Genomic DNA, 230686 nt, shown 5'->3' with positions numbered 1-230686 from the left:
CTCGCCTGGAATCTGTATACCCAGCTGGATTCGAACTGCTGGACGGTGGCGAAAGCGCAACCTCACGAGCACACAGATAACGGTGCGTTTGTGAATGTAGCCAACGTATCAGCGATTTGCTCGTGGCGGTATATAACCAAAAAGTGACTGAGCGTACATGTATACGAAGATTATTGGTACTGGCAGCTATCTGCCTGAACAAGTGCGTACTAACGCCGATTTGGAAAAAATGGTTGAGACATCTGATGAGTGGATCGTCACTCGTACAGGTATCCGTGAACGCCATATTGCAGCGCCAAATGAAACAGTTGCGACGATGGGCTTTGCCGCCGCAAACCGTGCGATTGAAATGGCGGGCATCGACAAAGAACAAATTGGTCTGATTGTGGTTGCTACCACATCATCCACTCACGCATTTCCAAGCGCGGCGTGCCAGATCCAAAGTATGCTGGGGATCAAAGGCTGTCCGGCGTTTGACGTTGCAGCAGCTTGCGCTGGTTTCACTTACGCCCTGAGCGTTGCCGACCAGTATGTTAAATCTGGCGCAGTTAAGCATGCTCTGGTCGTTGGCTCTGATGTTCTGGCGCGCACCTGTGATCCAACCGATCGCGGAACGATCATCATTTTCGGTGATGGGGCGGGCGCGGTTGTACTGAGCGCATCAGAAGAGCCAGGCATTCTCTCCACGCATCTGCACGCTGACGGTCGCTATGGCGAACTGTTGACGCTGCCTAACGCCGATCGCGTGAACCCAGAAAACCCGATCCATCTGACGATGGCGGGTAACGAAGTATTTAAAGTCGCGGTGACCGAGCTTGCGCACATCGTTGATGAAACGCTGGAAGCCAATAATCTCGACCGTTCTGCGCTGGACTGGCTGGTACCGCATCAGGCTAACCTGCGCATTATCAGCGCGACAGCTAAAAAGCTGGGTATGTCGATGGATAATGTTGTCGTGACGCTCGACAGACATGGTAATACCTCTGCTGCCTCCGTACCGTGCGCGCTGGACGAAGCCGTCCGCGACGGGCGTATTAAAGCTGGGCAGTTGATATTGCTTGAAGCCTTCGGGGGTGGATTCACCTGGGGCTCCGCGCTGGTTCGTTTCTAGTATAAGGATTTAAACATGACGCAATTTGCATTTGTGTTTCCGGGGCAGGGTTCCCAGACCGTTGGGATGTTGTCTGAAATGGCAGCAAACTACCCAATTGTTGAAGAAACATTTGCTGAAGCATCAGCTGCGCTGGGCTATGATCTGTGGGCGTTGACTCAGCAGGGGCCGGCCGAAGAACTGAATAAAACCTGGCAGACGCAGCCAGCGCTATTGACCGCATCTGTCGCGCTTTACCGCGTATGGCAGCAGCAGGGTGGTAAAACACCTGCGCTGATGGCGGGTCACAGCCTGGGCGAATATTCTGCGCTGGTCTGCGCAGGCGTGATCGCATTTGCTGATGCCGTACGTCTGGTAGAACTGCGCGGTAAGTTCATGCAGGAAGCTGTACCAGAAGGCACAGGCGGTATGTCTGCGATTATCGGTCTTGATGATGCGTCTATCGCTAAAGCATGTGAAGAGTCAGCGGAAGGTCAGGTTGTTTCTCCGGTTAACTTCAACTCGCCAGGCCAGGTGGTTATCGCGGGTCATAAAGAAGCGGTTGAACGTGCTGGCGCTGCCTGTAAAGCTGCGGGTGCGAAACGTGCTCTGCCACTGCCAGTTAGCGTGCCGTCTCACTGTGCGCTGATGAAGCCTGCTGCTGAGAAACTGGCCGTTGAGCTGCAGAAAATCACCTTTAACGCACCGACAGTTCCGGTCGTGAACAACGTCGATGTGAAGTGTGAAACCACGGCAGACGCAATTCGCGATGCGCTGGTTCGTCAGCTGTATAGCCCGGTTCAGTGGACTAAAACCGTTGAATTTATGGCATCCCAGGGCGTAGAGCACCTGTATGAAGTCGGTCCGGGTAAAGTTCTGACCGGTTTGACGAAACGTATTGTTGACACCCTGACTGCTTCGGCACTGAATGAGCCGGCGGCACTGTCTGCGGCGCTAGAGCAATAAAAGAGGAAGACCATGAGTTTTGAAGGAAAAATCGCGCTGGTTACCGGTGCAAGCCGTGGCATTGGCCGCGCAATTGCTGAGACACTCGTTGCCCGTGGCGCGAAAGTTATCGGTACTGCTACCAGCGAAAGCGGCGCGCAGGCCATTAGCGATTATTTAGGTGCAAATGGTAAAGGTCTGATGTTGAATGTGACCGATCCTGCATCTATCGAATCTGTTCTGGAAAATATTCGCGCAGAATTTGGTGAAGTCGATATCCTGGTCAATAATGCCGGGATTACTCGTGATAACCTGTTAATGCGCATGAAAGATGACGAGTGGAACGATATCATCGAAACCAACCTGTCATCTGTTTTCCGTCTGTCAAAAGCGGTAATGCGAGCTATGATGAAAAAGCGTCATGGGCGTATTATCACTATCGGTTCTGTGGTTGGTACCATGGGAAATGCAGGTCAGGCTAACTACGCTGCGGCGAAAGCGGGTCTGATCGGCTTCAGTAAATCACTGGCGCGCGAAGTTGCGTCTCGTGGCATTACTGTAAACGTTGTTGCTCCGGGCTTTATTGAAACGGACATGACGCGTGCGCTGTCTGATGATCAGCGTGCGGGTATTCTGGCGCAGGTTCCTGCGGGTCGCCTTGGCGGCGCTCAGGAAATCGCCAGTGCGGTTGCATTTTTAGCTTCTGACGAAGCAAGTTACATCACAGGTGAGACTTTGCACGTCAACGGCGGGATGTACATGGTTTAACCACGATTGAAAAATATTTGCGTTATTAGGGTGAATGGCCTCAAAATAGCGCAAAATCGTGGTAAGACCTGCCGGGATTTAGTTGCAAATTTTTCAACATTTTATACACTACGAAAACCATCGCGAAAGCGAGTTTTGATAGGAAATTTAAGAGTATGAGCACTATCGAAGAACGCGTTAAGAAAATTATCGGCGAACAGCTGGGCGTTAAGCAGGAAGAAGTAACCAACAATGCTTCCTTCGTTGAAGACCTGGGCGCAGATTCTCTTGACACCGTTGAGCTGGTAATGGCTCTGGAAGAAGAGTTTGATACTGAGATTCCGGACGAAGAAGCTGAGAAAATCACTACCGTTCAGGCTGCCATTGATTACATCAACGGCCACCAGGCGTAAGTGAACATCTCCAGGCGGTCATTCGACCGCCTGAGTTTTATCTTTTTATCCCACTTGAATTATTTTCCCTCCCTGGAGGACAACCGTGTCTAAGCGTCGTGTAGTTGTGACCGGACTGGGCATGTTGTCTCCTGTCGGCAATACCGTAGAGTCTACCTGGAAAGCTCTCCTTGCCGGTCAGAGTGGCATCAGCCTGATCGACCATTTCGATACTAGCGCCTATGCAACGAAATTTGCTGGCTTAGTAAAGGATTTTAACTGTGAAGACATTATCTCGCGCAAAGAACAGCGCAAGATGGATGCTTTCATTCAATATGGAATTGTCGCTGGCGTTCAGGCCATGCAGGATTCTGGCCTCGAAATAACGGAAGAGAACGCCCACCGTATTGGCGCCGCTATCGGCTCTGGTATTGGCGGTCTCGGTCTTATCGAAGAAAACCATACCTCTCTAGTAAATGGTGGACCGCGTAAGATCAGCCCGTTCTTCGTTCCGTCGACGATTGTTAACATGGTGGCAGGTCACCTGACCATCATGTACGGCCTGCAAGGGCCAAGCATCTCCATCGCGACCGCCTGTACTTCAGGCGTGCATAACATCGGTCATGCTGCACGTATCATTGCATACGGCGATGCGGACGCGATGGTTGCGGGTGGTGCAGAAAAAGCCAGTACGCCGCTGGGCGTGGGTGGTTTTGGCGCGGCACGTGCGCTGTCTACGCGTAATGATAACCCGCAAGCGGCAAGCCGTCCGTGGGACAAAGAACGTGATGGCTTTGTGCTGGGCGACGGCGCAGGCATGGTTGTACTGGAAGAGTACGAACATGCGAAAGCGCGCGGTGCAAAAATCTATGCTGAAGTCGTTGGCTTCGGTATGAGCAGTGATGCTTACCACATGACGTCACCACCGGAAAACGGTGCAGGCGCTGCGCTGGCAATGGTCAACGCGCTGCGTGATGCGGCTATCGAAGCGGGTCAGATTGGCTATGTCAACGCGCATGGTACATCTACGCCTGCAGGCGATAAAGCAGAAACCCAGGCAGTGAAATCTGTCTTTGGTGATGCGGCAAGCCGTGTAATGGTAAGCTCCACCAAATCTATGACCGGACACCTGTTGGGTGCGGCGGGCGCGGTAGAGTCTATTTTCTCTATCCTGGCGCTGCGCGATCAGGCTATTCCGCCAACCATCAACCTGGATAACCCGGATGAAGGTTGTGACCTGGACTTCGTACCTCACGAAGCGCGTCAGGTTAGTGGTCTGGAGTATGCGCTGTGTAACTCCTTTGGCTTCGGTGGTACCAACGGCTCTTTGATCTTTAAAAAGATTTAAGCCCGTTAGGTGATGCGCTAGCATCGATAGCAAATTGAAAAGGTCCGCTTGTCGGGCCTTTTTTTATTCGGTTTTCCGCCCTTGTCCTGTGTTACTCATCCTGCCAAACTAGCGGACCAGAAATAAGGAGCCACCATGTTCTTAATTAATGGCTGCGAGCAGAATATGCTGTTAGCAAGCGATCGAGCGACCCAATTTGGTGATGGCTGTTTTACCACTGCCTGTATTATCGACGGCGAAATCCCTCTCTTTGCAGCGCATCTTGAGCGTTTACAAGACGCTTGCCAAAAACTGCTGATCTCTTTTGAAAATTGGTCCGAGCTGCAAAATGAAATGAAAATGCTGGCGAAAGGGCACGTACGCGGGGTGTTGAAAGTGATTATCAGCCGTGGCAGTGGAGGCCGGGGCTACAGTGGCAAAAGTTGTCACAGCGCCACACGCATCCTCTCCGTTTCAGCCTGGCCCGTTCATTACGATCGTTGGCGGCAAGAGGGGATTTCGCTGGCGCTAAGCCCAGTGCGACTGGGGCGTAATCCACTGCTTGCCGGACTTAAGCATCTGAATCGACTGGAGCAGGTGTTGATTCGCTCTCATCTTGAACAGACGGACGCAGATGAAGCACTGGTTCTTGACAGCGAGGGATGGGTTACGGAATGCTGTGCGGCTAATTTGTTCTGGCGTAAAGGTGATGTGGTTTACACGCCTCGCCTGGATCAGGCCGGAGTTAACGGCATTATGCGACAATTCTGTATCCGGATGCTGGCACAATCACCGTTCAGTATTGTCGAAGTGTATGCAGGGTTGGAGGAGGTTATGCAGGCTGATGAAATCGTCGTCTGTAACGCGTTAATGCCCATTATTCCCGTGCGTACCTGTGGCGACACATTGCTGTCTTCACGTTTGTTATTCGATTTTTTAGCCCCACTTTGTGAGCACCCGAATTAGTCATGAAAAAACTGTTACTCGTTGTCCTGTTATTGCTGGTTGTGCTGGGCATTGCCGCGGGAGTGGGAATGTGGAAAGTTCGCCATCTGGCGGACAGTAAATTATTGATTAAAGAAGAGACGATTTTTACGCTGAAAGCGGGGACGGGCCGCCTGGCACTTGGCGAACAGCTGTATGCGGACAAGGTTATTAACCGTCCGCGCGTGTTTCAATGGCTGCTGCGTGTGGAACCCGAACTGTCGCATTTTAAGGCCGGAACCTACCGTTTTACACCCGACATGACGGTTCGGGATATGCTGCAACTGCTGGAAAGCGGCAAAGAGGCGCAGTTCCCGTTACGTCTGGTTGAAGGGATGCGCCTAAGCGATTACCTGAAACAGCTGCGCGATGCCCCGTATATCAAACATACGTTAAGCGACGATAGCTATGAGACCGTGGCCCAGGCGCTGAAGCTGGAAAACCCGCAATGGGTGGAAGGTTGGTTCTGGCCAGATACCTGGATGTATACCGCCAATACGACTGACGTAGCGTTGCTAAAACGCGCGCATCAGAAAATGGTTAAAGCGGTGGATACTGTCTGGGAAGGGCGCGCTGACGGCCTGCCTTATCAGGACAAAAACCAGCTGGTAACCATGGCTTCTATTATTGAAAAAGAGACTGCGGTTGCCAGCGAGCGTGACCAGGTTGCTTCGGTGTTTGTTAACCGTTTACGTATCGGTATGCGTTTACAAACCGATCCGACGGTGATTTACGGTATGGGGTCACGGTATAATGGCAAATTGTCGCGCGTGGATTTAGACAGCCCGACCGCTTATAACACCTATACCATTACAGGACTGCCACCTGGCCCGATTGCCATGCCGGGAGAGGCATCGTTGCAGGCCGCGGCACATCCGGCAAAAACGCCGTATCTTTATTTTGTGGCTGACGGTAAAGGTGGCCACACGTTTAACACCAATCTTGCCAGCCACAACCGGTCCGTGCAGGATTACCTGAAAGTGCTTAAGGAAAAAAATGGGCAGTAACTATATCGTCATCGAGGGCCTGGAAGGCGCCGGAAAAACCACCGCGCGTAACGTAGTGGTAGAGACACTTGAGCAACTCGGTATTCGTGACATGGTTTTCACCCGCGAACCTGGCGGCACGCAACTGGCTGAGAAACTAAGAAGCCTGGTGCTGGACATTAAGTCGGTGGGTGACGAGGTTATCACTGACAAAGCCGAAGTTCTGATGTTTTACGCTGCGCGCGTACAGCTGGTCGAAACCGTTATTAAACCTGCGCTGGCGAAAGGCGCGTGGGTAATTGGCGATCGTCACGATCTGTCTACTCAGGCGTATCAGGGCGGTGGACGTGGTATCGATCAAAACATGCTGGCAACCCTGCGCGATGCAGTACTCGGCGATTTTCGCCCGGATCTGACTATCTATCTGGATGTGACGCCAGAAGTCGGGTTGAAGCGTGCCCGTGCACGCGGCGAGCTGGATCGTATTGAGCAGGAATCTTTCGATTTCTTTAATCGTACCCGCGCGCGCTATCTTGAGCTGGCTGCCAAAGACGCCAGCATTCGCACTATAGACGCTACGCAGCCGCTGGAGGCTGTGATGGCTGATATTCGCAATACCATCACCCAATGGGTGAAGGAGCAGGGCGCATGAAATGGTACCCATGGTTACGACCGGATTTTGAAAAACTGGTGGCCAGCTACCAGGTGGGTCGTGGTCACCATGCGTTACTGATTCAGGCGTTACCTGGAATGGGCGACGACGCGCTGATTTACGCCCTCAGCCGCTATTTAATGTGCCAGCAGCCGGAAGGACATAAAAGCTGCGGACAGTGCCGTGGCTGTCAGCTGATGCAGGCGGGGACACACCCTGACTACTATTCGCTGCTGCCAGAAAAAGGCAAAAGCACGCTGGGGGTTGATGCTGTACGCGAAGTCAGTGAAAAGCTGTACGAGCATTCGCGTCTCGGCGGTGCGAAGGTCGTGTGGATCCCTGATGCCGCCCAGTTAACCGATGCTGCCGCCAATGCCCTGTTGAAAACGCTGGAAGAACCCCCGGCACAGACCTGGTTTTTCCTCGCCAGCACAGAGCCAGCTCGTTTGCTGGCGACATTACGCAGCCGTTGTCGGTTACATCATCTTGCGCCACCTCCGGAGTCGTATGCTATCTCCTGGCTTGCTCGTGAAGTGACTGCGTCGTCAGAAGCGCTGCTTAGCGCGTTACGTCTAAGTGCCGGTTCGCCAGGCGCGGCACTCACGCTGTTACAGGCTGAAAGCTGGGCGCACCGTACAGATTTTTGTGCGGCACTGGTGAATACATTAAACGCCGGTGATTGGTATATCTTGCTCGCGGCGTTAAACCACGATCAGGCTGCCGCCCGTTTACACTGGCTGGCAACGTTGTTTACGGATGCGTTGAAACGCCCGTATGGGATTGCCCATTTAACCAATCCCGATGCCCTGGACCTGATATCTTCCATCGCAGAACGGTTATCCGTTGCCCAGATACAGGCGATACTCGGTGACGTTTGCCATTGCCGTCAGCAGTTGCTGAACGTGACGGGCGTAAACCGCGAGCTGGTATTAACCGATCTTATTCTTCGTATTGAGCATTACCTGCAACCAGGCACCGTACTGCCTGTTCCCCATCTTTGAGAGAGACATTATGTTTTTAGTCGACTCACACTGCCATCTTGATGGCCTGGATTATCAATCTCTGCATAAGGACGTGGACGACGTGCTGGCGAAAGCGGCCGCACGCGATGTGAAGTTCTGTCTTGCCGTTGCAACCACCTTGCCAGGATACCGCAGTATGCGTGAACTGGTTGGTGAGCGTGACAATGTGGTTTTTTCCTGCGGCGTGCATCCGTTAAATCAGGATGAAACCTATGATGTTGAGGAGCTGCGTCGTTTTGCCGCCGAAGAGGGGGTTGTGGCGATGGGAGAAACCGGGCTGGACTATTTTTACACGCCGGAAACAAAGGTGCGCCAGCAGGAATCTTTTATCCACCATATTCAGATTGGCCGTGAGTTACAGAAGCCAGTTATCGTGCATACCCGCGATGCGCGAGCCGACACGCTGTCTATTCTGCGCGAAGAAAAAGTGACGGATTGTGGCGGCGTACTACACTGTTTTACAGAGGACAGAGAAACGGCGGGCAAATTACTGGACCTTGGATTCTATATCTCGTTTTCCGGCATCGTCACGTTCCGAAATGCAGAGCAGCTCCGTGATGCCGCCCGCTATGTTCCTCTGGACCGGTTATTGGTCGAGACGGATTCTCCCTACCTTGCGCCTGTACCGCATCGTGGAAAAGAGAACCAGCCCGCCATGACTCGTGACGTTGCAGAGTACATGGCCGTAGTGAAAGGTGTTGCCGTTGAAGAACTGGCGCAGGCAACCACTGATAACTTTGCCCGCCTGTTTCACATCGACGCTTCTCGCCTGCAATCTGTTCGTTAACTGACTTTTTTTAAAGCTCGTAATTAATCACTAATGCGAGTAAAGTTCACCGCCACAAAATGGGCGGTGAATAACCAGCTTGACACATTCAGAAACGCATTTTATCGGAATGTGCGGATTTTGCGGCCATTCACGACTGAACTGTGATAGCCGTCAAACAAAAACAAACTGAATTATTTTACTCTGTGTAATAAATAAAGGGTACTTAGATGCCCTGTACACGGCGAGGTTCTCCCCCCTCGCTAATGCGTGAGAACGTAGAAAAGCACAAATACTCAGGAGCACTCCTAATTATGTTTAAGAATGCATTTGCTAACCTGCAAAAGGTCGGTAAATCGCTGATGCTGCCGGTATCCGTACTCCCAATTGCAGGTATCCTGCTGGGCGTCGGTTCCGCTAACTTCAGCTGGCTGCCAGCCGTTGTATCGCACGTAATGGCAGAAGCGGGCGGTTCTGTTTTTGCGAACATGCCGCTGATTTTTGCTATCGGTGTTGCGTTAGGCTTCACTAATAATGACGGTGTATCTGCACTGGCATCCGTTGTTGCTTACGGCATTATGGTTAAGACCATGGCTGTAGTTGCGCCGCTGGTTCTGCATTTACCTGCTGAAGAGATCGCAGCTAAACACCTTGCTGATACGGGTGTTCTCGGGGGGATTATCTCCGGTGCGATTGCAGCGTATATGTTCAACCGCTTCTACCGTATTAAATTGCCTGAGTATCTTGGCTTCTTTGCGGGTAAGCGCTTCGTTCCTATCATTTCTGGTCTGGCTGCTATCTTCACAGGTGTGGTTCTGTCCTTCATTTGGCCACCAATCGGTACTGCTATTCAGACGTTCTCCCAGTGGGCTGCATACCAGAACCCGGTCGTGGCGTTCGGTATCTATGGCTTCATTGAACGCTGCCTGGTGCCGTTTGGTCTGCACCATATCTGGAACGTCCCATTCCAGATGCAGATCGGTGAATACACCAACGCTGCAGGTCAGGTGTTCCACGGCGACATCCCTCGCTATATGGCGGGTGACCCGACTGCGGGCAAACTGTCCGGTGGCTTCCTGTTCAAAATGTACGGTCTGCCAGCTGCTGCTATCGCTATCTGGCACTCTGCTAAACCAGAAAACCGCGCGAAAGTGGGCGGTATCATGATCTCCGCGGCGCTGACCTCGTTCCTGACCGGTATTACCGAGCCGATCGAGTTCTCCTTCATGTTCGTGGCGCCGATCCTGTACATCATCCACGCGATTCTGGCTGGTCTGGCATTCCCGATCTGTATCCTGCTGGGTATGCGTGACGGTACGTCGTTCTCCCACGGTCTGATCGACTTTATCGTTCTTTCCGGTAACAGCAGCAAACTGTGGCTGTTCCCGATTGTCGGTATCGGTTATGCGATTGTTTACTACACCATCTTCCGTGTGCTGATCAAAGCGCTGGACCTGAAAACTCCGGGTCGTGAAGATGCCACCGAAGACAGCAAAGCAGGTGCGTCAGGCGAAATGGCTCCGGCTCTGGTTGCGGCGTTCGGCGGTAAAGAAAACATCACTAACCTTGATGCGTGTATCACCCGTCTGCGTGTCAGCGTGGCTGACGTTGCCAAAGTGGATCAGGCTGGCCTGAAGAAACTGGGTGCGGCGGGCGTTGTGGTAGCTGGTTCCGGTGTTCAGGCGATTTTCGGTACTAAGTCCGATAACCTGAAAACTGAAATGGATGAGTACATCCGTAACAGCTAAGCAGTAAGAAATTGGGGAGAACTAAGGCAGCCTACGGGCTGCCTTTTTTATTGCATTAATTAGCCTGAACGCGAATCGGCGCGGTGACGGCGAACAGCCACGGACGAGCCTCTGCATTCACGCGAGGGGATAACGTCTCTCTGACCTGCTGGTGGTAATCATCAATCCATTGCTTTTCAGCTTCACCCAACAGATGCAGTTCAACCAGGTTCAAATCAATCGGCACCAGCGTCAGCGTTGAGAAACGACAGAAGCCAGGGCGGCTGTTGATTATTTCCACCTGGTTCTCAATACGGATCCCATATTGCCCGGCCAGATAGTAACCCGGTTCGATAGTGATGATATTGCCCGCGACCAGAGGCCAGGGGTTTACTTTCTTGGCAATGCGATGGGGCTGTTCATGGATAAGCAACTGGTGGCCTACTCCGTGTCCTGTTCCATGATCAAAATCCAGGCCTAAATCCCACAACGCCCGACGGCTAAAGGCATCCAGTTGATGGCCCTGAGTGCCGCTGGGAAACTGCAGTGAAATAAGCGACAAAAAGCCTTTCAGCACGGCGGTGTAATGCAGACGAGGTTGCGGATCCTGTGGACCAAACGCGAAGGTACGCGTCGTATCCGTCGTACCATTGTGGTACTGGCCGCCGGAATCATTCAGATACATGGCCTGCGAGGTAATTGGCGTATTGGTTTTTTCACTGGAGTGGTAATGACACATCGCCGCATTGCTGGCAGAGGCCGATATCGTGCTGAAGCTTTGCTCAATAAATCCCGGCTGCTGCTGGCGAAATTCCAGTTGCTTTGCCTGGGCTTCCAGTTCGGTGACCGGATTGCCAGCCGCTTCGCGCAAAGGGACTTCATGGGCCAGCCAGGCAAGGAAATTAACCCAGGCTGCGCCATCTTGTTCATGGCATTCCCGATAGCCCGCCAGTTCAACGTCATTTTTGTGGGCTTTCATCAAGGTGATGGGATCAGGGGCCCATAAGACGTTGCCACCGTGTTCTTCAATGGCAAAACGCAACGCAACCGGGGCGTAGTCTTTATCGACCAGGAAGCGTTTCCCACTGGCCAGTTGCTGGCAACGTACCAGGAAACTCTCTTGCGGGGCCAGCGTGAGCGTGTTCAGCAGTGATACGGGGAGTTGCTGCGTTTTGTTGCTATCCACAAACCATTCCAGCTCACCGCTGCGATGGAGCAGGGCAAACGAAAACGGTACTGGCACCATAGCCAGATCTGAACCGCGTACATTCAACAGCCAGGCAATGTTATCCGGCAGGGTAATTGCCAGTACGTCAGCCTCATGTTGAGCGAGTTGTTCCACGACGCGGGCACGCTTTTGCGTGCTGTTTTCCCCGCTGATTTCAATGGGCATTTCACGAATGATGCCGCAGGGGGCTGCCGGTCGGTCAAGCCACACCTGGTCAAAAGGATCTTGCTCAAGAGGTACCAGCTCGCAATGAGTTGCCGACAAGGCTTCAAACTGGCTGTTGACCATCAGCAGCGGTTCAAAGCCGATACGTGTACCCGCTGCAACGTGAGACTGCAAATAGTCGGCCAGCGGTTCATCGTGTAAATGATGAATTTCAAAATCATCCAGCGAGACTTCATTGCGTACCTGGACCTGATAGCGTCCATCGACAAACATTAACGCGCGATCCCGAAGGACCAACGCGAGGCCGGCAGAGCCGCTAAATCCGGTCAGCCAGGCCAGTTTATTGTCATGCGGCGTACAATCTTCGCTTTGATGAGCGTCGGCGCGCGGAACAATCATGCCATCCAGCCCCTGCGCTATCAGCAGGTTGCGCAGGGCGGAAAGAGGAGTTGAGTTGTGCATAGTTAACCTTCAGGTCTTAACGGAACGGCGGTTCGTTGAATGTACGTAATTTACGGGAGTGCAGTCGGTCGCCTTCAGCACGCAGACGATCGATAGCCCGGATACCTATTTGCAGATGCTCAGAAATAGCACCTTCATAAAAACGGTTGGCCTGACCAGGTAGTTTGATCTCACCGTGCAGCGGCTTGTCGGAAACGCACAGCAGCGTGCCGTACGGAACGCGGAAACGGTATCCCTGAGCGGCGATGGTGGCGCTTTCCATATCGATAGCCACCGCGCGACTGAGGTTGAAACGCAGCGCAGAAGCGGAATAGCGTAGCTCCCAGTTACGATCGTCGGTGGTGACGACAGTACCGGTACGCAAGCGCTGTTTAACTTCTTCACCGGGCATACCGCTGACTTCTTTGGTGGCGTCATACAGGGCGCGTTGTACTTCCGCAATGCTCGGAATCGGAATATCCGGCGGTAGTACGGCATCCAGAACGTGATCGTCACGCAGATAAGCGTGGGCCAGAACATAGTCGCCAATTGCCTGGCTTTCACGCAGACCACCGCAGTGACCAATCATCAGCCAGACGTCAGGACGCAGTACGGCCAGATGATCGCAAATGGTTTTGGCGTTAGACGGGCCAACGCCGATATTGACCAGCGTGATCCCCTGACCGTCAGCCGTGATTAAATGCCAGGCGGGCATCTGGTGTTTCTTCCAGGCGAGATCGGAGATGGCTTCTTCTGGCGCTTCGGTTTCGGCGGTGATCCAGATCCCGCCCGCACAAGAAAGCGCGATATATGGGCTGTCCGGGTCGAGGATCTGGCTGCAACCCCAACGCACAAACTCATCGACGTAGCGGGTGTAGTTGGTGAACAGCACAAAAGGTTGAAAATGTTCAACCGGCGTTCCCGTGTAATGACGTAGTCGCGCCAGCGAAAAATCTACGCGTCGGGCATCGAAGTGAGACAGCGGAGAAAATTCCGCCGGATGAAAAATCCCGTCTGCCGTTTCGTCACCAATCTGCGACAATTCAGTGGTGGGGAAATGGCGCGTTAATCCGGCGCTCATCGAGCGATCCAGCGTCAGTTCTGAACCGTCAATCACATAGGGATAGGGGATTTCATGCTGCGACGGCTCGACCGAGATATGCGCATCATAATCCTGATACAGCAGCGTGAGCTGTTCTTCAAGATACGGACGAAAAAGCGACGGACGGGTAATCGTAGTGGTGTAGCTGCCCGCATGGGTAAAACGACCATAGGCTCGGGTTTTCGGGGGATTGGTGGCGATGCCATCCCAGGTGACACACAGTGATGGGTAAACAAAAAGACCGTTATGGCGGGCGATTACATCAGGGAGCGTCCCTGTTTCAATATACTTACCAATGGCGCTACGCAGTGCTTTAACCGACTGCTCGTACAGCGCGTCCAGTTTATCCAGTGCCTGAGCCGGGGTCAGGCTGGAGCCCTTATTGTTCATGTCTGTCTCCTTGTTCCACAGATGTACTGCTCTCCCGATAGTATGTCACAGGAATGTGAAACAAAAGTCAGACGTTGAGGAAGATTGTGCGAAGACCGGACGGCCTCCGCACCCTGGCTTAACCGTGCTGCTTATCCCGCATCAGCAATGCTGTAGTCGCGGAAATAAGACAACCCGCCATCAGATAAATGGCTACACTGTGCCAGTCTCCGCCGGAGAATGTTACCAGTGCAGCAGCAATGAAGGGGGTAAAACCGCCGCCAACTACGCTTGCTACCTGATAACCAACGCCTGCGCCGCTGTAGCGATAGCTTGCGCCAAACAAACCGGTAAACATAGGCTGCTGTACGCAGACCACCATATCGTGTGCAATGTTGGCCAACATAATCGCGAAGAACACGATCCAGAAAATGGATTGCGCTTCTAACGCCATAAAGAACGGGAATGCGCTAAGCGTCCCGACCAGTGCGCCAGTAATGTAAACGCGCCGGCGACCAAAGCGGTCGGCAAGCCAGGCAAAGCAGGGGATGGTCAGACAGCTCAGTCCACCAACTAACAACCCGATATTCAGAAACAGTTCGCGAGGTAAGCCCAGATTCTGCGTGGAGTAATTAAGGGCAAACGCGGTGACGATATACATCGTCAGCAGTTCACACAGGCGCAGAGCGATAATTTTCAAAAACGCACCTGGATGACAGATTAATGCCTCGACTACCGGTAGTCTCTTTTTCTCTGTTTGCGGTGCCTGCTGCTGCTGTTCGAATTCGGCCGATTCATCCATTCGGTTACGCATCCACAACGCGCCCAATACCAGCACGATGCTGAACAGGAATGGAATACGCCAGCCCCAACTCAGGAACTGCTCATCGGAGGTTTGCGAGCTAATCAGCGAGACCAGACCGGTAGAAAGTAACAGTCCGACGCCGTAACCAACCTGGACGCCGCTGCTGTAGAAGGCTTTTTTATTTTTCGGCGCGCTTTCGACCGAGAGCAACGCTGCGCCGCCCCATTCACCGCCAACGGCGAATCCCTGAATGGCGCGTAGTGTCACCAGCAGCACAGGAGCCCACCAGCCAATGGTGTCAAAAGAGGGAATAATCCCGATCAGCGCAGTGGCAATACCCATCATCCAGACGGTAAGCATCAGCATACGTTTACGGCCCAGACGATCGCCGAAGTGACCGAAGATCACCCCGCCTAACGGACGGAACAAAAATCCGACGCCAAAGGTAGCAAATGCGGCAAGTGTCCCCATCGCTGGGCTAACCTGCGGGAAGAACTCGCGGTTAAAGACCAGTGCGGCAGTAATGCCATAAAGCAGAAAATCATACCAGTCGACCACGGCACCCGCGAAGCTGCCAAGCGCAGCGCGTCGGGCGCGGTTAAGCGAAGAGGCGTCCTGTTGGGGACCCGTGGAGGTGAGGGTGGAATCCATAGTTATCCTGTCTGTACTGTTTTTTAGTTATTAGTATTTGAGTTGGGTTACACACATTGCAGTCGCAATATTAACGACCGTTATGAGATTACCGCGACAGACGGGAAGTGAAAACGATTATCTCCCTCATCTGATGGCAACATGAAAAATAAGATGAATGAAAAATCTGAATCTGGTGGAATCGTGGCCTGTCAGGAGTGTTCTGATTTCAGGCGGAGCATTAGGAATACTGTATTTGGGGAAGTTATAAACCCACTTTCATAATGGTATACGGAGATTCAGTGAAACCACATCGCTCATAAGCACGAATCGCACGCCTGTTATCTCCGTAGACATATAAGCGAAGCTCCAGTGCCTTTTGTTCAAAGTGCGTGCGGTAGCCCAGCGCATTAAGCAACATCGCGTCGGCCGGTGTGGCCACGGATTTGTAATGTCATGAATGATTCCCATCCTGGTAATAAATTGACGATTACTGAATTATATCAAAACTGTCAGTGATACAGTGGGATGCGAATATTTCAGAGGCTTGTCAGTATGAAGATTGTTTTTATCCCTGCGTTGATCGTAGTCCTGATTGATAAAGAACAGGACATAGGACGGGAATTGACCCGCGATGAGGTTGAGTCCATTCGCGATGGCGCTACAGCCATCCGCCTGCCGGCCGAAGCAGCCGAGGATATAATCAGAGAGCGTGGCTACCGCGATATTGATCCTGAGAATGTCTGGCGCGAGTGGCAGGCGTATAAAGCTGACTGAATGTCGATGGGAACACACTGCTTTAGTGCCACATGAAAATTGTGCACTTACACGGATGCGTTTGTTCAGCAGCTGGCGTGGAGCTGAGGGGCAACTTTGAGCGAGGAGCGGAAGTGTAATGATCATCATTACTGCTGACAAAAAGCAACCTAGATTGTACTGATTCATAGTCTAAGCTCAGGCATTCCTGTTATTTTGCATACTTATCAGATATTGATAGCTGCTCCTAATTCTGAGAAAAGATTAATTCCATAAAATGGAATTATCAAATCCCCATTACTCCATTTACGCATAGCTATCTCGTGGCTAAATTAATCACATCTTCCACGAACACGAGATTTATTATGTCTACCAACACGATGAAAGCCCTGATCTTAAACAGCTATCATATCAAAGAGTTTACGGAAACCCAGATTGCCATTCCGATTCCTGCAAAAGGTGAAGTCCTCGTAAAAATTCACGCCAGCGGCGTGAACCCTATCGACTACAAAATTCGCGAAGGTTCCGCCACCTATGCGACGCCAGAGCTTCCGGCCGTACTTGGCACAGACCTGGCCGGTGAAGTTGTCAGCATAGGTGAAGGGGTAACTCAGTTTGCTATCGGTGACGAAGTCTATGGTCTGACTGGTGGGGTACGTGGTCTGCAAGGAAGCCTTGCGGAATATGCAGCGGTAGATGCCAGTCTGATTGCTCTGAAACCAAAGAACCTGACTATGCGTGAAGCGGCTGCGCTTCCTCTGGTGTTCCTGACCGCATGGGAAGGACTGGTTGACCGCGCACAGGTTAAAGCTGGAGACAAGGTTTTGGTTCAGGGGGGCTCAGGTGGTGTTGGCCATATGGTTGTTCAACTCGCAAAAATCTTTGGTGCTGATGTCTACGCTACAACTTCTGCGTCCAAAAAAGCAATGGTTGAGAGCTTTGGGGCTACGGCCATCGACTACCGCACCCAGAGCGTTGAAGAGTATGTTCAGCAGTATACCGCAGGTAAAGGCTTCGACGTAATTTACGACACCGTTGGAGGGGATGTTCTGACGGCGTCACTTCCGGCTGTGAAACACTACGGGCACATCACCAGTTGTTATGCGTTTGGTGAGTTCAACATTGCCCCATCTTCACTGCGCTGCGCCACGATCTCGGCTGTCTTCGTGCTGTTGCCAATGCTTTCAGGCGAAGGTCGTCCTCACCACGGTGAAATCCTGCGTCAGCTGACTCAGTTTGTTGAGGACGGGAAACTGCATCCTGTCGTTGATGCACGTCGCTTTAAGCTCGAGTCAGCCCTCGATGCCCATGATGCCGTTGAAAACGGTACTGCAAATGTAAAAGTGGTCATCGACATCCTTTAAAAGATTCTCTCTGGGCAGGGATGCCCCGTTTTAAAAAATACCAAATCAAATTAATCACTCAGTATCACTGGAGTCATTATGAACTTACATAAACTGTTCAACGTATCTCGTGTGGCAATTGCCATGTGAATCGCCACAGATAATCTAGACACTTCCGAGCCGTTGATAATACTGGTTTTCATATTCTGTCGGTGACATCTGATCGCTAGAACCATGCCGACGCTTACTGTTATAAAACATTTCGATGTAATCAAAAATATCACTGCGGGCTTCTTCCCGCGTTCCGTAGATCTTTTTCTTTATCCGTTCGCGTTTCAACAACTGGAAAAAGCTTTCTGCAACCGCATTATCATGGCAGTTACCGCGACGGCTCATGCTGCCCTCCAGGCCGTGTGATTTCAGGAAAGACTGCCACTCATGGCTTGTGTACTGACTGCCCTGATCCGAATGAACCAGCACCTGTTTTTGGGGATTACGCCGCCATACAGCCATCAGCAGTGCGTTCAGGACAATGTCCTTTGTCATCCGGGATTGCATGGACCAGCCGATAATTTTGCGTGAGAACAGATCAACAACCACAGCAAGATACAGCCAGCCTTCGTGGGTCCTGATGTAGGTTATGTCTGTTACCCAACGCTCATCAGGAGCATCCGGATTGAACTGTCGCTGGAGCCTGTTGGGCGACACGATACTGGCCTCGCCTTTACGTGCCCGCGGGCTCCGGTATCCGACCTGAGCCTTTATCCCGACACGTTTCATCAGTCGCCAGACTCTGTTCACTCCGCACTGTTGCCCGCTGTCCCGCAGATCCAGATGGATTTTGCGATAACCATAGACGCATCCCGATTCCAGCCAGAACTGTTTAATCTGTCCTGTCAGTCTCAGGTCTGCCTGATGGCGTTGAGAATGCGGCTGCTGAAGCCAGGCGTAAAAACCACTGGGATGAACATCCAGCACCCGACAGAGCAGGCGAACAGGCCAGCAACAGGTGTTGTCACGGATAAAGGCGTACCTCAGTCGGACAGCTTTGCGAAGTACGCCGCGGCTTTTTTTAATATGTCCCGTTCGTCGGTAACCCGCTTCAGCTCTTTCTGGAGACGACGGATCTCGGCCTGAGCATCTGACTGTTCTTTATTAGTGGAAGAATCCGGACCGTACTTCTTTATCCAGGCGTAAAGGCTGTGGGTGGTGATATCGAGACGTGTTGCCACGCTGGCAACAGAATAACCGCGATCAACAACCTGTTTGACTGCTTCAGTTTTAAACTCTTCGGGATAACGCTTACCGCTCATGGGCACCTCTCTTTAAGCCATCTTAAATGACTCTGAGGTGTCTGTTAAACCCGTGGCGATTCAATGTCCGTTAGCGGCTTGGTTGCAGGAGTGCCAGTCTTCAACGCGGCGGCCCAATCAACTGTGCAGCAGGAGGCTCAGGTTCCTGGCTTTTACCGTTACCAGGTTGGCGATGCTGTGGTGACTGCCGTGTATGACGGTTACATTAACCTCTCGACGTCTCTCCTCAAGGGTATTGAAGCCAAGGACATTCAGACTCTCCTTGCAAAAATGTTCCAGGAAGAAGGTAAAGAAGGCGTACAGACCGCTGTAAACGCTTATCTCGTTAAGATGAATAACGAACTGGTGCTAATCGACTCCGGCGCGGCCAAGTGCTTTGGCCCGACTATGGGGAACATCGTCGATAACATTCGTGCGGCAGGTTATAAACCGGAAGACGTTAAAACGGTTCTGTTGACCCACATGCACCCTGATCATATTTGTGGTCTGATCACCGCTGACGGAAAGGCTGCATTCCCGAACGCGACAGTTGTTGTGTCTCAGGATGAAAAAGATTTCTGGCTGAACCCTAAAATCGCCGCTGCGGCTTCAGATGAACATAAACCGTTCTTCAAAATGGCTCAGGATTCTGTTGCCCCTTATCAGGCCAGGGGCGCATTCCGCACCTTCAAAAGCGGAGAGAACGTTATTCCAGGAATCGATTCTCTGGCTACTCCGGGGCATACGCCAGGACATGCTTCTTTCATGCTGAAATCAGCAGGGAAAGAAATGCTGATCTGGGGTGACATCGTTCACGCACACGCCGTTCAGTTTGCGAACCCTAAAGTGTCCATTGAGTTTGATACGGACAGTAAAAAAGCAGTTGCAACCCGTAAGGCGACTTTCGAAAAAGCAGCCAAAGAAAAATGGTTGGTTGCCGGTGCACACCTTCCATTCCCTGGAATTGGTCATATACGCCATGATGCACAGGGCTATGCCTGGGTACCGGTGGAATATGCACCTCTGGTTGAGAAAAAGTAACTTAGTTCAGCAGCAGGCTTGGCCTGCTGCTTCATTTTAAACGTTGCGCCGTTCACTCTGTTTATCTCATCGTGATATGCCCTACAGAATAAATCAGACGACATTGACGGTATCGCAGAGAACCCCGCTATGACTACTCCTACCCAGAAACAACGTATCTTTATCACTGGTGGTACAGGCTATATTGGAGGCAGTATCCTTCACTTGATGGTCTCGCGGGGCTACCCCGATCGCTTCGATATTTCAGCTCTTGTCCGCCGCCCGGAGGATTTTTCTCGACTACAGAACCTGGGGATCACCCCTGTTGCCGGAACCCTTGATGACAGCGAACTGCTCGAACAAGAAGCCAGCAAGGCTGATATTGTCTTCAATACGGCTAACTGCGATCACCAGTCAAGCGCCACTTCAATTGTCGAGGGATTGGCTCGACGTTTTAACGAGACGGGTAAGCAATCGATACTGATTCATACCTCAGGCGCTGGTGTGCTGACAGAGACCTCCACCGGAACCGGAGTTTCACCTTCAGAGGATACAGAGGCAACGGTGTGGGATGATGCTGATTGGGAGACTCATGCGGCCATTCCATCCTACGCACCTCACCGTCTTGTTGATCTCGAAATATTCAAAGCGGCTCATGATGCTGTAGCGAAAACCTACCTTATGGTTCCTCCTACTGTTTTTGGCAGGGGCCTGGGTGAGTTAGCCGAGAGGCGCATGTCCATTCAGAACCCACGCCTGGTTTACCAATCACTCCTTAATCGTAGGGCTACTTTTGTTGGACCGGGTCAGAACGTCTGGCCAAATGTTCATGTCGCAGATCTTGCTGAATTGTACCTGCTCATCATGAATGACGCGCTTAATGATATGACCGTCGATAGCCATACGCGGCTCTTCTACCCGGTGACAGAGCACTTTACCTAGTCAGATGTAGCTAAGCGTATTGGCGCCGTTCTTCACGAAAACCATTTTATTCCGCAGGCTGCAGCCACCACAGGGCTACAGCGTGGGTGGTTCTGGGGGAGTAATGTTCAGGTGAAATCTACTAATTCAGAGAGACTCGGATGGACACCATGTCATGGCTGCACAGAGGCTATGCTGGATAGCATTGAATACGATCTTGAATTGGTTATAGAAGCGATTCGATCACACCGCCCGGCGTAATCCCCGCCGGTTGCTATTTCATATTGGATTGCGGGGTAATAAAGAAGTATTCATGCGGGGATTATCCGCGCCTGACTAATTAAGTCAGTCACGTCAAAGAGGTTTCAAAATGGCAAAAGTCTATCGGTTTCACCGCCTGGGTGGCCCTGAAGTTCTACAGATTGACGAGTTGAATCTGGCACCACCTTCAGCTGAAGAAGTTCAGGTACGAATTAAAGCGATTGGCCTGAATCGTGCTGACATCATGTTCCGAAATGATCAGTACATACTGAAAGCTGACCTTCCTTCGCGAGTGGGCTATGAAGCGTCTGGTGAAGTTATTCATGTGGGAGAAAATGTTAAGCATTTCTCTCCAGACGATGCGGTTTGCATCCTTCCGCCAGACGACTTGGCCCGCTACGGAACCTATGCGGATGAAATGAATATTGCGCAGGAGTTTTTAGTACACAAGCCTGTCACGCTTTCCTGGGAAGAGGCCAGTTCAGTCTGGATGCAGTACCTGACTGCCTGGGGTGGGATCATTCGAGCCGCACGGGTTAAAAAGGGTGATTTCGTACTGATAACAGCAGCTTCCAGCAGTGTAGGGATTGCGGCTATACAAATAGCGAGACAGGCTGGCGCGATACCAATTGCAGTGACGCTGACCAATGACAAGAAGAATACCTTGCGCGAGATGGGCGCGGCGCACGTTATCACTACTGATGAGGAAGACCTTCTGGAGGCCATAACTGCAATTACAGGGCAAGAAGGGCTGGCCGCTGCATTCGATGCTGTTGGTGGGCCGCAGGTTATGCAAATCGCGCAGGCACTGGGTCGATTTGGCCGACTGATCATTCATGGTGCGCTGAGCCCTGAAGCAACACCGTTTCCGCTAAAATTGGCAATCCGAAAATCACTTGCGGTTGAAGGTTACTTGTTTGCTGAGGTGCTTCGAAACGCTGAAGAACGTGAAGAAGCGAAACGATTCATTCTTAATGGGCTGGTCTCTGGTGCTCTGAAACCTTGTATTGACGCTGTTTTTACCTTCGAGCAAATGCAGGAAGCCCAGAGCTATCTGGAGAAGAATCGCCGGTTCGGTAAAGTCATTGTGACCGTCTAGGCGGTCTACGTCCGGAGGTTCTTCAGATTATCAAAGAGATGGTCGTAGAGCTTCCGGATACGCAATGGTACAGGACCACTTTGTGGTCGGAACAAATATAATCCCCACGGTGAAGATGCAATGTCCTGCATCACAGGGATCAACTTCCCGCTGTCCATATACGGGTAAGCAAGAAAGCCCGGAAGATGTCCATACCCCAGCCCCTGAGCAACAGCTTCGCTATAGGCATCCAAATCGTCAGTCACAAAGCCTGGTGAGGCTGGCGTAAAGCTTCGCGAGTTTTCAAAGCCCCAAGGCCAGAACCGGTTGGTCTGATTATCCAGTAAAGCTATGACAGGCAAGGTATTCAAATGCTCCAGCGTTGTTGGTGCACCAACACGCTGTATCAGTTCAGGAGTACCAACCAAATAAAAGTTGAAATCCAGCACTTTACGAGCAACAAAACGATTATCTCGCAAGAAACCTGTTCTCAGACCGATATCAATCTGGCTGTCGATTACATCGGAATGCGTGTCCGTAAATACACAGCGAATAGTGACATCGGGATATTGCTGTCGAAATGAGAACAATGCTGGCATAACAAAACGTCGGCCTAATGAGGCCGGAAGTGTCAGGCTGATTTGCCCGGACATCAGGCTGTCATCTTCAGAAGCGGGAACACGTAGGAGGTTTTCCATTTCCTGAATGAGTTGTTTCGCTCTGATAGCAAAAAGCTCACCCTCGCGAGTGATTTTACTGTTGCGGGTTGTCCGATAGAAAAGGATCTCTCCGCGAGACGCTTCAAGTTCCTGAATTGCTCGTGTAACTGTCTGCGGGGATTTTCCCAGGGTAATTGCAGCTTGCTTGAAGCTGTCGCTCTCAGCTGCAACACAAAATATTTTTAACAGTTCTAATTCGTTAGCCATGGTAATCTGGATTCTGCTTTTCCAGCGGGAAAACTATTCTAAGGTATTTATGGGCTGTTATAGCAAAAAGTAAATCCTTCCTCCTTTCCTGACTGTAACTCACTTCAATGTGCTAACTTTGTCAGCTATTGGCACGAAGCTGACGTTTACTATGCTCTGCAGGATGGCTCGACACCTGGATTATTATTTCAGAGATCAGCGCTGACTTTTTTCTCGCTTCCAGGCAGCAAAATGAGGCCAATTTTTAACACCCGACCATGGCTTGCACGGCCGGGTAATGGCTAAGAATGCGCGTAAACAAAAGGTTATGCCACTTATGTGCCTAAATGTTTATTAAAGAATGGAATAATCTCCGACAGCGCTTGTGCCGTCGCTTCCGGACGATCATACAGATCATAGTGAGATACCCCTTTCACAACATGCAGCGTCTTCTCAACGGAGCGCGCGCGCTGATAAAGTTCATAACCGTCGCGATAAGAACCGAAACCGCCAGGAACATCGCCAATAACAATATGTAATGGCTGTGTCAGTAGCTTTTCCGTAAAGGCAAAAGCATCCCAGTTTAAGGCCGGTGCGGTGCTGGTAAGTCGCAGTTTGTTAGGCGAGCCTGGCTTTTGCCCGCGTGGGGTCGTGTAGTAATCAACTGCCTCAATGAGGTCGATATCGTTGATGTTCGCATTCGCCAACGCTTCTGCATTGTCAGGAATATAACCGACAACAAGAGCAGCGGCTCCCCGAGCTTCAGCAGTACGCTGTTTACCCAGCGCGTCAATCGTTCTGAGCGCGGCATCCGGACTGGAGTCCCCCTCACGCATAATGCGCCCATAATTGGCGGCAACCACAGTGGCAACGGCTTTGAAACGGTGATCAATGGTAGCGGCGCTAACGGCATATCCACCGCCGCCACAAACGCCTAAAACCCCAATACGATCTTCATCCACGTAGGCTAAAGTCACCAGATAGTCTATCGCGCAGCGAAAGTCTTCCACGCGGGTGGATGGATTTTCGCTAAAGCGTGGTTCACCCCCACTTTCACCCTGGGTAGAGGCATCGAAAGCAAGAGTAATAAATCCAGCTTCAGTCAGCTTCTGGCCGTAGACTGCGCCGGATGTCTGTTCTTTACAACTGCTGATAGGATGGGCGCAAACAATCGCCGGGTATTTCTGGTTGGCATCAAATCCCTCAGGTAAGCGGAGAGTGGCGGCAACTTGCCAGCTGTTGTGCCGGAATGAAACGACTTGTTCATGAGACATAGCAGGAGTTCCTCAAGTTAATGGCGACGTTCTGAGCATTAATGCGGGACGTTAATGTAAGGATAGACGGGTGACTTAAGCATCAACTGGCGGTCGGTATTGACGATGCCCACCGTACTGTCGCTGTCAAACAGTTGCCATGTGTAATCCGCCAGCTTTTCCGCGGTAATGAATGACTCCTCGGCAAACAATCCATCGCCACTGATGCCACCATTGTCTGAAGAATGAACAACGAATTCACTCTGTGTTGGACCTGGCGCGATCACCTTAGCCCGCATTTTTTTGCCCTGGTCACGCAGATTCTGCGCCAGTCCCTCGGTAAATGCGGCAACAAAGAACTTAGTCGCGCAATAGGTAACGGCGATATCAAAGAGTGAATAACCGCCGACGGATGACACGTTAATCAGCGTCGCCTCCCGATCGGCATAATCCCGTGTATACAGAAGGGAGAGCGTGGTCAGGGCCTTAACATTTAAATCCAGCATCCGGGTCGCTTTCGCTAAATCGATATCCCAGGGCATGGAGAAATCGCCAAACCCCGCATTATTGATAAGCATAACGAGATCGAAATCAGCCAACTGGCGATACAGGTGTTCTGCCTGGCCTTCCTGAGCCAGATCGCACGGTTTTGTGATGACCTGCACCGCATACCGGCTTTCAATATCCTGTTTAAGTTTCTGCAACTCGTCCTCGCGCCGGGCGGTGAGAATCAGGTTGTAGCCGCGAGAAGCGAACTTATAGCTAAGGGCTTTGCCGATGCCTGAACTGGCGCCGGTGATAAGGGTATATTTCATGATGTCGTTCTCTGGTCAGTGGTAGCCCGGTGGGCAAGGCGTGGGTCTACAGGTGTTCTGCGAAGAAAGAGACAAATTTGCCTGCCGCTTCCGACACATATTCAGGCTGGTCATACATGGCGATATGGGTAGCACCATTAACGATATGCAGGTTTTTATTCTGGCTTGCGGCTCGCTGATAAATCTCTTCCGTCATCCAGCGCGTTCCCGCCTCGCTGCCCGCAATTACCAGCATGGGCTGAGTCAAAAAAATATTGGCGAGGTTGAAGGCATCATAGGTAACCAGCTGAGCAAGGCTACGAGTGGTGAATCGACTGGGTGCGTTTCGGTGCATCGCTCGTGGCGTACGGTAATACTCATAAGCCTCAGCAAAATCCCTGTTTTGTGCCTCCTCTACGGAGCTTGGAGTGGTGGGCAGATAGCCAGTGGCTGCGCCTTTTGCCTCCGCAGTACGTTGTTCCGCAGCCATTTGCAGAAGTTCAAGGGATGATGCAGGCTGTTGATTGCCTTCCCATCCCTGGCGATACATGTCGCCATAGTTAACGGCGCTGACGGTGCCAAGTGCTTTAATTCGGCGATCCAGCATGGTGGCGTGAATGGCATAGCCGCCGCCAGCGCAGATGCCAACGACACCGATTCGCTGCTCATCGACGCAGTGCTGAGCCACCAGATAGTCTATAGCTGCGCTGATATCTTCCACCCGGTGATATGGGTTTTCAAGCTGACGAGGTTCTCCGCTGCTTTCACCCTGATAAGCGGCATCAAACGCCAGGGTAATGTAGCCATGACGCGCCAGTTCTTCAGCATACAGGCCTGACGTTTGTTCTTTGACGCCGCCGCTCGGGTGAACGACCACAATAGCTGGATAGCATGCGGATTCGTTAAAATTCTCGGGCAGGAACAGATTCCCCGCCATGGTGATTTCGGCATTGGTAAAGCGAATGGATTTAATCATTTTCTCCCCCCGGAGTCGACGTGTGTTGTGACGGTGAAATGATGATAGAACTGGACAGTTCATTTGATTAGCGTGGATAATTTGATGTCAGTTATTAGCGTGGCTTATTAATCAATGAAAGAGAATCTTAACGACCTGATCACCTTCCTGACGGTTGTTCAGGAGGGAAGCTTCACGCGGGCGGCAGTGAAATCAGGGACATCACAGTCGGCGGTGAGTCAGACTATCGGGAATCTTGAAGCGCGTCTGCAGCTAAAGTTACTTAATCGCACGACGCGGAGCCTGACTCTGACGGAGGCGGGAGAGCGTCTGGCACAGTTGATTGGCCCGGCTATCGAAGAAATTTCTACCGGTCTTGATCAGCTTGCTGACCTGCGGGATAAACCCGCGGGCAGAGTGCGTATATCTGCCGATGAATACGCTATCCAGCAGGTTCTGTGGCCAAAACTGGCACCGGTTTTGAAGGACTATCCTGATATTCACCTGGAACTGATCACTGATTATGGCCTGGTTGATATCGCCAAAGAGCGTTTTGATGCCGGCGTGCGGCGAGGTGGCTTGATAGCCCAGGATATGGTGGCCATTCCGATTAGCGCGGAACACCGTATGGTGGTCGTAGCCTCGCCTCAGTGTCTGCAGGAACAGGATTTCCCGACAACTCCCGCACAATTGCTGACGCTGCCGTGTATCAATTTACAGTTACCCACTCATGGTCAGAATTTGCCGTGGACGTTTTTAATTAACGGGCAAGAGCAAAAGTTGCGCGTTCAGGGGCAGGTTATCGTTAACGGCATCAATCAGGTTCATCAGGCCTGTCTTGACGGTTACGGGCTGGCTTATGTTCCGCAGGCATTAGTGCAGGATGATATCGCCTCTGGCCGACTGCTCACCGTTCTGGACGACTTCACTATCACTTTCCCGGGGTATTATCTGTATTACACCAGCCGGCTGAAATCCTCGGCTGCGTTTAATATCATTGTTGAAGCGCTGAGAATGCCCGCATTATAGCGACGTGTTATCACTCGTTAAATGCAAAAATTACCGAAGTTACGAGAACTTGCATTAGCCACGGATAATCAGCGTACCGAAACCTGCATTTCACGGGTTGCTATGGTGCCGAGAGTAATCCCTGAACACCGCCTGTCTGCAGTTTATGAACCGATGATTAACATGGTTTTGACTGGTCCTAAACGCATGATGATTGATGACAGAACGCTGCAATATTATTCAGCTCAGAACAGTTGAAATGTTACCTGGGCAGGGTGAAGTCATCACAGCGCAAGTGATATGAAAGGCGACCTGTTGAGACCATGGTACCATTACAGCTTGTGTCATTTACCTCACTACACACATCGGCCTACCAGATACTGGCTCGGGGTGTATTTCCGTATCCACGTTGAATACGGTTCTCAGCAATCCAGGGTTCATCACCGCTTCTGGTGTGCCTTGCGCCATAATATGTCCGTTCGCCATTACCACCAGATGATCGCAGTACCGGCTGGCCTGATTAAGGTCGTGCAGCACTGCGACCACCGTTTTCCCCTGAGCCCGGAGTTCGCCCATCAACCGCATTAGTTCCACCTGGTGATTGATATCGAGATAGGTGGTTGGCTCATCGAGTAGTATGACGGGTGTATTCTGGGCCAGGACCATCGCCAGAAAGGCGCGCTGGCGCTGACCGCCGGAAAGATCGGTTAACCGTCGGTCGGCAAGATGTTGGATCCGAGTCTGGTGCATAGCATCTTGGACCCGCGCATTGTCTTCAACGGAGAGGCGCCCCCAGAGTGACAACCACGGGTTGCGACCGTACGAAACAAGCTCCTGGACGGTGATCCCCTCTGGCGTTAAATGGTGCTGGGGCAGCAGCGCCAGCCTGCGGGCTAGCTGGCGTGATGAGAGCGTGTTGATGGCATTATCGCCGAGAAATACGCCGCCGGATTGCGGCGCTAACAGCCGTGAAAAACAGTTTAGCAACGTCGATTTCCCGCAGCCGTTAGGGCCGAGCAGGGCGGTTGTCTTCCCCGCTGGTAGGGCGAGTGAAACGCCATCAAGGATCTTGTTTGTACCGTAACAGACCGTCAGATTTTCAGTTCGTAATGTCATTTATCGCATTCTCACAAGCAGCCAGACAAACCACGGTGCACCGATAATGGCGGTCAGTACGCCAGCCGGAAGCTCCAGCGGGGGATGAGTAATTCGCGCCAGCAGGTCGGCAACCACCAGCAGCAACGCACCTGTCATGGCCGATATGGGCAGCAGCCAGCGGTGACGCCCACCGGTAATACTGCGCACCATATGCGGCACCACAAGACCAATAAAACTAATTGGGCCGCAGACGGCCACGCCGGTAGATGTCATGGCGACGGCCAGTAGCAAAGCCAGGAGCCGGATACGCGGCACCGACACACCGAGCGTGGTGGCGCGCGCATCGCCCAGTGCCAGAAGGTCGAGATCGCGGCAAAAACCCAGGCTCAGCGGCAGAAACAACATCAGCAGCGGGACGGCAATCTTCACAAAGCTCCAGTCACGGCCCCATAAGCTGCCGGTTAGCCACAGCAGAGCGCTGTTCACATCCTGCGGGCGCGAAAGCATCAGCCAGTCCGTCAGGCTGGCCCAGCAGGCAGACAGCGCGATACCCGTGAGTGCCAGCTTCATCGGCTGGCTGGTGTTCGCCAGCATTCTCAGCAGTATCAGGCCCACCATGCCACCGGCAAAGGCCAGCAGCGGCAGAGCAATCACCGGCAGTGACGGTACGAGAAGCAGTGCGCCCACAGAGGCAAGGCTGGCGGCATGGTTTACGCCGAGAATATCCGGCGACGCCAGAGGGTTACGAACGATCCCTTGTACCAGAACGCCTGCCACCGCGAGGGCTGCACCGACAAACAACGCCAGCAGCAGTCGCGGCAGGCGGTACGCCGTTAACACGTAATGATACTCACGCCCGGCCTGCCAGTCGGTCAGCAGGGCGCGCCAGGGAACGGCGATCACCCCCATTTGTAGAGACAGCAGCGAAAATCCTGCCAGTGCGAGGGCGATAAAAATGACTAACACAATTTTCAACCACGCCTCCTGACCAGCCAGACAAAGCAGGGCGCACCAATCAGAGCCACCACGGCCCCCGCGGGTAATTCGCCAGGGAAGGCCAGCGCGCGGGCCAGAACATCCGCCACTAGCATCAGCGTGGCGCCCATCAGTATGCTCATCGGCAGGACCTTGCGCTGGTCGAATCCTACCCAGAAGCGAGCCAGATGCGGCATCAACAGACCGATAAACGCCACCGGGCCGGCCACGCTGACGCAGGTACCGACCAGAAGCAGCACCAGAATGTTGATGATCAAACGCAGCTTCGGCAGATTCACCCCCAGCGTACGGGCGGTGCTGTCGCTGACGTTAAGCAGGTTCAGTTGATTGGCCAGCAGCAACACCACCGGTATAGCAACTGCCACCACCGGGAAAAGCTGCCAGAACTCCTGCCAGCGTACGTGGGATACGCCTCCCGCGAGCCAGTAAAAAATGCCGTAGGCGTGATCTTCCGTCAGCAGCAGGGTGATGCGGGTCAGGGCCATGCAAAACGCCGAGAACGCGATACCCGCGAGGATCAGTTTGTTTCTGTCCTGGGTATGGCGAAATCCGCCGCCTGCGGTCATCACCAGCAGCCAGCTTACGCCGCCGCCACAGGCGGCGATAAAGGCGATGGAGTAACCCGCGACGGGCACGGGGCTGAGCGCGCTGGTCAGTGCCATCGCCAGCGCCGCGCCGCTGTTAATACCGAGCAGCGAAGGAGATGCCATTGAATTATGCGTCAAAGTCTGCAGCAGCGTTCCCGCGAGAGCCAGGCTTGCGCCGATCAGAATGGCGACCAGGCTTCGCGGCAGACGTAGGTTTTGCACCAGCGCTTGCGCAAGCGTGGGCGTATGGCCCGGCAGCAGAGCGTGAATGGCGTCAACGCCAGAAACAGGAATGGCCGAGTAGCAAAACAGACTCAGCCAGAAGAGAGTGATAAGCGCAGCAAGGGGAAGACCCCACTGCAGCGCTGGATGTCTGAGAACTGTCATTTCACATCGGATAAAGGCTGGTGATGGAAGATTTTTACCGTGTCGCTGGCAATACGTTCGGCCGCAAAAATGCCGCGCATCCGCGCCCAGGCGTTACTGTCGACCGACGCCGTCTGCTGTTTTTGCGCAGCCGTTAACATCTGCCACAGCGGGTCCTGCTGCCAGCGTTTGACGATGCTCTCTTCGCGATAATGTGCGACCAGCAGCCATGCAGGATTGAGCGCCAGCAGCTGTTCCAGGCCGATGGACGGCATAGACGCACCAGCCATCGCCGCAGGTACCTTCAGCCCCAGAGAGGTCAGGACGCCCCCGGTCCAGGTCCCCTGCGTATGAAGGTTAAACTGCTGCTCCCGGGACGTACCAAATAACACCAGCGTGCCTTTTGGCAACTGGCTGGCCCACGCTGACATCTGTTGTTGGTGTTGCACCAGACGTGATTGCATCTGTGCCTTTTTTCCCACGACTTCGCCGATGATGGCCGCAGATTGTAGATTTTCAGCGTAGGTTTCATTGCGGGACTTAAGCAGCAGCACCGGTGCAATTTGTTGTAAGGCGCTGAAAATACCCGCATGACGGCTGCTGTCGGCAATGATCAGATCCGGTTTCAGCGCGCTGATGGCTTCTAAACTCGGCTGCGCACGCGTGCCGACAGACTGCCAGGGTTTAAGATGGGCGCGAACTTCGGGAAGAATGCGCGTGGCATCGTTATCGTCGGCAATGCCGACCGGACTGACATCGACGGCAGCCAGCGCGTCCGCGAACGACAGCTCCAGTACCACTATCCGCTGTGGCGTTTTATCAAGCGTAAAGGTGCCATGTTCGTCCTGAACCGTGGCGGCAAAAGCGTGGCTGGTGACCAGCAGCAGAGCGGCGAAAAGTGTGCGGATAAATGTGAACATCGGTGCTCCTGAAAGCCGGGTGGCGCTGCGCTTACCCGGCCAACGAAATCGGTGTGAATTAGAACTTCAACGACCCCTGCATATACAGCGTGCGCGGCTGGCCTGCGTAGATGCCTTTGTTGTTGTCGTCATAAGAGCGGGTGAAGTACGCCTGGTCGAAGATATTCTTCACGCCGAACGCCAGGTTCAGGTCTGCCATTTGCGGACCAAAATCATAAGCTACGCGTGCGCCCCAGAGCATAAAGCCCGGGATGCGACCAGTACTGCCGTCGGCGCTCTCTTTCACGGTGTTGGCGTTATCCGCAAACTGGCTGGACTGGAAATCGCTATTCAGGTTGAACGTCCAGCTACCCGGTTTATAGTCCACGCCCAATGTGCCTTTGTGTTTCGGCGAGAACGGCACCTGGTTGCCGTAGGTGTCGCCTTTCTCGCGGATCTCGGCGTTCACATACGCATAGCTTGCGTAGACCGAAACGTTGTCGAGCGTTGGCGTCAGCGTGCCGAGGTCATAGCGGGCCTGGGTTTCCAGCCCGGTATGGCGCGTTTTACCCCGTGCGGTTACGGTGTCGTTGGTCTGGTTGGAGTCGTACTGATTATTAAAGTTAATCAGGAACAGCCCCATTTCCGCTGTCAGCGCGCCATCGTCGTATCGGGTTCCGAGCTCCCAGGTTCGCGCTTTTTCCGGTTCCACATTGCCGCTTTGCACAGCCTTGCCAATTTGGCTGTACTGTACGGTGCCGAATGAGCCTTCAGTGTTTGCATAAAGATTCCAGCTATCAGTCAGGTGATAAAGCACGTTTAGCGCCGGAAGTGGGGCGTTGTAGCTCACTTCTTCATGTGTGCCTTTGATGGCGTTGTTCTGGTATGACTCGATATGTTCAAAGCGCATACCCGGTGTGATAGTCCAGTTGCCAATGTCGATTTTGTCATCCAGATACCAGGCGTGCGCTTCGGTGCCGGAACGGGTGTCGCGATCGTATGGGCTAGCGCTGGACGGGAGTTGTCCGCTGCTGGTGGCGGTGTAGTAACGCATTTCATGCGTCGACTCGCTCACATAGCGGTATCCCACGCCCACTTCGTGCGCGGAAGGACCCACCATAAAGCTCTGACTGTAGCGCGGTTCAATGCCGCGTACCCAGTAGTTACGCGGTGACAGGGTGAGGCGTTTGCCCTGTTCCAGGTAGCCGCTACGTAGGGTTTCAGTGTAGAAGCCCTGAATATTGAATTTATGCTGGCTGTCCGGCTGGAACTGATAGCCGAGGCTTGCCAGCTTGCGGCGCCCCCAGAAGCGATCGTAAGGGCGCGTGGACTGCCAGCGGTCGGCGTTGTAATCCGCGCGCGACAGGCCGCCGGGCATGTCGGCTTCACCGTCGTAGTATTGCAGCAGGCTGTTGAAAGTATGCACGTCGTTCGGCGCATATTTGCTTTTCAGCATCAGATCGTCGATGCGCGTCGCGCTGTGCTCGCGCCAGTCGCTGCCGCGCGTGCCGGAGTAAAGCAGGGCGGTACCAAAACCGTTATCCGCCGTGCCGCCCACCATCAGGTTGTGCGTCTCTTTGGGATTATTTTGTGAGGACGTTGGGCTGAGCTGGCCTTCCATGCCGGCTTCGATCCCGAAGTCTTGCGGAATGGCGCGGGTGACAAAGTTCACCACGCCGCCCACGCTCTGCGGCCCGTAACGTACAGCACCGCCGCCGCGCACCACATCGATGGCGTCCATATTTCCGAGCGAAACAGGTGCCAGGGAAAGCTGCGGCTGGCCGTAAGGGGCAAACGGCACCGGAATACCGTCCATCAGTACCGTTGAACGGCTGGCCAGGCGCGGGTTCAGGCCGCGAATACCAAAGTTCATCGCCAGATCGTGGCTACCGGTACCGTTGTTTTCTGGGGCGGTAACGCCAGGAATGCGGTTCAGCACCTCGCGCATGGTCGTCGCGCCGGTTTTGGCGAAATCTTCACGGCGGATAACGTCACGCGCGCCGGCATGTTCGAATACGTCGTTTTCGCGCGCATCGCCCAGCCAGTCGCCCACAACCGTGAGCGCATCTTCCTGCGGCGCAGGAACGTGTTCGAGCGTCCAGCTGTTATTCCCTAACGGCTTCACCTGCAGGCCACTGCCCAGGAGCAGCTGCTGCAAACCACTCTCAACATCGTAGTCACCGTGAAGACCGTTACTCTGTTTGCCGCGCGTCAGGCTGGCATCAACAGACAGGGTAATTCCGCTGCGTGCGGCATATTGGTTTAGCGCTTTATCGAGTGAGCCTGGTGCAATATCAATCTGCGCTGCGAAAGCGGATAACGAGAGCCCAGCCAGCGGCAGCAGGCTCAGGCGAACGGCGTTAACCAAAGGTGTTGTTTTGCGAAAAACGCGTAAAGGCGTCATACCTTCTCCATCATCATTTTTGTTGTGTTCAGCTATGAGTCGAATGAGAAGGGGAAAAAGGACAATGAAAATGAGAATTATTTTTCTTACAGTGCCAAAATATTGACCCAGTATCGCGTAATAGTCTGAATTTTCACTGGAAGAGTCTTGGCAATAATATCCAGAATCGCATCGGTATTTTTCAGCGGAAAAGTGCCACTCAGGCGTAACCCGGCCACAGCCGGATCGCAGCGCAGCACGCCGTTACGATAACGGCTCAGCGTGGCAATCACTTCACCCAAAGGTTTATCGCTGAAGCTCAGAATGCCCTGCGTCCAGGCGGCGCTTTCATCATCCGCAGAGGTAATTGCACCAAATTCAGACGCGCTAAACTGCAGGCTCTCGCCAGCGCTGACGATGCGTTTTTCCTGCGGACGGTTTGCGAGTAAAACTTCAACAGCGTGTTGTTGAACGACAACGCGTGTGACGTTGTCCTGCTGGTAGACGGTAAATTTTGTGCCTAATGCGGTGAGCTGGCCCTGGCGGGTCACAACGCGAAAAGGTCTCTGCTGCGCGTCTTTTGCAGTGGTAATAGCAATTTCGCCGTACCAGAGATGGACAGCGCGTTGACGTGTATCAAAACGAACGTCCGCGGCGCTTTGTGTGTTGAGCGTCAGCAGCGAGCCATCTTCCAGCCGCTGATGACTGACAGCGCCTTTGGCGGTGCGGTAATCCGCGCGCAGACCTTCACCGGCATCAGATTGCCAGAGCTGCCAGCCGCCGCCCACGCCGAGCAGCAGCAGTAGCCCTTTCATGACATGACGACGGGTAAGACGCGTATCGTGCAGCGCCCGGCTGGCGATATCGCCCGGAACGCTGCTGAGCTGGCTGCGCAGGTTTTCAACCTGTTGCCAGGCCCACTGATGATCTTTGTCCTCTTCATACCATTGTTGCCAGCGTGCTTCCTGCTGTGGGCTGACACGCTCGCCGCTCAATACGGCATACCAGTGTGATGCCGAGCGCAAAGCCTGACGGCGAGAATCGGTGATAGAAGCGTTCACAGACCGTGCTCCAGACGAAACAGCAGACAATGTTCGATAGCCTTTGCCATATATTTTTTCACTGAACTGACCGAAACACCGAGCTTTAGCGCTATTTCGCTGTAGGTCAGACCATCCAACTGCGAAAGGAGAAACGCTTCGCGTGTTTTTCCGCTCAGCCCGTCAAGCATGCTGTCGATGAGTTGCAGGGTTTCGAGCTGACTCTCGCGTTCCTCGGGCGAAGGCGCGAGCGCCTCCGGCATCAGCGCCAGCATCTCCAGATAGGCTTTTTCCAGCGCGTTTCGACGAAACAGGTCGACCATTACCCGTTTGGCGAGAGTGCACAGGAAGGAGCGCGGATCGCGGATCGTCGAGAGCGACCCGCTGCCCATTACCCGTAGAAAAGTGTCCTGGGCAATGTCATCTGCATCAAAGGCGGACTGGAGTTTGCGCGTCAGCCAGCTTTTCAGCCAGCCGTGATGTGCGCCATAAAGCGACTCGAGCGTAAAGGAAGCAGTGGTAGTGGCGTGGTCAGACATGCGGAATGTATCAAAAGTTAATTATCACGCGATTATAGTAATATGAGAATGGTTATCATTACAATTGGAAATATAATTGTATTACGTTGAACGTATTAACGCATTGTTTTTTATAAAAATCTTATGATGTGGATATTAGACGGGAAAAGGAGTCTGCTTTTGGCATGTGATGGTTGGAATGACATCTGACCATGCCTGCTGTGAGCGTGGAGCAGCTGTTACTTTTCGGGAAAAGGTGAGTTGCGGATCAGGAAATGCTCAATCGAGTCGATTAAACCGGGAGCTAAGGGGAGCGCGGGTTCAGCGTATGTTGCGATATTCGCTTTGCGATCGTCCGAAGTCACCTCTTTCATAACATGGTTCATATTGGGCAGTACAACCAGGGACGCTTGAGGATTCGCGGCCTTAAGCAGTCTTGCATCCGTTTCTTCCACCTGGAGGTCGCGTTGCCCTTGTAGCACTAACACGGGTTTGGAGATACTCGAAATGAGATGACCCGGATTATATGAAAACGCATTGATCAAAAACCCCTGAACCGCAGGATTAAAGAGACTTTGTAGTGCTGGGTGCATATTCGTAATATCGACTCGCCGCCGATTCTCCAGGGCATCAATTATCGGCAGTGCCTGCTTTAATAGCATTTCGTTTTCCGGATTAGCGTTAAGTTGCCCCCTCAACACCTCGCCCATCGGTCTCCCGGGCGTTGCGATAAGAACCACGCCGCACACATCCTCTTCTTGAGCCGAGGCAAGTGCGACTACGCCCCCTTCGCTGTGTCCTAAAACCCAAATACAGGGAGTGTGCATGTGACGTCTAAGCACGTCTACCCAGGATCGAACGTCGTCAACATAGTCAGCAATCGTCACCGCGTTGGCATCCTCTACGGCCATTGCGCTAGCGAACATTCCACGTTTGTCGATACGAAGCGTCGCAAAGCCTTTAGCCGCCAGGCCTTCAGCAAGAAGTCGGTAAGGCGATGCATTCACTCCAAGCGGGTTGTTTCCATCCCGATCGGTCGGCCCGGAGCCAGGAACGATAAGAACAACGGCTGTTGGTTTTGAATTCGGGGTGAGTAACGTGCCTTTTAAAGGCCCTTTTGGTCCAGCGGCATCCAGGACAGTTTCGGAAAAGGTCACTGGTACTGCCGCCAGACTCACAAATGGGCAGGCGCCCAAAAGGGCAATTGAGGCGGCAATATTCATCGGAGATGTTCCTGTAAAATTCAGCGTACCCGTCAATTTATATTATAAATATGGCCTGCTCTCCATTGATTAATACATCAGCGGCGATAGAAAAGTCCGCTGTGAGCGAGGAGCGGAAGTTCGCATCAACACCTAGAACACTAATCGTGCTATAAACTGATCTACCTTGGGTTCATAATCGAGTCTAAACTGCGTCTCATTATGAAGTAAGTGCATTGTTTATACAGAAAATCATATACTTAATATGTACACGGTGATATTAGTCTTCTTATCGATTCTACCTTAGAGGTTATTCAACCATCCGGGATACAGGTGAACATCATGTCAGATTTAGCAAAACGGGAGGAAAACGGTAAAAAAGGTGAATCCCTAACGCAGTCTATTTTATTATCGAGATTTTGGGTTCTGCTGCGTTCTACAGATGTTGACGGTGCTGACTTTCTTGTACAGCGTCGTTCAAACAGCTTAGAGGCATTGCGGCAGCGCGCCCACGGAATCGATATTTTCGGTATTATTCAATCGAAATACTTTGAAAATTCAAATCGCGTTAAAGTTCAGAAGGCTTATGTGCTTGATGATGGGATTCCTCGTAAGGATTTTTTCTGCATGTTGCACTCTCACGATGAGGAAGAGGAACCATTTCATTATTTTTTCTCAGCTGACGATATTATCAAAGAATTTAATTTATCAGCCTGTAAAGAATTCTACTGGTTTGCTCTAACATCAAATCGTCAATATGAAAATTATAAAAATAAAAAACAAAAGTTCATTCTTGATAAAATTGAATTGGGTATTTTTCAGACAGAGCGTGACGCTAACAAAAAATTCATAAAAAATAAACTCACTGCATATGCAAGACCTACTATGCATTTCCAAGATAAGCCCGATTTTGAATACTCGCTACAAATATTTGATGGTGTCCATATTGTGATTACACAAGATATGACAGGTGGCTCACGACGTTTACTTGAACCAAGAAGAGATCTGTTTGAAAACCAGGATGATTACTATTGGGGGGATGATGATACTGGCTGCCATTTCCTTGCAGTATCAATGCTGGCGCATCATTTGGATGGCGCATCCCCGAGCGATTCTGCAGTCAGAAAATTGCGTGAACACTTACAATCTCTGGATGCAGAATGTTCTTATGTGATCAATAGCCAAACCCTTCAGGAGTTTATCAATAACCCTTTATCTGCATCTAATAGATTACTGGCTCTCGAAGACGAGCTTCCTATTAATCGTGAAGGTCAGGATATTGCATTTTTTGAAGTTGTCCATGTTCTGGGAACGGAACTGAAAATAAAATGTTGCGACGGTATTGAATCAGTTCTGGATGTGAAGGGGTGTGATTACATGAAGGATACCATTGATGCAGTGAATATTTTCATGAGAGATATTGAAAGTTCAGGTGAATCAACTAAAAGAATGATAGCGATCATGCAGGATGTTGAGCGAGATTCTAGAACTAAAAAAGTACTCAAAATTCATTATGTTTACATGATTCGTATAGTGGACTGAGATGCTAACTTGCTTTCCCTGCGTTAAACCACAACGTCCGCTCTTGGCACAGATCGGACGTACTGGGTGAGTTTAAAGTCTGCTGTGAGCGAGAATCGGACACCTCAATTTGTTGCTGTTCCTGTCACAGGTGACGGAAACTTTGCTCGTGCTGCTGGTTTTAGCGTTTAACTGGATGATGCGGGCACTAAAACGACGGGGGTTATTCGCCGTGACCAGCCCAGAATTATTGATATGGAAGCCCGTAACGGCAAGCGCCAGGAACAAATACCTGCGGCTATTAAGAATGAAGTGTTGGCCAGACTGGAGGCCATTCTGAGCTGAAGCTTTAGATGCGGAAGGCAAACGCATAAAAGCAAAAAGCCTGCTTAGTTTCCTAAGCAGGCTTCTTAAATATGGCTCCTCTGACTGGACTCGAACCAGTGACATACGGATTAACAGTCCGCCGTTCTACCGACTGAACTACAGAGGAATCGTTTGAACGAGGCGCATATTAGCGAGGGTGGTGAGGCTTGTCAAAGGGGTAAATACATTTGTGTGTTCGTTTGCTGACAAAATCAGCAAAGCGGCGATCTTTCCGTCTTTTTATGCTTTTGCCCCATTCTGGTGCGCGTCTACCTCTTCCAGGGCAGCCTGAATGAGATATTTAGGTGTGCAGAATGATCTTCCTTCGCTTTTACTCCTGACTTTGTGCGGCTTTAACCATAAAACACCGTTTTAGACGAAAGTGGCAAGTATCTTGCAATCCTGAATTCAATGACTGCCAGCACGGGTTCTGGTATTCCGACAGGAGGCAAAATGAACTTTAGACGACTGAAATATTTCGTGAAAATCGTCGATATTGGTAGCCTGACCCAGGCAGCGGAAGTATTGCACATTGCGCAACCCGCGCTGAGCCAGCAGGTCGCTACGCTGGAAGGTGAGCTTGATCAGCAATTGCTGATTCGTACCAAGCGTGGCGTCACGCCGACGGAAGCAGGAAAAGTGTTATATACCCACGCCCGGACGATTTTACGTCAGTGTGAACAGGCGCAACTTGCGGTTAATAACGTGGGACAGACCTTGACAGGCCAGGCCTCTATCGGCCTAGCGCCGGGGACAGCAGCGTCATCCATTACCATGCCGTTATTACAGACGCTACGTGCCGAACTGCCCGATGTGCAGGTTTATCTGCATGAAAATAGTGGGGCAGTGCTGAATGACAAGCTGCTCAGCGGGCAATTAGATATGGCAGTGCTCTATGAGCGTTCACCCGTGGCGGGCATCAGCAGTCAACCGTTGCTTAAAGAGGATCTGTATCTGGTCGGCACGCGTGAGTGCCCGGGGCAAAGCGTCGATTTAGCCGCGGTGGCGCAGATGAATTTGTTCTTGCCACGGGATTACAGCGCGGTTCGCCTGCGCGTGGATGAAGCTTTTTCGCTACGTCGCTTAACGGCTAAAGTGATTGGCGAAATTGAATCTATCTCCACCCTGACGGCCGCCATTGCCAGTGGTATGGGCGTCACAGTGTTGCCCGAGTCGGCCGCCCGTTCATTATGCAATGCAGCGAACGGCTGGATGGCGCGCATCACAACCCCATCGATGAATCTGCCATTATCGTTGAACGTATCAGCCAGAGGGAGCTTGTCGCCCCAGGCGCAGGCAGTGAAGGAGATCCTGTTGTCGCTGGTTAGCCGTCCGGCGCTGGAAAATCGCGAATTGCAACTGGTCAGCTAAACCTTATTCCCACGAGGAATAAGATGCAGGTTTTTATTATTTGTTATGCCGGGCATCAGACTTTAACAATAGCGTAATGTCTGATGTGCTCGGAGTGAAACGTGAATTTCCAGCAGCTCAAAATAATCCGCGAGGCGGCCCGTCAGGATTACAACCTGACGGAGGTCGCGAATATACTGTACACCTCGCAGTCGGGCGTCAGCCGACACATTCGTGAACTTGAAGATGAACTTGGCATCGAAATTTTTATCCGTCGCGGTAAACGCCTGTTGGGCATGACTGAACCGGGTAAAGCCTTGCTGAGCATTGCCGAGCGTATTCTGAATGAGGCCAGCAATGTTCGTCGACTGGCGGATCTGTTTACCAATGACACGTCCGGCGTTCTGACGATTGCCACCACGCATACCCAGGCACGCTATAGCTTGCCTGCGGTGATAAAAGCCTTTCGTGAGCTGTTCCCTGAGGTGCGTCTGGAACTTATTCAGGGCACACCACAGGAGATTGATGTCCTGCTACAAAATGGCGGGGCAGATATCGGAATTGCCAGTGAGCGGCTGAGCAGCGATCCATTGTTGGTGGCTTTTCCCTGGTTTCGTTGGCACCACAGCCTGCTTGTTCCTCAGGACCATCCATTAGTGAAGGCTTCTCCGCTAACGCTGGAGTCCATCGCTCACTGGCCGTTAATTACCTATCGTCAGGGGATTACAGGGCGTTCCCGCATCGATGAGGCGTTTGCTCGCAAGGGGCTGATACCTGATATTATTCTCAGTGCCCAGGACTCGGATGTGATTAAAACTTACGTGTCACTGGGATTGGGGATTGGGCTGGTGGCAGAGCAATCCAGCGGCGAGCAGGAAGAGGGGACGTTAACCCGTCTGGATACCCGGCATTTGTTTGATGCAAATACCGTTTGGCTAGGGCTTAAACGCGGACAGCTGCAGCGCAACTACGTCTGGCGATTCATCGAGCTATGCAACGCAGGGTTATCCGTCGATGAAATTAAGCGTCAGGCGATGGAGCCAGATGAAGCGGTGATTGATTATCAGATTTAACAGTAAAAGACCACCTTCTTAGAAGGTGGCTTTTGAAAATGCCCCCTGTAAGGGGGGCTACTTTCACCTTTCGCTTACTACTCTAGCAATTCCATCTGTTGTTCATGTGTTTGTTCCGTTTTCTCCTGATGCCGCACATATCTTCTGATAATTTCCTCGTTCACTCCTACCGTATCTACAAAGTAACCACGCGACCAAAAATGGTTTCCCCAGAGCTTCTTCCTGATGTGTGGAAAACGATTGTAGAGCCTGATGGCACTGCGACCTTTCAAATGGCCCATTAGCGTTGATATTGAGATTTTAGGTGGGACGATGACGACTAGATGTACATGATCTGGCTGGACATTTAACTCCAGAACTTCACAATCCTTGATTCCGCAGAGAATGTAGATTGTCCTGTAAAGCTCCTTGCCCAGCTTGTCTTTGAGGATCCTGAATCGATATTTTGGTGTCCAGACTATGTGGTATTTGCAACGCCAATATACATGTGATGAACTCCTGTAAAGCCCCATGTTGGTTTGTCTCCTTTTACTTGTGGTGAGTAAGCAGAGATATTCCGGCATGGGCATTCTTCAGGCTATAGCCTTACAGGATCAATCACCACCTCCCTAGGAGGTGGTTTAGGGGTGACAATAAAAGCCCGTGAGAAACGGGCTTCTATCGTCGCCAGTATGGAAAAGCCTGGGTGTGAAGTGAAGCGCTCTACCTGGCTAATGGGATCGCAGAAAAGCAAAAAGCCTGCTTAGTTTCCTGAGCAGGCTTCTTAAATATGGCTCCTCTGACTGGACTCGAACCAGTGACATACGGATTAACAGTCCGCCGTTCTACCGACTGAACTACAGAGGAATCGTTTGAACGAGGCGAATATTAGCGATGCCGCTCAGCGTTGTCAAAGCCTGAATGGATAAATGCGATCGTTTGCTGAAATATTCCTCATTTCGCCGATTATTCAGACGCAACCGGTTGTTTTATGCACTTTTCGCGTTCGGGGCGTGGGTATTTCCACAACCAGCGGCCTGTGACCATACGCCAGTAAAATAACGCGGCGCGCACGGCCCAGTCGAAGAACATACCTAACCAAACGCCGACAACTCCCCATCCTAATACGATACCCAGAGTGTAGCCCGCGACTACGCGGCAGCCCCACATGCCCAGCATCGATACCCACATAGCAAAACGTGCATCTCGCGCACCTTTAAAGCCCGCTGGTAACACCCAGGAGGCTGCCCATATCGGCATAAATGCTGCGTTGAGCCAAATCAGGATGACTATGACCTCTTTTACATCCTGATCGTGGGTATAAAATGAGGCCATCACCCCGGCGAAAGGTGCGGTTAGCCAGGCAATTGCCGTTAGCCCAATCGTCGACAGCCAGAACACATGCCGTAGCTGGATTTCAGCCTGGGCAATCTGGCCATTTCCCAGACGCCTGCCGGTAATGATTGTCGACGCGGAACCTAAAGCATTCCCCGGTAAATTGATAAGCGCGGCGATAGAAAATGCAATAAAGTTCCCGGCGATAACGCTGGTTCCCATGCCTGAAACAAACATCTGCGTCAAAAGTTTACCGCCATTGAACAGCACTGACTCGATACTTGCCGGAATGCCGATCCCCATGACCTCCCATATAATGGCGAGATTGAGTGGCTTAAAATAGCTTTTGAAGGGAATTCGCAGCGCGGGGTTAAAACCAATCATCAGTACCCAGATGATTGCAATCGCCCCGATGTAGCGCGAAATGGTCAGTCCCAGGCCTGCTCCCACAAATCCCAGACCTTGCCAGGAAAAGATTCCGTAAATCAGGATGCTACTGATGATGATATTCAGGATGTTCATACCGCCGTTAATCAACAACGGTATTTTAGTATTTCCGGCTCCACGTAGTGCGCCACTGCCGATCAGCGCAATGGCTGCCGCCGGGTAGCTGAGCACCGTCAGCTCCAGATAGGTAAGTGCCAAAGCTTTAACGTCTGGCGTTGCTTCACCTGCAACAACGTCAATAATCTGTTGACCAAAATAGTGAATGACCGCTGCCAGCACGGTAGCAAAAATTGTCATGATCACCAGCGATTGTCTGGCTGCGGCTCTGGCCCGTCGACGATCTCGTTTCCCGAGGCTAAATGCTACAACTACGGTGGTACCCAGATCGATGGCGGCGAAAAATGCCATGATGACCATATTAAAACTGTCGGCGAGTCCGACACCGGCCATTGCTTCTTTTCCCAACCAACTTACCAGGAAGGTACTCAGAACACCCATCAATAGCACACAGGTGTTTTCCAGGAAAATGGGGACAGCCAGCGGAGTGATTTCGCGCCAAAAGAGAACCTTATAACTCTTGCGTTTGGCATACCAGGGCGTGCGGGAAGCGACCTGGCGTAAGGCAGCGGAGACGTTCAAAGTGGACCTTAACGAAGAAAGTTGAAACCTCATTTCAAATGATGAGGGAGAATCAAAAAAGCTGCAAAGTTTTTTCTATTTAAAATGTCTGTAAATGCAACAAACTGTCGAGAGAAGCATCAATTGATTCGCATTCGAAGAAATGAGGTTTGACAAAAATTTTTTCGCCGCTAAGATAAGCCTCCACAACGATTCCTCTGTAGTTCAGTCGGTAGAACGGCGGACTGTTAATCCGTATGTCACTGGTTCGAGTCCAGTCAGAGGAGCCATATTTAAGAAGCCTGCTCAGGAAACTAAGCAGGCTTTTGCTTTTTGTTTCAAGTCTGGTCGCGCGAAGCGACACCGGGTTCTTAAGCCGGGAAATCCCCATGCTGACGCGCAACCAACGTCAGAATGGAATACAGCGCCACCGCCTGCTGGTGCTGATTGAAAATCTCCACCGCCCATTCCACCACGCCAGTCGCTTTTTCTTCGGCATTGCGCTGAAGTTTCACCGTTTTGCGTTTGCAGGTTAAACGCACCTGGATAGTGTCGCCCGGCTTAACCGGCTCGATAAAGCGCAGATTTTCCATACCGTAGTTGGCGATAACCGGGCCAACGCCCGCGTCTACAAATAGACCGGCAGCGGCGGAAATCAGGAAATAGCCGTGCACCACGCGTTCGCCGAAAATAGACTCGGCCGCTGCAATTTTGTCCATATGAGCGTAGAAGTGATCGCCGCTCAAACAGGCAAAATTGACGATATCCGCTTCAGTCAGCGTGCGGCGCGGAGTCAGCAGGCTATCGCCCGGTTGGATCTCTTCGAAATATTTGCGGAACGGGTGAATGCGATCTTCCGTGACCTGCGCGCCGCGTACCCACTGCTGGCTAACGGCGGCCAGCATGGTTGGACTGCCCTGAATGGCAGTGCGTTGCATGTAGTGTTTCACCGCACGCAGACCGCCCAGCTCTTCACCGCCGCCTGCACGTCCAGGCCCACCGTGGACCAGCTGTGGCAGTGGAGAGCCGTGGCCGGTCGATTCCGCCGAGGATTCTTCGTTCAGCACCTGAATACGCCCGTGGGCGCGGGCTGCACCGAGGATAAACTCTCGCGCCAGTTCGCCGCTCGCCGTCACCAGCGTTCCTGCCAGACTGCCTTCACCAGCGCGCGCCAGCGTCATGGCATGCTCGGTATTCTGATACGGCATCAGCGTGGCGACCGGACCAAAGGCTTCAATTGCATGTACCGCGGTAATTTCATCCGGCTGCGGACAAAACAGCAGCGTTGGCGGGAAGAAAGCTCCAGCGGTGCTCAGATCTGCCTTTCCGCCCAGCAGCACCTCACATCCGGCTTCAACCAGACGATTCACATTATCCTGCACGTCCTGACGCTGATCGTTATTCACCAGCGACCCCATCTTCACGCCTTCCTGCGCCGGATCGCCCACTACCACCTTTTGCAGGCGGGCAATCAGCGCTTCACTGACGGCTTTCACCTGCGCCTGCGGCACGATAATGCGGCGGATAGCGGTACATTTCTGCCCGGCTTTGGTGGTCATTTCGCGCACCACTTCGCGAATAAACAGCGCAAACTCCGGCTGCTCCGGGGTGATATCGTCGCCCAGTACGCAGCAGTTCAGCGAATCCGCTTCCATGGTGAAGGGCACAGATTTCTCCACCAGATTCGGATGCACGCGCAATTGCTGTCCGGTATGCGCAGAGCCGGTAAAGGTCACTACGTCCTGGCTATCCAGATTATCCAGCAGATCGCCCGCGCCGCCGCAGATCAGACTTATTGCGCCGTCCGGCACCAGTCCGCTGTCGACAATGGCTTTGACCATCGCCTGCGTCAGCTGCGCGGTAGCGGTCGCCGGTTTAACGATCGCGGGCATGCCGGCAAGCCAGGTCGGCGCCAGCTTTTCTAACATCCCCCAGCAGGGGAAGTTAAAGGCGTTGATATGTACCGCAACGCCGGATTTGGAGGTCAGCACGTGGCGTGCGGCAAAACCGCCCTGTTTGGACAACGGAATCAGCTCATCTTCCGGCCACAGCACATCATCCGGCAGCTCACGCCCGCCGAGGCTGGCATAGGTGAAAAGCGTGCCGATGCCGCCTTCGATATCGACCCAGCTGTCACCGCGTGTTGCTCCGGTTTGCGCGGATATGGCATAGAAATCGGCTTTCAGTTCCATTAAATGCTTCGCCACCGCTTTTAGCATCGCGCTGCGCTGAATAAAGCTCATTGCCTGTAACGCTTTGCCGCCGTGCTCGATGGCGAAGCGGCGCGCCTGCGCCATATCCAGTCCTTCGCTTGTCACTTCCCAAAGCGGTTCGCCGCTGATGGCGTGGTGGATAGTACGGGTGCGGCCCCGGCCGGTCTGCCAGGCGCCGGATAAATAGCTGGCTAACTGCTGCATCGTTAATCTCCAGATGTGTTCCGTAATTTCTCTTTAAATACTTATTTTGTGAATCATAAAATGCAAGCGTGATTTTAATAATTTATTAACAATGCGATCGCGAACACTTTATCTAAATTGATTATGATTCTGTTTTTACTCAATAAACTAAAAGGCTTTGCGTAGCGTGTCACAAAATCCACAAACAAAATTTGTGGTTTTATTTAACCAGGATGTAACTTTTACAAAACAAAATGATTCATAAAAATTGGTTTGTTTAAATTATCGGAATCATAAGGTGATGACGTGACAGAAGAACAACGCTTTGACCAGCGCATCGCGCAGGAAACGGCCATCGAGCCGCAGGACTGGATGCCGGACGCATACCGTAAGACGCTGATCCGCCAGATTGGCCAGCATGCGCACTCGGAAATCGTCGGCATGCTGCCAGAAGGCAACTGGATAACCCGCGCACCCACGCTGCGGCGTAAGGCCATTCTGCTGGCAAAAGTACAGGACGAGGCCGGACACGGCCTGTACCTCTACAGCGCGGCTGAAACACTGGGCTGCGCGCGTGAAGACATCTACCAGAAGATGCTCGACGGCCAGATGAAATACTCCTCCATCTTCAACTACCCAACCCTGAGCTGGGCGGATATCGGCGTGATCGGCTGGCTGGTCGATGGCGCGGCGATCGTCAACCAGGTGGCACTGTGTCGTACCTCCTACGGCCCGTATGCCAGGGCGATGGTCAAAATCTGCAAAGAAGAAAGCTTCCACCAGCGTCAGGGCTTTGAAGCCTGTATGGCGCTGGCGGCGGGCAGCGAAGAACAGCGGCAGATGCTCCAGGATGCGATCAACCGTTTCTGGTGGCCCGCGCTGATGATGTTCGGGCCGAGCGACGACAACTCGCCGAACAGCGCCCGCAGTATGGCGTGGAAAATCAAACTGCATTCCAACGACGAACTGCGCCAGCGCTTTGTGGATAACACCGTTCCGCAGGTTGAAATTCTCGGCATGACCGTACCGGATGCCGATCTGCGCTACGACGAAGAAACCGGTCACTACCGTTTCGGCGAGATCGACTGGCAGGAATTGAATGAGGTCATCAACGGTCGTGGTGTCTGCAATCACGAACGTTTGGGCGCCAAGCGTAAGGCCTGGGAAGAGGGGGCATGGGTGCGCGAAGCCGCGCTGGCTCATGCCGAAAAACAACGCGCTCGCGATGCCGCCTGAGGAGAAAAAAGATGAGCAAAACATACTGGCCGTTATACGAAGTGTTTGTCCGCAGCAAGCAGGGTCTGTCGCATCGTCACGTGGGCAGCCTGCACGCCGCCGATGACCAGATGGCGCTGGAGAACGCCCGCGATGCGTACACCCGCCGCAGCGAAGGCTGCTCTATTTGGGTCGTGAAGGCGAGTGAAATTGTTGCCTCGCAGCCGGAGGATCGCGGTGAATTCTTCGACCCGGCAGAAAGCAAAGTCTACCGCCACCCGACGTTCTACACCGTGCCGGACGGCATGGAACATATGTGAGGCAACAATGACGACTCTCAATCCCGTTGCAACCTATGCCCTGCGTCTGGGCGATAACGGCCTGATCCTGGCACAGCGTTTAGGCGCATGGTGCGGCCACGCACCGGAGCTGGAAATCGACCTGGCGCTGGCCAATATCGGTCTCGATCTGTTGGGACAGGCGCGCAATTTTCTCAGCTACGCCGCCGAACTGAACGGTAACGGCGACGAAGACACGCTGGCCTTCGGCCGCGATGAACGCCTGTTCAGCAATCTGCTGCTGGTTGAACAGCCGAACGGCAACTTTGCCGACACCATTGCCCGCCAGTTCTTTATCGACGTCTGGCACGTGGCGCTGTTCAGCCGTCTGGTCTATAGCCGCGACGCGCAGCTCGCCGCCATTGCGGCCAAAGGGTTGAAAGAGGTGCGTTATCACCTGCGCTTTAGTCGCGGCTGGCTGGAGCGCCTGGGCAACGGTACCGACTACTCCGCGCAACTGATGCAGCAGGCGGTCAACAGCCTGTGGCGTTTCACCGGTGAGCTGTTTATGGCCGACGAGCTGGATATCAGCCTGAGCGAGCAGGGCATTGCCGTTGACCCGCGCGAATTAGCGGCCGAATGGCAAACGACGGTGCACACCGCGCTGCTCGACGCCGGCCTGCAGATCCCTGAAGAAGCGGCGTTCCGCAGCGGCGGCAAGCAGGGGCTACACAGCGAACATCTCGGCCCGATGCTGGCAGAGATGCAGTATTTACAGCGGTCGTATCCCGGCCAGCAGTGGTAGCAGGAGGTGGCTATGCAACGTCTCGCCGCAATCGCACCCCCGGAGGTTCGTACCGTCTGGGGATTGTTAAGCGCCATTCCAGACCCGGAAGTGCCAGTGCTGACCATTACCGATTTGGGGATGGTACGCCGGGTTGAACGCCTCGGCGACGGCTGGGTGATTGGCTTTACGCCAACCTACTCGGGCTGCCCGGCTACCGAGCACCTGTTGGGTGAGATTCGTACGGTGATGACCACGCATGGCTACACGCCGGTACATATTGTGCTACAGCTCGACCCGCCGTGGACCACCGACTGGATGAGCCCTGATGCCCGCGAGCGTTTGCGCCAGTATGGTATCAGCCCGCCGCATGCCCATGCCTGCCACGCCGGCGAGATGCCAAAGGATGTGGTCTGCCCACGCTGCGGCAGCACCCACAGCTCACTGATTAGTGAATTCGGTTCCACGGCCTGTAAAGCGCTGTATCGCTGCGATAGCTGCCGTGAACCCTTTGATTACTTTAAATGTATTTGAGGCTGCGATGACAACATTTCATTCGCTTACCGTGGCAAACGTTGAGCCGGAAACCCGTGATTCGGTCACCATTACCTTTGCCATTCCCGACGCGCTGCGTAGCGTGTACGCCTTCTGTCCGGGCCAGCACCTGACGCTGAAAACCCGCCTGGGCGGGGAAGAGTTACGCCGCTGCTACTCCATTTGCCGCAGCCATTCGCCGTCAGAAATCAGCGTGGCGGTCAAAGCCATCGACGGCGGCCGTTTCTCCCGCTATGCCCAGCGCGATATTCATCAGGGTATGGAATTTGAGGTGATGGTGCCGCAGGGGCACTTTGGCTACCAGCCGCAGGCCGAGCGTGAAGCGGAATATCTGGCGATTGCCGCCGGTTCCGGCATTACGCCGATGATGGCGATTATTGAAGCGACGCTGGCGACCGAACCGGCCAGTCAGTTCACCCTGATTTACGGCAACCGCAGCAGCCACAGCATGATGTTCCGTCAGGCGCTGGCCGACCTGAAAGACCGCTACCCGCAGCGTTTGCAGGTGGTGCATCTGTTCAGCCAGGAGTCGATGGACAGCAACCTGCTGCAAGGGCGCATTGACGGCGACAAGCTGCATGCGCTGGGCAAAACGCTGCTTGATTTCAGCCGTTTTGATGATGCGTTTATCTGCGGCCCGTCGGCGATGATGGACGAAGCCGAAGTGGCGCTGCGTGAACTGGGCGTGCCGGAAAAATCTATTCACCTTGAGCGCTTCAATACGCCGGGCACCAGCGTGAAACGCGCCACCGGCGTGCAGGCTGAAGGCCGCACGGTGACTATTCGCCAGGACGGCCGCGATCGCCTGATTTCGCTGAACGCCGAAGATGACAGCATTCTTGATGCGGCGCTGCGTCAGGGCGCAGACCTGCCGTTTGCCTGTAAAGGCGGCGTCTGTGCCACCTGTAAATGCAAAGTGGTGCAGGGCGAAGTGGCAATGGCCGCCAACTATAGCCTGGAAGCCGATGAAGTGGCGGCGGGCTATGTGCTGAGCTGCCAGGCGCTGCCCAAAAGCGCGGATGTGGTGGTCGACTTTGACGCGCGGGGGACGGCATGAGCGAACTGCTGATTACCCGTCATGACCGTGTGCTGCAACTGACCCTGAACCGTCCGCAGGCGCGTAATGCGTTAAACAACGCGCTGCTGACGCAGATAGCCGACGCGCTGGAAAGTGCGGCTGCAGACGCCTGCGTGAGCGTCTGCGTGATTAGCGGTAACCCGTGCTATTTCGCTGCCGGTGCCGATCTCAACGAAATGGCGGAAAAAGACTTGCCCGCCACCTTCGACGATATTCGTCCTCGTTTGTGGGCGCGCATCGATGCCTTCAACAAGCCGCTGATAGCGGTGGTGAACGGCTATGCGCTGGGGGCGGGCTGCGAGCTGGCGCTGCTGTGTGATCTGGTGATTGCCGGCGATAACGCCCGTTTTGGCCTGCCGGAGATTACTCTCGGCACCATGCCGGGGGCGGGTGGTACGCAGCGGCTTATCCGCAGCGTTGGTAAAGCGCTGGCGAGCCGGATGGTGCTGAGCGGCGAAAGCATTGACGCCGAACGCGCACAGCAGGCTGGGCTGGTGAGCGACATTCACCCGGCGAACCTCTCTGATGAATATGCCTTGAAGCTGGCTGCAAACATCGCTCGCCACTCGCCGCTGGCGCTGCGTGCGGCAAAGCAGTCGCTGCGTCTGGCGCACGAGGTGAGCCTTCAGGCCGGTCTTGTACAGGAACGCCAGCTGTTTACCGTGCTGAGCGGCACCGACGACCGCCGTGAAGGTATCGCCGCTTTTTTACAAAAACGTACCCCGGAATTTAAAGGACGCTAATCGTGGAAGCTTTCATTCTCAGCGAAGTGGAACAGGGCGTCATGACCATCACGCTGAACCGCCCGGACCGACTCAACAGCTTTAATGACGTGATGCACCAGCAGCTCGCCGACTGCCTGAAACAGGCCGAACGTGACGACACCATTCGCTGCCTGCTGATTACCGGTGCCGGTCGCGGTTTTTGCGCCGGACAGGATCTGAATGACCGTAACGTTGACCCAAGCGGCCCCGCGCCGGATCTGGGCATGTCGGTGGAACGCTTTTACAACCCGCTGGTGCGTCGTTTAGCCGCGCTGCCGAAGCCGGTTATCTGCGCCGTTAACGGCGTGGCCGCCGGGGCGGGTGCAACGTTAGCGCTGGGCTGCGATATCGTGCTGGCCGCGCGTTCGGCGAAGTTTGTGATGGCCTTCAGCAAGCTTGGCCTGGTGCCGGACTGCGGCGGTAGCTGGCTGCTGCCCCGTGTGACCACCCGCGCTCGCGCCGTAGGTTTACTGATGCTGGGCGATAACCTCAGCGCCGAACAGGCCGCGCAGTGGGGGATGATCTGGCAGGTGGTGGATGACGCTGAACTGAAAGACACCGCGTTAGCCATGGCGCGTCATTTTGCTACGCAGCCGACCTATGGGCTGGGGTTAATTAAGAAAGCTTTGCAGCTTTCCGAAACCAATACGCTGGATCAGCAGCTTGAGCTTGAGCGCGACTACCAGCGCATGGCCGGTCGCAGCGACGACTATCGCGAAGGTGTCAGCGCCTTCCTCGCCAAACGTCAGCCACAGTTCAGCGGGAAATAAGCCATGAGCCAGACTCTTCACACCGTCGCCGTGATTGGCGGCGGCACCATGGGGGCCGGGATCGTCGAAGTGGCGGCCAGTGCCGGACACGCGGTGCGGCTGTATGACATTTCGTCTGAGGCGATTACCCGCGCTATCGACGGCATTGCCGAGCGCCTCAACGCCCGCGTTAGCCGCGGCAAAGTCAGCGCCGAGCAGGCGCAGGCGCTGCTGGCACGCATTACGCCAGCAACCGAATTAACACAGCTAGCCGATGCGCAGTTAGTAATTGAAGCCGCGTCCGAACGTCTTGAGATTAAAAAGGCGCTGTTCAGCGAGCTGGCAGAGATTTGCTCGCCGTCGACGCTGCTGACCAGTAATACCTCGTCTATCTCCATTACCGCCATTGCGGCGGGCATTAAGCACCCGGAACGGGTGGCGGGGCTGCATTTCTTTAACCCGGCGCCGGTGATGAAGCTGGTCGAGGTCATCAGCGGCCTTGCCACCTCCACGGAAGTGGTGGAGCAGCTTTGCCAGTGCGTGAGCGCCTGGGGCAAACAGCCGGTACGCTGCCGCTCCACGCCGGGCTTTATCGTCAACCGCGTGGCGCGCCCGTTCTACGCCGAAGCCTGGCGCGCGCTGGAAGAGCAGGTGGCATCCGCGGAAGTGATTGACGCGGCGCTACGCGACGGCGGCGGTTTCCCTATGGGGCCGCTGGCGCTGACCGACCTTATCGGTCAGGACGTCAACTTTGCCGTTACCTGTTCGGTATTTAACGCCTTCTGGCAGGATCGCCGCTTTCTGCCGTCTTTGCTGCAACAGGAGCTCGCTCTGGCGGGGCGTCTGGGTAAGAAGAGCGGACACGGCGTCTATCGCTGGCCTGTTGAAGTATCGCCTGATCTGGCTGTTGCAGCGGTAGTGCCTGAAAATGCAGCAAAAAACATTAAGTGTGACGTTGTCACTGAACTGGATGATGTGCTGCTGCTGGAAACCACTGGTGAAACCGCGTTGGCTTTAAGCGTGCAGCATCAGCGCCCGGTGGTGGTTTATGACCATGCGGCGGGCGACACGGTCGTACTGGCGAGCGCGCAAACCAATCCACAGTCGGCAACCGACAAAGCGGTGTACTACTTCCAGCAGCAGGGCAAAAAAGTGCTGCGTATTGCCGACTATCCAGGGCTTTTGGTATGGCGCACGGTAGCGATGCTGGCGAACGAAGCGCTGGATGCGGTGCAAAAAGGCGTTGCTAACGCGGATGATATCGATACCGCCATGCGGCTGGGTGTCAACTACCCACGCGGCCCGATTGCCTGGGGTGAATCGCTTGGCTGGGGGCGCGTGCTGCGCCTGCTGGAAAACCTACAACAGCACTACGGCGAAGAACGCTATCGCCCAAGTGCGCTGCTGCGCCAGAAAGCGCTGATGGAGATGCGTCATGAGTAATGAAGCCTGGCGCAACGCCCGCGCCATGTACGAGAAAGATACCTGCGCCCGCGCACTGGGCATCGAGATTATCGAAATGGATGAAGGCTATGCGCAGATGACGATGGCGGTGCTGCCATCGATGCTCAACGGCCTCCAGACCTGTCACGGCGGGCAGCTGTTTTCGCTCGCGGACACCGCCTTTGCCTACGCCTGTAACAGCCAGGGGCTGGCGGCGGTGGCGTCGGCGGCGAGCATCGATTTCCTGCGCCCGGCCTTCACTGGCGATCTGCTGACCGCCACCGCGCGGGTGAAACAGCAGGGCAAGCTGACCGGCGTTTACGACATTGAGATTGTTAATCAACAGCAAAAAACCGTTGCCCTGTTTCGCGGAAAATCGCACCGCATCGGCGGCACGATTACAGGAGAAGTCTAATGCGTGACGCATTTATTTGTGACGGTATTCGTACCCCGATTGGTCGCTACGGCGGGGCGCTGGCAGGCGTGCGTGCCGACGATCTGGCGGCCATTCCATTGCGTGAATTACTCAACCGCAACCCACACCTGGATGCCAGCGTTATTGACGATGTGATCTTCGGTTGCGCCAACCAGGCGGGCGAGGATAACCGCAACGTGGCGCATATGGCGACCCTGCTGGCGGGTTATCCGTACGGCGTGTCCGGTACCACCATTAACCGCCTGTGCGGCTCTGGTCTGGACGCAATTGGCTTTGCCGCGCGGGCCATTAAAGCGGGTGATGCGGACCTGATGATTGCCGGTGGCGTGGAGTCCATGTCCCGCGCGCCGTTCGTCATGGGCAAGGCCACCGCGCCGTACCAGCGTCAGGCGGAAATGTTTGATACCACCATCGGCTGGCGTTTTGTGAACCCGCTCATGCAGCAACAATTTGGTACTGACAGCATGCCGGAAACGGCAGAGAATGTAGCCGAATTGTTAAATGTAAGCCGAAGGGACCAGGACGCCTTTGCGTACCGCAGCCAACAGCGTACGGCGAAAGCGCAGCGCGACGGCATTCTGGCGCAGGAAATTGTGCCGGTGCAGATTATTGGTAAGAAAGGTGCGGTCAGCGCGGTGCGTGAAGATGAACATCCGCGTGCAGAAACCACTTTGGAGCAACTGGCCTCGCTGAAAACCCCGTTCCGCAAGGGCGGCGTGGTGACGGCGGGCAATGCTTCCGGTGTCAATGACGGTGCTGCGGCGCTGATTATCGCAAGCCAGCAGCAGGCCGCCGCGCAGGGCTTAACGCCACGTGCGCGCATCGTCGCCATGGCGACCGCGGGCGTTGAGCCGAAGTACATGGGGCTTGGGCCGGTTCCGGCGGTGCGTAAAGTGCTGGAGCGCGCCGGGCTGAATATTAACGATATGGATGTAATTGAGCTGAATGAAGCCTTTGCCGCCCAGGCGTTGGGAGTGATGAGACAGCTTGGACTGGCAGATGATGCAGAACACGTAAATCCCAATGGGGGGGCTATCGCTTTAGGTCACCCGCTGGGGATGAGCGGTGTGCGGTTAGCGCTGGCCGCGACGCTGGAGCTGGAACGACGCAATGGACGCTATGCGCTGTGTACGATGTGTATTGGCGTGGGTCAGGGCATTGCCATGATCCTTGAGCGAGTGTGAGCTAATTGACCTGCGAGTACCCTACAACATGACAACTACAACAAAATTAGATCCAATTGAAACCGCATCGCGTGACGAATTAGTCGCTCTGCAGACCGAGCGCCTGAAATGGACGTTAAAACACGCCTATGAAAACGTGCCGATGTACCGCCGCAAATTTGATGCGGCGGGGGTTCACCCGGCTGATTTCCGTGAGCTGAGCGACCTGAGCAAATTCCCGTGCACCACCAAGCAGGACCTGCGCGATAACTATCCGTTTGATACCTTCGCGGTACCGATGGAGCAGGTAGTGCGTATCCATGCGTCATCCGGTACCACGGGTAAACCGACGGTGGTGGGCTATACGCAAAATGATATCGATACCTGGGCTAACATCGTCGCCCGTTCGCTACGTGCCGCAGGCGGTACCGCGAAAGATAAAATCCACGTCGCTTATGGCTATGGCCTTTTCACAGGCGGACTGGGCGCACACTACGGCGCGGAACGCTTAGGGGCAACGGTGATCCCGATGTCCGGCGGCCAGACCGAGAAACAGGCACAGCTGATCCGTGATTTTAAGCCCGACATGATCATGGTTACGCCATCCTACTGCCTGAACCTGATTGAAGAGCTGGAGCGCCAGATGGGCGGTGACGCGCGCGGCTGTTCGCTGCGTACCGGTGTCTTTGGCGCAGAGCCGTGGACAACGGGGATGCGCGCGGAGATCGAACGTCGCCTCGGTATTACGGCGCTCGATATTTATGGCCTGTCGGAAGTGATGGGACCGGGCGTGGCGATGGAGTGCATCGAAACGGGTGATGGTCCGACAATCTGGGAGGATCATTTCTTCCCGGAAGTGGTCAATCCGGATGACGGTACGCCACTGGCTGACGGTGAGCACGGCGAACTGCTGTTCACCACGCTGACGAAAGAAGCGCTGCCGGTCATTCGTTATCGTACCCGCGACCTGACGCGCCTGCTGCCGGGAACCGCGCGCACGATGCGTCGTATGGATCGCATTAGCGGGCGCAGCGATGACATGCTGATTATTCGCGGCGTCAACGTATTCCCGTCTCAGGTGGAAGAAGAGATCCTCAAGATTGATCATCTGGCCCCGCATTATCAGCTTGAAGTGGATCGCCGTGGCCATCTTGATTCACTTTCGGTACGCGTGGAGCTTAAAGAGAGTAGCCTGGTGCTAAGCCACGAGCAGCGCTGCCAGATTTGCCATCATCTGCGTCATCGCATTAAGTCGATGGTCGGCATTTCAACGGATGTCAGCATCGTCAATTGCGGCAGCATTCCACGCTCCGAAGGCAAGGCCTGCCGCGTGTTTGACCTGCGTAAAGCTGCCGCCAACGGCTAAGTCTCGTCGGCCTGATAAGCGTAGCGCCATCAGGCACAATGGCGCAACGCTGCCGGATGGCGGCGTTGCCTTATCCGGCCTACAAACTCCTGGCGTATCGCTGATCTATTCCTGTGCTATGATTCAAAAAGCACAAAAAAGACAACAGTATGAATCATATGGAAAAGCTCGATAGTTTTATTCAGCAGGCGGTAACCGCAATGCCGGTCAGCGGCACCTCGCTTATCGCCTCGCTTTACGGGGACTGTTTATCGCAACGCGGTGGAGAAGTCTGGTTGGGTAGTGTTGCCGCGCTGCTGGAAGGGCTTGGCTTCGGTGAGCGTTTTGTACGTACCGCACTGTTTCGCCTTAATAAAGAAGAATGGCTGGACGTGGTACGTATCGGCCGACGCAGTTTCTACCGACTGAGCGATAAAGGGCTACGCTTGACGCGTCGCGCCGAGAGCAAAATCTACCGTGCCAGCGCCCCTGAGTGGGACGGTACCTGGCTGCTGCTGCTCTCCGAAGGGCTGGAAAAAAACACCCTCGCCGAAGTTAAAAAGCAGCTGTTATGGCAAGGTTTTGGCGTACTGGCGCCGAGTCTGCTGGCGTCACCATCGCAAAAGCTGGCGGACGTCCAGTCGCTGCTCCATGAAGCTGGGGTGGCGGAAAACGTCATCGTTTTTGAGGCGCATTCGCCGTTGGCGCTCTCCCGCGCCGCGCTGCGTGAGCGGGTAGAAGGGTGCTGGCACTTAACCGAACAAAATGCCATGTACGAGGCGTTTATCACTCTGTTCCGTCCGTTGTTACCGTTGCTGCGTGACGTCGGGCCGGACGAACTTACGCCAGAGCGCTGCTTCCAGATCCGCCTGTTGCTCATTCACCTTTATCGTCGGGTTGTGCTCAAAGATCCGCTGCTGCCGGAAGAATTGTTGCCTGCTCACTGGCTAGGGCAGACGGCGCGTCAGCTGTGTATTAATATTTATCAACGTGTTGCGCCCGGCGCCCAGGTTTTCGTCAGCGAAAAAGGCGAGAGCTCGGTGGGGGAACTACCCGCGCCAGGGCCGCTCTATTATCAACGCTTCGGCGGATTAGCCGAGGCGTAACAGGAGAAGCCATGCCGATTTACCAGATTGACGGGATGATCCCGGTAGTTCCTGCGGAAAGCTATGTTCACCCAACCGCAGTGCTGATTGGCGATGTCATTCTCGGCAAAGGTGTTTATGTTGGCCCCAATGCCAGCCTGCGCGGAGATTTTGGGCGTATCGTGGTTAAAGATGGGGCGAATATCCAGGATAACTGCGTGATGCACGGATTTCCCGGCCAGGATACGGTGGTGGAAGAGGACGGACATATCGGCCACGGAGCGATTCTGCACGGCTGTGTGATAGGGCGTAACGCGCTGGTTGGCATGAGCGCGGTGATTATCGATGGCGCGACCATCGGTGAGAACAGTATCGTTGGTGCTTCGGCGTTTGTGAAAGCGCGCGCCGAGATGCCTGCCAACCATCTGATTGTCGGCAGCCCGGCGAAAGCGATTCGCATGTTAACTGAGCAGGAGCTGGTGTGGAAAAAACAGGGCACTCGTGAATATCAGGTGCTGGTTGAGCGCTGCCAGAAGACGCTGGCAGAGGTGCAGCCGCTGACTGCGGTAGAACCCGACAGAAAGCGGCTGGAGTTTGATGAGAATTTGCAACCCAAGTCAGCGGGTTAGCAATTTTACGCAATACCTGGTGTCAGAACTGATAGCTTGCGGTGATGCTGACGTTGCGCGGCTCACCATAAACGATAGAACCGTCGATATTCGTGTCGTAGGTTTTATCGAACAGGTTATTGAGGTTACCCTGCACTGAGAAGTTTTTTGTTACCTGGTAACGGGTGAACAAATCTACCAGGGCGTAGCTTCCCTGTTCCGCGCGGAATGTGCCATAAGGCGTGACCGTATCGCTGTAAACACGATTCTGCCAATTGACTCCGCCGCCTACGGTCAGTTCCGGCATGGCTGGCAGGCGATAACGGGTGAACAGTTTTACCGTGGTCCGTGGCAGGTTAGGGTTTACAGCATTGCCTTCGTTGTCTTCAGCAACATAGCGTGTCGCGCCAAACGTCATCTGCCAGTTATCGGTGATCGCACCGTTAATTTCGAATTCGACCCCTTTGCTGACTGTACCATCCATCGCTTTAAAGGCCGTATCGCCATTGCTACCGGCGATTGGCACGCCGGTTGATTGTGCTACGTTATCCTGTTCAATGCGGAACACCGCGAGCGTGGTGGTTAAACGGCTGTTCATCCAGTCGGACTTCAGGCCAAGCTCATAGTTGTTGCCGGTAATCGGAGAGAGATATTTACCGGAACTGTCGCGCTTGTTCTGCGGCTGGAAGATTGAGGTATAGCTGGCGTAGGTAGACCAGTTGTCGTCAATGTCATACACCAGGCCCGCGTACGGGGTGGTGTGGTTTTGCTCCATACTGTAGGTCAGGGTGTCGATACGCCAGTTGGTATAACGCGCGCCGACAATCAAATGCAGTGGGTCGGCCAGCGAAATACGCGTTGCGGCGTACAGCGATTTCATGTGCGTGGTATCGTCCTGAGCCAATGACTGCGGGTTCCAGTTGGTTTCCGGGAAGTTACCATCGTAGGTATAGAAGCTGCCGATTTCGTTGGGGAAAACGTTCGCCCACGAGCTTTCATAACGGTTATTCTGTTTACTGTAGCTGCCGCCCAGCATCAGATTATGCTGACGACCAAACAGATCGTAACCGCCGTCGGCAAATAGATCGACAGCATCCACTTTACGTTTGCCGCTGTTCCAGCCGGTTCCTCCGACGTAGTCATATCCCGGACCATAGTTGCCATATGGGCCAATCAGCGTGCCGTCGGCCTTATTAACATAGGCATCGACGTACATCATTTTACTGTCGAACTTGACCTCGGAGTGGGTGGCGTTCATGGTCGCCTGCCAGGTATCGGCAAAACGTTGTTTGATGGTGACAAACACTTTGTTGAAGTCTTTATCGTTGTAAGCCCAGTCCGGCGCAGTGCTGCGCGAACGGTCATAGCTGTTTTTACTGCCATCGGTATTCCAGCGCGGTAATCCACCCCAGGTTGGGCTGTTGATATCAATGCGCTGGTATTCATAACCTGCAGACAGGCTGGTGGTGTCACCCAAATTGGCATCGACAATCCCGGAGAAGAACATTTTTTCGCTATTGTAGCGATCAAGCCAGGAGTCGTTATTCTGGTAACCCGCCACGATGCGACCGCGCACATTGCCGTCTGCCGTAAGCGGGCTTTGCAGATCGGTCACATAGCGTTGTTTGTTCCAACTGCCATATTCTGCAGAAACATTACCGGTGAACTCGCGGCTGGTGGCATGCTTACGGATCATGTTAATAGAGGCTGAAGGGTTACCCGTCCCGGTCATCAGTCCGTTTGCACCACGGACCACTTCGACACGCTCAAAAAGGGCGGTGTCGGAAAGGGCGTCACCGAGATTCCAGCGGGATTCAAAATAGGTCGGGATCCCATCGACCATATAGTTATCAATCTGAAATCCGCGCGAGTAATAGCTGCTGCGATCGGAATCCGCCTGGCTTTTGCTTATCCCCAACGTGTTGTCCATCACATCGCCCAGCGTTTGCAACTGCTGATCTTCCATGCGCTGCTGGCTGACAATGCTGACCGATTGCGGAATATCGCGCTGTGTCATCTGCATTTTTGTGCCCGCCGTCGTCGATTTAACGCTGTAATCCTGTTCGTCGCTGGATGCGGCTGGAGCAGAACCCTCCACGATCACTGTCTCTTCAGCAGGGGCTGCGAGGCTGGTGGAAGGTAAAAGCGCTAGCGTAATGCAGGCTGCCAGCGCAGAAGGGGCAAGCCCCGGTTGGCGTTGAATATTCCCGTTGAGTGTTGTGAAAGACATCGAAAAGTCCTTGATAATTATTAATATTAAGTTCGAATCACCGGTAGTTGTGATGAGCCCTTTGGTTGTAAATTATTAAATGCGCATGTAAATACAAATGCGAAATATACGCATTAGCACTTAATGTGTAAGCGGATGCTACGACATAAATGAAATATTGTTTCAGTACTATGCTTGAGCAATAGCGCTGGGAAATGGTTATAAGAGCAGCATTGACTGGGGTTTTCGCTTAAAAAATCGAGGGTTAAAGTTGAAAGAGCGTGAGTAACTCGCTCATACTCTATACTCGCAGAGTTACCCGGCGTAGCATGGCAAAACGCTTGGGCTGTTAATGAAAAAGGAAAACGTCGTGGCAGAAGAAACTATATTCAGCAAAATTATCCGTCGTGAAATTCCGTCGGATATCGTATACCAGGATGAACTGGTCACTGCGTTTCGTGATATTTCCCCTCAGGCACCTACGCATATTCTGATCATTCCTAACATCCTGATCCCAACCGTCAACGATGTGACGGCTGAACATGAACAGGCATTGGGCCGCATGATTACCGTTGCAGCGAAAATTGCTGAGCAGGAAGGCATTGCTGCAGATGGGTACCGCTTAATCATGAACACCAACCGCCACGGGGGTCAGGAGGTGTATCACATTCATATGCATCTGCTGGGTGGCCGTGCGCTTGGCCCAATGCTCGCGCATAAAGGTCTGTAGGCATGATCAGAGGATGCATTGCACTTTCACTGGGCTTGCTGCTACTGGCGGGTTGTCGAACACACCCAGAAATTCCGGTAAGTGATGAACAGTCGCTGGTGATGGAGTCAACGATTCTGGCGGCAGGTATAACAGCAGAACAGCCCACGTTAACCACGTCTGATATTCAGGCCTCGGCATCCTCGCGACTCTATAACGAAAGACAAGAACCCGTCACCGTTCATTATCGGTTTTACTGGTATGACGCCAGAGGACTGGAAATGCATCCTCTGGAAGCGCCGCGCAGCGTGACTATCCCGGCTCATTCGTCGGTGACGCTGTACGGCAGCGCCAATTTTCTGGGGGCGCACAAGGTTAGACTTTATCTTTATTTGTAAGGGGTGAATCTTGATGATCAAAATGAATCGCTACGCACTGATTGCCGCGCTGGCGATGTTTCTCTCTGGCTGTGTGGTGCAACGAGAGCCCGCACCGGTAGAGGAAGTCAAGCCGGTGCCGGAACAGCCTGTGCAGCCGCAACAGCCGGTGCCGGTAGTGCCAACGGTGCCAACCATACCGCAGCAGCCGGGTCCGATTGAGCACGAGGACCAAACGGCGCAGCCGACGCCACGTCAACGTCATTATGACTGGAACGGGGCTATGCAGCCGATGGTCGGAAAAATGCTGCAGGCTGACGGCGTAAAAGCGGGCGGCGTTCTGCTGGTTGATAGCGTGAATAACCGCACCAACGGCTCGCTGAACGCGGGTGAAGCCACCGAAACCTTACGTAATGCTCTGGCGAATAACGGTAAGTTTACTCTGGTTTCCGCTCAGCAACTGGCAGTCGCCAAGCAGCAGTTAGGTCTGTCGCCGAACGATAGCCTGGGAACGCGCAGTAAAGCGATTGGTATCGCCCGTAACGTTGGCGCGCAGTATGTGCTTTATTCCAGCGCATCCGGCAACGTCAATTCGCCTGCGCTGCAAATGCAATTAATGCTGGTACAAACTGGCGAGATAATCTGGTCAGGTAAAGGTGCCGTTCAGCAACAATAACAGACTCACGCGCGGCGAAGTGTTGTCGCGCTATTTCCCGCAGTATCATCCCGTCGCAGCCAGCCAAACTGGCCTGAGCGGCGGGAGCTGCATCATTGAGCATCATTCTCACCGGCTGGTACTGCGTTGTCATCACGACCCTGATGCGCCGGAATCGCATTTCTTACGCCAATATCATGCGTTAAAACACCTGCCAGAAAACCTTGCGCCACGTCCTCATTTTTATACGCGTGGGTGGATGGCCGTCGAGTTTTTTCACGGTAAGGTAGAATCCAGATTACCGGACGCCGACGAACTCGCAGGCTTACTGTATCATCTGCACCAGCAACCCAGATTGGGCTGGCGAATCAGCTTGCTGCCGCTACTTGAACAGTACTGGCAGTGTGGCGATCCGGCGCGTCGTACACCATGCTGGCTGCGCGCGCTGAAGCGGCTGAGGAAACGAGGTGAGCCTCGACCTTTGCGTCTGGGGCCGCTGCATATGGATGTTCACGGTGACAACATCGTACGCACAGCCTCAGGGCTGCGGCTGATTGACTGGGAATACGCCGGAGACGGTGATATTGCCCTGGAGCTGGCGGCGGTATGGGTCAGCGATGAATCCCAGCACCAACAGCTGGTTAGCACCTACGCTCAACGAGCGCACATTGAGCCAGACGTTTTGTGGCGACAAGTCAGACAATGGCAACCCTGGATAATGATGCTGAAGGCGGGGTGGTTTGAGTATCGCTGGCGGCAAACCGGCGATAGACAATTTATCAGGCTGGCCGATGAAACCTGGCGGCAGCTAACAATGAAAGGATAAGGAGAGCAGTGTGGGCCCAGTAATGTTGGATGTCGAAGGGTATGAGCTGGACGCAGAAGAGCGTGAGATTCTGGCGCATCCGCTGGTAGGTGGGTTGATCCTCTTTACCCGAAATTATCATGACCCGGAACAGCTGCGTGAATTAGTGCGACAAATCCGGACTGCGTCACGTAACCATCTGGTGGTGGCGGTAGATCAGGAAGGCGGACGCGTACAGCGCTTTCGAGAAGGCTTTACTCGCCTGCCTGCGGCTCAATCGTTTGCCGCGCTGCACGGTCTGGAAGAGGGCGGCAAACTGGCTCAGGACGCCGGATGGTTGATGGCCAGCGAAATGATCGCGATGGACATTGATATCAGCTTTGCACCGGTACTGGATGTGGGCCATATCAGCGCCGCAATCGGCGAGCGTTCTTACCACGCCGATCCGCTAAAAGCATTGGCGATGGCGACCCGCTTCATTGACGGTATGCATGCCGCAGGCATGAAAACGACCGGTAAACATTTCCCTGGTCATGGGGCCGTGACGGCGGATTCACACAAAGAAACCCCAACCGATCCTCGCTCAGAAGCCGAGATTCGTGCGAAAGATATGTCCGTGTTCCAGACGTTGATTACTGAGAACAAACTGGATGCCATTATGCCTGCGCATGTCATCTACAGTGATGTAGATCCGCGTCCGGCGAGTGGCTCACCTCACTGGCTGAAAACGGTGCTGCGCCAGGAGCTTGGCTTCGATGGTGTCATTTTCTCCGACGATTTGTCGATGGAAGGGGCGGCGGTTATGGGAAGCTATGCCCAGCGTGGACAGGCATCGCTGGATGCAGGTTGCGATATGATCCTGGTCTGCAATAATCGTAAGGGAGCGGTCAGTGTGTTAGATAATCTGTCGCCGATCAATGCAGAACGTGTTACACGTTTGTATCATAAAGGTTCATTTTCACGTCAGGAACTGATGGATTCGGCACGCTGGAAGACGGTAAGCGCTCAGCTAAACCAGCTTCATGAGCGCTGGCAGGAAGAGAAAGCAGGTCATTAACGCAAGTTTGGCGAGGATGCGATGATTATCTATTTACACGGTTTTGACTCTAACAGCCCGGGCAACCATGAGAAGGTGTTGCAGCTGCAATTCATCGACCCGGATGTCAGGCTGATTAGCTACAGTACGCGGCATCCCAAACATGATATGCAGCATCTGCTAAAAGAAGTGGACAAAATGCTACAGCTGAATGTGGATGACCGTCCGCTGATTTGTGGTGTGGGGCTCGGGGGATATTGGGCTGAACGGATTGGTTTTCTGTGTGATATTCGTCAGGTCGTGTTTAATCCTAACCTGTTCCCGTATGAGAATATGGAAGGCAAAATTGACAGACCTGAGGAGTATGCAGACATCGCAACAAAATGCGTGACCAATTTCCGCGAAAAGAATCGCGATCGCTGTCTGGTTATCCTGTCGCGTCATGATGAAGCGCTCAATAGCCAGCGTTCGTCGGAAGAGCTGCATCACTTTTACGAGATAGTCTGGGACGAAGAGCAGACGCATAAGTTTAAGAATATCTCTCCGCATTTGCAGCGCATCAAAGCGTTCAAGACGTTAGGTTAATCCTTATTGAGTGCGTAAAAAACCAGCCATCGGGCTGGTTTTTTTGTTCTTAAAGTTCCGGTTGTCTATCTTTTCAGCATCAAAACTTGATACACATCAATTTTGGTATGACCAATGCACCGTTCGTGTTATTCTCACTCTCGAAGAACATTTTCATTACTGTAACTTGTTGTTAATTAAGAGCTATATTAATAACTTTTAATTAACAATTGGTTAATAAATTTGAGGGGGTTCACGTTGACTACACCATTGAAAAGGATCGTGATTGTCGGCGGCGGTGCTGGCGGACTGGAAATGGCGACGCAGTTGGGTAAAAAACTCGGGCGTAAGAAAAAGGCCAAAATCACACTGGTAGACAGAAACCACAGTCATTTGTGGAAACCGTTACTGCATGAAGTGGCGACGGGTTCACTGGATGAAGGCGTGGATGCGCTGAGCTATCTGGCACATGCCCGTAACCATGGCTTCCAGTTTCAGTTAGGTTCGGTGATAGATATCGATCGTGAAGCGAAGACCATTACTCTCGCTGAGCTGCGCGATGAGAAGGGGGATCTGCTGGTTCCTGAGCGTAAAGTGCCGTATGACACGCTGGTGATGGCGTTGGGCAGTACCTCCAACGATTTCAACACTCCTGGCGTGAAAGAAAACTGCATTTTCCTCGATAACCCGCATCAGGCGCGTCGTTTCCACCAGGAGATGCTGAATCTGTTCCTGAAGTATTCCGCGAATCTGGGCGCTAACGGAAAAGTGAATATCGCCATTGTGGGCGGTGGTGCGACGGGGGTTGAGCTCTCCGCTGAGCTGCACAATGCGGTAAAACAGCTGCACAGCTATGGTTACAAAGGGCTGACCAACGATGCGCTGAACGTTACGCTGGTGGAAGCTGGCGAGCGCATTCTGCCTGCGTTGCCGCCGCGTATTTCCGGTGCTGCGCATAATGAGTTAACCAAACTGGGCGTACGCGTACTGACCCAGACGATGGTCACCAGCGCTGACGAAGGCGGACTGCACACCAAAGATGGCGAATACATTAAAGCCGACCTGATGGTGTGGGCGGCGGGTATCAAAGCGCCAGACTTTATGAAAGACATTGGCGGTCTCGAAACGAACCGTATTAACCAACTGGTGGTTGAGCCAACTCTGCAGAGCACGCGCGATCCTGACGTGTACGCGATTGGCGACTGCGCTTCCTGCGCGCGCCCGGAAGGGGGTTTTGTGCCTCCGCGCGCTCAGGCAGCACACCAGATGGCGACCTGTGCGATGAACAATATTCTGGCACAGATGAACGGCAAGCCACTGAAAGCGTATCAGTACAAAGATCACGGCTCTCTGGTCTCGCTCTCTAACTTTTCTACCGTGGGTAGCCTGATGGGCAACCTGACCCGTGGTTCGATGATGGTGGAAGGGCGTATTGCGCGCTTTGTATACATCTCACTGTACCGCATGCACCAGATTGCTTTACACGGCTACTTCAAAACCGGCCTGATGATGCTGGTCGGCAGTATCAACCGGGTGATTCGCCCGCGTCTGAAACTGCATTAATATCGACTTGTGGCGCCGGATGATTTTACGCATCCGGCGCCTTCCTTCAGAGTTCTCCGAATCATCCTGCGTTCGTGCCTCATCCTGCTATTTTCATCCGTAATCTGATTGGCATTCCTTACCTTCTGTTGCAAAGTTGTTGCTAATAGCAAAAAAGGAGGAAGTCCCGTGAATAAATCAATGTTGGCGGGTATAGGGATTGGCGTAGCTGCTGCGCTGGGTGTTGCAGCAGTGGCCAGTCTGAACGTTTTCGAGCGTGGCCCACAGTATGCGCAAGTTGTCTCTGCAACACCGATTAAAGAGTCGGTAAAAACACCGCGTCAGGAGTGCCGGAACGTAACTGTCACGCACCGTAAGCCGGTACAAGATGAAAACCGTATTGCGGGTTCCGTATTGGGTGCGGTTGCGGGTGGCGTTATTGGCCATCAGTTTGGCGGCGGACGTGGTAAAGATATTGCTACCGTGGCCGGGGCTTTAGGCGGCGGCTATGCAGGTAATCAGATTCAGGGTTCGATGCAGGAAAACGATACTTACACCACCACGCAGCAGCGTTGTAAAACGGTGTATGACAAATCTGAAAAGATGCTGGGCTACGACGTGACGTACAAAATTGGCGATCAGCAGGGGAAAATCCGTATGGATAAGGACCCCGGCGCGCAAATTCCGTTGGATAACAACGGACAGTTGATACTGAATAACAAAGCGTAAAATAGCATTATCCTGAACATTAGCCCCCCATTCGCTCAGGCTGGGGGGCTTTTTTTATCAGAAGGTTAAGGCATAGTTCAGACCAAAGGTGCGGCCCCGGCCCTTGTACTCATACAGTGACGGACTGCCGTAGGTTGGGCTGTACAGCAGTGGCGCACGTTGTCCCCACAGCGTGGTGTACTCTTCATTCAGCAGGTTTTCCACGCTAAAGGTCAGCTTACCCAACGGGAGCTGATAGCTGCCGATAAAGTCCATGGTGTTATAGCCATCCAGCTTATTGCCGCTGGCGTCGGTCAGATCAAATGTTTGCTGGCTCTGTACGCGTAAGGTCCACGGTTCTGGTGCCCAGCCGACCCACGCGGTTGCTTTCGACGGTGAGGCCAGAGTCACATCCCATTTTTGCCATTTACCGTTCTGTTTCACTTCCGATTTAATGACATTGAAGTTGCCGCCCAGGCTCCAGTCCGTATCCGCAATGAAATAATCCACCGCGCCTTCAAGGCCATAAATGCGGCGATCGTCGGGTTGAACGTTAATGGTCATATCGCTGCGGTTGATAACGATCGATTTATCCGAAGTCGAGTAGTAAGCGGCCAGTTGCGTGCGCAGACTATCGCCGGTGTAGCGCCATCCCAGTTCGTACGAGTTAACTTTAATCCCTTCCAGACGTGAATCCGCCACGTTGACGCTGCGCTGGAGCTGGTAATGATCGCCAACCAGCGAATAGGTGCCGTTACCGTAATATTTCCCTGGATCCGGAAGCTCCACGCCCTGAGAGAAATTAAACCACGTTTGCTGACGGTCAGTCAGATGGGCGAGGATACCGGCGTTGAACAGGAAATTATCGTAATCGGTTTTGCCGCCCGGAATGGTATCGGCAGAGTTCGCAAGCCCGGTCGCGATTCCCTGCTGTTGAGCATAGCCAACGAAATCATCAACCCTGTTTTCGGTCCATTGATAGCGCACGCCGCCGCTGAGGGTAAAGATGTCGTTAATGTCATAGCTGTTTTGCAGGAAAGGCGCAAAGTTGGTGATGCTGTAACCGGGGTAACGCCCGGTGGTATAAGCGGTGCGGTTATCCATGCCGCCGGAGGGCAGGGACCAGGCCAGATCGAAGAATTTCTGATTGGAATCGAAGGTCTCGTGATCGGCATCGATACCCCACGTCAGCTCCCAGTTATCCATCAACTGGCTGTTGAGGGTAATTTTGGCGCCAAACTGGTCTGTGTCCTGCTGAGATGCGGAGAAACTGGTGACCTTACCTTTGCTGAGCGTCGGGAAAGGATAGAATTTCAGCGATTCGTCGCGGTAATAGATTTGGCTGACCAGGTTCTGGCCGAAAAAATCCGCATCTGAATATTGCAGGCTGATCAGATGACGTTCGGTTCCGGGAATACGATCGGAATTCAGTCCGCTGCTGGTATAAGCTTTACCGTTTCCGGTTACGGCGGACATGTTCTCGCCGAGATCCAGCCCGTAATCATCATCCCCCTGGCTCTTGTAATACTGTGTAACCAGTTGCAACTGACGGTTGTCGTCAAGTTCAATCGTCCCGGTGCCCATCACGTCCAGACGATCGGAGTGCTGTAGCCCGGTTTGGGTGTTATCCAGCAGCAGGGCATCGTGATTACCATCATACCAGCCGCCAAATCGTTGATACGCGACGGACATACGCCCGGAAGCGCGATCTGTTCCTCCACTCACCGCCGCGGCAACGCGTTCATCATGATCGTTACTGTTGTTGAAGCCGCTTTTGCTCCCCAGTTCGAGTTCTACTTCACGCTCCGGCTGGCCTTTTTTGGTGACGATGTTGATTAATCCGCCGGTACTGCCACCGCCATAAAGTGAGGTTGCGCCTGAAATGACTTCAATGTGCGCAATGTTAAACGGGTCAATGGAGTCAAGCTGACGGCTGTCGGTTCGCGAGGAGTTCAGACGGACACCGTCAATGAGCACGACAATGGCGCGACCACGCATGTTCATGCCGTAGTTTGTACGCCCCTGGCTACTGACATCGATTCCTGGGATTAACTGAGCAAGAACATCCTTGAACTCTTTCCCCCCCTGAACCTGTTGTTCAATCTCGCTTCCTTCAATAACCCAGGTCGTTTGCGCCATTTCTGCCACGGTGCGTTGGCTACGGTTGGCGCTGACGATGAGGTTCTCTTCCTCAGCCGCAATGGCCGGGAGGGTTAAAGACAACAGGAGAGGATTGAGCACCCAGAGACGCTTATTCATTTGTATTCCTTTTAAAAAGAGTCGATCTGTTTTTGTTATGGCGGTAGAGAAACCGATGGTTACATTGTGAAACAGGCATTAAAACAAATGCGAATATTGCTGATAACAATTGTCGTTATCAATACCCTTTACAAAAAATGATCGGATAACACGATGAAAACAATGAGAAATGTAGGGACAATGGAACGGGAATCTAACCGGGGGCTTTATCAGCTCCCGGGGGTGTTAGTACAGCGGGGGAATTGCGGGAAAGGGTTAAGCTTTGACGAGTTCGGGCCACAGCCGCAGGGTGGTACGTGCGATCTGCATCAGTTTTTCAAACGTTGCACCTTCACGGGCGCTGATCGACATACCTTGTAAAATACAGTTCAGGTATTCAGCCAGTTTTTGCACGTCACAGTAGGCGGGGATTTCACCTCGTTGCTGACGTTGATGAAGAAACTGAGTAAGCGTCTGTTCCTGCATTGCATGGCGGGATTTCACCGTGTGCGCAATATCACGGGAAGAGGCTGCCAGCGTCGCAGAAGTGTTAATCATGAAACATCCCGCCGGGGTGTCCTTGCTGGTAAAGCAGGTCGCTATGGCGGTGAAATAGTCTTCCAGTGCGGACTCAAGGCTTTTTTCTTCACAAAACAGTTGGGCTTCGTGTTTCGCCGCAAAGCGGGTGATGTAGCGGTCCAGTACGGCACGGAACAACCCTTCTTTATTGGTGAACTCCGCATACAGCGTGGGCGCTTTTGCGCCGGTAGCTTCTACGAGATCGGCGAGCGAGGTCGCTTCATATCCGTGCTGCCAGAAGAGTGTCATGGCCTTATCAAGCGCGGCTTCCCTGTCGAACACTTTTGGTCGGCCACGGCTTTTTTTTGCACAACCTGTCGTTTCAGTTGTCATGGCGCCGATGTACCTTTGTTGGGTTTATTGAACAACCATTATAAAAATATTCGACTGCACACTCCAGCGGATTCACGATAAAAATAAATTATAGCTATTGGCATGAAAAATAAGACCTTTATATTTTATATAACGATCATTATAAAAAAGTATTGACGTGTGACCTGGATCACATCTATGATTTACCTATCGATCGTTAAGTTAATCTTTTCGACACCCATTCATCTGCTAAAGGTCACTATCATGAAAAACGTAAAAACCCTGTTTGTTGCTGCTGTTCTTAGCTCACTGTCATTTGCAAGCTTCGCCGCTGTTGAAGTTCAGTCCACACCTGCGGGTCAAGAGAAAGTCGGTACTATTTCTGCGAATGCGGGGACTAACTTAGGTTCACTGGAAGACCAACTGGCGCAGAAAGCCGATGAGATGGGTGCGAAGTCTTTCCGTATTACTTCCGTTACCGGTCCTAACACCCTTCATGGGACTGCTGTTATCTACAAATAAGATTTAACCCATCGCAATGCCACTGCGAGTTAAATAAAAAACCCCCGCGGAATAAAATCCAGCGGGGGTTTTTTAATACGCTACGTTTACAGCGGTTGTTGAGCAACGTCGTGATGACGGGTCACATCGACCGGCATGCCTGAGCGAATCTCCATCGCATGATCCATGACGGCGGTATCTGTTTGCGCCGAATTTTTAAATGTCTGCATGGACGCGTTCAGCACGATTGGCAACAGTTGCGGGTCGTCATTGATTTTTTCGGACAGCGGCTGATGTACTTCTACTAGCCGCACGCCGTTAGGCTCAACGGATGCTTTGATCGGCGTATTGATAATATTGACCTTAGTTCCGGGCGTTACCTGACGGAACAGGGTTTCGATATCACCGTCGCGCAGACGAATACAGCCGGAACTGACGCGCATGCCGATGCCAAAGTCAGCATTGGTGCCGTGCAGCAGATAAACGCCGCCGTATGCCGCTAAGCGAATTGCATGATGGCCCATCGGGTTATCCGGACCGGCAGGTACAACGGCAGGCAGGTCAATTCCGTTTGCTTTGTATCGCGCGCGGATATTTGCCGTCGGCGTCCAGGTGGGGTTGGCGCGTTTATCAGAAATGGTGGTTACCATCGTAGGCGTCAGCGTGTCACCACCTAACTGACCAATACCAATAGGATAAACGGTCACCGAATTGGTCCCCGGCTGGTAATAATAAAGACGCAGTTCGGCGAGGTTGATAACAATACCTTCGCGCGGGGCGTCAGGTAGCAGAGTTTGTAACGGTATAGTCAGCACGCTGCCCGGACGTGGTACGTAAGGGTCAACGCCGGGGTTGGCCTGCAGCAGCGCTAAAAAGCCGACATTATATTTTTTCGCAATCGCCTCCAGAGAACCGCCATTGTCTTCAACAACGTGAACGGTATTCTGGCCCACCAGACGGCTTCCCGGCGGTGGCAGCGGCCAGGTGTTTGCCTGAGCCGGAAGTGCTAACGCGAAGGTCGCTGCCAGCGTAAAAAACGCGAGCCAGCGAGAGAGTCGTTTATTGTTTAACATCACCATAAATCCATTGTTTTTACGTGGTTTTTATTATGTAAAAGTAAACGAGAATTATGGCGGTTTGCTGTGTCTGGAAGTGCAGGGAAGTGCAAAGAGTTTGTAAATTCATCAGGCTGGGTGAGTGGTGTGCTCACCCGGCCTGTTCACTATGCTACGGCGTTTTCTTCAAGCTGACGCATAAACTGGCGGACCCAGTCGATCCGCGTTTTACGCTCGCCCAGATCCTGCATAAATTTCAGTCGGGTTGGGCCGTCCAGACGGAAGTGTTGCGGTTGTTTTTGCAGTAAACCAATCAGCCAGACCGGGTTAACGTGGTTTTTCTCGGCAAATTCAATGGTACCGCCTTTGTCATGACCTTCGAGCTTTCTGATCCCCAGTTTCTGCGCCTGCTGGCGTAAACGAGCGATATCCAGCAACGTACGAGCCGGGTCGGGCAGCAGGCCAAAACGATCTATCAGCTCGACCTTAATCTCTTCCAGTTCGTTTTCGCCTTTCGCGCTGGCAATGCGCTTGTAGAACGATAGTCGGGTGTTAACATCCGGTATATAGTCATCCGGCAGCAGAGACGGCATACGCAATTCAACTTCGGTTTGCTGGCTGGTGAGATCTTCCAGTGATGGTTCGCGTCCCTCTTTGAGCGCATCGACAGCATTTTCCAGCAGCTCCATATACAACGAGAAGCCGATGCTTTCCATGGAACCACTTTGATCTTCACCCAGCAGTTCCCCGGCGCCGCGAATTTCAAGGTCGTGGGTCGCCAGCGCAAATCCTGCACCCAAATCTTCCAGCGAAGCGATGGCTTCCAGACGCTTTTGCGCGTCGGTGGTCATTGCTTTTGGATGCGGCGTCAGCAGCCAGGCGTACGCCTGATGGTGTGAGCGTCCCACACGACCGCGTAGCTGGTGCAATTGCGCTAAACCAAAGTGATCGGCACGTTCGATGATAATGGTGTTGGCGGTCGGAATGTCGATCCCGGTTTCGATAATGGTGGTACACACCAGCACGTTAAAACGCTGATGGTGGAAATCGTTCATCACGCGTTCCAGCTCGCGCTCGCGCATTTGCCCGTGGCCGATGCCAATACGCGCTTCCGGCACCAGTTCCGCTAATCTGTTAGCGGTTTTCTGGATATTTTCGACGTCGTTAAACAGATAATAAACTTGTCCCCCGCGCAGAACTTCACGCAGGATCGCCTCGCGTACCACCAGGCTGTCGTATTCGCGCACGAAGGTTTTGACCGCCAGACGACGAGCGGGCGGCGTGGCGATGATCGACAGATCGCGCATGCCGCTCATCGCCATATTGAGCGTACGCGGAATAGGCGTTGCCGTCAGGGTCAGAATATCGACATCCGCGCGCATCGCCTTAATGCGTTCTTTGTGGCGAACGCCGAAACGGTGCTCTTCATCGACAATTAGCAGACCCAGATCTTTTAGCTTCACATCCGCTTGCAGCAGTTTGTGCGTACCGATGAGAATATCAATTTTCCCCTCGGCAACCTGCTCCAGAATATGCGCTTGCTCTTTGGCGCTACGGAAACGGGACAACATCTCAATGCGTACCGGCCAGTTGGCAAAACGATCGCGGAAGTTGTCGAAGTGCTGCTGTGCGAGCAGGGTAGTCGGAACCAGCACGGCAACCTGTTTGTGGTTCTCTACGGCAAGGAAGGCGGCGCGCATCGCGACTTCGGTTTTACCAAAACCGACGTCGCCGCACACCAGGCGGTCCATGGCCAGCGGTTGACACATATCGCTGAGTACAGCGTTGATCGCCTGCGCCTGGTCAGGCGTGGTTTCAAACGGGAAGCTGTCGCAAAACAACTGATACTGTTCACGGTCATGCTTAAAGGCAAAGCCTTCTTTCGCCGCGCGCTGGGCATAAATATCCAGCAGCTCTGCCGCGACATCGCGCACCTTCTCAGCGGCTTTCTGTCGGGCGCGTGACCAGGCATCGCCGCCCAGTTTATGCAGCGGTGCATTCTCTTCTGCACCGCCCGCATAGCGGCTGATCAGATGCAGTGACGACACCGGCACGTACAGTTTGGCGTCGTTGGCATAGGTGAGCATCAGATATTCACCGGTGATACCGCCCGCTTCCAGCGTGGTCATCCCGGCATAGCGACCCACGCCGTGTTCCAGATGCACTACCGGCTGACCGGGATGCAGCTCTGCAAGGTTACGAATTAATGTATCCGGGTTGATGGTGCGACGCGAATCCTGGCGGCGACGCGCCACGCGTTCCCCAAGCAGATCGCTTTCACAAATCAGTGCCAGATTGCGTTTGCTATCGATGAAGCCGTGCTCAGCTGCGCCAATCATCAGATAACGACCGTTATCTACGGCTTCATCGAGTCGCAATATCCGCTTCGGTGCCACTTTGATACGAGCGAGCAACTCGCCAAGCGCTTCACGTCGGCCTTCACTTTCGACCGAGAAAATCACCGGGCCGGTAAAGCCCTCAAGGAATTTACGTAACGCATCTAACGGTGATTTTTGCTGTGCCTGCACGGCGATGTCCGGCAGCTTCTGGAACCCGAGGTTGGTATTCGCAGCTTTGTTCGCCAGACTCTCGGTTTTCAGTTGAACGCGCGGCCAGCGTTTAAGTTCAGAAAACAGCTCATCAACCCGCAGCCACAGCGATTCCGGCGGCAGAAGCGGGCGCATCGGATCAACACCGCGATTTTCAAAGCGTGACAGGGTATCGGCCTGGAAGCGTTCTGCGCTGGTCTCGATATCACCGGTATTGACCAATAACGTATTGGCGGGGAAGTAGCTGAACAGCGGCGGCAGCGGCTCGCTGAAAAACAGCGGTTGCCAGTATTCAATACCCGCAGGTAACGTGCCTTTGCTGACCTGCTGATAAATATGTTCGGCGTCGCGTTTAACCTCAAAGGTATCGCGCCACTGACTACGGAATAGCTCGATGGCCGTTTTGTCAGTCGGGAATTCGTGCGCGGGAAGCAAATTAATGGCATCGACTTCTTCCAGCGTGCGCTGGGTGTCGGTATCAAACAGACGCAGGCTGTCGATTTCGTCATCAAAGAAATCCAGACGATAAGGCAACTCGCTGCCCATCGGGAACAGATCCAACAACGCGCCGCGCGTGGCGTATTCGCCGTGTTCCATGACCTGATCAACATGGCGATAGCCAGCGCTATCCAGCTGTTCGCGCAGGGCGTCGCGCGAAAGCCGCTGACCTTTTTTCATGACCAGCGCATGCCCGTGCAGATAGCTGTGCGGACAGACACGCTGCATCAGAGTATTTACCGGAACGATCAGCACACCTCGCTGCATGGCAGGCAGTTGATACAGCGTAGAGAGACGCGAAGAGATAATCTCCTGATGGGGAGAAAAACTGTCATAGGGCAGCGTTTCCCAGTCGGCCAGGTTCATCACCATCTGGTCGGTAAACTGACGAATTTCATCATGCAGGCGCAAAGCATTTTGCATGTCCGGCGCGATCAGCACCACTGGACCGGCGTGATGTTCGGCGATTTCGGCGACCAGCGTTGCGCAGGCGGCACCGGTAAGCTCACCCAACTGGCGCTGATCGCCAGCTTTCGCTGGGAGCGTGTAACGATGTTGTTCAGGCATTCGGTTGTCAGGTTCTCGTTTAGATATACATCTGATAAGCAATGTTCTTTATTATCCGTGATCGTTTCTCATAAGCAAATTGATTCGCCCCCTGATGGGGGCAAAAAGCGCGTTGGGGTTAGCGCGAAACGACCGATAAAGAAGGCGGGGAAAATAGCAGGTCGGCCACTGTTTTTTGTGAAATTTTACGCACCAACAGGCCAAACGAGGTGCACAGCAGCAGGCAGGCGAATGGATACACCAGCAGCAGGGCCAGCTCTGCATATGCAGGCCAGGCGGCATGATTAATGTTGGGGATTAGCGTTAAGCTGAATAGCTCAACCAGAATTCGGTGGGTGGTGTAGATGGCGATGGTATTGGCACCAATCACGCTTAACGGGCCGGACTCACGCATACCAAAGCGCAGCTCAAATTGATAAAACAGCTTCATGATCAGCACAATGGAAAGAAGAGAAAGTAATAGTGAGACATTTGCCAGCCACGCGACGATGGCGGCGATTGCGCTAACCAGAACAATGAGCGCATGGCGGCGCAGGGGCACCTCCTTAATCCATACCATCAGCGTTGCGCCAAACCATGCACCGAGGCTGTACCAGGGCAGATTGCGAATCACGCTGTTCATTCCCCACCACGGCGTCGGGACAAAGTTGATCGCCACGCTCAGCGCCACAAATAACGCCAACAGCGGCACCGCCCAGCGGCTGAAAATTTTACACAGAACAAAATAGACAATCAGCGCGTACAGATACCACAAGCTGGTACTGGCGGTCAGCATCCCGTGGGTAAAACCTGCGATCGAACCAGCATAAGCGGCGTTGGCAGCATGGCTCAGATCGCGCTGTGGGGCCAGCCAGTTATTGAGCGTCACTAACGCCAGCCATTGCACCACACCCCAGAGTATCAGCACCCAGGCAATACTCCAGATCCGTTTTTCCACGCAGGTGGTCCACGGGACGCTATCAATGTAGCGACGGATCAGATATCCCGAAATAAAGAAAAAGACCGGCATGCGAAACGGCGCCAGGTACAAATTGAGGTAAATCCAGCATTTGCTCAGCAGCTCTGAAAGCGGATGCTGAAAAGTAGTGAGGTGCGGGTAAAATGTGATTACCGAGTGGTAAATCACCACCAGGCAAATACATAACCCTTTGATTTGATTAATCCATAGTTCTTTTTTATTCATAGAGACGGCGTATCCATATTGTTGGTTATAGCCTGCCATCCTGCGCAACCCGCTGTGCGCTGTAATGCGTAACTGTCTGCATTTTGATTTTTTAAGATAAAGATCAGGGACCAGGATGGAAGGAAAGAGGGACAGCTTTAGCGAATTGATTTATTTATACTTTTAGGAATAGTGCTGACGAACACTTACGGTTCAGTCATTTACCCATTCCGCTTTCGCTTATATACTCGTGACTTTGCTAACAGCAACCAGACGGATTTCATGTACCAACCTGTCGCTCTATTCATCGGCCTGCGTTATATGCGTGGGCGTGCAGCAGATCGCTTCGGTCGCTTCGTTTCCTGGCTCTCCACCATTGGCATTACCCTCGGGGTGATGGCGCTGGTCACGGTGTTGTCGGTGATGAACGGTTTTGAGCGCGAGCTGCAAAACAATATTCTTGGCCTGATGCCTCAGGCCGTTCTCTCGTCTGAACAGGGTTCCCTCAACCCGCAACAACTGCCGGAAAAAGCGGTGGTGTTGAACGGCGTCAACCGAGTTGCACCCATAACTACGGGAGATGTGGTGCTGCAAAGCGCGCGTAGCGTGGCGGTCGGCGTGATGCTCGGGATCGATCCGGCGCAAAAAGATCCGTTAACGCCGTATCTGGTCAATGTGAAGCAAACAGATCTGCAACCGGGTAAGTATAATGTCATCCTCGGCGAGCAGCTTGCCGGGCAGTTGGGCGTGAACCGTGGCGATCAAATTCGCGTGATGGTGCCTTCGGCCAGCCAGTTTACGCCAATGGGGCGTTTGCCGAGCCAGCGTCTGTTTACGGTGATTGGCACCTTCGCCGCCAACAGCGAAGTAGACGGCTACCAGATGCTGACCAACATTCAGGATGCTTCCCGCCTGATGCGCTATCCGGTGGGCAATATTACCGGCTGGCGTCTGTGGCTGAACGAACCGTTAAAAGTTGATACGCTGAGCCAGCAAACGCTGCCGCAGGGCACCAAATGGCAGGACTGGCGCGAGCGCAAAGGGGAACTGTTCCAGGCCGTGCGCATGGAGAAGAACATGATGGGGCTACTGCTTAGCCTGATCGTGGCTGTGGCGGCTTTTAATATTATTACCTCGCTGGGTCTGATGGTAATGGAGAAGCAAGGGGAAGTGGCGATTCTACAAACGCAGGGGCTAACGCCGCGGCAGATAATGATGGTGTTTATGGTTCAGGGGGCCAGTGCCGGGATTATCGGCGCGCTGCTTGGCGCGGTGCTGGGCGCATTGCTCGCCAGTCAACTGAACAATTTAATGCCAATTATTGGTGTGCTGCTGGATGGCGCGGCGCTGCCGGTCGCTATCGAGCCGCTGCAGGTTATCGTCATTGCGCTGGTGGCGATGGCCATCGCGCTGCTGTCTACGCTTTATCCTTCCTGGCGCGCTGCCGCCACTCAACCCGCTGAGGCTTTACGTTATGAATAAGATCCTGTTGCAATGCGACAACCTGTGCAAACGCTATCAGGAAGGCACTGTGCAGACCGATGTCCTGCACGATGTCAGTTTTAGCGTCGGCGAAGGTGAGATGATGGCGATTGTCGGCAGCTCTGGCTCCGGCAAGAGTACGCTGCTGCATCTGCTGGGCGGATTGGATACGCCGACTTCCGGCGACGTGATTTTTAGCGGTCAGCCAATGAGCAAGCTCTCGTCGGCGGCGAAAGCGGAACTGCGCAATCAGAAGCTGGGCTTTATTTACCAGTTCCACCATTTACTGCCGGACTTTACCGCGCTGGAAAACGTAGCGATGCCGCTGCTGATCGGCAAGAAAAAACCGGCTGAAATAACCGAGCGCGCACGGGATATGCTGAAAGCCGTAGGACTGGATCATCGTGCCAGTCATCGCCCGTCTGAACTGTCTGGCGGCGAACGCCAGCGTGTGGCCATCGCTCGTGCGCTGGTGAATAACCCGCGTCTGGTCCTGGCGGATGAGCCAACGGGTAACCTGGATGCGCGTAACGCGGATAGCATTTTCGAGCTTCTGGGCGAGCTGAACCGCTCTCAGGGCACGGCATTTCTGGTGGTGACGCACGATCTGCAACTGGCGAAGCGGATGAGCCGCCAGCTTGAAATGCGCGATGGTCGCCTGACGGCTGAACTGAGCCTGATGGGAGCTGAGTAATGGCTTCGCCTTTATCGTTATTGATTGGTCTGCGCTTTAGCCGTGGTCGGCGGCGCGGCGGTATGGTTTCGCTGATATCTGTGATTTCCACCGTTGGCATCGCGTTGGGTGTGGCGGTGTTGATCGTTGGTTTAAGTGCCATGAACGGATTTGAGCGTGAGCTGAACAACCGTATTCTGGCCGTAGTCCCACACGGAGAGATTGAAGCCGTAAATCAGCCGTGGAATAACTGGCAGGAAGCGCTCGACAAAGTACAAAAAGTGCCGGGTATTGTCGCCGCGGCGCCTTATATCAACTTTACCGGACTGGTAGAGAGCGGGGCGAACTTACGCGCGGTGCAGGTGAAGGGCGTTGACCCGAAACAGGAACAGCGTTTAAGCGCACTGCCATCCTTCGTGCAAAACCACGCCTGGGATAATTTTAAAGCCGGTGAACAACAAATCATCATTGGTAAGGGTATTGCCGATGCGCTGAAAGTGAAGCAGGGCGACTGGGTGTCGATTATGATCCCTAACGCCAGCGCGGATCATAAGTTACAGCAGCCTAAACGCGTGCGTTTGCACGTAACGGGAATTCTGCAACTGAGCGGCCAACTCGATCACAGCTTTGCCATGATCCCAATGGAAGATGCGCAGCAATATCTGGATATGGGAACCAGCGTTTCCGGGATTGCGCTGAAAGTTAACGACGTGTTTAACGCCAATAAGCTGGTGCGGGACGCGGGCGAAGTGACCAATAACTATGTTTATATTAAGAGCTGGATCGGTACTTATGGCTATATGTATCGCGATATCCAGATGATTCGCGCCATTATGTATCTGGCGATGGTGCTGGTGATTGGTGTGGCCTGCTTTAATATCGTTTCCACGTTAGTGATGGCGGTAAAAGACAAAAGCGGCGATATTGCGGTATTAAGAACCCTCGGGGCGAAAGATGGGTTGATCCGTGCCATTTTTGTCTGGTACGGCCTGCTGGCGGGTCTGTTTGGTAGCCTGATAGGCGTCGTCATCGGGGTGGTTGTCTCGTTGCAACTGACGCCGATCATCAACGGAATCGAGGCGCTTATCGGTCATCAGTTCCTGTCCGGCGATATCTATTTCATTGACTTCCTGCCATCGGAATTACACTGGCTGGATGTGATTTACGTGCTGGCGACAGCACTCGTGCTGAGTCTTTTGGCAAGTTGGTATCCGGCGCGTCGCGCCAGCAATATTGATCCTGCGAGAGTACTTAGCGGCCAATAACAACAATAATACACGACAGCATTCATGCTGCATCAAGGCGTAGCCAACGCAGAGGCATCTTGAAGGATGACGTGTATCAAGGAGCGGTGATGTATTACGGATTTGACATCGGCGGGACCAAAATTGCGCTGGGCGTGTTTGATAAGCAACGTCGTCTGCAATGGGAAACTCGCGTCCCTACACCTCGCGACAGCTACGACGCTTTCCTTGATGCGGTCTGCAATCTGGTGACGGAAGCTGACCAGCGTTTTGGTATCAAAGGTTCGGTCGGTATCGGGATTCCTGGCATGCCGGAAACGGAAGACGGCACGTTGTACGCGGCCAACGTTCCTGCCGCCAGTGGCAAACCGCTCCGCGCCGATCTTAGCGCTCGCCTTGACCGCGATGTGCGTCTGGATAACGATGCGAACTGTTTTGCTCTCTCCGAAGCCTGGGATGACGAGTTTACCCAATATCCGCTGGTGATGGGGTTGATCCTCGGTACGGGCGTTGGCGGCGGCCTGGTGCTTAACGGGAAATCCATCACCGGACGCAGCTATATCACCGGCGAGTTTGGTCATATTCGTTTGCCGGTTGATGCGCTGACGCTGATGGGCTTTGATTTCCCGCTGCGCCGCTGCGGATGCGGCCAACTGGGATGCATCGAAAGCTATCTTTCCGGCGGTGGATTTGCGTGGTTGTATCAGCATTACTACCATCAACCGCTGGATGCTCGTGAAATTATCGCGTTGTGGGAGCAGGGCGATGAACATGCGCGTGCACACGTTGAACGCTATCTGGATTTGCTGGCGGTGTGTCTTGGGAATATCCTGACTATCGTCGATCCTGATTTGGTGGTGATTGGCGGAGGCTTGTCGAATTTTACCGCTATTACGACGCAACTGACGGACCGACTGCCACGTCATCTGTTGCCAGTTGCCCGGGTACCGCGTATTGAGCAGGCACGGCACGGTGATGCCGGCGGGATGCGCGGGGCTGCTTTCCTACATCTTACCGATTAATACAAAGAGGTTGTTATGCTGTCGCGTCGGGGTCATCGGTTAAGCCGCTTTCGTAAAAATAAACGCCATTTGCGCGATCGCCTGCGTCAACGAATCTTTTTCAGAGACAGAGTGGTGCCTGAATTGATGGAAAAACCAAGAGTGCTGGTACTGACGGGAGCGGGAATCTCCGCTGAGTCAGGAATTCGAACCTTCCGCGCGGCGGATGGTCTCTGGGAAGAACATCGGGTTGAGGACGTTGCGACTCCGGAAGGATTTAGTCGAAACCCGGAACTGGTTCAGTCGTTTTATAACGCCCGTCGCCATCAATTGCAACAGCCAGAAATCCAGCCCAACGCGGCGCATATCGCACTGGCAAAACTCGAAGCCGAACTGGGCGACCGTTTTTTACTGGTGACGCAGAACATTGATAACCTGCATGAGCGTGCGGGCAGCCAGAACGTTATCCATATGCACGGCGAACTGCTCAAGGTTCGCTGCTCGCAAAGCGGGCAGATTCTGGAATGGAAGGACGATGTGACCCCGGAAGATAAATGTCACTGCTGTCAATTTCCGGCACCGCTGCGACCACACGTGGTGTGGTTTGGTGAAATGCCGCTGGGTATGGATGAAATTTATATGGCGCTGGCAATGGCGGATGTATTCATAGCAATTGGTACGTCGGGACATGTTTATCCGGCTGCGGGTTTTGTGCATGAGGCGCGGCTGCATGGGGCACATACGGTAGAACTAAATCTCGAACCGAGCCAGGTTGGCAGTGAGTTTGAAGAGAAGTATTACGGTCCGGCAAGCCAGGTGGTGCCAGAGTTTGTTGAGAAGTTATTGAAAGGTCTGTGAGAACGGATGGCGTAGGCCCGATAAGCGTAGCGCCATCGGGCAATGATGATGCGCCGGATGCGACGCTGGCGCGTCTTATCCGGCCTATGAGGAGGGCAATTAACGTCCTGCTTTTAGCTTCTGATAATACTCTTCATAGATAGCGCTGGCGGAACCGACATCGTTCTGCCATTCCCCTTTGTTGATGGTTTCTGCGTCAGGGTACAGGGTTTTATCATTTGCGACTTCAGGGCTTAACAGCTTACGTGCTGCCAGGTTTGGCGTCGGATAACCAATTGTTTCCGCAACTTCTTTCGCTACGTCCGGGCGCAGCAGGAAGTTAATCAGCTTCAGTGCACCTTCTTTGTTTTTCGCGTTAGCCGGAATAGACAGGCTATCCATCCAGAAAATGCCACCTTCTTTAGGCCATACCACTTCCAGCGGTGTACCTGCCTGACGCGCAACATATGCGGAGCCGTTCCACACCATCCCCAGATTGACTTCACCTTCCATATACGGGTTGGCCGGGTTGTCAGAGTTAAACGCCGCGACGTTAGGCATCAGTTTCTTCAGCTCGTTATAGGCGGCTTCAATCTCTTTCGGGTCGGTGGTATTGCCGGAGTATCCCAGCTTGCGCAGCGCCATCTGGAACACTTCACGCGCATCATCCGTTAACAGCAGACTGCCTTTGTACTCCGGTTTCCATAGATCGGCCCAACTGGTGACGGTTTTCGGATCGATAGCATCGCTGTTTACGCCAATGGCCGTCGCACCCCAGATATACGGGATGGAGTAGTCATTGTTCGGGTCAAACGGCTTGTTGAGCATTTCCGGATCGAGGTTGTGGAAGTTGGTCAACGTCGACTTGTCGATCTTCTGGATCATGCCTTCTTTACGCATTTTATCGACGTAATAGGTGGACGGAACCACCAGATCATATGCGCCGTCTTTATAGGTTTTGAGCTTGGCGTACATGGTTTCGTTCGACTCGTAGGTCGAATAGATAACCTTAATGCCGGTCTCTTTGGTGAACTGTTCCAGCAGTCCAGGCGGGACATACTCGGTCCAGTTATAGAAATAGAGCGTGTTGTTGTCATTCGCGTGAGCGGCGCTCATGCCCAGTGCCAGAGCACCCGCCGCGAGCAGGTGGCGTGACCATTTTTTCATCATTTAACGTCCCCTGAATTAAGGGCCTCAGCGGCCCTTGGTTTTATCACGTGCAATAAGCTGGCTGGCGATCACCATAACCAGCGACAGAACCAACAAAATGGTCGCCAGCGCGTTCACCTCTGGTGATACGCCGACTTTGACCATTGAGTAGATTTTTAATGGCAAAATTTCATAACCCGGTCCGGTAACGAAGGACGAAACGACGACATCATCCATCGACAGCGTAAAGCTCAGCAACCAACCCGCAGCCACCGCAGGCATAGCCAGTGGCAGTATAATCTTGCGCAGAATAGTTACTTCGCTGGCACCCAAATCTTTAGCAGCCTCAAGCATGCGTACATCAAAACCTTTCAGGCGTGAGTAAACTGTCACCACCACAAAAGGCAGACAAAAAGTGATATGTGAGAACAACAGCGACCAGAAACCCAGTTGAATGCCGATCAGCATAAACAGCACCAGCAGAGATATTGCCATCACAATATCTGGCGACATCATCACCACGAACAGCATGCCACTGACGAACGGTTTACCGCGAAAACGGTAGCGGTACAGCGCAACCGCAGTGAGTGAGCCGATCAAGGTGGCAAACGTGGCGGATAGCACCGCCATCGTCAGCGAGTGCTGCGCCGCCTGCAACAGGCTGTCGTTATTCATCAGCAGGCCGTACCATTTGGTAGTAAAACCCTGCCAGTTGATGCCGAAGCGCGAGCTGTTAAAGGAGTTCACAATCAGAATGATGATTGGAATATACAGATACGCGTAGATAGCGGTCATAAAACCGCCGCGGAGCAGTCGACCGATCATTCGAGTTCCACCTTCTTGTTCAGCAAGCGCGAGGCACGCCAGTAGATCAGCAGCATCAGACCCATCACGATGGTCAGCGTAATGCTGGTGGCTGCACCAAATGGCCAGTCACGGATGTTCAGGAACTGAACTTTAATCACGTTGCCAATCAGCAGGTTTTTCGCGCCGCCCATTAAGTCGGAAACGTAAAACAGCCCCATTGCGGGCAGCATGACCAGCAGGCATCCGGCGATAATCCCCGGCATCGTCAACGGAATAATGATGCGGGTGAAGGTCTGAAGTTTACTGGCACCTAAATCGCGTGCGGCTTCCAGCAGCGATTTATCGAGTTTTTCAATGCTGGAATAGAGCGGCATCACCATAAACGGTAGCAGGATGTATACCAGCCCGATAATCACCGCGCTGGGGGTAAACATGATGCGAATGGGTGTATCGATAACCCCGAGCCATAACAGAAACTCGTTGAGATAGCCTTTGGTACTGAGGAAAATTTTGAGTCCGTAGATGCGGATAAGTGAATTGGTCCAGAACGGAACAATCAGCAGGAACAGCAACAGCGGGCGCACTTTTTCCGGCAGTTTCACCAAAAACCAGGCAAACGGGTAGCCGAGTACCAGACAGGCGAGCGTGGCAATCAGCGCCATATTGAGGGAGTGAACCAGCACCTCAAAATAGAGCGGATCGAGCAGGCGCGTATAGTTCTCCAGCGTAAAGACCATTTTGACGAAATTGGCGTCGTCGCGGGTCAAAAAGCTGGTACCGATGATCATCAGGTTGGGCAGAAAGACAAATAACACAAGCCAACCGACAATGGTGACGATCACCACACTCTGGAATTTACTTGTGTTCTTCATCAGCCAGTACGACCTCCCAGCTTTCTACCCAGTTAATCGCCATTTTCTGGTCGAGAGAGTGGTCAAAGTCAGGATCGTCTTCATTGAAGAATTCGCTGACCATCACCATCTTGCCATTTTCCAGTTCCACAACCGACTCCAGCGTCATGCCTTTGTAGTTGCGTTCGCGCACGTAGCCGATCAGGCCTTCGATATGATTATCATCGTTGATTTCATCTACACGCAAATCTTCAGGACGTAACAGGACGTGCAGCTTTTGTCCGGGAACCACCGCGAAGTTGACATAAATATTGCACTCGCGGCCTTCAACGTTAGCACGAACACGCTGTTCATCCAGACGTTCAATCACCGTGGCGTTAAACATATTGATCTCGCCGATAAACCCGGCGACGAACAGATTCTTGGGCTCTTCGTAGATTTCGCGCGGTGTACCGTCCTGCTCAATCTTACCATCGCGCATCACCACGATGCGGTCAGACATTGTCAGCGCTTCTTCCTGATCGTGTGTGACAAAGACAAAAGTGATACCAAGCTTACGCTGCAGCGCTTTCAGTTCATTCTGCATCTGCTTACGCAGTTTGTAGTCCAGGGCAGAGAGGGATTCATCTAACAAGAGTAAGCGGGGTTTGTTGACCACAGCTCGGGCAATCGCTACGCGCTGCTGCTGGCCGCCGGAAAGTTGATGCGGTTTTCGCTGGGCGAACTCTTCCAGTTGCACCATGCGCAGGGCTTCGGTAACGCGGGGAGAAATGTCGGCTGCGGGCGTTTTTTGCATGCGTAAACCAAAGGCCACATTCTCAAATACGGTCATGTGGGGGAATAACGCATAGCTTTGGAAGACGGTATTCACGTAGCGGTTTTCCGCTGGAACGTGAGTAATGTCCTCGTTGTCCAACATAATATGACCGGAATCAACCGTTTCCAGACCGGCAATCAGGCGAAGAACGGTTGTTTTACCGCAGCCAGAGGGGCCAAGCAGCGTAAGAAACTCGCCATTATTGATGGTCAAATCCAGGCTGGAAATCACCTCTTTGCCATCGAAACTTTTGCGAATTCCCGCTAATTGCACCAGTGGAGAAAGCGAACGCGGTTGTTTATTCAATTTTTTACTCTGTCCCATGTAAACGCAACGGATGGCTGACCGATGCGGGGTTTGTGGTTAACCACCTTGATGACTCTTAATGAGGGCCGTTATTCTACGGCAAACCATTGTAATCGCCAATCCTTGTTGCGAATTACTGACTTAGCCCTATAGTCAGAGGGGATGTCAGGGCGAAATATTCTCACTTGCGGGGATAAAAGTGACCTGACGCAATATTTGTCTTTTGTTGCTTATTGATAATGTTGTCACAAAAAGTGAGGGTGACTGCATGGATAAACTACTTGAGCGTTTTTTACACTACGTGTCGCTGGACACCCAATCAAAATCGGGCGTGCGGCAGGTACCCAGCACCGAAGGACAGTGGAAATTATTACAACTGCTCAAACAACAGCTCGAAGAGATGGGACTGGTTAATATTTTACTGAGCGAAAAAGGCACGCTGATGGCAACGTTACCCGCTAACGTTGCTGGCAATATTCCTGCGATCGGCTTTATTTCCCATGTGGATACCTCACCGGATTTCAGTGGTAAAAATGTCAATCCGCAAATTGTTGAAAACTATCGCGGTGGCGATATTGCGTTAGGCATTGGTGATGAAGTTTTATCGCCAGTGATGTTCCCGGTGCTGCATCAACTTCTGGGTCAGACGCTGATCACTACAGATGGTAAAACGTTGCTGGGCGCGGATGATAAAGCAGGCGTGGCGGAAATCATGACCGCACTGGCTGTGCTTATCCAAAAAGATATTCCGCATGGCGATATCCGCGTGGCCTTTACACCGGACGAAGAGGTGGGTAAAGGGGCGAAGCATTTTGACGTTGCGGCATTCGATGCGCAGTGGGCCTATACCGTTGACGGTGGTGGCGTAGGTGAGTTGGAGTTTGAAAACTTCAACGCCGCGTCGGTTAATATTAAAATTGTTGGCAACAATGTGCATCCCGGCACCGCAAAAGGGGTGATGGTGAATGCGCTGTCGCTGGCGGCGCGTATTCATGCAGAGGTTCCGGCAGATGAAAGCCCGGAAAAGACGGAAGGTTACGAAGGCTTTTATCATCTGGCGAGCATGAAAGGGACGGTCGATCGGGCGGATATGCACTACATTATTCGTGATTTTGACCGTAAGCAGTTTGAAGCGCGTAAACGCAAGATCATGGATATCGCCAAGAAGGTCGGTAAAGGGTTACACCCCGACTGCTATATCGAACTGGTGATTGAAGACAGTTACTACAATATGCGCGAAAAAGTGATTGAGCATCCGCACGTACTGGATATCGCCCAGCAGGCGATGCGCGATTGCGATATTGAGCCGGTGCTGAAACCGATCCGTGGCGGCACTGACGGCGCGCAGCTGTCGTTTATGGGATTACCGTGTCCGAATCTGTTCACCGGCGGCTACAACTATCATGGTAAACATGAGTTTGTAACCCTGGAAGGAATGGAAAAAGCGGTACAGGTGATTGTGCGTATTGCTGAACTGGCCGCGCAACAAAAATAAAGTATGGGTAGTTGCCGGATGGCGCTTCGCTTATCCGGCCTACATTATTACACTCCAGTAGGCCTGATAAGACGCGTAGCGTCACATCAGGCAAATTTCGCATTATCCTTCGAAGAACCAGTACCCGCTGTTGACCAGCGCGGCAAGCATGGCAAGGAAAGAAGGATCTTCCAGCGCATCCTCAAAGTTCTCAGCCGTCAGCACAATATGACTGGCCAGCGCTTCCAGGGCAGGACGATGCGGTGAATCAATTTTCTCACCGTTAGCGTAGACGTCGTCGCCAATACGCAATACACGCAATCCGCCCAGACGCACTAACACATCACCTTGCTTCAGGGCATCGTAAATTTCGTCTGGCTGATACGGTGGCTCCGGCGGGGCAATATCCAGTTCATGACGAGACTGAGAAATAAACTCGCCAAACCACTGCTGGAAATGTTCTGGTTGATTAATCAGCCCGAGCATCATTTCGCGCAGCTTATCCATCTCCTGCGGCAGAACGTCGGCCGGATGATCGCGCGGCGGCAGGTCCGGATCGCTGTAATAGGTGCTACCCAGTTCGCGTTGCAAAACGTAATCGGCGAACCCGCTGATCAGCTCGCGAGTGTTTGGCGCACGGAAACCGACCGAATAGTTCATCGCGTTTTCCAGCGCATAACCTTCGTGCGGGAATCCCGGTGGAATGTACAGTATATCGCCGGGCTCCAGCTCTTCATCGATGATAGCTTCAAACGGGTCGACCTGAAGGAGATCCGGGTGAGGGCAGTGCTGTTTCAGCTGCAGTTTTTCACCTACGCGCCAGCGACGACGACCGGTTCCCTGAATGATAAATACATCGTACTGATCCAGGTGCGGGCCAACGCCGCCGCCGGGGACAGAGAAAGAAATCATCAGATCGTCGATGCGCCAGTCCGGTAATTCACGGAACGGGCGCATCAGCGCGGCAGTTGGCTCGTGCCAGTGGTTGACCGCCTGCACCAGCAAAGACCAGTTGTTCTCGCCAAGATGGTCGTAGCTTTCGAAGGGACCGTGGCTAACCTGCCATTTTCCGTCCTGGTGGCTGACGAGTCGGCTGTCGACTTCGCTTTCCATTGCCAGTCCAGCCAGTTCGTCAGGAGAGAGAGGATCAATAAAATTGTTAAACCCGCGTTTTAAGACCACCGGGCGTTTCTGCCAGTGGCGTTCAAGAAAATCGGGCCAGTTAAGTGTGAGTTGGTATTCCATAATGAGCATCCCGCAGGCTGGTATCTGCAACCGATTATAACGGATACTTAACCTCAAGCGTGAAGTCAGTACATATTTATTACATGCGATGATTACTCGTCTTTCTGGCCCGGCTGCTGGCGGCCAAAAATAACTTCCATGCGCGCGCCACCCAGCAGGCTATCACCTGCAATAATCTGCCCGTCATACTGTTCGGTGATTTCTCGCGCCACTGCCAGACCGACGCCTTGTCCTGGACGTAGCGTATCTACGCGCTGTCCACGGTCAAACACCACTTCCCGTTTGCTTTGCGGAATACCAGGACCATCATCTTCAACCAGAATATGCAGCTGATCCTCAGACAGTTGCGCTGAAATCTCGACAAACTCCAGACAATATTTACAGGCGTTATCCAGTACGTTGCCCAACACCTCGACAAAATCATTCTGTTCGCCCACAAAGCTGATTTCAGGTGAGATATCGAGGTTAATGTTGACGCCTTTACGCTGATACACCTTATTCAGTGCCGAGGTCAGTTTATCCAGCAACGGCGCGATCGGGTGCAGTTCGCGGCTGAGCAGGGCACTGCTGCCACGCATGCTGGCGCGATGCAGGTAATAGCCTATCTGTTGAGAAATACGGCTGATTTGTTCCAGCATGATAGGCTCTGCGTCGCTGACGCTCATCTTTTCATTACGCATTGAGCGCAGAGTACTCTGCAATACCGCCAGTGGTGTTTTCAGACTATGGGTGAGGTCTGTTAACGTGGTGCGGTATTTGTCATAACGCTCACGTTCGCTTTTTAACAGCCGATTGAGATTACGAACCAGGCTGGTCAATTCGCGTGTGGTGGCGGGGTTTAGCATCTCACGATGATGTTCCTCAAGCTCACGGACTTCACGCGCCAGCGATTCAATCGGCCGCAGGCTCCACCACGCGGCCACCCATAACAGCGGAATGACCAGCAACAGATTGGCGACCAGCACATAAATAAACCAGCTCCAGACCATATACGAGCGCTTTAGCTCTATTGGAATGGTATCGACAACCACAATGGTCAGTTGCGGCATTCTGGCAGTAGCAGGGTAGACGTTTACCGCCACGGAGTGGGTCATTTCGGCGTCGTCGTCATCTTCTCTGACTTCTTTTAACTGCTGCTGAGCGGAGTGATCTTCGCCCAGTAAGGTACTGGTGGCGTCTACATTGGCTTCAATTTCATGAAAACCGTTCGTTTTTAGCCAGTCCGGTTGGATACTTTGCGTCAACCAGGGAACATTGCGCTGCGCCCACAACAACTCACCGCTTTCGTTATAGATCAGCGACATTGTTGGGCTTTGCATATCGAGATTTTCAGGCAACTCGACGTTTATCTTGCCGTTTTCCCACTTTGCCAGAGTATAGAATAGATTACTTTCACCCCGCAGCAGGCGGAACGTTGTCTTATCAAAGCTGACACTGTAACCCACAAGGGCAACCATGCCGTAGGCCAGCGACAGCACCAACACCACGCCCGCAGTTGCCAGTAAAAAGCGTAACCGCAGCGATAACGGGAAAAAATGACGCAATAGTTTATTCATTAGCGCAGTTCAAAAAGATATCCCTGGCCACGCACGGTAGTGATCACCTCATGCGGATATTGCGCCTGAATTTTTTTACGTAGACGCCCCATCAGAACATCAATAGTATGACTTTCGCGCAGCTCGGCATCCGGATAAAGCTGCAGCATGAGCGAATCTTTACTAACCACTTTGCCATTATTACGGATGAGTGTTTCCATAATGGTATATTCAAACGCTGTGAGCTTGATAACTTCATCATTGACGGATAACTCGCGTCGGGAGAGGTCCACCTGAAAAGGCGGAAGGGAGATAATTTGCGATGCCAGACCGCTGTTTCGACGCATCAGTGCCTGCATGCGTGCAGCCACTTCTTCGATGTGAAACGGTTTGGTGACATAATCGTCAGCGCCTGCACTGAGGACTTCCACTTTGTCCTGCCAGCCTTCGCGCGCGGTTAATACCAGAATTGGCAGCGAAACCTCATTACTGCGCCAGCGGCGGATTAGCGACAAACCATCTTCATCGGGGAGCCCTAAATCAACGATCGCGATATCCGGCAGATGCTCATTCAGATAATAGTCCGCTTCCTTCGCATCTTCTGCATCATCCACCTGATGCCCTAAATCCTGTAACTGAACCTTGAGGTGGTGGCGTAATAAAGCATTATCCTCGACAACCAGTACGCGCATCATCGTTTCTCCCTAAAATAATGGTATGAATAGTTTAACGCTGATTATGTGGCTGTGGGGATAAACATTGAATAAACCGGGGGAAGGGATAATGTAGCGGGTGATAAAAAGCCGGAATCGCTTACGCTTATCCGGCTTCTGTTCAGCATCTGGGGAGTTGCTGATTACTTCAGTTCATCAACCATGGCGATGGCGCGACCAATATAATTGGCAGGCGTCATTGCTTTCAGGCGAGTTTTCTCTTCTTCCGGCAGTGCCAGACCATCGATAAACTGCTTCATACCTTCGGCGTCAACGCGCTTGCCACGGGTCAGTTCTTTCAACTTCTCGTACGGCTTCTCAATACCGTAGCGACGCATCACGGTCTGAATCGGCTCTGCCAGAACTTCCCAGTTATGATCCAGTTCATCCAGCAGATGATCGCGGTTCACTTCCAGTTTGCTAACCCCCTTCAACGTAGACTGATAGGCGATCAACGCATAGCCGATACCCACACCCAGGTTACGCAGAACGGTAGAATCAGTCAGATCACGCTGCCAGCGGGAAACCGGCAGTTTACTCGCCAGGTGCTGCAGAACCGCGTTAGACAGGCCCAGGTTACCCTCAGAGTTTTCGAAATCGATAGGGTTCACTTTGTGTGGCATGGTCGAAGAACCGATTTCGCCCGCGATAGTTTTCTGTTTGAAATGGTTCAGTGCCACGTAGCCCCAGACATCACGGTCAAAGTCGATCAGGATGGTGTTGAAACGGGCGATGCAGTCGAACAGCTCGGCAATGTAGTCGTGCGGCTCAATCTGCGTGGTGTACGGGTTCCACTGGATGCCCAGCGAGGTGACAAATTCTTCGCTGAACTGATGCCAGTCAACTTCCGGGTAAGCGGCGATGTGGGCGTTATAGTTACCCACAGCACCGTTGATCTTACCAAGAATTTCAACCTGATTGAGTTGGCGATACTGACGCTCCATACGGTAGGCCACGTTAGCCATTTCTTTGCCCAGCGTAGACGGAGTGGCTGGCTGACCGTGGGTACGGGAGAGCAGAGGAATATCGCGGTACTGTACAGACAGATCTTTCACCGCGTCGATAAGCTGGCGCCAGTACGGCAGAACCACTTCGTCGCGTGCGGTTTTCAGCATCAGCGCGTGAGACAGGTTGTTGATGTCTTCTGAGGTACACGCAAAGTGGATAAATTCGGAAACGGCGTGCAGTTCCGGGATATCCGCTACTTTCTCTTTCAGGAAATACTCAACTGCCTTCACATCATGGTTGGTCGTACGTTCAATGGTTTTGATGCGCGCAGCATCTTCTTCATTGAAGTTAGCGACGATCGCATCAAGGAAACCGATTGCGTCGGCAGCAAAAGCAGGAACTTCCTTGATCGCTGCGTGCGCGGCCAGTTTTTGCAGCCAGCGTACTTCAACCTGTACGCGGAATTTCAGCAAACCGTATTCGCTGAAAATCCCGCGCAGCGCGCTGACTTTATCGCCGTAGCGTCCATCGACAGGGGAAACGGCGGTCAGTGAGGATAATTCCATAGATCACAACTCCGGGGTTAAATGAGCAAGAATTTGTTTTGCCTGAGTCGTCAGGCGATTACGAGAAAACATGAGTTGCAGACGGCCTCCACCAACCTGATGCCAGAGCACGGCAGCACGGATGCCAGCCAGCAGCGAAGCGCGTACTTTAGCCTGTACCTGCGGGCTCTGGAGGATGGCCGGGGAACCCGTGACCTGAATACGCGGGCCGAGTGGGCTGATGACGTCAACATAAATGCCAGCCATCGCACTCATCAACGTTTCTGACTGCAAATCAAAATGGTCCAGCTGGCGCTGCAAGCCGCTGATACGGTCTCCCAGCGTGTCCATAGCGCCCTTGGCCGCTGACAGCTTACGCTCCAGCACCATCAGGCTTAGCGTGTAACGAGTGAGTTCAGCGTTCAGTCCCTGGCGACTGCTGGCGTTCAGTACGCCGAGCATTGTTTCCAGCCCCAAACGCAGGTTGGCCTCGCTGCCGCCAAACACGCCCAGCGTAGAGCTGGGATTCATGTCGATGACACTGTTCAGTGAAACGTGTAATGCATCGGCATCACAATGCCCCTGGTGCGCCAGTTCCTGCACCAGGCGTGCCGACTGGCAAATGCCTGCCAGGGCGAGGGTGATGTCATAATAATTCTTTGCCACGTTCACTGCTTCCTTGTATCAAATGTGTAAGTAATTATACAGGCAGAGGCAATCGTTGTTCGATAATGCCGCCGCCGAGGCACACTTCGCCATTGTAAAAGACAGCCGACTGACCCGGCGTAACCGCCGCGACTGGCTCGTCGAAAATGACTTCAATACGCTCAGCATCCAGTGCTTTAACGGTGCACGGAATGTCGGTCTGACGATAGCGGGTTTTCACCGTACAGCGCATGGTACCAGTGAACGGTTCGCGATCGACCCAATGCAGCTGTTGCGCCACCAGGCCAACAGACATCAGACGTGGATGTTCATGACCCTGAGCGACAACCAGAATGTTGTTCTCAACGTCTTTATCCACTACATACCATGGATCTTCTGTCCCTTCTTTCGTTCCGCCAATACCCAGACCTTTACGCTGACCCAGAGTGTGGTACATCAGCCCCTGATGCTGGCCAATCTCTTCACCATCAACGGTGATGATTTTGCCTGGCTGAGCCGGCAGGTAGCGACCAAGAAATTCGCGGAACTTACGTTCGCCAATGAAGCAGATGCCGGTGGAGTCTTTTTTCTTGGCCGTAATCAGACCAAGGTCTTCGGCAATTTTACGCACCTGCGGTTTTTCCAGTTCACCGACCGGGAACAGGCTTTGCGCGATTTGCTCATGGCCGAGCGTATAGAGGAAATAACTTTGGTCTTTATTACCATCGAGCCCACGCAGCAGGCGACTTTTGCCGTCGACATCTGCGCGACGCACATAGTGACCGGTGGCGATGTAATCGGCACCTAAATCTTCGGCGGCAAACTCAAGGAAGGCTTTAAACTTAATTTCTTTATTACACAGAATATCCGGATTCGGCGTACGGCCCGCTTTGTACTCTTCAAGGAACAGTTCAAAGACGTTGTCCCAGTATTCTGCGGCAAAGTTGACGGTATGCAGTTCAATGCCGAGTTTGTCACAGACAGCCTGTGCATCCGCAAGGTCGGCTGCCGCTGTGCAGTATTCCTCGCCATCGTCCTCTTCCCAGTTCTTCATGAACAGGCCTTCTACCTGATAGCCCTGTTGTTGTAACAGCCAGGCAGAAACGGAGGAATCGACACCGCCGGACATGCCGACGATCACTTTTTTTGGGCTTTCAGACATAGGAATACTCACAACATTGAACTTCAAGGCGGCATATTCTAGCACGCAGCCCTTTACTTGACACCCTCTGTAAACGGCCAGTTAAATTCACCGATCATCGCCAGCGGGTAGCGCTGGCCGCTCTGATAACAGCGAATACTCTCTGCAACCAACGGCGAACGCAGGTTTGGCGCAGAGAAAATCTCTTCTGCGCTGACCCAACGACAGCAATCAATATCGCTGTCATGGGGTTCAGTAGCGCACATATTGGCAAGCTCGATAGTGAAAAGAAAACGCAAAAAGGGCGTTCTGTCCGGCGCAATCCATTGATGCATACGAACAAAATGCTGTGGCTGTGCTTTAATGCCCGTTTCTTCCCATAGTTCGCGTGCTGCGGCTTGCACCAGCGTTTCGTCGGCTTCCAGGTGTCCTGCGGGTTGATTCCACAAGGCCTTGCCATTGATCGTTTCTTCAACGACTAAGAATTTATCTTCTGCATGCACAATGCAGGCGACCGTGACGTGCGGTTTGAACATGTTTCCCCCTTATTCCTCAGCAAAACCTTCGGCAACATCTGGCCAACTAATTTCACCGCTGGTCTTGTCGATACTGATATAAGCCACAGGAGGCGACGTTTGTGGGTCGGCCCCTCCGCGACAAAATGCAGTTTGATGATCCTCGCGTACGATAATCTCAATGGCCTTTTTAGCATTCCAGCTTTCATAAAAAATACATTGATAGTCGTGACGTAGCCCAAGGGTGGCGACTCTCGTTGCCTTGTCTGTCGACAGCGGGTTGATGTCGTCGCGATAGCGGTCACCGCTGTTTAAAGCCTTTAACTGCGACTTTTTTAACCAGCCGCGTACGATATGGCGATCGGTGGTGTAGTAGACTGCTTCCATAAAATCATCGTTGGATTGTTCTTGTACAGAGACGAGGTCGCCGGGCACTAAAAATACGGATGGGCTGCGACACTGTTCGGTTGGCATCGCATAGAACCATGCGCGGGCGTCTCCCATTACCTGATAGTGGTTTGCGAAGGAGTAGGGCAAGTACCCACGCTGTGACATCTCTTTATTTGCCCATGACTGGCAAGACGCGCTTGCTACAAGCGGGCTGGATAACAGCGTTAATCCATCAGCCGAGACCCACCCGGTGGCAAAGGCTCCTTTAGCGTCCCGATAACGTACGTAACGATAAGGCTCATCTTTGGAAAGCATGCCCGTGCTTTTGTAGCGCTGCGAACTCCTGAGCACCTCAACAGTGTCGCCATTGACCATGAACGCGGGGAGTTGACACTCTGTTGCTGGTGCAGAATAGAAATGCAGACGTGAGTCGGTTTTTACTTTGGCAGGCTCATAAAGGTAGTTTGCCTCTCCTGCTGCAATTCCGGCAATCGCCTCACAGTCCAGTTTTGCTGAACAAAACGGTGACACGCCGAGCAGGATGAATGCTGCAAAAAGCTGTTTATCCATATTTTTCATTCTTCCCTGTTAACACTCACGTTAAACCGTACGGTTATGATTTAAGTTCCCGCCACTCGCCGTTGGCGAGATTATCCAGCGTGTAATCCCCCATGGCATAGCGGATGAGGCGCAGCGTAGGAAATCCAACATGCGCGGTCATACGACGTACCTGACGGTTGCGGCCTTCATATAAGGTGACTTTCAACCAACTGGTGGGAATGTTTTTTCGTTCCCGAATCGGCGGATTTCTCGGCCACAGCCATACGGGTTCCTCTACTACCTCAATGCCTGCGGGTAGCGTGGGGCCATCATTGAGCGTTACTCCGGTACGCAGGGCGTCCAGCGCTTCTGCCGTCGGCTCGCCTTCAACCTGGACGTAATAAATTTTCCCGGTACGCTTTCCGGGTTGCGTTAACCGCGCCTGCAGTGCGCCGTCATTGGTCAGCACCAAAAGCCCTTCGCTGTCCCGGTCGAGTCGGCCCGCCGCATAAATTCCCGGCAAGGGAATAAAATCTTTTAACGTGCTTCTGCCAGCCTCGTCAGTAAATTGTGGCAAAACATCGTAGGGTTTATTGAACAAAACCACGCGTTTTGGCTGGTTTTCTTTACGCTGCTTAGTGACTTGTCGTGAGCTGAATCGCTCAACCCGGTGATTTCTAAAAGAAGTTTTTTGCATGGTATTTTCAGATTATATCAATTGCCGCATTATAGCCTAAGAACGAGTGTCTTTCATGGCGACGAACATTAGGGTAGTATTGACATGCTCATTACAAAACATTAACAAAAAATTGCTCTAACGCATTCGTGCAGCAGGACGCAAACGCACATGCAGCGCGATGACAGACGAGCAGAACCAGAAGCGCTCGAAGGAGAGGTGAATGGAAAGCAAAGTAGTTGTTCCGGCGGAAGGTAAGAAGATCACCCTGCAAAACGGCAAACTCAACGTTCCTGAAAATCCGATTATCCCGTTCATTGAAGGCGACGGTATCGGCGTTGATGTAACCCCACCGATGATCAAAGTTGTCGATGCTGCTGTCGAGAAAGCCTATAAAGGCGAGCGTAAAATCTCCTGGATGGAAATCTACACCGGCGAGAAATCCACTCAGGTTTATGGCCAGGACGTCTGGCTGCCTGCTGAAACCTTAGATCTGATTCGTGAATATCGTGTTGCCATTAAAGGCCCTCTGACCACCCCTGTTGGCGGCGGTATTCGCTCTCTGAACGTAGCTCTGCGTCAGGAACTTGATCTGTATGTTTGCCTGCGTCCGGTGCGTTATTATCAGGGTACACCAAGCCCGGTTAAACATCCTGAACTGACCGATATGGTCATCTTCCGTGAAAACTCCGAAGATATCTACGCGGGTATCGAGTGGAAAGCTGACTCTGCCGATGCTGAGAAAGTGATTAAATTCCTGCGCGAAGAGATGGGTGTGAAGAAAATACGCTTCCCGGAACATTGCGGTATTGGTATCAAACCGTGTTCTGAAGAAGGGACTAAACGTCTGGTACGTGCAGCGATTGAATACGCCATCGCCAACGATCGTGATTCAGTTACCCTGGTACACAAAGGCAACATCATGAAGTTCACCGAAGGCGCGTTCAAAGACTGGGGTTACCAGTTAGCGCGTGAAGAATTTGGTGGCGAACTGATCGATGGCGGTCCATGGGTGAAAATCAAGAACCCGAAAACCGGTAAAGAGATCGTGGTTAAGGACGTCATTGCCGATGCGTTCCTGCAACAGATCCTGCTGCGCCCGGCTGAGTATGACGTGATTGCATGTATGAACCTGAACGGTGACTACATCTCCGATGCGCTGGCCGCACAGGTTGGTGGTATTGGTATCGCGCCGGGTGCAAACATCGGTGACGAATGCGCACTGTTCGAAGCAACCCACGGTACTGCACCGAAGTATGCAGGTCAGGATAAAGTGAACCCAGGTTCTATCATTCTGTCTGCAGAAATGATGCTGCGCCACATGGGTTGGGTAGAAGCGGCTGACTTAATTGTTAAAGGTATGGAAGGCGCAATTAACGCCAAGACTGTAACCTATGACTTCGAACGTCTGATGGACGGCGCTAAGCTGCTGAAATGTTCAGAGTTTGGTGACGCGATCATCGAAAATATGTAATCCACATTCTGGGTTGTATGAGAACGGGAGCCGATTGGTTCCCGTTTTTTTTGTGCCTGATAAATTCTTTCCCTGTCATTTTATCCGCCCAGTACCAGGGGGGATCAGGGCTTGTTGTGGTCTATTTATGTCTGGTTTAGCTAAAAAAAGGCAAAACGAGACTAAAGCCTCCGACATAAAGCGCTGACCAGGTCGCCGCAGAGATCAGACTGACTGCATACACTTTCACTGGATGAAGATGCAACATTCCAGCAACTAATGGCACAATGTAACGCAGCACGGCAATAAAGCGCGAAGTAAAAAGTATCGGTACAGAACTGTTTTGCAACCGGCGTCGAACCCGTACTACTGTATCGGCATGACGCGACATGATGCGTGCCAGCCAGGGTAGATGTCCCATCATCATTCCAAGGTGATAATTAACAATTGTCCCGCACCATGCGCCAATCATTACAGCAATTCCCGCTTCCCATGGCGCAATAGTCGCCTTGCCGACGGAAATTACAGCAACCAACATAACAGATGCTGGCGGTAATACAGCTGAAATGAGGAACGTAGATTTTGCGAATGCTATTCCAAAAAGCAGGCCCCACAGGCTGAAAGGATGAAGCGCGAAATGGCTCATCAACGCGTTTACCCACTCCATCAATGCTTCTCCATTTAAGGTTCCTTGGCTATTTAACCGCGATACGGCTTAATCAGGCCTCAACACAGATGAATTACTGACTGCTGCACTTAATCCCGGCTGTGACAGCTATCTGCGTATAGCAGCAGAATACAGTTGGGCGGGATAGGGTAAAGGAAGATGAATCGAACGCACTTAATCTGAAACCAGCCACATATCAGCCTCTTCAAACATTTCCTGGACAGTACGGCTTATCTGTTCCTTCTCGTGCTTGCTGGCGTCAGTGTTGATCGCCGGCAATGTCATCATCGGTTTAACCCGGACATCAGCGTCGGGGAAAATCCGGTGAACCCTCTTGGTCAATTCGCCCAGAATGATATCTTTTGCACCGGGCAGACCATCAAAATTCCTTTTGTCATAAACGAGTTCCACGAACATTGCTTATCGCTTCATTGCTGGATGGATATACAGTATTTGTGCTGTATTTTTTATCCGGTATTCAAGAGAGGGCATAAACATGGGCTTTCCTTCACCTGCGGCAGATTATGTTGAAACACGAATCTCCCTCGATCAGCAACTAATCAGCCAGCCCGCAGCGACTTATTTTATGCGGGCATCGCGTTCACATTTCAGGGAAGGAATACTTCAGGGGGCGCTGTTTGTTGTGGATGCGTCACTTACTGCCTGCGATGGCTCATTGCTGATATGTGCAATTGTAAGTAGCCCGCATAATCGTGCCGTTCACATTTAGAGATCATCCGGCATAATCAATCTGCCAAAGCGGACATTGGTAAGCTCATGCAGTATGGATTCACGAAGAACATACGTTATATTTTGTCCTGATTGACACGGGATGAAAGCTCCTGATGACTCTCTTTTCGCTCGCTGTAACGATCTGCAAGATAACTGGTTTGTCCCTTAAGCAGCAGCGTGATTTTAAACAGCTCCTCGGCTACATCGACGATGCGGTCATACCATGAAGAAGGTTTCATTCGTCCGTTTTCGTCGAACTCTTGCCATGCCTTGGCTACAGAGGACTGGTTGGGGATCGTAAACATCCGCATCCAGCGACCAAGTATACGCATCTGGTTCACGGCATTGAAGGACTGTGAACCACCGCAGACCTGCATTACTGCAAGTGTTTTGCCCTGCGAAGGACGAATCGCTCCTTCACTTAAGGGGATCCAGTCAATCTGCGCCTTCATGACTGCGCTCATAGCACCGTGCCGTTCCGGAGAACTCCACACCATCCCATCACACCATCTGACCAGACCGCGCAGCTCGGTGACTTTGGGATGCGTGTCCGGCGCATCATCCGGCAGGGGTAAACCGGAGGGGTTAAACAGTTTCACCTCCGCGCCCATCGCCGTCAGCAGGCGACCGGCTTCCTCCGCGGCAAAGCGGCTGTAGGAGCGCTCTCTCACTGAACCATACAGGATCAGAATCCGTGGTGGCTCCTGCACGTTCAGGCGTTCAGCGATGTGTTGATCAAAGCATGCAGTATTCAGGGCAGGAAATTGTTCCATTTTTCTCCTCCAGAGAGAGCAGATGATTTCAAAGTTGATACATATGATTTACCATATGTGTATTCTAAAGGGAGCGGAGAGAAAAATGCTACAACCTGTTCAGCTTTTCAAAATCCTGTCAGATGAAACACGTCTCGCCATTGTCATGCTTCTGCGGGAGTCCGGAGAACTGTGCGTGTGCGATATCTGTGCAGCTACCGCCGAATCACAGCCCAAAATATCACGCCATATGGCCGTCCTGCGCGAGGCAAAGCTTGTTCTTGATCGTCGGGAAGGGAAATGGATCCACTATCGTCTGTCACCTCATATTCCGGCGTGGGCCGCTGAGACAATCACGACATCCTGGCTGTGCCTTCGGGAGGATGTGCGGGAATGGTTGGCAAAGTCGGCCTGTACCTCCTGCTGAGGCAGGAAAACATATTTACATAATCATATATAACGGAGTCTGAAATGTTTTTGGCAGGGAGTATATTTTTACTGACGCTGGTACTGGTTATCTGGCAACCCAGAGGCCTGAGTATTGGCTGGAGCGCGAGTATTGGAGCTGCGCTGGCGCTGGGAACCGGAGTCATCCATATCGCTGATATTCCCGTTGTCTGGAATATCGTCTGGAACGCGACAGCGGCATTTATTGCGGTCATTATCATCAGCCTGTTGCTTGATGAGTCCGGCTTCTTTGAATGGGCCGCACTGCACGTCTCCAGCTGGGGTAACGGACGTGGCCGCCTTTTGTTTACCTGGATAGTCTTGCTTGGTGCCGCTGTTGCTGCGTTGTTTGCCAATGACGGCGCTGCGCTGATCCTAACGCCGATTGTAATTGCGATGCTGCTCGCACTGGGATTCAGCCAGGGCACGACATTGGCGTTTGTCATGGCTGCAGGATTTATTGCAGATACGGCCAGCCTGCCGCTAATTGTTTCTAACCTGGTGAATATCGTCTCGGCGGACTTTTTCGGTCTGGGCTTTACGCAGTATGCCTCCGTTATGATCCCCGTAGATGTGGCAGCGATTGCGGCCACTCTGGTCATGCTGCATCTCTTCTTCCGCAGGGACATTCCGGCGACGTATGACGTTTCGCTGCTGAAGACGCCTGCCAGTGTGATAAAGGATCCGGCAACGTTCAGGGCGGGCTGGATTGTCCTGTTATTGCTGCTTGTCGGTTTCTTTGTTCTGGAGCCACTGGGGATCCCGGTCAGTGCGATAGCGGCTAGTGGCGCAGCAATACTGTTTATAGTGGCGAAAAGAGGTCATGCCATCAACACCGGAAAAGTCCTCCGCGGTGCGCCATGGCAGATCGTTATTTTTTCGTTGGGTATGTACCTGGTGGTCTATGGCCTGCGCAATGCAGGGCTTACGGAGTATCTGTCTGACGTGCTGAACCTACTGGCAGAAAAGGGGTTATGGGTAGCAACGTTCGGCACCGGCTTCCTGACCGCGTTCCTGTCGTCGGTGATGAACAATATGCCGACGGTGCTGATTGGCGCACTGGCGATTGACGGGAGCACGGCGACTGGCATCGTCAAAGAGGCAATGATTTATGCCAACGTGATTGGCTGCGATTTAGGTCCGAAAATCACCCCGATTGGCAGTCTGGCAACCCTGCTTTGGCTGCATGTGCTTGCCCAGAAAAATATAACGATTACCTGGGGATATTACTTCCGCACGGGTATTATCATGATTCTGCCCGTGCTGTTTGTCACTCTGGCCGCGCTGGCGTTGCGGCTCTCCATCACTTTGTAATGAGATACAGATATGAGCAACATTACCATCTATCATAACCCTGCCTGCGGCACTTCTCGCAACACGCTGGAGATGATCCGTAACAGCGGCAACGAACCAACGATAATTTATTATCTCGATACGCCACCGACCCGTGATGAGCTGATTCAACTTATTTCAGATATGGGAATTACGGTGCGTGCATTACTGCGTAAGAATGTTGAGCCTTATGAACACCTGGGTCTTGATGAAGAGAAATTTAGTGATGAGCAGTTGATTGATTTCATGCTTCAACATCCGATCCTGATTAATCGGCCGGTAGTCGTTACGCCGCTTGGCACTCGTCTTTGCCGCCCTTCAGAAATAGTGTTGGATATCCTACCGGAAGGTCAGAAAGGAGCGTTTACCAAAGAGGATGGCGAGAAGGTCATTGACGAAACGGGTAAGCAGATTAAGTAATCTGCCACTTCAAAATACCGGATGTCTGTTCACGCTATGCGGGCGTCCGGTTTTCGCTCAAATCGGACCTCTGCGGCAGCAACAGCTTTACCATCGAGGCTTGCCATTAGCGGTAGTGTGTTGAATGAGCTGGCGTGAAAAACTTGGATTCTTGGCGAAAACTCTTCCCCAAAACTAAAATCAAAGTTTAGATAATCAATGAGTTTAAAATGGTAGCTACTGGCTGATTTGAAAGTAGAGAGGATGATAATTTCAACTTTATCAAATGATTGCTATGATTTTAGCAATGTAATGCTGCGCCACATGGGTTGGACCGAAGCGGCTGACTTAATTGTTAAAGGTATGGAAGGCGCGATCATCGAAAACATGTAATCCAGATTCTGGGTTGTATAAGAATTGGAACCGATTGGTTCCCGTTTTTTTACCTGCAAAGTGCTTTCCTGGAACTTAGACTATTAAACTCATTTTAATAGCACTAAAGATTTAATTTTTATCTTTGTCATTACAATTCTATTTATTGATAAAAGATATCCATATCTTTCAATATTTATTTAAACCGATTCGGGCATGAGAACTAAATATAATTGAGTGGAGTTTGTATGTTATTAATTATTATATGTAAAACAGTCGTTTTAAAAACAAGAAAATATTGGGAGTATATTAAAGATGGTGCGTTTTAATGTTGTTTTACTCTAATGTTAAATCCATTTTTATCAACATGTTATGATAATTTATTATCCTGAATATTAATAATGTCCAAAAAAGAACATTTTTCTCGATTGATTTTTTATTACCTTTCTGTTTTTATCTTGGCGACATGTTTGAGAAATAAAATTCAAAGCATGACTCCTTGTTATGTATGTAACTTACTATATGAATAAATTAATGATAATACTGGTTGCGTTTTCTACTGTTTCTTTGATGTCTGGTTGCGTATCAGAAGAACAACGCTTAGCAAAGTGCGAAGCGAAGGGAATTAGCCGTGATGTTTGTTATCACGAAGAAAAAGAATATTGGAATAATTACAGTGCTAACATGAGTCGACTGCAGGCTGCTAATACACAAGCAGATGCTTTTAAAGAGTCTATGAGTGATCGCAAGAAGCATAAGCATTATGATGACGATTAATATTTTAGACCACGTACATACTGTCTTGAGTGCTTATTTTCTTAACATTATAATCATTTATTAATTATTCAAATGCTTATGCTCAGGAATCACTCTCAAAAGCGTATTTTTTTCTGTATATAGTGATGAAATAATGCAGCGCCAGTATGGACTGCAATCAGAAGTAACAGATATTAGCGAGTTGACTCCCCCCAAGGCCAGAGGTATTTATGATAACAATGGCCTTACTTTGGTTTGAGAAAAACGCTTCGCCTGCTGAATGCAATCATTCTTTTGATGAAAGTTTGTATGGGAATACGTGCAGGGCATTGGCTGCAATGGGGTAAACACCAAGGCCTTCTGTTCGAGCTTTAATTTCCTCGAATGAGAGTGAAGGGGAAGGTTCTCGTCCTCCCCACAGATTAATACCTTCAGGAACATCGTCCCGACTGTACTCCTCGGCGATCTCAATAGTTCCGCCGCTATTCAATTCGATCACGACGCTTTTTCCGTCAACAGGAATGAGATTCCCTTCATTGTCAGTGATAAAGATTTTCATTTGCTTACCTCTTATTAGTACATTCATATGATAGCAAAATCGGAAGGAGGGATGTCATTATTGTTATGATCTTTTCAGGGTTAATTTTATATAAAAATCAATTTCTTATGTTGTGGCTTTGGAAGTGTGACTGGGCGCATGGCGACTTTTGATTCTATCTACCATGCTCTGTAGAGATAAACTAGAACACGTCAATGCTCATCGCAACGACTGATCAGTTTTCGCCACGGGACATGAGAATGCGCAAAGTACTTTTACCGGTAACCGCTGCGGTGTGTCTTTTTTTGATCGGTGTTTTTATTCTTAATATGCAGCTTTGGTATTCCTCTTCGACAGAAACCCTTGGAGGAGCCAGATATGCCGCGAAAAATATGGATAACATACTGGATGAAGCTTTCCAGGCAACTCGAACCGCTATGCACATCGCCGAAAAAAAATGCGATCTGGAGGGTCAATACCAACTTGGAACTGAAGCTGCACTTCGCCCTCATTTGCGAACGCTGATCATTATCCGACAGGGGAAGCTTTGGTGTACGTCACTGCCAGGTAATCGGATCTTGCTTAAGCAAATTCCGGTGATTGCTGATACAAATTTGCTGCTTACTCCCGCAAGAAATACGGAAAATGAGATACCCGTTCTGCTGTATCAAACTCGTTTTCAAACCAACCACATCATTGTCACCATTAGCGGGGTGCATATCCGTGGAGCATTGAATGTTCCGTTAAAGGGGGTGACATATTCACTACTCGTAGGTGACGAAGTGCTTGGTTTATTGGGCGATGTGGAAACCGTTACAGCAAGCTCACAGATGTCTGGTCAGGTGAATTCCGCAAAGTATCCGTTCAGCATTATTTATAATGAACCGCCATTGTTTAGTGCAAAAAGGCTGGTTACACAAGGTTCAGGGATTCTGGTTTTTATCCTGTTAATATCTTTCGCAGCCGCTTATGCCATTGATAAATATCTAAATAAGAACGATACCCCAGAAGAAACGTTGCGCAGAGCGATAGTAAAAGGAGAGATCGTGCCTTTTTATCAACCTATCGTAAATGGTCGTGAAGGGACGTTACGCGGTGTTGAAGTACTGGCCCGATGGAAACATCCAAAAGCCGGATATATCTCTCCTGCCTCCTTCATTCCCGTCGCCGAAAAATCAGGCCTGATAGTGCCACTAACTCAAAGTCTGATGAGGCAGGTTGCGGCGAATATGAACGCCATTGCCAGCAAACTGCCATCTGGATTCCATGTTGGTATTAACTTCAGCGCATCCCATATCACTTCCCCTACATTTGTTGAAGAGTGTCTGAAATTCAAAGATAGCTTCAGCCGCCATGATCTCAACCTGGTGATTGAAGTTACTGAGCGTGAGCCATTACATGTAGATGAAGAACTTGTGCAGAGGCTCAATATCCTGCATGAAAATGGCTTTGTGATTGCGCTTGATGATTTTGGTACGGGCTATTCTGGGCTTTCTTATTTGCATGACCTGCACATTGATTACATTAAAATCGATCAGAGCTTTGTGGGAAGGGTTAATGAGCTTCCCGATTCAACCCGAATTTTGGATTGTGTTCTCGACCTGGCGCGCAAGCTGTCTTTAAGCATCGTTGCAGAAGGAGTTGAAACGAAGGCTCAGCTCGATTATCTCAACAAAAACAACATTGTTTTCCTGCAAGGGTACTATTTCTATAAACCAGTAACCTTCACTGAGTTCGTCATGATTCTGCTGGCAAAGCCTAAAGTGAAGGTTTTTGTCGAATAAATACAGGATAACCTTATTGATGAAAAGGGAGCATGAAATCTGCTTCGGGAGTAAAAATCCGACGATTATCTTTATCGTGAGACAAATCTCAGATTCTGTTATGTAAAACCTATACCCTTATTGATGTGGTGGTTATTTGTGTTTTCATATACAGCAACTGGATAATGGCATGGCAGATATAACATTCGCGATGGAGCGTGATTCAAGTCACAGAGCGGCGAAAAAAAAGTTGGATGTGCGAGACAATACGAAGTACGCAAACCGCAACCAGCTTGCGATTGCCGCAGTACTGTTTTTAGGCGGTATCGTCGGGGTTATTGTTTTGGCATTGTATCTCATGGCGCAAGAAGGGGTGTTTCTGTATTAATTGTTTAAATATTCTCACCGTTGGTGTATTGCTAGTAGGAGGCGGAACAAGCTATTTCTTCTGTATTGATGAATGGAATAACATCGTAGGGAATAGCTGTTTGTGGAGAAAGATTGTAGATCTTACTGTCATAGTGGCTACTTACATAAGAAAATGACCTTAATATAAAGCTAAGATCAGCAGGTAGAGTCGTGGGTTGAGCGTTAACTTCATTGTAAAACCGTTTACAGCCACCTTTCAAATCTAAACCTGAAAAAATTATTCTTTCAAATTTTAGACTAATGGCTATTTGTAACGCGCTAAATGCGACTGTAGCACTACCAAAATGACCATGTGTTACATCAGTTGAAAATGCGATTGTTTTCACTTTTCTGAATGCAGAGCATTTAATTCGGAGATTCCTGTTAGTCATTGTTTTTATTTTATAGCGAATCTTTCTACCGATACCACCTCTGGATTTGCAAATGTCCTTTAACAGAAAACATGTGTTGAGCAAGTTCCCTGCCTCTGTTGAATCAGCTCTTTTAATAACATCTTCACTAATAAAGGTATGCTGAGCATAGGCGGAATACTTATAAAATAATTCTTTATTGTTTTCATAAAAAGAACCGTCACAAACAACATAAAGAAATACAGGGATATTGTTGTTAATTAAATAGCCTGCGCTACCATTTACGCAAATGCAGCTTTTACTACGCATTATCTCAAGGGGCGTATCTAATGATGAAGGTCCAGACAAGTAAATAATACAATCATCGGAAACTCTTTCACCCATTATTCCATTAAGTATTTCGTGTGTGATGAGCATGGCGGTTACCGTGGATGTTATTTTTGAAATAATAACATTGAGTATCCGTTCCAAATCAAAGAAGATGTTTCTTTTTGTTTTTCAAACTTGAAGAATTGATTATGTGAATGTATTTTTATTATTATTTTGATAAATGTTTTTTTGAGGGTAAGGTCTGGTAACTCAGAAAAATATGATGATGTTGGCTTTTGTTTTTCGATTTTTAAAATCCAGGCATTTGTTGTGTGAATAAATCTGATTCTGGTGTTCTTGCCTGGTAAGAATTTAACATGAAAATTAGTTACTTTTAGTTACAGGTGGCTGAGAGTGTTTTAATCATATCCTTATAAAGAGTGCGATTTTATAACATCATCCGCCTGTTATTTGATGTAACATAATTCCTGACGGGCTATCAATTCCAGTCCGTCAGGAAGGGAAAACAACATTAGAACTGATAGTTTAACGATACCCAGTAGTTACGACTCGGGTTTACGTATCCGGTGGTGGATTGTGCAGTCTGATAATAATCACCTGCGTAGGTGCTATTACGGCCCACCTGGTAAAGTTTAACCTCGCTAAAGTCTTTATCCAGCACGTTATTAACTGCCGTATTAAGTGTCAGATCTTTGGTCAGTTTGTAAGACATTCCCATGTCCAGGACGGTCCAGGCTTTTAAATTAGCACCTTTATCGTCATAGACGGCTTTTTGTACTGCGCTGAGATTGTCGTAATTTTCCGTGAAGCGTGGGGCCTTACCGCGATAACGTGCGCTCAGCCAGGCGTTCATATCTTCCGTTGCCTGCCAGTTCAGACGGGCGTTAGCCATATGCTTTGGTGTATAGCTTAACGGCGCGCCTTTATTGTCACCATCTTTTTGCTTGCTCTGAGTGTAGGTGTAGTTGAGAGATAAGGTCAGCACATCCGACCATAGAGGGAAGGTGCTGGCAAATTCAACGCCATCGGTCCTCGCCTTGCCGCTGTTGGTATAACTGTTGGTATTATCATCGATAGAATACGAGACAATTTTATTTTTGTATTCAGTATAGAAGCCGGTAATGTTGGCGTTAAGCCCGGCGTTGTTCTCGTAATACAGCCCGGTTTCGTAGCTGATGCTTTCCTCAGGTTTGAGGTCCGGGTTCCCGACCGTATTCACCGTTCCTTGTGCGGTTACGCCGCTGATCCCGTTATGCAACTGGCTCAGTGATGGTGCTTTATAACCTGTCGTTACGCCGCCTTTGAGCGTCCATTCGTCGGAAACATCCCAGACCATATAGGCTCGTGGGCTGAGATGACCGCCAAAGACATCGTTATGCTCATAGCGTGTTCCTGCGGTTAAGGCCAGCGAATCGAGAATATGCCATTCATCTTCCGCATAGGCTGCCCACGTTTTTTGGTGGAACGTCTCGCCGGTATTGGCCAGCACCACACCATCTTTCATTCGTGCATCCCAGTATTCCCCGCCAAGGGTTAAGAGGTGCGAATCACCTAATGGTGTCAGTAGCACTGAGTCTAGTATGACGTTGGTGTTCTTCAGTTCACGCGCGTCACCGGCCCGACCTGCGTTCTCTGGTGTGAGTGCGGAGGAGACCAGTTGTCGGCCTTTGTTCTCGGTCTCATTCCAGCCGAGGGAGGATTTCCAGGTGCCAAACGTTAAGGCTGTATCGTGGCCGAGGGTCACTTTGTTACGCTCATAGCGCAGCGTTTTATCATAACCTCCCGTCAGGTTACCCAACTGACCGTCATCGTTGTCATAACGCTGTCTGGCGGAGTCGAGATCCAGCCACAGCGTATTGCTTTCGTTGGCTTTCCAGTCGAATCGCGTGCCAATATTGTAGTTTTCCGACTCGGTTGGATAAGGTACGCGGGTGGAAGAGGTATCGCTCAGCGAAGTGACGCTGGAACCCTGACGCTGGGTTGTGCTCCCCCGAACCTGCATATCCAGTACGCCCGCGATTAACGGGCCGCTTGACCAGAAGTTGGCGACCGTACTGTTACCCCATTTATTACTCTCTTGCAGGTTAACGCCGGTATTGATGGAAGTGCTCCATTTATCGGTGCTTTTTTTGGTGATGATATTCACCACGCCACCGATTGCGTCGGAGCCATAAAGCGTCGACATCGGGCCGCGGATAACCTCAATATGATCGATTGCCGCCAGCGGGGGCATAAAGCTGGTATTCATGGCAGAGAAGCCGTTTGGCGTCACGTCGCTGCTGCCGTTTTGACGAATACCGTCAATCAGGATCAAGGTATAGCTGGCGGGCATGCCACGGATGCTGATCTCCAGACCGCCAGTTTTACCGGTGCTGCTTTCAACATCTACCCCTTCAACAGAACGCAGGGCTTCACCTAAGTCATTATATTTATTGGTTTGTAACTCTTGCTGCGAAATAACAGAGACGCTGGCGGCGGCATTGGTGATTTTCTTTTCGTAACCGGAAGCGGTTACCACCATGACATCTTCAGCAAATACCAGGGGGCTGGAAAATCCTAAACAGGACAGAACGACAGAGGCAACAGGTTTTAAACGCATAGTCAAACTTCCTTTGTTAAAAATCAAAGGCAGTAAGATAAGTGATCGTAATGATAATACAAATAATTATCATTACAAATTTACATAACTTGTCACTTCTGGTGTTTTTTTTGAATAAATATACATAAATTGTCATGAATTTTAGATAAGGGAATAGTGGGGAGGGTAAATAGTCCGCATGGGTAATTATTAGATAGGGATTAATATTCTTTGAATAAATGGCGAGGGATTAATCTATATTCTGAGATTCACATCGTACTCATAACGGAGTATCAGAAAAAAGTATGATAATTTTAGAAAATCGTCATACTTTTCTGCGCCGCATCATTTTTTTCGTCATTTCTGTCCGCCATAATCCCTTCCCCAGGAGACTGCTTAACGACTGTAAATCGTTATGCAGCATAAAAATAACGTAAATCTGGATAACATAATGATCAAAGGCAAGCTGGCACTGCTTACGTGCGCATTGACTCTCGCATTAACCTCACCACTTCTCGCCGCGCAAAATGCGAGCGAAGGGCAGACGTTAAAACTGGCAATTGGACCGGAGCCAACGGAAGGTTTTGACCCGATGCTGGGCTGGAGTCATGGCAGCTATCTGCTTTTGCATGCACCATTATTAAAACAAAATGCAGATATGAGCTGGGGAAACCTGCTGACGGAAAAAGTAGAGACCAGCGCAGACGGCAAAACCTGGACGTTGACGTTAAAACCTGACCTTAAATTCTCTGATGGTTCGCCGCTAACCGCTGAAGACGTGGTGTTCACCTATAACAAAGCAGCAAAAAGCGGCGGCAAAATTGATATGGGGAACTTCACCCATGCCAGTCTGAAAGATAACCGCACGGTAGAAATTACGTTACGTAGCCCGCAAAGTACCTTTGTGAACGTGCTGGGTTCATTAGGAATTGTTCCGCAAAAACGGTATGACGAAAAAACATTCGCTAAAAATCCGATTGGCGCGGGTCCGTATCGACTGGTGAGTTTTCAGCCGGGGCAGCAGTTGATCGTTGAGGCTAACCCCTGGTATGCCGGTAAGAAAAATGATTTCAGTAAGCTGGTGTTTGTCTTCCTTGATGAAGATAACGCTTATGCCGCAGCGCGCAGCGGCCAACTGGGACTCGTACGTATCGCGCCATCGATGGCGGTCGCTCCTCAGCAGAAAAATTTGAAACTTTGGGTACGCGACAGCGTGGAAAACCGGGGCATTGTGTTCCCGATGGTTCCTGCAGGTAAAAAAGACGCCAATGGCTATCCGATTGGGAACGATATCACTGCCGATGTTGCCATCAGGCGCGCCATCAACTACGCCATCGACCGTAAGCAGCTTGCCGATCAGGTCATGGAAGGTCATGCGATTCCGGCGTATAGCGCGGTTCAGGGTCTGCCATGGCAGGGACAATCAGTTGCGTTCAAAGATGGCGATAGCGAAAAAGCGCGAACGATTCTGGAAGAAACCGGCTGGAAGGTGGGTAAAGACGGCGTACGTGTGAAGGACGGTAAAGAGGCTCGCTTAACGTTGTGGTACGCCAGCGGTGACAGTACACGCCGGGATTTAGCCGAAGCCGTACGTGCGATGCTGGAGCCAGTGGGTATTCAGATTTCTCTGCAATCCGGGAGCTGGGAAACTGTTGAGCGGCATATGCATGCCAACCCGACGCTGTTTGGCTGGGGAAGTCTGGATCCGATGGAGCTTTTCCATCACTACAGTAATCAGGCTGCGGGCGTGGAATACTACAATCCAGGCTATTACAGCAATCCTGTCGTTGAGCAGCATCTTAAACAGGCAATTGACGCTCCGGACTGGCAAAAAGCGTTGCCGTTCTGGCAACAAGTTGAGTGGGATGGCAAGCAAGGGGCTGGCGTGCAGGGCGATGCTGCCTGGGCATGGCTGCTGAATATTCAGCATACCTACCTGGCAAATCCGTGTATTGACTTAGGTAAAGGCGCACCGGAGATTCACGGTAGCTGGTCACTGCTCAATAATCTGGACGAATGGACCTGGACCTGCCGTTGATGAAGTCTGTTGTGGGCCATTTTCTACGGCTGATAGTGTTATTAGTGCTGGTTGCGGCTGGCACTTTTGTGCTGCTCAGCTTTTCTCCGGTCGATCCGATTCGGGCTTATATCGGCAACGATCTCTTGCATGTGCCGCCGGAGCAATATGCGCGTATCGCGGCTCGCTGGGGATTGGACCAACCGCTATGGGAGCGTTTTAGTCACTGGTTTGTCCGTGTATTACAGGGCGATCTCGGCTATTCAATGTTGTTTAACGCACCGGTTGCCAGCGTGATCAAGGAACGCTTTTCTACCTCGTTTGCGCTGCTTGGTGGCGCGTGGCTGCTCTCTGGCATATTGGGAACGGCAATGGGGTTTGTCGCGGGTCGCTACCTGAATCGCTGGCCGGATAAAGCAATCTGTCGCCTCAGTTATCTGCTTTCTTCGCTGCCGACCTTCTGGATTGGCATGCTGTTGCTGGCGTTATTTGCCGTGCGCTGGCCGGTATTTCCGGTCTGCTGCGCGTGGGAGCCGGGCAACAGCGGCGATATGGCGACGCTGACTGAGCGTCTGCGCCATTTGGTGCTTCCCGTTTGCGCGCTCAGTTTGCTGGGATTGGGACAAATTACGCTTCATACACGGGAAAGCATCGCCAGCGTGATGAAGAGCGATTTTGTCCGTTTTGCGCGTTCTCAGGGAGATAAAGGCTGGTCACTGTTACGCCATCAGGTTCTGCGTCATGCAATTACGCCTGCGCTGTGTTTGCAGTTTGCCTCGCTGGGGGAGCTGTTGGGAGGCGCATTATTGGCCGAAAAAGTCTTTGCTTACCCGGGACTGGGGCAGGCCACTATTGATGCTGGATTACGTGGAGATCTGCCGTTACTGATGGGAATTGTATTGTTCAGTACCGTATTGGTGTTTATTGGTAACTCGCTGTCTACCTGGCTTGTCCGTATGTTGAACCGTGCTCTGGAACGACCTGATGCTCTATAACCCGACGCCGACGCTGATTCGTCTTTTGCTCTCTTTTAGCTGCCTGTTATTCATTGCAGTGTATGGTGCCGCAATGCTGGATAACCCGTTGAGCGTTAATCTGCTTGCCCGTCATCTTCCGCCTGATGCGCTGTACTGGTTTGGCACCGATAACCTCGGGCGCGATCTGTGGATCCGTTGCTTTCAGGGCGCGTTAACCAGTCTGCAAATTGGTATTGGTGCGGCGTTGTGCAGCGGTTTCATTGCGTTAGTGATGGCGGCGGTTTCGCGCATACATCCGCGTCTGGATGTGCTTATGCGTCTGATTACTGATGCCATGCTGTCGATGCCGCATCTGCTGTTGCTCATTTTGATCTGCTTTACGCTGGGCGGCGGGAAAAACGGCGTGATTATGGCGGTTGCGCTGACCCACTGGCCGCGTCTGGCGCTGATCCTGCGTGCTGAAGCGCAGCGCGTGGCCCACAGTGACTACTTGACGCTGACCTGGCGTCTGGGACACGGACATTTTTACTGCTGGCGACATCACTATCTACCCGCCTTATTACCTCAATGGCTCACGGGAACACTGCTGATGTTTCCCCACGCGGTGTTGCACAGTGCGGCGTTAAGCTTCCTCGGTTTTGGGCTGGCACCGCATGAACCGTCACTGGGACTGCTGCTGGCGGATGCGCTGAGATTTATCAGTCATGGCGATTGGTGGTTGGTGCTGTTTCCGGGACTGATGCTGTTCAGTCTGGTGATGTTATTCGATCAGCTCGCAAGGGCGGTACATCGTTTATGGTTACGAGGTGACGCATGTTGAGTTTAAGACAGGTCTCGCTGGAGGTGGCGCGTTATCGCTGGTACGGCGCGAGAAACTGGTCTTCGCTGTTGCAGGATATCTCTTTCGACGTGGTACCGGGTCAAATGGTGGCGTTAGTGGGAGGAAGCGGGGAGGGTAAGAGCCTGCTGCTGCAATGCCTGCTCGATCTCTTACCGGAGAATTTGCGCTTCCAGGGCACTATCACGCTGGAGGGCAAAACGCTGAACAGCGATGATATTCGCCAATGTCGTGGCAATACCTTCAGCTATGTCCCGCAAGGCGTTCAGGCGCTTAACCCGCTGCTCTCGATTGAAAAGCATCTGCGCAGGGCATGCCAGCTTTCTGGCCAGCAATGGAATGCCGGAAATATTGAACGATTGCTCCAGCGTAGCCGACTGGAAAGTCGCGTATTAGATGCTTTTCCGCGCCAGCTTTCAGGCGGTATGGCGAAACGTGTCCTGGCCTGTCATGCGTCTCTGAGTCAGGCTCGCTATATTCTGGCGGATGAAATTACCGCCTGGCTTGATGCACCTCTGGCTAATCAACTCCTTGAACAGTTGCGTGAGCAATGTGAGCAAGGGGCTGGCGTTTTATGGGTAACGCATGACCTCACGCTGGCGGCCCGCCATGCGGATCGTATTGTCGCGCTGCATCAGGGAAGGGTGTCGGATAACGTCAGCCGGGAACAGCTGTTACGCGGAGAGATTAGCGAACATCTGCAACGACAATGGCGGGCGCTGCCTGAAAGAAATCAACTTTTTGGAGAGCGCGATGTTGTGCTGTCGTGATGTAACAATCCGTCAGGGAGAAAAGGTTCTGTGGCAAAATCTGACCTTCTCTCTACACCCTGGAGAACGTATTGGGATTTGTGCGCCAAGTGGGACGGGCAAAACGACGCTGGGACGCGTGCTGGCGGGCTGGCAGAAACCAACTTCGGGTGACATTCTGGTTGATGAACAACCGTTGCCGATGCACCAGTATTGCCCGGTGCAACTGGTGCCACAGCATCCGGAATTAACTTTTAACCCCCGACGCAGCACCGGTGATGCGGTTCATGATGCCTGGCGACCGGATGCTGAAATGCTTACCCGTCTTCACATCAACCCAGAGTGGTTAACTCGCCGCCCCGGACAACTTTCTGGCGGTGAACTGGCGCGAATTGCTTTACTTCGTGCGCTGGACCCGCGGACACGTTTTCTTATTGCTGATGAAATTACCGCCCAGCTCGATCCTTCCATTCAACGGGATATTTGGGCGCTGCTGCTTGAAGAATGCCAGCGTCGACCGTTGGCTATGCTGATTATCAGCCATCAGCAGGCCCTGCTTGATCAGCTTTGTTCCAGCAAACTCATTGTAACGTGAAATGAGATAGAGGCTTGTAGCTGGTCTATTGATTAAATTGATACGTTATATTATAACATTTCACTCGCAAATGATTTGAGGGTGAAATTTTGGCTATTTGTATTAATAAACTGACAATTGCTCTGGGGATGCTTTTAGTCAGTGGTTCGGTTATGGCGCACGGTCATCATTCCCATGGTGCGCCGATGAGCGAAGCAGAACAAAAGGCGTCGGAAGGGGTTTTTGATGATAACCAGGTGCAAAATAGGGCGCTGACCGACTGGGATGGCATGTGGCAATCTGTCTATCCGTATCTGGTCAGCGGCGAGCTTGATCCGGTCTTCAAAAAGAAAGCGGAGAAAGACAAAAGCAAAACGGCAGAACAAATTAAAGATTACTACCGTAAAGGTTATGCAACCAACGTAGACACCATCGGCATCGAAAATGACGTAATGGAATTTCACACCGGTAATCAGGTTGCATCATGTAAATACGACTACGCCGGTTATAAAATTCTGCACTATAAGTCAGGCAAGAAAGGTGTACGTTATCTGTTTGAGTGTAAAGACGCTAACAGCAAAGCACCTAAATACGTGCAATTCAGCGATCATATTATCGCGCCGCGTAAATCGAGCCACTTCCATATCTTTATGGGAAATACCTCGCAGGCAGCTTTGCTTGAAGAGATGGAAAACTGGCCTACCTACTACCCTTACCAGTTGAAGGGAGAAGAGGTTGTGGATGAGATGCTGCACCATTAATCCGGGCTAACCTTATCTGTACACACCCGTCACCAGTGGCGGGTTTTTTAATTCATAACCTTCTCTTTCCATCACCCGATGCATTCGTTAGCATATTGTCTCGCAGCAAGTGCATGTGTTTTTTCAGGAAGAGGTTAACGTGTTCGCAGAGTATGGAGTTCTGAATTACTGGACGTATCTGGTGGGGGCTATTTTTATCGTGCTGGTACCGGGGCCAAATACGATATTTGTGTTGAAGAACAGCGTTGGTCGGGGAGTGAAGGGCGGTTATCTCGCCGCAAGCGGTGTGTTTATCGGCGATGCCGTGTTAATGTTTTTGGCCTATGCCGGAGTTGCCGCATTGATCAAAACAACGCCCGTTTTGTTCAACATCGTTCGCTATCTTGGCGCGTTTTATCTGCTGTACCTCGGTGCGAAGATCCTGTATGCAACACTGAAATCGAAAGCAAGCGATGCCTCGCCTGAAGAAGTCCCGTTTGGCGCTATTTTTAAACGTGCGTTAATTCTGAGCCTGACGAATCCTAAAGCTATTTTGTTTTATGTTTCGTTCTTCGTGCAGTTTATTGATGTCAATGCGCCGCACTCAGGGCTGTCATTCTTTATTTTGGCTATTACGCTTGAGATAGTGAGCTTTTTCTACCTGAGCTTTCTTATTTTCTCCGGCGCGTTCGTGACGCAGTATATCCGTACGAAGAAAAAGCTGGCCAAAGTGGGTAATTCCCTTATTGGTCTGATTTTTGTTGGTTTTGCCGCTTGTCTGGCCACGCTTCAGTCGTGACGCCATTGGCCCGTTGGTTACGGCGGGCCTTCAATATTACACCCTGCAATTCATTTATAATTGTATTGTTATAACCAATAAATGGTATTTCAAATGAATATTATGAGGCGTACCCTGTGTACAGCAGCGGTTCAGTAAGAACTCGCTGGTTGTCGACTGGAAAAGGGAAGAAAAATGCTTCAAATTCCACAGAACCATATCCATACACGCTCTACTCCATTCTGGAACAAAGAAACGGCACCTGCCGGAATTTTCGAACGCCACCTTGATAAAGGAACCCGTGCCGGGGTTTATCCTCGACTTTCGGTTATGCAGGGGGCGGTCAAATATCTCGGATACGCAGATGAACATAGCCCGGAGCCCGTAGAGGTGATGGTTATTGAAGCCGGTCAGTTTGGTGTTTTTCCACCGGAAAAATGGCATAACATCGAAGTGATGACCGACGACACTTACTTTAATATCGATTTTTTCGTTGCCCCGGAAGTTCTGATGGAGAGCGCGAATCAACGAAAAGTCGTGCGTACCGGCAAGGAGTAAATCATGGGCAAAGCAACCTATACCGTAACAGTGACCAATAACAGCAATGGCGTGTCAGTCGATTATGAAACTGAAGCGCCGATGACGTTACTGGTGCCGGATGTGGCAGCAGAAGTTGTTAAAGATCTGGTCAATACCGTACGTTCATACGATACCGAGAATGAGCATGAAGTGTGCGGATGGTAGGCGTTAATTACTCCTACTGATTGAATGCGCTGAATTTTAATCTAATAACCGCACTGCGTTTTGACGACGCCGCGCGGTTTTTTTATCCGTGTTAAACCTGGAAATATCCGGAAAAAGATTTCTTAAGAATACCTTAAGAAATCCGCATTGATTGCTAATGTTGGATCATTCACAGGGGTTATGATCGTGAAACAGTCACAATACAGAACCTCGCTTATGAAACTGAATACCCGACTAACATTACCCACTTTCATTCTTGGACTGATCATCGTAACGATCCCGTTCACTGCGAACTGGAATCTACCTTTGCTCAACGGTACTGTCGTCAGATGGATTGAGAATGGTCAGGCGTTATGGCTGCTGTTTGGAGCGCTTTTTACTCTCAGCTACATCCGGCCTTTATCACGTCCTGAAGGCGAGAAACAATTTTGGCTTTGGGCGGCTGTGTGGTGGTTGGTGTTGCTGGGTCGCAGTACCAGTTGGGGCCGTGATTATTTCCCGGAGCACCCTAAACTTCTGTTCAGAGTTATCTCAGTGGTATTGATTGCAATGATTATTCTGCCTGTCCTGATATCAAAACGCTTACGCCAGGATATTGCCCGTCGCTTACGCAATGAACCGCTGCCGCTATGGCTGTTAGCGATCACCACCTGCGCATTTTTGATCTCCGATACGGTAGAGCACCATCGTCTGCTGGCCCCTGTCTTTTTGCACAACGCGCAGTACGGCGATCTCATTGAAGAGCTGTATGAACTCCCGTTTATGGTAGGATTGTTCCTGATGAACCTCGGTTTTATGCAGCGGGATAAGCAGGAAGAATCTGCTGCTATTCGCTTTAGTGAACCACAGCTGGCGAAGTAACGAGAAAATACCTGAGTCTGGATGACCAGACTCAGGCGGTTAGTGAGGTGACTTACGCAATGGCCTCGCACAAGCGTGATTTCATGTCGCTATACGTCTGTGCGGCATACTTTTCAGCCCATCCCTGATCGCTAATGTGCTCAATACTTACGGCGCAATATTTGGTTTCCGGCGTTTTCGAAATAGGATCGAGGTTATCCTGGGTTAACTCGTTACACGCACCAATCCACCATTGGTAGGTCATATACACCGTTCCGGCATTGATACGCTCGGATACATCGGCGCGGCTGATGACCTTACCACGACGCGAGCTGACCCATACCAGGTCACGATGACGAATACCCAGTTTTTCTGCATCATGAGTATTGATTTGCACGTACCCAGGCTCATCTGCCAGGGCTTGCAGCGCTGCGCAGTTGCCGGTCATTGAACGACAGGAGTAGTGCCCAACTTCACGCACGGTACACAGGACCAGCGGATACTTTTCATCAGGAACCTCTGCGGGTGCTCGCCATTGTGCGGCAAACAGTTTGCCTTTGCCATTGGCGGTATCAAACTGGCTGTTCGCGTAAAGGTAAGGTGTGCCGGGGTGATCGAGCTCCGGACATGGCCACTGAACATGCCCCATTTCACCCATTTTCTCATAGGTTACGCCGTAGAAAAGCGGGCACAGCTCGCGCATCTCATCCCAGATTTGCTGGTTACTTTGATACCGCATGGGATAGCCCATTTCACTGGCCAGCAGGCTGGTGATCTCCCAGTCACGCTTGACATCACCTGAGGGTTCAATCGCTTTTTCAAAACGCTGGAATCCACGATCGGCGCAGGTAAAGACGCCGCCGTGTTCGCCCCAGGAGGTGGCCGGCAGGAGGACGTCGGCCATTTCCGCTGTCTTGGTCATGAAGATATCCTGCACGACAATAAAATCGAGCGCGTTAAACCCTTCGCGGACCAGACCTAAATCGGCCTCGGTTTGCAACGGATCCTCCCCCATGATGTAGTAGGCTTTAATTTTGCCTTCAATAGCCAGATGCGGAACTTCGGTGATGCGCGTCCCAACCTTGTCATCCATCTGATTGACGTCAATGCCCCAGGCGTTGGCGAATTTCTCCCTGACGGTGAAATCGGTCACGTCCTGATACCCAGGGAACTGGTTAGGCAGTACCCCCATATCGCACGCGCCTTGCACGTTATTCTGCCCACGCACCGGCCCAACGCCGACGTTAGGACGTCCCAGATTGCCGGTCAGCAACGCCAGGCTCGACAAACCACGAACCACGTCAACGGCCTGGCCAAACTGGGTGACGCCCATTCCCCACATCACGGTTGCCGATGGCGCTGCGGCAAATGTACGCATCGCCTGACGAACCTGCTGTGCGGGAACACCCGTTAAATGTTCAACGGCTTCAGGCGCATAGTCCTTCACGGTTTCCCAGTATGTTTCCAGTCCTTCCGCATGCTTTTGTACATACTCGCGATCGTAGAGTTGCTCTTCGATGAGGACATGGCCAAAGGCGTTAACCAGTGCCATATTACAACCGTTTTTTAACTGCAAATGTTGGTCAGCTATACGAGCAGTTTCAATACGACGTGGGTCGCAGACAATGATTTTTGCGCCGTTCTGGCGAGCTTTAATTACCCGGCGAGCCACGATCGGGTGCGAGTCGGCGCAGTTATAGCCAAAGATCAGCAGGCATTTTGAGTTTTCAATGTCGCTGATGGAATTGCTCATGGCGCCATTGCCTAATGTTTCCTGTAACCCGGCAACGGAAGGGCCGTGACAGACACGGGCGCAGCAATCGACATTATTGGTATGGAGAACGCCACGTGCGAATTTTTGCATCACGTAGTTGGTTTCATTCCCTGTTCCACGTGAAGACCCGGTGGTCATAATGGCGCGGGGGCCATAGGTATTTTTGATTTCAGATAAGCGTTTTGCGGTGTAACGAATGGCTTCATCCCAGCTAACGGGAGTGAATTTTCCACCTTTTTCATAACGGATCATCGGGCGAGTCAGACGGGGAGTCAGAAGGCGAGTGTCGTTAAGAAAATCCCAACCATAGTAGCCTTTCAGGCATAACTGATTTTGGTTCGTTACACCCTCTGCGGCCTCGGCGCGGATGATTTTGTTATTCTCAACAACAAGCTTGAGCTTGCACCCGGCCCCACAGTATGGGCATACACTGGTGATTTTTTTCATCAATAACAGACCTGTTAAATGCTGAAATAGCGCGAATTGTAAACGGAGCCGCGCGATACGCATCGCGGACTACGATTTGTCATAGTGACCGGCTGTTTAAGCATAAATCGTGCCAGAAGTGAAAACCCAGTAATTGCAGGGACTGAGGGCGAATGAGTAACGCAGAATGACTGACGATTCGACATTAATGACGAGCTACGTCAGGGAAAATGTCGCCATCCAATGGTTTAACCTTATGAAAGATCAGAAAAAGATGAAAATAGCAGGTGATACCGATCACAAATTTTAATTTTTCAGCGCTATGCTATGCTTTTATACAACGAGCGAATCGTTAACTTAAAAACATAAGTGAGGGATATTATGGGCATTATTTCATGGGTGATTTTCGGTCTTATCGCTGGGATTTTGGCAAAATGGATTATGCCGGGTAAAGATGGCGGCGGATTCTTTATGACCATCATCTTAGGGGTTGTCGGTGCGGTAGTAGGTGGCTGGATCAGTACCTTCTTTGGTTTTGGTAAAGTTGATGGTTTCAACTTTGGCAGTTTTGTCGTAGCGGTTATCGGTGCGATTGTGGTGCTGTTTATCTATAGAAAAGTCAAAAGTTAAGTAAACATGAAGACAATAGAGGCCACTGATAAGTGGCCTTTTTCTTTGGTTACCACCACCCCAGTTCCGTGCCCAGAACCACGATGATAGCCACGCCAATCATAATAAGCGTTGTTTTTTTCATCGTTATGCTCCAGGCGCAGCGTAACCGCCAATAAAAAACCAGGATAAGAAAACGACAGCGGAAATGAAAATAATGACAGGGAAAATAATACCGAGTCGCATACGATTATCTACCAGAGTTATTTAAAGACGAGTCAGCATAGCAGGGGTTAATGTACGACAAAAGCGGTTTTATCCTGACGCTTTTTATCCTTGTACATTGCGCTGTCTGCGAGATGAAGCGCACAGTTTACATCAGTCTCCAGCGGATCAATTTCCACCACGCCCAGACTGGCACCAGGATAAAACAGATGAATATCGCCCAGGTGATAGTCGCCGCAAATTTGCTGCTGCAACTGATGTTTCACCTGCTGCAGACGAACACGTTGCTCCCTGTCATCTTCCGGCGACAGGCGAGCGACTAAAAATTCGTCACCGCCCAGTCGACCGAGAATGTCATTATCACTACATTTACGCAGCAGGCGGTGGCCAATCTGGATCAGGAACTGGTCGCCAACCTCGTGACCAAAGCGGTCATTTATCAATTTGAAATCATCCAAATCGATATAGGCGACAACTATCTTCTGCCTGAGGTGGCGGGCGAGCGAAAAAAGGGTCTCTACATTTTCAAAAATTGCGCGCCGATTCGGTAATCCGGTCAGGGCATCGGTGTAGGAGTGAGCAATCAGCGCAGCGTTCGCTTCACGTAACTGAGCAACCAGCGACTCTTTTTGAATAGACTGGGCGATTAGTCCGGCAAACAGATGCAAAACCTGTTCACCACGTTCGCTTAACGCATGCTGGCGGCGACTGGTGGCGCAGAGCGTTCCGTAAAACGTTCCGTCCGGAAGATGAACGGGAGTACTCAGAAAAGTGGTGATGTCCAGTGCGCGAGCGGCGGTACATTCCGGCCATCGTGCGGGCACGTTGTCGCTGTACAGACAGTTTTCCTCAATAGCGCGTTTGCACAGCGTTTCATCCCACGGCACGGACAGCCCTTCGGGGATCTGCATTTGGCAGCTATTACGCGCATACAGAATATGCTGCAGACGGGCATCCAGATCGACCTTAGTCAAGTATGTAGATTCCATCTCAGTCACTACCTCCAGCATTTCCAGAAGTTGGCGTACCAGACTCTCAACTGACTGCTCCGTGGCTAAGGATTGTGAGACTCTGGCAAGGATCATGTCCGACATGAGGTGTAAATACTCCTGAGTGATGACAAGGCTGGCGTGGGCGCATGATAGAACATCAGGGAGCAAGATGAAACACGTGTTTCTGGCTGAAATGTAATCATAAAATTGAAATTAGAACGTAAAACATGGAGATAGAAGGGAAGTCGGGGTAACCTGCCGGAATAATGCTTTTAAACAGGAGTAGAGATGAAACTTGCGTCTATTATTTTGCCCGGCTTGCTGGTGCTGGCGGGGTGTACCACGCAGCCTGATGCCCCTAAACCACCAAAAATCGGCATGGCGAATCCGGCATCGGTGTATTGCGAACAAAAGGGCGGTACGCTGGTTGCGGTGCAGACTCCGCAAGGCGTAAGGTCAGACTGCAAACTACCCGGTGGGGAAGTGATTGATGAATGGGCGCTCTGGCGTAGAGATCATCCGACAACGGGCAAGTGATACGCGGTCAGCATTGACGTAGCCACTCAGCGAGCACCAGCGCGTGGTTTTGCTGGGTATTTTTCGCCGCATACAGTAGCGTTAAGGTTTGCTGTCGGGCAATCTCTGCGAGGCGCTTTCCTTCTTGCTGCTGTTGAGCCAGTTCAGCGCGATATTGCTCAGAAAAATGCGAGAAATCAATCAACTCTGCGTGGAATGCCTTACGTAAATCAGATGACGGGGTAAGTGCTTTATTCCATTCGTTGAAAATAAGATCGCTCTTTTTCACCCCGCGAGGCCACAACCGGTCGACCAACACGCGGTAACCATCGCTTTTTTCTGCCGGGTCATACACACGTTTGCACTGAATATTCATCTCTTCATCCGCTCCATTAAGCTATCGCTATTACGGTTAAATAAGATCGTAAAACGTGACCATTATAGCATTCCGCCAGCCCTGACTCCCAATTTAAGGGATTGTGATACCAACAAAAAATCGGTAGGCTGAGGCTCCTTATAGTGTCCCTCATTGTCTGGACATAAGGAAAGTTTAATGGAAATTTCCCCGATTAAAGATACGCTTCGCATTGCGCTGGTGGGCGATTACAACCCCGATATTGTGGCGCATCAGGCTATTCCTCTTGCCATTGATGATGCCGCTGCCGTCCTGGAATTAGTGGCTGATTATGACTGGCTAACCACATCTGATATCAGCAGCAGTGAGGACCTTGTAGGTTATGATGCCATTTGGGTCGTTCCAGGCAGTCCTTATCGTCACCTGGAAGGGGCGCTGATCGCGATACGCTATGCGCGTGAAAACAGCATCCCATTCTTGGGTACCTGTGGCGGCTTTCAACATGCCATTCTGGAGTATGCCCGCAACGTGCTGGGCTGGATCGACGCTGCCCACGCGGAGACGGACACCACGGGTCGGATGGTGATAGCACCGTTGACCTGCTCGCTGGTAGAAAAAACGGATGATATTGAGCTTCGGGCCAATACGCTGATTGCCAAAGCCTACGGGCGGGATGTTATCTCGGAGGGATATCACTGCAACTACGGCGTATCGGAAGATTTTGCCGCTGAGCTGGAGCGCGGCGATCTCCGTGTGACCGGTTGGGATGAGGCTGGTGATATTCGTGCCATTGAGCTGGTGACACATCCATTTTATGTCGGCACGCTCTTTCAGCATGAACGCGGAGCGCTGGCGGGAAAACCCGTACCTCTGGTTCAGGCGATGCTGCGCGCCGCGCGCGGATAAATATTGGGCAGGTTGTCCGCGAACCTGCCCTCTGCATTATGCGCTCGCGATCTCCCGATTGCGCCCCGCGCACAAACCAAACACCGCCATCAGCATCGCTAACACGGCGACACCCGTTAATGGAATCAGCCAACTACCGTTGAGGTCGTGAATTTTCCCCATCAGCGGTGGCCCGCAGGCGGCCAGTAAATATCCGACAGACTGTGCCATGCCGGAGAGAGCGGCAGCCTGATGCGCTGAGCTTGCGCGCAGGCCAATAAAGGTTAAGCCAAGGATCATCGTCGCGCCTGAGCCAAAGCCAAACAGGATGGTCCATAGCAATGCCTGGTCGGGCATTATGGCGAATCCCGCCGCGCCGACGGCGCACATTAACGAAACCAGAGCGGCGATGGCGCGCTGATCCTTAAATCTGTTCAGGACGAGAGGGATCAATATTCCCGGCGCGGCAGTCGCCAGCTGCAGTAAACCATGCAACGAACCGGCCTGAGATTCGCTGTAGCCATGGCTAATTAAAATGGCGGGTAGCCAGCCGATGATGACGTAATAGACAAGAGAGTTGATCCCCAGAAACAGCGTTACTTGCCAGGCGAGGCCAGAGCGCCAGATCGCGCGGGAATGCAAGGCGCGCGAGTTACTCAGGCTGGCATGAGCGGTCTGGCTGCATTGGGGCAACCAGATAATCAGCGCCAGCAGCGGGAAGGCCATCAGCACCATCAACGCACCGCGCCAGCCAAATCCATTTAGTGCCAATGGAACCACAATTGCCGAGCCCAGTGCCGCCGCCGCGCCCATGGTCAGCGAGTATGCGCCAGTGAGTTTCGCCACATGCTGGGAAAAATCACGCTTAATCAATCCGGGTAACAGCACATTTCCCAACGCGATTCCGCAACCAATGATGGCGGTACCGCTAAACAGGAACCCTGACGAAGGCAGCGAACGAATCGCAATACCTACGCAAATCAACAGCATCGCGGCAAACAGGCTACGTTCGATGCCCCAGCGGCGCGCAACAGCGGCAGCCAGGGGGGATACCAGCGCGAAGGCCAGCAGCGGCAGGGTAGTCAGAAGCCCAGTCTGGGCGGTACTCAAGCCGTAGTCGGCGCGAATGGCATCCAGCAACGGGGCTGCGCCGGTAAAGGTGACGCGCAGTGTGGTGGCAATCATCAGGATCCCCGCGATCAGCAACGCTGCGTTTTTGCCACGGGAGGAAGGTGTAGTAATCATTTTGTTCTCATATCGTCAGGCGAGGCGATACTTTAGCGTTTTTACACTATGGATGAATCAAGCTAAAATGACAGATTATCGCTAAAATAGGACATTCTTATGTTGGGGCTGAGACTGGATGGATATGAGCCCGATTTGCACCACGATGCGGCGGTAGCATTTTGTATTCAGGCTCGGGAAGATGAACTTTTCAGTCCGCTGCATCAGCATCGTAAGGGACAGTTGATCCTGGCGCTGCATGGCGCGATCACCTGTGAAGTTGAAAACGCTATGTGGATGGTACCTCCGCAATATGCGGTGTGGATCCCTGGCGAAATTCCACACAGCAACCACGTTACCGTGGGCGCGCAATTGTGTTTTCTGTTTATTGAGCCGCAGGCTGTCGTGATGCCTGAACGTTGCTGCACGCTGAAAATCGCCCCGTTATGTCGGGAGCTCATTCTGGCGCTGGCGTCCAAATCGGATGCTCAGCGACTGGAACCGGCAACTCAGCGGCTGACGCAAGTGTTGTTTGATGAACTCCCGCAGCAACCCCAGGAGCAGATGCAGTTACCGGTTTCCGATCACCCGAAAATTCGCAGAATGGTCGCAACGATGGCGAAAGAGCCTGCACAATGGCAGACGCTGGGACAATGGGCCAGCGTATTTGCGATGAGTGAACGTAACCTTGCTCGTCTGGTCGTCAAAGAAACGGGGTTGAGTTTTCGCCGCTGGCGTCACCAGCTCCAGCTGATTCTGGCGCTGCAGGCGTTGATCGATGGCCGCAATGTACAACAGGTCGCGCAAATGCTCGGGTACGATTCGACCACGGCATTTATCACTATGTTCAAAAAAGGCCTGGGGCAGACGCCAGGCCGTTATCTGAACGGGCTGGCTACTGCTTCCCAACAATCAACGAGACCAGGCCTGCCGCAATAAGCGGCCCCACCGGCACACCGCGAAACAGCGCCACGCCCAGTACCGTGCCCACCAGTAATCCGGCAACAAGCTGGGGCTGACTGCCCATGAGCGTAACGCCGCGTCCGCCGAGCCATGAGACAAATACCCCGACGGCAATAGCGACCAGTGATTTCCAGTTTACAAAGGAGTGGATGAGCGTGGAGGGCGGTAGCGTTCCGCTGGCGATCGGTGCCATGACGCCAATGGTCAGAATGATAATCCCGACGGTCAGGCCCTGTTTTTCAATCCAGGGGAAGAAAGTATTCAGAGGGGTAACACGGACAATGATCAGCACCAGAATTGAAACAGCGACAGTGGTGTTGTGGCTGACAAAGCCCAGAGCTGCCAGTCCGAGGAGGATCAGCAGAGTGACATCAAACATCGTAGTTTCCTTGCCAAAAGAAAAAATAAGCCTGCTTACTGTACGCGTAAATGCGTGACGGAACAGGCTTTTTTTAATGATTATGATTTTTTTTGGGCTAACGCACGATGCGACGTTTTTTACTGCTAACGCAGACCATTATTGTTCGCGGCGGAAAGGGATTAATTCAGGTTGCGCGATACGCAGGTAATCTGCGGTATCCATGATCACGGATTTTTCCAGCAACCCGGCATTAAACGCAATTTCATGAAAACGCTCAAACAATAGTGGATCAGCGACCAGCTTGAGATTAGGATGAAAACTGAACGGTGGGATAGCGCCAAATACGCAGCCAGTCAGTTCATCTACCTCCGCCGGGCTGGCAAGAGACGCTCTCAACCCGCCAATATGGCTGGCTAACCGGCTCAGGTCGGCCTGCTGATCGGCAGAGAGGATCGCCAGAACATGCTGATTGACGCCGTTGCCTTTTACTTTGCAGACCAGCGCTTTTGCTCCCTGGCCCAGTGCGGTACCACGAATTTCAGAAACTGCCTCACATTTGCCGACGGCTTCATGGCTTACCACGCGGTACGTTGCGCCTTGCTCTGACAACAGCGAGATTAAACGCTGATGCGTTGCGTTACCTTTGTTCACTTCCGTCATGACTTACTCCTGGTACAACAATGAAAATCCTGCAGAAAAATAATCACGCACCGGCGTGTTTTTTCTGTTTGTTCAGATAGAGCTGTGCATCAGATGCTTTGTAAGCATCATCAATAGTGTCGTTCGGCTGCATATTATAAACCCCGGCGGAGAAGCTGATGGATATATCATGCGCAATAATTTGTAAGTTATAGCGAATTCTCTCCAGCAGGCGGGGCGTTAAATCACTGGGGTGGTCAATGAGGATAATACAAAACTCATCGCCGCCGAGGCGGATGGCGTAGTCGCTTTTGCGAATAGAGCTTTGAATGGCTTTGGCCAGATGAGTGATAATCCGATCGCCTTCTTTATGCCCTAACGTGTCATTGATGACTTTCAGTTTATCGCAGTCGATGGCGATAAAGGTGACGAGCGTTCCCGTGTTCACCAACTGTTGCAAACGCTGCTCAAGCGCCGGCGTTAAAATTTTACGGTTGTAGAGCCCGGTCATCGCATCACTAACATTTTCCCGCGTGACGTTGTGATACAGCCGAAAATGCGTTCTGACCATATTCAGCAGTAATATCGTTGCCAGTAAATAGAATGCGAATATCTTCCAGGACGAGACAATAAAATACATAACATCGAGTGAGAGTGTGATGCGTATACCACCGGGTATGTCCTTCTCATAGTGAACATAGCGGAACAGATCGGTTTCACTTTTATGAACGAGAATCTCTTTACCGGAGCTGGTATCCGAGACCGTTACATTAAGATAGCGCCAGACGAGAGGGCGGTCGCTGGTATAGAAAATATTCTGTAAATTCTCTTTATTAATATCTACCATCACCACACCTTTTAACTTACCGGTGTAGTAGACCGGTGTTAAAAAGCTCATCACTTTTTTCTCGGTCAGGTTATCTTCATAAATACTGGAAATCACCGTGCGGCCGGTGAAAATACCATCAATATCATTTTGGTCGATTCCCAGCGTACCTTTTTGCAAAAACGACCAGTTGTGTATCGCAAATTTCCGCGAGTCGATCAAATCATAGAAATAGACATAGTTATTTTTGAGATCGACGTAATATCGAAATTTATACTCTAACGTCCCTAATCCCTGACCGTAATCTTTCTGCTGACGATTAACATTGACCGCCCGGTCAAAAGAAGGCAGCAGAAAAATGTCATCAAGCTGTTCACCACATTTTGTTGAGGTGGTCTGCAACGTACCGTGCAATGGCAGATAGTTGTGCTTAGTAAGGTTGAGCCCATGAGCGCCGTTAACGCTGTCGAAAGCGGTGCAAAGTGCTTTTTGCTGTTCGAGAGAGGCTGGCTCCTGGGGGGACGAAAATGTGCGCATCAGATGGGCTGCGATGCTTTGATTTGTGTACTTATCATAGAGAAACGATGAGTCGGCTTTCTCATTGATATAGCGCATGTACGCATTCATTGCTTTATCGCTGGCAATGAGCTCATAAACCAAAAAAGAAGACGTCAAAACAATTACGCTGACGGAGATAAAGAGCCTGAGCGCTTTATGATGCAATTTCATAATGATTTACAGCCCTGTAAGTCTGATAATTCAGTCTATCACACGGCATACATCCGCTCTAACGCTACGGGCAAGGACATTTTGTAATAAAAATCATTCGCGCGCTTCACCTTTAACCTTTAATGTTGTATTTATAATGCAACTTATAAAAAGGAGACAGGCCAATGAGCGCGACTGAAAAAGCGGGTCATACATTTTTAGCCAGCCTGGGCAAAACCCGTCTGCGTCCGGGCGGCGTTGAAGCAACAGAATGGTTGTTTAGCCAGTCACAGCTGACGCCCGGCAGCCAGGTGCTTGAAGTGGCGTGCAACATGGCCACGACGGCGATAGAGTTAGTTCAACGCTATGGCTGTAAGGTATACGCCATTGATATGGATAAAACCGCACTGTCAAACGCAAGGAATAACGTGGCGGAAAATGGTCTGGAAAATCACATTCATGTGATGGCGGCAAACGCCAACACTCTTCCTTTTGCGGATAACAGTTTCGATGTTGTGATTAACGAAGCCATGCTGACAATGTATGCCGATAAAGCGAAGGCGAAGTTAATTGCCGAATATTATCGCGTGTTGAAGCCCGGTGGGCGCCTGCTCACCCACGATATTATGTTCACTACCCAAAAACTGGGCGCGGGCGATCAGGGCCTGCTTGTCGATGTGGTGAAATCAAACGTTAGCCCAATGACCAGACAAGGCTGGCGTGATTTGTTTCTTAACTGCGGGTTCGAACAGGTTTTGCAGCAGAATGGCAACATGTCGCTGATGTCACCGCGCGGATTAATTCGTGATGAAGGGCTTACAGGGGCAGTTAAAATTGTGTTTAACGGCTTACGCACGAGCGAAAATCGTCGTCGGTTCCTGAAAATGTTTCGCTTCTTCCGTTCGCAACGTCATCAGCTAAACTACATTGCCTGCTGCTCTGTTAAGGGAAAATAAAAACAGGATGGGGCACTATTTATAAAATCAGTCAGCACATCCACGCGCTGACTGATTTGTTTAGGTTAATTGTTACTGGTCGTACTTTGCTTATGAAACAGTTCGCGAAATACCGGATAAATATCATCCTGGTCACGGATATGCTGCATCGCAAAGTTATCAAAGGTTGATTGCAGATGTTCGTATTCACGCCATAAGGTTTGGTGGGCGCGGCGAGTGATTTCGATATAGCTGTAATAGCGTACCACTGGCAGCAGCTTTTTCGCCAAAATCTCATGACACAGCGGTGAATCATCTGCCCAGTTATCACCGTCCGATGCCTGTGCAGCATAGATGTTCCACTGGGCAGGGTTGTAGCGATCTTTCACCACTTCATCCATTAACTTCAGTGCACTGGAGACAATGGTCCCCCCGGTTTCCTGAGAGTAGAAGAACTCATGTTCATCCACTTCTTTCGCCTGGGTATGGTGGCGAATATAAACCACCTCCACGTTCTTATAGGTCCGGCTTAAGAACAGATACAGCAGGATATAAAAACGTTTAGCCATATCTTTGGTCGACTGATCCATCGAACCAGAGACGTCCATCAGGCAGAACATCACCGCCTGGCTGGAAGGGTCGGGGCGTTTTTCATAATTTTTGTAGCGTAAATCAAAGGTGTCGATAAATGGCACGCGTTCGATTTTTGCCCGCAGTTCGGCAATCTCTTTGCGTAACCGTTCCTCTTCCAGCAACTGCGCTGGTTCGCTTTTCGCGATGGTTTCCAGATCCGCTTCGAGAGCATGCAGTTCGCGACGCTTACCCGCTGTCATCGCCGTACGGCGCGCCAGTGAGTTTTGCAGGGATCGCACCACGCTAATGTTGGCAGGCACACCGTTAGAGGTAAAACCTGCCCGGTGTGTTTTATACTCCGTTAACTGACGCTGCTGATTCTGCTTCAGGTTAGGAAGTGCTAAATCTTCGAACAACAGATCAAGATATTCATCTTTAGAGATCTGAAAGACGAACTCATCCTGACCCTCACCATCCTGGCTGGCCTGGCCTTGTCCACTTCCTGAACCGCCACCGCCGCCCTGTGGGCGTTCAATGCGGTCATTCTGCACAAAATGGTCGTTACCCGGATGTACGCGATGGCGCAGGCCACCACGTCCCTGATGAAACATTGGTTCGCTAATATCATCAGTCGGAATAGAGACAGATTCGCCGCTATCCACATCAGTCACCGAACGCTTGTTAATGGCCTCGGAGATCGACTGTTTAATTTGCGATTTATAACGGCGTAAGAAGCGCTGGCGGTTTACCGTGCTCTTGTTTTTGCCGTTAAGACGCCGGTCAATAAACCAGGTCATAAGCCCCCCGTACTGCCAACTGTTCGCCATGTCTGTAAGTGCCGGATGGCGCTGTCGCTGTCCGGCCTACGGAACATTGTTTTGCAAGCCCGGTAAGCGCATGCGCCACCGGGCACTTATGTTAAGACGATTTACGTACGCGCAAATACCATTCGCACAGTAAACGCACTTGTTTACGCGTGTAGCCTTTTTCCATCATACGGTCGACAAAATCGTCGTGTTTTTTCTGCTCGTCAGTCGAGGTTTTAGCATTGAACGAAATGACCGGCAGCAGCTCCTCGGTATTGGAGAACATTTTCTTCTCAATAACCGTGCGTAGTTTTTCGTAACTGGTCCAGTTTGGATTGCGACCGCTGTTATTCGCTCTGGCACGCAGAACAAAGTTGACGATCTCGTTACGGAAATCTTTCGGGTTACTGATACCCGCCGGCTTCTCAATTTTCTCCAGTTCTGAGTTCAGTGACTCGCGATCAAACAGCTGCCCGGTATCTGGATCGCGATACTCCTGATCCTGAATCCAGAAATCCGCATAAGTGACATAACGGTCGAAAATGTTCTGTCCGTATTCGGAATAGGATTCGAGATAAGCTGTCTGGATCTCCTTGCCGATGAATTCAGCATATTTCGGGATCAGATAGCCTTTCAGGAACTCAAGATAACGCTCAGCTTGCTCCTGCGGGAACTGTTCACGCTCGATTTGCTGCTCCAGTACGTAGAACAGATGAACCGGGTTAGCGGCCACTTCAGCATGGTCAAAGTTAAATACGCGAGAGAGGATCTTAAACGCGAAACGCGTGGACAGACCGTTCATTCCCTCATCAACCCCGGCGTAATCACGATACTCCTGATAGGATTTCGCTTTTGGATCGGTATCTTTCAGGCTTTCGCCATCGTAAACGCGCATCTTCGAGTAAATGCTCGAGTTTTCAGGTTCTTTCAGGCGAGAAAGAATGGTAAAGCGAGAGAGCGTTTCCAACGTGCCCGGTGCGCAAGGCGCATGGGTCAGCTCACTGTGGTTAAGCAGTTTTTCGTAAATTTTGATCTCTTCAGAGATCCGCAGGCAATAAGGCACTTTGACGATGTAAACACGGTCAAGGAACGCCTCATTGTTTTTGTTATTACGGAACGTTACCCATTCAGACTCGTTCGAGTGGGCAAGAATAATCCCGTTAAACGGCAGGGCGGAGATACCTTCTGTCCCGTTGTAGTTTCCTTCCTGGGTGGCGGTCAGCAGAGGATGCAGCACTTTAATCGGTGCTTTAAACATCTCAACGAACTCCATAATCCCCTGGTTTGAGCGGCACAGTGCGCCCGAATAACCGTAGGCATCAGGATCGTTCTGGGCGTGGTGTTCGAGTTTACGAATATCCACTTTCCCGACCAGCGCAGAAATATCCTGGTTGTTTTCATCACCAGGCTCCGTTTTAGCGATAGCGATCTGCTCCAGAATAGACGGCCAGACTTTGACGACGCGGAATTTTGTAATGTCCCCGCCAAAATCATGCAGACGTTTAGCAGCCCACGGCGACATGATCGTACCGAGATAACGACGCGGGATCCCATACTCTTTTTCCAGGATCTGCGCGTCTTCCTGCGGATTAAACAGGCATAACGGATGATCGTTGACCGGGCTACGTTCGCCATTGGCGCTCAGGACATAAATCGGTACTCGTTGCATCAGCGACTTCAGCCGCTCAGCAAGAGATGATTTCCCCCCTCCCACAGGCCCCAGCAGATACAGAATCTGCTTCTTCTCTTCCAGACCTTGAGCCGCATGCTTCAAATAAGAAACAATCTGCTCAATGGCGTCTTCCATGCCGTAAAACTCTTCAAAAGCGGGATAGCGTGCAATTACCCGATTCGAAAAGAGTCGAGAAAGTCGAGGTTCATGGGCAGTGTCAACCATGACAGGCTCACCAATAGCCATTAATAGCCGCTCTGCCGCGTTGGCATAAGCACTGCGATCTTGCCGACAAGTGGTAAGAAACTCCTGCAGCGTGAACTCTTCGTCCTTGGCAGCTTCATAACGCTGGCGATAGTGATCGAATATATTCATGGTATGCCGTCCTTTCGTTTTTTAGCACATGTTAAGAGCCGTTCATATGAATAGTAGAGGCCCCTGAAGAGGTAAACTGAACGACGTCGCTGCTGAAGAAATAAGCAACTCTCATGCCATTTTAGTGGTCAGGAGATCAACGTATTCGGTGATACACCTTCTAAAATTAAGCGTAGATGGCATTTGCAAAACTTGCCTGTGTGCGCAAATGAATTTCAATGGCATATCAATAACTCATCAGCAAAAAAAGCACATCTTATGTAAAGAATTGGAGCGGGATTCATGCGGTGTTCACCGTGCTGCAAGCAAAATGTCATCACTCGCTGAGAAATTAGGGGGTTACATTCTGGGGTGAATACGTAAAATAGTTGGGCTGAAGCGTATTGGCGGTTACACTTTGACCGCTACACATTTGAATAAGGAATTATGGATTGTGACCAAACTCAAACTTCTGGCACTTGGCGTCCTTGCCGCAACCGCAGTTAGCACCGCACAGGCGGAAAGTCAGTGGACTGTTGGCGCGGGTGTTGGTGTGATTAACAGCCCGTACAAACAGTATGACCGCGATGTTTACCCTGTTCCGGTTGTCACCTATGAAGGCGATAATGTGTGGTTCCGCGGCTTGGGTGGCGGTTACTATTTGTGGAATGATACGGCAGATAAGCTTTCCATCATGGCGTACTATGATCCGACGCATTTCAAGCCGGGTGATAGCGATAGCCATGCTTTACGCCAACTCGACAAGCGTAAAAGCAGCTTGATGGCTGGTCTATCATATGTACATAACACCCAGTATGGTTTCCTGCGTACCGCACTGGCGGGTGATACCCTGGATAACAGCAACGGCTTTATCTGGGATCTGGCCTGGCTCTACCGTTACACCAATGGTGGTCTGACCCTGACGCCGGGTATCGGTGTGCAGTACAGCAGCGAAAACTACAACGACTACTATTATGGTGTGTCCAATCACGAGTCTCGCCGCAGTGGTCTGAATAGCTACAACGCTGACGATGGATGGGATCCGTACCTGGAGTTGACCGCGAGCTATAACTTCCTTGGCAACTGGAACGTGTACGGCACTGGCCGTTATGTGCGTTTGAGTGATGAAGTGAAAGACAGCCCGATGGTCGATAAGTCCTGGTCTGGCATCTTCTCGGTAGGTGTGACCTACAAGTTCTGATACTACTCGGTGTCAAACTCAAGCCCGCGCGATATGCGGGCTTTTTTACGTCATTAAAATTAAGACAACCCCCAGATCATGATGGTGCAATTTGTGCACCCTAACAGGACACATGCACGTTGTTTTGCTTTACTGTGGTGCATTAACACAGGAGGGTGCGATGACAGCGAAACAGGTGACGTTTACAGACCAGGTATCGCTTCCTGCTATTGGGCAGGGAACATGGTACATGGGCGAGGATCCAAGCCGACGCCGGGATGAAGTGTCTGCGCTGCAGGCCGGACTGGATCTCGGTCTGCGATTGATTGATACCGCAGAAATGTACGCTGATGGTGCAGCGGAAGAGGTGGTGGGTGAAGCATTAATGGGACGGCGTGATAGCGCTTTTTTAGTCTCGAAAGTTTACCCATGGAATGCCGGTGGACAGAAAGCCATTGCCGCCTGCGAAGCCAGCCTGCGTCGACTGAAAACTGATTATCTGGATCTCTATTTGCTGCACTGGATGGGCGATTTTTCATTTGCAGAGACCGTCGATGCCATGGAAACACTGATTGCGCAGGGGAAAATCCGCCGTTGGGGCGTCTCAAATCTCGATTATGATGATATGCAGGCGTTATGGCAGGTACCCGGTGGACGGGAGTGTGCAACTAACCAGGTGCTTTATCATTTAGCCTCGCGCGGTATTGAATATGATTTACTGCCGTGGTGCCAGCAGCAGCAGATGCCGGTCATGGCATACAGTCCGCTGGCCCAGGCGGGACGACAGCGTGGCGATTTGCTTTCTAATTCAGTGGTGAATGACATTGCGCGCGTGCACAATGTTAGTGCTGCACAGATTTTGCTGGCGTGGGTGATTCGTCAGTCGGGTGTAATAGCAATTCCGAAAGCCGCAAGCGTAGCGCATGTCGAACAAAATGCCGCCGCGCTGGAGATAACGCTCTCTGTGGATGAACTGAAGCAGTTAGATAAGGCGTATCCGGCGCCAAAAGGTAAAATAGCGCTGGATATGGCCTGATTTGCCAAATGACGATGCTCACGCAGCTTATCAGGCCAACGGCTGCGTGCGGTTTGCAGGCCGGATAAGGCGTTAGCCGCATCCGGCATGTTGCACTGATTTGCCTGATGGCGCTGCGCTTATCAGGCCTACGACTGCGTGTGTTTGTAGGCCGGATAAGGCGTTAGCCGCATCCGGCATGATGCGCAGAGTTGTCTTAGCGTTTAGCAACACGAATAGTCTGCGCGAGGCGAGATGGTTTTTCTTCGGTGGTTTTCTGCGGAGCGGTCGCGTAAGCCGTTTCTACACAAACAAACGTTTTGTAGCCATCATCCGGCATGTCGCCCATACTGACGGACAGCGCCGGGCCAGGGTTCCAGCCCACGACATTCAGGTGGTGGTGGTGGACAACGTCGATATTGCGATTCAACGCATCATCATGAATCACGCTGCACGCTTCCGGATTCAGATAGACACGATCGGTGCGGTCCGGGAAGGTCTGGATACCATCAGCCAGCACATCTTCTTTAGCATCATTCACTTTATCGATCAGGCGATCGCCGAGACCACTAACTTTCACTGCCGCAATGTCACCAACGTTGAAATAGGTATGCAGTGCCGAGGTGGTTTCAAACTCACCGTGAGCTTCCAGCTCCATCTCACAGGTGGCTCCCACTTTGAAACGGGCCAGCAGGCAAAACTCGTGCGGCCAAAGCTGACGCGTTTCGGCATTGCTCTGCAGTTCAAACGTCAACACCACGCCATTGTCGTCTTCGTTGTGCGCTTTCAGCGTCCATGGCAAGTTACGGGCAAAACCATGCGAAGGCAGGCCCTGCTGAGCAGCCGGACCAAACCACGGCCAGCAAATTGGTACGCCGCCACGCAGCGCTACGCCGGTTTTAAACGGGGTATTGTTGCTTAACCACAGGACTTCCTCTTCGCCGTTTGGTTTCCAGGAAAGAAGATGTGCGCCCTGTAGCGCGAAAGACGCTTTAACCTGGGGGTGATCGACAACAAGAACCTCAAGCTCATCAAGCTGACGGCGGGAGAGGACAGGGGTAAGCTGTTCAATGACCGGGAGAGCGAAAATTTTGTTAATCATGATGCAATCCTTGGTATGTGAATATTTTGGTCATAAAAAAAGGCGACCGAAGTCGCCTTTTTGGATCAGATACTCATCTCAACTTATTTGGAGATGTGAGCAATCAGGTCCAGAACTTTGTTAGAGTAGCCGGTTTCGTTGTCGTACCAGGATACCAGTTTCACGAAGTTGTCGTTCAGTGCGATACCAGCTTTAGCATCGAACACGGAAGTGCAAACTTCACCGTTGAAATCGGTAGATACTACGTCGTCTTCGGTGTAACCCAGAACGCCTTTCATCGGGCCTTCGGAAGCAGCTTTGATTGCTTTCTTAATTTCTTCGTAAGAAGCAGCTTTTTCCAGACGAACGGTCAGGTCAACAACGGATACGTTCGGGGTAGGAACGCGGAACGCCATACCAGTCAGTTTGCCGTTCAGTTCTGGCAGTACTTTACCTACAGCTTTAGCTGCACCGGTAGAGGACGGGATGATGTTCTGGGATGCGCCGCGGCCGCCGCGCCAGTCTTTGTGAGACGGGCCATCAACGGTTTTCTGAGTAGCGGTGGTTGCGTGAACAGTAGTCATCAGACCTTCGATGATGCCGAAGTTGTCGTTGATAACTTTAGCCAGCGGAGCCAGGCAGTTAGTGGTGCAGGAAGCGTTAGAAACGATGTCCTGACCTTCGTATTTGTCAAAGTTAGCGCCTTTAACAAACATCGGAGTGTTATCTTTGGACGGACCAGTCAGAACCACTTTTTTCGCGCCAGCAGTGATGTGCTTACGAGCGGTTTCATCTGTCAGGAACAGGCCAGTAGCTTCAGCTACTACGTCAACACCAACTTCGTCCCATTTCAGGTTAGCCGGATCACGTTCAGCGGTAACACGGATTTTTTTACCGTTTACGATCAGATGACCGTCTTTCACTTCAACGGTACCGTTGAAACGGCCGTGAGTGGAGTCATATTTCAGCATGTAAGCCATGTAGTCAGCGTCTAACAGGTCGTTGATTGCAACGATCTCGATGTCAGAGCGTTCTTGAGCAGCACGGAAAACAATGCGACCGATACGGCCAAAACCGTTGATACCTACTTTGATAGTCATATATTCCACCAGCTATTTGTTAGTGAATAAAAGGTTGCCTGTAAAATTACAAAAACCTTACGCAGCGTCAAGCGGAATCGTGTCAATCATTGCGACAAATCAATCTGCTGCCTAAGCTTTGCGCAACTGACTCGCCTCACTCTTCCTTTGGGCTTGAAACCACATGGGGTCGGCGGCCCGAATTTTAAAGGGCAATCAAGATAAAAACGTGATTCTGATCACGAATTGCAGGCTGCCATTTCGCAAGGATCAAGTTTAGAACAAAAGTTCGCACTCCGGTGTTAATGTTTTGTTAGAATCTGTCTCGCGATGTGAGTTTAGATAAAGCGAGATGTGAGCAAATGGCTAATCAACCTTCTCCAGAAGAACTGAAAAAAAATTTAACCGAAATGCAGTTCTACGTGACGCAGAATCACGGGACAGAACCGCCATTTACCGGGCGTTTGCTGCATAACAAGCGTGACGGCATCTACCACTGTCTGATCTGCGATAAACCGCTATTTCGTTCCGAGACAAAATATGACTCTGGCTGCGGCTGGCCCAGCTTTTACGAGCCTGTCAGCGATGAGGCTATCCATTACATAAAAGATACGTCACACGGCATGCAGCGCATAGAAATCCGCTGCGGAAACTGTGATGCGCACCTGGGACACGTCTTCCCGGATGGTCCGAAACCTACCGGTGAACGGTACTGCGTTAACTCAGCGTCTTTGAACTTCACCGATAGTGAAAACGGTGAGCAAACCAAGGGTTGAAGAAACGATTCAGCAAATTATTCTACGGAGAGTGGATTTAACATGAATCTTGATGAGATGATCAACAGTATGACGCCGGAAGTTTATCAGCGCTTATCGACTGCCGTTGAACTCGGAAAATGGCCGGATGGCGTAGCGCTAACGGCAGAACAAAAAGAGAACAGCTTACAGCTGGTAATGTTATGGCAGGCGCGCAACAATATTGACGCGCAGCATATGACGATTGATACCAACGGTGAGATGGTGATGAAGAGCAAGCAGCAGTTGAAGGTTGAGTTTGGTATTACGCCCGAACCGATTGCGACGTTTAAATCCTGATTAACCTGGCCCGGCAAACATCGGTGTCGGGCCCGCAGTTGCTGTTATTTCTTGTTCATCATCGCCTTCAGGTCGGCAAACGGATTGTATTTCGCCTCGCCGACGTCTTTCTGCGCATCTTCCCCTGCCACTACGGTAGAACCATACTGATCCACCTCAGTGTATTTCGAATGCTCATGATCGTGACAGTACAGGCATAACATCTCCCAGTTGCTACCGTCTTCCGGGTTATTGGAGTGATCGTGATCGATGTGATGCACTGTCAGCTCGCGCAAATTTGAATACACGAACTCACGGGAACAACGTCCACAAACCCAAGGGAAGAGCTTTAGCGCCTTTTCCCGATATCCGACTTCCAGACGGGCGTAATTTTTAGGGATAAAAGCCATAAAAGCGCATGCCTCCAGTAGAAAATGAAGAGCTGCGCCAAAGGTTGACGCAGCAGAATGGGCTAATCATAACCTATTGTGCCAGGCGTTGGGATCAGTGTTTGATGCCTAACGAATCGGCTAACTGCTTCGCCAACTGGTTTTGGTCATCTGCACCGTATTCCCAGAACATGGCGCCTCCCAATCCTTTACTTTTGATGTAGTCGGCTTTGATCGCCACCGAACGCGGATTTTCATAGGAGAGGGCAAAAAGTGCTTTTCCATCTGCAGACTGCACCGACAGCCACGGCACTTTCGCTTCATCATCCCAATGTTGGCTAAAGCGTTTTTGCGGATCGTTGATCAACTTCGCCACGATATCGTTGTACTTCACGTAGGTATCTTTGCTCAGGTCGACGCCCAGTGATTTGAACAACTCAATTTGCGCAGGCTCGAAATAGGGCTGGGTAACAGGATTTTTCTGCGCGTCAGGTTTGCTCCAGTCAATGCCTGGTTCAACGGCGCGTTTTGGTACGCGTCCATAAAAGCCAATGCCCAGATTCATTTGGCTCGGTTTCAGACCGGCAGCAAGATAGTTACTGACCACAAAATCGGCGCTGTATTTATCCGCCGCGGCGACCGTCGGCCATTGCGTCGAATCATACAGGTTCGAGTTAAAATACTGGGTGCCGTAAGCCATGTCATAGGTCATCAGGTTGATGTAGTCGAGCGATGGTGCAATGGCTTTTACATCCACCCAGCTTTTCGGACTTTCTGCATTTGCGCCCACGGCGATGGTCAGCAGTTTTTTATGCCCCAATGCGGTCCGCAGTTCTGTTAGCAGCGCGGTAAAGTTAGCGCGGTCTGCCGGTTGGCTTTCGACCAGTCCCCAGGCGCCGTTAACCGGATATTCCCAGTCGAGGTCGATGCCATCCAGACCATATTTCGCAATTATCTCTTGCGCAGACTGAATAAACACTGCGCGCGTATCCTTCGTTGCCGCCGCACCAGAGAATCCACGCGCTCCCCAACCGCCGACGGAAAGTAACACTTTCAGGTTAGGATTTTGTTTACGCAGCTGTGGAATTTTCAGCAAATCATCCTGCACTTTCTGTGAAAGCCAAATTTGATGCAGTTTGCTGGCGTCTTTTAAGGCGTCATTGGTCTCGTCTTTTTCGTTGTTGTAGACAAGGCCAAACGAATAGTTGAGATGGGTTATCTGGCGAACATCCAGTTTATTGATGTCGCCGCCAGGACCGGCAGTGACGTCGCCACCGCCATTAAAGTAGCCAACTGACATCAGTGTATTGGCGGAAACAACGCTGGCGCAGAGCAGGGGTAATGCTGCCAACAAAGGCAATAGTTTCATCGGTGTTCCTCTTTGACATTTAAACAAGTAAACACGCCACGGAAATGGCGTGGCAAAAAAAACAGCATCCGCAGGTTAACAGTTTCATAACAGGAAAAATGCGAAGGGGTTCACGCCATTTTAGCGAAGCGGCTGCCAGGTTCACTTGGTTTTCAATTCATCTTTGCATTTATTTGTGATCTTGGTTGTGAAATGCAGATAATAATCTGTGTTTTAAAGATTTGATGTTGACCTCAAAAATTATATGGATAAGTATGATTGTCACTGATGCAAAACTGAACACAAAGGAAAATTCAATGAAAGCACTGGCAAGATTTGGCAAGGCCTTTGGCGGCTATAAGATGATTGATGTACCGGAACCGGTTTGTGGCCCGGATGACATCGTGATTGAAATCAAAGCGGCGGCTATCTGCGGCGCGGACATGAAACACTACAATGTTGATAGCGGTTCTGATCAATTTAACTCCATCCGCGGCCATGAGTTCGCCGGTAAAATTGTCCGCGTTGGCGACAAAGTTAAGGACTGGAAAGTCGGTCAGCGGGTGGTTTCTGACAATAATGGACATGTCTGCGGTGTTTGCCCGGCCTGCGAACAGGGCGATTTTCTGTGTTGTACAGAAAAAGTGAACTTAGGTCTCGACAATAACACATGGGGCGGAGGGTTCTCTAAATATTGCCTGGTGCCGGGGGAAATCCTCAAAATTCACCGCCATGCGCTGTGGGAAATCCCACAAGGCGTTGATTATGAAGAAGCGGCGGTGCTGGATCCTATCTGTAACGCCTACAAATCTATTGCTCAGCAATCCAAATTCCTTCCCGGCCAGGACGTCGTGGTTTTCGGCACCGGCCCATTAGGGCTCTTTTCCGTGCAAATGGCGCGCATCATGGGGGCCGTAAATATCGTAATGGTCGGGCTGGAAGAGGACGTTGCCGTACGCTTCCCGATCGCCAAAGAGCTGGGGGCGACAGCTGTCGTTAACGGTTCGACCGAAGATGTGGTTGCACGCTGCCAGGAAATCTGCGGTAAAGACAATCTGGGGCTAGTCATTGAATGCTCTGGTGCCAATATCGCTCTGAAACAATCGATCGAAATGCTGCGCCCGAATGGTGAAGTCGTTCGCGTCGGCATGGGCTTTAAACCTCTCGATTTCTCCATCAACGACATCACCGCGTGGAACAAAAGCATCATTGGTCATATGGCCTACGATTCTACATCCTGGCGCAACGCCATACGCCTGCTGGCCAGCGGAGCGATCAAAGTCAAACCGATGATCACTCACCGTATCGGCCTGTCGCAATGGCGCGAAGGATTTGACGCCATGGTCAATAAAACCGCGATTAAAGTCATCATGACTTACGACTTTGATGAATAACATGTTTATTAAAAGGACGTTATCGCATGGAACAAATAGCAAAACCGCACTGCGGCGCCAGACTGGACAGGCTACCTGACTGTCGCTGGCATACGTCAATGTTTGCGATGGTTGCCTTCGGATTACTGGTTTGCTGGAGTAATGCCGTCGGCGGATTAATTCTCGCGCAGTTAAAAGAACTTGGCTGGACTGATAATTCCACCACCGCCACGTTCTCTGCCATTACGACGGCTGGAATGTTTCTCGGCGCGCTCGGTGGGGGAATTATTGGCGATAAAATCGGGCGTAAAAACGCATTTATTCTATATGAAGCGATTCATATTATTTCTATGATCGTGGGTGCGTTTTCACCCAATATGACCTTTCTGATCGCCTGCCGTTTTGTAATGGGAGTTGGATTAGGCGCGCTGTTAGTGACCTTATTTGCCGGGTTTACCGAATATATGCCTGGCAGAAATCGTGGTACATGGTCGAGTCGGGTCTCGTTTATCGGCAACTGGTCTTATCCACTCTGTTCGCTGATTGCGATGGGGCTGACGCCACTTATCAGCGCGGAATGGAACTGGCGCGTACAGTTGTTGATTCCTGCGGTGCTGTCGCTCATAGCAACGGTTATTGCCTGGCGCAGTTTCCCTGAGTCGCCTCGCTGGCTGGAGTCTCGCGGGCGCTACCAGGAAGCCGAAAAGGTGATGCGGGCAATTGAGGAAGGTGTCATTCGACAGACCGGTAGGCCGCTGCCACCAGTCGTAATAGATGATGATGGCAAACAACCGTGTTCTGTTCCGTACTCCGCATTATTAACAGGGGTGTTACTGAAGCGGGTTATTTTGGGTTCCTTTGTTCTGATTGCCATGAACGTCGTCCAGTACACCTTAATTAATTGGCTACCGACAATATTTATGACGCAGGGCATTAATCTGAAAGACTCCATTGTCTTAAATACCATGAGTATGTTCGGCGCGCCGTTTGGGATTTTTATCGCCATGCTGGTAATGGATAAAATTCCGAGAAAGACCATGGGTGTAGGGTTATTAGTGTTAATTGCCGTGCTGGGATATATCTATTCACTGCAAACCAGCATGCTGCTGATTACGCTAATTGGTTTCTTCCTGATTACTTTTGTCTATATGTACGTTTGCTATGCCTCGGCAGTCTATGTTCAGGAAATATGGCCAACCGAAGCGAAACTCCGCGGTTCTGGTCTGGCGAATGCAGTAGGGCGTATCAGTGGTATCGCTGCGCCTTATGCGGTCGCGGTATTGCTTAACGGTTATGGAGTGACGGGTGTATTTGTACTGCTGGGGGCGGTCTCCATTATTGTCGCTGTCGCCATTGCTACCATCGGAATTGAAACCAAAGGCGTCTCTGTCGAAAGTCTCGGTATTGATGCAGTTACCAGCAAATAATATTGATGGGAAATAAAATGAAAAATTCAAAAGCGATATTAAAAACGCCGGGCACGATGAAAATTATTGCCGCCGATATCCCGGTGCCAAAAGAGCACGAAGTGCTGATTAAAGTGGAATACGTTGGAATTTGTGGGTCAGATGTTCATGGTTTTGAATCGGGTCCTTTTATTCCGCCGAAAGATCCCAATCAGGAAATTGGTCTGGGGCATGAATGCGCCGGTACGGTGGTGGCAGTAGGGAACCGTGTGACTAAATTTAAACCCGGCGACCGGGTGAATATCGAACCGGGCGTGCCGTGCGGTCACTGCCGCTACTGCCTGGAAGGGAAATACAACATCTGCCCTGATGTTGACTTTATGGCCACGCAGCCTAATTATCGCGGCGCGCTAACCCACTATCTGTGCCATCCGGAGAGCTTCACTTACAAGTTGCCCGATAATATGGACACCATGGAAGGCGCGCTGGTAGAGCCCGCGGCGGTAGGGATGCATGCCGCAATGCTGGCGGACGTTAAACCGGGCAAGAAAATCGTCATTCTGGGGGCGGGCTGTATTGGTTTAATGACCCTGCAAGCCTGTAAATGTTTGGGTGCTACCGACATTGCGGTGGTTGATGTCCTGGAAAAGCGTCTGACCATGGCCGAGCGACTTGGCGCGACGACCGTGATCAACGGGGCGAAAGAGGACACCGTTGTCCGCTGCCAGCAGTTCTCCGGAGATATGGGGGCCGATATTGTTTTTGAAACCGCAGGTTCAGCGATCACTGTTAAGCAGGCTCCATATCTGGTAATGCGCGGCGGGAAAATCATGATCGTGGGTACTGTACCTGGTGATTCAGCGATTAATTTCCTCAAAATTAACCGTGAAGTGTCTATTCAGACCGTTTTCCGTTATGCCAACCGCTACCCGGTCACGATTGAAGCCATCTCCTCAGGGCGTTTTGATGTGAAGTCGATGGTGACGCATATTTACGATTATGAAGATGTTCAGCGCGCGTTTGATGAATCCGTTAATAACAAATGTGAAATTATCAAAGGCGTTATTAAAGTAAATTATTAATCTATTGAAAAGGGAGAAATAACCATGCTGGCAGATATTAAATATTGGGAAAATGATGCTCAAAATAAACATTATGCAATTGCCCACTTTAACGTGTGGAATGCGGAAATGTTAATGGGAGTGATTGATGCGGCGGAAGAATCTAAATCGCCGGTAATTATCTCCTTCGGTACCGGCTTTGTGGGTAATACCTCGTTTGAAGATTTTTCGCATATGATGGTTTCTATGGCGAAAAAAGCCTCGGTGCCGGTTATTACCCACTGGGATCACGGACGCAGCATGGAGATAATCCATAACGCATGGGCCCACGGCATGAATTCACTGATGCGTGATGCTTCCGCTTTTGATTTCGAGGAGAATATCCGCCTGACCAAAGAGGCGGTCGATTTCTTCCACCCGCTGGGTATTCCCATCGAAGCAGAGCTGGGCCATGTGGGTAATGAAACGGTCTACGAAGAGGCGCTGGCGGGTTATCACTACACTGACCCAAGCCAGGCGGCTGAGTTTGTCGAGCGTACCGGCTGTGACTCGCTGGCGGTAGCGATTGGTAACCAGCACGGCGTCTACACCTCCGAACCGAAACTGAACTTTGACGTGGTTAAACGAGTGCGTCAGGCGGTATCCGTTCCGCTGGTGCTGCACGGCGCGTCCGGCATTAGCGACGCGGATATCAAAAAAGCCATTTCATTAGGCATTTCGAAAATCAATATTCACACCGAACTGTGCCAGGCCGCAATGGTGGCGGTGCAGGAGAACCAGGACCAGCCGTTCCTGCACGTTGAACGTGAAGTACGTAAAGCCGTAAAAGAGCGCGCGCTGGAGAAAATCAAATTGTTTGGTTCAGACGGTAAAGCGGAATGACAATATGGATAATATCGAGGTTATTTGTATAGGGGCGGCAATTGTTGATATTCCCTTGCAACCAGTGAGTAAAAATATCTTTGATGTTGAATCTTATCCATTAGAACGAATAGCTATGACCACGGGAGGTGACGCTATTAATGAGGCGACGATTATTTCTCGCCTCGGCCATCGCACGGCGTTAATTGGCCGGGTAGGTGACGATGCTGCGGGGCATTTTATTGTCGACCACTGCCGTCAGGAGAATATTGATATTAAAAGCCTGAAGCAGGATGCTGATATTGATACTTCCATTAACGTGGGTTTAGTCACCGCTGATGGTGAACGCACCTTTGTGACTAACCGTAACGGCAGCTTATGGAAACTGAATATAAACGATGTTGATTTTGACCGTTTCTCTCAAGCAAAGCTGCTGTCGCTGGCGAGTATTTTTAATAGCCCGTTGTTGGATGGCGATGCACTGACGGCAATTTTCACGCAGGCGAAAGCGCATAAGCTCATTATCTGCGCGGATATGATTAAACCGCGACTGAATGAAACGCTGGACGATATCCGTGAAGCGCTGAGCTACGTGGATTATCTGTTTCCCAATTTTGAAGAGGCAAAACTGCTCACTGGGAAAGAGACGCTGGATGAGATTGCCGACAGTTTTCTGAACTGTGGCGTGAAAACCGTCGTGATTAAGACCGGCAAGAGAGGCTGTTTTATCAAGCGTGTTGACATGAAAATGGAGGTCCCGGCGGTGTCAGGAATTACCGCCATCGACACCATCGGCGCGGGGGATAACTTTGCTTCAGGATTTATCTCCGCGCTGCTAGAAGGCAAACCGCTTCGTGACTGCGCGCTGTTTGCTAATGCAACGGCGGCAATATCGGTACTGAGCGTGGGTGCCACGACGGGTGTGAAGAACAGAAAGCTGGTTGAACAACTTCTTGACGAATACGAAGGGTAATAGCGGCAGATGAAAATGATTCCTTTAGGAAGTACGGATATTACGCTTTCCCGCATGGGATTAGGCACATGGGCTATTGGCGGTGGTCCGGCATGGAATGGCGATCTCGATCTGCAGATTTGTATCGATACCATTGTTGAGGCGTATCGCTGCGGTATCAATCTGATTGATACCGCGCCAGGCTACAACTTTGGCAACAGTGAAGTGATTGTCGGTCAGGCGCTGAAAAAGCTGCCGCGCAGCGAGGTAGTGGTTGAAACCAAATGCGGCATCGTCTGGGAGCGAACAGGCAGCCTGTTTAACAAAGTGGGCGATCGCCAGCTGTATAAAAACCTTACGCCTGAGTCTATTCGCGAAGAGGTTGATGCCAGCCTGCAAAGATTGGGCATCGACAGTATTGATATCTATATGACCCACTGGCAGTCGGTCGAACCCTGTTTTACGCCGATTGCGGAAACCGTAGACACGCTGAACGCACTGAAAAAAGAGGGGAAAATCCGTTCGATTGGTGCGGCGAACGTCAATGCCGGGCATATCAGGGAGTATCTCAAACACGGTGAGCTGGATATTATCCAGGCTAAGTACAGCATTCTTGACCGGGCGCTGGAAGCTGAACTGCTGCCGCTATGCCAGCAGAATGGCATCATCGTGCAGGTCTATTCACCGCTTGAGCAGGGGTTGTTGACCGGTACTATCGCCCGAGATTATGTTCCTGGCGGCGCGCGGGCTAACAAGGTCTGGTTTCAGCGGGAAAATATGCTGCGGGTGATTGATATGCTAGGGCAGTGGCAGCCGCTGTGTGAAAAATACCGCTGCACAATCCCCGCACTAGCTCTGGCGTGGATTTTAAAGCAAAGCGATTTGATCACCTTACTGAGTGGCGCAACCGCACCTGAACAGGTTCGCGAGAATGTCGAGGCGTTAACCATTCCCCTGACAGATGATGATTCATTATTGATGAGGCGAATGGCGGAAGCGTTGGATATAAATTAATTCAGATAGGATTGACCTCTGTTTCTGTGTAAAAGAGTATTAAAATCTGTGATTCAGACATGTTCTTTTGAAAATAAATATAGCCTGTGAGATACTAGGGTCTTATTATTACTTTGCAGGAAACAGAGGTATCATCGTGGCGGCAAAAGACAGGATTCAGGCCATTAAGCAAATGGTGGCTAACGATAAGAAAGTGGTGGTATCTAATTTAAGTTCAATCTTTCAGGTGACTGAGGAAACGATTCGCCGCGATCTTGAAAAACTGGAAGATGAAGGTTTTTTGACCCGAACATATGGTGGTGCAGTGCTCAATACCACCGCGTTGTCCGACAATATTCATTTTTATAAGCGTGCAAAATCTTTCTTCGAAGAAAAGCAGATCATTGCACGTAATGCATTACCGTTTATTAAAAATAAGACCACAATGGCTGCCGACTCCAGCAGTACCGCGATGGAATTATTAAAGCTGTTGAAGGAAAGAAACGATCTGACGTTGCTTACCAATTCGGCTGAAGCATTTCATGAGCTGGCGCAGTCAGAAATTAACGTGGTTTCTACTGGCGGTGAGCTGAATAAGAATACGCTGTCGCTGCAGGGAAGAATCACCAAGGAGATTATCAGCCGCTATCATGTTGATATCATGGTGATGAGCTGCAAAGGTTTGGATATGCAGAGTGGGGCGCTTGATTCTAATGAAGCAGAAGCGGAAATCAAAAAAACCATGATCCGCCAGGCGACTGAGGTGGCCCTGTTAGTTGATCACTCAAAGTTTGATCGTAAAGCTTTCGTTCAGCTCGTGGACTTTAGCCATATTAATTACCTAATAACCAATAAGGCACCGGGTGCAGAGTGGATTGCATTTTGCAAAGAGAATAATATTCAACTCGTTTATTAACTATAGCGAGGGTTGTGTCGATATTATTTTAGTTTGCACCTGGGAAATGCCATAAGAATCTAATGATGATGGATGGCGCGGCAAAATTGCTTCTGCCGCGATCGCCATACTTTCTATTTAGCTGAATTTGAGGCATCCAGATGGAACAATGTGACCCTATCGGCGCAAGATTAGATCGCTTACCTTTATCTCGATTTCATTTTCGTATTTTCGGTATTATTAGTTTTAGTTTGTTAATAACCGGTTTTCTCAGCTATTCCGGGAATGTGGTATTAGCAAAATTAGTCAACACTGGCTGGTCAAACAATTATCTAAATGCCGCGTTTACCTCAGCGCTGATGTTCGGCTACTTTATCGGTTCACTAGCTGGTGGCTTTATTGGTGATTATCTCGGTCGACGCAAAGCGTTCCGCATTAATTTGTTAATCGTCGGGGCCTCAGCCTGCGCTGCAACGTTTGTGCCCAACATGTACTGGCTTATCTTCTTCCGCTGTCTGATGGGGATTGGAATGGGGGCGCTAATTATGGTGGGCTATGCCTCATTTACAGAATTCATTCCACCCGCGGTACGTGGGAAATGGTCTGCCCGTCTGTCATTTGTCGGCAACTGGGCACCAATGCTATCTGCGGCAATTGGCGTCGTGATCATTGCACTTTTAAGCTGGCGGGTGATGTTTCTGCTCGGTGGCATGGCAATGCTGTTGGCCTGGTATCTGTCGGGAAAATACTATATTGAATCCCCACGTTGGCTGGCTGGTAAAGGGAAGAGAAGCGAAGCTGAAAAACATCTTATGCAGGTTGAATCGCAAATTGAGCTAGAAAAAAACATCACTTTACCATCCTGCCGGAACGAATGCCCGTCGGCGGATTTAAGCACGGCAAGTGGTTCATTTTGGCTATTGTTTAAGGGGCCAATGTTGCGCTGTACACTGGTGGCGATCACGGTGCTTATCGCAATGAATATTTCGCTCTACACCATTACGGTATGGATCCCGACTATATTTGTTAATTCGGGAATCGATGTAACGAAATCCATATTTATGACCGCGATAATTATGATTGGCGCGCCAGTTGGGATATTTATTGCCGCGTTAATTATCGATCGCTTTCCACGGCGATTGTTTGGCTCATTCTTGTTGATTATTATCGCATTGCTCGGGTATTTCTATTCACTTCAAACTGAAGAGTGGGCCATTCTGAGCTACGGGCTGGTGATGATTTTTTTTCTGTATATGTATGTCTGCTTTGCCTCTGCAGTTTATGTCCCAGAACTATGGCCCACGCACCTTAGATTGAGAGGATCAGGTTTTGTGAATGCGGTGGGAAGGATTGTCGCTGTGTTTACGCCCTATGGCGTCGCTATTTTGTTGACCCGCTATGGATCCATTACGGTCTTTATCGTGTTAGGAGTAATGTTGGTTCTATGCGCGCTGATTCTTTTTTGTTTTGGCATCGAAACACGCAAAGTATCGCTGGAAGAGATTTCAGCGCTGGCCTGAGATAACGCGCCGACAGGAGTGACCCTGTCGGCATCGCTTACGGTTGGGTTTCCAGCCAGTCATCCAACGTATACAGCGTTGCGCCCGCCGCCGACATTTCTATAAAGGCGTTTGCACTGTCCTGGGGTTGAATATTAACCCCACGGCAGCCGTCGGTAATAACGCTGACGGTGTAGCCTAGATCGAGCGCATCCAGTACGGTGAATTTAACGCAATAGTCGGTTGCCAGACCCATGATGATGAGCTCGGCAATGCGGCGCTCGAGTAGCCAAGCATTGAGCGCGGTAGCCTGACGACGACCGTTATCAAAAAACGCACTATAGCTGTCGACCAGCGGGTTCTCACCTTTAGTGAACGTTTGAGTTATCGCACGCTGGTTCAGCAGCGGATGCAGGGCTGCACCTGCGCTGTTTTGTACGCAATGATCGGGCCAGAACGTCTGCGCCAGTCCATCGAGTTGTCCCTGGCTGTAGGGCTCGACCTGATGCTGGCTGGCAAAACTGCCGTGATTAGCCGGGTGCCAGTCCAGACTGGCAACGACCATGTCGCCGCGTAAGGCACACCAGTCAATCAGACGGTTGGCAATATCGATTGTGCTGTCACCTTGTGGGACCGCGAGGGCACCACCGGCACAAAAGTCATTTTGTAAATCGACCAACAGTAAGGCTCGGGCCATGGGCATAGACTCCTTTAATCGTCAGGCGTGAGCTCACCACGCAGATTTTGCGTCATCGCTTCACGGATCGTCTGCGTATCCAGTCCCTGACTCAGCAAATAGTGCAGTTTGGTGAGTGTGGCTTCGACGGTCATATCCGCGCCGCCAATCACGCCAGCATGCGCCAGCGCATTGCCTGTCGCGTAGCCCCCCATGTTCACCTTGCCGGACATACACTGCGTAAGGTTCACCACCACAATGCCACGCGAACTCGCATCTTCAAGTTCTTTCAGGAACTCTTTATTCTGCGGCGCATTCCCCACGCCGTAGGAGCGCAAAATTAATGCTTTTACAGGTTGGCGCAGGAAGTTGCGTACTACATCAGCGGAGATCCCCGGATAAATGGTGACCACGCCAATCGGTTGCGGAGTGATAGGATGCACAATCAACTCACCTGTACCGTGAGGTGCGGGCGGTGTTCCCAGCCGACGAATGTGGATCCCGGCTTCCAGCAGTGGTGCAAGGTTGGGTGAGGCAAACGCGTCAAAACCATCAGCATGCGCTTTAGTGGTCCGATTGCCGCGAAACAATCGATTGTTGAAAAACAGGGTAACTTCATTGATCGGGTAATTTGCTGCAACGTACAGCGCATTCAGCAAATTGATTTGTCCGTCAGAACGTAGCTCTGCCAATGGGATTTGTGACCCTGTCACAATGACCGGCTTGCCAAGATTCTCCAGCATAAAAGAGAGCGCCGAAGCCGTAAACGCCATGGTGTCAGTGCCGTGCAGAATGACAAAACCATCGTAATCGTCGTAGTGCGCTTTAATGTCTTCCGCAATATGCTGCCAGTCTTCCGGCGTCATATCGGAGGAATCCATCAGCGGGGCGTATTCGTTGATGGTGAAGTCTGGCATCTCCGGACGGTGGAATTCAGGCATCAATGCCAGCTGGCGCTGCAGATGACCGGAAACGGGAATATAACCCTGTTCTGAGCGCTGCATACCAATGGTACCGCCGGTATAGGCAACGTAAATTGATTTTTTCTGCATGACTTTTCTTCTGTCTCAAAGAAAACCCCTCTTCATCCCGAAGAGGGGTCAATAGTTAGCGAACGTTGGCGCAGGTCAGGCAAAACGCATAGCGGTTTTGCGGATCGTTGAATGCGGCCAGCTTATCGCTTTCGGCTTTTACTGCACTGGCCGCAGAGGCCAGCGGAGGCGGGAGCATAGCCTGAATGGCGTCAGGCAGCATGGCACGAACGGAGCCTGACATGCTGTCCATCACCATATCAACGAATGTTGGTTCGTCCTGATAATACTCAATGTGCCACTGTTTCAGTTTGCCAAGCTCAGCCGCTTTCGCGATGGCGTCGTCAAAATCACCGAGGCTATCTACCAGACCGTTGGCCTTTGCATCCTGACCGGTCCAGACGTGGCCCTGCGCGATTTTGTCAATCTGCTCAGGCGTTGTCTTACGCGCATCTGCGACCAGTGTGATAAAGCGCTTATAGCCGTTCTCGATGCTCAGTTGCATCATTTGCTGCACTTCAGGCGGTAACGCTTTGGTGATGGAGATATCCGCCAGTGGGGATGTCGCTACGCCGTCAGTATGTACGCCGATAGAGTCCAGGCTGTTCTCAACGGTGTTGATCACGCCAAAGATGCCGATTGAACCGGTCAGCGTGCTGGGGTTCGCCACAATGTAGCTTGCTGGGGTGGAGATCCAGTACCCACCGGATGCCGCCATGCCGCCCATGGACACCACAACCGGTTTACCCGCCGTTTTTGCCGCAGCCAGCTCAGCACGAATGACTTCGGAGGCACTGACGCTGCCGCCTGGGCTGTTCACGCGCAGAACAATTGCTTTCACTTTCGGATCAAGACGGGCTTCGCGGATCTGCGCGGCAGTCGTGTCACCGCCCACATTCCCAGGGGTTTCTTCACCGTCCATAATCGCGCCATTGGCGAAGATAACACCAATGCTGTCTCCAGTATCCGCTGGCGTTTTCAGTGAGTAATCGTAATAGCTGACAGCGCGATAATTTTTATCCGCTTTGCTCCAGCCAAACTGTTTGGTCAGCATTTTTTCGACTTCGGCGCTGGAGGCCAGTGCATCCACCAGTTTGTTGTCGAGCGCATATTTCGCGGTATCACCATCGACTTTTGTCAAACCGTCCAGCATGGCCTGTGCGCCCGGGAACACCTGCTGAGCAGGGATCTGGCGATTGGCAGCAACCGTGTCGAGATAGTTCTGCCACAGCTCGCCGATCCAGCGGCTGTCGGCTTCACGCGCGGCAGGAGACATATCATCACGGATAAACGGTTCTACGGCAGACTTATAAGTCCCGACACGGAACACGTGCGTGGAAACTTTCAGCTTGTCGAGCAGGGACTTGTAGTACAAACCGTTGGTGGCAAAGCCGTGCAGATCAACGGAACCCTGTGGAGAAAGATAAATTTTATTGGCGAAACTGGCGAGGTAGTACTGCCCCTGGCTGAAGTTATCGCCTACGGCAAAGACCGGTTTGCCGCTGTCGCGGAATTCCCGCAGCGCTTTACCGATATACTGCATGGAAGGCTGGTCGGCCCCGGCAAAATTTTTCAGATCCATCACAATGCCGGTGATGTTGCGATCATCTTTTGCCTGGCGAATAGTATTCACGATATCGAACAGGGAGTTTTCCTGCAAGCGATCGGAACTGGCACCAAACAGCTGACGACCAATAACGCTTAAGCGACTGGTGCTCGACGGCTTATCGACAATCACCCCCGAGATATCCAGCAGCAGTGCGCCTCGCTCAGCGTGTTCACTGGTATTGCTGCTGCTGACCTGCATCCAGATACCCACGCCCACCAGCACCAAGAAGATGAAGAACAGGTTAAGCACAAATTCACGGACGAAATTAAGTAATCGCCACGTCCATTTAAAAAATCCGGCAATAAATCGCCACAGGGTTCGCATGTATTCTCCCTACCGATTAACAACACGCCATCCCGAAATCCCGGAGAAAGGCGATAAGATGAGGCTATCGTAATGACCAGACAGGCACTTGTCAGCAGGAATCACCGCCTGTGCTGTAACAAAATCCGCTCACGTGTTAATTTTGTGAACAAATCTCATTGTTGGAGTTAAGCAAATGGATGCACTCGAATTACTTATCACCCGTCGTAGCGCTTCTCGTCTTGTCGAGCCGGCCCCGGCCGGAGAGCAACTGCAAAACATTCTGCGGGCGGGAATGCGCGCACCGGACCACAAAACGCTGCAACCGTGGCAATTCTATGTCATTGAGGGTGAAGGGCGTGAACGCTTTAGCACCGTACTTGAGAAAGGCGCGATTGCCGCAGGTAGCGATGAGAAAGCTCAGGAAAAAGCGCGCAACGCACCGTTTCGCGCGCCGCTGATTATTACCGTGGTGGCGAAATGTGAAGAAAACGACAAGGTTCCTCTGTGGGAACAAGAAATGTCTGCCGGTTGTGCGGTGATGGCTATGCAGATGGCCGCAATTGCCCAGGGCTTTGGCGGTATCTGGCGCAGTGGTGCATTAACCGAAAGTGCGGTCGTTCGTGAAGCATTCGACTGTCGCCCGCAAGATAAAATCGTCGGTTTCCTCTATCTGGGTACACCGCAGCTAAAAGCATCCACGACGATCAACCTTGCCGATCCGAGCGCATTCGTCCGTTATTTCTGATATCAACGGCAAAACTGTCTGGATTCTGAGCAAAGACACTCGAATTCAGACAGTCACTCTTACCACATCATGGAATGAGCGCTACCATATCCGGATTGCAATGACAGGAGATGTCCATGAGCGAGCAAGCTATTCGTTTAACGCAATACAGCCACGGAGCCGGTTGCGGTTGTAAAATTTCCCCAAAAGTGCTGGAAACCATCCTGCACAGCGAGCAGGCGAAGTTTGTTGATCCGAACTTACTGGTGGGTAATGAAACTCGCGACGACGCGGCCGTATACGATTTGGGAAACGGCACCAGTGTTATCAGCACCACCGATTTCTTTATGCCGATTGTCGATAATCCGTTTGATTTTGGCCGCATCGCCGCCACTAACGCCATCAGCGATATATTCGCTATGGGCGGCAAACCGATTATGGCAATTGCTATTCTGGGCTGGCCGCTGGATAAGCTGGCGCCGGAAATCGCCCGCGAAGTCACCGAAGGCGGACGTTTTGCCTGCCGTCAGGCGGGTATTGCGCTGGCGGGCGGCCACTCTATCGATGCCCCAGAGCCTATCTTTGGCCTTGCGGTAACCGGCGTTGTGCCGACCGAACGCGTGAAGAAAAACAGCACCGCAGAGTCAGGGTGTAAGTTATTCCTGACCAAGCCTCTGGGGATTGGCGTTCTGACGACAGCAGAGAAAAAATCACTACTGAAGGAAGAACACAAAGGACTGGCGACAGAAGTGATGTGTCGGATGAACATTGCCGGTGCGGCATTCGCCGATATCGACGGCGTGAAAGCCATGACCGACGTTACCGGTTTTGGTCTGCTGGGGCATCTGAGTGAAATGTGTCAGGGCGCAGGCGTTCAGGCGCAAATTATCTACCAGGATATTCCTAAGCTGCCTGGCGTTGAAGAATACATCGCGCAAGGTGCGGTACCCGGCGGTACCCAACGTAACTTTGCCAGCTACGGACACCTGATGGGTGAAATGCCGCAATCGGTACGCGATCTGTTGTGCGATCCGCAAACTTCCGGTGGCCTACTGCTGGCGGTAACGCCGGAAGCTGAAGCCGAAGTGAAAGCGGCAGCGGCGCAGTTCGGTATCGATCTCACCGCCATTGGTGAGTTAGTGGAAGCTCGTGGCGGTCGCGCCATGGTTGAGATTCGTTAACTCGATGCGGTTGTTTATTGCCGAAAAACCAAGTCTGGCGCGTGCTATCGCCGATGTGCTGCCAAAGCCGCATCGCAAAGGCGATGGTTTTATCGAATGCGGAAATGGACAAGTGGTGACCTGGTGTATTGGTCACCTGCTTGAACAGGCGCAGCCGGATGCCTACGACAGTCGTTATGCTCGCTGGAGTCTGGTCGATCTGCCGATTGTCCCGGAAAAGTGGCAACTGCAACCGCGCCCCTCGGTGACCAAACAGCTCAACGTCATTAAGCGCTTTTTGCATGAGGCCAGCGAAGTTATTCACGCCGGTGACCCCGATCGTGAAGGGCAACTGCTGGTGGATGAAGTGCTGGATTACCTGCAACTGGCGCCAGAAAAGCGCCAGAAGGTGCAGCGTTGCCTGATTAACGACCTCAACCCGCAGGCCGTTGAGCGGGCTATTGAGCGGCTGCGCGCCAACAGTGAGTTTATTCCGCTGTGCGTGTCGGCACTGGCGCGAGCGCGTGCGGACTGGTTGTACGGTATCAATATGACGCGCGCTTACACCATTCTCGGACGTAACGCGGGCTATCAGGGCGTACTTTCGGTCGGGCGCGTACAAACGCCGGTGCTCGGGCTGGTTGTGCGTCGTGATGAAGAGATTGAGAACTTCGTCGCCAAAGACTTCTTCGAAGTGAAAGCGCATATCGTAACGCCCGCCGATGAGCGGTTTACCGCTATCTGGCAGCCGAGTGAAGCGTGTGAGCCGTATCAGGATGAAGAGGGGCGCTTGCTGAATCGCACGCTGGCTGAACACGTGGTGAACCGAATTAACGGTCAACCGGCGATAGTCACCAGCTATAACGATAAACGGGAATCAGAATCCGCGCCGTTACCGTTCTCGCTGTCGGCGTTGCAGATTGAAGCGGCGAAGCGCTTCGGTTTAAGTGCGCAAAACGTTCTGGATATCTGCCAGAAGTTGTATGAAACCCATAAGTTGATTACCTATCCGCGTTCGGATAGCCGTTATCTGCCGGAAGAGCACTTTGCCGGACGTCATGCGGTACTGAACGCGATTAGCGTCCATGCACCGGATCTGCTCCCGCAACCGGCGGTCAATCCCGATACGCGAAATCGCTGTTGGGACGACAAAAAAGTGGATGCGCACCATGCCATCATTCCTACCGCGCGCAGTTCATCCATTAACCTGAACGACAACGAAGCGAAAATCTACAACCTGATTGCCCGTCAGTATCTGATGCAGTTTTGCGCGGATGCGGTATTCAGAAAGTGCGTGATTGAGCTGGATATTGCCAAAGGCAAGTTTGTCGCTAAAGCGCGTTTTCTGGCGGAAGCCGGATGGCGCACGCTGCTCGGCAATAAAGAGCGCGACGAAGATAATGACGGGACGCCGCTGCCGGTGGTGGCAAAAGATGACGAACTGCTGTGCGAAAAAGGCGAAGTGGTTGAACGTCAGACTCAACCACCACGTCACTTTACCGATGCCACGCTGCTGTCAGCGATGACCGGGATTGCGCGATTCGTGCAGGATAAAGATCTGAAAAAGATCCTGCGCGCAACGGATGGTTTAGGTACGGAAGCGACGCGCGCCGGTATTATCGAACTGCTGTTTAAGCGCGGGTTCCTGGTGAAAAAAGGGCGGTATATTCATTCGACCGACGCGGGAAAAGCGCTGTTCCACTCGTTGCCAGAAATGGCGACGCGCCCGGACATGACCGCGCACTGGGAATCTATACTGACCCAAATTAGCGAAAAGCAATGTCGCTATCAGGATTTCATGCAGCCGCTGGTGGGGACTCTGTATCAGCTTATCGATCAGGCGCGCAGCACACCGGTACGACGCTTTCGTGGAATTGCTGCACCTGGCGGCAGTGGTGGCGATAAGAAAAAGAGTGCGCCGCGTAAACGTCCGGCGAAAAAAAGCCCGCCATCTGAAGAGGCGGGTCTGTAAGTTTGTAGGCCTGATAAGCATAGCGCATCAGGCTTAGCCGGATACGGCACCCGTGCCTTATCCGGCCTACGGGCCTGCAGAGACAATATTAAATCACACCCTGACCCAACATCGCGTCGGCAACCTTTACGAAGCCTGCGATGTTGGCGCCACGTACGTAGTTGGTCTGCTTGCTGTCGCCGCCGTATTCAACGCAGGCATGGTGAATATCCAGCATGATGTGGTGCAGGCGCGCATCCACTTTCTCCGCTTTCCAGCCCAGACGAGCGGCGTTTTGCGCCATTTCCAGACCGGATGTCGCTACACCACCGGCGTTGGCGGCTTTACCCGGTGCGAACAGTACACCTGCCTCGAGGAACAGATCGGTGGCCTCGATAGTGGTCGGCATGTTTGCCCCTTCGGCGACAGCTTTCACGCCGTTGGCGATCAATACGCGTGCTGCATCGACATCCAGCTCGTTCTGCGTGGCACACGGTAGGGCGATGTCGACCGGAACCGACCACGGCTGTTTGCCTTCCAGGTAGGTCAGGCCAAACTCACGGGCATAATCTGCTACGCGACCGTCGCGGCTGTCTTTGATTGCGCACAGGCGCGCCAGTTTTTCTTTGGTAAATCCGCTTTCGTCGACTACGGTCCCACTGGAATCGGAGGCGGTAACTACCCGCGCGCCAAACTCCATGGCTTTCTCAATGGCGAATTGCGCCACGTTACCGGAGCCAGAAACAGCCACGCGCATGCCTTCAAAGCCCAGACCATGGCGTTTGAGCATCGCTTCGGTGAAATACACCAGACCGTAGCCGGTGGCTTCCGGGCGGATCAGACTGCCGCCGAAAGAGAGACCTTTACCGGTAAAGACGCAGGCGCTGTTGTTGGAGAGTTTTTTCATCATCCCGGCCATAAAGCCGACTTCACGGCCGCCCACACCGATATCGCCCGCCGGAACGTCGGTATCGGGACCTAAATGGCGGAACAGTTCGGTCATCAGCGCCTGGCAGAAACGCATGATTTCGCCTTCGCTTTTCCCTTTCGGATCGAAATCGCTCCCGCCTTTACCCCCGCCCATTGGCAGGGTGGTGAGGGCATTTTTAAACGTCTGCTCGAAGCCAAGGAATTTCAGGATCGACAGGTTCACGGAAGGGTGGAAACGCATACCGCCTTTGTATGGGCCAATGGCAGAGCTAAACTGCACGCGCCATGCGCGGTTGACCTGCACCTGATTGCGGTCGTCCAGCCAGACTACGCGGAACTGGATCACGCGCTCCGGTTCAACCAGACGTTCCAGCAATGACATCTGGCGATAACGCGGGTTTTGCTCAAGGAAAGGCCACAGCGTGGTCATTACCTCACGAACGGCTTGCGCGAACTCGGTTTGATTCGGGTCGCGCTTTTGCACATGGTTAAGGAATGACTCCAGAGAACATGTCTGATCCATAGATATAAGAACCTCTTATGTATTGATATGGTTATATTTTTGATTTTTGTGTTAAGTGTTGTGCAGTTTTTGACTATACCATCAGCACTGTGACGCGACGCAAGAAAAAATTAACCCCGCTAAGTAAATTAATATTGCGTCGTGGGTCATAACCAAAAACGATGATCGAAGAGGCTAAAGTTTCTGCCGATTTATACCGTTATACTGAGCATAATTGTCAGTTAAAAAGGAAAGAGTATGCGCCGTTTAATCGTGGCAGGCGTGTTGGCCCTGGTGTCCAGCGCGACGCTGGCAAATCAGCCTTATCGCCCGGATGTGCAGGTTAACGTACCGCCGGAAGTGTTCAGTTCCAGCGGTCAGCGGGCGCAGCCCTGTAGCCAGTGCTGTATTTATCAGGATCAAAACTATTCAGAAGGGGCAGTGATTAAAGCTGACGGCGTCTTGCTTCAGTGCCAACGCGATGAGAAAACGATCAGCACAAATCCGCTTGTCTGGCGTCGCGTAAAAGAATAAACGCTTCCAGTAGTGGGATATCGGCAGGCGCCAGCGGATAACGCAGCGCCTCTTCGGGTGAACACCAGACGATATCCTGATGTTCATACGCCTTCAGTTCCCCCTGATATGACGGTACATGCCAGGCATGTAAGTGAATCAGTCGGCCCGAAACCTCGCGTTGATGGCTGGCAATGTAGCGCCCCACGACTGCCTCAATGCCCAACTCTTCACGCAGTTCACGGAACAGCGCCTCGGGCTGACTTTCGCCCGATTCAACCTTACCGCCGGCAAACTCCCACATGCCTGACTGATCCGCATGTAGCGGACGCTGAGCCAGTAAAATTTTGCCATCACGTTCAATGATAGCGGCGACCACGTCGAGGGTTTTCATTATATTCATCAAGATCTAACAGCAGAAAATGACATACTATCGTTATCTTTGTTTTATCTAAAGTATTCAGGAGCCACCGTTGAACGAACCTCAGTCGTGGGTAAAGCCGTTAACGCGTATCCCTTCCAGTCTAAAACCGCTCGTTGCTACGCAGAAAAAACATTATGGCGATGTGCTGTATCCCACGCGCTGGTGGGGGCGGATGCCGTTTCTGTTCTGGCTGGTGGCGCTGTTTGTCGGGTTTCTGGAGCGTAAAAAGGCGCGCTTAACGCCGGTGATGCGCGCGCTGTTGATGACCCGCGTTTCTCAGGTGTGCCACTGCGCTTTCTGCGTTGATGCCAACAGTTTACGGCTGGCTGAACGCTGTGGCGCGCTGGATAAAGTCTTACAGGTTGCCAACTGGCAAGAATCGGCGCTATTTAGCGCAGAAGAGCAAGTAGCTCTGGCCTATGCCGATGCGGTGACCGCAACGCCTCCACAGGTTGATGATGCGCTGAAAGCGCAGATGAAGCAGCATTTTACCGATGATGCCATTACGGAAATGACCGCGCTGATTGCGTTTCAAAATCTCTCTGCGCGTTTTAATGCTGCTCTCGATATTCCTTCCCAGGGGCTGTGCGACAGCTTTAAAGGACGCCCGCATGCTTGATCGTCATATTCATCCGCGATTAAAACCGCTTTTGCATCGCTGCGTAAGCATTATTGATAAACCGGCGATTACCCCGGACGGGCTTACGCTGGTCGGTTTTGCCATTGGCGTGTTGGCCTTGCCATTTTTGGCGTTAGACTGGTATCTGGCAGCGCTGGCGGTCATTGTGCTCAATCGGCTTTTTGATGGGCTGGATGGGGCTCTGGCGCGGCGCAGAGGGCTAACCGACGCAGGCGTATTTCTTGATATCACGCTCGATTTTCTGTTTTACGCCTTAGTGCCATTCGGTTTTATGCTCGCCGATCCGGCGGCTAACTCGCTGGCTGGCGGCTGGCTGCTGTTCGCCTTTATGGGAACCGGCAGCAGCTTTCTGGCCTTTGCCGCGCTGGCGGCGAAACATCAAATTGATAACCCGGGCTACGCGCATAAATCGTTTTATTATCTGGGGGGACTGACCGAAGGTACTGAGACGATTTTGCTATTTGTGTTGGGTTGTCTGTTCCCGGAATATTTTGCCGTGATGGCGTGGGTCTTTGGCGCGCTGTGCTGGATGACGACATCTACCCGGATCTGGAGCGGATACCTGACACTGAAAGCGGTCCAGCGTCAGGCGTAGCGTATTGCGTTGCCGGATATGCTTATCCGGCAATAATGACAATCTTACTTACTGGCGTCCGGGCCCCGTTCACCGCTGGCAACCGGATTTTTTGGATTGCTGCTCCACTCATACCAGCCGCCGTCGTAGACGGAGACGTTTTTCCAGCCCATCGCGCGGGCATACATAAACGTTTCTGAAGCGCGCCAGCCGGTACCGCAATAGAAAGAGACCTGTTGATTCGGCAGGATATTCCATTGCTTCCACATGGCGGCGATGTCATCCGCGCTGCGCATGGTGCCATCCGGGTTATGAAAATCTTCCATATGCGTGGAGTCGCTGCCTGCGTGGCCCCAACGTGCACCTGCAATCTCACCTTTTGGCTTAATGTAGCTATAGCCACTGGTGGTACCGACAAATTCTGGCCATGAACGAATGCTCACCAAAGACGCATCCTGGCGATGCAGCAGACCGCGAGCCTGTTCCATATCGAGCATCAACTGCGGCTGGGCAGGGATTTTCACGCCGAAATCAGGTTCTGGTTTCACCGTTGGCGGAGTGCCGCGTTCGACCGGTAAACCTGAGTCGGACCAGGTTTGCCAACCGCCGTCGAGAAGACGAACATCTTTCACGCCTGCGTACAGCATAATTTGCGCCACGCGAGCGGCGGCATAGACATCGCGACCGTATAAAATCACCGTGGTGTCGTGGCGGATACCGTGTTTCGCCAGCATCGCTTTGAGCTGCGCGTCGGAAACTTTATTCCAAAGCGGTTCGCTTTCAACTTCGTTGGTATCAATGTAGCCCGCACCAGGGATGTGGCTGAGCAGATACAACTTCGGCGCGCCCCAGGCGGCCTCAATCACTTTCCAGTCACCCGCCGGTTTAGCGGTTACGTTTTTACCCTGCTGCAGGTCGTGCAGCCACTGTGGGTACACCAGCTGTTCGAAGTGCGGCAGACGTTGCAGGCGGGCTGGGTCCGTAAGCGCATCGCTGAGGGTGGAGATATGGTTAACGCCAACTTTTTGCAGGCGGGCTTTGACAGCCTGTATGTCGTTATCGCTACCATACAGCGCTACTGGCGCATCAGTTTTCAACTGATGTGACTGAACCCAGGCGCTGAGTTGTTCATCATTCATCTTGTCGAGCCAGGCGGCAGACAGGTTCAGTGCGGAAGGTTCGTGTCCTGAAGGACCATTAAGCGACTGCGGCCAGCCGTTGTAAAAAGCGCTCTGACGGGTATCGATCGCCGCGCCTTGCTTTTGCTGTAACTGGTCGAGGGTGAGCGTCTGTGCTGTTTCAGTAGCCCAGGAAGAAGCGCAAGCGAGCCCTAAAGCCAGTGCCAGCGCGGTCATTTGAGAAACACGTTTCATCGAATAGCCCGACGTTGAAAAAAAGAGGACGACATTCTGTGCCGCCGGTTAAGTAAAAACCTTGCGTTAACGCAGCATATCGCCACATTCATGCCCAGTTTTCCATCTGAAGTACGCGGCCTGCTGGCGGAACGTCCTGCGCATCATGGGTCACCTGTACCACCGGGATCCCCAATTTACGCACCTCGGTGAAGACCCATTGGCGAAAGGTGTCGCGTAGCGACGCATCCAGCCGACTAAAGGGTTCATCAAGTAACAGTGCCTGGGGCTGAGCCAGTAGCGCGCGGAGCAGGGCGACACGCGAGCGTTGTCCGCCGGAGAGCGACGCCGGATCGCGAGAATAAAAACCGGCCAGGTCAGCGCGTGCGAGAGCACTTTCCACCGCATGTCGTCTGGCGGAACCCTGCAGGCTGGCAGGTAGGGCCAGCAGTAAATTCTGCCCAACGCTGAAATGGTCAAACAACAACGCATCCTGGAACAGAATGCCAATCTGGCGCTGCGCCGTAGGTAGCGCGTCAACGCGTCGTTCGTTGAGCCACAGCTCGCCTGATGCCTGAAACTGAGGCGACAACGCCCCGACCATCCACGAAAACAACGAAGACTTTCCGCTGCCGGAAGAACCCATGATCGTGACAATGTCACTTTTGTCCACCTGAAAGGTAACGTTCTTCAGCAGCGCAGTCGCCCCCTGGTACAACGAAACGTTTTGCACAATGAGCATTAGCGGAGTCCTTGTCGAAAGCGGCCAACCCACGCGGCGAGAAAGGCTGCGAGTGCGAAAACGAGCAGTGGTAGAAGAAGCTGCCACAACGCTTGTGTTGCCAGAATCTCGCTGCTACCGCCGCTGCTTAATGCCACCGCTTCGGTGGTCAGAGTGGAATAGCGTCCGGCACCTAGCCACAGCGTCGGCATATACTGGGCGATACTGACCGAGAAGCCAACCGCGAAGGCAATCAATGCCGGGCGCACCAGCAGCGGGCATTTCACCAGCCAGAATATCCGCCCCTGCGACCAGCCCAGCGTTTGTGCAATCAAAATTAATCGCGAGTCAATGCGCTGCCAGGCCGGTTTAAGCACAAATAGCATCCAGGGCATCACCCACAGCAGGTGGCCCCAGATAATGGTCGTCATCAGTCCATCCTGTCCGGCATATAACGCCAGCAGATATTGTCCGGTTACCAGTGGTAGCGCAGGCAAAATGAGCGGTAGCCAGACCCAGCGGTGCCCGGTTTGTGGACCCCATTCCAGCCAGACAAAAAGTATCAGTAGCGCTAACACGCTGGAAAGGAGCCCTAGCTGCAGGCTATTGCTGAGCGCCTCGTGGTTTAGTGAGGAATAGCTGGCGATAAGCGCTAGTACAAGCGCGCATACCACACCGTTGACGGGCAAGATCTGTACCAGCGGGCGTGCGATTGTTATAGGTGAAAAATGCAGGCGTTCACCATTTACTGCCGGGATAGTACGTCGCCAGGCGCGCCACAACAGATAACTCACCAGCGCGATAATGAGGAGTAACAGCACCAGCAACAGGCTGGCGAGTGCGCCTTTCGCCTGCTGTTCGACATCGCCCTGACTGAGCCATTGCCAGCTCAATACGGCCAGTGTTGGCGGATTTCCGGGGCCGAGGACGATTGCCACATCCACAACGGAGAGTGACCAGGCAACAATCGCCAGCATAGCTTTACCTAATGCCGGGCCGATAGCGGGCAGTACCAGCCAGTTCAGGCATTGCAGTCGGCTGTAACCCAGCGAATCCAGCACGATAACCTGCTGCGAAAGTTGTTTTTCACTCAGTAGAGCCGAGAGGATCCATAACAAAAAAGCGCTCTCTTTCACCGCCAGCGTCACGCCAAGCCCGATGCCGTAACGGTCTGGTTGTGGGCTGAGGAACGGTAGCCATTGCCAGATTTTACCGCCTTCGGCAAAAACCAACAGCACGCTGGTGGCGAAGGCAACATGCGGGATCGCCAGCAGCCACGGAAGACGGGTGCTTAGTCGCGCCCAGCCTGCGCCGGGCCATAAAGCGAGGATTGCCAGTAGCGCGATGATCAGTGCGCCGCCGGCAGCCAGTCCTGTGGAAACAAGTGTCGCCAGTAACGCCTGCGGAAGTTGAGGGTCGGCAAAGAGAGCCAGCCAATGGGGTAGGCTAAGGGCTGGCGCTATCAGAGAGAAAGCCGCTGGCACCAACGGCAGATAAACTGCCGCCATGATGGCCCAGAGTAGCAAAATTAATGCGTACCGTAGCGGCGTAGCCATTCTTGTTCCAGAGCGTTTACCCAGGCAGCATGCGGTTCCGGCAGAACGGCAGGGAGTCCTTGTGGGATCCGCGCCAGCAGCGCATCACGCTGTTCGACAGGTAATTTTTGTGGATCAAGCACCGAAGGATCTCCCCAGACAGTTGAGTCGGCTTTACGCAGTTGTGCTTCGGGCGAAAGCAGGAAGTTTGCCACGACTTTTGCTCCGGCGCTGGCGCGGGCATTCGCCGGAATGGCAACAAAGTGCACGTTGCCGAGCATGCCCTGTGAGAAACCAAAACTGTAGCTGCTTTTAGGCAATTCGCCGCTGGCTACTTTTTGCTGCGCGTGGGCAGGGTTAAAGGTCAATGACAAATGCAGGGTGCCGCTATTGAGCAGTACATCCATTCGTGCTGGCGTGGGCGGAAAATCTTTGCCTTCACGCCAAAGTACAGGGTGCAAGGTATCAAGATAATGCCACAATGGCGCGGTAACGTCGGCGAATGTCGCTGCATCTGGCGCAACTTTCAATGCTTGTGGTTTGGTTGTGAGCGATATTAACAACTGCTCCAGAAACGCCGTGCCGGTAAAGTCTGGCGGGCGCGGATAGGTCACCGTGCCAGGGTTTGCCTGCGCAAATTCAAGCAGTGCTTGCGGAGATTGCGGCGGCTGCGCGGTGAGATCGCGCCGGGCAATAAAGGTGAGTTGGGCACCGCCCCACGGTGATTCAGCTCCCTCCGTTGGAACGGAGAAATCTTCGGTCACCGGTTTCTGGGTATCAACATAGCGCCAGTTAGGTAGCGTTTGCGCCCACTGAGTTTGCAGAAGCCCGGCTTCTTTCAGAGTGCGGAAGTTTTCGCCGTTAACCCACAATAAATCGACAGAACCCCCGGTTTTTCGCCCGGATGCTGCTTCTTTCTGGATACGTTTTACCGCGTCGGCGGCATCTGCGAGACGTACGATTTTCAGGTTAATGGCATAGTGCGTTTTCATCTCGCCGCTAACCCAATCGAGATACTGGTTAACTGCATTGTCGCCACCCCAGGCGTTGAACCACACCGTCTGACCGCGGGCATCATTTTTGATTTGTTGCCAGCCGTCGTCCTGGGCAAACGTCGCCAGCGGACAGAGCATTAAACTCAGGCACAATAAGCAGTAACGCATAGTATCTCCATGGCTAAAAATGGGGGAAGTCTCAGGTTTTTTTTCGCTGATGTTCAAGATAAAGGCTTCTCGCCACTGAAATTATTACGCTCAGAGCGAACAGGATGAACAGGCCGGTTACAAACCAAAATGTACCGCCGGTTAACAGGCTACCAGCCCATGAATAGACGATAGTGGCGGGTAACTGACCGATACCGGTGGCGATGAAAAAATGGCGAAACCGAATCGAGGTCAGGCCTGCTGCGTAGCTTACCGGATCGAACGGTACAAAAGGTAACAGTCGACAGACCAGAATGGTGTGCTTGCCATAACGCTCGAAAAAAGCGTCCATGTTGTTCAACACCGTTTTTCCGGTCAGTTTCTCCACCGCGCCACGGCCTAAAACGCGGGCAATAAAAAAGCACAGCGCCGCGCCGGCCATTGCGCTGCACCAGGACAATATGCCGCCCCAAAATGCACCAAACAGCGAGGCGTTGGCAAAGGTGATCACAAAAGCGGGAAGCGGGGCAACGATGGCCTGCAAGATCATCAGGAAGAATGAAACGACCGCCGCCTGAGTTCCGTAAGAACGAATAAAATTCTCAATTGCATGCTGATCGAGCGTGGCAAATGCCGCCAGGCTGGCGTGGAGAAAATCGCTCACGCCAGGTATCCACACCCACGCCATCAGCGCGAGCAGCAGCAGGATTATCACTCCTGCGCGGTAGTAATGGATGCGTCGTTTTATCATTTATCTGCGCACTTGTGAGGAGCTGACGGATCGATATGCTTATACCGGGCCCAGGCTTTGGCTGCCTGAACGAGGGCGAATAACGCCAGCCCCGCCACGCTGAGCTTACCGATAAATGCCCAACTAATTCCTTCGCTGGCCAGTTCGTGCGACATCAGCGTATAAATAAAAATGCCTGGTAAAGTGGTTGCCGCAGATATCACGGTAAATGACCAGAACGGAATAGCCGTCAGCCCATAGGCGTAATTTTGAATGTTATAAGGGAACAGCGGCACGAGCCGGGTGAGGATCAGAAAGTCAACTCCGCTATGGGCAATACCTTTTTCGATAGCCTGAAACATTGTCGTATGCCCAACGTATTTCAGGAGCAGATCCCGTCCAAGCCAGCGAGCCAGCAAAAACGACAGCGCCGAGGCCACGGTTGCTGCCACTAACGAGATAAGCGTCCCTGCCACGGGGCCAAACAGCACACCGCCGACGATCACCAGGATGCTACCGGGGATCAGACACAGCGCAGCAACAATAAACAGCAGGATATAAAGCGTATAGCCGAACATACCGCTTTGGCGGATGACGTCTTGCAAATGATGGAAATTGGTTATCAGGTCGGTCAGACCATAATGATGGAAAACTCCCGCCAGAACGCAGAACAGGACCGCGACAATCAGCAGCCGGTATTCTGCTTTATGCGAACTTCTTTTTCATGGGGGTTCTCCTGTAAAACCGAGTGCAATGGAGCATTTTCGTCAGCGAAAAGTGCGCGCGAAGATATAATAAATTCCCGGCCGCAACAATGTATTACCGTCGCTTTATTGATTTTGCACAGAATTAACAGACTCTCCAGGCCGGGCCCGGAGAGTAAAAAAACATAGAAGGTCAGACGCGGAATTTAGCCCATACCGGCGCATGGTCGGACGGTTTTTCCATGCTGCGAATTTCATAGTCGATGCCGGTTTCTTCGCAGCGTTCCGCCAATGGGTTGCTCGCCAGCAGCAGATCGATACGCAGGCCACGGTTATCGTCAAAGCCTTTTGAGCGGTAATCAAACCACGAGAACTGGTCATTCTTTTCAGGATTTGCGTGACGGTAGGTATCCACCAGACCCCAGCCCAGCAGGCGTTCCATCCACTCACGCTCCTCCGGCAGGAAGGAACATTTTCCGGTACGCAGCCAGCGTTTACGGTTCTCTTCGCCAATGCCGATATCGAGATCGGTTGGGCTAATATTCATATCGCCCATGATCAATACCGGATTGTCGCGCTTCAACTCTGTCTCAAGATAGTTTTGCAGGTTCTGATAAAACGCGGCTTTGGCCGGGAATTTAGTTTCATGGTCGCGGCTTTCGCCCTGCGGGAAATAGCCGTTGATCACAGTGATGCTGCCCAGAGGGGACGGAATTTCTGCCATGATGATACGACGCTGCGCTTCTTCGTCATCGCCCGGGAAGCCACGACGTACCGCAATTGGCGTTTCTTTCGTTAACAACGCGACGCCGTAATGGCCTTTCTGGCCGTGATAAAAGACGTTGTAACCGAGCTTTGCTACCTCTTCGAGAGGGAACATATCGTCGTGGACTTTTGTCTCCTGTAAGCCAATAACATCCGGTTGGTGTTTTTCGACAATGGCTGCCAGTTGATGGGGACGGGCACGCAGGCCGTTGATATTAAAAGAGACAAATTTCATAGTCACTGCCACTTTGCAAGATGAATAGTGCAAGGATGGTAGCAGAATTTCTGCAGACTGACTGCTTCTTGTCACCTGATTCCAACAATGATTGCTAATGGTGTTAACGATGGAGCAAAAACTGCACCGTTTTGGCGCGAAGCGCGTCGGAATGGAGCAATAATTTCCGAAAAATTTCGTATACGATCACAATTCCAGAATTATATTTGGCGACTGAATAAAACTGCGTTTTTTCCTCTGTTTAGTCACCTGATGCGCAAACATATTCACTTTATATGCACGTATAGTGAATATCGTCACGTTGTAACCTGTTGATATTCCGTTCTCGCCCTCCGTTTATGCACTTTTTTTGCTGGCTGGCACGAACCCTGCAATCTACATTTACACCGCAAACACTATATTTATTAACATATAAATAACCTTTTATTTACCGTTGAGGTCGCTATGTCTCTGTCAATTACGCGTGAAAATTTTGATGAATGGATGATGCCCGTATACGCTCCGGCCCCTTTTATTCCGGTGCGGGGTGAAGGTTCACGTCTGTGGGATCAGCAGGGTAAAGAGTATATCGATTTCGCGGGAGGCATTGCGGTTAACGCGCTGGGTCACGCCCATCCGGCATTGCGCGAGGCATTAAACGACCAGGCGAGCAAATTCTGGCATACCGGAAATGGCTACACCAACGAGCCGGTATTGCGTCTGGCGAAAAAACTGATTGACGCCACCTTCGCCGAGCGCATTTTCTTCTGTAACTCCGGCGCAGAAGCCAACGAAGCGGCACTAAAACTGGCGCGTAAATATGCCCACGATCGTTTTGGTAGCCAGAAGAGCGGGATTGTGGCGTTTAAAAATGCCTTCCATGGCCGCACGCTGTTTACCGTCAGCGCCGGCGGTCAGCCCGCCTATTCACAGGATTTCGCGCCGTTGCCGCCGGATATCCGCCATGCCGTGTATAACGATCTCGATTCTGCCAGCCAACTGATTGATGACACGACCTGTGCGGTCATCGTCGAGCCTGTCCAGGGCGAAGGCGGCGTGGTGCCAGCAACAAACACGTTTTTGCAGGGGTTGCGTGAATTATGCGATCGCCATAATGCGCTGCTGATTTTTGATGAGGTTCAGACCGGGGTTGGCCGTACTGGCGAGCTGTATGCCTATATGCATTACGGCGTTACGCCGGACCTGCTGACGACAGCTAAAGCGCTGGGCGGTGGTTTCCCCATCGGCGCACTGCTGGCGACAGAGCATTGCGCCAGTGTGATGACGGTGGGTACGCACGGTACAACGTACGGCGGCAACCCGCTGGCGACGGCTGTGGCGGGTAAACTGCTGAAAATTGTTAACACGCCGGAAGTGCTCAACGGAGTAAAACAGCGCCACGACTGGTTTGTGGAGCGTATTAACGCCATTAACGAACGTTTTGGACTGTTTAGTGAAATTCGTGGACTCGGGCTGCTGATCGGCTGCGTGCTGAACGCGGAATTTGCCGGGAAAGCGAAACTCATCTCGCAAGAAGCGGCTGTTGCCGGGGTGATGATACTGATTGCTGGCGCTAACGTGGTGCGTTTTGCGCCAGCGCTCAATGTCAGCGAAGAAGAAGTCGCCACCGGACTTGATCGCTTTGCGCTGGCCTGCGAACGCATTAAAGCAGGAGGTTCATCATGATGGTGATTCGTCCCATTGAACGTGCTGATATCACCGCGTTGATGCAGCTTGCCGGTAAGACCGGCGGTGGGTTGACCTCGCTACCGGCGAATGAAGCGACGCTGATGGCGCGTATCGAACGTTCGCTACAAACCTGGCGCGGTGAGTTGCCCAAAAGTGAGCAGGGATATGTATTTGTGCTGGAAGACAGCGCCAGCGGAACCGTGGCCGGGATTTGCGCCATCGAGGTGGCAGTCGGGCTTAACGATCCCTGGTACAACTATCGGGTCGGCACACTGGTCCACGCCTCGAAAGAGCTGAACGTGTATAACGCGCTGCCGACGCTGTTTCTGAGTAACGATCACACGGGTAGCAGCGAGCTTTGTACGCTGTTTCTCGATCCGGACTGGCGAAAAGAAGGCAACGGCTATTTGTTGTCAAAATCGCGCTTTATGTTTATGGCCGCGTTTCGTGACAAGTTTAATGAGAAGGTCGTGGCTGAGATGCGCGGCGTGATCGATGAGCACGGTTACTCGCCGTTTTGGCAAAGCCTCGGCAAACGCTTTTTTTCAATGGAGTTCAGCCGGGCGGATTTTCTCTGCGGAACAGGGCAAAAAGCGTTTATTGCTGAATTAATGCCCAAGCATCCTATTTACACCGATTTCCTGTCTGATGAAGCACAAAGCGTGATTGGTCAGGTTCATCCGCAAACGGCGCCCGCGCGGGCGGTGCTGGAGAAAGAGGGCTTTCGCTATCGCAACTATGTCGATATTTTCGACGGCGGGCCGACGCTGGAATGCGATATTGATCGGGTGCGGGCGATTCGTAAAAGCAGGCTGGTGGAAGTGGCGGAAGGTCAGCCAGCAACCGGCGATTATCCGGCCTGTCTGGTTGCCAATGAAAACTATCAAAACTTCCGCGTCATGCTGGTTCGCGCAGACCCGGATACCCAACGTCTGGTACTGACGGCGGCACAACTGGATGCCCTGAAATGCCACGCGGGCGACCATGTACGTTTTGTGCGTCTTTGTGCAGAGGAGAAAACAGCATGACACTATGGATAAACGGTGACTGGGTGACGGGACTGGGCGAGCGTCGGGTGAAAACCAACCCAGTAGGTGGTGATGTGCTGTGGCACGGCAATGATGCCGATGCCACGCAGGTGACGCAAGCGTGCCAGGCTGCGCGTGCAGCTTTTGCCGGTTGGGCTAAACAGCCCTTCAGTGAACGCCAGGCGATTGTTGAAAAGTTTGCTTCATTGCTGGAAAGCAATAAGTCCGAGCTAACCCAGATTATCGCCAGGGAAACCGGCAAACCACGCTGGGAAGCCGCGACTGAACTGACGGCGATGATCAATAAAATCGCCATCTCCGTCAAAGCTTACCATGCCCGTACCGGAGAGCAGCACAGCGAACTACCGGATGGCGCGGCAACGTTGCGCCATCGCCCACACGGCGTGCTGGCGGTTTTTGGTCCGTATAACTTCCCGGGCCATTTACCCAATGGCCATATTGTTCCGGCACTGCTGGCTGGCAATACCTTGATTTTCAAACCCAGCGAGCTGACGCCGTGGACCGGAGAAGCAGTAGCAAAGCTGTGGGAACAGGCGGGATTGCCGCCGGGCGTGCTGAACCTGGTGCAGGGCGGACGTGAAACAGGGCAGGCGCTGAGTGCGCTGGAAGACCTCGATGGTCTGCTGTTTACCGGCAGCGCCAATACCGGTTATCACCTTCATCGACAGTTATCTGGTCAGCCAGAAAAAATCCTCGCCCTCGAGATGGGAGGGAATAACCCGCTGATTATAGAGAACCCGGAGGATATTGATGCCGCCGTGCATCTGACCATTCAGTCCGCATTTGTCACCGCCGGACAGCGCTGTACCTGTGCCCGCCGCCTGTTAGTTAAAAAAGGCGCGCAGGGTGATGCGTTCCTGACGCGTCTGGTGGAGGTTAGTCAGCGTTTAATGCCCGGCAACTGGGATGCGGAACCACAGCCGTTTATGGGCGGACTGATTTCCGAACAGGCAGCGCAGCATGTCTATGATGCCTGGCAGCGTCTGGCATCGTTAGGTGGCCGTACGCTGTTAGCACCGCGTCTGGTGAAAGCCGGAACGTCACTGCTGACTCCCGGCATCATCGAACTGACCGGGGCGGCGAACGTACCTGATGAAGAGGTTTTTGGCCCTCTGCTTGGCGTCTGGCGCTATGACAGCTTTGATGACGCGATTCGCATGGCGAACAACACCCGTTTTGGACTGTCGTGTGGGTTAGTTTCACCCGATCGCAGCCAATTTGATCAATTGCTGTTGGAGGCGCGGGCAGGGATCGTCAACTGGAATAAGCCGTTAACCGGCGCTGCGAGTACCGCACCGTTTGGCGGCGTTGGCGCTTCCGGGAACCATCGCGCCAGCGCGTGGTATGCTGCAGATTATTGCGCCTGGCCGATGGCAAGTCTGGAATCACCGGCCTTAACGCTGCCAACGGCGCTTAGCCCCGGGCTGGATTTTTCTCGCGAGGTTAATCTATGAAAGCCCGTGAGGTAAATTTTGATGGCCTGGTGGGATTGACTCACCACTATGCTGGATTGTCATTTGGTAATGAGGCCTCAACCAAACATCGATTTCAGGTGTCGAACCCGCGTCTGGCGGCGAAGCAAGGTCTGCTAAAGATGAAAGCGCTGGCGGATGCGGGTTTTCCTCAGGCGGTGATCCCCCCCCACGAGCGGCCTTTTATTCCGGTTCTGCGTCAGTTGGGTTTTAGCGGCAGTGACGAACAGGTGCTGGAGAAAGTGGCGCGTCAGGCACCTCACTGGCTCTCCAGTGCCAGCTCCGCATCGCCTATGTGGGTAGCGAATGCGGCAACGGTTTGCCCTTCAGCAGATTCGCTGGACGGGAAAGTGCATCTGACGGTGGCGAATCTGAATAATAAGTTCCACCGTTCGCTGGAAGCGCCTACTACCGAAGCGTTGCTACGGGCGATTTTCCGTGATGAGAATAGTTTTGCTGTCCACGGTGCGTTACCCCAGGTTGCGCTTTTCGGTGATGAAGGGGCGGCAAACCATAACCGCCTCGGTGGAGATTACGGCGATCCCGGTGTACAGCTATTTGTTTACGGTCGTGAAGAAGGCAATGCATCCCAGCCGAAGCGCTATCCGGCAAGGCAATCCCGTGAGGCCAGTGAGGCGGTCGCACGACTGAATCAGGTTAACCCGCATCAGTGTATTTTTGCTCAGCAAAATCCGGATGTCATCGATCTTGGTGTGTTTCATAACGATGTGATTGCGGTGTCGAATCGCCAGGTGTTGTTTTGTCATCAGCAAGCGTTTGTCAGACAGCAGGCGTTATTAGAGCAGTTGCGTAGTCAGGTGGCAGGTTTTACCCCGCTGGAAGTCCCGACTGCGGAAGTTTCGGTGCAGGATGCGGTGACTACCTATCTGTTTAACAGTCAGTTGCTGAGTCGTGATGACGGTTCGATGATGCTGGTCCTGCCACAGGAGTGCCGGGAGCATGCTGGTGTGTGGCGGTATCTGAACCGTCTTGTCGAGGAAGACAATCCGATCGATGATCTGCGGGTATTCGATCTGCGTGAAAGTATGTCCAACGGCGGCGGTCCGGCATGCTTGCGCCTGAGAGTGGTGCTCACCTTGCAGGAACAGCAGGCGGTGAATCCGGCGGTTATCATGAACGATATGCTGTTTAACACGTTGAATAACTGGGTTGACCGTTACTATCGCGATCGTCTTACCGCTGCCGACCTTGCCGACCCACAGCTGTTGCGCGAGGGGCGTGAAGCGCTGGATACGCTGACGCAATTGCTTAACCTCGGCTCTGTGTATCCTTTCCAGCAGGAGGGGATGCGCCATGGATAACTTTCTGGCTATCACGCTCGCAGGCGCCACTCCAGAGAAAACGCAAGGAACCATTCATGGTTTTGACTGGCAGTGGATCGGTCACGGAATTCTGGAACTGACGCCGCTTGCACCCGTTGAACATTCTCTGGTGCTGTCTGCGGGGATCCATGGCAATGAAACCGCGCCGGTAGAGATACTCGACTCATTGTTGTCCAGGTTATTTAGCGGCGAGCTGGTACTAACATGGCGGCTACTGGTGATTCTGGGAAACCCGCAGGCGCTTGCTGCGGGAAAACGGTATTGTCATAGCGACCTGAATCGTATGTTTTGCGGCCGGTGGCAGATTTTTACCGCGAGTGAAGAAACGCGCCGAGCCCATGAGCTTGAGCTGTGTCTGGAGGATTTTTATTCGCGGGCGAAAGAGCCAGCACGCTGGCATCTGGATCTACACACCGCGATTCGCGGTTCACAGCATCTGCGCTTTGGCGTGTTGCCACAACGCAACGTTGCCTGGGATGAGGGTTTTCTTGAATGGCTGGGAGATGCGGGACTGGAGGCGCTGGTCTTCCATCAGGCGCCTGGCGGTACGTTCACCCATTTTAGCGCTGAACATTTTGGCGCACTGGCCTGTACGCTGGAACTCGGTAAAGCGCTGCCGTTTGGACAAAACGATCTGTCCCAGTTTGCGCAAACGGCAGACGCACTGGCGCAGTTGCTGCGAGGCGAGCGAGTATCGACGGGAGAAACATCTCCGCTGCGCTACCGCGTAGTGTCGCAAATCACGCGACGTAGCGATGATTTTATTCTCCATATGGATAACCAGACGCTCAACTTTACCCCTTTTAAAGAGGGAACCTTGCTGGCGCAGGACGGTGATGAACGTTTTATTGTCACCCATGATGTTGAATACGTTCTCTTTCCGAATCCCAACGTGGCCTGTGGTTTACGTGCCGGGCTGATGCTCCAAAAAATGTGATAAATATATATGCCTTGCAGGTTTATCCTTCAGGGCTTATTTTTGCGTGCTGTTTTTATTTATTACGGATTATTCCTGGTGAATTGCTTTCTTAATAAGCAGGGTTCAGGTATAGTTCTTCATAATCCTTTCAAAATCATCCTGTTGTAATTTTTTATTGCAACTCTGCGCAATTTATTCTTTTTTTCTTCATAATTGATGAAAATTTGTTTTTTATACTTTCACTGTTTTACCGTTGCTCTGATTAATTGACGCTTAAGCCGGTAAAGTTAATCTCGTCAACACGACATCACATTGCATAAGAGTCGCATGAGTGTCGTAAAAATAACTGAAAGAAAGGATAGAAATTATGCGTAAACTGACTGCTCTGTTTGTTGCCTCTACTCTGGCCCTGGGTGCTGCCAACCTGGCTCATGCCGCTGACACGACAACAGCTGCGCCAGCTGATGCCAAACCGATGATGCACCACAACGGTAAATTCGCCCCGCATCACGACATGATGTTCAAAGACCTGAACCTGACCGATGCTCAGAAACAGCAGATTCGCGAGATCATGAAAGGTCAACGCGACCAGATGAAACGTCCGCCGCTGGAAGAGCGTCGCGCGATGCACGACATTATTGCCAGCGATAGTTTCGATAAAGCGAAAGCCGAAGCGCAGATTGCGAAGATGGAAGAACAGCGCAAAGCAAACATGCTGGCGCATATGGAAACTCAGAACAAGATTTACAACATTCTGACCCCGGAACAGAAAAAGCAGTTTAATGCCAATTTTGAGAAGCGTCTGACAGAACGTGCAGCGCAGAAAGGTAAAATGCCACAAGCTGCCGAGTAATCGATCAGCGTCTACACTAAATCATTCATGCTGTGTTGCACTGATTGCCGCACAGCGTGAAACCAAACTCAAGACCGCCGCTCTTGTCCACAACACGTTTAACGATGTGGGCAGGATCGGCGGTTTTTTCTTTCCTGCCTATTGCACCGGACACACGACACGCTATTCTCCTGAAGCCCGTGAAAATTCTACCTGGATCAGCGCGTTATTCTTTTTTGCAAAACACCGGGTTCATCGCTAAGGCAAATCAACTCTGCTGCCGATAACAATAATCTGCAGGGTAAACATACCAATGATGATTTATGGCTGCCTGTTTACGGCGGGTTGCCGTGCTGCGTCTTTCTGGAGGGATGATGGAATACTTTGATATCCGCAAAATGCCGGTCAATCTGTGGCGAAATGGTGCGGGAGAAACCCGTGAGATTTGCTGTTTTCCGCCAGCAACACGAGATTTTCACTGGCGGGCGAGTATCGCCTCCATTGCAGCCAACGGAGAGTTTTCTCTCTTTCCCGGCGTAGAACGCGTGATTACCCTGCTGGAAGGTGGAGAAGTGACCCTGGAAGAGTCAAACACCTTCACACATACTCTGAAACAGCATCAGCCTTTTACCTTTGCCGGTGACAAGGTGGTAAAAGCGAAGCTGACAGAAGGGCAGATGTCGATGGATTTCAATATCATGACCCGACGGGATGTCTGCCAGGCGAAAGTCAGAGTTGCCGACCGTACGTTTACGACTTTTGGTTCGCGCGGCGGCGTGGTATTTGTTATCAGCGGTGCCTGGCAACTGGGCGATAAGCTACTGACCGCCGATCAAGGTGCAAGCTGGCACGACGGTAAACACACCTTACGACTGCTGGAGCGCGAGGGAAAACTGCTGTTCAGCGAGATTAACTGGATGCCGGGCCATTCTCCGGACGCAGTTCAATAATGTCATATTGACCAGACAGAACAGGCCGGCAGAGAATTTTGTAGCCATCATGGTCAAAGCCGGCCGGCATACGCGCCAGGGTAGCCGCTTCATCCAGCGTTGAAACGGCTCCCAGCCACAGCCAGTTGTTGATGATATGGTACTGTGTCATTTCAGCGCGGGTTTCCTGCAGCGCAATGGCATTGCTCCATGGCCAGCAAATCACTCTCACTCTTTCCAGCGCCTCTAACAGACGCAAATGATGGGCTTCATGACTCTCTTTCCCGCAGCACGCTCCGGCGCATCGCTTAAGCGCGGAGCGAAAACAGGCGCGCCCGCGACTCAGGGGTTCCAGCCCCAACAGGCCGTAGCACAGCTGCTGTTCATCCGCGAGGCTTTGCAACGCTTGTAGCGCTGCGCGACGATTGGCAAACAGGCCAAACAGATTGGGGGCATGGGAGAAATCAATATCTCGTGCGTAGACAACCTGAACAGTTCGGTCGGTAAGCTGCAAGGCGCAAAGCTGACGATTGCGCCGCAGTCGTTTATTAAACAACGGCTGTTGTTCTTTGATCAATCGCGCTTCCAGCAGCAGGGCACCAATTTCTCCCGCGGTACAAATCCAGCTAATGCGTTTGGCCTGACGCAGCATTGCTGCTTCGTTTGCGGTACGCAGATGTGCCATCACGCGGCTGCGAATATTGACGCTTTTACCAATATAGAGCGGCATAGTGTCGCTTTCACTGTGAAACAGATAGACGCCTGGCACGGCGGGAAGCGCACTCAAAAATGGACGCAGGTGCTCAGGATATTCATAGATTGCCGCTGCCTCAAATGTCAGGCGCGGGGCTGATTGACGCCGTACCACTTCTCACTCCGGATGCTGGTTATCCATCCAGTGTAACAGTTTGGAACCGATTAAAAAAGCGGCATCAGATCAGGAAAAGGGACCGGACAGCGGTGATCCCAGTGCTATCCGGCAATATGTGACTAAAAGAATTACGCTTTTTTCCAGAAGTCATCAAACACCGTAATCGGTGTGCGACGTTTGTGCTCGGTCTTCAGATACCAGCCTTCAATTTTTTTCGCGACGTCGGCAGCCAGCGTTTTTCCTTCCAGATAATCGTCGATGTTGTCATAGGTGACGCCTAATGCGGCTTCATCCGGCAGAGAAGGACGATCGTCTTCGAGATCGGCGGTTGGTGCTTTCTTATATAAATGTTCCGGGCAACCCAGCGCGGCAAGCAGTTGCTTACCCTGACGCTTGTTCAAACGGAAAATAGGGTTAATGTCAGTACCGCCATCGCCGTATTTGGTGAAAAATCCGGTGATGGCTTCTGCTGCATGATCGGTTCCCACGACAACGCCGCTGGTCATGCCGGCGATACTGTACTGAGCCTTCATACGTTCACGGGCTTTTTCATTGCCACGGACAAAATCGCTCAGTTCAATACCCGCTTCACGCAGGGCCTGTTCACTGGCCAGTACCGCACCCTTAATATTGACGGTGAGTACGCGGTCCGGTTGGATAAAGGCGATGGCATCCTGACAGTCCTGTTCATCAGCCTGAACGCCATATGGCAGACGTACGGCAATAAACTGCAGCGCGTCATTCCCCGTTTCTTCGCGAAGCTCGGAAATAGCCATCTGGCATAGTTTTCCCGCGAGCGTTGAGTCCTGCCCGCCGCTAATCCCTAATACCAGTGATTTCAGAAAGGGGTAGGTCTGCAGATAAGATTTAAGGAAATCCACGCTGCGGCGAATTTCTTCTTCTGCATTGATGTGCGGTTTTGCGCCAAGCGCCTGGATTATCTCTTGCTGCAGAGTCATTTAACCCCCTATGGAAAATGAAATGATCAAAAAAATGATGTGTTAAAATTATCGCGTTGAGGCCCAAACGACAAGGGATGCGAGCATCATTTTGTTTTAATAGAATTTTCCGAAACTGCCTAAGTATCATCTGATTGCTTGAAAAATGCGTTGTTGTGCTCCAGGCTTATATAACACGCTGAAATACAAGAGGACGGAATATGAACAAGAACCTAACAGGAATTCTGAGTGCAGCGGCTGTTTTGACTATGCTGGCAGGGTGTACGGCTTACGATCGTACCAAAGACCAATTTGTTCAGCCCGTGGTGAAAGATGTGAAGAAAGGGATGAGCCGGGCGCAGGTGGCGCAGATTGCTGGTAAACCTTCTTCTGAAGTCAGCATGATTCATGCGCGAGGGACATGCCAGACCTACATCCTGGGTCAACGAGATGGTAAAGCTGAAACCTATTTTGTTGCTTTAGATGACACCGGACATGTGATTAACTCCGGTTACCAGACCTGCGCAGAGTACGACACCGACCCGCAGGCGGCGAAGAAGTAACAACTGCTTATTGCCTGAGCATTCAGACGAACCGGCCATCGTGCCGGTTTTTTTGTGCCGAACGATCTTATTTATTGCCGCGAATTATTTGCCCGAAATGTGAGGGGGGTCATAACAACAGGTCAAGGAGAGACAATTTAGTTGGTCAAGGAAATACCATCAACTGGTGCAATCCCGTATACTCATTTCAGCCATCTAAAAAAGTAATTTAGCTGACGCAAGTTACCCAGAGCATGGATGCAGGTTATGGCTTGCGGAGTGTCTGGTTGACAGATAATCGCATATGAGGATCGTTTTAATGGAAAAGAAACACATTTATCTGTTTTGTTCTGCGGGCATGTCGACTTCATTGTTGGTTTCGAAGATGCGTGCTCAGGCCGAAAAATACGAAGTGCCGGTTATTATTGAAGCGTTTCCTGAAACGCTGGCCGGAGAAAAAGGTCCAACGGCCGATGTCGTGTTATTAGGTCCACAAATTGCTTATATGTTGCCCGAAATTCAGCGTTTGTTACCCAACAAGCCTGTGGAAGTGATTGACTCGCTGCTGTATGGCAAAGTCGATGGTTTAGGCGTGCTTAAGGCTGCTGTTGCAGCAATTAAAAAAGCCGCAGCAAATTAATTATTTTATTTTAATTTTTCCCGTCAAAGAGTTATTTCATTAACATTCACCGCAATTTTTAATTGCGGTATTTAAGGGTATTTTTCTATGAGTAACGCTATTGCTTCACTTGAAAAGGTACTCCTTCCTTTTGCTGTAAAAATTGGAAAGCAGCCACACGTTAATGCAATCAAGAACGGTTTTATTCGTTTAATGCCGTTAACCCTCGCAGGGGCCATGTTTGTATTAATCAATAACGTTTTCCTGAGCTTTGGGGAGGGGTCGTTTTTTTATTCAATGGGCATTCGACTTGATGCTTCAACTATTGAAACGCTGAATAGCTTGAAAGGCATTGGTGGAAACGTCTATAACGGTACGCTGGGTATCATGTCATTGATGGCACCGTTCTTTATCGGCATGGCGCTGGCAGAAGAACGTAAAGTCGACTCACTGGCTGCCGGGCTGTTATCTGTCGCCGCGTTTATGACCGTAACGCCTTATAGCGTGGGTGAGGCCTATGCCGTTGGCGCGAACTGGCTCGGCGGTGCCAATATTATTTCCGGTATCATTATCGGCCTCGCGGTCGCGGAAATGTTCACCTTTGTGGTTTGTCGCAATTGGGTCATTAAATTACCTGATAGCGTACCGACATCTGTATCGCGCTCTTTCTCTGCGCTGATTCCTGGCTTCCTTATCCTCTCCATTATGGGGATCATCGCCTGGGCATTGAACACCTGGGGTACGAACTTCCACCAGATCATTATGGATTCCATTTCAACTCCGCTGGCGTCGTTGGGCAGCGTGGTGGGCTGGGCCTACGTGATTTTTGTTCCGCTGCTGTGGTTCTTCGGTATTCACGGTTCACTGGCGCTGACTGCGCTGGACAGCGGTATCATGACGCCATGGGCGCTGGAAAACATCTCTATCTACCAACAGTTTGGTTCCGTAGATGCCGCGCTGGAAGCCGGTAAAACGTTCCACGTCTGGGCGAAACCGATGCTCGACTCCTATATTTTCCTTGGAGGTAGCGGGGCAACGCTGGGTCTGATTATCGCTATCTTCCTGGCATCGCGTCGTCCTGACTATCGTCAGGTTGCTAAACTGGCACTGCCATCAGGTCTGTTCCAGATTAACGAACCTATCCTGTTCGGTCTGCCGATCATCATGAACCCGGTGATGTTTATCCCGTTCATCCTGGTTCAGCCGATTCTGGCGGCGATTACGCTGGCAGCTTATTACTCAGGCATTATTCCACCGATTACCAACATTGCACCGTGGACCATGCCAACCGGTTTGGGCGCGTTCTTTAACACCAACGGTAGTGTCGCTGCTCTGCTGGTCGCGCTGTTCAACCTCGGTATTGCAACGCTGGTTTACCTGCCGTTCGTGGTGGTAGCCAACAAAGCGCAGAATGTTATTGACCAAGAAGAAAGCGAAGAAGATATCGCTAACGCATTGAAATTCTAAATTTAATCCGGCATGGCTTCACGGTCATGCCGGACTGAACCAGAGGAAAAAAGTATGTTGGATATCGAGAATATCGTCGACACGCAATCCGCAGCAGAAGAACTTGAAGAAGTGGTGATGGGCCTCATCATCAACTCCGGTCAGGCGCGTAGCCTGGCGTATGGCGCACTCAAAATGGCCAAGCAAGGCGATTTCGAGTCGGCCAAGGCGATGATGGACCAGTCTCGTCTGGCGCTGAACGAAGCGCACCTCGTGCAAACGAAACTGATTGAAGGCGATCAGGGCGAAGGTAAAATGAAAGTTAGCCTGGTGCTGGTCCACGCGCAGGACCACCTGATGACATCAATGCTGGCGCGTGAGCTGGTGACTGAACTGATTGAACTTCACGAAAAGCTGAAATAGCGAGGAGTGCATAATGCAGCTACAGATTAACGCACCGGAAATCAAAACCGTTTATGAACAGCAGCTGTTTAATGGCAAAAATTTCCATGTGTTCATCTATAACAAAACTGAGAGTATCAGCGGGCTGCATCAGCATGACTACTATGAATTTACCCTGGTTTTAACCGGGCGCTATTATCAGGAAATCAACGGTAAACGCGTACTACTCGAACGTGGAGACTTTGTCTTTATCCCGTTGGGATCGCACCACCAAAGTTTTTATGATTTTGGTGCGACAAGGATCCTTAACGTCGGCATCAGTAAACGTTTTTTTGAACAGCACTATCACCCGCTACTGCCATTTTGTTTCGTTGCATCGCAGGTCTATCGGGCGAATAACTCGTTTCTTACCTATATTGAAACGGTTATTGCATCACTTAACTTTCGCGAGAGCGGACTGGATGAATTTGTAGAAGTGGTCACCTTCTATATTATTAATCGGTTACGTCATCATCGCGAAGAGCAGGTGTTGGATGATATTCCGCAGTGGCTTAAAACCACCGTCGAGACCATGCACGACAAACGGCAGTTTAGCGAGAACGCGCTGGAAAATATGGTACACCTGTCCGCGAAATCCCAGGAGTATCTGACCCGTGCAACCCAGCGTTATTACAGCAAAACGCCGATGCAGATTATTAATGAAATCCGCATTAACTTTGCTAAAAAACAGCTGGAAATGACGAACTATTCTGTAACGGATATTGCTTACGAGTCTGGCTACAGTAGTCCAAGCCTGTTTATTAAAACGTTTAAAAAGCTGACGTCGTTTACACCGAATAGCTACCGTAAGAAATTAACTGAATTTAATCAGTAGAAATTATTTGCCAATAACCCATTTTTTATAGCTTGCCCAAAATAGCGTCGGGACAGCCACGCTATACCTGACATACGGGTTGAGCATAATACACGTCAGTGTTTTGACACTGAAGGGAGAAAGTATGAGCCAGAAATTAAAAGTCGTCACTATCGGTGGCGGGAGCAGCTACACCCCTGAATTACTTGAAGGCTTTATTAAGCGCTATCATGAATTACCGGTTTCTGAGTTGTGGCTGGTTGATGTCGACGGTGGAAAAGAGAAACTGGACATTATTTTTGACCTATGCCAGCGCATGATCGATAAAGCCGGCGTACCGATGAAGTTGTTTAAAACGCTGGATCGCCGTGAAGCACTGAAAGATGCTGATTTCGTTACCACCCAGCTGCGTGTAGGGCAACTGCAAGCCCGTGAAAAGGATGAACGCATTCCGCTGAGCCACGGGTATCTGGGGCAGGAAACCAACGGCGCTGGCGGGCTGTTCAAAGGCCTGCGTACCATTCCGGTTATCTTTGATATTGTTAAAGATGTGGAAGAATTGTGCCCGAATGCGTGGGTGATCAACTTCACTAACCCAGCCGGGATGGTGACTGAGGCGGTTTATCGCCATACGAATTTCAAGAAATTCATCGGCGTATGTAATATTCCGATCGGCATGAAAATGTTCATCAGCGACGTGCTGGCGCTGAAAGAGAGTGATGACTTATCTATCGACCTGTTTGGTCTGAATCATATGGTCTTCATTAAGGATGTTCTGGTCAACGGTGTGTCACGCTTTGATGAACTGCTGGACGGCGTTGCTTCGGGTCAGTTGAAAGCCTCTGGCGTGAAGAACATCTTCGACCTGCCGTTCAGCGAAGGGTTGATTCGTTCGCTGAAGCTGCTGCCGTGCTCGTATCTGCTGTACTACTTCAAGCCAAAAGAGATGCTGGCGATCGAAATGGGCGAGTACTATAAGGGTGGCGCACGTGCTCAGGTAGTACAAAAAGTAGAAAAACAACTGTTTGATCTCTATAAAAATCCTGAGCTAAACGTTAAACCGAAAGAGCTGGAGCAGCGCGGCGGGGCCTATTACTCCGATGCGGCCTGTGAAGTGATCAATGCCATCTACAACGACAAACAGACTGAGCACTATGTCAACATTCCACATCATGGGCATGTTGATAATATTCCTGCGGACTGGGCGGTTGAGATGACCTGTACGCTGGGGCGTAACGGTGCTACGCCGCATCCGCGAATTACCCATTTTGATGAGAAAGTGCTCGGCCTTATCTATACCATTAAAGGTTTTGAAGTGGCGGCGAGCAACGCAGCGTTGAGCGGTGAGTTGAATGATGTGCTGCTGGCGCTGAACCTGAGCCCGCTGGTGCATTCTGACAGCGATGCCGAAATTCTGGCGCGTGAGCTGATTCTGGCGCATGAAAAATGGCTGCCAAACTTCGCCGGGTGCATTGAGAAACTCAAAAGCGAACAACACTAACTGAGGTCGGCTATGGAACGCGTACTGATTGTGAATGCGGATGATTTTGGCCTGAGTAAAGGACAAAACTACGGCATTGTTGAAGCTTGTCGCAATGGTGTTGTCACCTCGACCACGGCGCTGGTTAACGGTGCGGCAATTGACCATGCGGTACAGCTGAGTCGCGACATACCTGAACTTGCCGTCGGAATGCACTTTGTTCTGACACTGGGCAGGCCGTTGACGGCAATGCCAGGCCTTACTCGTGACGGGGTACTGGGGAAATGGATCTGGCAGATGGCTGAGGAAGACACTCTGCCGCTGGATGAAATCTCTCAGGAACTGGCCGCACAGTATCAGCGTTTTATTGACCTGTTCGGGCGGGAGCCGACGCATCTGGATAGCCATCACCATGTGCATATGTTCCCGCAAATTTTCCCTATCGTAGCAGGGTTTGCTGCCCAGAAGGGGATTGCGTTGCGTATCGATCGTCAGGCGGTATTCCAGGCGTCTGACTTACCGGAAACCTTACGGACTTCCCAGGGATTCAGCAGCGAGTTTTACGGTGAGGCGATTTCTGAAGCTCTGTTTTTGCAGACGCTTGATGCGTCAGCCGATCGGGGAGAATCCTCGCTGGAAGTGATGTGTCATCCGGCTTTTATCGATGACATTATTCGTCAAAGTGCCTACTGTTACCCCCGCTTAACTGAGCTCGACGTGCTGACGTCTTCGTCACTGAAATATGCTATTGCGGAGCGCGGTTATCGTCTTGGCAGTTTTCTAAACGTGTAATTCCTGAGTTTGCGGCGCTTGATGCGCCGCATTTTTTTAGGCCGGAATCGTGTCTATTTTTCCGACGCGTGACCAGACGCGGTGCGCGGTCATCAGCGTCAGCAGGGTATCCATGAACTGTGTGTCTGCACTGTCCGCTTCCACCACGCCTTCTTCTCCTTCCTTTTTGATATTCAACGTTGCTTTAAACTGACGAGCATCGCCAGCCAGGGCGATAGGTTTCAAGTGCTTATACGCTTCGAATAAGTAATATCGGGCATCATCGTTCGTAACGATATCCGCGAGATTGCCACACGGAACGATAACCGCATCGACCGTCAGGGTAGATCCATCATCGGCAACTACATTCCCCATCCGGGAATAGAGTAGTTTGGCATGAACACCTTCGGCCTGTAGGGCTTGCATGATGGCGAGCAGATCGGCCGATTTCACCTGGTTATTAAGTAAAATGGCGACCATGCGGCCAGTTATCATTGATGGAATTCGGTTCATAGTTGGCCGGGTTGGTATCGATGTCCATGCAATGCATGCCGTCACGCTGGAAATTATGATACGGACAGGTTGGGCGATTAATTGGGATTTCATGGAAGTTGGGCCCACCCAGACGACTGATCTGGGTATCGGTATAGGAGAACAAGCGGCCTTGCAACAAGGGATCGTTAGTAAAATCGATGCCCGGGACGATGTGTCCGGGATGAAAAGCCACTTGCTCATTTTCGGCGAAAAAATTGTCCGGATTGCGGTTTAGCACCATTTTACCGACGAGTTGTACCGGAACCAGTTCTTCAGGTATCAATTTCGTTGGATCGAGCAGGTCAAAATCGAACTTGAATTCGTCCTCTTCGGGAATGAGCTGTAGCCCCAGTTCATATTCCGAATAATCGCCCGCTTCAATCGCTTCCCACAGTTCGCGGCGATGAAAGTCGGGAGCCCGACCTCAGCGGCGCAGGTACAGGCCGATGACGTAAAGCGCGATGAACCAGGCAAACAGCGCACGCAAGGCAGGACGTCAGGAAGCAAAATCGGCTAAGATAGTGGTTTTCTGATTTTTAGAATTTGTCTTTAGTGAAGCAACTGATTATGAAACCTCTTCGCCAACAAAATCGTCCGGTTATCAGCTATGTTCCTCGCGTGGAGCCCGCTCCACCAGAGCATGCGATTAAAATGGATGCGTTTCGTGACGTATGGATACTGCGCGGAAAATATGTCGCTTTTGTCTTAATGGGGGAGTCGTTTCAACGTTCGCCTGCATTTACGGTCCCGGAATCAGCGCAGCGCTGGGCTAATCAGGTTCGTCAGGAAAATGAACTGAGCGATTAATGGATATAAAAAAACCGTCGGAGCATGATACTCCGGCGGTTTTTTGTTTTTTAGCTGACAGACTTAGCGATGCGCCAGTTCGGCGTTATCGTCGCTGTCCAGAATTGTTTTATCGGTCTGCTTCAGCCATTGACTGGTCAGCGTACCGGCAGTCATGGAACCGCTTACGTTCAACGCAGTACGACCCATGTCGATCAGCGGTTCAACGGAGATCAACAGCGCAACCAGCGTGACCGGCAGACCCATAGCAGGCAGAACGATCAGTGCGGCAAACGTTGCACCGCCACCGACACCCGCAACCCCTGCGGAACTCACGGTCACGATACCAACCAGCGTGGCAATCCACATTGGGTCCAGCGGGTTGATTCCAACGGTCGGCGCGACCATTACTGCCAGCATTGCCGGGTACAGACCCGCACAACCGTTCTGGCCAATCGTGGCGCCAAAAGAGGCGGCGAAAGAGGCAATGGATTCAGGCACGCCCAGACGACGGGTTTGCGCTTCAACGTTCAGCGGAATTGAGGCTGCGCTGGAACGGCTGGTGAAGGCGAAAGTCAGCACCGGCCACACCTTACGGAAGTATTTCAGCGGGCTAACGCCGTTAATACCCAAGAGGATCCCGTGAACCACGAACATAATACCCAGACCGAGATAAGAGGCCACGACGAAGCTACCCAGCTTAATGATATCCTGCAGGTTGGAACCGGCAACCACTTTGGTCATCAGCGCCAGAACACCGTACGGCGTCAACTGCATCACCAGACGAACCAGCTTCATCACCCAGCTTTGCAGGGTATCGATAGCCACCAGAACGCGCTCGCCTTTTGGTGCATCATCCTTCAGCAGTTTAAGTGCGGCTACACCCAGGAATGCTGCGAAGATAACTACGCTGATAATCGACGTCGGGTTGGCGCCAGTCAGATCGGCAAACGGGTTTTTCGGAATAAACGACAGCACCAGTTGCGGAACGCTGAGGTCAGCCACTTTGCCAACATAGTTGGTTTCAATCGCGTTCAGACGGGCCGTCTCGGCACCACCTTGCACCAGACCTTCGGCGGTCAGGCCGAACAGGTTGGTCACCAGAACCCCGACCAGTGCGGCAATCAGCGTGGTAAACAGTAGCGTTCCGATGGTCAGGAAGCTGATTTTACCTAACTGAGAGGCATTGTGCAGACGCGCAACGGCGCTGAGAATAGATGCAAATACCAGCGGCATAACAATCATCTGCAGCAACTGGACATAACCGTTGCCGACAATGTTGAACCACTGTACGGAATCTTTAAGAACCTGGCTGTCGGAACCATAAATGGTGTGCAGGGCAAGGCCGAACACGACACCCATGATCAGACCGACCAGTACTTTTTTGGCCAGACTCCACTGTTTGTGACGGGCTTGCGCCAGCACGAACAGCAGCACTACGAACACGATAATGTTCGCGATTAATGGAAAGTTCATCCCCGTTCTCCTGATCTTATTATACGTATCACCGTTTAAAGGTGATTCTGTTGGCGCAAGATTAGCAGAACTGTGACTTGCCTCTTATATTCAAATGGAATTGTTTATACCGAAAATGACTTTTTGGCTGATTTATTAGTCAATCTGATGCGTTATGAAACGATTGAACTGCATTTGTAGCGTATTAATCATCTGCGAAGACCAGCGTACCGCGCTGTTCTCTTGTACGGTCTGCGGCATCCAGATTGCCCATGCGAACAGTGCCATGCACAGAAACCGCTCCAGTTGGTTGCCTTTTTGCGGCACGAGGATGGGCAGACGAAAACGCCAGCGGCAGGGCCAAAGCAGGGGAACGCCCGCCGGGGTCAGCATATCGGCCAGAATATGGCTGAGATAACCGAGAACCATACCTTGTAAGGCATCAGCCGGTATTATCCAGGTGTCCGGGACTTTCAGGTAAAACGTAGTCAGTAGGGCAAAGACTGCAAGCAGGCTATGCGTAAACCCGCGATGACCAAATGCCCGGGCAATGGGTTTTGATATCCACTTCAGACGCTGCCCCAGCAGGGATTTGGGATGATCAATATCCGGCAGCAGGCACGTTAAAATGGCGGAAGGAACAATATGCCACCAGTCACCCTGAGCAAGAACGGGCGTTAGCTCGGCATTCTTGGCAAATACCGCACAGGCAATAGAAAAAAGAAGGTGGCCTTCCGCCGTCATGATAAAACCCAATAAACTGTCGATTCATACAGTATAGGGGTTTTATACAGTAGGCGGAAGAGGTGACGTTGTAACCCTTTGTCACAAGTGCGCCATTACCGCGCCAGCCAACCGCCATCCACGGCTAGCGTATAGCCATGAATATAGTCAGAGGCGGGACTTGCGAGGAATACGACCGGGCCTTTCAGGTCATTTGGTGTGCCCCAGCGCCCTGCGGGAATACGATCGATAATCTCCTGGTTGCGCTCGCTGTCTGCGCGCAGCTGCTGGGTATTATTGGTCGCCATATAGCCGGGTGCGATAGCATTGACATTAATTCCTTTGGCCGCCCATTCATTGGCGAGCAGGCGAGTGATGCCCAGTACGCCGCTTTTTGATGCTGTATAGGAAGGGACGCGGATTCCGCCCTGAAAAGAGAGCATCGAGGCAATGTTAATAATTTTTCCGCCATTGCCCTGAGCCAGAAACTGGCGCGCCACGGCCTGTGACAGAAAGAAAACAGATTTGAGATTCAGATTCATCACGTCATCCCAATCCTTTTCGCTGAAGTCCAGCGCATCCTGACGGCGTATGGTTCCCGCATTGTTGACCAGAATATCGATCCGGCCAAACGCCGACACCGATTGTGTCACGATGCTGGTGAGAGCATCTTGTTGGCTGAGGTCGGCCTGAATAGCCATAAAACGTCGACCGAGGGCGTTAATTTTCTCTGCGGTTTCATGTGGTATTTTACGATTCACGCCGACTACATCGCAGCCCGCTTCAGCCAGCGCCACTGCCATACCCTGCCCAAGGCCGGTGTCACATCCAGTGACGATGGCTACTTTACCTTCGAGACGAAAAGCTTCCTGAATCATGCTCACCTCAACTATTTATGTCATTAACGCTTGCTCTATAGGGCAAGAATAGGAGAGGTTAAACAGAAATTCAATTAAAAATGAAACGATGTTTTAAAAATAAGGAACTGAGAAGGCGGGCAATACGATCATTGCCCGTTACAGGATTAGCCGCGCAGATGAGCGGCAGTAAGTTCGGTGAGCGAGGTTAGTTTGACGTCGGCAAGGACGAAGCGGGGATCGTCCTGATTCTCATGCGCTGGTACGACGATGGAACGCATACGGGCGGCTTTCGAAGCAATCATGCCGTTTACCGAGTCTTCCAGTGCTACGCAGTTTAATGGGTCAATGCCCAGTTTTGTGGCGCAATCGAGATAAACCTGCGGGTGCGGTTTGCTGTAGGGCAGTTTTTCTGCAGAAGCCAACGCGTCGAAGCTGCTGCGCAGATCAAACATGGTCAGCACTTTTTCCAGCATATGCAGCGGCGAGGCGGATGCCAGTCCTACTTTGATTCCCTGAGATTTGCACAACGCCACGGCTTCACGCACACCCGGCAGCAGTGGTTTTGTTTCTTCCACTAACGCAATGGCCCGGGTGATGATGCGCTCGGTGACCTCCTGACGTGAGGGACCGTTCCACGGTTGCTGCGCAAACCACAAATCGACCACCATATCGATGCGTAAGCCAAGGGTGTCGGGAAGTTCATGGCGGCGGGAGATATCAACGCCTAAACTTGCTATCACATCCAGTTCAGCCTGATCCCAAAGCGGTTCAGAATCGACCAGTAATCCATCCATATCGAAAATTGCAGCAAGAATTTGACGCGGGGTTGACATTACAACCTCTCCTTTACGGTGATAAAAGGGATTAAGAGCCAGTCATAACAGGCTCTGAGCGTTCATTATGGCTAATTCAGCAGTATACCGCCTTTAAAGATCAGGCGAAAACGGTTATCAACGGGTAAACTTAGGCCAAAATGACACGTCTTTATCAAGGGGAACTCATGACGTATCAACAAGCTGGACGCATTGCCGTCTTGAAAAGGCTGGCGGGATGGGTAATTTTCATTCCCGCGCTGATTTCAACACTGGTTTCTGTACTGAAATTTATGTATGCGCACAGCGAAAAGCAGGAGGGAATTAACGCGGTCATGCTCGATTTTGCTCACGTGATGATCGATATGATGCGGGTTAATACACCTTTTCTTAACGTGTTCTGGTATAACTCGCCAACACCCGATTTTCAAAGTGGACTGAATCTCGTTTTTTGGCTGATATTCATCCTGATTTTTATCGGTCTGGCGTTGCAGGATTCAGGCGCCAGAATGAGCCGCCAGGCACGTTTCTTACGCGAAGGCGTTGAGGATCAACTGATTCTGGAACAGGCAAAAGGCAGTGAAGGATTATCCCGCGAGCAACTTGAATCGCGAATTGTAGTACCGCACCATACGATCTTCTTACAAATTTTCCCGCTTTATATTTTGCCGGTGATCGTTATCGTGATCGGCTACTTCTTCTTCTCATTGCTGGGCTTTTTGTAAGTGCCGCTCTATCGGGCCTGCCACGTTGCGAAACGGCAGGCCTGATAATCAACGCGGTACGTAGCTAAGCAGCGAGTAATCTATCCAGCGCTTTCTGCGCCACAACCAGATGCTGCCCTCCGAACAGAATTGCTCGATTCAGCAGCGTATAGAGCTGGTAGATTGGCTGCCTGTCGAGAAAGTCCAGCGGTAGTGGTGAGACAGACTGGTAACCGTCATAAATTTGCGGCGGCTGATCGGTATGCAACGGCAGCATTGCCAGGTCACACTCTCTGTCCCCCCAGTAGCAGGCAGGGTCAAAGATGTACGGACCGTTAGGACCGAGGGCGCAGTTCCCGGACCACAAATCACCGTGCAGGAGAGACGGCTGCGGCTGATGAGAAGAGAGACGTTGCTGGACATGTTCGACGATGGCATCAATATTGCCAAACGCAATGCCTTTTTCAGCGGCGAGTTCCAGTTGCCAGCCTATTCGCTGCTCGGCGAAAAAGGTTGACCAGCGACGTTGCCAGGTATTGGGCTGCGGCGTGGTAGAGAGCGCGTTATCGAAGTCGAGGCCAAACTGAGGCTGGTCGCTCCATTCGTGCAAATGCGCAAGCTGTTGACCGAGGATAAACGCGTTATGCGCATCAAGCGGACGGGGAGGGAGGAAATCCATCACCAGAAAGCTGTAATCTCTGTCTGCGCCTACTGCCCAGACTTTCGGTACAGATACAGTTTGACTGCGGGAAAGTAGCTCCAGCTGATCGGCTTCTGCCGTAAAGCCGGTTAACAGCTCTCTTTCATCGCATTTGACGAAAAAATCTCGCCCCGCATAGCGTAAATGCCATGCGGCGTGAATCTCTCCGCCGGGCAGTTCATTACGCAGTTCGATTTCGCCTTCACCTAATTGCTCGCTTAAAAGACGACTGATAGCCTGCCACATGATGTCTCTCCCCATGTTGTCTGCCAGATCATAAGGTTAGCGCAAGAATGCGGTTAAAAAACACGAACTGACGCACACCACGGACGCGTCATCGCTGGAAAGGCACTTAATGTTTGTCGCTCTTCTTCACCCCGTACCGTTGTGGAGACGTCTGACTGCACATGATTCACTTCTTTGTAATCACGTGATTTTTTATCATAGTCGCATAACATCCATGCTGACAGTTTTACGCGAGAATCCCTCTTTCTCTTCATAAGAGGGACGGTGTCATTACTGAGTGAGATACGAATAAATTTTTTGCGTGTCGTCCAAAGAGCACAGGCGCGTACCCTGATTGAGCGTTGCTGCGCTACCTGCGGCGACGCCGTAACGGACAATATCCTCAAAAGGTGCATTCTCAGCCAGTTTAAGCGTCATGGCCCCGACCATGCTGTCGCCCGCGCCTACGGTGCTTTGACTTTTCACCGGTGGCGGAACCACCTGAACGCAGGTTTCTCGATCTACGCCCAGCGCCCCTTGCGGCCCAAGCGAGACCACAACGCGGTGCGCTTTCCCACTATGTACGATTTCCTGCGCGGCCTTGCGCACATCATCGGGCTGTGTCAGTTCGCGGTTTACCAGCGCACTCAGTTCTTTGAGGTTGGGTTTGACCAGTTCGATATTGCCGATGGCTAACGCCGCCGTCAGTGCTTCGCCTGAACTGTCGACAATACAGCGGATCCCCTGTTTTTGTGCGGTGGTAATCAGTCGGGTCAACTTCTCAAGCTGTACGCCGGGCGGCAAACTACCGCTGATGACCAGCAATGCACCAGATTCAATTTCCAGCACCTGATCCTGAAGTTGGTAGAACTCGTCATCGGTCAGCGCAGCGCCAGGCATGACAAAACGATACTGTTCGCCGCTGGACTCAATGTGGACATGAAGATTTTGTCGGGTCCAGTCTTTGGCTTCGACGGTGGATACGGGAACATTTTCGTCGGCGAGCAATGCAACAAGATGCTCTCCGGTTGCACCCCCCGCGGGGAAAATCGCCGTTGCGGTTCCGCCAAGATGGGCAATTGCGCGAGCGACGTTGATGCCGCCGCCGCCGGGTTCAAAAACCGGCGAGGTACAACGAAGCTTACCTTCCGGGTAAATTTGCGGGGTGATTGTTGCGCTATCGAGAGAGGGCGCAAGTGTTAACGTATAGATACGTACCATCTTTACCTCCTGTTAGGCTGTCCTCAGTCTGGCACTTAACCTCCCGAAAGTGAAGTAATTAACAACATGATTTTTCATATCTTTATTTAAAATTATCGTCATAAAGTTATATAAATAAAATAAAGGTTTAGGAACGCTCTTATTCAAAAAATGAAATAAGAATTTATTGCTATGTTATTCGAGTCTTTTTATAATTTGTTACCTTTCAAGGGTCTTTTGTCATTGATCCATATGAAAGTTTCCGAGACCGTAATGGTCTCTTTTTTTGTTGTACGGACTCTTAATAAATGAAGCTTTTGAAGACAGTGCCCGCAGCATTACTGCTGACGGGGGGCCTGCTTGCGTCAATGCATGCTGCCGCCGATGATTCCGTTTTTACTGTCATGGATGACCCTTCCAGCGCGAAAAAACCCTTTGAAGGTAACCTGAACGCGGGATATCTCGCCCAGTCAGGCAACACAAAAAGTTCTTCTTTAACCGCAGACACCACCATGACCTGGTACGGTGAAACCACGGCGTGGTCTCTGTGGGGAAATGCCAGCAATACCTCCTCAAATGATGAGCGTTCATCAGAGAAATATGCCGTAGGTGGTCGTAGTCGTTACAACATGACTGACTATGACTATCTCTTTGGGCAGGCAAGCTGGTTGACCGACCGTTACAACGGCTATCGCGAGCGTGACGTGCTGACCGCCGGTTATGGTCGTCAGTTCCTTAACGGGCCAGTACATAGCTTCCGTTTTGAATTCGGTCCTGGCGTGCGCTATGACGAGCATACGGATGGCACCACCGAAACACAGCCGCTGGGCTATGCGTCCGGGGCCTATGCGTGGCAGATGACGGACAATACTAAATTTACGCAAGGCGTGTCGGTATTCGGTGCGGACGATACAACGCTCAACTCTGAAACGGCCTTGAACGTTGCCATCAACGAACACTTTGGGTTAAAGGTGGCTTACAACGTCACCTGGAACTCTGAACCACCGGCAACAGCGCCGGAACATACCGATCGTCGTACTACTGTTTCACTCGGCTACCGGATGTAATGACAAACCGGGTCAAATAATTGGCCCGGCTTTTATCTATTAAAGTTAAGGTTATTTAATTGATAATCTGTGTTTTATTTTTAGTACTTATCAATAACGCGCTATTTTTCAGACGAATTCGATTTAATTGATAAATAAACGAAACTGGAATAGCGGGTGAGCGTCATTTAACCCCAGATCATCGCTGCCCAACGTAGCATTAGCATTGCTGCACAAATAACGAGCAGGATCACAACCATCTTCCAGTGTTTCTTTGCAAAGCGATTTGTTGGCATTGTTCTTTTCCTGCTCAGATTAGATGACTTTCTGCAAGTGTAACAAAGACGTCAGGGTGTCAGTGAATTGATTTACATCATAGAGCGCGCGTTGATTGTTGCTTTGAATCGCCACGGGTTTAACAGACACCTCAGAGTCATTTAAGATGGCTTAAAGAGAGGTGCCCATGAGCGGTAAGCGTTATCCCGAAGAGTTTAAAACTGAAGCAGTCAAACAGGTTGTTGATCGCGGTTATTCTGTTGCCAGCGTGGCAACACGTCTCGATATCACCACCCACAGCCTTTACGCCTGGATAAAGAAGTACGGTCCGGATTCTTCCACTAATAAAGAACAGTCAGATGCTCAGGCCGAGATCCGTCGTCTCCAGAAAGAGCTGAAGCGGGTTACCGACGAACGGGACATATTAAAAAAAGCCGCGGCGTACTTCGCAAAGCTGTCCGACTGAGGTACGCCTTTATCCGTGACAACACCTGTTGCTGGCCTGTTCGCCTGCTCTGTCGGGTGCTGGATGTTCATCCCAGTGGTTTTTACGCCTGGCTTCAGCAGCCGCATTCTCAACGCCATCAGGCAGACCTGAGACTGACAGGACAGATTAAACAGTTCTGGCTGGAATCGGGATGCGTCTATGGTTATCGCAAAATCCATCTGGATCTGCGGGACAGCGGGCAACAGTGCGGAGTGAACAGAGTCTGGCGACTGATGAAACGTGTCGGGATAAAGGCTCAGGTCGGATACCGGAGCCCGCGGGCACGTAAAGGCGAGGCCAGTATCGTGTCGCCCAACAGGCTCCAGCGACAGTTCAATCCGGATGCTCCTGATGAGCGTTGGGTAACAGACATAACCTACATCAGGACCCACGAAGGCTGGCTGTATCTTGCTGTGGTTGTTGATCTGTTCTCACGCAAAATTATCGGCTGGTCCATGCAATCCCGGATGACAAAGGACATTGTCCTGAACGCACTGCTGATGGCTGTATGGCGGCGTAATCCCCAAAAACAGGTGCTGGTTCATTCGGATCAGGGCAGTCAGTACACAAGCCATGAGTGGCAGTCTTTCCTGAAATCACACGGCCTGGAGGGCAGCATGAGCCGTCGCGGTAACTGCCATGATAATGCGGTTGCAGAAAGCTTTTTCCAGTTGTTGAAACGCGAACGGATAAAGAAAAAGATCTACGGAACGCGGGAAGAAGCCCGCAGTGATATTTTTGATTACATCGAAATGTTTTATAACAGTAAGCGTCGGCATGGTTCTAGCGATCAGATGTCACCGACAGAATATGAAAACCAGTATTATCAACGGCTCGGAAGTGTCTAGATTATCTGTGGCGATTCAAATCGATGACGACTATAACCAGGTCCCCGGCACGCAGCAGACTTTCACATATCATCAGGGAACACCGCATGACTCTGACAGTGAGGTTTTTTATCGAACTGACAAAATAAGGCCGGCGGCTGGGTTTGGTAAATACGCTATCAACTTCCAGCGTACCAATAACTCAAATGATCACTCTATTCTCAAAGTAGAAGAAATACACGCTGTCAATATCCGAAGCAACGTAGTTCATCCGACTGATACGTTGGTTCGCGTCAAGGTGAGAGCAACAGAGAACGCACTGGGAAGCCGTGACAGAAAATATAACGCTCTGGTGACTCGTCAGACCATCAGTTACGACCTGATGACACAGACCGTCGATTACACATTGCGTCCATCGCGTTCCTTTGCTGACGCGGTTGCACATACCTGGATTGTAATGGGCTGGCAGCCAGAAAGCAGCATTGATCTGTACGGGTTGTACTCTATAGCTGAGAGTCTAGATGATGAGCGTCTTGGCTACTTCGACTATACGTTTGACGATGAGAACGACTCACTTGGAGACAGGGTGCAGGCGATCTGTAATGCAGCGTCTGTTATGGCGTACTGGGATGACGGTGTACTAACGTTCACCCGCGATCAGAAAGTCGATTACCCGGCGGCAGTGTTCAACCGGGCGAATATGAAGACTGATGAGTACAAAATGACGTATGAGGCCACGCTTCCTGGTGGTTATGACGGAGTCCAGGTCTCCTACGTTCACCCGACAACGAATAACAAGACGTACATCAACTACCGCGTGCTGAACGGAGCTATTGTCGAGCAAGAAGCGGAGAACCCGAACAAGCTTGAGATAGTGGGATTCCGTAACGAGTACCAGGCTCGGGAGAGAGCGCTGCGCGAAACAAAGCGTCTTATTTACTCGCGGGTGAAGATGAACGCCAAGGTGTTCGAGGATGGAATCATTCAGGTCGGTAGCGTCATTCAGATGCCGGACATTTATGACAGCAACCAGCAGCAGGGTTATATCTCAGGGCGAGCTGGTAATGACTTTGATACCAGCGAGCCGATTACGTATTCCGGTTCTATGTATGTCCTGGTAACTGACAGTATGGGAAACCCGACCCTGCGTTACCCAGCAACGGCCCGCAGCGACACAAAATACGGCTTCACTGCGGCAATTCCCAATATTCAGCTCAACATCTGGAACGGAGACACAGTGCAACTCCCGTCGCGCTATCTCATAGCGACAGTGGAAGAACTGGACAGCCAACTATGGACGGTAAACAGCATCAAACCAAATTCAGATAACACGGTATCTCTTACCGTCGCAGAGTACAGCGACGCCATCTACCAATGAGAACCGTCACCTACCAACAAGACCCGGCCACTGCGCCGGGTTTTTTAATGGGAAAATTATGAGCACTACACCAACCAATCAGCCAGTACCAAGTGAAAAGCCGCAAGACCTGAAATTTAACGCGGGAAAAATTGACGAGTTTGTAAACTCTATGGCTCGACAATATATTGACCGTTTTTGTCATGAACATTATACAATTGAGGGAATTAGATGGGTGGCTCAACAGGCCATTGCCGCGTTTGGCTATATCACCATGGATAGTTTCGAAGACGGGAACACACTGACACTGCCAAATCAGATTCTTCGTCTTGAGGACTCCGGAGAATATTATCGCTGGGATGGTAGTTTCCCAAAAGTTGTTCCTATTGGCTCAACTCCTGAATCAACTGGTGGAGTTGGTCCAGGTGCGTGGATGAGTGTGGGAGATGCATCTGCACGGCAATGGGCTGAAACAGTATTTAGAGCATTGCCTGTAGCAAGGGCTCAAGGTTCTTTCCAATCAGGCGGAGTTGCAGAGTCAAACTCAACTGCGTTATTAAATACTCAAGATGGCTTTTATTACACACCGGTTTCAGGAACCATCACAGTACCATCTGGATCTGCCCCAGACTCCAACTGGAAGTGCATCGGATTATTGAATGGATACGATTTTAGTGACGTAAGAAACTGGGTTATTGATTTTTCAGATGCAGATGCTAACACGGCAATTCTTCAACTGATGGCGGATTCTCAAGGAGATGGAGGTAGTATCATTGTCCCCGGCGGTGTAATAGTATCTTTCAATATTTTATGGATTAAAAATAGATTTTTTACAATCAGCGGAAACGGCACTATAGATGGGACATTAAGAATTTGCAAAGGCTCTTATGCTTCATCTTCAGACATATACATGAATTTCTCCATAAGTGGGGTGCGCTTTAAAACTGACAGAAACCTGAAGGATGCAATTCAATTGATCTATGCCAGGGTTGGCGACATACAGTGCAGTGGAGTTGAGGGATACGATAATTTTATACGCGTAATTGCAACTAGTGAACTACCTAACCCAAAAACTTATGGGCAAATGGTTAATAGAATTAAAATTCACCACTGTGCTTACGGTGGGAATATAGATAACATTAAACTTAATTACTTAATTTATGCAGAAGAGAGTGATGGGATAGATTTTCCTGTGGCTGATTGGATTGTAGAATCGTGTGAGGGGCATGTGAATATTAGCCATATTCATTTGAATTGTGCATTTGACGGATTTACAGTGGCAAATTGCATTAAATTCTTCCAAGGTCACCAAGATAAAAGCACAACAAAAAAATCTCACTTCAGAGCGGAAAAAGGTGGGGCGTGGTTACATGTGCATGATAACAAATTATTTGAGTCTGGCGATGCATCAATTTATTTGAATGGAGTTAGCAGGTACAGTGTTCACGATAATTTGTACGCATTTGGTTCCCAGCGCGTTCCAGCAGCGCAAATTGTTGTTGATGGAACCCCATCAGCAGGAGAGTACTTCAGTCATAGTAATATACATGATGAAACAATAATTTCTCCAGCCGGAGAGGGGGTCGCGATAGGAGCAAAACAAGGTAGAGTTAAGGTCCATGATATAACAACCATGAATCCTTCAAGCAGTGATTATTATTACGGCTCTGCATTACAACCAGCAGCAAATGGGTTAGTGATAAATAGTGACACCAGAGCTATTGAAGTGTATAGGACAACAGTAAGAGAGGGGGGGAATTCATTCCCTTTAAACAATAATAATATTTATCAAGAAAACGTTATTGATAAAATCTCAGGTGGGTTTGGTTTTATTCAACAAAGTATTATTAGGGAGTTAATAATAAACTCACCAACAAGCGCAATAGATATCAGCTCAGCTGATGAAGTCCATTTTAATACTCAATCTGAATTCAGTCTTAGCTCTATTTTAAATTCAAATGGAGTCAGGAAGGTGATAACATTTGTTAACTATGGTGCTTCAAATGTAACCATTGTCAGTGGTAGTAACATCAAACTAGCCGGTTCAGTTAATGCCACCCTTACTCAAATGAGCAGTATCACACTATCAGTATCTAGCGATGGATTTTCGTCAGAGATATCAAGGGCAATAATTTAATGTTTAATCATATTTATAGATGATTGAATAAACTGTAACGTACTTAAATATTGTTGATTGTATCTATAATCAATGCGTAATTGATCATGAATGCTTTACTGAGAAATGCAAAACAAACCTCCTGACAACCAGGAGGTTTGTTATTTATTTTATTTAAAAGGATTTCCAAATTCCTTTAGGTACGCAAGACCAAGCTTTTCAGAGGATGAGTAATTTATATGCAGCCCATCCTTTCTATAGAGTAAGTCTCCAGAGATTGAAGCATGACAAACGTTGTCATGACATAGTATTTTATTTGGATCTATAATAGTTATGGCTGGAATTTCTTTTTTTAATCTATACTCGATCCTATCGTCTACAGGAACTCCATACCCGTATTGAATGCTTTCAAGATTTGCGTGATGAAGTTTTTTATCTCTGAGTTTGGCCATTTCAACCTCACCTATACCACTAAAAGGTCTTGCAATTATGTATACCTTAACACCATTTTCAACAAGACTATTTATGTACTTCGAGCGCAGTTCGAATGAGCTTTTACTTATATCAACACGATCTTTATTGAATACTCTATATTCCGGGTTTTCTTCTGTATATTGACCCCAAAAATCAGATATAATTACAATCTTTTGTTTTTTGGCAAAATCAGTTCGTCTGTTGTTATAATCAATTATGCTATTTGCTGTTTCATCTGATACCGGTTTTATAATTGATGAGACAAAAACATTTGGTATTGATGGGGTAGAGCTTCTTGCCGTATCATTGATCATTATGCCTGCGTCTTTCGCAAGCACGTCGATAAAACCAGTATAAGCATTACCAAATGAGTCACCAATCAAAACACCATCAATATCATCTTTTAATATTCCAAGGTGGCATTCCTTATAGTTTCCAACTCTCATCTTTTCCATGCAGTTCTGTCTTATTACGTGAGCTGTATTACTTTCATCTAACTCACTTATCAGACCTTCGACCCTGTACCTAAATCCATCATTTATTAAGATAAATTGCCAAAATGAAACTACAAATAAAATAGGTAGCCCATACATTGCTGCAAATGTTAGTTTTAATGATTTTATTTTTCTAAATGGATTCTCTATTAAGTGATAACTGACTATCGCTGCAACAATAGATAGCGCAATAAGAATAATTGCATTTCCAGTTGTTAGCTCAATCCCTCTGTATTTTGCTAGGGTAATTATAGGCCAGTGCCATAAGTACAATGAGTATGATATTTTACCTATATAAACAAAAATATTTTTTGATAGTAAATGAGAAACGATGCCATTTGATGGTAGCATTACTAAACAGGTTCCTATAACAACTGGAATTGCGAGTATCCCAGGAAAGAAACTGTTGTCATTTAAAGTTAATGCGCTTGTCATTATTAATATAATGCCAACAACTTTAGATGCGCTTGAGTTAAACTTACTATTACTCAAAGTTCTATAATTTATAGCAACTATAGCCCCAGACATCAGCTCGAAAAATCTGAATGGCAGCATCATATACGCCATGTTTTTATCTTGATATACATAATACCAAGACAATAATACAGAGGCCAAAAATATAATTATGAAAATAGAGTTTTTTACATTGTTTTTTTTGCTTTTATATATTAAGGCGATCATTGCTGGCCATAGTATATAATATTGTTCCTCGACAGCAAGAGACCATGTGTGCAACAATGGCTCAAATGCTGTTGATTGGAAATAATTTGTGTGTAAGTAAAAATAAAAATTACTAACACCAAGTAAAGACAATATTGATGTCTTGCTGAAAGAGATTAAATCATCTGGAAGCAAATAATAACTACAATATACAGATACTAACGCTATCATGAAAAACAAAGCCGGAACAAGCCTTTTTATTCTTCTAAAATAGAATTTAGCATAAGAAAAGTTATTTTCTCTAATTTCTTTATCAATTATTAATGTGATAAGAAATCCAGATATTACAAAGAAAACATCAACACCTATGAAACCTCCGCTTATCGGAAAGTTTGCATGATAAAAAACAACTAGTAAAACAGCAATGGCCCTAAGCCCATCAATATCAGGTCTATATTTGAGAGACATATCCATAATCTTGTGGTTGAAGAAGGCGTGAATTCTAGCATCTAAGTTAAGCCAGATCATCATGGTCGTGTCTTTTATGGAGTTTAAATATGGTTATAATATGGCCGATATAAGATGCACACAAAGCTTTGCATCGGTTTGCAAGGCTTTGTGCTGTTCTCACTTAGTCGATTGCATACAATGTTGCAAGACAATTTGAAGCAATGTGAAACAGAGTGGTGCAATCACCACTTTTTTAGTGTTACCATCGTTTTACCGGGTGAGGGACTGAGGATGTCAGTTTTTCATTTGTGTACCAGATTGTGTACCAATTTAGCGATTGTTGGTTAGATGGTTTCACAACTTACTGTAAACAAATAAATTTTCTCTTTGTATGTGATCTTACGTGTGGGTCACCACTGCAAATAAGGATATAACATGCCTGTTATTACTCTTCCTGATGGCAGCCAACGCCATTACGACCACGCTGTAAGCCCCATGGATGTTGCGCTGGACATCGGTCCTGGTCTGGCGAAAGCCACTATTGCTGGCCGTGTTGACGGTGAGCTGGTAGATGCTTCCGATCTGATTGAGCATGATGCGAAGCTCTCCATCATCACCGCGAAGGATGAAGAAGGTCTGGAGATCATTCGTCACTCCTGTGCGCACCTGTTAGGGCACGCGATCAAACAACTCTGGCCGCACACCAAAATGGCGATCGGACCGGTTGTTGATAACGGTTTTTACTACGATATCGATCTTGACCGTACGTTAACCCAGGAAGACGTCGACGCGCTCGAAAAGCGGATGCACGAGCTCGCTGAGAAAAACTACGATGTCATTAAGAAGAAAGTCAGCTGGTACGAAGCGCGTGAAACCTTCGTGAAGCGTGGCGAGACCTATAAAGTCTCTATTCTTGATGAAAACATCGCCCATGATGACAAGCCTGGCTTGTACCATCATGAAGAATATGTCGATATGTGCCGTGGCCCGCACGTGCCGAACATGCGTTTCTGCCATCATTTCAAACTGATGAAGACCGCTGGGGCATACTGGCGTGGCGACAGCAATAACAAGATGCTGCAGCGTATTTATGGTACTGCATGGGCAGATAAAAAAGCCCTGAATGCCTATCTGCAACGTCTGGAAGAAGCGGCCAAACGCGACCACCGTAAAATCGGCAAGCAGCTTGACCTGTATCATATGCAGGAAGAAGCACCGGGTATGGTGTTCTGGCACAACGATGGCTGGACTATCTTCCGTGAACTGGAAGTCTTTGTTCGCTCAAAACTGAAAGAATACCAGTATCAGGAAGTGAAAGGTCCGTTCATGATGGACCGCGTGCTGTGGGAAAAAACAGGTCACTGGGATAACTACAAAGATGCAATGTTCACCACCTCTTCTGAGAACCGTGAATACTGCATTAAGCCAATGAACTGCCCGGGTCACGTACAGATCTTTAATCAGGGTCTGAAATCCTATCGCGATCTGCCGCTGCGTATGGCTGAGTTTGGTAGCTGCCACCGTAATGAACCGTCAGGTGCGCTGCATGGCCTGATGCGTGTTCGTGGCTTCACTCAAGATGATGCGCATATCTTCTGTACTGAAGAGCAGATTCGTGATGAAGTTAACGCGTGCATTCGTATGGTCTACGATATGTACAGCACCTTTGGCTTCGAGAAAATCGTCGTCAAACTGTCCACTCGCCCCGAAAAACGTATCGGTAGCGATGAAATGTGGGACCGTGCTGAAGCTGACCTGGCCGTTGCGCTGGAAGAAAACAACATCCCGTTTGAGTTCCAACTGGGTGAGGGCGCGTTCTACGGTCCGAAAATTGAATTTACCCTGTATGACTGCCTCGATCGTGCATGGCAGTGCGGTACTGTACAGCTGGACTTCTCCCTGCCGTCCCGTTTAAGCGCCTCTTACGTTGGCGAAAACAACGAACGTCAGGTGCCGGTTATGATTCACCGTGCAATTCTTGGGTCGATGGAACGTTTCATCGGTATCCTGACCGAAGAGTTCGCTGGCTTCTTCCCGACCTGGCTTGCGCCGGTTCAGGTTGTGGTCATGAACATCACCGATTCTCAGTCTGAATACGTTAACGAATTAACGCAGAAACTACAAAATGCGGGTATTCGTGTAAAAGCAGACTTGAGAAATGAGAAGATTGGCTTTAAAATCCGCGAGCACACTTTACGTCGTGTCCCTTACATGTTGGTCTGTGGCGACAAAGAGGTAGAAGCAGGCAAAGTTGCCGTGCGCACCCGTCGTGGCAAAGACTTGGGCAGCCTGGACGTAAATGAAGTGATTGAGAAGCTGCAACAAGAGATTCGCAGCCGCAGTCTTCAACAACTGGAGGAATAAGGTATTAAAGGCGGAAAACGAGTTCAAACGGCACGTCCGAATCGTATCAATGGCGAGATTCGCGCCCTGGAAGTTCGCTTAACAGGTCTGGAAGGCGAAGCTTTGGGTATTGTGAGTCTGAGAGAAGCGATCGAAAAAGCTGAAGAAGCTGGAGTAGATTTAGTTGAAATCAGCCCTAACGCCGAACCGCCAGTTTGTCGTATTATGGACTACGGCAAGTTCCTTTATGAAAAGAGTAAGTCTTCTAAGGAACAGAAGAAAAAGCAAAAAGTTATCCAGGTTAAGGAAATTAAATTCCGTCCTGGCACCGACGATGGCGATTACCAGGTAAAACTCCGCAGCCTGGTACGCTTTCTGGAAGATGGCGATAAGGCTAAGATCACACTGCGTTTTCGCGGTCGTGAGATGGCCCACCAACAGATCGGTATGGAAGTGCTCAACCGCGTCCGTGACGATCTGAGTGAACTGGCAGTAGTCGAATCCTTCCCTACGAAGATCGAAGGCCGCCAGATGATCATGGTGCTCGCTCCTAAGAAGAAACAGTAAGGCCTTCAAGTAGCAATGTCTGTGGAGCCTACGGGTTCCACAGCCGTTGTTCGCCTACGTTTCGTTTATTAACAATGCGAAGTGGAAGTTATTAAAATGCCAAAAATTAAGACCGTACGCGGTGCTGCTAAGCGTTTCAAAAAAACCGGTGGTGGTGGATTTAAGCGTAAGCACGCAAACCTGCGTCATATTCTGACCAAAAAATCTACTAAGCGTAAACGTCACCTGCGTCCAAAAGGCCTCGTGTCTAAAGGCGATCTGGGTCTGGTTATCGCGTGCCTGCCGTACGCATAAGCCGTTAACGTTTAATTCATTTTTTTACTAAGAATATAGATACAGGAGAGCACATATGGCTCGCGTAAAACGTGGTGTAGTTGCCCGTGCACGTCACAAGAAAATTTTGAAACAAGCTAAAGGCTACTACGGTGCGCGTTCTCGCGTATACCGCGTTGCCTTCCAGGCTGTTATCAAAGCTGGTCAGTACGCTTATCGTGACCGTCGTCAGAAAAAGCGTCAGTTCCGTCAACTGTGGATTGCGCGTATCAACGCAGCAGCACGTCAGAACGGTATTTCTTACAGCAAATTCATCAACGGCCTGAAAAAAGCCTCTGTTGAAATCGACCGTAAGATCCTGGCTGACATCGCAGTATTCGACAAAGTAGCGTTCACCGCTCTGGTCGAAAAAGCGAAAGCAGCTCTGGCATAAGCCGGTGAAAAGAGGGAGCCTGGCTCCCTCTCTTTTATTTGCAGTACAATCAATTAGTTGACAATTTATCCGTAAGCCTTTTCAATAAAGGTTGTCCGGTTTTTACCACACAAGGTAACGCAAGCATGAATGCTGCTATTTTCCGCTTCTTCTTTTACTTTAGCACCTGAAATCAGGAGGCTTGCGCGTGAAAGAAGAAACGGAAAACAGCGCCTAAAAGCCTCCCTGGTGGAGGCTTTTTTTATACGCGTCATCCTTCAAGTTGTCTCTGTATTGGCTGCATTCGCTCTTTTGCTGCGTTGATACAACTTGAATGATTTTGCGTATATATGAGCGACTAGTGAATATCGCAACATAACGAGGAAAACCATGTCACATCTCGCAGAGCTGGTTGCCAGTGCAACGGCCGCCATTAACCAGGCTTCAGATGTTGCCGCGTTAGACAATGTCCGCGTCGAATATTTGGGCAAGAAAGGGCACCTGACCCTTCAGATGACAACCCTGCGCGAACTGCCGCCAGAAGAGCGCCCGGCAGCAGGTGCGGTGATAAACGAAGCCAAAGAGCAGGTGCAGCAAGCGCTGAACGCGCGTAAGGCCGAATTAGAAAGTGCTGCTCTGAATGCTCGTCTGGCTGAAGAAACTATCGATATCTCCCTGCCAGGGCGTCGTATCGAAAACGGCGGTCTGCATCCTGTAACGCGTACAATTGACAGGATTGAAAGTTTCTTTGGTGAGCTGGGCTTTACCGTGGCGACTGGTCCGGAAATCGAAGATGACTATCATAACTTCGATGCGCTGAACATTCCTGGCCATCATCCGGCGCGCGCTGACCACGACACTTTCTGGTTTGACGCGACGCGTTTGCTGCGTACGCAGACTTCCGGCGTGCAGATCCGCACCATGAAGGAAAAACAGCCGCCGATCCGTATTATCGCCCCGGGCCGTGTATATCGTAACGATTACGATCAGACTCACACCCCGATGTTCCATCAGATGGAAGGGCTGATTGTTGATACCAACATCAACTTCACCAACCTGAAAGGCACGCTGCACGATTTCCTGCGCAACTTCTTTGAAGAAGACCTGCAGGTTCGTTTCCGTCCTTCCTACTTCCCGTTCACTGAACCTTCTGCGGAAGTAGACGTGATGGGCAAAAACGGTAAGTGGCTGGAAGTGCTGGGTTGCGGGATGGTTCACCCGAACGTGCTGCGTAATGTTGGCATCGATCCGGAAATCTACTCGGGCTTTGCATTTGGTATGGGGATGGAGCGTCTGACCATGCTGCGTTACGGTGTTACCGATCTGCGTTCTTTCTTCGAAAACGATCTGCGTTTCCTCAAACAGTTTAAATAAAGGCAGGATAAAACAATGAAATTCAGTGAACTGTGGTTACGCGAATGGGTAAACCCGGCGATTGATAGCGATGCTCTGTCAAACCAAATCACAATGGCGGGTCTGGAAGTTGACGGTGTGGAACCTGTTTCCGGCGCGTTTAACGGCGTTGTGGTGGGTGAAGTGGTTGAATGTGGCCAGCACCCGAACGCTGACAAACTGCGTGTCACCAAAGTGAATGTAGGCGGCGACCGTCTGCTGGATATTGTCTGTGGTGCACCAAACTGCCGTCAGGGGCTGAAAGTGGCTGTGGCAACCGTTGGTGCCGTTCTGCCGGGCGATTTCAAAATCAAAGCCGCGAAACTGCGCGGTGAGCCGTCTGAAGGTATGCTGTGCTCATTCTCTGAGCTGGGTATTTCCGACGATCATAACGGTATTATCGAACTGCCGGCCGATGCGCCAATTGGCACCGATATCCGTGAATACCTGAAGCTTGACGACAACACTATCGAAATCAGCGTTACGCCGAACCGCGCCGACTGCTTAGGCATTATCGGTGTCGCACGTGATGTTGCTGTGCTGAACAAAGCTCCGCTGGTTGAGCCGGAAATCGCGCCTGTAGCGGCAACCATTAGCGACGTCCTGCCGATTCAGGTCGAAGCCGTGGAAGCCTGTCCACGCTATCTGGGCCGCGTGGTTAAAGGCATCAATGTTAAAGCGCCGACCCCGCTGTGGATGAAAGAAAAACTGCGTCGTTGCGGTATTCGTTCAATCGATGCCGTGGTTGACGTGACTAACTATGTGCTGCTCGAACTGGGCCAGCCGATGCACGCATTCGACAAAGACCGCATTGAAGGCGGAATTGTTGTCCGTATGGCAAAAGAGGGTGAGACCCTGGTATTGCTGGATGGCAGCGAAGCGAAGCTGAATGCGGATACGCTGGTGATTGCGGACCATAACAAAGCGCTGGCGATGGGCGGCATCTTTGGTGGCGAACATTCCGGCGTGAATGATGAAACGCAAAACGTCCTGCTGGAATGTGCATTCTTTAGCCCGCTGTCTATTACCGGTCGCGCACGTCGTCACGGTCTGCACACCGATGCTTCTCACCGCTATGAGCGTGGTGTCGATCCGGCTCTGCAACATAAGGCCATGGAACGTGCAACGCGCCTGCTGATCGATATCTGCGGCGGCGAAGCGGGTCCAGTCATTGACGTGACGAACGAAGACACGCTGCCAAAACGCGCAACCATTACGCTTCGTCGTAGCAAACTGGATCGTCTGATCGGACACCATATTGCGGATGAGCAGGTGAGCGACATTCTGCGTCGTCTGGGTTGTGACGTGACGGAAGGGCAGGATGAGTGGAAAGCGGTCGCGCCGAGCTGGCGTTTCGATATGGAAATCGAAGAAGACCTGGTCGAAGAAGTCGCCCGCGTATACGGTTATGACAATATCCCGAACACGCCGATTCAGGCTGGTCTTATCATGGGTACGCATCGTGAAGCGGATTTGTCGCTGAAACGTGTAAAAACCATGCTGAATGACAAAGGCTACCAGGAAGTAATTACCTACAGCTTCATCGATCCGAAAGTCCAGTCGCTGCTGCACCCGGGTGAAGAAGCACTGCTGTTGCCAAGCCCAATCTCTATTGATATGTCGGCTATGCGTTTGTCCCTGTGGACCGGCTTGCTGTCTACGGTAGTGTATAACCAGAACCGTCAGCAGAACCGCGTACGTATTTTTGAAACGGGTTTACGTTTCGTACCGGATACACAGGCCAATCTCGGGATCCGTCAGGATCTGATGCTGGCGGGCGTGATCTGCGGTAACCGTCATGATGAACACTGGAATCTGGCAAAAGAGACCGTTGATTTCTATGATCTGAAAGGCGATCTGGAAGCGGTTCTCGACCTGACCGGCAAACTGGCAGACATTCAGTTCAAAGCTGAAGCGAATCCAGCACTGCATCCGGGTCAGTCTGCGGCGATTTATCTGAAAGGTGAACGTATTGGTTTCATTGGGGTTGTTCATCCTGAACTGGAACGTAAACTGGATCTGAACGGTCGCACTCTGGTGTTTGAACTGGAGTGGAATAAGCTCGCAGACCGCGTGGTGCCTCAGGCGCGTGAAGTTTCTCGCTTCCCGGCGAACCGTCGCGACATCGCGGTTGTTGTGGCCGAAAACGTTCCCGCTGCGGATATTTTATCCGAGTGTAAGAAAGTTGGCGTAAATCAGGTAGTTGGCGTAAACTTATTTGACGTGTACCGCGGTAAGGGTGTTGCGGAGGGTTATAAGAGCCTCGCTATCAGCCTGATCCTTCAGGATACCAGCCGTACACTTGAAGAAGAGGAGATTGCCGCTACCGTCGCCAAATGTGTAGAGGCATTAAAAGAGCGATTCCAGGCATCATTGAGGGATTGAACCTATGGCGCTTACAAAAGCTGAAATGTCAGAATATCTGTTTGATAAGCTTGGGCTTAGCAAGCGGGATGCCAAAGAACTGGTCGAGCTGTTTTTCGAAGAGATCCGTCGTGCTCTGGAAAATGGTGAGCAGGTAAAACTCTCTGGTTTTGGTAACTTCGATCTGCGTGATAAGAATCAACGTCCGGGCCGTAACCCGAAAACGGGCGAAGATATTCCCATTACAGCACGGCGCGTGGTGACCTTCAGACCCGGACAGAAGTTAAAAAGCCGGGTCGAAAACGCAACGCCCAAAGAAGAGTGATTTAACGATCCGTTAAGTCACTTGCTCTGCCATCAAAGCGGCAGCGCAAACCATGATATATAACTAAAAAGGCCGCTCTGCGGCCTTTTTCCTTTTCACTACCGAATCAGCACCGTAGAATCACCTTCATCTCTTTTCAGCAGAATGGAAAACATGCTGACTTTCGCCCATCAACAGCAGCGTCGAAGTGTGCGCTGGATACTGTCACTGTCAGTACTTATGCTACTGGCAACGATTCTAAGCTTGTGCGCAGGAGAACAATGGATCGCTCCCGGCGACTGGTTCAGCGCCCGCGGCGATCTGTTCGTCTGGCAAATCCGACTTCCCCGTACCCTTGCCGTTTTGCTGGTAGGCGCTGCGTTGGCCTTATCAGGCGCAGTGATGCAAGCTCTCTTTGAAAATCCGCTCGCCGAGCCGGGATTATTAGGCGTGTCTAATGGCGCGGGAGTCGGGCTCATCGCGGCGGTGCTGCTGGGGCAGGGGCAACTTCCCGGCTGGGCATTGGGCCTTTGCGCCATTGCCGGGGCGCTGATTATCACGCTCATACTGCTACGTTTCGCCCGCCGCCATTTGTCTACCAGCCGTCTGCTGCTGGCAGGGGTGGCGCTGGGGATTATCTGTAGCGCGCTGATGACATGGGCCATCTACTTCTCCACCTCATTTGACTTACGACAGCTGATGTACTGGATGATGGGGGGCTTCGGTGGCGTAGACTGGCATCAGGCCTGGCTCATGATAGCGTTGATTCCGGTACTGGTGTGGATCTGCTGTCAGTCGCAGCCGATGAATATGCTGGCATTAGGAGAGATATCTGCTCGTCAGCTGGGGCTGCCCCTATGGTTCTGGCGCAACCTGCTGGTGGTCGCCACGGGCTGGATGGTCGGCGTGAGCGTGGCTCTGGCAGGGGCGATTGGTTTTATTGGGCTTGTGATCCCGCATATTTTGCGACTGTGCGGCCTCACCGATCACCGTGTTTTATTGCCAGGTTGTGCGTTGGCTGGTGCAATCGCATTACTGTTTGCTGATGTTGTCGCGCGTCTGGTGCTGGCCTCGGCTGAGTTACCTATCGGCGTGGTGACGGCCACCATGGGCGCACCGGTATTTATCTGGCTATTGTTAAAAGCCGCGCGCTAGAACGCGTTGGTTCGGTCTATGATTAAACACTGAAAATCCACCTGTTGTTCTGGAGATGCTATGCAAAACACTATCCTCGATACAGAAGTGACGACCATCGACGGCGAGGTTACCTCACTGCAGCCGTATTCCGGAAATGTGCTGTTAATCGTCAACGTTGCTTCAAAATGTGGACTGACGCCGCAGTACGAGCAACTGGAGAATCTGCAGAAAACCTGGCACCAACAGGGCTTCAGCGTTCTTGGTTTCCCTTGCAATCAGTTTCTGGGCCAGGAGCCGGGCAGCGAAGAGGAAATAAAAACGTACTGCAGTACCACCTGGGGCGTAACTTTCCCGATGTTCAGCAAAATTGACGTCAACGGCGAGGGACGCCATCCGCTGTATCAGAAGCTGATTGATGCCGCGCCAACGGCCGTTGCACCTGCGGACAGTGGGTTCTATGAGCGAATGGCGAGCAAAGGTCGTGCGCCGCTCTACCCGGACGATATTCTGTGGAATTTCGAGAAGTTTTTAGTGGGGCGCGATGGAAAAGTGCTGCAACGATTCTCACCGGATATGACGCCTGAGGATCCCATTCTGGTGCAAACCATCAAGCAGGCGCTGGCAAACTAATGTCTCGATTGATGCAGCTACAGGACGTCGCGGAATCGACCCGTCTTGGCCCGCTTTCTGGTGAGATAAAAGCAGGAGAGATCCTGCATTTAGTGGGACCAAACGGTGCCGGAAAAAGTACGCTGTTGGCGCGTATGGCGGGTCTGACGAACGGAGAGGGCAGCATCACTTTTGGTGATATGCCGTTGGAGGAATGGCCGGCTGCCAGGCTGGCGCAATATCGTGCCTATCTTGCGCAACAGCAAAATCCCCCGTTTGCGATGCCGGTCTGGCATTTTCTGACGCTGCATCAACCCGACAAAGCACGTACCGATCTGTTACAGGAGGTCGCCGATGCGCTCGGCCTGGGAGATAAACTGGGGCGCGGCGTGAACCAACTCTCCGGCGGTGAGTGGCAGCGTGTGCGCCTGGCTGCGGTTATCCTGCAGATTTGCCCACAAGCGAATCCATTAGGTCAGCTTTTACTCCTGGATGAGCCGATGAACAGTCTGGACGTCGCGCAACAAAACGCACTGGATCGATTGTTGAGTCAGCTGTGTTTGCAGGGCATAGCGATTGTGATGAGCAGTCACGACCTTAATCACACCTTACGCCATGCGCATAAAGCCTGGCTACTCAAACGCGGGAAACTGCTTGCCAGTGGTTCTCGAGATGCGGTACTGACGCCGGCTAATCTGTCTGCGGCCTATGGCGTCAACTTCCGACGTTTGGATATTGAAGGGCACAGAATGCTCATATCAACCACTTAAGTTAAATGGGTTCTTGAAAATCATATAATTTCCACGCTAAATTGGTATAAAAATAAAATTCAGAGGATTCGTACTGAATGCGCTTTTGGCTCCTTTTAATCACAGCATTGTTTTTGGCGGGCTGCAGCAGCCATCGTGCGCCTGCGCCAAATGCCCGCTTGTCGGATTCAATCGCCGTTATCGCCGGTCTTAATGATCAGCTACAAACCTGGCATGGCACACCCTATCGTTATGGTGGTATGAGTCGTAGCGGGGTGGATTGTTCTGGATTTGTTTTGATGACGATGCGCGATAAATTCGATCTGCAACTCCCACGCGATACGCGTACGCAATCAAAGATTGGTACCGAAATTGATAAAGACGATTTGCTGCCCGGCGATCTGGTTTTCTTTAAAACCGGGTCTGGGGAAAGCGGTCTGCATGTCGGTATTTACGATACCAATAATCAATTTATTCATGCTTCAACCAGCCGTGGAGTGATGCGCTCGTCTCTGGATAACGTTTACTGGCGTAAAAACTTTTGGCAGGCGCGACGTATTTAATCCCCACAACTCCGAGGCTGCCATCGAGTGGCAGCCTCGACATCACCGTTTGAAAGTTAACTTTTATTTCTGCTTTGGGTTAGACAATACCCATGAACATTAAGAGCGTATCTTGCTAAAAATATGATTTATTCCGAGATATTAAAAAGTGCAAAGCTGGATATTCGCTTATAATCAGGATAAGCTAAAAAAAAGGATTCGATTTACCGGCTAAAAAGGGAAAAATGAAAGGGCCTCTACTTGCATCAGCAGTAACGTATTTCTTCATCCTTTGCTACAGGATGCCGGATAACACCCATGCAGCGGGGCTGGCACGATGATTGTTTCACTGGATAATCTTTACCATTCTGAGTTCTCTTTTCTTCCTGCGAGAAGCGAAAAAGGCGATCTTGAATTCGTCGACATCATCACCAATTTCGCCAGTGCACATGGGGATGTGCGTATACCCACCGAGCTGGTCCTACCTCGGATGTCAGACGACGAACAATGTCGTTTATTTGTAGAAAAACTAGAATTAATCGAAACGTGCCAACATTTTTTTATTCAGCGAAAAGTATTTGCCTGGATTAATTTAACGCCAGCAATTGCTAATACTTTATTATCAGATACTGAACTTGCTTCACAAGTTGAACGATTTTCATTTCTGGAGCTGACTATTAATGAAAGCTATCCGGAGTTAAACAAAGGCAAAGATAATCCAACATTGGCCGCACTTGCTGCGCGATTTCCATTAGTCCTGACAAACTATGGTGCTGGCGGTATATCAACCCGGGCAATTTTTGACGGCCTGTTCAAACGCGTCGTTCTGGATAAAAACTTTGTTCAACAAAGGATTGCACATATTTCGTTTGAACCGTTTATGCGGGCTATTCTGGCGCAACTATCTCCCAGTTGTGAGTCAATAATCATTAGCGGAATTGATACACAAGAGATGCTGGAGCGCGTTTTGCCTGTGGGATTCAGTGCCATGCAGGGAGGATTGTGGCCTGCAGTGCCTCCTGCGCAGATAATTTCGCTTGCTAAGATATAACCCTTTTATTTGCTGGTGTTTAACAAGCCATTAACAGTCTACACTAGAGGCAGGAGGCCCTATGACCCTGTCTTTTACCACTCGCTGGCGTGATGAACTACCAGCAACTTATACCGCGCTTTCACCCACCCCTTTGAAAAATGCGCGCCTTATCTGGCATAACGATGCGCTGGCGGAGCAATTAGCTATTCCTGCGGCGCTATTTGATATTCCAACTGGTGCGGGCGTTTGGGGAGGCGAATCGCTGCTTCCCGGAATGTCGCCTTTAGCCCAGGTTTATAGTGGGCATCAGTTCGGCGTCTGGGCTGGTCAGCTTGGCGACGGACGTGGGATCCTGCTGGGCGAACAACAGCTTGCGGATGGTTCAACGTTTGACTGGCACCTGAAAGGCGCCGGACTCACGCCGTATTCCCGCATGGGTGATGGGCGCGCCGTGCTGCGCTCGACCATTCGCGAAAGCCTGGCCAGTGAAGCGATGCACTACCTGGGAATACCGACCACGCGGGCATTGTCGATTGTCACCAGCGACACGCCGGTGTATCGCGAAACGGTCGAAGCGGGGGCGATGCTTATCCGCGTGGCGCAAAGCCATATGCGGTTTGGCCATTTTGAGCATTTTTACTATCGCCGGGAGCCGGAAAAAGTGCGCCAGTTGGCTGACTTTGCGATTCGCCATTACTGGCCGCAATGGCAGGAAGACGCCGATAAATATCAGCTGTGGTTTAACGATGTTGTCACGCGTACTGCGACGTTAATCGCTGACTGGCAGGCGGTAGGATTTGCGCATGGTGTTATGAACACGGACAACATGTCGATTCTGGGTCTGACGATGGATTACGGTCCATTCGGTTTTCTTGATGATTACGTGCCCGATTATATCTGCAACCACTCTGACAACCAGGGGCGATACAGTTTCGATAATCAACCGGCCGCCGCGTTGTGGAACCTGCAACGTCTGGCGCAAACCCTGTCGCCGTTTATCCCGGTCGAGGCGCTCAATGATGCGCTGGACAGTTACCAGCTGGCGCTGTTAACTCGCTACGGTCAGCGGATGCGGCAAAAGCTCGGCTTCTTTAGCGAGCAGACAGACGATAACGAACTGCTTAGCGAGCTGTTTAGTCTGATGTCGCGGGAAAGAAGCGACTATACGCGAACGTTTCGCATGCTCAGCCAAACGGAACAACACAGTGCGCAATCTCCGTTGCGCGATGAGTTTATCGACCGCGCAGCGTTTGACGACTGGTTCACGCGGTATCGCTCGCGCCTTCAGCAAGACAATATTGCCGATGCTGTCAGACAAACCCAGATGAAGGCGGCTAACCCGGCGATGGTATTACGTAACTGGCTGGCGCAACGGGCGATTAGTCAGGCAGAACAGGGGGATTACGCCGAGCTGCATCGGTTGCACCAGGCGTTGCGTACCCCGTTTGCCGATCGTGATGATGACTATGTCAGCCGTCCACCTGACTGGGGCAAACGGCTGGAAGTGAGTTGTTCAAGCTAAGGGGCCAGAAATACCTGCGGGGAGGCGTTGGCCGGATGCTGGCCAACGTGTACCTGAGCACCGTACCAGCGCTTCAGGTCATCGGCTTGTAACACAGTTTCCGGTGTTCCCTGCGATACCAGCCTGCCGTTGTGCAGCAGCACTATTCTGTCTGCCCACAGTGCGGCGAGGTTCAGATCGTGAAGCACAATGCACACATGCAGCTCTCCCGAAGAGGTAAGCGTTTTTAGCATGCGCAACAGATGCTGCTGGTGGTAAAGATCCAGCGCGGAGGTCGGTTCATCAAGGAATAACCAACCGCGAGGCGCACCGTCGCACCAGAGTTGTGCCAGCGCACGGGCTAACTGTACTCGCTGTTGCTCGCCGCCGGAAAGCGCGGCGTATTGCCGACCCGCCAACGGTGTGCATCCGGTCATTTCCATCACCTGAGCGATAAGCCGGGGCTCCTGCTGTTGGGTCCACGGCGCGCGGCCCATCGCGATGACGGCCTCTACCGGCCAGTCGAATCCCAACAGTGTTTGCTGGCGCATCACTGCCCGATGCCGCGACAGGGTCTGGGTAGACCATTCATGCAGCGATTTGCCCGCCAGCACGCAGCGCCCGCTAGCGGGCTGCAGAAAACCGGTCAGCAGGCGCAGCAGGGTGGATTTTCCCGCACCGTTTGGGCCGATGAGCGCAACCAGTTCACCTTTTGTAAGGGTGAGCGATACGTCGTCAATCACCGCTCTGCCAGCTACGTGATAGTGAAGCCCTTCAGCGATGAAATGTTCAGCCATGCGCTCCTCGCTGACGAAAAATAAGCCATAAAAACCACGGTGCGCCGAGAAGACTGGTCAACAGACCGACTGGCATCTCCGCAGGCGCAGCCGCAGTACGGGCCAGGGTGTCGGCAATCAGCAATAAAAACGCGCCCGCCAGCACGGAACCCGGAATAACGGCCCGATGGTCTGAGCCGAGCCACATACGTATTAAATGTGGGATTACCAACCCGATAAAGCCAATCACCCCGCTTACCGCCACGGCTGAGGCAACCAGTAATGCGCTACAAAGCAGCAAAATACGCTGGATTGTACGTACATCAACGCCGAGATAATGCGCCTCTTCCTCACCCAGTTGCAGAAGATTCAGCGCCGGAGCAAGTCGCCAGATGATCAGCACTGTCGGGATTGTCAGCGAAGTGACAGCCAACAGCGTGGACCACTGTGCGGCCCCCAGACTTCCCATTCCCCATAGCGACAGCTGGCGCAGTTGCGCATCATTACTGACCCACGACAGTACGCCAACCGCCGCCCCGCAGAGCGCGTTGATGGCAATGCCGACCAGCAGCAGGCGGGAGAGCGAACCGTCGCGCTGTTGGCTGAGGATAAAAATCACTACGGTTGCCGCCAGCGCGCCGAAAAAAGCGGCCAGCATTGGAGCATACAACATCATCAGCGCGGGCAAAGAGACAGGCAGCACCACCCACAGGGCCACAGCGCAGGCAGCGCCGCTGCTTATTCCCAGTAATCCAGGGTCTGCAAGCGGATTGCGAAACAGCCCCTGCATCACGCAGCCAGCGAGCGCCAGAGAGCCGCCAATCACCAGTGCCAGCAGGACGCGGGGAAGACGAATCGTGAGCCAGATTTGACGCAGTGCCTCATCGCCATCACGCCAGAGCAGACTTACCGGCAGGCGCAACGCGCCAAAACCGGTAGCCAGAACCGTCATTGCAATCAGCATCAATGCCAACATCCACAACGAACAGGTGATCCGCCGGGACATCAGGGCAATTGCTCCGCTTTAGCACGAAGCTGCAAAATAGCCTGTGGCGTGCGAACGCTGAAGCCCAACAGCGCCATATCGTCAACCTGCAATACCTGTTTATTCCTTCCGGCAGGTGTTTGCGCAAGTCCCGGTAGCGCCCACAGATTATCTTCGCCACCCATCGCCTTAACGCCGTCCTGCGAAATCACCACCAGATCGGGCTGGCTGGCAATGACGCCTTCTTGTGACAGCGGCTGATAGCGATTAACGCCCTGCATCGCGTTGCGTAGACCTGCGGCACGAATCGCCGCATCGGCTCCGGTTTGCTGGCCCGCCGCCATCGCGGTCATCCCGCCATGATTGAGAATAAACAGCACACGTTTATTAAGTTCAGACGACGGGAGCGTCGCCAGTTCCTGACGTAACGTTGCGCGCAGCTTTTCGCCGTCGGCCTCCCGATGAGTAGCCTCAGCGATAACCCGAACTTTTTCATCAATCGCGTTAAGATCGTTGCTTGCTGGGATCGTGACAACCTTGACGTTGCTCTGCTCAAGCTGTTTTAGCGCTAAAGAGGGCTGTGCCTGCGCGCTGGCAAGGACCAGCGTAGGGCGGGTAGCCAGGATCCCTTCGGCGTTGAGCTGGCGCAAATAACCAACATCAGGTAACGCGGTTGCCGCAACAGGCCACTGGCTGGTGCTGTCTCTCGCCACAAGGGAGGGTTGTGCTCCCAGTGCGTAGACAATCTCGGTGACATCGCCACCGAGCGCAACAACCCGTTCCTCGGGCGCAGCCAGCGCCGCGAAGGGCAGCAGCGCGATCAGGGCCAGCAGTTTTTTCATGCGGCCAGTCCTTTCGGCGTCAGTGCGTCAATCTGTTCGCGCCATTGCGTCTGCTCCGGCTCGCCTTCCGTACGTTGACCATACAGCTGGGCGATTTGCGTGCCGTCGGCAGCAAACAGCTCCAGACTGGTGACGTGACCATCGGCGGTCGGTTTACGCGTCACCCACGTTTCTGCCACGCTCTCTTCCAGTAGATGCAGGGTAAAGGTTGGGTTGAAGATGTTCAGCCAGCCTTTCATCGGTACCAGTTTTTCAATCACGCCGGTAAATATCTGTACACAGCCGCGATTACCCACAAAAACCATAATTTCGTTGCCATCCTGACGCGCGGTGTCGAGTAATTGCGCCAGTGCGCTATTAGAAACCTTACAGGCCAGATCGTCGCCAACCAGATTAAACGCCTGTTGGCGGGTGAGATCGTGGCGTTTCAGCAGACCGAAGAACTGATGGACATCGGTCATCGCTCGCCACTCTTGATCAACGGTCTGTGCGTCGACAGTGACGGAGGCAGGCACAGAATTGTTGACGGGTTGCAGCACCAGCGGCGGGTTTTCTGCAAAGATGAAACGGGTCAGCAACGCCGCCCATTCCTCAACGAGGGTATTTTGTGTGGTATAGACCTTCAGCAGTGCGTCTCCCTGATGGTCAAAGAACTGAATGCTCTGACGCTCGCCGTGGGCGGTGGTCTCACTGATATGAAAAGCGCTTGCCCACTGATTTAGGAACAGACGCAGGTCGAGTGCACGCGGATTAAGAACCAGCCCGGCATGGCCGTTCAGGTGCTGATTGGTAAAAGCGCCAACCTGTTCATGCACCGCATATTCGTTGCGGCAAATGCATTTGGTTTCACCAACCGCTTCCAGTGCGCCGAGGATTTCGCGGACTTCGCCACGTAAGCGCCAGGCGTCATGGCCGACGCGCGCAAAGGTCAGTTCGGCTTCACTAATATTCATCAACCCTGCAATGTCGCGTGCGTATTTGCCGGGATTTTCTTTCTTCAGTTCCAGCCAGCGTGTGTAATGATTCATTGTCTCTTCCTTCCAGATTGCGGCCCCGGCGAACCGGGGAAAAGTGATTACCACTGATAACTCACGAAAATTTTGCCATTACGACCATCCTGCGGAATGCCTTGCGGCGACCAGTACTCTTTGTCGAAGGCGTTGCCCAGTACCAGCGTGGTGGTCATGCCTTTCAGTGCTTGTTGGCCCTGATAGCTCACGTAAAAATCGTTTACCGCATAGCCAGGCTGTTTAGCGTAGGTGCTGCTGATATGCGTTGAACGGTCAGCAAATGTCCCGATCCAGCCTACGGAGAAACCGCTGTGCGCAACCGGCACATTCAGTTTGCTGGTGACGGTGTCCGGATTAATGCTGGAAATGTATTCACCTGTGTCAGTATCTTTGCCGCGTGTGCGGTTATAGGCCATGTCGAGGCTGAACAGGTCGGCGGTATATTTCGCCATCACGTCCCAACCCCAGATTTTGGCATTGGGAACGTTATAGGACATGGTTGTCGCAGCGGCAAAGTCAACGCTGGTGGAGATGTAATCTTTTGCTTTGGTATCGAAATAGCTGGCTTTAAATTCGAGCGCATCGCTCGCCATCAGCAGATCGTCAAAGCGCAGGCCAAATCCGTATTCCTGCGTTTCGTTAGTTTCCGGGCGCAGGTTAGGGTTTGGCACCCAGTAGTTAGTGTAGAAACGACCAATCGAGAAGTGTTTCGCATCGTTATACATTTCGCCCATGGTTGGCGCACGGAAGGCCTGAGCGTATGAACCGAACAGCATCAGCCAGTCGGCTGGCGTAACGGTGAGTCCGGCGCGGGACGACCATTTGTCAGCATCAACATCTTCATAGCCGTCGCTGCTGCCGCGATAAGAGTCATAACGGGTACCGCCCAGCAGCGTAACCGGCAGGTCACGCAGGGTGATTTCATCCTGTAGCCAGCCGGAGCTGAAATCGATCTTTGCCTCCGGGAAACCGGTGGTTGAACCACCCGGTTGTTGTTCCTGGCGATAGTATTCACCGCCGTAGGTCAACAGGTGAGATGCAAAAGAGTCGGTAAACAGGCGGCTGCGGTTGTCGATCTTCCCGCCTTTGGTGGTTTGCTTGCGAAATTCGCCAGTGTTATCTGCGTTCTGAACATTAATGCGCGCTTCGGACCAGTAGATACGGGCATCCGCGTTCAGCCAGTCATTGTCTGCCGGAGCGAGCGAGTAGGTCAGTTGCGCATCACGCTGGATCGTTGAACGGTTGGTCATCGGGTTGCTGGCATCCGCCACACTGGTCTGCGGGTTTTTAGGTTCCCGGGCGTCATTGTTGTAGTAACGCAGCGAGCCGGCCAACGTCTGGGCGCTGTCAATTTTCCAGCTACCTTTCGCCAGCATATTGTTAATTGCTTCATCATTCGGCGCAGTAGTACCGTCACTCTGGCGTAAATCACCGCGATCGCGGCTGGACCAGGCAAGCAGTCCGTCCAGCGTATCGGTACGGCCATACGTGCTGGCACCCATACCGAGGCTGTGATCGCCGGTTGCCGCGGTACCGAACACGCGGTAACCGCTGTTTTGTCCGGCTTCCAGCAGATCTTTGGCATCCGCAGTGTCATAGGCGATCACGCCGCCCAGCGCGCCGCTACCGTACAGTAGTGCGGAAGGGCCACGCACGACTTCGATACGTTTGATAAGCGCCGGGTCGAGGAAGGTGCTGTTCAGGTGTCCGGTGTCAGTTCCCTGACGAACGCCGTCAACCAGTACCAGAACGCCACGTCGATCGTAGCCGCGCAGATTCACGTCCTGGCCATTGGTACGACCCGTTCCATCGAGGGTTAGACCCGGAACCGTCCGCAACAGATCGGCTGCCGAACTGGCGGTCTGGTTTTCCGGGGCGGTGGCATCAATCACGCTGACCATCATCGGCGCTTCAAAGGCACTACGGGCATTGCCGGTGGCGGTAACGGTCATATCTTCGACCGCCGCATAGGCTACGGCGGGCAGGTTACTGACAATCGCCAGCGCCAACAGCGACGGGCGCAGGGAAGCGGTGTGCAGGTAAGGCATAGCAACTCTCCATTAGGAAATCGAAAAGCGCTGGCTGCCTGGGTATGTGACCTGGGTGGCTGGCGAAATGTGTTGTTTATTTAGTCAGAATGAGTTTTCCGGCTTGCGTCTGGCGCAGCAGGTAGTGCTGACCATCATGTTCTATGATCACGCGTCCTTCGTTACCCAGCAGGGTTTTACTGTCAATTCGTCGCTCGTTTGGCGCGACGGAAGGCGTTGTTGTGTCTTTTGTAGGCGTAGCCGTTGTGTTATCCATACGTGACATAGTGTTTAAAAATAACAATCAATGTAACAATGATAATCATTATCATCAAACTGCAAATTTGCGGCAAGCGTTTTTGTGAAATAATTGTGACGAGAACGTTTTTTGCACAACAAGCGGGGAAAAACAAAGGATTAGCACCGGGCAAAGTGATATTGCCCGGTGAAGAGCATTAAAAACGGCTATCAACCGCAGAGGCGAGTTTTTCAACCAACAGTTCAGTATCTTCCCAGTTCAGGCACGGGTCGGTAATGGACTGACCGTAAACCAACGGCTGGCCGCTAACGATTTTTTGAGTACCTTCACGCAAGAAACTCTCCGCCATGATCCCGGCAATTGCCGTCGAGCCGTTACGAATTTGCTGGCACACATCATCACAAACGTCCAACTGACGACGATGCTGCTTCTGGCAATTGCCGTGGCTAAAATCGACCACCAGATGCTCAGGCAGGGAAAATTCGTGCAGGGTATCGCAGGCGGCGGCAATATCTTCAGCATAATAATTCGGCTTTTTACCGCCACGCATGATGATATGCCCGTAAGGGTTACCGCTGGTCTGATAAATGGTCATCTGACCGGTTTTATCCGGCGAGAGGAACATGTGACTGGCGCGGGAGGCGCGAATCGCATCGACGGCGATGCGCGTGTTGCCATCCGTTCCGTTCTTAAAACCGACCGGGCAGGAGAGCGCGGAGGCCATTTCACGATGGATCTGACTTTCGGTGGTGCGCGCGCCAATAGCTCCCCAACTGATTAAATCGGCAATAAACTGGCCGGTCACCATGTCGAGGAATTCAGTCGCCGTGGGGACGCCCAGTTCGTTGACCTGCAACAGCAGTTTTCGCGCCAGTTCAATACCGTGGTTTACACGATAACTGCCGTTCAAATCCGGGTCGGAAATCAGGCCTTTCCAGCCCACGACGGTGCGTGGCTTTTCAAAATAGGTACGCATCACGATTTCCAGACGCGCCTGGTGCTTTGTGCGCAGCGCCTGTAATCGTGTCGCGTATTCCATCGCGGCATCAAGATCGTGAATCGAGCAAGGACCTACGATCACCAGTAAACGGGGGTCTTCACCATTTAAAATTTTTTCTATCCGACGTCGGGAGTCCGTAACATGACGGGCGACGGAGGATGAAACAGGATGCCGTTGCGCAAGCTCTGCTGGAGTGACCAGGTTGTCAATACGCGCAGTACGGAGTTCATCGGTTCTGTTCATTACTTGTCTCAGAAATTTGTTGCTTCAACGGCAGGACTACCGGGAAGTGATGTACATCACAATATCACACTCATCCTGCCTGGTGGCGAGCATAATAACAAAAATTCGAACCAATGCACTAGCATTCTAGTACATGCGGCGATTCAGTCCCATGATATCGAGGATCTTGGTAGCAATCTCTTCTACCGAATAATTGGTACTGTTCAGCCAGGGGATCTGGTTTTTCCGGTACAGCGCTTCTACCTCAGCAACTTCCATTCGGCACTGTCGCAGCGAGGCGTAACGGCTGTTCTCACGGCGCTCTTCGCGGATGGCCGCCAGGCGCTCAGGGTCGATAGTCAGACCGAACAGCTTATGCTGCAACGGCTTCAGAGAGGCGGGCAGCACCAAATTATCCATATCATCGGCAATAAAGGGGTAGTTGGCGGCGCGGATACCAAACTGCATGGCCAGATACAAACTGGTTGGGGTTTTGCCGCAACGAGAAACGCCGAGCAGGATCACCTGGGCCTGATCGAGGTTGCGCAACGAAATACCGTCGTCGTGGGCGAGGGTGTAGTCAATGGCGGCAATGCGCGCGTCGTACTTGTTGAGGTTACCGGGATTCAGACCGTGCGTGCGATGGGCGATAGGTGTAGGGTCGAGCTTCATCTCATGCTGCAGCGGAGCAACCAATGCCTGCACGATATCCTGACAAAATCCCTCGCTTTGCAGAATGATTGAGCGAATTTCTGGCAGGACGATGGAGTAAAACACCAAAGGGCGCACGCCAGTTTGTTGGTAGATCGCGTCAATCTGGTCTTTAACCGCGCGCGCACGACTCTCATTTTCCACAAACGGCAGCGTAATGCTGCTGATCGTGACCGGGAATTGCGACATCACCGCGTGACCCAAGACCTCGGCGGTGATGGCCGTACCATCAGAAATATAAAATACGTGACGATCAACAGCATTATCCATTTTGCTCATCCTGGGCAGACATAATTCTCTGAAAGCATAAATTAAAATTCGCCAGAAGCGAATATTGCTGCATCTTTTTTATAAAATGAAACGGTATTTTTATAATTAATGAAAAGTGCATTTCATTTTTCGGAACAAATATTTATACCGGTAGTTTTTGTGGAGATCCCCTGTGGCTCGCGGGTTTGCGCAAATGCGGAAACAATCTGAAAAAATAAAAAATAAAGTTGCTTGAACGATTCACCGTTTTTTTCGCTGGAGTAAATATGCAAAGATAATTACGCAAAATTGAGTTTCCTAACCTCGTTCAAATATAAGGATTGTTCGATGTCCAACAATGGCTCGTCACCGCTGGTGCTTTGGTATAACCAACTCGGCATGAATGATGTAGACAGAGTTGGGGGCAAAAATGCCTCCCTGGGTGAAATGATTACTAACCTTTCAGGTATGGGTGTTTCCGTACCGAATGGTTTTGCAACGACCGCCGACGCGTTTAACCAGTTTCTGGACCAGAGCGGTGTAAACCAGCGCATTTATGAGCTGCTGGATAAAACGGATATTGACGATGTCACCGAGCTTGCAAAAGCCGGCGCGCAGATCCGCCAGTGGATTATCGACACTCCTTTCCAGCCGGAGCTGGAAAATGCCGTCCGCGATGCCTACGCGCAGCTGTCAACGGACGATGCCCATGCCTCTTTTGCTGTGCGATCTTCCGCTACCGCAGAAGATATGCCAGATGCGTCATTTGCCGGTCAGCAGGAAACCTTCCTCAACGTCCAGGGATTTGATGCCGTGCTGGTTGCCATCAAACACGTATTTGCCTCGCTGTTTAACGACCGTGCGATCTCTTATCGTGTCCACCAGGGTTATGACCATCGTGGCGTAGCGCTCTCTGCGGGTGTGCAGCGGATGGTGCGTTCTGACCTCGCGTCTTCCGGCGTCATGTTCTCCATCGATACCGAATCCGGTTTCGATCAGGTGGTGTTTATCACGTCTGCATGGGGCCTGGGCGAGATGGTCGTGCAGGGGGCCGTTAACCCGGATGAATTCTACGTGCATAAACCGACGCTGGCGGCTAACCGTCCGGCTATCGTTCGTCGCACCATGGGTTCGAAAAAAATCCGCATGATCTACGCGCCGACCCAGGAACACGGTAAGCAGGTAACGATCGAAGATGTGCCGCAGGAACAACGCGACATTTTCTCCCTGACTAATGAAGAAGTGCAGGAACTGGCCAAGCAGGCGGTGCAGATCGAGAAGCACTACGGTCGTCCGATGGATATCGAATGGGCGAAAGACGGTCATACCGGTAAGCTGTTCATTGTGCAGGCGCGCCCGGAAACCGTGCGTTCTCGTGGCCAGGTGATGGAGCGTTATACGCTGCATGCGCAGGGTAAAATTATTGCTGAAGGTCGTGCCATCGGTCACCGCATTGGTGCGGGTCCGGTCAAAGTCATCCAAGACATCAGCGAAATGAACCGTATCGAACCAGGCGACGTACTGGTTACCGACATGACCGACCCGGACTGGGAACCGATCATGAAGAAAGCAGCGGCGATTGTCACCAACCGTGGCGGTCGTACCTGTCACGCGGCAATCATTGCCCGTGAACTGGGGATCCCAGCCGTGGTGGGCTGTGGCGATGCGACCGAGCGTATGAAAGATGGTGAGAAGGTTACTGTCTCTTGTGCCGAAGGCGACACCGGTTATGTTTACGCTGACATGCTCGACTTTAGCGTGAAGAGTTCCAGCGTGGAGACCATGCCGGATCTGCCGTTGAAGGTGATGATGAACGTCGGTAACCCGGACCGCGCTTTCGACTTCGCCTGCCTGCCAAACGAAGGTGTCGGTCTGGCGCGTCTGGAATTTATCATCAACCGCATGATTGGCGTACACCCGCGTGCACTGCTGGAGTTCGATGACCAGACGCCTGAGCTGCAAAATGAAATCCGCGCCATGATGAAAGGTTTCGATTCTCCGCGTGAATTCTACGTTGGTCGTCTGACGGAAGGGATCGCGACGCTGGGGGCGGCGTTTTATCCGAAACGCGTCATCGTGCGTATGTCTGACTTTAAGTCCAACGAATATGCCAACCTGGTCGGCGGTGAGCGTTATGAACCGCATGAAGAGAACCCGATGCTGGGCTTCCGTGGGGCGGGCCGTTATGTTGCCGATAGCTTCCGCGACTGCTTCGCGCTGGAATGTGACGCAGTAAAACGTGTCCGTAACGACATGGGCCTGACTAACGTTGAAGTGATGGTACCGTTTGTACGTACCGTTGCCCAGGCGAAAGCGGTGGTGGAAGAGCTGGCACGCCAGGGGCTGAAACGCGGTGAGAACGGACTGAAGATCATCATGATGTGTGAGATCCCGTCTAACGCCTTGCTGGCCGAGCAGTTCCTCGAGTACTTCGACGGCTTCTCCATCGGCTCAAACGACATGACGCAGTTGGCGCTGGGTCTGGATCGTGACTCTGGTGTGGTTTCTGAACTGTTTGATGAGCGTAACGACGCGGTGAAAGCCCTGCTGTCGATGGCGATTCGCGCAGCCAAGAAACAAGGCAAATACGTGGGTATCTGCGGTCAGGGTCCCTCTGACCATGAAGACTTCGCGGCCTGGTTGATGGAAGAGGGGATCGACAGCCTGTCGCTGAACCCGGATACCGTCGTGCAGACCTGGCTGAGCCTGGCTGAACTGAACAAGTAACATCATGCCGGATGGTGGCGTAAGCGCCTTATCCGGCCTACGGTGAGTATCATTCGTGGGCCGGATAAGATGCGGCAGCATCGTCATCCGGTATTTTATCCTTCCACGCTTAAGCCTGATGCAATATTGTCAGTACAGTGCGCAGATCGGTCACTGCGATTTGCCCCGGAGCAGATGCTTTTTTCACTGCACCGAACGTGGCTGCTGAACCAAAAACCTCGCCAGCTAAACGAGAAATCACCCCGTTTTTTGCCATCGACATCGTGATAATTGGACGATCGGCATAGCGTTCATGCATTTCCAGCGTCGCGCTGAGCAGCGTCAGCACATCCGTTTTGCATTGCGGCATCAGCGCAATTTTGGGGATATCGGCGTCCAGTTCCTGCATTTTACGCAGACGCTGAACAATCTCCTCTGCGGCCGGCGTTTTATGAAAATCATGATTCGACATAATAACCAGGACGTTTTTGGCGTGAGCTTGCTCAACGGTTGCTTTAACCTGCACATCACCAGTGAATAGCTCGAGATCGATCATATCCACCAGACCACAGTCTATCGCTGCACGGTTTAGTGCGAAATAGTCTTCAGCAGGTAAGGCCTGCTCGCCGCCTTCCTGCGCAGTACGGAAGGTAAAAAGTAACGGCTTGTCAGGCAGAATCTCGCGGATGGCGCGCGCAGCGTCCAGTACTGCGTCAATGGATGCGACATCGGCAAAATGGTCAACGCGCCATTCCAGAATATCAAAATCCGCTTCGCGATAGGTCAGCGCTTCACTTTTTACCATTGCGATGTCTTTAGCCATTAGTGAGACAATGATCTTCGGTGCACCCTTGCCAATTACGACATTTCTTACAGTTACGGTTTTCATTGATTACCTTATAAATATTGGCTGATATCTGTCCGTCAGCCCCCTGAGCCTTCAACAATATCACGGTTTTGTGCTTGATATCGAAACCACTTTTTTTAATTGGTACAGACCGTTGAATGGTGGGAAAGTTAAGAAAGGAGAGTACGGCGATTAGAATGGTACGAAGGACAAAAAAAAGCCCACCGTGGGAGATGGGCAAAGACTACACACAGCAATTCGTTGTTTCACTCAGGGGATTTCCATGCTTATAAATCAATGTGTTGATCTAAAGCCATGGGCTAATAGTAGGCATACTGTTTTTTTACGTCGATCAGATTCATCTCAATAGTTTAAAAACTGTAAAGAATTTGCGACACAAATGAGTATTGAAAGAAGGACGGCGTTGGGTCTAATCCCGTAAGAGGGAGGGATTGATTAGTATTGTTAAACAATCAGGCGGCGTTGCCGCCTGATGTTGGATTACTTATTGCGTTCGATTTCAGCAATTTCTTCGAGGATTTCATCCGGATTGGTACCTGGCGCGGGGGCTTCATTTACCCACGCGGAGAACAGACGCCAGGAAACGGCCAGTACTACTGGACCTATAAACAGACCAATCATGCCGAAGGCAATCAATCCGCCGATGACTCCGGAGAGAATCAGGAGCAGTGGCAAATCGGCACCCATGCGAATCAGCATCGGTCGAATCACGTTATCCAGTGTTCCGACCACGCCGCTCCACACCAGCAGCACGGTGCCCCAGGTTGAATCCCCCGTCCAGTATAGCCAGATAATGGCCGGAATCAGTACCGGTAGCGGCCCCAGTTGCACCAGACATGACAGGATCATCAATACCGCCAGCAGTGTGGCATACGGCACACCGGTTACCGCCAGACCAATACCCCCGAGCACTGCCTGTACCAGAGCGGTGACCACAACGCCTAATGCGACGGCGCGAATGGCTTGTGCTGCCAGCAGAATAGCAGCATCTCCACGTTTTGAGGCAAGACGGCAGGCGAAGTGACGAATACCTAATGCGACTTGTTCACCGCGCCAGTACAACAGGGCACTGAACAGCAGCATCAGGCCACAGTGCATCATAAAGCGGCCGATATGCGCGGCCTGACCGACGAACCAGGTTGTGGTGGTGCCGATATAAGGACGAACCTTGGCCATAATCGCCGAACCGCCCATATCCAGTAAGCTGTGCCATGCGCCATACATTTTGGCACCCACCAGTGGAATGCTGTTCAACCATGCCAGATCCGGTAGCGTCATATCTCCTGCGGTTACGGCATGGATCAGCGGCCCACTGCCATCGACGATGCTGTTAACCAGCAGCGCGATGGGGATGATGAACAATAGCACCAGCAACAGCGTCATCACCAGTACGGCAAGTGAACGGCGTCCCCAGAGCAATTTTTGTAAGCGTAGCAGGATAGGCCAGGTTGCAATGACAATCGTGCCTGCCCAGGCAAAACCGAGGATAAAGGGCTGAACAATCCAGAGACAGGCCACAATCAGGATGGCTAAAAACAGCACCGATAGCAGCACTTGTGCAATATCCCTGGGCTGACGGAAATTTACCATAAATACTTTTCACCTTTGTCTTTGCGCCAGAACGTTGACGCGACGTGAATACTTAAATGACACCCTGTAATGATGAGCAATTTCAGCGGTTTTGAACAGGCGGATTCTGCCTGTAAATCTGCTGAGCGTATTAGAAAAAATGTGATACAACAAACAAAGCAACACGCAAACGATTAAATTCACAACACAGACCGCAGGAAAGGGTCACTATAATGATTCCACAAATTTCTCAGGCACCAGGTGTCGTTCAACTGGTGCTCAACTTTTTGCAGGCGCTGGAGCAGCAAGGATTTACGGGCGATACGGCAACGAGCTATGCCGATCGTCTGACAATGTCGACGGATAACAGTATTTATCAGCTGCTACCTGATGCTGTCGTTTTCCCTCGTTCAACCGCAGATGTGGCGCTAATCGCCCGTCTGGCGGCAGAACCGCTTTTCTCGTCGTTGATTTTTACCCCGCGCGGCGGCGGCACCGGGACCAACGGTCAGGCGCTGAACCAGGGCATTATTGTTGATATGTCCCGCTATATGAGCCGCATTATTGAAATCAACCCGCAAGAAGGTTGGGTGCGGGTAGAAGCCGGGGTGATAAAAGATCAGCTCAACCAGTTTCTGAAGCCTTACGGCTATTTCTTTGCCCCGGAATTATCCACCAGTAACCGGGCAACGCTCGGCGGGATGATCAACACCGATGCGTCCGGGCAAGGATCGTTGGTTTACGGTAAAACTTCCGATCATGTGTTGGGCATCCGTGCGGTGCTGATGGGCGGCGATATTCTTGATACTCAGCCAATGCCGATCGAGCTTGCCGAAATGCTGGGGAAAAGCAATACCACCATTGGCCGCATCTATAAGACCGTTTATGAACGTTGTCGCGATAACCGACAACTGATCATGGATAAATTCCCGAAACTTAATCGCTTCCTGACCGGGTACGATCTACGGCACGTCTTTAACGATGAGATGACCGAATTTGATTTAACCCGCATTCTCACCGGCTCTGAAGGTACGCTGGCGTTTATCACCGAAGCCCGTCTGGATATCACGCCGCTGCCAAAAGTCAGACAACTGGTTAACGTCAAGTACGACTCTTTCGACTCGGCGTTGCGTAATGCCCCGGTGATGGTGGAAGCGCGGGCATTGTCGGTAGAAACTGTCGACTCCAAAGTACTCAATCTGGCGCGGGAAGATATCGTCTGGCACTCGGTAAGTGAATTGATTACCGATGTACCTGATCAAGAGATGCTGGGTCTGAACATTGTAGAGTTTGCCGGTGACGACGAAGTATTGATTAATTCGCAGGTCAGCGCACTGTGTGAACGTCTGGATGGCTTAATCGCTCGCCAGGAAGCGGGTGTCATTGGCTGGCAGCTGTGTACCGAACTGGCGGGAGTCGAACGAATTTACGCCATGCGCAAAAAGGCAGTCGGTCTGCTGGGCAATGCAAAAGGTTCCGCGAAGCCAATTCCGTTCGCTGAGGATACCTGCGTTCCGCCGGAGCATCTGGCGGACTATATTGCCGAGTTCCGCGCGCTACTCGACAGTCACGCCCTGAGTTACGGCATGTTTGGTCACGTGGATGCTGGCGTGCTTCACGTCAGACCGGCGTTGGATATGTGTGACCCGCAGCAGGAAGTGCTGATGAAACGCATTTCTGATGATGTTGTGGCGCTGACGGCGAAATATGGCGGTTTGCTGTGGGGCGAGCATGGGAAAGGTTTTCGTGCAGAATACAGCCCGGCGTTCTTCGGCGAGGAGCTGTATCGCGAACTGCGCAAAGTGAAATCGGTGTTTGATCCGCAAAACCGGCTGAATCCTGGGAAAATTTGTCCACCGGAAGGCGTAGATGCGCCGATGATGAAAGTGGACGCGGTGAAACGCGGAACGTATGACCGTCAGATCCCTCTGGCCGTACGCCAGGAGTGGCGCGGGGCAATGGAGTGTAACGGCAACGGGTTATGCTTTAACTTCGATGCGAAAAGTCCCATGTGTCCGTCGATGAAAATCAGCCTCAACCGTATTCATTCGCCAAAAGGGCGAGCCACGTTGGTGCGTGAATGGCTGCGTTTGTTAGCGGATCGCGGGATCGACCCAATACAGCTGGAAAAAGAGCTACCGGAAAAACGCGCCAGTTTACGTGCGCTGATTGCCCGTACCCGCAACAGTTGGCATGCGCGCAAGGGTGAATACGATTTCTCGCACGAAGTAAAAGAGGCAATGTCCGGCTGTCTGGCATGTAAAGCATGTTCAACACAGTGTCCAATTAAAATTGATGTACCGGAGTTCCGTTCGCGCTTCCTCCAGCTGTACCACACGCGTTATCTGCGCCCGTTGCGCGATCACATGGTGGCGACCGTTGAGAGCTATGCGCCGTTAATGGCACGAGCGCCCAAAACGTTTAACTTCTTCATCAACCAGCCGCTGGTGCGAAACCTGGCTAAAAAGCACATTGGAATGGTTGATTTACCGCTGTTGTCTGCACCGTCGCTGCAACGCCAACTGGTGGGGCATCGTTCCGCCAATATGACGTTGGAACAGCTCGAATTACTCAGCCTTGAGCAAAAAGCGCGTACGGTGCTGGTGGTGCAGGACCCTTTCACCAGCTATTACGATGCGCAGGTGGTTGCTGACTTTATACGTCTGGTAGAGAAGCTGGGCATGCAGCCGGTACTGCTGCCGTTTTCGCCAAACGGCAAGGCGCAGCACATTAAAGGCTTCTTAAACCGTTTTGCCAAAACGGCGAAAAAGACATCCGAGTTTCTTAACCGGGTAGCGAAGCTGAATATTCCGATGGTGGGTGTTGATCCGGCGCTGGTGCTTTGTTATCGCGATGAATACAAGCTGGCGCTGGGCGAACAACGGGGTGATTTCCATGTGTTGCTAGCCAACGAATGGTTATCGAAAGCTGTGGAAGCACAGCAGCCAGTCGCTGTTGGCGGTGAACCGTGGTACTTCTTTGGCCACTGTACCGAAGTGACGGCCTTGCCGGGCGCGCCTGCACAGTGGGCGGCTATTTTTGCTCGCTTTGGCGCAAAGCTGGAGAACGTCAGCGTGGGATGCTGTGGTATGGCTGGCACCTACGGCCACGAAGTAAAGAATCACCAAAACTCATTGGGGATCTATGAGTTATCATGGCACCAGGCAATGCAACGATTGCCACGTAACCGTTGTCTGGCTACCGGGTACTCCTGTCGCAGTCAGGTTAAACGCGTTGAAGGTACGGGCGTTCGCCACCCATTACAGGCACTGCTGGAGATTATAGGATGATCTGGAAACGTGAAGTCACACTCGAGGCGCTCAATGCCATGGGTGAAGGAAATATGGTTGGGTTGCTCGATATTCGTTTTGTGCACATTGGTGACGATACGCTGGAAGCTACAATGCCGGTGGACCATCGCACCAAACAACCCTTTGGGTTGCTGCACGGCGGCGCATCCGTGGTGCTGGCGGAAAGTATTGGTTCGGTAGCGGGATACCTGTGTACTCAGGGTGAGCAGAAAGTGGTGGGCCTGGAGATCAACGCCAACCATATCCGTTCTGCGCGGGAAGGGCACGTCAGGGGCGTATGTCGCGCGTTACATACCGGCTCTCGTCACCAGGTTTGGCAAATAGAGATCTTCGATGAGCAGGGACGATTGTGCTGTACGTCGCGTCTGACGACCGCAATTTTGTGATGCATATTGCTTTTGGTCATTATCTGCACAGGGAATGGTGTTATACTGTGCAGGTTTTGAACACAAGCGAGGATGATATGTCTACCCAATTAGACCCTGCCCAACTGGCAATAGAATTTTTACGTCGTGATAAAACCGATCTTTCACCGGCTCAGTACCTGAAAAGGCTGAAACAGCTTGAGCTGGAGTTTGCAGATCTGTTGGCGCTCTCTTCAACTGAACTGAAAGAAGAGATCTATTTTGCCTGGCGCATGGGCGTTCATTGATTCCGGTATGCTTATCGTAACGAAACCCCGACACGTGTTCGGGGTTATTTTTGCCTTAAATCTTCATTACCACTTCATCTCACCGCTGTTAACCTTCGCACTTAGTTCCAGCGAGCTTGCGTCTGCCAGACCTGGCCATGCTGCCGTCATGGTTTTAATCACATAATCCGATCCCTTCTTCGCCCCTAACGCCTGCTCAAACGACTGCAAATAGTCCTGGGTGAAGCGAATAGCTTTATCGCCGGTTGGGCGTTCGCCAATGTAATGACCCGGGACCACCTGAGTGGGCTGTAAGCTCTGCATTTCGCTCAGTACGTTACGCCATGTACTACGCTGTTCTTCAGATTGTGTATCCGCCGTCCAGACGTGAATACCTGAAGCCACGCCTGTGCCGCCAATAATGGCCCGATTCGCCGGGATCCAGATATACGCTGCATAATCGTTGGAGTGACGCAGTTCCAGTGGTTCGCCATCAACTGTGAACTGCGTTTGCGTCGTCGCCTGCGGAACGGTGAGCGATGTTGGCGCGCCGTCCTTCATTTGCGGGCCCCAGAACTGCAGCTTGGCCTCTTTGGTGGCGCGGATATGGTCTACCACCTGCGGTGTTGCCAGAACTTTTACCTGTGGGAAAGCGTTGACGATGGGTTGCAGACCGAAATAGAAATCCGGATCGCCGGAAGTGATCACGATAGCCTTCAGCGTTTTACCGCTGGCGCGAATCATCTGCACCAGCTGTTCGCCATCTTTGGTGCTGAACTGGGCGTCAAACAAAATCGCCTCTTTGGGGCCAGACACCAGCGTCGAAGAGACCGGGAAAATACCCTTCTCCTGCGGATTATAGACGTCCAGGTGTAGCGGTGCGGCGAAAGCTGAAGACGCAAACAGAGGTAACAGCAGGGCCAGAGATTTAACTTTCATACCAGGTAACCTTATGCAGGGAATTGTCTTTTGATAGTTCCCGTATTTTAAGCGTATTCGTATCTGTTAGAATTCCTTCATTAGGACATGCTGAGTTTCATAAAACGATCGGATGGGATGCAATGGACAGAGTGATGGCGGCAACGGTATTTAACCATATCTGTGATTTGGGCAGTCTGAGCGCCGCTGCACGTGCATTGGGGCTTTCCCGTCCGATGGTCAGTCGTTACCTCGACGAGATGGAAAAATGGGCAGGCGCAAGGCTTATCCATTGCTCATCGCGTCGCTTGACGATCACGCCAGCGGGTGAAGAGGCATTACTGAAAACGCGTTCTCTGGCGCAACTTTCGCTGGATATTGGTGCCGCCAGTGGCGCGCAAATTCCCTCCGGCACGCTACGTGTGGCCTGCGCCCATTTTACCGCCATGCATATTCTTGCTCCGGTTCTGCCGGCGTTTATGGAGCAATATCCGCAATTACGTATTGAGGTGGAGATCAATAATCAACCGGTAAGCCTGGTAGGAGAACGTATCGATGTGGCGATCCGCATAACGGATAATCCCGAGCCAGGGACCATCGCCCGTCGGTTGGGTGACTGTAAATCGGTACTTTGCGCGTCCGCAGATTATCTGCATCAACATGGCACGCCTGAGACAGTCGACGATCTCACTCGGCACAATTGCCTGTACTACAGCGGTTTTTCCGGACAATCCTGGCACTTTTTGGATGCCCAGGGGCAGTCTGTCTCGGTTGCAATCAAAGGGAATTTGAGTGCAGGGATCTCTTCGCTGCTCTGCGAGTCGGCGGTGGCAGGAATGGGGATCGCGTTGGTGCCAGAGGTGGAGGCGCAGGAAGGGCTGGCGCAGGGAGCGTTAATTCGATTACTGCCAGAACTTCAACCTAAATGCTTGCCAATTTATGGTTTATACCTTTCTCGGGAGCATCAGCCTGCGGGGCTACGTTTGCTGCTGGATGCGCTTAGTGGGGCGGCGCAATGCTAAAAAGGTAGCTAAACGTGCTCACAAAATAGTCAAACCGCAAGTTGTGTTAAAAAAAACTTATCGGTGTATGAGATTCTTCTTATCGCCCCTTCAAGAGCTAAGCCATCGTGAGTGCCGGAGATAAGCGCCGGATGGGGCCGGAACCCTTAAGCCTGCCAGCAAGCAGACTTAAGGGTTTTTTGTTGTTTGTCAATTAGCTGGGGTCGATTCCATTATCATTGACACGGAAAATATCAAAATCCCATTCAGTTCACGCAGGCTTTTTTACTTTCCGGCGATATAGCAGGGGTATTCGCGGATGTGCCATGGCATAGTAACTCTGTCATAACGTCGTTAATTGTTATCGCGTGCAGCAACGGACTGTACTTTCCACTCGCCATTTTCATTAACCATACAATCAATAACCGTGTGAGGTTTTTTTTTGCCGAACGTTATATTGACGTTTATGCAGACAGGATCCCAGTCATATGAGGATATGGCCACATTCTCTGTCCAGTCGTCACCGATATATTGTGATTTTAGAAAAAAATCAGCAGAATAGAAAACCTCATCATCATACTTTGGATCTTGTGTTCGCCTTAGTTTCTGCATTGTTGATGCAGTAACGTATTTATCGATATCCTTACCGTCGGTAATCGGGAAATTATTATTGTTAATTTGGTTCACGTACCACTTATTAAATGCAACGGCCTGGTTAACAGGATCGTTGGTATTATTTGCCATAGCAGATGATGCCACCAGTAGCAAAAGCAGTAATTTTTTCATGTCACTTGTGCCTGTATATAGTAACAGTGGGCTGGATTTTTCTGTACTGCGGCCCAGGGTATAAACTGCGCTGTACGAAATCGGAGTACCAGGTTCCCGCCCCATCGTAAATACAGGCGTGCCCATACTGGTTTGGACCTGGTAAAGCATCAATAACCGCTATATCGCCCTCTATTGGGGTGCCGTATGATTTGCTGAATCCTGCTTTTTCTAGTGACCTTGCAAAACTGTTGGCGTTAGCACCTTCAATTTTGACGCCGCCAGCGCGAATTGCTGCAGCTACTGCTCGAGCGCAATAACCCTGGCTTTTTTGATGCGCGTGACTTCGCGCATACGAGACCGCATCATGTTTATTCCATGACATAATTTTCCCTTAGTAATAGAATGAATCATAAAATAATAATACTCAGATATTTAATTCGAAATTGTATTTTATGGTGAGATTTAATTAATCAACATATGTAATGCCAATATTAATTATTGAATTGATAATTAAAGCGTATAGCAATATATTGAATTAGCAATTAGTCCTGCAAATCCCAAAGTTAATCTTATTTACGTAATGTCTACTGTTAAAATCAAACTGGCTTGTAAATTATGA

Annotated in this window: 222 protein-coding genes, 3 tRNA genes, 1 other RNA gene, 7 pseudogenes and 1 other annotated feature (1 of these 234 only partly in view); of the genes and pseudogenes, 133 read left to right on the top strand and 100 right to left on the bottom strand. The window is 51.5% G+C overall.

Annotated elements, in window-relative coordinates; all coding sequences use genetic code 11:
- The 12 genes from plsX to ptsG form a co-directional block, all read left to right on the top strand.
- Positions 1-80 carry the end of a phosphate acyltransferase PlsX gene (plsX, locus tag SK33_RS14480; RefSeq protein ID WP_003846798.1) on the top strand. It extends 1000 nt beyond the left edge of the window, so 80 of the gene's 1080 nt are visible here — the last part of the coding sequence; its start codon lies beyond the left edge, outside the window; its stop codon occupies positions 78-80.
- A 77-nt stretch (positions 81-157) separates the two neighbouring features.
- The gene (fabH, locus tag SK33_RS14475; RefSeq protein ID WP_003832181.1) at positions 158-1111 is read left to right on the top strand and encodes a beta-ketoacyl-ACP synthase III; all 954 of its coding nucleotides are present in this window, start codon (positions 158-160) and stop codon (positions 1109-1111) included.
- A gap of 15 nt (positions 1112-1126) precedes the next feature.
- A complete protein-coding gene (gene fabD / locus SK33_RS14470; RefSeq protein ID WP_008320343.1) occupies positions 1127-2056 on the top strand; it encodes an ACP S-malonyltransferase in 930 nt (309 codons plus the stop codon).
- A gap of 12 nt (positions 2057-2068) precedes the next feature.
- Positions 2069-2803: a 3-oxoacyl-ACP reductase FabG gene (fabG, locus tag SK33_RS14465; RefSeq protein WP_003036255.1), complete on the top strand. Its 735-nt coding sequence runs from the start codon at positions 2069-2071 to the stop codon at positions 2801-2803.
- 155 nt (positions 2804-2958) lie between these two features.
- The gene (gene acpP / locus SK33_RS14460; RefSeq protein ID WP_000103754.1) at positions 2959-3195 is read left to right on the top strand and encodes an acyl carrier protein; all 237 of its coding nucleotides are present in this window, start codon (positions 2959-2961) and stop codon (positions 3193-3195) included.
- An 85-nt stretch (positions 3196-3280) separates the two neighbouring features.
- Positions 3281-4522 carry a beta-ketoacyl-ACP synthase II gene (gene fabF, locus SK33_RS14455; protein ID WP_003036260.1) on the top strand — a complete coding sequence of 414 codons (1242 nt, stop codon included), beginning with the start codon at positions 3281-3283 and terminating at the stop codon, positions 4520-4522.
- A gap of 135 nt (positions 4523-4657) precedes the next feature.
- Positions 4658-5467, top strand: a complete 810-nt coding sequence (gene pabC, locus SK33_RS14450) for an aminodeoxychorismate lyase (RefSeq protein WP_048219112.1) — start codon at positions 4658-4660, stop codon at positions 5465-5467.
- Positions 5468-5469: 2 nt separating this feature from the next.
- The gene (yceG, locus tag SK33_RS14445; RefSeq protein WP_032948992.1) at positions 5470-6492 is read left to right on the top strand and encodes a cell division protein YceG; all 1023 of its coding nucleotides are present in this window, start codon (positions 5470-5472) and stop codon (positions 6490-6492) included.
- Entirely contained in the window at positions 6482-7123 is a 642-nt protein-coding gene (gene tmk / locus SK33_RS14440) for a dTMP kinase (protein ID WP_003036268.1), read from the top strand. The genes yceG and tmk overlap by 11 nt, the downstream gene beginning before the upstream one ends.
- The gene (gene holB / locus SK33_RS14435; RefSeq protein ID WP_048219111.1) at positions 7120-8124 is read left to right on the top strand and encodes a DNA polymerase III subunit delta'; all 1005 of its coding nucleotides are present in this window, start codon (positions 7120-7122) and stop codon (positions 8122-8124) included. The genes tmk and holB overlap by 4 nt, the downstream gene beginning before the upstream one ends.
- A gap of 10 nt (positions 8125-8134) precedes the next feature.
- Complete coding sequence (locus SK33_RS14430; protein WP_003036276.1) at positions 8135-8932, top strand: metal-dependent hydrolase; 798 nt, start codon at positions 8135-8137, stop codon at positions 8930-8932.
- Between the two features lie 293 nt (positions 8933-9225).
- The gene (ptsG, locus tag SK33_RS14425; RefSeq protein ID WP_003036277.1) at positions 9226-10659 is read left to right on the top strand and encodes a PTS glucose transporter subunit IIBC; all 1434 of its coding nucleotides are present in this window, start codon (positions 9226-9228) and stop codon (positions 10657-10659) included.
- Positions 10660-10714: 55 nt separating this feature from the next.
- On the opposite strand, the gene SK33_RS14420 is transcribed toward ptsG, so the two are convergent.
- From SK33_RS14420 to shiA, 3 genes are all read right to left on the bottom strand, one after another.
- Positions 10715-12493, bottom strand: a complete 1779-nt coding sequence (locus tag SK33_RS14420) for an aminopeptidase P family protein (protein ID WP_048219110.1) — start codon at positions 12491-12493, stop codon at positions 10715-10717.
- Positions 12494-12509: 16 nt separating this feature from the next.
- Positions 12510-13964: an AMP nucleosidase gene (locus tag SK33_RS14415; RefSeq protein ID WP_016149940.1), complete on the bottom strand. Its 1455-nt coding sequence runs from the start codon at positions 13962-13964 to the stop codon at positions 12510-12512.
- A 118-nt stretch (positions 13965-14082) separates the two neighbouring features.
- On the bottom strand, positions 14083-15399 hold the full coding sequence (gene shiA, locus SK33_RS14410) for a shikimate transporter (protein ID WP_048219108.1): 1317 nt from the start codon (positions 15397-15399) through the stop codon (positions 14083-14085).
- 534 nt (positions 15400-15933) lie between these two features.
- Here shiA and SK33_RS14405 point away from each other — a divergent pair.
- Positions 15934-16155, top strand: a complete 222-nt coding sequence (locus tag SK33_RS14405) for a hypothetical protein (protein WP_003036289.1) — start codon at positions 15934-15936, stop codon at positions 16153-16155.
- Positions 16156-16499: 344 nt separating this feature from the next.
- Complete coding sequence (locus SK33_RS14400) at positions 16500-17498, top strand: zinc-dependent alcohol dehydrogenase family protein (protein ID WP_205200720.1); 999 nt, start codon at positions 16500-16502, stop codon at positions 17496-17498.
- A gap of 144 nt (positions 17499-17642) precedes the next feature.
- On the opposite strand, the gene SK33_RS14395 is transcribed toward SK33_RS14400, so the two are convergent.
- Positions 17643-18790, bottom strand: a protein-coding gene (locus tag SK33_RS14395; protein ID WP_113772681.1) for an IS3 family transposase whose coding sequence is annotated in 2 segments (ribosomal slippage) — positions 17643-18553 and positions 18553-18790 — 1149 coding nt in all. Because the reading frame shifts where the segments join, the coding sequence is not laid out codon by codon here.
- A 63-nt stretch (positions 18791-18853) separates the two neighbouring features.
- Between SK33_RS14395 and SK33_RS14390 the strand changes: the two genes are divergently transcribed.
- From SK33_RS14390 to SK33_RS14380, 3 genes are all read left to right on the top strand, one after another.
- Positions 18854-19810: an MBL fold metallo-hydrolase gene (locus SK33_RS14390; protein ID WP_048219107.1), complete on the top strand. Its 957-nt coding sequence runs from the start codon at positions 18854-18856 to the stop codon at positions 19808-19810.
- Between the two features lie 129 nt (positions 19811-19939).
- Complete coding sequence (locus SK33_RS14385) at positions 19940-20731, top strand: NAD-dependent epimerase/dehydratase family protein (RefSeq protein WP_205200719.1); 792 nt, start codon at positions 19940-19942, stop codon at positions 20729-20731.
- A gap of 349 nt (positions 20732-21080) precedes the next feature.
- Positions 21081-22070 carry a zinc-dependent alcohol dehydrogenase family protein gene (locus tag SK33_RS14380; protein WP_048219106.1) on the top strand — a complete coding sequence of 330 codons (990 nt, stop codon included), beginning with the start codon at positions 21081-21083 and terminating at the stop codon, positions 22068-22070.
- 5 nt (positions 22071-22075) lie between these two features.
- Here SK33_RS14380 and SK33_RS14375 read toward each other — a convergent pair whose 3' ends face one another.
- From SK33_RS14375 to SK33_RS14360, 4 genes are all read right to left on the bottom strand, one after another.
- The gene (locus tag SK33_RS14375) at positions 22076-22975 is read right to left on the bottom strand and encodes a LysR family transcriptional regulator (protein WP_048219105.1); all 900 of its coding nucleotides are present in this window, start codon (positions 22973-22975) and stop codon (positions 22076-22078) included.
- A gap of 314 nt (positions 22976-23289) precedes the next feature.
- Entirely contained in the window at positions 23290-24228 is a 939-nt protein-coding gene (locus tag SK33_RS14370) for an alpha/beta hydrolase (RefSeq protein WP_048219104.1), read from the bottom strand.
- Positions 24229-24266: 38 nt separating this feature from the next.
- Positions 24267-25022: an SDR family NAD(P)-dependent oxidoreductase gene (locus SK33_RS14365; RefSeq protein WP_048219103.1), complete on the bottom strand. Its 756-nt coding sequence runs from the start codon at positions 25020-25022 to the stop codon at positions 24267-24269.
- Between the two features lie 46 nt (positions 25023-25068).
- Positions 25069-25977 (bottom strand): alpha/beta hydrolase, encoded by a 909-nt coding sequence (locus SK33_RS14360; RefSeq protein WP_048219102.1) that lies wholly within the window; start codon positions 25975-25977, stop codon positions 25069-25071.
- A 114-nt stretch (positions 25978-26091) separates the two neighbouring features.
- Between SK33_RS14360 and SK33_RS14355 the strand changes: the two genes are divergently transcribed.
- Positions 26092-26985, top strand: coding sequence for a LysR family transcriptional regulator (locus SK33_RS14355; protein WP_003036300.1), 894 nt, complete (start codon positions 26092-26094; stop codon positions 26983-26985).
- 21 nt (positions 26986-27006) lie between these two features.
- On the top strand, positions 27007-27222 hold the full coding sequence (locus SK33_RS26675; protein WP_048219101.1) for an AraC family transcriptional regulator N-terminal domain-containing protein: 216 nt from the start codon (positions 27007-27009) through the stop codon (positions 27220-27222).
- 90 nt (positions 27223-27312) lie between these two features.
- On the opposite strand, the gene fecE is transcribed toward SK33_RS26675, so the two are convergent.
- The 8 genes from fecE to SK33_RS14310 all read right to left on the bottom strand — a co-directional run bounded on the left by fecE (position 27313) and on the right by SK33_RS14310 (position 36074).
- A complete protein-coding gene (gene fecE / locus SK33_RS14345; RefSeq protein WP_003036301.1) occupies positions 27313-28080 on the bottom strand; it encodes a Fe(3+) dicitrate ABC transporter ATP-binding protein FecE in 768 nt (255 codons plus the stop codon).
- Positions 28081-29037 carry a Fe(3+) dicitrate ABC transporter permease subunit FecD gene (gene fecD / locus SK33_RS14340; RefSeq protein WP_032949015.1) on the bottom strand — a complete coding sequence of 319 codons (957 nt, stop codon included), beginning with the start codon at positions 29035-29037 and terminating at the stop codon, positions 28081-28083.
- On the bottom strand, positions 29034-30032 hold the full coding sequence (fecC, locus tag SK33_RS14335) for an iron-dicitrate ABC transporter permease FecC (protein WP_048219100.1): 999 nt from the start codon (positions 30030-30032) through the stop codon (positions 29034-29036). The genes fecD and fecC overlap by 4 nt, the downstream gene beginning before the upstream one ends.
- Positions 30029-30931 (bottom strand): Fe(3+) dicitrate ABC transporter substrate-binding protein FecB, encoded by a 903-nt coding sequence (locus tag SK33_RS14330; RefSeq protein ID WP_003836706.1) that lies wholly within the window; start codon positions 30929-30931, stop codon positions 30029-30031. The genes fecC and SK33_RS14330 overlap by 4 nt, the downstream gene beginning before the upstream one ends.
- 58 nt (positions 30932-30989) lie before the next feature.
- Complete coding sequence (fecA, locus tag SK33_RS14325) at positions 30990-33314, bottom strand: TonB-dependent Fe(3+) dicitrate receptor FecA (protein WP_048219099.1); 2325 nt, start codon at positions 33312-33314, stop codon at positions 30990-30992.
- An 86-nt stretch (positions 33315-33400) separates the two neighbouring features.
- A complete protein-coding gene (fecR, locus tag SK33_RS14320) occupies positions 33401-34354 on the bottom strand; it encodes a ferric citrate uptake sigma factor regulator FecR (protein WP_048219098.1) in 954 nt (317 codons plus the stop codon).
- On the bottom strand, positions 34351-34872 hold the full coding sequence (gene fecI / locus SK33_RS14315; protein WP_003036312.1) for a ferric citrate uptake sigma factor FecI: 522 nt from the start codon (positions 34870-34872) through the stop codon (positions 34351-34353). Before fecI ends, fecR begins: the two co-directional genes overlap by 4 nt.
- Before the next feature lie 218 nt (positions 34873-35090).
- Positions 35091-36074 carry an alpha/beta hydrolase gene (locus SK33_RS14310; RefSeq protein WP_048219097.1) on the bottom strand — a complete coding sequence of 328 codons (984 nt, stop codon included), beginning with the start codon at positions 36072-36074 and terminating at the stop codon, positions 35091-35093.
- A gap of 321 nt (positions 36075-36395) precedes the next feature.
- Here SK33_RS14310 and SK33_RS14305 point away from each other — a divergent pair, with 321 nt between their 5' ends.
- Positions 36396-37595 carry a hypothetical protein gene (locus SK33_RS14305; protein WP_053065187.1) on the top strand — a complete coding sequence of 400 codons (1200 nt, stop codon included), beginning with the start codon at positions 36396-36398 and terminating at the stop codon, positions 37593-37595.
- Positions 37596-37706: 111 nt separating this feature from the next.
- A pseudogene (locus SK33_RS14300) lies at positions 37707-37919 on the top strand (type II toxin-antitoxin system PemK/MazF family toxin); the annotation flags it as partial.
- A 72-nt stretch (positions 37920-37991) separates the two neighbouring features.
- Here the strand turns inward: SK33_RS14300 and SK33_RS14295 are convergent.
- Positions 37992-38067: transfer RNA gene (locus tag SK33_RS14295), tRNA-Asn, on the bottom strand.
- Positions 38068-38393: 326 nt separating this feature from the next.
- On the opposite strand from SK33_RS14295, the gene nac reads away from it, so the two are divergent.
- Both nac and cbl read left to right on the top strand, forming a co-directional pair.
- The gene (nac, locus tag SK33_RS14290) at positions 38394-39311 is read left to right on the top strand and encodes a nitrogen assimilation transcriptional regulator NAC (RefSeq protein ID WP_048219096.1); all 918 of its coding nucleotides are present in this window, start codon (positions 38394-38396) and stop codon (positions 39309-39311) included.
- A 101-nt stretch (positions 39312-39412) separates the two neighbouring features.
- Entirely contained in the window at positions 39413-40363 is a 951-nt protein-coding gene (cbl, locus tag SK33_RS14285; protein ID WP_048219095.1) for an HTH-type transcriptional regulator Cbl, read from the top strand.
- Between the two features lie 77 nt (positions 40364-40440).
- Here cbl and tnpA read toward each other — a convergent pair whose 3' ends face one another.
- The 4 genes from tnpA to SK33_RS26760 form a co-directional block, all read right to left on the bottom strand.
- A complete protein-coding gene (tnpA, locus tag SK33_RS14280) occupies positions 40441-40875 on the bottom strand; it encodes an IS200/IS605 family transposase (RefSeq protein WP_041162689.1) in 435 nt (144 codons plus the stop codon).
- A 258-nt stretch (positions 40876-41133) separates the two neighbouring features.
- Positions 41134-41209 (bottom strand) — tRNA-Asn (locus tag SK33_RS14275).
- A 99-nt stretch (positions 41210-41308) separates the two neighbouring features.
- Positions 41309-42796, bottom strand: a complete 1488-nt coding sequence (locus SK33_RS14270) for an EmmdR/YeeO family multidrug/toxin efflux MATE transporter (RefSeq protein ID WP_003846749.1) — start codon at positions 42794-42796, stop codon at positions 41309-41311.
- Positions 42797-42842: 46 nt separating this feature from the next.
- Positions 42843-42950 carry a DUF5951 family protein gene (locus tag SK33_RS26760; protein ID WP_219339467.1) on the bottom strand — a complete coding sequence of 36 codons (108 nt, stop codon included), beginning with the start codon at positions 42948-42950 and terminating at the stop codon, positions 42843-42845.
- Between the two features lie 6 nt (positions 42951-42956).
- Between SK33_RS26760 and SK33_RS14265 the strand changes: the two genes are divergently transcribed.
- Positions 42957-43032: transfer RNA gene (locus SK33_RS14265), tRNA-Asn, on the top strand.
- Between the two features lie 81 nt (positions 43033-43113).
- Here SK33_RS14265 and paaZ read toward each other — a convergent pair.
- Positions 43114-45159 carry a phenylacetic acid degradation bifunctional protein PaaZ gene (gene paaZ / locus SK33_RS14260; protein WP_048219094.1) on the bottom strand — a complete coding sequence of 682 codons (2046 nt, stop codon included), beginning with the start codon at positions 45157-45159 and terminating at the stop codon, positions 43114-43116.
- Between the two features lie 285 nt (positions 45160-45444).
- On the opposite strand from paaZ, the gene paaA reads away from it, so the two are divergent.
- From paaA to paaY, 13 genes are all read left to right on the top strand, one after another.
- A complete protein-coding gene (paaA, locus tag SK33_RS14255; protein ID WP_048219093.1) occupies positions 45445-46374 on the top strand; it encodes a 1,2-phenylacetyl-CoA epoxidase subunit PaaA in 930 nt (309 codons plus the stop codon).
- An 11-nt stretch (positions 46375-46385) separates the two neighbouring features.
- Positions 46386-46673, top strand: a complete 288-nt coding sequence (gene paaB / locus SK33_RS14250) for a 1,2-phenylacetyl-CoA epoxidase subunit PaaB (RefSeq protein ID WP_003030843.1) — start codon at positions 46386-46388, stop codon at positions 46671-46673.
- A gap of 7 nt (positions 46674-46680) precedes the next feature.
- Entirely contained in the window at positions 46681-47436 is a 756-nt protein-coding gene (paaC, locus tag SK33_RS14245; protein ID WP_048219092.1) for a 1,2-phenylacetyl-CoA epoxidase subunit PaaC, read from the top strand.
- 12 nt (positions 47437-47448) lie between these two features.
- Complete coding sequence (gene paaD, locus SK33_RS14240) at positions 47449-47949, top strand: 1,2-phenylacetyl-CoA epoxidase subunit PaaD (protein ID WP_003030841.1); 501 nt, start codon at positions 47449-47451, stop codon at positions 47947-47949.
- A 7-nt stretch (positions 47950-47956) separates the two neighbouring features.
- Positions 47957-49027 (top strand): 1,2-phenylacetyl-CoA epoxidase subunit PaaE, encoded by a 1071-nt coding sequence (paaE, locus tag SK33_RS14235; RefSeq protein WP_048219091.1) that lies wholly within the window; start codon positions 47957-47959, stop codon positions 49025-49027.
- The gene (gene paaF / locus SK33_RS14230; RefSeq protein ID WP_048219090.1) at positions 49024-49791 is read left to right on the top strand and encodes a 2,3-dehydroadipyl-CoA hydratase PaaF; all 768 of its coding nucleotides are present in this window, start codon (positions 49024-49026) and stop codon (positions 49789-49791) included. The genes paaE and paaF overlap by 4 nt, the downstream gene beginning before the upstream one ends.
- A 2-nt stretch (positions 49792-49793) precedes the next feature.
- Complete coding sequence (gene paaG / locus SK33_RS14225) at positions 49794-50582, top strand: 2-(1,2-epoxy-1,2-dihydrophenyl)acetyl-CoA isomerase PaaG (protein WP_032949037.1); 789 nt, start codon at positions 49794-49796, stop codon at positions 50580-50582.
- A 3-nt stretch (positions 50583-50585) separates the two neighbouring features.
- Positions 50586-52004: a 3-hydroxyacyl-CoA dehydrogenase gene (locus SK33_RS14220; protein WP_048219089.1), complete on the top strand. Its 1419-nt coding sequence runs from the start codon at positions 50586-50588 to the stop codon at positions 52002-52004.
- Positions 51997-52419, top strand: a complete 423-nt coding sequence (paaI, locus tag SK33_RS14215) for a hydroxyphenylacetyl-CoA thioesterase PaaI (RefSeq protein ID WP_048219088.1) — start codon at positions 51997-51999, stop codon at positions 52417-52419. Before SK33_RS14220 ends, paaI begins: the two co-directional genes overlap by 8 nt.
- The gene (gene pcaF, locus SK33_RS14210) at positions 52419-53624 is read left to right on the top strand and encodes a 3-oxoadipyl-CoA thiolase (protein WP_048219087.1); all 1206 of its coding nucleotides are present in this window, start codon (positions 52419-52421) and stop codon (positions 53622-53624) included. Before paaI ends, pcaF begins: the two co-directional genes overlap by 1 nt.
- A 28-nt stretch (positions 53625-53652) precedes the next feature.
- Entirely contained in the window at positions 53653-54969 is a 1317-nt protein-coding gene (gene paaK, locus SK33_RS14205) for a phenylacetate--CoA ligase PaaK (RefSeq protein WP_048219086.1), read from the top strand.
- Positions 54970-55127: 158 nt separating this feature from the next.
- Entirely contained in the window at positions 55128-56054 is a 927-nt protein-coding gene (gene paaX / locus SK33_RS14200; protein ID WP_161799265.1) for a phenylacetic acid degradation operon negative regulatory protein PaaX, read from the top strand.
- An 11-nt stretch (positions 56055-56065) separates the two neighbouring features.
- Entirely contained in the window at positions 56066-56662 is a 597-nt protein-coding gene (gene paaY / locus SK33_RS14195; RefSeq protein WP_044711783.1) for a phenylacetic acid degradation protein PaaY, read from the top strand.
- A 22-nt stretch (positions 56663-56684) separates the two neighbouring features.
- Here the strand turns inward: paaY and fhuE are convergent, their stop codons facing one another.
- Positions 56685-58871: a ferric-rhodotorulic acid/ferric-coprogen receptor FhuE gene (fhuE, locus tag SK33_RS14190; protein WP_048219085.1), complete on the bottom strand. Its 2187-nt coding sequence runs from the start codon at positions 58869-58871 to the stop codon at positions 56685-56687.
- 349 nt (positions 58872-59220) lie between these two features.
- Between fhuE and hinT the strand changes: the two genes are divergently transcribed.
- The 8 genes from hinT to SK33_RS14150 all read left to right on the top strand — a co-directional run bounded on the left by hinT (position 59221) and on the right by SK33_RS14150 (position 65267).
- Entirely contained in the window at positions 59221-59580 is a 360-nt protein-coding gene (gene hinT, locus SK33_RS14185; RefSeq protein WP_003030826.1) for a purine nucleoside phosphoramidase, read from the top strand.
- A gap of 2 nt (positions 59581-59582) precedes the next feature.
- Positions 59583-59957, top strand: a complete 375-nt coding sequence (locus SK33_RS14180) for a YcfL family protein (protein WP_003030823.1) — start codon at positions 59583-59585, stop codon at positions 59955-59957.
- Between the two features lie 13 nt (positions 59958-59970).
- Complete coding sequence (gene lpoB, locus SK33_RS14175) at positions 59971-60612, top strand: penicillin-binding protein activator LpoB (protein ID WP_003846732.1); 642 nt, start codon at positions 59971-59973, stop codon at positions 60610-60612.
- Positions 60593-61417, top strand: coding sequence for a thiamine kinase (gene thiK, locus SK33_RS14170; RefSeq protein WP_003841846.1), 825 nt, complete (start codon positions 60593-60595; stop codon positions 61415-61417). The genes lpoB and thiK overlap by 20 nt, the downstream gene beginning before the upstream one ends.
- Before the next feature lie 10 nt (positions 61418-61427).
- Positions 61428-62453: a beta-N-acetylhexosaminidase gene (nagZ, locus tag SK33_RS14165; RefSeq protein ID WP_048219083.1), complete on the top strand. Its 1026-nt coding sequence runs from the start codon at positions 61428-61430 to the stop codon at positions 62451-62453.
- Between the two features lie 21 nt (positions 62454-62474).
- Complete coding sequence (ycfP, locus tag SK33_RS14160) at positions 62475-63017, top strand: alpha/beta hydrolase YcfP (RefSeq protein ID WP_003030817.1); 543 nt, start codon at positions 62475-62477, stop codon at positions 63015-63017.
- Positions 63018-63254: 237 nt separating this feature from the next.
- Positions 63255-64559: an NADH-quinone dehydrogenase gene (gene ndh, locus SK33_RS14155; protein ID WP_003030815.1), complete on the top strand. Its 1305-nt coding sequence runs from the start codon at positions 63255-63257 to the stop codon at positions 64557-64559.
- A 168-nt stretch (positions 64560-64727) separates the two neighbouring features.
- Positions 64728-65267 carry a glycine zipper 2TM domain-containing protein gene (locus SK33_RS14150; protein WP_032936150.1) on the top strand — a complete coding sequence of 180 codons (540 nt, stop codon included), beginning with the start codon at positions 64728-64730 and terminating at the stop codon, positions 65265-65267.
- Between the two features lie 57 nt (positions 65268-65324).
- Here SK33_RS14150 and SK33_RS14145 read toward each other — a convergent pair whose 3' ends face one another.
- Entirely contained in the window at positions 65325-67505 is a 2181-nt protein-coding gene (locus tag SK33_RS14145) for a TonB-dependent siderophore receptor (protein ID WP_046670504.1), read from the bottom strand.
- A gap of 255 nt (positions 67506-67760) precedes the next feature.
- Positions 67761-68396 carry a TetR family copper-responsive transcriptional repressor ComR gene (comR, locus tag SK33_RS14140; RefSeq protein WP_003030812.1) on the bottom strand — a complete coding sequence of 212 codons (636 nt, stop codon included), beginning with the start codon at positions 68394-68396 and terminating at the stop codon, positions 67761-67763.
- A gap of 243 nt (positions 68397-68639) precedes the next feature.
- Here comR and bhsA point away from each other — a divergent pair, with 243 nt between their 5' ends.
- The gene (bhsA, locus tag SK33_RS14135; RefSeq protein ID WP_003030810.1) at positions 68640-68897 is read left to right on the top strand and encodes a multiple stress resistance protein BhsA; all 258 of its coding nucleotides are present in this window, start codon (positions 68640-68642) and stop codon (positions 68895-68897) included.
- A gap of 86 nt (positions 68898-68983) precedes the next feature.
- Here bhsA and ldtC read toward each other — a convergent pair whose 3' ends face one another.
- The 3 genes from ldtC to SK33_RS14120 form a co-directional block, all read right to left on the bottom strand.
- Entirely contained in the window at positions 68984-69949 is a 966-nt protein-coding gene (gene ldtC / locus SK33_RS14130) for a L,D-transpeptidase LdtC (protein WP_003030809.1), read from the bottom strand.
- Between the two features lie 149 nt (positions 69950-70098).
- Complete coding sequence (gene mfd, locus SK33_RS14125; RefSeq protein WP_003030808.1) at positions 70099-73545, bottom strand: transcription-repair coupling factor; 3447 nt, start codon at positions 73543-73545, stop codon at positions 70099-70101.
- A gap of 118 nt (positions 73546-73663) precedes the next feature.
- Positions 73664-74728, bottom strand: coding sequence for an acyltransferase family protein (locus SK33_RS14120; protein WP_048219082.1), 1065 nt, complete (start codon positions 74726-74728; stop codon positions 73664-73666).
- A gap of 261 nt (positions 74729-74989) precedes the next feature.
- Between SK33_RS14120 and lolC the strand changes: the two genes are divergently transcribed.
- The 5 genes from lolC (at position 74990) to cobB (ending at position 79965) form a co-directional block, all read left to right on the top strand.
- On the top strand, positions 74990-76189 hold the full coding sequence (gene lolC, locus SK33_RS14115) for a lipoprotein-releasing ABC transporter permease subunit LolC (protein WP_003030806.1): 1200 nt from the start codon (positions 74990-74992) through the stop codon (positions 76187-76189).
- The gene (lolD, locus tag SK33_RS14110) at positions 76182-76883 is read left to right on the top strand and encodes a lipoprotein-releasing ABC transporter ATP-binding protein LolD (protein ID WP_003030805.1); all 702 of its coding nucleotides are present in this window, start codon (positions 76182-76184) and stop codon (positions 76881-76883) included. The genes lolC and lolD overlap by 8 nt, the downstream gene beginning before the upstream one ends.
- The gene (gene lolE / locus SK33_RS14105; protein ID WP_048219081.1) at positions 76883-78127 is read left to right on the top strand and encodes a lipoprotein-releasing ABC transporter permease subunit LolE; all 1245 of its coding nucleotides are present in this window, start codon (positions 76883-76885) and stop codon (positions 78125-78127) included. Before lolD ends, lolE begins: the two co-directional genes overlap by 1 nt.
- Before the next feature lie 89 nt (positions 78128-78216).
- Positions 78217-79128: an N-acetylglucosamine kinase gene (nagK, locus tag SK33_RS14100; protein ID WP_003030802.1), complete on the top strand. Its 912-nt coding sequence runs from the start codon at positions 78217-78219 to the stop codon at positions 79126-79128.
- A gap of 15 nt (positions 79129-79143) precedes the next feature.
- The gene (cobB, locus tag SK33_RS14095) at positions 79144-79965 is read left to right on the top strand and encodes a Sir2 family NAD+-dependent deacetylase (protein WP_003030799.1); all 822 of its coding nucleotides are present in this window, start codon (positions 79144-79146) and stop codon (positions 79963-79965) included.
- A gap of 99 nt (positions 79966-80064) precedes the next feature.
- Here cobB and potD read toward each other — a convergent pair whose 3' ends face one another.
- Genes potD through potA form a run of 4 tightly spaced genes read right to left on the bottom strand, consistent with a single transcriptional unit; the run spans position 80065 to position 83892 of the window.
- Complete coding sequence (potD, locus tag SK33_RS14090; protein WP_003030797.1) at positions 80065-81111, bottom strand: spermidine/putrescine ABC transporter substrate-binding protein PotD; 1047 nt, start codon at positions 81109-81111, stop codon at positions 80065-80067.
- Positions 81112-81138: 27 nt separating this feature from the next.
- A complete protein-coding gene (gene potC, locus SK33_RS14085; RefSeq protein WP_003030794.1) occupies positions 81139-81918 on the bottom strand; it encodes a spermidine/putrescine ABC transporter permease PotC in 780 nt (259 codons plus the stop codon).
- Complete coding sequence (potB, locus tag SK33_RS14080; RefSeq protein ID WP_048219078.1) at positions 81915-82772, bottom strand: spermidine/putrescine ABC transporter permease PotB; 858 nt, start codon at positions 82770-82772, stop codon at positions 81915-81917. The genes potC and potB overlap by 4 nt, the downstream gene beginning before the upstream one ends.
- Complete coding sequence (gene potA / locus SK33_RS14075) at positions 82756-83892, bottom strand: spermidine/putrescine ABC transporter ATP-binding protein PotA (RefSeq protein WP_003030791.1); 1137 nt, start codon at positions 83890-83892, stop codon at positions 82756-82758. Before potA ends, potB begins: the two co-directional genes overlap by 17 nt.
- Positions 83893-84142: 250 nt before the next feature.
- On the opposite strand from potA, the gene pepT reads away from it, so the two are divergent.
- Positions 84143-85369, top strand: coding sequence for a peptidase T (pepT, locus tag SK33_RS14070; protein WP_048219077.1), 1227 nt, complete (start codon positions 84143-84145; stop codon positions 85367-85369).
- Between the two features lie 102 nt (positions 85370-85471).
- On the opposite strand, the gene roxA is transcribed toward pepT, so the two are convergent.
- The 9 genes from roxA to rluE all read right to left on the bottom strand — a co-directional run bounded on the left by roxA (position 85472) and on the right by rluE (position 94262).
- Positions 85472-86593 carry a [50S ribosomal protein L16]-arginine 3-hydroxylase gene (roxA, locus tag SK33_RS14065; RefSeq protein ID WP_003030786.1) on the bottom strand — a complete coding sequence of 374 codons (1122 nt, stop codon included), beginning with the start codon at positions 86591-86593 and terminating at the stop codon, positions 85472-85474.
- Positions 86594-86685: 92 nt separating this feature from the next.
- Entirely contained in the window at positions 86686-88149 is a 1464-nt protein-coding gene (gene phoQ / locus SK33_RS14060) for a two-component system sensor histidine kinase PhoQ (RefSeq protein ID WP_003030784.1), read from the bottom strand.
- Complete coding sequence (phoP, locus tag SK33_RS14055) at positions 88149-88820, bottom strand: two-component system response regulator PhoP (protein ID WP_003030783.1); 672 nt, start codon at positions 88818-88820, stop codon at positions 88149-88151. Before phoP ends, phoQ begins: the two co-directional genes overlap by 1 nt.
- 164 nt (positions 88821-88984) lie before the next feature.
- Positions 88985-90355, bottom strand: a complete 1371-nt coding sequence (gene purB, locus SK33_RS14050) for an adenylosuccinate lyase (protein ID WP_032949068.1) — start codon at positions 90353-90355, stop codon at positions 88985-88987.
- 3 nt (positions 90356-90358) lie between these two features.
- Entirely contained in the window at positions 90359-91000 is a 642-nt protein-coding gene (gene hflD / locus SK33_RS14045; protein ID WP_003841885.1) for a high frequency lysogenization protein HflD, read from the bottom strand.
- A 34-nt stretch (positions 91001-91034) separates the two neighbouring features.
- On the bottom strand, positions 91035-92141 hold the full coding sequence (gene mnmA / locus SK33_RS14040) for a tRNA 2-thiouridine(34) synthase MnmA (RefSeq protein ID WP_003832402.1): 1107 nt from the start codon (positions 92139-92141) through the stop codon (positions 91035-91037).
- Between the two features lie 53 nt (positions 92142-92194).
- Positions 92195-92656 (bottom strand): NUDIX hydrolase, encoded by a 462-nt coding sequence (locus SK33_RS14035; RefSeq protein WP_048219074.1) that lies wholly within the window; start codon positions 92654-92656, stop codon positions 92195-92197.
- A 9-nt stretch (positions 92657-92665) separates the two neighbouring features.
- Positions 92666-93604: a hypothetical protein gene (locus tag SK33_RS14030; RefSeq protein ID WP_048219072.1), complete on the bottom strand. Its 939-nt coding sequence runs from the start codon at positions 93602-93604 to the stop codon at positions 92666-92668.
- 34 nt (positions 93605-93638) lie between these two features.
- Positions 93639-94262 carry a 23S rRNA pseudouridine(2457) synthase RluE gene (gene rluE, locus SK33_RS14025; RefSeq protein ID WP_048219070.1) on the bottom strand — a complete coding sequence of 208 codons (624 nt, stop codon included), beginning with the start codon at positions 94260-94262 and terminating at the stop codon, positions 93639-93641.
- A gap of 202 nt (positions 94263-94464) precedes the next feature.
- Here rluE and icd point away from each other — a divergent pair, with 202 nt between their 5' ends.
- Positions 94465-95715 carry an NADP-dependent isocitrate dehydrogenase gene (icd, locus tag SK33_RS14020; protein ID WP_003030769.1) on the top strand — a complete coding sequence of 417 codons (1251 nt, stop codon included), beginning with the start codon at positions 94465-94467 and terminating at the stop codon, positions 95713-95715.
- A gap of 136 nt (positions 95716-95851) precedes the next feature.
- Here icd and SK33_RS14015 read toward each other — a convergent pair whose 3' ends face one another.
- Both SK33_RS14015 and SK33_RS14010 read right to left on the bottom strand, forming a co-directional pair.
- Complete coding sequence (locus SK33_RS14015) at positions 95852-96361, bottom strand: DedA family protein (RefSeq protein ID WP_003030767.1); 510 nt, start codon at positions 96359-96361, stop codon at positions 95852-95854.
- Between the two features lie 174 nt (positions 96362-96535).
- Entirely contained in the window at positions 96536-96778 is a 243-nt protein-coding gene (locus tag SK33_RS14010; RefSeq protein ID WP_003840850.1) for a DinI family protein, read from the bottom strand.
- Positions 96779-96857: 79 nt separating this feature from the next.
- Between SK33_RS14010 and SK33_RS14005 the strand changes: the two are divergent.
- Positions 96858-97055: pseudogene (locus tag SK33_RS14005) on the top strand (S24 family peptidase); the annotation flags it as partial.
- Between the two features lie 112 nt (positions 97056-97167).
- Here the strand turns inward: SK33_RS14005 and arsH are convergent.
- On the bottom strand, positions 97168-97866 hold the full coding sequence (gene arsH / locus SK33_RS14000) for an arsenical resistance protein ArsH (RefSeq protein ID WP_008320415.1): 699 nt from the start codon (positions 97864-97866) through the stop codon (positions 97168-97170).
- An 85-nt stretch (positions 97867-97951) separates the two neighbouring features.
- On the opposite strand from arsH, the gene SK33_RS13995 reads away from it, so the two are divergent.
- The 5 genes and pseudogenes from SK33_RS13995 (at position 97952) to SK33_RS13980 (ending at position 101172) form a co-directional block, all read left to right on the top strand.
- Positions 97952-98272 carry a transcriptional regulator gene (locus SK33_RS13995; protein WP_003030762.1) on the top strand — a complete coding sequence of 107 codons (321 nt, stop codon included), beginning with the start codon at positions 97952-97954 and terminating at the stop codon, positions 98270-98272.
- A gap of 44 nt (positions 98273-98316) precedes the next feature.
- Positions 98317-99606, top strand: a complete 1290-nt coding sequence (locus SK33_RS13990) for an arsenic transporter (protein WP_003030761.1) — start codon at positions 98317-98319, stop codon at positions 99604-99606.
- 12 nt (positions 99607-99618) lie between these two features.
- Complete coding sequence (gene arsC / locus SK33_RS13985; RefSeq protein ID WP_003030760.1) at positions 99619-100044, top strand: glutaredoxin-dependent arsenate reductase; 426 nt, start codon at positions 99619-99621, stop codon at positions 100042-100044.
- 282 nt (positions 100045-100326) lie between these two features.
- Positions 100327-100401: pseudogene (locus SK33_RS26755) on the top strand (hypothetical protein); the annotation flags it as partial.
- A 516-nt stretch (positions 100402-100917) separates the two neighbouring features.
- A complete protein-coding gene (locus SK33_RS13980; protein WP_003846687.1) occupies positions 100918-101172 on the top strand; it encodes a hypothetical protein in 255 nt (84 codons plus the stop codon).
- Positions 101173-101232: 60 nt separating this feature from the next.
- Here the strand turns inward: SK33_RS13980 and SK33_RS26750 are convergent.
- Positions 101233-101333, bottom strand: a pseudogene (locus SK33_RS26750) (cytochrome b); the annotation flags it as partial.
- A 104-nt stretch (positions 101334-101437) separates the two neighbouring features.
- Entirely contained in the window at positions 101438-101710 is a 273-nt protein-coding gene (locus SK33_RS13975) for a hypothetical protein (RefSeq protein ID WP_003030757.1), read from the bottom strand.
- Between the two features lie 239 nt (positions 101711-101949).
- Here SK33_RS13975 and SK33_RS13970 point away from each other — a divergent pair, with 239 nt between their 5' ends.
- Positions 101950-103473 (top strand): EAL domain-containing protein, encoded by a 1524-nt coding sequence (locus SK33_RS13970; protein ID WP_003846686.1) that lies wholly within the window; start codon positions 101950-101952, stop codon positions 103471-103473.
- 169 nt (positions 103474-103642) lie between these two features.
- Positions 103643-103840 (top strand): hypothetical protein, encoded by a 198-nt coding sequence (locus tag SK33_RS13965; protein ID WP_003030753.1) that lies wholly within the window; start codon positions 103643-103645, stop codon positions 103838-103840.
- Positions 103841-103871: 31 nt separating this feature from the next.
- Here SK33_RS13965 and waaZ read toward each other — a convergent pair whose 3' ends face one another.
- Both waaZ and SK33_RS13955 read right to left on the bottom strand, forming a co-directional pair.
- Positions 103872-104648, bottom strand: a complete 777-nt coding sequence (gene waaZ, locus SK33_RS13960; protein ID WP_048219067.1) for a 3-deoxy-D-manno-oct-2-ulosonate III transferase WaaZ — start codon at positions 104646-104648, stop codon at positions 103872-103874.
- 424 nt (positions 104649-105072) lie between these two features.
- Positions 105073-107160, bottom strand: a complete 2088-nt coding sequence (locus tag SK33_RS13955) for a TonB-dependent receptor (protein ID WP_048219066.1) — start codon at positions 107158-107160, stop codon at positions 105073-105075.
- Positions 107161-107554: 394 nt separating this feature from the next.
- Here SK33_RS13955 and SK33_RS13950 point away from each other — a divergent pair, with 394 nt between their 5' ends.
- From SK33_RS13950 to SK33_RS13905, 10 genes are all read left to right on the top strand, one after another.
- On the top strand, positions 107555-109177 hold the full coding sequence (locus tag SK33_RS13950; protein ID WP_048219064.1) for an ABC transporter substrate-binding protein: 1623 nt from the start codon (positions 107555-107557) through the stop codon (positions 109175-109177).
- Positions 109177-110151 carry an ABC transporter permease gene (locus SK33_RS13945; protein ID WP_003846681.1) on the top strand — a complete coding sequence of 325 codons (975 nt, stop codon included), beginning with the start codon at positions 109177-109179 and terminating at the stop codon, positions 110149-110151. The genes SK33_RS13950 and SK33_RS13945 overlap by 1 nt, the downstream gene beginning before the upstream one ends.
- Positions 110141-110953: an ABC transporter permease gene (locus tag SK33_RS13940; protein ID WP_003030742.1), complete on the top strand. Its 813-nt coding sequence runs from the start codon at positions 110141-110143 to the stop codon at positions 110951-110953. The genes SK33_RS13945 and SK33_RS13940 overlap by 11 nt, the downstream gene beginning before the upstream one ends.
- Positions 110947-111741, top strand: a complete 795-nt coding sequence (locus tag SK33_RS13935) for an ATP-binding cassette domain-containing protein (protein ID WP_048219062.1) — start codon at positions 110947-110949, stop codon at positions 111739-111741. Before SK33_RS13940 ends, SK33_RS13935 begins: the two co-directional genes overlap by 7 nt.
- On the top strand, positions 111725-112315 hold the full coding sequence (locus SK33_RS13930) for an ATP-binding cassette domain-containing protein (protein WP_003030739.1): 591 nt from the start codon (positions 111725-111727) through the stop codon (positions 112313-112315). Before SK33_RS13935 ends, SK33_RS13930 begins: the two co-directional genes overlap by 17 nt.
- 128 nt (positions 112316-112443) lie before the next feature.
- The gene (gene zinT / locus SK33_RS13925; RefSeq protein WP_231865366.1) at positions 112444-113055 is read left to right on the top strand and encodes a metal-binding protein ZinT; all 612 of its coding nucleotides are present in this window, start codon (positions 112444-112446) and stop codon (positions 113053-113055) included.
- Positions 113056-113194: 139 nt separating this feature from the next.
- Positions 113195-113833, top strand: a complete 639-nt coding sequence (leuE, locus tag SK33_RS13920; protein ID WP_048219937.1) for a leucine efflux protein LeuE — start codon at positions 113195-113197, stop codon at positions 113831-113833.
- Positions 113834-114007: 174 nt separating this feature from the next.
- Positions 114008-114370, top strand: coding sequence for a DUF1971 domain-containing protein YeaR (yeaR, locus tag SK33_RS13915; protein ID WP_003030735.1), 363 nt, complete (start codon positions 114008-114010; stop codon positions 114368-114370).
- Between the two features lie 3 nt (positions 114371-114373).
- Positions 114374-114556, top strand: a complete 183-nt coding sequence (locus tag SK33_RS13910) for a DUF1869 domain-containing protein (protein WP_003832433.1) — start codon at positions 114374-114376, stop codon at positions 114554-114556.
- Between the two features lie 216 nt (positions 114557-114772).
- On the top strand, positions 114773-115417 hold the full coding sequence (locus SK33_RS13905) for a hypothetical protein (protein WP_048219935.1): 645 nt from the start codon (positions 114773-114775) through the stop codon (positions 115415-115417).
- Between the two features lie 52 nt (positions 115418-115469).
- On the opposite strand, the gene fdhF is transcribed toward SK33_RS13905, so the two are convergent.
- Complete coding sequence (gene fdhF / locus SK33_RS13900) at positions 115470-117617, bottom strand: formate dehydrogenase subunit alpha (protein WP_048219934.1); 2148 nt, start codon at positions 117615-117617, stop codon at positions 115470-115472.
- A gap of 360 nt (positions 117618-117977) precedes the next feature.
- Between fdhF and SK33_RS13895 the strand changes: the two genes are divergently transcribed.
- Positions 117978-118226: a GlsB/YeaQ/YmgE family stress response membrane protein gene (locus SK33_RS13895; RefSeq protein ID WP_003030729.1), complete on the top strand. Its 249-nt coding sequence runs from the start codon at positions 117978-117980 to the stop codon at positions 118224-118226.
- Positions 118227-118275: 49 nt separating this feature from the next.
- Here the strand turns inward: SK33_RS13895 and yoaJ are convergent, their stop codons facing one another.
- The 3 genes from yoaJ to SK33_RS13880 are packed head-to-tail and all read right to left on the bottom strand — an operon-like array spanning position 118276 to position 119524.
- Positions 118276-118350 (bottom strand): protein YoaJ, encoded by a 75-nt coding sequence (gene yoaJ / locus SK33_RS13890; protein ID WP_099530266.1) that lies wholly within the window; start codon positions 118348-118350, stop codon positions 118276-118278.
- Between the two features lie 2 nt (positions 118351-118352).
- The gene (locus SK33_RS13885; protein WP_032941789.1) at positions 118353-118451 is read right to left on the bottom strand and encodes a YoaK family small membrane protein; all 99 of its coding nucleotides are present in this window, start codon (positions 118449-118451) and stop codon (positions 118353-118355) included.
- A gap of 47 nt (positions 118452-118498) precedes the next feature.
- Positions 118499-119524, bottom strand: a complete 1026-nt coding sequence (locus SK33_RS13880) for a sensor domain-containing diguanylate cyclase (protein ID WP_003030727.1) — start codon at positions 119522-119524, stop codon at positions 118499-118501.
- Positions 119525-119710: 186 nt separating this feature from the next.
- Here SK33_RS13880 and SK33_RS13875 point away from each other — a divergent pair, with 186 nt between their 5' ends.
- Positions 119711-119959 carry a putative hemolysin gene (locus tag SK33_RS13875; protein ID WP_003030725.1) on the top strand — a complete coding sequence of 83 codons (249 nt, stop codon included), beginning with the start codon at positions 119711-119713 and terminating at the stop codon, positions 119957-119959.
- A 7-nt stretch (positions 119960-119966) separates the two neighbouring features.
- Here the strand turns inward: SK33_RS13875 and SK33_RS13870 are convergent, their stop codons facing one another.
- Positions 119967-120314 (bottom strand): DUF488 domain-containing protein, encoded by a 348-nt coding sequence (locus tag SK33_RS13870; RefSeq protein WP_003030722.1) that lies wholly within the window; start codon positions 120312-120314, stop codon positions 119967-119969.
- 177 nt (positions 120315-120491) lie between these two features.
- Here SK33_RS13870 and SK33_RS13865 point away from each other — a divergent pair, with 177 nt between their 5' ends.
- The gene (locus SK33_RS13865; RefSeq protein ID WP_003846671.1) at positions 120492-121199 is read left to right on the top strand and encodes a CTP synthase C-terminal region-related (seleno)protein; all 708 of its coding nucleotides are present in this window, start codon (positions 120492-120494) and stop codon (positions 121197-121199) included.
- A 36-nt stretch (positions 121200-121235) separates the two neighbouring features.
- Here the strand turns inward: SK33_RS13865 and SK33_RS13860 are convergent, their stop codons facing one another.
- Positions 121236-122423, bottom strand: a complete 1188-nt coding sequence (locus SK33_RS13860; RefSeq protein ID WP_048219057.1) for a CynX/NimT family MFS transporter — start codon at positions 122421-122423, stop codon at positions 121236-121238.
- A 99-nt stretch (positions 122424-122522) separates the two neighbouring features.
- On the opposite strand from SK33_RS13860, the pseudogene SK33_RS13855 reads away from it, so the two are divergent.
- Positions 122523-123315 (top strand): annotated as a pseudogene (locus tag SK33_RS13855) (AraC family transcriptional regulator); the annotation flags it as partial.
- Here SK33_RS13855 and SK33_RS13850 read toward each other — a convergent pair.
- The 3 genes from SK33_RS13850 to dgcJ all read right to left on the bottom strand — a co-directional run bounded on the left by SK33_RS13850 (position 123298) and on the right by dgcJ (position 125920).
- Complete coding sequence (locus SK33_RS13850; protein ID WP_003832453.1) at positions 123298-123744, bottom strand: DUF441 domain-containing protein; 447 nt, start codon at positions 123742-123744, stop codon at positions 123298-123300. The pseudogene SK33_RS13855 and the gene SK33_RS13850 overlap by 18 nt on opposite strands.
- Positions 123745-123882: 138 nt before the next feature.
- Positions 123883-124386 (bottom strand): YbaK/prolyl-tRNA synthetase associated domain-containing protein, encoded by a 504-nt coding sequence (locus SK33_RS13845; protein WP_003030712.1) that lies wholly within the window; start codon positions 124384-124386, stop codon positions 123883-123885.
- A 43-nt stretch (positions 124387-124429) separates the two neighbouring features.
- Positions 124430-125920 carry a diguanylate cyclase DgcJ gene (gene dgcJ, locus SK33_RS13840; RefSeq protein ID WP_048219055.1) on the bottom strand — a complete coding sequence of 497 codons (1491 nt, stop codon included), beginning with the start codon at positions 125918-125920 and terminating at the stop codon, positions 124430-124432.
- A gap of 164 nt (positions 125921-126084) precedes the next feature.
- Between dgcJ and SK33_RS13835 the strand changes: the two genes are divergently transcribed.
- Positions 126085-126855: a class I SAM-dependent methyltransferase gene (locus tag SK33_RS13835; RefSeq protein WP_032949093.1), complete on the top strand. Its 771-nt coding sequence runs from the start codon at positions 126085-126087 to the stop codon at positions 126853-126855.
- Positions 126856-126920: 65 nt separating this feature from the next.
- On the opposite strand, the gene SK33_RS13830 is transcribed toward SK33_RS13835, so the two are convergent.
- Positions 126921-128204, bottom strand: coding sequence for a YeaH/YhbH family protein (locus SK33_RS13830; RefSeq protein WP_003030708.1), 1284 nt, complete (start codon positions 128202-128204; stop codon positions 126921-126923).
- Positions 128205-128325: 121 nt separating this feature from the next.
- On the bottom strand, positions 128326-130260 hold the full coding sequence (yeaG, locus tag SK33_RS13825) for a protein kinase YeaG (protein WP_003030707.1): 1935 nt from the start codon (positions 130258-130260) through the stop codon (positions 128326-128328).
- 433 nt (positions 130261-130693) lie between these two features.
- On the opposite strand from yeaG, the gene SK33_RS13820 reads away from it, so the two are divergent.
- The gene (locus SK33_RS13820; RefSeq protein WP_003030706.1) at positions 130694-131440 is read left to right on the top strand and encodes a MipA/OmpV family protein; all 747 of its coding nucleotides are present in this window, start codon (positions 130694-130696) and stop codon (positions 131438-131440) included.
- A 160-nt stretch (positions 131441-131600) separates the two neighbouring features.
- Positions 131601-132455, top strand: a complete 855-nt coding sequence (locus SK33_RS13815) for an aldo/keto reductase (protein WP_048219053.1) — start codon at positions 131601-131603, stop codon at positions 132453-132455.
- A gap of 196 nt (positions 132456-132651) precedes the next feature.
- On the opposite strand, the gene SK33_RS13810 is transcribed toward SK33_RS13815, so the two are convergent.
- Together SK33_RS13810 and gapA are read right to left on the bottom strand one after the other, a co-directional pair.
- The gene (locus SK33_RS13810; RefSeq protein ID WP_003846660.1) at positions 132652-133536 is read right to left on the bottom strand and encodes a D-hexose-6-phosphate mutarotase; all 885 of its coding nucleotides are present in this window, start codon (positions 133534-133536) and stop codon (positions 132652-132654) included.
- A gap of 83 nt (positions 133537-133619) precedes the next feature.
- Positions 133620-134615 (bottom strand): glyceraldehyde-3-phosphate dehydrogenase, encoded by a 996-nt coding sequence (gene gapA, locus SK33_RS13805; protein WP_003030697.1) that lies wholly within the window; start codon positions 134613-134615, stop codon positions 133620-133622.
- A 341-nt stretch (positions 134616-134956) separates the two neighbouring features.
- Here gapA and msrB point away from each other — a divergent pair, with 341 nt between their 5' ends.
- Both msrB and SK33_RS13795 read left to right on the top strand, forming a co-directional pair.
- Positions 134957-135370 (top strand): peptide-methionine (R)-S-oxide reductase MsrB, encoded by a 414-nt coding sequence (msrB, locus tag SK33_RS13800; protein ID WP_003030695.1) that lies wholly within the window; start codon positions 134957-134959, stop codon positions 135368-135370.
- A 42-nt stretch (positions 135371-135412) separates the two neighbouring features.
- A complete protein-coding gene (locus tag SK33_RS13795; RefSeq protein WP_003030693.1) occupies positions 135413-135688 on the top strand; it encodes a YeaC family protein in 276 nt (91 codons plus the stop codon).
- A 44-nt stretch (positions 135689-135732) separates the two neighbouring features.
- Here SK33_RS13795 and yajD read toward each other — a convergent pair whose 3' ends face one another.
- Together yajD and SK33_RS13785 are read right to left on the bottom strand one after the other, a co-directional pair.
- Positions 135733-136077: an HNH nuclease YajD gene (yajD, locus tag SK33_RS13790; protein ID WP_003030690.1), complete on the bottom strand. Its 345-nt coding sequence runs from the start codon at positions 136075-136077 to the stop codon at positions 135733-135735.
- Positions 136078-136171: 94 nt separating this feature from the next.
- Positions 136172-137425 carry a glycoside hydrolase family 18 protein gene (locus SK33_RS13785; protein ID WP_048219052.1) on the bottom strand — a complete coding sequence of 418 codons (1254 nt, stop codon included), beginning with the start codon at positions 137423-137425 and terminating at the stop codon, positions 136172-136174.
- A 296-nt stretch (positions 137426-137721) separates the two neighbouring features.
- Between SK33_RS13785 and SK33_RS13780 the strand changes: the two genes are divergently transcribed.
- The 8 genes from SK33_RS13780 (at position 137722) to SK33_RS13745 (ending at position 146465) form a co-directional block, all read left to right on the top strand.
- The gene (locus SK33_RS13780) at positions 137722-138798 is read left to right on the top strand and encodes a zinc-binding dehydrogenase (RefSeq protein ID WP_048219932.1); all 1077 of its coding nucleotides are present in this window, start codon (positions 137722-137724) and stop codon (positions 138796-138798) included.
- Between the two features lie 26 nt (positions 138799-138824).
- The gene (locus SK33_RS13775; protein WP_048219050.1) at positions 138825-140204 is read left to right on the top strand and encodes an MFS transporter; all 1380 of its coding nucleotides are present in this window, start codon (positions 138825-138827) and stop codon (positions 140202-140204) included.
- A gap of 17 nt (positions 140205-140221) precedes the next feature.
- On the top strand, positions 140222-141265 hold the full coding sequence (locus SK33_RS13770; RefSeq protein ID WP_048219049.1) for an NAD(P)-dependent alcohol dehydrogenase: 1044 nt from the start codon (positions 140222-140224) through the stop codon (positions 141263-141265).
- Positions 141266-141289: 24 nt separating this feature from the next.
- Positions 141290-142126, top strand: coding sequence for a ketose-bisphosphate aldolase (locus tag SK33_RS13765; protein ID WP_048219048.1), 837 nt, complete (start codon positions 141290-141292; stop codon positions 142124-142126).
- A gap of 4 nt (positions 142127-142130) precedes the next feature.
- The gene (locus tag SK33_RS13760) at positions 142131-143078 is read left to right on the top strand and encodes a carbohydrate kinase family protein (RefSeq protein WP_003030681.1); all 948 of its coding nucleotides are present in this window, start codon (positions 142131-142133) and stop codon (positions 143076-143078) included.
- A gap of 9 nt (positions 143079-143087) precedes the next feature.
- Complete coding sequence (ydjG, locus tag SK33_RS13755) at positions 143088-144071, top strand: NADH-dependent methylglyoxal reductase (RefSeq protein ID WP_008320453.1); 984 nt, start codon at positions 143088-143090, stop codon at positions 144069-144071.
- A gap of 136 nt (positions 144072-144207) precedes the next feature.
- The gene (locus SK33_RS13750) at positions 144208-144966 is read left to right on the top strand and encodes a DeoR/GlpR family DNA-binding transcription regulator (RefSeq protein WP_003030679.1); all 759 of its coding nucleotides are present in this window, start codon (positions 144208-144210) and stop codon (positions 144964-144966) included.
- A gap of 140 nt (positions 144967-145106) precedes the next feature.
- Complete coding sequence (locus tag SK33_RS13745; protein ID WP_032949100.1) at positions 145107-146465, top strand: MFS transporter; 1359 nt, start codon at positions 145107-145109, stop codon at positions 146463-146465.
- 37 nt (positions 146466-146502) lie between these two features.
- Here the strand turns inward: SK33_RS13745 and pncA are convergent, their stop codons facing one another.
- From pncA to sppA, 3 genes are read right to left on the bottom strand one after another with little or no spacing between them, the layout of a single operon-like run.
- Positions 146503-147141 carry a bifunctional nicotinamidase/pyrazinamidase gene (gene pncA, locus SK33_RS13740; RefSeq protein ID WP_032949101.1) on the bottom strand — a complete coding sequence of 213 codons (639 nt, stop codon included), beginning with the start codon at positions 147139-147141 and terminating at the stop codon, positions 146503-146505.
- A 14-nt stretch (positions 147142-147155) separates the two neighbouring features.
- Positions 147156-148172: an asparaginase gene (gene ansA, locus SK33_RS13735; RefSeq protein ID WP_048219047.1), complete on the bottom strand. Its 1017-nt coding sequence runs from the start codon at positions 148170-148172 to the stop codon at positions 147156-147158.
- Positions 148173-148227: 55 nt separating this feature from the next.
- Positions 148228-150084, bottom strand: a complete 1857-nt coding sequence (sppA, locus tag SK33_RS13730) for a signal peptide peptidase SppA (protein ID WP_048219046.1) — start codon at positions 150082-150084, stop codon at positions 148228-148230.
- Between the two features lie 175 nt (positions 150085-150259).
- Between sppA and SK33_RS13725 the strand changes: the two genes are divergently transcribed.
- The 3 genes from SK33_RS13725 (at position 150260) to SK33_RS13715 (ending at position 153922) form a co-directional block, all read left to right on the top strand.
- A complete protein-coding gene (locus SK33_RS13725) occupies positions 150260-150811 on the top strand; it encodes an NAD(P)H nitroreductase (protein WP_003030670.1) in 552 nt (183 codons plus the stop codon).
- Positions 150812-150927: 116 nt separating this feature from the next.
- Positions 150928-151971 carry a selenide, water dikinase SelD gene (gene selD / locus SK33_RS13720; protein ID WP_048219045.1) on the top strand — a complete coding sequence of 348 codons (1044 nt, stop codon included), beginning with the start codon at positions 150928-150930 and terminating at the stop codon, positions 151969-151971.
- 4 nt (positions 151972-151975) lie between these two features.
- Positions 151976-153922, top strand: a complete 1947-nt coding sequence (locus SK33_RS13715) for a DNA topoisomerase III (protein WP_003030667.1) — start codon at positions 151976-151978, stop codon at positions 153920-153922.
- Between the two features lie 88 nt (positions 153923-154010).
- Here SK33_RS13715 and gdhA read toward each other — a convergent pair whose 3' ends face one another.
- Positions 154011-155354 (bottom strand): NADP-specific glutamate dehydrogenase, encoded by a 1344-nt coding sequence (gene gdhA, locus SK33_RS13710; protein ID WP_048219044.1) that lies wholly within the window; start codon positions 155352-155354, stop codon positions 154011-154013.
- 237 nt (positions 155355-155591) lie between these two features.
- Here gdhA and SK33_RS13705 point away from each other — a divergent pair, with 237 nt between their 5' ends.
- Positions 155592-155867, top strand: coding sequence for a YnjH family protein (locus SK33_RS13705; RefSeq protein ID WP_003840883.1), 276 nt, complete (start codon positions 155592-155594; stop codon positions 155865-155867).
- Here the strand turns inward: SK33_RS13705 and SK33_RS13700 are convergent.
- Positions 155827-156240 (bottom strand): pyrimidine (deoxy)nucleoside triphosphate diphosphatase, encoded by a 414-nt coding sequence (locus tag SK33_RS13700; RefSeq protein ID WP_003840884.1) that lies wholly within the window; start codon positions 156238-156240, stop codon positions 155827-155829. The two genes, SK33_RS13705 and SK33_RS13700, sit on opposite strands and share 41 nt — an antisense overlap.
- Positions 156241-156319: 79 nt before the next feature.
- Here SK33_RS13700 and SK33_RS13695 point away from each other — a divergent pair, with 79 nt between their 5' ends.
- Positions 156320-156889, top strand: a complete 570-nt coding sequence (locus SK33_RS13695; RefSeq protein WP_048219043.1) for a carboxymuconolactone decarboxylase family protein — start codon at positions 156320-156322, stop codon at positions 156887-156889.
- Complete coding sequence (locus tag SK33_RS13690; protein ID WP_048219042.1) at positions 156882-157505, top strand: CDP-alcohol phosphatidyltransferase family protein; 624 nt, start codon at positions 156882-156884, stop codon at positions 157503-157505. Before SK33_RS13695 ends, SK33_RS13690 begins: the two co-directional genes overlap by 8 nt.
- Positions 157506-157549: 44 nt before the next feature.
- On the opposite strand, the gene SK33_RS13685 is transcribed toward SK33_RS13690, so the two are convergent.
- The 7 genes from SK33_RS13685 to xthA form a co-directional block, all read right to left on the bottom strand.
- Positions 157550-158857, bottom strand: a complete 1308-nt coding sequence (locus tag SK33_RS13685; RefSeq protein WP_003840887.1) for a sulfurtransferase — start codon at positions 158855-158857, stop codon at positions 157550-157552.
- Between the two features lie 88 nt (positions 158858-158945).
- Positions 158946-159578, bottom strand: coding sequence for an ATP-binding cassette domain-containing protein (locus SK33_RS13680; RefSeq protein ID WP_044700015.1), 633 nt, complete (start codon positions 159576-159578; stop codon positions 158946-158948).
- A complete protein-coding gene (locus SK33_RS13675; protein ID WP_048219041.1) occupies positions 159578-161113 on the bottom strand; it encodes a thiamine ABC transporter permease in 1536 nt (511 codons plus the stop codon). Before SK33_RS13675 ends, SK33_RS13680 begins: the two co-directional genes overlap by 1 nt.
- Positions 161086-162255 carry an ABC transporter substrate-binding protein gene (locus tag SK33_RS13670; RefSeq protein WP_048219040.1) on the bottom strand — a complete coding sequence of 390 codons (1170 nt, stop codon included), beginning with the start codon at positions 162253-162255 and terminating at the stop codon, positions 161086-161088. Before SK33_RS13670 ends, SK33_RS13675 begins: the two co-directional genes overlap by 28 nt.
- A gap of 31 nt (positions 162256-162286) precedes the next feature.
- On the bottom strand, positions 162287-162985 hold the full coding sequence (locus tag SK33_RS13665) for a TVP38/TMEM64 family protein (protein ID WP_048219039.1): 699 nt from the start codon (positions 162983-162985) through the stop codon (positions 162287-162289).
- On the bottom strand, positions 162982-163638 hold the full coding sequence (locus SK33_RS13660) for a TVP38/TMEM64 family protein (RefSeq protein ID WP_174329794.1): 657 nt from the start codon (positions 163636-163638) through the stop codon (positions 162982-162984). The genes SK33_RS13665 and SK33_RS13660 overlap by 4 nt, the downstream gene beginning before the upstream one ends.
- 223 nt (positions 163639-163861) lie before the next feature.
- Entirely contained in the window at positions 163862-164668 is an 807-nt protein-coding gene (xthA, locus tag SK33_RS13655) for an exodeoxyribonuclease III (RefSeq protein ID WP_003030642.1), read from the bottom strand.
- Positions 164669-165112: 444 nt separating this feature from the next.
- Between xthA and astC the strand changes: the two genes are divergently transcribed.
- From astC to ves, 7 genes are all read left to right on the top strand, one after another.
- Positions 165113-166333: a succinylornithine/acetylornithine transaminase gene (astC, locus tag SK33_RS13650; protein WP_048219037.1), complete on the top strand. Its 1221-nt coding sequence runs from the start codon at positions 165113-165115 to the stop codon at positions 166331-166333.
- A complete protein-coding gene (astA, locus tag SK33_RS13645; RefSeq protein WP_003030637.1) occupies positions 166330-167364 on the top strand; it encodes an arginine N-succinyltransferase in 1035 nt (344 codons plus the stop codon). The genes astC and astA overlap by 4 nt, the downstream gene beginning before the upstream one ends.
- Positions 167361-168839: a succinylglutamate-semialdehyde dehydrogenase gene (gene astD, locus SK33_RS13640; protein ID WP_048219035.1), complete on the top strand. Its 1479-nt coding sequence runs from the start codon at positions 167361-167363 to the stop codon at positions 168837-168839. Before astA ends, astD begins: the two co-directional genes overlap by 4 nt.
- A complete protein-coding gene (gene astB, locus SK33_RS13635; protein ID WP_048219034.1) occupies positions 168836-170179 on the top strand; it encodes an N-succinylarginine dihydrolase in 1344 nt (447 codons plus the stop codon). Before astD ends, astB begins: the two co-directional genes overlap by 4 nt.
- On the top strand, positions 170172-171137 hold the full coding sequence (gene astE / locus SK33_RS13630) for a succinylglutamate desuccinylase (protein ID WP_048219033.1): 966 nt from the start codon (positions 170172-170174) through the stop codon (positions 171135-171137). Before astB ends, astE begins: the two co-directional genes overlap by 8 nt.
- Positions 171138-171486: 349 nt before the next feature.
- Complete coding sequence (gene spy / locus SK33_RS13625; RefSeq protein WP_003030629.1) at positions 171487-171972, top strand: ATP-independent periplasmic protein-refolding chaperone Spy; 486 nt, start codon at positions 171487-171489, stop codon at positions 171970-171972.
- Positions 171973-172325: 353 nt separating this feature from the next.
- Positions 172326-172901, top strand: coding sequence for an environmental stress-induced protein Ves (gene ves, locus SK33_RS13620; protein ID WP_003030626.1), 576 nt, complete (start codon positions 172326-172328; stop codon positions 172899-172901).
- Here the strand turns inward: ves and cho are convergent.
- Together cho and nadE are read right to left on the bottom strand one after the other, a co-directional pair.
- Positions 172861-173748: an excinuclease Cho gene (gene cho, locus SK33_RS13615; protein ID WP_003030624.1), complete on the bottom strand. Its 888-nt coding sequence runs from the start codon at positions 173746-173748 to the stop codon at positions 172861-172863. The genes ves and cho overlap by 41 nt on opposite strands.
- Before the next feature lie 131 nt (positions 173749-173879).
- Positions 173880-174710, bottom strand: coding sequence for an ammonia-dependent NAD(+) synthetase (gene nadE / locus SK33_RS13610; RefSeq protein ID WP_032936096.1), 831 nt, complete (start codon positions 174708-174710; stop codon positions 173880-173882).
- Positions 174711-174910: 200 nt separating this feature from the next.
- On the opposite strand from nadE, the gene osmE reads away from it, so the two are divergent.
- The 7 genes from osmE (at position 174911) to chbG (ending at position 180823) form a co-directional block, all read left to right on the top strand.
- On the top strand, positions 174911-175252 hold the full coding sequence (osmE, locus tag SK33_RS13605) for an osmotically-inducible lipoprotein OsmE (RefSeq protein ID WP_003030621.1): 342 nt from the start codon (positions 174911-174913) through the stop codon (positions 175250-175252).
- A gap of 298 nt (positions 175253-175550) precedes the next feature.
- The gene (gene chbB, locus SK33_RS13600; protein WP_003840900.1) at positions 175551-175871 is read left to right on the top strand and encodes a PTS N,N'-diacetylchitobiose transporter subunit IIB; all 321 of its coding nucleotides are present in this window, start codon (positions 175551-175553) and stop codon (positions 175869-175871) included.
- Positions 175872-175958: 87 nt separating this feature from the next.
- Positions 175959-177317 (top strand): PTS N,N'-diacetylchitobiose transporter subunit IIC, encoded by a 1359-nt coding sequence (chbC, locus tag SK33_RS13595; protein ID WP_048219031.1) that lies wholly within the window; start codon positions 175959-175961, stop codon positions 177315-177317.
- Positions 177318-177371: 54 nt separating this feature from the next.
- Positions 177372-177719 (top strand): PTS N,N'-diacetylchitobiose transporter subunit IIA, encoded by a 348-nt coding sequence (chbA, locus tag SK33_RS13590; protein WP_032936091.1) that lies wholly within the window; start codon positions 177372-177374, stop codon positions 177717-177719.
- A 10-nt stretch (positions 177720-177729) separates the two neighbouring features.
- On the top strand, positions 177730-178572 hold the full coding sequence (gene chbR / locus SK33_RS13585; protein ID WP_085951046.1) for a transcriptional regulator ChbR: 843 nt from the start codon (positions 177730-177732) through the stop codon (positions 178570-178572).
- Positions 178573-178696: 124 nt separating this feature from the next.
- Positions 178697-180052 carry a 6-phospho-beta-glucosidase gene (locus tag SK33_RS13580; protein ID WP_003030616.1) on the top strand — a complete coding sequence of 452 codons (1356 nt, stop codon included), beginning with the start codon at positions 178697-178699 and terminating at the stop codon, positions 180050-180052.
- 12 nt (positions 180053-180064) lie between these two features.
- Positions 180065-180823: a chitin disaccharide deacetylase gene (gene chbG, locus SK33_RS13575; protein WP_048219030.1), complete on the top strand. Its 759-nt coding sequence runs from the start codon at positions 180065-180067 to the stop codon at positions 180821-180823.
- Between the two features lie 36 nt (positions 180824-180859).
- Here chbG and SK33_RS13570 read toward each other — a convergent pair.
- Positions 180860-181760, bottom strand: a pseudogene (locus SK33_RS13570) (catalase); the annotation flags it as partial.
- 140 nt (positions 181761-181900) lie between these two features.
- Between SK33_RS13570 and cedA the strand changes: the two are divergent.
- Entirely contained in the window at positions 181901-182143 is a 243-nt protein-coding gene (gene cedA, locus SK33_RS13565; RefSeq protein ID WP_229235686.1) for a cell division activator CedA, read from the top strand.
- Positions 182144-182206: 63 nt separating this feature from the next.
- Here cedA and tcyP read toward each other — a convergent pair whose 3' ends face one another.
- The 4 genes from tcyP to hxpB form a co-directional block, all read right to left on the bottom strand.
- The gene (gene tcyP / locus SK33_RS13560; protein WP_003030608.1) at positions 182207-183598 is read right to left on the bottom strand and encodes a cystine/sulfocysteine:cation symporter; all 1392 of its coding nucleotides are present in this window, start codon (positions 183596-183598) and stop codon (positions 182207-182209) included.
- A gap of 135 nt (positions 183599-183733) precedes the next feature.
- Positions 183734-184333 (bottom strand): metal-dependent hydrolase, encoded by a 600-nt coding sequence (locus SK33_RS13555; RefSeq protein ID WP_086551139.1) that lies wholly within the window; start codon positions 184331-184333, stop codon positions 183734-183736.
- 83 nt (positions 184334-184416) lie between these two features.
- A complete protein-coding gene (gene kduD / locus SK33_RS13550; protein WP_046670573.1) occupies positions 184417-185178 on the bottom strand; it encodes a 2-dehydro-3-deoxy-D-gluconate 5-dehydrogenase KduD in 762 nt (253 codons plus the stop codon).
- A gap of 146 nt (positions 185179-185324) precedes the next feature.
- Positions 185325-185993, bottom strand: coding sequence for a hexitol phosphatase HxpB (gene hxpB / locus SK33_RS13545; protein ID WP_003030602.1), 669 nt, complete (start codon positions 185991-185993; stop codon positions 185325-185327).
- Positions 185994-186160: 167 nt separating this feature from the next.
- Here hxpB and SK33_RS13540 point away from each other — a divergent pair, with 167 nt between their 5' ends.
- The gene (locus SK33_RS13540) at positions 186161-186697 is read left to right on the top strand and encodes a YniB family protein (RefSeq protein ID WP_003030600.1); all 537 of its coding nucleotides are present in this window, start codon (positions 186161-186163) and stop codon (positions 186695-186697) included.
- A 64-nt stretch (positions 186698-186761) separates the two neighbouring features.
- Here the strand turns inward: SK33_RS13540 and SK33_RS13535 are convergent, their stop codons facing one another.
- Positions 186762-187622 carry a fructosamine kinase family protein gene (locus SK33_RS13535; RefSeq protein WP_003030598.1) on the bottom strand — a complete coding sequence of 287 codons (861 nt, stop codon included), beginning with the start codon at positions 187620-187622 and terminating at the stop codon, positions 186762-186764.
- A gap of 270 nt (positions 187623-187892) precedes the next feature.
- Complete coding sequence (gene pfkB, locus SK33_RS13530) at positions 187893-188822, bottom strand: 6-phosphofructokinase II (RefSeq protein WP_003030596.1); 930 nt, start codon at positions 188820-188822, stop codon at positions 187893-187895.
- Positions 188823-189109: 287 nt separating this feature from the next.
- On the opposite strand from pfkB, the gene SK33_RS13525 reads away from it, so the two are divergent.
- Positions 189110-189868 (top strand): DUF481 domain-containing protein, encoded by a 759-nt coding sequence (locus SK33_RS13525; protein WP_003030592.1) that lies wholly within the window; start codon positions 189110-189112, stop codon positions 189866-189868.
- A gap of 167 nt (positions 189869-190035) precedes the next feature.
- Here SK33_RS13525 and yniD read toward each other — a convergent pair whose 3' ends face one another.
- The gene (gene yniD, locus SK33_RS13520) at positions 190036-190143 is read right to left on the bottom strand and encodes a small membrane protein YniD (RefSeq protein WP_003030590.1); all 108 of its coding nucleotides are present in this window, start codon (positions 190141-190143) and stop codon (positions 190036-190038) included.
- A gap of 167 nt (positions 190144-190310) precedes the next feature.
- Between yniD and SK33_RS13515 the strand changes: the two genes are divergently transcribed.
- The 3 genes and pseudogenes from SK33_RS13515 (at position 190311) to SK33_RS26445 (ending at position 194931) form a co-directional block, all read left to right on the top strand.
- Positions 190311-191458 (top strand): IS3 family transposase gene (locus tag SK33_RS13515; RefSeq protein ID WP_113772681.1). Its coding sequence is split into 2 segments (ribosomal slippage): positions 190311-190548 and positions 190548-191458, totalling 1149 coding nucleotides; the frame shifts between segments, so codons are not numbered across the junction.
- A 16-nt stretch (positions 191459-191474) separates the two neighbouring features.
- A pseudogene (locus SK33_RS13510) lies at positions 191475-192815 on the top strand (host specificity factor TipJ family phage tail protein); the annotation flags it as partial.
- A gap of 58 nt (positions 192816-192873) precedes the next feature.
- Positions 192874-194931 carry a hypothetical protein gene (locus tag SK33_RS26445; protein ID WP_048219028.1) on the top strand — a complete coding sequence of 686 codons (2058 nt, stop codon included), beginning with the start codon at positions 192874-192876 and terminating at the stop codon, positions 194929-194931.
- Positions 194932-195080: 149 nt separating this feature from the next.
- On the opposite strand, the gene SK33_RS13500 is transcribed toward SK33_RS26445, so the two are convergent.
- Complete coding sequence (locus SK33_RS13500; RefSeq protein WP_251363588.1) at positions 195081-197069, bottom strand: acyltransferase family protein; 1989 nt, start codon at positions 197067-197069, stop codon at positions 195081-195083.
- A 354-nt stretch (positions 197070-197423) separates the two neighbouring features.
- On the opposite strand from SK33_RS13500, the gene thrS reads away from it, so the two are divergent.
- The 14 genes from thrS to selO all read left to right on the top strand — a co-directional run bounded on the left by thrS (position 197424) and on the right by selO (position 210235).
- Entirely contained in the window at positions 197424-199352 is a 1929-nt protein-coding gene (thrS, locus tag SK33_RS13495; protein ID WP_003832572.1) for a threonine--tRNA ligase, read from the top strand.
- A gap of 3 nt (positions 199353-199355) precedes the next feature.
- Entirely contained in the window at positions 199356-199898 is a 543-nt protein-coding gene (gene infC / locus SK33_RS13490) for a translation initiation factor IF-3 (RefSeq protein ID WP_048997935.1), read from the top strand.
- 96 nt (positions 199899-199994) lie between these two features.
- Entirely contained in the window at positions 199995-200192 is a 198-nt protein-coding gene (rpmI, locus tag SK33_RS13485; RefSeq protein ID WP_003030583.1) for a 50S ribosomal protein L35, read from the top strand.
- A gap of 55 nt (positions 200193-200247) precedes the next feature.
- Positions 200248-200604 (top strand): 50S ribosomal protein L20, encoded by a 357-nt coding sequence (gene rplT, locus SK33_RS13480; protein WP_003030578.1) that lies wholly within the window; start codon positions 200248-200250, stop codon positions 200602-200604.
- 120 nt (positions 200605-200724) lie between these two features.
- Positions 200725-200849 (top strand) — a sequence feature (Phe leader region).
- Complete coding sequence (pheM, locus tag SK33_RS13475) at positions 200730-200774, top strand: pheST operon leader peptide PheM (protein ID WP_001386830.1); 45 nt, start codon at positions 200730-200732, stop codon at positions 200772-200774. (Overlaps the previous feature by 45 nt.)
- A 124-nt stretch (positions 200850-200973) precedes the next feature.
- Positions 200974-201957, top strand: a complete 984-nt coding sequence (pheS, locus tag SK33_RS13470; protein WP_003832580.1) for a phenylalanine--tRNA ligase subunit alpha — start codon at positions 200974-200976, stop codon at positions 201955-201957.
- Between the two features lie 15 nt (positions 201958-201972).
- Positions 201973-204360: a phenylalanine--tRNA ligase subunit beta gene (pheT, locus tag SK33_RS13465; RefSeq protein WP_048219027.1), complete on the top strand. Its 2388-nt coding sequence runs from the start codon at positions 201973-201975 to the stop codon at positions 204358-204360.
- A gap of 4 nt (positions 204361-204364) precedes the next feature.
- The gene (ihfA, locus tag SK33_RS13460) at positions 204365-204664 is read left to right on the top strand and encodes an integration host factor subunit alpha (protein ID WP_003030571.1); all 300 of its coding nucleotides are present in this window, start codon (positions 204365-204367) and stop codon (positions 204662-204664) included.
- 153 nt (positions 204665-204817) lie between these two features.
- Positions 204818-205798, top strand: coding sequence for a vitamin B12 ABC transporter permease BtuC (gene btuC, locus SK33_RS13455; protein WP_048219025.1), 981 nt, complete (start codon positions 204818-204820; stop codon positions 205796-205798).
- Positions 205799-205858: 60 nt separating this feature from the next.
- Complete coding sequence (locus tag SK33_RS13450; protein WP_003030569.1) at positions 205859-206410, top strand: glutathione peroxidase; 552 nt, start codon at positions 205859-205861, stop codon at positions 206408-206410.
- A complete protein-coding gene (gene btuD / locus SK33_RS13445; protein WP_003030567.1) occupies positions 206410-207159 on the top strand; it encodes a vitamin B12 ABC transporter ATP-binding protein BtuD in 750 nt (249 codons plus the stop codon). Before SK33_RS13450 ends, btuD begins: the two co-directional genes overlap by 1 nt.
- A gap of 77 nt (positions 207160-207236) precedes the next feature.
- The gene (locus tag SK33_RS13440; RefSeq protein WP_003836644.1) at positions 207237-207701 is read left to right on the top strand and encodes an NlpC/P60 family protein; all 465 of its coding nucleotides are present in this window, start codon (positions 207237-207239) and stop codon (positions 207699-207701) included.
- Positions 207702-208017: 316 nt separating this feature from the next.
- Positions 208018-208731, top strand: a complete 714-nt coding sequence (locus tag SK33_RS13435) for an EAL domain-containing protein (RefSeq protein WP_003836643.1) — start codon at positions 208018-208020, stop codon at positions 208729-208731.
- A 61-nt stretch (positions 208732-208792) separates the two neighbouring features.
- Positions 208793-210235: a protein adenylyltransferase SelO gene (gene selO / locus SK33_RS13430; RefSeq protein WP_048219024.1), complete on the top strand. Its 1443-nt coding sequence runs from the start codon at positions 208793-208795 to the stop codon at positions 210233-210235.
- On the opposite strand, the gene SK33_RS13425 is transcribed toward selO, so the two are convergent.
- The 8 genes from SK33_RS13425 to ppsR all read right to left on the bottom strand — a co-directional run bounded on the left by SK33_RS13425 (position 210232) and on the right by ppsR (position 218316).
- The gene (locus SK33_RS13425) at positions 210232-211011 is read right to left on the bottom strand and encodes a heme ABC transporter ATP-binding protein (RefSeq protein ID WP_048219023.1); all 780 of its coding nucleotides are present in this window, start codon (positions 211009-211011) and stop codon (positions 210232-210234) included. The genes selO and SK33_RS13425 overlap by 4 nt on opposite strands.
- Positions 211004-211996, bottom strand: a complete 993-nt coding sequence (locus tag SK33_RS13420) for a FecCD family ABC transporter permease (protein ID WP_048219022.1) — start codon at positions 211994-211996, stop codon at positions 211004-211006. Before SK33_RS13420 ends, SK33_RS13425 begins: the two co-directional genes overlap by 8 nt.
- Positions 211996-212817, bottom strand: a complete 822-nt coding sequence (locus SK33_RS13415) for a heme/hemin ABC transporter substrate-binding protein (RefSeq protein ID WP_048219021.1) — start codon at positions 212815-212817, stop codon at positions 211996-211998. Before SK33_RS13415 ends, SK33_RS13420 begins: the two co-directional genes overlap by 1 nt.
- Entirely contained in the window at positions 212814-213845 is a 1032-nt protein-coding gene (gene chuS, locus SK33_RS13410; protein WP_048219020.1) for a hematinate-forming heme oxygenase ChuS, read from the bottom strand. The genes SK33_RS13415 and chuS overlap by 4 nt, the downstream gene beginning before the upstream one ends.
- A 47-nt stretch (positions 213846-213892) precedes the next feature.
- Entirely contained in the window at positions 213893-215875 is a 1983-nt protein-coding gene (locus tag SK33_RS13405) for a TonB-dependent hemoglobin/transferrin/lactoferrin family receptor (RefSeq protein WP_048219019.1), read from the bottom strand.
- A 76-nt stretch (positions 215876-215951) separates the two neighbouring features.
- Complete coding sequence (gene hemP / locus SK33_RS13400; protein WP_032949142.1) at positions 215952-216140, bottom strand: hemin uptake protein HemP; 189 nt, start codon at positions 216138-216140, stop codon at positions 215952-215954.
- A gap of 169 nt (positions 216141-216309) precedes the next feature.
- Positions 216310-217356, bottom strand: a complete 1047-nt coding sequence (aroH, locus tag SK33_RS13395; RefSeq protein ID WP_003030555.1) for a 3-deoxy-7-phosphoheptulonate synthase AroH — start codon at positions 217354-217356, stop codon at positions 216310-216312.
- 126 nt (positions 217357-217482) lie between these two features.
- Positions 217483-218316 (bottom strand): posphoenolpyruvate synthetase regulatory kinase/phosphorylase PpsR, encoded by an 834-nt coding sequence (ppsR, locus tag SK33_RS13390; protein ID WP_003030553.1) that lies wholly within the window; start codon positions 218314-218316, stop codon positions 217483-217485.
- Positions 218317-218643: 327 nt separating this feature from the next.
- Between ppsR and ppsA the strand changes: the two genes are divergently transcribed.
- Complete coding sequence (gene ppsA / locus SK33_RS13385; RefSeq protein ID WP_048219017.1) at positions 218644-221022, top strand: phosphoenolpyruvate synthase; 2379 nt, start codon at positions 218644-218646, stop codon at positions 221020-221022.
- A 109-nt stretch (positions 221023-221131) separates the two neighbouring features.
- On the opposite strand, the gene aroD is transcribed toward ppsA, so the two are convergent.
- The 3 genes from aroD to ydiK form a co-directional block, all read right to left on the bottom strand.
- Positions 221132-221890 carry a type I 3-dehydroquinate dehydratase gene (aroD, locus tag SK33_RS13380; RefSeq protein ID WP_048219016.1) on the bottom strand — a complete coding sequence of 253 codons (759 nt, stop codon included), beginning with the start codon at positions 221888-221890 and terminating at the stop codon, positions 221132-221134.
- Between the two features lie 167 nt (positions 221891-222057).
- An RNA gene (gene rprA / locus SK33_RS13375) (antisense sRNA RprA) lies at positions 222058-222165 on the bottom strand.
- A gap of 184 nt (positions 222166-222349) precedes the next feature.
- Positions 222350-223459 carry an AI-2E family transporter YdiK gene (ydiK, locus tag SK33_RS13370; RefSeq protein WP_003030544.1) on the bottom strand — a complete coding sequence of 370 codons (1110 nt, stop codon included), beginning with the start codon at positions 223457-223459 and terminating at the stop codon, positions 222350-222352.
- 212 nt (positions 223460-223671) lie between these two features.
- Here ydiK and ydiJ point away from each other — a divergent pair, with 212 nt between their 5' ends.
- The 3 genes from ydiJ to SK33_RS13355 all read left to right on the top strand — a co-directional run bounded on the left by ydiJ (position 223672) and on the right by SK33_RS13355 (position 227401).
- Entirely contained in the window at positions 223672-226728 is a 3057-nt protein-coding gene (gene ydiJ / locus SK33_RS13365; RefSeq protein ID WP_048219015.1) for a D-2-hydroxyglutarate dehydrogenase YdiJ, read from the top strand.
- Positions 226725-227135 carry a 1,4-dihydroxy-2-naphthoyl-CoA hydrolase gene (menI, locus tag SK33_RS13360; RefSeq protein ID WP_003030541.1) on the top strand — a complete coding sequence of 137 codons (411 nt, stop codon included), beginning with the start codon at positions 226725-226727 and terminating at the stop codon, positions 227133-227135. Before ydiJ ends, menI begins: the two co-directional genes overlap by 4 nt.
- Positions 227136-227212: 77 nt before the next feature.
- On the top strand, positions 227213-227401 hold the full coding sequence (locus SK33_RS13355) for a YdiH family protein (RefSeq protein WP_003030540.1): 189 nt from the start codon (positions 227213-227215) through the stop codon (positions 227399-227401).
- A 66-nt stretch (positions 227402-227467) separates the two neighbouring features.
- Here SK33_RS13355 and SK33_RS13350 read toward each other — a convergent pair whose 3' ends face one another.
- The gene (locus tag SK33_RS13350; RefSeq protein ID WP_048219013.1) at positions 227468-228319 is read right to left on the bottom strand and encodes a Vmh family MBL fold metallo-hydrolase; all 852 of its coding nucleotides are present in this window, start codon (positions 228317-228319) and stop codon (positions 227468-227470) included.
- A 122-nt stretch (positions 228320-228441) separates the two neighbouring features.
- On the opposite strand from SK33_RS13350, the gene SK33_RS13345 reads away from it, so the two are divergent.
- On the top strand, positions 228442-229320 hold the full coding sequence (locus SK33_RS13345) for a LysR family transcriptional regulator (protein ID WP_048219012.1): 879 nt from the start codon (positions 228442-228444) through the stop codon (positions 229318-229320).
- 333 nt (positions 229321-229653) lie between these two features.
- Here the strand turns inward: SK33_RS13345 and SK33_RS13340 are convergent, their stop codons facing one another.
- Both SK33_RS13340 and SK33_RS13335 read right to left on the bottom strand, forming a co-directional pair.
- Positions 229654-230085, bottom strand: a complete 432-nt coding sequence (locus SK33_RS13340; protein ID WP_048219011.1) for a DUF3828 domain-containing protein — start codon at positions 230083-230085, stop codon at positions 229654-229656.
- Position 230086: 1 nt separating this feature from the next.
- Entirely contained in the window at positions 230087-230449 is a 363-nt protein-coding gene (locus tag SK33_RS13335; RefSeq protein ID WP_048219010.1) for a hypothetical protein, read from the bottom strand.
- Between the last annotated feature and the right edge of the window lie 237 nt (positions 230450-230686).

This window comes from Citrobacter sp. MGH103, assembly GCF_001034475.2.
GTDB lineage: Bacteria > Pseudomonadota > Gammaproteobacteria > Enterobacterales > Enterobacteriaceae > Citrobacter > Citrobacter freundii.
The sequence above is the reverse complement of the archived record's forward strand: the minus strand, read 5'-3'. Positions and strand labels throughout refer to the sequence as shown.

Bases quoted from the DNA above. Each gene is read 5' to 3' on its own strand.
- paaE (WP_048219091.1), top strand. From the start codon at position 47,957: ATGACAACATTTCATTCGCTTACCGTGGCAAACGTTGAGCCGGAAACC.
- SK33_RS13675 (WP_048219041.1), bottom strand. From the start codon at position 161,113: ATGGCTACGCCGCTACGGTACGCATTAATTTTGCTACTCTGGGCCATC.
- SK33_RS13860 (WP_048219057.1), bottom strand. From the start codon at position 122,423: ATGATTACTACACCTTCCTCCCGTGGCAAAAACGCAGCGTTGCTGATC.
- SK33_RS26445 (WP_048219028.1), top strand. From the start codon at position 192,874: ATGAGCACTACACCAACCAATCAGCCAGTACCAAGTGAAAAGCCGCAA.
- SK33_RS13435 (WP_003836643.1), top strand. From the start codon at position 208,018: ATGATTGTTTCACTGGATAATCTTTACCATTCTGAGTTCTCTTTTCTT.
- yeaR (WP_003030735.1), top strand. From the start codon at position 114,008: ATGCTTCAAATTCCACAGAACCATATCCATACACGCTCTACTCCATTC.
- lolC (WP_003030806.1), top strand. From the start codon at position 74,990: ATGTACCAACCTGTCGCTCTATTCATCGGCCTGCGTTATATGCGTGGG.
- SK33_RS13795 (WP_003030693.1), top strand. From the start codon at position 135,413: ATGAATCTTGATGAGATGATCAACAGTATGACGCCGGAAGTTTATCAG.
- potB (WP_048219078.1), bottom strand. From the start codon at position 82,772: ATGAAGAACACAAGTAAATTCCAGAGTGTGGTGATCGTCACCATTGTC.
- SK33_RS13815 (WP_048219053.1), top strand. From the start codon at position 131,601: ATGACAGCGAAACAGGTGACGTTTACAGACCAGGTATCGCTTCCTGCT.
- ydjG (WP_008320453.1), top strand. From the start codon at position 143,088: ATGAAAATGATTCCTTTAGGAAGTACGGATATTACGCTTTCCCGCATG.
- paaX (WP_161799265.1), top strand. From the start codon at position 55,128: ATGGAAAAGCTCGATAGTTTTATTCAGCAGGCGGTAACCGCAATGCCG.
- SK33_RS13975 (WP_003030757.1), bottom strand. From the start codon at position 101,710: ATGAAAATCTTTATCACTGACAATGAAGGGAATCTCATTCCTGTTGAC.
- roxA (WP_003030786.1), bottom strand. From the start codon at position 86,593: ATGGAATACCAACTCACACTTAACTGGCCCGATTTTCTTGAACGCCAC.
- SK33_RS13715 (WP_003030667.1), top strand. From the start codon at position 151,976: ATGCGGTTGTTTATTGCCGAAAAACCAAGTCTGGCGCGTGCTATCGCC.
- SK33_RS13780 (WP_048219932.1), top strand. From the start codon at position 137,722: ATGAAAGCACTGGCAAGATTTGGCAAGGCCTTTGGCGGCTATAAGATG.
- SK33_RS13885 (WP_032941789.1), bottom strand. From the start codon at position 118,451: ATGCGACTCGGTATTATTTTCCCTGTCATTATTTTCATTTCCGCTGTC.
- icd (WP_003030769.1), top strand. From the start codon at position 94,465: ATGGAAAGCAAAGTAGTTGTTCCGGCGGAAGGTAAGAAGATCACCCTG.
- nac (WP_048219096.1), top strand. From the start codon at position 38,394: ATGAACTTTAGACGACTGAAATATTTCGTGAAAATCGTCGATATTGGT.
- ydiJ (WP_048219015.1), top strand. From the start codon at position 223,672: ATGATTCCACAAATTTCTCAGGCACCAGGTGTCGTTCAACTGGTGCTC.
- paaD (WP_003030841.1), top strand. From the start codon at position 47,449: ATGCAACGTCTCGCCGCAATCGCACCCCCGGAGGTTCGTACCGTCTGG.
- fabD (WP_008320343.1), top strand. From the start codon at position 1,127: ATGACGCAATTTGCATTTGTGTTTCCGGGGCAGGGTTCCCAGACCGTT.
- SK33_RS13910 (WP_003832433.1), top strand. From the start codon at position 114,374: ATGGGCAAAGCAACCTATACCGTAACAGTGACCAATAACAGCAATGGC.
- fecC (WP_048219100.1), bottom strand. From the start codon at position 30,032: ATGACAGTTCTCAGACATCCAGCGCTGCAGTGGGGTCTTCCCCTTGCT.
- lolE (WP_048219081.1), top strand. From the start codon at position 76,883: ATGGCTTCGCCTTTATCGTTATTGATTGGTCTGCGCTTTAGCCGTGGT.
- btuD (WP_003030567.1), top strand. From the start codon at position 206,410: ATGTCTCGATTGATGCAGCTACAGGACGTCGCGGAATCGACCCGTCTT.
- chbA (WP_032936091.1), top strand. From the start codon at position 177,372: ATGTTGGATATCGAGAATATCGTCGACACGCAATCCGCAGCAGAAGAA.
- SK33_RS14330 (WP_003836706.1), bottom strand. From the start codon at position 30,931: ATGTTCACATTTATCCGCACACTTTTCGCCGCTCTGCTGCTGGTCACC.
- SK33_RS13835 (WP_032949093.1), top strand. From the start codon at position 126,085: ATGAGCGCGACTGAAAAAGCGGGTCATACATTTTTAGCCAGCCTGGGC.
- SK33_RS13990 (WP_003030761.1), top strand. From the start codon at position 98,317: ATGTTTTTGGCAGGGAGTATATTTTTACTGACGCTGGTACTGGTTATC.
- thrS (WP_003832572.1), top strand. From the start codon at position 197,424: ATGCCTGTTATTACTCTTCCTGATGGCAGCCAACGCCATTACGACCAC.
- chbG (WP_048219030.1), top strand. From the start codon at position 180,065: ATGGAACGCGTACTGATTGTGAATGCGGATGATTTTGGCCTGAGTAAA.
- btuC (WP_048219025.1), top strand. From the start codon at position 204,818: ATGCTGACTTTCGCCCATCAACAGCAGCGTCGAAGTGTGCGCTGGATA.
- SK33_RS14360 (WP_048219102.1), bottom strand. From the start codon at position 25,977: ATGATTAAATCCATTCGCTTTACCAATGCCGAAATCACCATGGCGGGG.
- SK33_RS13580 (WP_003030616.1), top strand. From the start codon at position 178,697: ATGAGCCAGAAATTAAAAGTCGTCACTATCGGTGGCGGGAGCAGCTAC.
- SK33_RS13705 (WP_003840883.1), top strand. From the start codon at position 155,592: ATGCGCCGTTTAATCGTGGCAGGCGTGTTGGCCCTGGTGTCCAGCGCG.
- ptsG (WP_003036277.1), top strand. From the start codon at position 9,226: ATGTTTAAGAATGCATTTGCTAACCTGCAAAAGGTCGGTAAATCGCTG.
- rluE (WP_048219070.1), bottom strand. From the start codon at position 94,262: ATGCAAAAAACTTCTTTTAGAAATCACCGGGTTGAGCGATTCAGCTCA.
- SK33_RS13965 (WP_003030753.1), top strand. From the start codon at position 103,643: ATGGCAGATATAACATTCGCGATGGAGCGTGATTCAAGTCACAGAGCG.
- SK33_RS13955 (WP_048219066.1), bottom strand. From the start codon at position 107,160: ATGCGTTTAAAACCTGTTGCCTCTGTCGTTCTGTCCTGTTTAGGATTT.
- SK33_RS13810 (WP_003846660.1), bottom strand. From the start codon at position 133,536: ATGATTAACAAAATTTTCGCTCTCCCGGTCATTGAACAGCTTACCCCT.
- fhuE (WP_048219085.1), bottom strand. From the start codon at position 58,871: ATGTCTTTCACAACACTCAACGGGAATATTCAACGCCAACCGGGGCTT.
- chuS (WP_048219020.1), bottom strand. From the start codon at position 213,845: ATGAATCATTACACACGCTGGCTGGAACTGAAGAAAGAAAATCCCGGC.
- dgcJ (WP_048219055.1), bottom strand. From the start codon at position 125,920: ATGAAATTGCATCATAAAGCGCTCAGGCTCTTTATCTCCGTCAGCGTA.
- gdhA (WP_048219044.1), bottom strand. From the start codon at position 155,354: ATGGATCAGACATGTTCTCTGGAGTCATTCCTTAACCATGTGCAAAAG.
- msrB (WP_003030695.1), top strand. From the start codon at position 134,957: ATGGCTAATCAACCTTCTCCAGAAGAACTGAAAAAAAATTTAACCGAA.
- nagK (WP_003030802.1), top strand. From the start codon at position 78,217: ATGTATTACGGATTTGACATCGGCGGGACCAAAATTGCGCTGGGCGTG.
- yniD (WP_003030590.1), bottom strand. From the start codon at position 190,143: ATGCCAACAAATCGCTTTGCAAAGAAACACTGGAAGATGGTTGTGATC.
- SK33_RS13845 (WP_003030712.1), bottom strand. From the start codon at position 124,386: ATGACGGAAGTGAACAAAGGTAACGCAACGCATCAGCGTTTAATCTCG.
- gapA (WP_003030697.1), bottom strand. From the start codon at position 134,615: ATGACTATCAAAGTAGGTATCAACGGTTTTGGCCGTATCGGTCGCATT.
- SK33_RS13700 (WP_003840884.1), bottom strand. From the start codon at position 156,240: ATGAAAACCCTCGACGTGGTCGCCGCTATCATTGAACGTGATGGCAAA.
- SK33_RS13785 (WP_048219052.1), bottom strand. From the start codon at position 137,425: ATGAAACTATTGCCTTTGTTGGCAGCATTACCCCTGCTCTGCGCCAGC.
- pepT (WP_048219077.1), top strand. From the start codon at position 84,143: ATGGATAAACTACTTGAGCGTTTTTTACACTACGTGTCGCTGGACACC.
- ppsR (WP_003030553.1), bottom strand. From the start codon at position 218,316: ATGGATAATGCTGTTGATCGTCACGTATTTTATATTTCTGATGGTACG.
- astE (WP_048219033.1), top strand. From the start codon at position 170,172: ATGGATAACTTTCTGGCTATCACGCTCGCAGGCGCCACTCCAGAGAAA.
- SK33_RS14035 (WP_048219074.1), bottom strand. From the start codon at position 92,656: ATGTTCAAACCGCACGTCACGGTCGCCTGCATTGTGCATGCAGAAGAT.
- menI (WP_003030541.1), top strand. From the start codon at position 226,725: ATGATCTGGAAACGTGAAGTCACACTCGAGGCGCTCAATGCCATGGGT.
- pabC (WP_048219112.1), top strand. From the start codon at position 4,658: ATGTTCTTAATTAATGGCTGCGAGCAGAATATGCTGTTAGCAAGCGAT.
- acpP (WP_000103754.1), top strand. From the start codon at position 2,959: ATGAGCACTATCGAAGAACGCGTTAAGAAAATTATCGGCGAACAGCTG.
- pcaF (WP_048219087.1), top strand. From the start codon at position 52,419: ATGCGTGACGCATTTATTTGTGACGGTATTCGTACCCCGATTGGTCGC.
- SK33_RS13895 (WP_003030729.1), top strand. From the start codon at position 117,978: ATGGGCATTATTTCATGGGTGATTTTCGGTCTTATCGCTGGGATTTTG.
- SK33_RS14145 (WP_046670504.1), bottom strand. From the start codon at position 67,505: ATGAATAAGCGTCTCTGGGTGCTCAATCCTCTCCTGTTGTCTTTAACC.
- ydiK (WP_003030544.1), bottom strand. From the start codon at position 223,459: ATGGTAAATTTCCGTCAGCCCAGGGATATTGCACAAGTGCTGCTATCG.
- phoP (WP_003030783.1), bottom strand. From the start codon at position 88,820: ATGCGCGTACTGGTTGTCGAGGATAATGCTTTATTACGCCACCACCTC.
- SK33_RS13415 (WP_048219021.1), bottom strand. From the start codon at position 212,817: ATGAAAAAACTGCTGGCCCTGATCGCGCTGCTGCCCTTCGCGGCGCTG.
- rpmI (WP_003030583.1), top strand. From the start codon at position 199,995: ATGCCAAAAATTAAGACCGTACGCGGTGCTGCTAAGCGTTTCAAAAAA.
- SK33_RS14310 (WP_048219097.1), bottom strand. From the start codon at position 36,074: ATGAATATTGCCGCCTCAATTGCCCTTTTGGGCGCCTGCCCATTTGTG.
- SK33_RS13345 (WP_048219012.1), top strand. From the start codon at position 228,442: ATGGACAGAGTGATGGCGGCAACGGTATTTAACCATATCTGTGATTTG.
- SK33_RS14305 (WP_053065187.1), top strand. From the start codon at position 36,396: ATGTCAGATTTAGCAAAACGGGAGGAAAACGGTAAAAAAGGTGAATCC.
- paaK (WP_048219086.1), top strand. From the start codon at position 53,653: ATGACAACTACAACAAAATTAGATCCAATTGAAACCGCATCGCGTGAC.
- SK33_RS13905 (WP_048219935.1), top strand. From the start codon at position 114,773: ATGAAACTGAATACCCGACTAACATTACCCACTTTCATTCTTGGACTG.
- paaF (WP_048219090.1), top strand. From the start codon at position 49,024: ATGAGCGAACTGCTGATTACCCGTCATGACCGTGTGCTGCAACTGACC.
- mnmA (WP_003832402.1), bottom strand. From the start codon at position 92,141: ATGTCTGAAAGCCCAAAAAAAGTGATCGTCGGCATGTCCGGCGGTGTC.
- potA (WP_003030791.1), bottom strand. From the start codon at position 83,892: ATGGGACAGAGTAAAAAATTGAATAAACAACCGCGTTCGCTTTCTCCA.
- spy (WP_003030629.1), top strand. From the start codon at position 171,487: ATGCGTAAACTGACTGCTCTGTTTGTTGCCTCTACTCTGGCCCTGGGT.
- SK33_RS13535 (WP_003030598.1), bottom strand. From the start codon at position 187,622: ATGTGGCAGGCTATCAGTCGTCTTTTAAGCGAGCAATTAGGTGAAGGC.
- paaZ (WP_048219094.1), bottom strand. From the start codon at position 45,159: ATGCAGCAGTTAGCCAGCTATTTATCCGGCGCCTGGCAGACCGGCCGG.
- SK33_RS14270 (WP_003846749.1), bottom strand. From the start codon at position 42,796: ATGAGGTTTCAACTTTCTTCGTTAAGGTCCACTTTGAACGTCTCCGCT.
- paaI (WP_048219088.1), top strand. From the start codon at position 51,997: ATGAGTAATGAAGCCTGGCGCAACGCCCGCGCCATGTACGAGAAAGAT.
- SK33_RS14365 (WP_048219103.1), bottom strand. From the start codon at position 25,022: ATGAAATATACCCTTATCACCGGCGCCAGTTCAGGCATCGGCAAAGCC.
- SK33_RS14370 (WP_048219104.1), bottom strand. From the start codon at position 24,228: ATGTCTCATGAACAAGTCGTTTCATTCCGGCACAACAGCTGGCAAGTT.
- SK33_RS26675 (WP_048219101.1), top strand. From the start codon at position 27,007: ATGCAAAAATTACCGAAGTTACGAGAACTTGCATTAGCCACGGATAAT.
- pheT (WP_048219027.1), top strand. From the start codon at position 201,973: ATGAAATTCAGTGAACTGTGGTTACGCGAATGGGTAAACCCGGCGATT.
- SK33_RS13930 (WP_003030739.1), top strand. From the start codon at position 111,725: ATGTTGTGCTGTCGTGATGTAACAATCCGTCAGGGAGAAAAGGTTCTG.
- shiA (WP_048219108.1), bottom strand. From the start codon at position 15,399: ATGGATTCCACCCTCACCTCCACGGGTCCCCAACAGGACGCCTCTTCG.
- aroH (WP_003030555.1), bottom strand. From the start codon at position 217,356: ATGAACAGAACCGATGAACTCCGTACTGCGCGTATTGACAACCTGGTC.
- astA (WP_003030637.1), top strand. From the start codon at position 166,330: ATGATGGTGATTCGTCCCATTGAACGTGCTGATATCACCGCGTTGATG.
- rplT (WP_003030578.1), top strand. From the start codon at position 200,248: ATGGCTCGCGTAAAACGTGGTGTAGTTGCCCGTGCACGTCACAAGAAA.
- SK33_RS13690 (WP_048219042.1), top strand. From the start codon at position 156,882: ATGCTTGATCGTCATATTCATCCGCGATTAAAACCGCTTTTGCATCGC.
- SK33_RS14420 (WP_048219110.1), bottom strand. From the start codon at position 12,493: ATGCACAACTCAACTCCTCTTTCCGCCCTGCGCAACCTGCTGATAGCG.
- kduD (WP_046670573.1), bottom strand. From the start codon at position 185,178: ATGATTCAGGAAGCTTTTCGTCTCGAAGGTAAAGTAGCCATCGTCACT.
- arsC (WP_003030760.1), top strand. From the start codon at position 99,619: ATGAGCAACATTACCATCTATCATAACCCTGCCTGCGGCACTTCTCGC.
- zinT (WP_231865366.1), top strand. From the start codon at position 112,444: ATGCTTTTAGTCAGTGGTTCGGTTATGGCGCACGGTCATCATTCCCAT.
- aroD (WP_048219016.1), bottom strand. From the start codon at position 221,890: ATGAAAACCGTAACTGTAAGAAATGTCGTAATTGGCAAGGGTGCACCG.
- SK33_RS13865 (WP_003846671.1), top strand. From the start codon at position 120,492: ATGGAAATTTCCCCGATTAAAGATACGCTTCGCATTGCGCTGGTGGGC.
- cobB (WP_003030799.1), top strand. From the start codon at position 79,144: ATGCTGTCGCGTCGGGGTCATCGGTTAAGCCGCTTTCGTAAAAATAAA.
- holB (WP_048219111.1), top strand. From the start codon at position 7,120: ATGAAATGGTACCCATGGTTACGACCGGATTTTGAAAAACTGGTGGCC.
- SK33_RS14375 (WP_048219105.1), bottom strand. From the start codon at position 22,975: ATGGCTAACGAATTAGAACTGTTAAAAATATTTTGTGTTGCAGCTGAG.
- ycfP (WP_003030817.1), top strand. From the start codon at position 62,475: ATGATTATCTATTTACACGGTTTTGACTCTAACAGCCCGGGCAACCAT.
- ldtC (WP_003030809.1), bottom strand. From the start codon at position 69,949: ATGTTAAACAATAAACGACTCTCTCGCTGGCTCGCGTTTTTTACGCTG.
- mfd (WP_003030808.1), bottom strand. From the start codon at position 73,545: ATGCCTGAACAACATCGTTACACGCTCCCAGCGAAAGCTGGCGATCAG.
- potD (WP_003030797.1), bottom strand. From the start codon at position 81,111: ATGAAAAAATGGTCACGCCACCTGCTCGCGGCGGGTGCTCTGGCACTG.
- pfkB (WP_003030596.1), bottom strand. From the start codon at position 188,822: ATGGTACGTATCTATACGTTAACACTTGCGCCCTCTCTCGATAGCGCA.
- ppsA (WP_048219017.1), top strand. From the start codon at position 218,644: ATGTCCAACAATGGCTCGTCACCGCTGGTGCTTTGGTATAACCAACTC.
- SK33_RS14180 (WP_003030823.1), top strand. From the start codon at position 59,583: ATGATCAGAGGATGCATTGCACTTTCACTGGGCTTGCTGCTACTGGCG.
- phoQ (WP_003030784.1), bottom strand. From the start codon at position 88,149: ATGAATAAACTATTGCGTCATTTTTTCCCGTTATCGCTGCGGTTACGC.
- fecE (WP_003036301.1), bottom strand. From the start codon at position 28,080: ATGACATTACGAACTGAAAATCTGACGGTCTGTTACGGTACAAACAAG.
- SK33_RS14380 (WP_048219106.1), top strand. From the start codon at position 21,081: ATGGCAAAAGTCTATCGGTTTCACCGCCTGGGTGGCCCTGAAGTTCTA.
- astD (WP_048219035.1), top strand. From the start codon at position 167,361: ATGACACTATGGATAAACGGTGACTGGGTGACGGGACTGGGCGAGCGT.
- fabH (WP_003832181.1), top strand. From the start codon at position 158: ATGTATACGAAGATTATTGGTACTGGCAGCTATCTGCCTGAACAAGTG.
- SK33_RS14400 (WP_205200720.1), top strand. From the start codon at position 16,500: ATGTCTACCAACACGATGAAAGCCCTGATCTTAAACAGCTATCATATC.
- astB (WP_048219034.1), top strand. From the start codon at position 168,836: ATGAAAGCCCGTGAGGTAAATTTTGATGGCCTGGTGGGATTGACTCAC.
- SK33_RS13540 (WP_003030600.1), top strand. From the start codon at position 186,161: ATGACGTATCAACAAGCTGGACGCATTGCCGTCTTGAAAAGGCTGGCG.
- SK33_RS13685 (WP_003840887.1), bottom strand. From the start codon at position 158,857: ATGAAACGTGTTTCTCAAATGACCGCGCTGGCACTGGCTTTAGGGCTC.
- osmE (WP_003030621.1), top strand. From the start codon at position 174,911: ATGAACAAGAACCTAACAGGAATTCTGAGTGCAGCGGCTGTTTTGACT.
- SK33_RS14030 (WP_048219072.1), bottom strand. From the start codon at position 93,604: ATGAAAAATATGGATAAACAGCTTTTTGCAGCATTCATCCTGCTCGGC.
- SK33_RS13945 (WP_003846681.1), top strand. From the start codon at position 109,177: ATGAAGTCTGTTGTGGGCCATTTTCTACGGCTGATAGTGTTATTAGTG.
- nadE (WP_032936096.1), bottom strand. From the start codon at position 174,710: ATGACTCTGCAGCAAGAGATAATCCAGGCGCTTGGCGCAAAACCGCAC.
- yceG (WP_032948992.1), top strand. From the start codon at position 5,470: ATGAAAAAACTGTTACTCGTTGTCCTGTTATTGCTGGTTGTGCTGGGC.
- paaC (WP_048219092.1), top strand. From the start codon at position 46,681: ATGACGACTCTCAATCCCGTTGCAACCTATGCCCTGCGTCTGGGCGAT.
- selD (WP_048219045.1), top strand. From the start codon at position 150,928: ATGAGCGAGCAAGCTATTCGTTTAACGCAATACAGCCACGGAGCCGGT.
- xthA (WP_003030642.1), bottom strand. From the start codon at position 164,668: ATGAAATTTGTCTCTTTTAATATCAACGGCCTGCGTGCCCGTCCCCAT.
- ansA (WP_048219047.1), bottom strand. From the start codon at position 148,172: ATGCAGAAAAAATCAATTTACGTTGCCTATACCGGCGGTACCATTGGT.
- pncA (WP_032949101.1), bottom strand. From the start codon at position 147,141: ATGGCCCGAGCCTTACTGTTGGTCGATTTACAAAATGACTTTTGTGCC.
- lolD (WP_003030805.1), top strand. From the start codon at position 76,182: ATGAATAAGATCCTGTTGCAATGCGACAACCTGTGCAAACGCTATCAG.
- fecI (WP_003036312.1), bottom strand. From the start codon at position 34,872: ATGTCTGACCACGCCACTACCACTGCTTCCTTTACGCTCGAGTCGCTT.
- hxpB (WP_003030602.1), bottom strand. From the start codon at position 185,993: ATGTCAACCCCGCGTCAAATTCTTGCTGCAATTTTCGATATGGATGGA.
- chbC (WP_048219031.1), top strand. From the start codon at position 175,959: ATGAGTAACGCTATTGCTTCACTTGAAAAGGTACTCCTTCCTTTTGCT.
- SK33_RS13970 (WP_003846686.1), top strand. From the start codon at position 101,950: ATGCGCAAAGTACTTTTACCGGTAACCGCTGCGGTGTGTCTTTTTTTG.
- SK33_RS13420 (WP_048219022.1), bottom strand. From the start codon at position 211,996: ATGTCCCGGCGGATCACCTGTTCGTTGTGGATGTTGGCATTGATGCTG.
- SK33_RS13760 (WP_003030681.1), top strand. From the start codon at position 142,131: ATGGATAATATCGAGGTTATTTGTATAGGGGCGGCAATTGTTGATATT.
- comR (WP_003030812.1), bottom strand. From the start codon at position 68,396: ATGACAACTGAAACGACAGGTTGTGCAAAAAAAAGCCGTGGCCGACCA.
- SK33_RS13725 (WP_003030670.1), top strand. From the start codon at position 150,260: ATGGATGCACTCGAATTACTTATCACCCGTCGTAGCGCTTCTCGTCTT.
- SK33_RS13450 (WP_003030569.1), top strand. From the start codon at position 205,859: ATGCAAAACACTATCCTCGATACAGAAGTGACGACCATCGACGGCGAG.
- selO (WP_048219024.1), top strand. From the start codon at position 208,793: ATGACCCTGTCTTTTACCACTCGCTGGCGTGATGAACTACCAGCAACT.
- SK33_RS13850 (WP_003832453.1), bottom strand. From the start codon at position 123,744: ATGTTTGATGTCACTCTGCTGATCCTCCTCGGACTGGCAGCTCTGGGC.
- SK33_RS13875 (WP_003030725.1), top strand. From the start codon at position 119,711: ATGAAACTTGCGTCTATTATTTTGCCCGGCTTGCTGGTGCTGGCGGGG.
- SK33_RS13350 (WP_048219013.1), bottom strand. From the start codon at position 228,319: ATGAAAGTTAAATCTCTGGCCCTGCTGTTACCTCTGTTTGCGTCTTCA.
- yajD (WP_003030690.1), bottom strand. From the start codon at position 136,077: ATGGCTTTTATCCCTAAAAATTACGCCCGTCTGGAAGTCGGATATCGG.
- SK33_RS13340 (WP_048219011.1), bottom strand. From the start codon at position 230,085: ATGAAAAAATTACTGCTTTTGCTACTGGTGGCATCATCTGCTATGGCA.
- paaB (WP_003030843.1), top strand. From the start codon at position 46,386: ATGAGCAAAACATACTGGCCGTTATACGAAGTGTTTGTCCGCAGCAAG.
- SK33_RS13870 (WP_003030722.1), bottom strand. From the start codon at position 120,314: ATGAATATTCAGTGCAAACGTGTGTATGACCCGGCAGAAAAAAGCGAT.
- SK33_RS13500 (WP_251363588.1), bottom strand. From the start codon at position 197,069: ATGATGATCTGGCTTAACTTAGATGCTAGAATTCACGCCTTCTTCAAC.
- astC (WP_048219037.1), top strand. From the start codon at position 165,113: ATGTCTCTGTCAATTACGCGTGAAAATTTTGATGAATGGATGATGCCC.
- SK33_RS13405 (WP_048219019.1), bottom strand. From the start codon at position 215,875: ATGCCTTACCTGCACACCGCTTCCCTGCGCCCGTCGCTGTTGGCGCTG.
- SK33_RS13745 (WP_032949100.1), top strand. From the start codon at position 145,107: ATGGAACAATGTGACCCTATCGGCGCAAGATTAGATCGCTTACCTTTA.
- SK33_RS13775 (WP_048219050.1), top strand. From the start codon at position 138,825: ATGGAACAAATAGCAAAACCGCACTGCGGCGCCAGACTGGACAGGCTA.
- SK33_RS13980 (WP_003846687.1), top strand. From the start codon at position 100,918: ATGAATAAATTAATGATAATACTGGTTGCGTTTTCTACTGTTTCTTTG.
- SK33_RS14405 (WP_003036289.1), top strand. From the start codon at position 15,934: ATGAAGATTGTTTTTATCCCTGCGTTGATCGTAGTCCTGATTGATAAA.
- SK33_RS13425 (WP_048219023.1), bottom strand. From the start codon at position 211,011: ATGGCTGAACATTTCATCGCTGAAGGGCTTCACTATCACGTAGCTGGC.
- SK33_RS13950 (WP_048219064.1), top strand. From the start codon at position 107,555: ATGCAGCATAAAAATAACGTAAATCTGGATAACATAATGATCAAAGGC.
- pheS (WP_003832580.1), top strand. From the start codon at position 200,974: ATGTCACATCTCGCAGAGCTGGTTGCCAGTGCAACGGCCGCCATTAAC.
- SK33_RS14120 (WP_048219082.1), bottom strand. From the start codon at position 74,728: ATGAATAAAAAAGAACTATGGATTAATCAAATCAAAGGGTTATGTATT.
- SK33_RS13880 (WP_003030727.1), bottom strand. From the start codon at position 119,524: ATGTCGGACATGATCCTTGCCAGAGTCTCACAATCCTTAGCCACGGAG.
- SK33_RS14010 (WP_003840850.1), bottom strand. From the start codon at position 96,778: ATGTTCGTGGAACTCGTTTATGACAAAAGGAATTTTGATGGTCTGCCC.
- ves (WP_003030626.1), top strand. From the start codon at position 172,326: ATGGAATACTTTGATATCCGCAAAATGCCGGTCAATCTGTGGCGAAAT.
- SK33_RS14015 (WP_003030767.1), bottom strand. From the start codon at position 96,361: ATGGAGTGGGTAAACGCGTTGATGAGCCATTTCGCGCTTCATCCTTTC.
- sppA (WP_048219046.1), bottom strand. From the start codon at position 150,084: ATGCGAACCCTGTGGCGATTTATTGCCGGATTTTTTAAATGGACGTGG.
- fabG (WP_003036255.1), top strand. From the start codon at position 2,069: ATGAGTTTTGAAGGAAAAATCGCGCTGGTTACCGGTGCAAGCCGTGGC.
- SK33_RS13995 (WP_003030762.1), top strand. From the start codon at position 97,952: ATGCTACAACCTGTTCAGCTTTTCAAAATCCTGTCAGATGAAACACGT.
- purB (WP_032949068.1), bottom strand. From the start codon at position 90,355: ATGGAATTATCCTCACTGACCGCCGTTTCCCCTGTCGATGGACGCTAC.
- fecA (WP_048219099.1), bottom strand. From the start codon at position 33,314: ATGACGCCTTTACGCGTTTTTCGCAAAACAACACCTTTGGTTAACGCC.
- arsH (WP_008320415.1), bottom strand. From the start codon at position 97,866: ATGGAACAATTTCCTGCCCTGAATACTGCATGCTTTGATCAACACATC.
- SK33_RS13830 (WP_003030708.1), bottom strand. From the start codon at position 128,204: ATGACCTGGTTTATTGACCGGCGTCTTAACGGCAAAAACAAGAGCACG.
- tmk (WP_003036268.1), top strand. From the start codon at position 6,482: ATGGGCAGTAACTATATCGTCATCGAGGGCCTGGAAGGCGCCGGAAAA.
- tcyP (WP_003030608.1), bottom strand. From the start codon at position 183,598: ATGAACTTTCCATTAATCGCGAACATTATCGTGTTCGTAGTGCTGCTG.
- bhsA (WP_003030810.1), top strand. From the start codon at position 68,640: ATGAAAAACGTAAAAACCCTGTTTGTTGCTGCTGTTCTTAGCTCACTG.
- SK33_RS13525 (WP_003030592.1), top strand. From the start codon at position 189,110: ATGAAGCTTTTGAAGACAGTGCCCGCAGCATTACTGCTGACGGGGGGC.
- chbB (WP_003840900.1), top strand. From the start codon at position 175,551: ATGGAAAAGAAACACATTTATCTGTTTTGTTCTGCGGGCATGTCGACT.
- SK33_RS13770 (WP_048219049.1), top strand. From the start codon at position 140,222: ATGAAAAATTCAAAAGCGATATTAAAAACGCCGGGCACGATGAAAATT.
- SK33_RS14430 (WP_003036276.1), top strand. From the start codon at position 8,135: ATGTTTTTAGTCGACTCACACTGCCATCTTGATGGCCTGGATTATCAA.
- SK33_RS13680 (WP_044700015.1), bottom strand. From the start codon at position 159,578: ATGCTCATTGTGCAAAACGTTTCGTTGTACCAGGGGGCGACTGCGCTG.
- hemP (WP_032949142.1), bottom strand. From the start codon at position 216,140: ATGTCACGTATGGATAACACAACGGCTACGCCTACAAAAGACACAACA.
- SK33_RS14415 (WP_016149940.1), bottom strand. From the start codon at position 13,964: ATGAACAATAAGGGCTCCAGCCTGACCCCGGCTCAGGCACTGGATAAA.
- tnpA (WP_041162689.1), bottom strand. From the start codon at position 40,875: ATGGGGCTTTACAGGAGTTCATCACATGTATATTGGCGTTGCAAATAC.
- SK33_RS14355 (WP_003036300.1), top strand. From the start codon at position 26,092: ATGAAAGAGAATCTTAACGACCTGATCACCTTCCTGACGGTTGTTCAG.
- SK33_RS13440 (WP_003836644.1), top strand. From the start codon at position 207,237: ATGCGCTTTTGGCTCCTTTTAATCACAGCATTGTTTTTGGCGGGCTGC.
- ihfA (WP_003030571.1), top strand. From the start codon at position 204,365: ATGGCGCTTACAAAAGCTGAAATGTCAGAATATCTGTTTGATAAGCTT.
- SK33_RS13355 (WP_003030540.1), top strand. From the start codon at position 227,213: ATGTCTACCCAATTAGACCCTGCCCAACTGGCAATAGAATTTTTACGT.
- potC (WP_003030794.1), bottom strand. From the start codon at position 81,918: ATGATCGGTCGACTGCTCCGCGGCGGTTTTATGACCGCTATCTACGCG.
- SK33_RS14220 (WP_048219089.1), top strand. From the start codon at position 50,586: ATGAGCCAGACTCTTCACACCGTCGCCGTGATTGGCGGCGGCACCATG.
- paaY (WP_044711783.1), top strand. From the start codon at position 56,066: ATGCCGATTTACCAGATTGACGGGATGATCCCGGTAGTTCCTGCGGAA.
- fdhF (WP_048219934.1), bottom strand. From the start codon at position 117,617: ATGAAAAAAATCACCAGTGTATGCCCATACTGTGGGGCCGGGTGCAAG.
- SK33_RS13670 (WP_048219040.1), bottom strand. From the start codon at position 162,255: ATGCGTTACTGCTTATTGTGCCTGAGTTTAATGCTCTGTCCGCTGGCG.
- SK33_RS14385 (WP_205200719.1), top strand. From the start codon at position 19,940: ATGACTACTCCTACCCAGAAACAACGTATCTTTATCACTGGTGGTACA.
- SK33_RS13935 (WP_048219062.1), top strand. From the start codon at position 110,947: ATGTTGAGTTTAAGACAGGTCTCGCTGGAGGTGGCGCGTTATCGCTGG.
- yeaG (WP_003030707.1), bottom strand. From the start codon at position 130,260: ATGAATATATTCGATCACTATCGCCAGCGTTATGAAGCTGCCAAGGAC.
- lpoB (WP_003846732.1), top strand. From the start codon at position 59,971: ATGATCAAAATGAATCGCTACGCACTGATTGCCGCGCTGGCGATGTTT.
- SK33_RS13665 (WP_048219039.1), bottom strand. From the start codon at position 162,985: ATGATAAAACGACGCATCCATTACTACCGCGCAGGAGTGATAATCCTG.
- waaZ (WP_048219067.1), bottom strand. From the start codon at position 104,648: ATGCTCATCACACACGAAATACTTAATGGAATAATGGGTGAAAGAGTT.
- SK33_RS14390 (WP_048219107.1), top strand. From the start codon at position 18,854: ATGTCCGTTAGCGGCTTGGTTGCAGGAGTGCCAGTCTTCAACGCGGCG.
- SK33_RS13765 (WP_048219048.1), top strand. From the start codon at position 141,290: ATGCTGGCAGATATTAAATATTGGGAAAATGATGCTCAAAATAAACAT.
- SK33_RS13940 (WP_003030742.1), top strand. From the start codon at position 110,141: ATGCTCTATAACCCGACGCCGACGCTGATTCGTCTTTTGCTCTCTTTT.
- SK33_RS13335 (WP_048219010.1), bottom strand. From the start codon at position 230,449: ATGTCATGGAATAAACATGATGCGGTCTCGTATGCGCGAAGTCACGCG.